Raw genomic sequence first — 230,686 nt, 5'->3', positions numbered from 1 at the left:
AAACTCATTGTGCGTGGTGGCAAACGCCGGATCGACGGCTTCCAGATTGACCCCGATAACGCGCCCGGTCAACCGTTGCAGTTCGCGTATGGCTTCTTCTGGTGGCACATCGGCAGGCAGCCCGGCAATGTGCGGCTGATTGACATCAAACAGGTTCAGCAGCAGGATGTCGGCCCCCTGGCTGGCAGCCAGTTCGGCATTGGTGACGTTATTGAGCAGCGGCTGGGTTACCGCGATGGTCTCACTGACCAGAATGCGCCCTTCGCTGGCACGGATGGCGTAGATCAGATCGTCTTTGCTGATGTTGGCCAGATCGCTGGCGCTACAGTCCAGATATCTTTTCATGGTGCAATCTCCGGTGATTTTTTCTGTGTGCTGCTTGGCGTTTTACGAGGGGGACTGTCCGAACTAAAAACCGCCTCCCGCGTCTGACCTCAACACCGAATACGTTAAACGGGCGTAGCATGCGGCGCCCCTACGCCGTCCTGACCACAACACCGTTTCAGCTCCCTCTCCCTATGGGAGAGGGTTGGGGTGAGGGGCAAACAGCGAAAGTAAACGCTCACAAACTTATTTCAGGGTAAAGCTCTGCTGTTGCAGATTGTCCGAATCCAGGCCAACAAACACGTTGAATTTACCCGGCTCCGCGCCCCATTTCAGGCTGGCGTTATAAAACTTCAAATCGTCCTCGGTAATCGGTAATTCCACCCGCTGTTCCTGCCCGGCACGCAACGTCACCTTCTTGAAGTTACGCAGCTCCTTGATCGGGCGGCTGACCGAGGCGGTCACATCCTGCACATACAGCTGTACCACGGTGGCACCGTTATATTTACCGGTGTTTTTCAGCATCACGCTGGCGGTAATTTTGCCGTCGCGCGCCATCTCTGGGCTGGAGAGCTTGAAGTCCGATAGGGCAAACTGGCTATAGCTCAGACCATACCCAAACGGATACAGCGGACCATTCGGCGAATCAAAGTAACGCGAGGTGTACTTGCCCGGGTTTTCCTTGCCGAACGGTCGGCCAGTGTTGAGATGGTTGTAGTAAATCGGGATCTGCCCCACCGAACGTGGGAAGGTCATTGGCAGCTTGCCGGAAGGGTTGTAGTCACCAAACAGCACGTCGGCGATGGCATTCCCACCTTCGGTGCCGCTGTACCAGGTTTCCAGCATCGCATCTGCCTGTTCACTTTCCCAGCTCAAGGCCAACGGACGGCCATTCATCAGCACCAGAACCAGCGGTTTACCGGTGGCTTTCAACGCCGCGATCAGGTCACGCTGGCTTTGTGGAATGGTGATATCCGCCCGGCTGGAGGCTTCATGAGCCATCCCCTGCGCCTCACCCACCACCGCCACCACCACGTCGGCCTGTTTGGCGATCTTCACCGCTTCATCAATCATCTGTTGTGGCGAACGCGTATCAAAGGCCACCGCAGTTTCATACTCGTTCAGATAATCAATAATGCTCTTGTCTTGGGTAATGTTGGCCCCTTTGGCGTACAGGATGCTGGCTTTATCGCCCACCGCATTCTGCAACCCTTCACGCACGGTGATGGACTGCTTCACCACGCCTGCTGCCGACCAGCTCCCCATGATATCGCGCTGGCTGTCGGCCATCGGCCCGATCAACGCAATGGTGCCCTGCTTTTGCAATGGCAACGTCTGCTTGTCATTTTTCAGCAACACCATGGTCTTGCGGGCAATCACGCGGGCTTCCGCACGGTGCAGACGGCTTTCGGCATTGGTATCCTGCGGGTCGGAGCCTACCGGACCGAGGTGGTTATACGGATCTTTAAACAGGCCCATATCATATTTGGTGTTCAGCACGTCACGGCAGGCCCGGTCGATCTCGCTTTCAGCAACCAGACCTTCCTTCACCAGCCCCGGCAAGTATTGGTCGTAATACTCGTCGCTCATGCTCATATCGACGCCGGAGGTGATCGCCAAACGCACCGCATCACGCGCATCCTGAGCCACGCCATGCTTAATCAACTCTTTAATCGCGCCGTGATCGCTGATGGTGATGCCTTTGAAGCCCCACTGGTCACGCAGCAGATCTTTCAGCAGCCATGGGTTGGCCGTCGCCGGTACGCCGTTGATTGAGTTAAGCGAAACCATCACGCCACCGCTGCCAGCATCTACCGCCGCCTTATACGGCGGCAGGTAATCCTGATGCATACGCAACGGGCTCATATCAACGGTGTTGTAGTCACGGCCCCCTTCAACTGCGCCATACAGGGCAAAGTGCTTCACGCTGGCCATCACCGAACCCGGCTTGGACGGATCGCCATTCTGGTAAGCATCTACCATCACTTTGGCAATCTTCGATACCAGCCAGGTATCCTCACCGAATCCTTCAGAGACCCGGCCCCAACGCGGATCGCGGGTAATATCCACCATCGGCGAGAAGGTCATGTTCAGGCCGTCATCACTGGCTTCCTGCGCTGAAACACGCCCGCTCAGGGCAATAGCCTCCAGATCAAAGCTCGCCGCCAGCCCCAGGCTGATCGGGAACACGGTACGCTGGCCGTGGACCACGTCATAAGCAAAAAACAGTGGGATCTTCAGGCGGCTGAGCTGCATGGCTTGATCCTGCATTGCGCGGATATCTGGCCGGGTCACGGTGTTGAAGATCGCCCCGATCTGGCCTTTGCTGATACCATCACGGATGGCCTCTTTCGGGTTATCTGGCCCCACGCTGATCAAACGCAGCTGGCCGATTTTCTCTTCCAGCGTCATCTGCTTCATCAGGTTGGAGACAAAGGCATCACGCTCCTGAGCATAGATCCCTTGGGTCGCACTGCTTTCCTGCGCAAAAACCGGGCTGATAGCCAGGCCGGACAACATACTCACCACACAAAGCCATTTCATAGTTTGATTCTCAGGCACGTCCCCGCCGGCAATGTCGGCCAGGAGGCATTAATAGATGTGAGCACGCAGTTTGCCATACTCTTTTTGTTTGCAGAATCAATTCGTCTGCGTTGTTGTTAGCAGATGATGCAGTCTGCTCCGGCTGGCTTGCGCCTCTGCCCCCAGCCACTCCACCAGCCGGGTTAAAGCCGCAGGCACCACCGCATGTTCGGGGTAAACCAGATAATAGGCGGCACCGCTGACCACGCTGATCGGGAACGGCGTAATAATGCGATTGGCCTGAATATCCTCCTCCAGCAGGCACAGATCGCCGATGGCGATACCACAGCCCTGTAATGCGGCGCTCATCGCCAGATCGAGCGTATCAAAATGCTGTGACTTGGCGGAGGGCAAAGCCGCCTGCCCCGCCGCTTTCAACCATAGCAACCAATCACGGCGATCGCGCGTGGGATGCAGCAAGGTTGTCTCCGCCAGATCGGCAGGTTCTGGTGGCCGAACCTGCTCGGGCAGATAGTTTGGCGTGCAGACCGGCGTCAGGATCTCATCAAACAGATGGTGCACCACCAGCCGTTTGCCCTGAGGTTTGCCAAACACCACCGCCGCATCAAAATGTTCGCTGCCAAAATCCAGCCCGTGCGACACCGACGCGGTCAGTTCGATATGCATCTCTGGCCGTTCATTCTGCAGGCGAATAATACGCGGCAATACCCAGCGCATCGCACAGGTTGGGCATTTGACGCGTAGCGTACCCGGCTGTTCCCCGGCCTTGGCCAGCGCTTGCGCCAATTGCTCTAACGCCAGCTGCACCGGCGCCAACAGCAGCGCGCCCTGTGGCGTTAGCGTTAGCCCACGCGCGCGGCGGCTGAACAGCGGATAACCCAGCTGCTGTTCCAATCCCAGGATCTGGCGGCTGACCGCGCCCTGCGTCAGATGCAGCGCCTGGGCAGCATGGGTGAAATTGAGACGCTCAGCGACCACCACAAAGGTTTTCAGCACGTCGAGCGACGGCAGCGATGTTTGCATAATAAATCCCGATACCTGCATTTATTTTCACTGTCAGCCATGATCTGGCTGCATGGCAAGCATGACGAATTTTCTCTTGTTAGCCCATCCTAACTGATGCTTAATCATTCGACACTCGAATCTTTTGCCAGGAGCCCTCCATGCACAGCGCCTGCTCGCAACGCTCTAAACTGCCGGACGTTGGCACTACCATTTTCACCGTGATTGGCCAACTGAGCGCCGAACATCAAGCTCTGAATCTTTCGCAGGGCGCCCCCAATTTTGCCTGCGATATACAACTGATCGAAGGCGTCGCCCAAGCCATGCGCACAGGTCATAACCAGTACGCTCCCATGAGCGGCGTAGCGGCACTGCGTCATGCACTGGCGGAAAAAGTTGAGCGGCTGTATGGCACCCGCTATGACGCCGACGACGAAATCACGGTGATCGCCAGCGCCAGTGAAGGGTTGTACTCCGCCATCAGCGCGCTGGTGCATCCCGGCGATGAGGTGATCTATTTCGAACCCGCCTTCGACAGCTACGCCCCGATTGTGCGTCTGCAAGGGGCGACCCCGGTTGCCATCAAGCTTTCGCTGCAAGATTTAACCATCGACTGGAATGAGGTGGCGGCGGCAATCAACAGCAAAACCCGCATGATCATCGTCAACAGCCCGCACAACCCTACCGGCAGCGTATTCGATGAACACGATATCGAGCGCCTGACCGCCCTGACCCGCAATACCGATATCGTCATTCTTTCCGATGAAGTATATGAGCACGTGGTCTTCGACGGCGGCATTCACCACAGCATGGCCTGCCATCCCGCTCTGGCAGAGCGCAGCGTGATCGTCTCTTCCTTTGGCAAGACCTATCACGTTACCGGCTGGCGCGTCGGTTACTGCATGGCACCGGCAGCGCTGATGGATGAAATCCGCAAGGTGCACCAATTTATGGTGTTCTCTGCCGATACGCCGATGCAATATGCCTTTGCCACCGCGCTGAATAATCCACAGAGCTACCTGGGGTTGGCGGAGTTTTACCAGCAAAAACGCGACCTGCTGGCAGCCGCGTTGCAAAAATCACGCTTTGAGTTACTGCCCAGCCGTGGCAGCTTCTTTATGCTGGCCCGCTTTAGCGGTTTCAGTAATGAAAGCGACAACGACTTTGCGGTGCGCTTGATCCGCGAAGCCAAGGTGGCAACCATCCCGCTGTCGGCGTTTTACAGCGACGGCACCAATACCGGCATTATCCGGCTTAGTTTCTCGAAAGATAATGACACCCTGCTGGAAGGCGCTCGCCGTCTGTGTCAGGTGTGATCCATTGATTTTTACCATGGGGAAGAAACAGTAATGAAAAAAACACTGAAAACGCTGATCGCGGCGGGATTTTTACTGGCTGCCGGTTCCACACTGGCGGCAGAGAATAGCCTGCGTTTTGGCCTTGAAGCGCTATACCCGCCTTTCGAGTCCAAATCCGCCAGCGGCCAGTTGGAAGGGTTTGATATCGATCTGGGTAACGCCGTGTGCGCCGCCGCACAGGTCAAATGCAGCTGGGTAGAAACCTCGTTCGACAGCCTGATCCCGGCGCTACAGGCCCGCAAATTTGACGTGATTAACTCGGCGATGAACGTCACCGAGCAGCGCAGACAGGCGATTGCGTTTACCGATTCGATTTATCAGGTGCCAAACCGCCTGATTGCCAAGGCCGACAGCGGCCTGAAACCCGATGCCAAATCGCTGGCGGGTAAGCACGTCGGCGTGTTACAGGGTTCCATTCAGGAAAACTATGCCAAGGCACACTGGGCACCGGAAGGGGTTGATGTCGTATCCTATCAGGATCAAAATCAGGTCTATCTGGATCTGACCGCTGGCCGCCTGGATGCCACCTTGATCATGGCCCCTGCCGGGCAGAGCGGTTTCCTGGCACATCCAGATGGCAAAGGCTTCGCATTTGTTGGTGATGCGGTACAGGACGATAAAATCCTGGGTGAAGGCATCGCCTTCGGTCTGCGTAAAGACGACACCGCGACGCTGAAAAAGCTCAACGAAGCCATCGCCAAGGTGAAGCAGCAAGGCACCATTGGCGAACTGTCCAAGAAGTACTTTGGCGATATCGATGTGACGGTGAAATAAACCGTTGTCTTCTGGCACTCTTCAACTCGGAGAGTGCCAGGAAAACACCATTTACTTGCTGTCAAACACCGAGCTGTTCAGCCCGCGATCTTGCTGATGGCGCTCCAGTGCCAACTCAATCAACGCGGTGATCAGCTGGGTATAGCTCACCCCGCTGGCCCCCCAAAGTTTTGGGTACATGCTGATATTGGTGAAACCGGGCAACGTATTAATTTCGTTGATAATCACGTTATTATCCGGCGTCAGGAATACGTCGACGCGCGCCATACCCAAGCAATCCAACGCCTTGAAGGCTTGCAATGCCACTTCGCGGATTTTATCGCTGACGTCCTGATCGATCGCCGCCGGTACCACCACCTGCGCGCCCTGCTCATTAATGTACTTGGTGTCGTAAGAGTAGAACTCATCGCTAAGGATGATTTCGCCACAGACGCTGGCCTGTGGATTATCGTTGCCCAATACCGCGCATTCGATCTCACGGCCAACAATAGCCGACTCCACCAGCACTTTATGGTCGAAACTGAATGCCAGGGCGATAGCCTGCTCGAACTCAGCCTGGTTATGCACCTTGCTGACGCCAACGGAGGAACCCTGATTCGCCGGTTTAACAAACAGCGGTAACCCCAGGCTTTCACTTAACTGCGTAAAACCGTACTTGTTGCGGTTGGAACGCGTCAGCGTGACGAACGGAGCTACTGACAGCCCAGCATCCCGCAGCAGGCGTTTGGTCACGTCTTTGTCCATGCTGACGGCGGAGCCCAACACGCCCGCCCCCACGAACGGCATATTCGCCATGCGCAGCAGCCCTTGCAGCGAACCGTCTTCGCCCAAGGTGCCATGTACGATCGGGAACACCACGTCGAGCTGGCCCAGCGCACCGGCACCGTCGGCTTCAATCAGTTGCTGTTTCTCGTACCCAGGGACCAGCGCCACGTTTTTATTCGAGTGGTTCAGCGCGATCAACGCCGGGTTTTCCGCATTCAGCAGGAAGTTGGAGGCATCGTTAAGGTGCCACTGCCCCTGCTTATCAATGCCCAGCAGCGTGACGTCAAACTTCTCTTTGTCGATGGCATCCAGAATATTTTTTGCCGACTGCAGCGAAACCTCATGCTCCGCCGATTTGCCCCCAAAGATCACCCCAACACGTAGTTTAGTCACGCCCTAAATCCTTCTTAAAAAAGTCATGGCAACAAAGCCGACGATCACAATAAACGCATTGTGCGACCCCGGCAATGACCATTCGGCCTAAAATGCCTGCGCCACAGAATGCCAAACCCACAGCATCCAAAACGTATACACTCCGTATATTGTTCGCTTACGGAGTCTGCTATGGGGATAGTAAAAATCTCGGAGACGCTACATGACGATCTCAGGCTCGCCAGCCTGACCATGTCGCGTTCTATTAACGCACAGGCGGAACACTGGATCAGGATCGGTATGCTGGCAGAGCTGAACCCTGAGCTGACCTATCCGCAACTGGTAAAGAAGATGATGAAAGATAACGCGCTGACGCTGAAGGAGATTGTTGGGTGAAAGATATTGTGATTAAAACGCCGCAGGAAATTGCCATCATGCGCCACTCCGGCGCGCTGCTGGCCAAGGTGTTTGCCATGCTCGATGAGGTGATCTGCGAAGGGATCACCACCATGGAGATCAATGACCTTACCGAAGCCTTTATCGTTAATGAGCTGAAATCACGCCCTGCCAGCAAGGGCCAGTATGATTTCCCCTACGTGCTCAATACCTCGATCGACGAAGTGATCTGCCACGGCATCCCATCGGCCAGCAAAATTTTGCGTTCCGGGATGATCGTCAATGTCGATATCACCTTGGAAAACAATGGATTTATTGCCGATTCCAGCAAGATGTACTGCATCGGTCAAACCACCCCGCTCGCCAAGCGCCTGGTCAACAATGTCTACGAGTCAATGTGGCAAGGCATTCGGGCTGTGAAACCCGGTGCTACGCTAGGTGACATCGGCCACGCCATACAGCAACATGCAGAGCAGGCGGGTTACAGCGTAGTACGGGAATATTGTGGACATGGCATTGGCCGTGAAATGCACGAAGGCCCAGCGGTGCTACACTTCGGCCTGCCAGGCACCGGTACGGTGTTGCAGGAAGGGATGGTGTTTACCATCGAACCGATGATTAACCAGGGCGACCACCGCATCAAGCAGAAGAAAGATGGCTGGACCGTGGTCACCCGCGATAAAAAGCTTTCCGCCCAATGGGAGCACACCGTGGCAGTTACCGCTGACGGCGTGGAGATCCTGACGTTGCGCGCAGAAGAACGTGAGGCGGGATATCAGGAACGCTATTAAACATTAAACCCCGTTGCAGCCAGGCGGGGACATGGAGATGGGCATGACGCAGGCATTTATCACTCAGTTGAAGAATATCGTTGGCAACGCGCAAGTGCTGACCGGCGAGCGTAGCACTGAACGTTATCGCAAAGGTTTCCGCTCCGGCGGTGGCAAGGCATTGGCCGTAGTGTTCCCTACCCGTCTGCTGCAACTGTGGCAGATCCTGCAAGCCTGCGTCGCCGCCGATAAGATTGTCATTATGCAGGCAGCCAACACCGGCTTGACCGAAGGCTCTACCCCCAGCGGCCAGGATTATGACCGTGAGATTGTCATTGTCAGTACCCTGCGGCTCGATCATATTCAGGTGTTGGATAACGGCAAGCAGGTAGTCGGCTTCCCCGGCAGCACGCTCAATAAGCTGGAAAGGCTGTTGAAACCTTATGGCCGTGAACCACATTCGGTGATCGGCTCTTCGTGCATTGGTGCTTCGGTGATCGGTGGCATATGCAACAACTCCGGGGGGGCGCTGGTCAAACGCGGCCCGGCCTATACCGAAATGGCGCTGTACGCCAAGCTGGACGCCGATGGTCAGTTACGGTTGGTCAATCATCTGGGGATTAACCTGGGCGATACGCCGGAAGAGATCCTTACGCGGTTGGAAAAGGGCGATTACCGACCAACCGATGTTGAACATGGCGAGCTGCGCGCTTCGGACAACGAATACGCCAGCCGGGTGCGCGATGTCGATGCCGATACCCCGTCCCGCTTTAACGCCGATAAACGCCGCCTGTTCGAGGCTTCCGGCTGTGCCGGTAAGCTGGCGGTGTTTGCGGTACGTCTGGACACCTTTGCCAAAGAAGATAAAGAGCAGGTGTTCTATATCGGCACCAACGACACCGCAGTATTGACCGAGCTGCGCCGCCACATGCTGAGCCAGTTTGAAAATCTGCCGGTGGCCGGGGAATATATGCACCGCGATATTTTCGATATCGCCGAGGTGTATGGCAAAGACACCTTTATGATGATCGACAAGCTGGGCACCGACCAAATCCCGCGCTTCTTCACCCTAAAGGGCCGGGTGGATGCCACACTGAACAAACTGCCACTGATACCGCACAACCTCACCGATAACCTGATGCAGAAGTTGAGCAAGCTGGCCCCTAACCATCTGCCGCCGCGCATGAAAGAATATCGCCAACGCTTTGAACACCACCTGCTGCTGAAAATGGCCGGGCCGGGTGTGGCAGAGGCCGAACAGTATCTGAAAAGCTACTTTGCCCAGGCCGAAGGTGACTTTTTCGTCTGTACGCCTGAAGAAGGCAAGAAAGCGTTTCTGCACCGCTTTGCCGCAGCAGGCGCCGCCGTGCGCTATCACGCGGTACATGCCGATCAGGTCGAGGACATTCTGGCGCTGGATATCGCCCTGCGCCGCAACGATACCGAGTGGTTTGAAACCCTGCCGCCGGAGATCGACAACCAGTTGGTGCACAAGCTGTATTACGGCCACTTTATGTGCCACGTGTTCCACCAGGATTATGTGGTGAAAAAAGGCGCGGACAGCCATGCGCTGAAAGAACAGATGTTGGCGATCCTCAATCAGCGTGGTGCGGAGTATCCGGCCGAGCACAATGTCGGCCATCTGTATCATGCCAAGCCGGATTTGCAGGCGTTCTATCAGGATGCCGATCCCACCAACAGTTTTAATCCCGGCATTGGCAAAACCAGCAAGCAAAAACACTGGGGTAATAACATTCAGTAACATTTTATTCTACCCCCCTCACCCCAACCCTCTCCCACAGGGAGAGGGAGCTGGTAGAGCTTGCCCTTTTGGGAGCAAAGGCTCATCTCAGCACAACTCGTATTAAGCCTCTGCATGCGGGGCACTGGCGCACGATCGCCCTTTATGCACCTCCTTCGCAGCCCTGTCGTCTAGACTTAATGTTCTGAATAAGGCGTCTGTCAGGCGTCAACATGAGCGACGAAAGGAGCACTTCATGCCATACCAGACAGTAAACCCCTTTAACAATCAGCTGATTAAAGAATATACCCCGCATAACGACGATCAGGTGGAGCTGGCGCTGGCCCAAGCCGATGCGCTGTATCACTCCGACTGGTCCAAGGGTGAAATCATCCAGCGCTTACCCGTGTTGCATAAGCTGGCCGATCTGATGGAGAGCCGGGTAGAGGAACTGGCGAACATTGCCAGCGTTGAGATGGGTAAGCTGATCGAGCAAAGCCGTGGCGAAGTAAAACTGTGTGCCCAGATAGCCCGTTACTACGCCAATAATGCGCAAAAATTCCTGGCCCCGGTAAGCTATGAGTCCAGCCTGGGTGAGGCCTGGGTCGAGCATCATCCCATCGGGGTGTTGATGGCGGTCGAGCCTTGGAACTTTCCTTTCTACCAACTGATGCGCGTACTCGCCCCTAACCTGGCGGCCGGTAACCCGGTAGTGGTCAAGCATGCCAGCATCGTGCCGCACTGCGCCGAAGCGTTCGAGAAGCTGGTGCATGAGGCTGGAGCGCCCAAAGGGGCCTATACCAACCTGTATATTTCCCAGGATCAGGTGGCCAGCATCATCGCCGACGATCGGGTGCAAGGTGTGGCGCTGACCGGTTCTGAAAAAGCAGGCAGCATCGTGGCAGCTCAGGCGGCCAAGAAGCTGAAAAAGGCCACGCTGGAACTGGGGGGTAACGACGTTTTCGTCGTGCTCGACGATTGCGATCTTGAGAAGGCTGTCAAAGTGGGTGCAGAGGCACGGCTCAACAATGCCGGGCAGGTCTGTACCGCCGCCAAGCGTTTTATCGTGCAGGAGAAAGTGGCGAAGGCCTTCCTGCAACAGCTCACCGAGCATTTCAAAAATGTGAAAATGGGCGATCCGCTGGATGAAACCACCACTTTAGGGCCGCTATCCTCCAAGTCGGCCCTGGAAGGGCTGATCGAGCAGGTCAATGACGCGGTGAAACAAGGAGCCAAACTACACCTGGGCGGCAAGGCGTTACAGCACGAAGGCAACTTCTTTGAACCCACCATCCTCACGCATATCAGCCGCGATAATCCGGCCTATTTCACCGAGTTCTTCGGCCCGGTGGCGCAGGTCTATGTGGTGAGCGATGACGAGGAGATCGTCAAACTGGCCAATGACTCCCACTACGGGCTAGGCGGGGCCATCTTCAGTACTGATATTGAACGAGCCAAAAAGCTGGCCTCACGCATTGAAACCGGCATGGTGTATATCAACTCCTTGACCGATACCGCACCTGAGCTGCCGTTTGGTGGTGTGAAACGTTCCGGCTTTGGCCGTGAACTGTCAGATCTGGGGATTAAGGAGTTTGTGAACCAGAAACTGGTGGTGGTTAGCCATAGCTAAAAGCGGGCGCAGCATGCTGCGCCCCTACAACATGGCGAGTGGGTTAACCGTAGGGGCGCTGCATGCTGCGCCCACTATAAACTCAATCGGTTAGTTTGGCTAAACCAGCGACGGCCATTTCAAGATAGGCGCGCGGGCAGCCGAGATTGATGCGGATAAAACCCTGCCCCTGCTCGCCAAATCCGCAGCCCATCGAAGGCGCAATCTTGGCCTGTTGGCGCATGGCTAGCTGCAAAGCTTCATCATCCAACCCCAACGCACGGCAATCCAGCCAGGCCAGATAAGTGCCTTGTGCTGACATCATCCGGCACAAGGGAGCCGCCTGCTCCAGCGCCTGTGCAAACCAGCGCCGGTTCTCGGCCAAATAAGCCAACAAGGCATCAAGCCACGGGCCGCCCTGCTGGTAAGCCGCCGTCGCCGCCGTCATGGCAAGCGCGTTGAAAACGTCTAGCCCGTGCGCATTGAGCCGTTCGACAAATTGCTCACGCAGCGCCGTATTCGGGATCAGGAAATTGGAGATGCGTAGCGACGACAACCCAAAGGTTTTACTGGCAGAGGTGGCCACAATCACCCTATCGTGCCACTGCGGCCCCAGGTGTAACACTGAGGTAAAGTGCTCATCTGGCAGGATCAAATCCGCCCAGATCTCATCAGAGATCACCGTCACCCCGTGTTGCTGGCATAGCGTCAGCAATTGCGTCAGCTCCTGCCGGTTCCAGCAGCGGCCGGTTGGGTTATGCGGATTGCACAACACCAGCAACGGCGGCTTCTCCCGCTGCAACAGCTCGGCCAACTGGGTAAAGTCAAAGCGATACTCCCCTTCCCGCTCCTGCAGTGGGTTCTCTAGTACCCGCCGACCATTGAGGGTGATCACCTTCTTAAAGGAGCCATAATAAGGCCCCTGCACCACGACACCCTCACCGGGTTGGCTGAGCATCTGGATCAGCAGCGCAATCCCCGGCACAACCCCTTCGATCGAGGTAAACCATTGCCGTTCCAGCAGAAGTTGGTGGCGTTGGGCAAACCACTCAATCGCAGCCCGGTAGTAATCCTCATCGCGTTCGCTATAGCCAAATACGCCATGATCGACACGCGTATGCAGCGCCTGCTGCACTGCAGGCGGGCAAGGAAAGTCAAAGTCTGATACCCACATCGGCAACAGGTCGGTTTCATGCAATTGCAGATAATGCCCCATGAAATCCCATTTTACCGAGCTGGTATGGTGGCGATCGACTACCTGGTTGAAATCAGGCTGTTTCATTTGGCATCTCCTGTTGTTGAGCCTCTGGCGTCACTCTGGCGATGCCAAAACCGGTAAAACCGTAAATCAAAGCGAAGAAAACCGCCGCGTAACACTGCACCGCCCAAGGCAGCAGATCCAGCGTGTTAACTCCCAACGTTGTCGCCATGTAAACACCGGCCGCCGTCCAGGGAATGAGGGGTTCAATCACCGTACCGGCATCTTCGATGGTGCGCGACAGGTTGGTGTTGTCCAAGCCCATGCGGCGATAGGCGTCCTTATACAGCTCTGCCGGAATGAGCAGCGCCAGCTTGCCATCGCTGGTCGCTCCGGTGACCAGGATGGTAGTCCCGACCGTGGCGGCAATCAGTTGGCCCGTGGTATGCACTACTTTCAGCAACCGGTTGATAATCACCGTCAGCGCACCGGTCAAGGTCAGTGCACCAGCAAACGAGAAGGCACACAGTACCAGCAGGATGGTGCTCATCATTGAGAACATGCCACCCCGGTTAAGCAAGCGCGGAACATCGGCGATCACGCCGCTGATGTCATGCCCGCGTTCAGCAAACATCGATAGGTTAAAGCCGTCCATCAGCGCGTTCAGACCCTGTTTCAGGCTAAAGCCCTGCATCACCACGGCGAGGCCGATCGCTAGCACACAGGCCGCCAGCATGACCGGGATCACCGGCCGTTTGGTCACCGCTCCCCACAGCACCAGCACCGGTGGCAGGATCAGCAACAGGTTGAAATGGTATAGGCTTTCCAACCCAATAATGATGTCAGTGACCCGCTGTGGCGTAGCAACCGTTCCCACCACGCTGCTATGACCGGCGATCAGGTAAACGGTGGCTGCCAGCACAAAGCTGGGCAGTGTGGTGTACATCAGGTGTTTGATATGCGCATAGAGATCGGTTTCGGCCACGATAGCGGCAAAGTTGGTCGAATCCGACAGTGGAGAGATTTTATCGCCGAAATAGGCACCGGAAACCACCGCGCCCGCCGCCGCCGCCAACGGCACATCCAGCCCCGCGGCAACGCCCATCAGTGCTACACCGACGGTACCCGCAGACCCCCATGAGGTGCCGGTACAGACGGAAATCACGCTGGTGAGGAAGAAGGCTGCGATCAGAATATATTGCGGACTGATCACTTTCAGCCCCCAGTACACCATGTAAGGAATAGTGCCGCTGATCATCCAGGTGCCAATCAGACCGCCGACGCAGATCAGGATCATGATCACCGGCATGGCCTTCGCCAGTTTGCTGACGATCGAGTTGATAATGTCATCCCAGCTATAGCCCTGCCACAGTGCCAGCCCGGCAGCAACGGCCGCTGAAAGCAGTAACAGCGGTTCAATACGTAATTCCCATACCCCATAGCCGACGATCAACAGCGTCAGCATGGCAACGATTGGCAGCAAAGCCAGCCAAAGGTTGAGCGTTTTTTTACCATCCATAGGTCACCCCGAGTTGTTATTGATGTGCCGCTAGCGTAGTGAATCCTGATTTACCGGGGTGTGAGCTAGCGCCTCAAGCCATGTAACCGCTTTCATGGCGGGTAACTTTGCGATGTAGATCTCAGAACAACCTCTGGACAAGCTATTCCTGCCAGCGAGTGACCGAGTCACGCAGCACCAGTTCAGCGCTAAACATGTTATTTTGCGGCGGTAACCCTTGCTGTTGCTGACTCAACAGCGCCAGCTTGGCTGCCCGTTTGGCCATACGCTCGATGGGATAATGCAGAGTGCTTAACGCCGGATAGAGATAACGCGCCAGCACCACATCATCAAAGCCGATAATCGACAGTTGCTCCGGCAAGGGGATTTGCCTCTGGTGCAAGGCTCGCATCATGCCGGCGGCCATCACGTCATTAAACGTCACTGCGGCCGTAAAGTGATGACGGCTGGAAAGTATCTGCTCTGCGGCCAATTCTCCCCCCTCTTCATCAAAGGACACGCTGATCACCCATTCCCCCGGAACGTCGATCCCCGCCTGTGCCATCGCATTGCGATAGCCCTGTAAACGCTGCTTGCGATCGTCGATGGGTAAATCGGCGGTCACACAGGCAATGCGCCGATGCCCCTGTTGCAGCAAATATTCGGTCGAGGCCTGAGCCGCACTGACGTTATCCAACCACACGCAACGGTTCGCAATGGCAGGAAAGTAGCGATTGATAATCACTAAACCGGGGGTATGAGCAGCATAGCGCAGTACATCGGCATCGCTCATGCGGGTGACGTGGGCGACAATCGCCTCACAGCCCTGATTAATCAGAAAATCCAACCCGGCCTTTTCGCGCTCCGCCTGGTGCCCACCGCTGCACACCATCAGCTTGGCCCCTTCTTTGCGGGTCACCTCTTCCACCCCACGCGCTAGGCGCGAGAAAAAGGGATCGGCCAGATTGCCGGTCAGCAATCCCAGCATGTTGCCACTGCGTTTGGCTAACGCCAGCGCCGCCGCGTTGCGGTGGTAATTGAACTCGCGCATCGCTTTTTCGACACGCTCGCGGGTAACCGGCTCAACATAGGCGGTATTGTTAATCACCCGAGAGACCGTCGCAGCGGAAACCCCGGCTCGCTGCGCCACCTCTTTCATTGTCGCCATCAATTATTCCAGTCGGTATCATTTAATAAGTTGATAATAAGCAAGCGGGAACAACAAATCCAGATGGGCGAGTTCAGCTCCTTTAAACAAAAGCCCCCCATACCACAGGGTATGAGGGGCAACAATCACGCTAACTTCAGAATAACCAGGAACCGTACCCCCACAGCAGTACTGTCAGCCCAAGTAGCAGCTCAAGCAACAGAATGCCCATAGCCAATGTCGAGCTGGAGAAGATAAACCCTTCTTTACGATCGATATTCAGGAAATGCGGAATGCCGAGATACAGCAGATAGCCCGAATAAGCCAGGCCGATAATCCCGACGAACAGGCACAGCCAAACCACCGGGTACAGCGCCACTAATCCGCTGAGGAACATCGGAGTCGCCACATAACCCGCAAAGACCATACACAGATGCAGGCTTGGCCGTGACTCATAACGCCGCGCCATCCAGTGGATCACCTTGCCCATGATCGCCACGCCAGCCAGCATCAACAGATAAAACGCCACGGCGGTGTAGAAAGCGGTGAACATATCCAGGCGGATTGCCTGCCCTTGACCAGAGAGCCAGCCCAACTGCGTGGTACCGATAAACGCGCTGACCACCGGTATTAACGCCATTAGCAGCACGTGGTGGGTATACAGGTGCGAGACAGATTCATTCTCGCTTTTGATCTGTTTCAACTCGACGTTGGGATGGGCCAGCAGACCCCAGACATGATTGACCATGAGACACCTCCTCATTTCGCCGCCAACCGCGATCGGCGAACGGAAAACACACCACTGGCGGTTCAGACACCGCGCAAGGGTTGCGGCTATCAGGCTCTCTGCCCTGTATCAATTATAGTCTTTGGTTGAAAAAACGTACGCTGTCAGCGGCCTGTGGGTTACTCTGCACTATAATCAATATGTTGCGTTACTTGATGGAGGGAGACCATGACAACCAAGATCCGCACCCGCCAAAGCGGGATTAATAACGTGCAGGCCGGGCAGAACGTGATGGTGATCGAGCCCAGCAACCTGTATGGCTGCCAGTTGGGGGACGACGTGTTTGTCGGCCCGTTTGTCGAGATCCAGAAGAACGTCTGCGTGGGCGCGCGCAGCAAGATCCAGTCGCATAGCTTTATCTGTGAATACGTGACCTTGGGCGAAGATTGCTTTATTGGCCACGGCGTGATGTTTGCCAACGATCTGTTCAAAGGGGGCACCCCAAATGCCGACCCGGCAAGCTGGGGGCACACTCGGCTCGGCAACCGGGTTTCTGTAGGTTCTGGCGCCACCATACTGGCCGTGGAAATCTGCGATGACGTGGTGATTGGTGCTGGTGCAGTAGTCAGCAAGAGCATCACCCGCAAAGGCATTTATGCGGGCAACCCCGCCAGGCTGCTAAGGGAGCTGGAATAATTGCATCAGGCGATCGGCATCGAAATCATCAGCGAACTCCCCTTCGGTTACCTGGAATACGGTGATTTTTCCTTTGCCGTCTCCTGTTACGCCCAGCCCTGTTTTGATAAGCCGGTCGAGCTGTGGCCGACCCAGCCGGTGGCTCCTTTCAATAAAGTCTACCCGCTGGCCCCGTTCCTCAATGACGATGGGGAGACCTTCCTCGCTCGTTACCAAGGGGAAGCCGTAGGGCATATCACACTCAGCAAAAACTGGAACGACTATACGCTGATCGAGGAGATTGCCGTTAGCCGCCACGCTCGCCGCCAAGGCATAGCCACGGCGCTATTGGATGCCGCACGTCATTGGGCACGGGAGCAGGACACCGCCGGGCTGATGCTGGAAACCCAAAACAATAATCTGACTGCCTGCAACTGCTATCAGCGTTATGGCTTTGTGCTCGGTGGCATCGATCATTTACTCTATCGTGGCCAACCGGACATTGCCGATCATGAGATCGCGCTGTTCTGGTATCTGCCGTTCAATAATGAAGTGGGCTATTGATTTACCGCTTTTTGGGTGACGCTGGGTTTACCTTGCGCACGCCATACTGGCCAAACCAATGATCGCTTGGGAGAGAGTGATGCGTGGCTTGGCCCTGATAATATTGTGTACGACGCTGATGGGTTGCAGCGGTAAACAACCGGCCAAAATCCCGGTAGAATCACTACCGCAACAGGTGAAACCTCTGACAATGGCGATAGTAATGGACGATTATACAGTAAACAAACTGCAGGCAGCGCTGGCTCTGCATGCGGCGGTGCCGGATATTGATAAAGGGCGGGCCATCGAGCTGCTCTCACAGACTTTCCTGGAAACCCCTTACGTAGCCAACCGGCTGATCGGTTCCGCCACCACTGCGGAACAATTGGTGATCGATTTCCGTGGGGTGGATTGCTTTACCTATCTGGATTACGTGCAGGCGCTCAGAACCGCCACCAGCGAAAACGAATTCGTCGAAAATGTGATTCAGACGCGCTATATCAATGGTGACGTCAGTTTCCAGCAGCGCAAGCATTTCTTCACCGACTGGGCGCACACCCGCCAGATCCTTGCCGACGACGTCACCGCACAACTCAGCCCGCATGCCGTCACCGTGGTCAAACAGCTCAACCGCAAAGCGGATGGCGAACTCTATCTGCCCGGCATCGCGGTCACCGAGCGCAGCGTGACCTATATCCCCAGCGAATTTATTGATGAGCAGGTGATTAGCCAATTACAGACCGGCGACTATATCGGCATCTATACCAAGCTGGCAGGGCTGGACGTTACCCATACCGGCTTCTTTATCATGACCCAAAATGGGCCGGTGCTGCGCCATGCTTCCTCACGCCCGGAAAACCACAAAGTGATGGACTCGGCGTTTGCCAGCTATGTGCTGAATACGCCGGGCATCGTGGTGTTACGGCCGCGCTGATCGCCGCGTTATGAGCTATAAGAAATTGTGCTTAACCAGGATTTGACTTGGCTACGGCCATAGGTTTAGCTGTTGGCACAACACTGACCGATCTTATTGTTTTTACAGGGAGTCACTCATGGCAATTGTTTGGCGCTGCACCGCCTTGGCCGCAGCATTAGCAGCAACGTTGTTATTACAAGGGTGCGATCAGAAGGTCGATCAAAACCATATCAAGGTTGGCGTCATTAACGGCGCCGAGCAGGACGTAGCAGAAGTCGCCAAGCGGGTGGCCAAAGAGAAATATGGCCTGGACGTGGAGCTGATTGGCTTTAGCGGTTCGTTGCTGCCCAATGATGCCACCGACAAAGGCGAACTGGATGCCAACGTATTCCAGCACCGCCCCTTCCTGGAACAGCAAAATAAAGATCACGGCTACAAACTGGTGGTGGTAGGCAATACCTTTGTGTTCCCCATGGCTGGCTATTCGAAAAAGATCAAATCGCTGTCAGAGTTGCAGGACGGCGCGGTAATTGCTATCCCGAACGATCCCACCAACCTGGGCCGCGCCCTGTTGCTGTTGAAAAAGGTTGGGCTGATCGAACTCAAGCAGGGCAAAGGCCTACTGCCAACCTCGCTGGATATCAGTGCCAACCCGCACAACTACCAGATTATGGAACTGGAAGGTGCGCAACTGCCCCAGGTATTGGACGATCCTAAAGTCGCGGTGGCAGTGATCAGCACCACCTACATCAACCAGATTGGCCTGACGCCGACCAAAGACGGAATTTTTATCGAGGATAAAGATTCGCCGTACACCAATATCGTGGTGGCGCGCGAAGATAATAAAGATGCGCAAAACGTGCAGAACTTCGTGAAAGCCTACGAGTCCGATGAAGTCGCCAAAGCGGCAGAGAAGATCTTCAACGGCGGTGCCGTCAAAGGCTGGTAACTTCCCCGCGATCTTGTTGCAGGTGCCGGTTGTTGGTGCCTGCAACGCGTCACAAAAATTCCCCCATATCCCTGCTTGACCCTCACGTAACGTCAGGCTGTAGTATCTCAGCTCACACCAGGGAGATAACCAGCATGTTACTGAAAGTCGGCGAACTGGCCCGCCGTTCGGGCATCACCATAAGAACCTTACATTATTACCACAGCATTGGGCTGCTGGTTCCCTCCGCACGTTCCGATGCCGGGTATCGCCTCTACAATCGGGAAGATATTACTCGCCTGCACCATATTCAAGCCTTGCGGCGAATGGGAGTTGCACTGGCAGAAATCGACTCGATTCTGGCGCACTCGGGGCTGGCGTTACCAGCGGTTATTGAACAGCAAATTGCCATGCTCGATCGGCAACTGACACAGATAACCACGCTGCGCAGTCGCTTACAGCATATGCACGCCCAATTGACCCAAGGCAGTGAACCCGAACTGAATGATTGGCTGATCACGTTGGAGATGATGACCATGTACGATAAATACTTTACCGCCGACGAACTGGCGCAGTTGCCGTTCTATCAGGCCGACGAAGCGCGTAATCGGGAATGGCAGGAGATGGTGAGTACGGTTCAAGAGCTGATGAATGATGGGGCAAGTGCCGAAGATCCGCGTGCTCAGGCTATTGCGCGCCGCTGGATGTGCACGCTGGAGCGTGATACCGCAGGCAATCCGGCATTTCTGACCCGTCTCAACGCCATGCACGCCGATGAGCCTTCGATGCGCGCACAAACGGGGATCACACCGGCCATGACCGATTACATCACCCGGGCCTTTTCCGAAACCAAGCTGGCGATCTATCAAAAATACCTGTCTGATACCGAATATGCCTATGTCCGCGCTCACTATTTTGATCGCATTCAGGAATGGCCAGCGCTCATTGCCCAATTCCAGCAAGCGATGCAGCAGGAGGTTGCACCTGCATCGACACAGGCTAAACAGTTGGCGGCCCTTTGGCTGGAGCTGTTCCAGTCCTATGCCAGTGACAATCCAGCCACCCAAATGAAGATCCGCCAGGCGATGGAGCAAGAGCCGACCTTGACCGAGGGTACCTGGCTCACCCCTGCGCTGTTGGACTATCTGCGCCAGTGCGTCACGCAACTGATGCGGGGGTAACCTGTGTGCCCTCACCCCAACCCTCTCCCACAGGGAGAGGGAGCTAGAGCAGGGTCGTCGTCAGGTGTGGGAGATGGTCTATGACTTCACCTAACAAGGCATGATTTGAGTCAGATGCGGACGTTAATCTATAGCACGTAAGTTGCCGTTCGCTAATAGGAAGCCGAAGTTAGGCACGGAAACAGATTTGTGGCACGTTCTGTCCCCTCTCCCTGTGGGAGAGGGCTAGGGTGAGGGGTAACACCTAACGCAATAACATACCTTACTTCACTTAACAGATTTCTCCGCATGAAAATGCCATCATTTTTTCTTATCCCCACCAGACAAAAAGCCAATTTATCTTGTCGCCAGGCGCGGTGCATAATGCCTTGGTACTCTGATTTATCATCATAAAAGGGAGCACTATGTCACTTGCAACCCCACCGCTGGCAACGCTAAGCGTCTCTGATGCCAGCACTGAGGATATGGCGGCCATTCAACAAATTTATGCTCATCATGTGCTTTACGGGCCAGCCTCGTTCGAAGAAACGCCCCCAACGTTGGAAGAGATGCAACAGCGCCGCCACAACGTCTTGGCTGCTGGGTTGCCATGGCTGGTGGCGAAAATGCAAGACCGCGTCGTGGGCTATTGTTATGCCACACCGTATCGGCCACGACCGGCTTATCGCTACACCATCGAGAATTCGGTCTATGTCGCCGAAGGCCTGCAAGGGCAAGGTATTGGCAAGACATTACTCGGCGCATTGATTGCCCGCTGTGAACACGGCCCGTGGCGGCAAATGTTGGCAACGATTGGCGATGCTGCCGGCAATGCAGGCTCCCTTGCCCTGCACCGCAAGCTAGGCTTCACCAGTATCGGCACCCTAAGCGGCGTCGGGTTTAAATTTGGCGGTTGGCTGGATACCCACATTATGCAGCGGCCACTGAATGGCGGCAGCCATACGCTGCCTTAGGCCCTTTCCGGGCAAGCTGCTGATTTTCATCTATAGTTAATTCTGTCGTGGCTTAGCGATCTCAGCGTGCATTCACGCATTCACTAAACATAAACAGTCGGGAGAGACGGATGAAAATTTTTCTGTGGATTATTGCGATTATCTTTATTGTTGGCCTACTGACCATTACCGGTGTGTTCAAACTGATCTTCTAGTTCTCACCACCATTGGGCGCATCAATGCGCCCTGCATTGCTCTGCAGTGATGTAAGCATATCAATGAGCTCAGATTATTTTCGAGCCGCTTCCCAACTCTCTAATATTGTTGTCAAAAACCGCTAAAAATCGTGTTGAATGCCTTCATTGCTACGTTAAAGAGAGCACAGGATGGCCTCAATTCATCACCTAACTCTTCCGTATCCTTTGGAAATCAACCGAGACTACGGAAAGCCCTACGTCACTGGTACATTTGAAGTTGGAGGCAAGCTATTTCTTGTGGTGTTCAACAAAATAGCCACAGCGACAGAGGCTCGAGCCAAAGGCTACGGTATCAACATGCCTGACATACCTTTTCCGCCCAATGGTATGGTAGAAATCTTTTTCGACGCTCTGAGCGTACCTGAAGAATACGGCCAATTTAGACACGTGCCGTTGCCGGGTGAAAACGGATCCAGGGTCTTGTTCAACGTTGCCAAGCTGGTGAGACTTCATTATAGTGTTTGCAAACCTGGTGGATATTTGTTCTATGCAGCGCCTGATGTTCACAGTGAACGCAAAGTTGATCTGGTCGTCATCTATAATAGCCTGCTAGGGTTACGGAACCCGCAAAGGGCCCAAAGTCATACCAGACTCTGTCGATTGCCAACTGGCTGGCATGCTTATAACGGACTGTGCGTAGATGGGAGGGGGTTATGTCATTACTTGCTGAAAAACCTGTGGTTAACAAAATATTGGCCCGTCAGCGCCTGATGATGCAGATGGTTGTGAACCAGAAATTATTGACCGGAGAGTTTGAGTTGCGTGATGGGAAAATCACCAAAGGGAAAAACTTCCCTGAGCCCCACAATCCGCAACTTTACAGCGAATGCTAAACCTGCCGGCAAAACGCCCTGTTGCCGACAGCTCCAACGTTAAAAAAGCCCCAACTTTTCTGAGTTCACTACCAACCCCCGAAAAAACACATTTCGGGGTTGGTCATTAATCCGCGGCATCAAGCCTTAAAACGAGCCCGCACCGAACTAATCCCAGAGACCACCAGCATCACAACGCCACCGGCGATCAGACCAAACACTGCATTCAGCAGCGTAGGGGTGAGGCCCCCCAGGATCGCACCTACGCCAGGTACCACCATAGAATAACTCGCCCAGTCGGTGAACAGATGATGCACAGGCGGTAACCCGTGGGTCAAAATCCCGCCGCCCACCATAAACATAGCCAGGGTCCCCACCACCGACAGCGTTTTCATCAGATAAGGTGCCGCACTGACGATACCGCGCCCTATCGATTGCGCCAGCGCGCTACGCTTACGGGCCAGGTAGAATCCCAGATCGTCCAGCTTGACGATGCCTGCCACGATGCCGTATACCCCAACCGTCATCACAATGGCGATGCCACACAGCACAATCACCTGCTGGCTAAAGGTGGCTCCGGCTACGGTCCCCAGCGTGATGGCAATAATCTCGGCGGAGAGTACAAAGTCGGTACGAATGGCGCCTTTGATTTTGCGCTGTTCATAGACCGCAACGTCCTCACTGGTATCCAGTTCCGCTTTCTCTTCTGCCTCTGCGCCCTTGCGGTGCGTCAGGCTGTGGTAAACCTTTTCAAACCCTTCATAGCAAAGGTAAGCCCCACCGACCATCAGCAGCGGTGTAATCGCCCAAGGGGCAAAAGCGCTGATCAGCAATGCCAGCGGTACCAGGATCGCCTTGTTGATAAACGATCCCTTGGCCACCTTCCACACCACGGGGATTTCACGATCGGCCTTAACACCGCTGACCTGTTGGGCATTGAGCGCCAGATCGTCTCCCAGTACCCCGGCGGTCTTTTTGGCCGCCATTTTCGTCATCAGTGAAACATCATCCAGTAACGAAGCGATGTCGTCGATCAGGGTTAATAAGCTACTGCCTGCCAAAATGCACTTTCCTTATCAAAGGGTGGGATAGCCATACCGGTTTAGCATAGCGGGTTGAAAACATGAAGAGGGAAAATCTTAATGATTTTACTGTAGCTGCGGGCTTAAGTCGTGAATTTTGCAGAAGGGGAAAGTGATAGCCTGCCGCGACAGGCGGCAGGCTAATAAGTCACGTTTTATTCCGTGTCGTTCTTCGCCAGGGCGGCATCTTTCTGGCGGCGATAATCCCGTGCCGCCGCCGGGATCGGCGTTACTTTGCCGGTTTCAATCCAGGTACGCAGGCGGCTAGCGTCCGCAAAATGGGTATATTTGCCAAAGGCGTCCAACACCACCAGCGAAACGGAGCGGTTGCCGATCACGGTACGCATCGCCAGGCAATGCCCGGCCTGATTGGTAAAGCCGGTTTTGGTCAGCTGGATATTCCATTTCTGGTTGTAGACCAGATGGTTGGTATTGCGAAACGGCAGCGTATAGTTGGGATCCTTGAAGGTCGCCATCCGTTCGGTAGTGGTGCTCAACTGGCCGATCAGCGGGTACTGCTTGGTCGCCAACATCAGCTTGGTCAGGTCACGCGCAGTGGACACATTATGAATCGATAGCCCGGTCGGTTCAACGTAATGCGTATTGGTCATGCCTAGCGCTTTCGCCTTGGCATTCATTGCCTTGATAAAGGCGTTATAGCCCCCTGGATAATGATGCGCCAAGCTGGCCGCGGCCCGGTTTTCCGACGACATCAGCGCCAACAGCAACATATCCTTGCGGCTGATTTCGCTGTTCAAACGCACCCGGGAGTAGACCCCTTTCATTTCTGGCGTCTGGCTGATATCGACCGACAGCATTTCATCCAGCGGCAGGCGGGCATCCAACGTCACCATCGCCGTCATCAGCTTGGTGATCGAGGCGATAGGCACCACTTCATCGGGGTTACGTGAATAAATCACCCGATGCGTTTGCATATCCAGCACCATGGCACTGCCAGAAGCCAACTCAGGCTGGGAGGCCTGCACTGCGGCGGTTTTATTGCTGGCTAATGCACTCGGCACCAGTCCAGTACCGGCTTGCAACGCGAGCAGGGTTAGAACCAAAACACGGATTTTCACATGTATTACTCTGTAACGGAGGAGAGAACCGACTGCGTTGAATTATAAGTGAGGGGTATAGAATTGCACTGTGATTGTGAGTAGCGATTTGTGACAAAATCTATCGGCGCAAAATTTATGCAACCCGCGAGCGTACTGGGTTGTACGCCCGCAAGGTAAAAGTTACAGCGCTGGCTGCCAGGCAGATTGCGGCAACAGGTACAATCCGGCAGCATGCTGCTCACCGGCCCCCACGATATGCCCGATACCGGCGGCCATCACGGCCAGGGTCACATCGAAGGCATTCAGGCTGTCGCCGTAGCCTGCCGTCAGGTTGAACATCGACCCGTTGGCCAGCAGATACAGCGTTTTGTCTGCCAGTTGGTAAGCATTCACAAATGGCATTGGCTCGCTGTGCGGCAGGGCCTGCAGGAAACCGACGTCGATCTCTTCCGCCACATGCCCAACGTTGAGGATAAACACCCCATCCTTGGCCCGCTCCAGGTGCCGTGCAGACAGCACGTTTTTGGCTCCGGTGGCCGTGGCAATTACATCGGCCTGCTCTACGGCAGTGGCTAAATCGACTACCGCCCAACCATCGTAGCGCGCTTGCAAAGCCCGGGCCGGATCGATTTCCGCCACGATAACTTGCCCGCCATAAGCCTTGGCAGAAGCGGCTACGCCCTGGCCCACCAGCCCATAACCAATCACCACCACACATTTTTCATGCAGCGTCAGATGGGTGGTCTGGAAGAAAGTATGCCAGGCGGTCAGCCCAACCATGTGGCGATTATGCAGCCCTTCTTTTACCGGCAGGTCATCCCAGTTAAAGATCGGGTAACGTGGCGCGATGCCCCCCAAACGGCTGATGCCTGAACCGGTCGCTTCCAGCCCAGCCTTGATCTGCGGGCCATTGGCAGATTGATGCAGGCGAGTGGTCAGATCGGCTCCCATCTCACACAGGTGAGTCGGCTCCCAGGCCAGCGCTCGGTCGAAAGATTCAGACCAGTCGGCATCGCTCATATCACGCCAGGCGTGCGCTTGAGCACCATGACGCTCCAGCCAGGCCACTACGTCATCCTGTACCGTCGTCGGGTTACAGGTGGTGAGATAAATGGCAGCGCCCTTATCCAACAGCCCGGCTACCAGCGGGGCCATTTTCAGATCCAGGTGCATGTTACACGCCAGGCGCACGCCGTGCAGATCCGGTAACGCCACCACTGCCGCGCGGGTACGTGGCATATGGCGCATGGCCCACTTCAACTCACTGTCAAAATCCTGATACATCGGTTACTCCTCTACTACGCCACGCCGCCAGGGCATGGCAGAATGATTAATCTGCATCGCACGGCGGCTATTATCACTTATCTCACCGCAAAAAACCGAGGTGACTGTCATGACAGCAGCATGAGTGATGGTTTTTCCGATCTATCAGGGGGAATAACTTCCGGACGGATTGTTCAGCAGGTACAGGCCGCGATGGCAAAACTCACGGCCCGGTATCAATGATAAGGTTAGAACAGGTAACGCACACCTAAGGCAAACTCACTGGAAACCAGGCGCGCTTTCATTTGCTCATCTTTTAACCCACGGGCATTGGTAAAGTTATTGTAACCACTTTCAATCTTGCCCATATCCACGTAGCGGTAGCCCAAATCAAGATTGAGCCGCTCCATAGCCGCATAGCTGATCCCTGCGCCAATAGAGTAAGCCAGATTATTTTGCGTGCTTGCCGCGTATTGGCGCGAGGTATTCCCCTGCCAGCCGTCGGATTTCACTTTAGCGATACCCAGGCCAACCGTGCCATAAACCGAGAAGTCATACCCTAGCGCGTAGTCACGATAGGCATTGAGCATCAGGCGCTGAGCGTCCACTTTGTGGTGATTGTAGCTGCTGGCAAAGGTGGTTGAGCCGCTGGTGTATTCGCTTTTCTTTTTGAACACATACTCCGCCTCACTGCGCCAGCCATTGCCAAATTGATAGCCTGCGGCGATAGCCCCGTTATAGAAATTATGCTTTTCGTCACCGCTGACAAAATCACCCACGCCTGGGCGGCTACTGGTATCCATATCTTCTGCCGACTGTCTGGCGTGCAATAGTTTTATCGCCCCATAGTATCCCTCTAAATAATCATCGGCTAAAACATTACCGGAAACAACGGAGAGGGAAACCAGCAGTACCAGAGGTTTAATATTCATGCGATCCTCGCTTGAAAGGTTATTTATGAAGAACAATGAAGGTTCAGCTAAAATAACCAACGCGCAAAAGTGTCGCAATTCGGTTGAATACCTAAGGCTCTAGGTATTTTTACTTAACTCTTGTTGAAGAAAACAGCTCACCATAGACTTTCATTAACTTCACCGACGAGTTGATCGCCAGTTTGGCAAATAAATTGGCGCGATGGGCCTCTACCGTGCGCGGTGAAAGCTCCAGCTCCTGAGCAATTTCCTTACTGGATTTCCCTTGCATAATCAGCCCAGTGACCTCCAGTTCCCGCGCTGACAGCGCATTGAGCCTCTCTTGCAACTCGGCGGTGGCTTGCCGCTGTTGTTGCAACATTCGCTGATGTTCCAATGCTCCAGCGACAGTTTCGATCAACAGATCGGCATCAATGGGCTTGGTCAAGAATTCAAAAGCCCCGTTTTTGAAGGCCCGCCGACATAAATCAATATTTCCGTGGCCGGTCATGATGATAACGGGGATATCCAGCCCCTGTTGTTGCCACTCTTCCAGTAGCGTGATGCCGCTTTTGCCCGGCATACGAATATCCAGCAGCAAGCAACCGCACAGCGCCTGTGGTTCCCCCATCCGCTGTTGAAAATCCAGACTATTTTCATAAGCCAGCGTTTGCCAGCCCATGGTTGCCAATAGTGAAGTTAGCGAACTACGGATGGCCCGATCGTCATCAATCAGATAAATAAACTGTTCCATCACTCCTCCTGAGTGTTAAAGGGAAACCACAGGGTAAAACGCGCCCCCTGATCGGCCATATTTTCCACCGTAATAGTGCCGTTCAGGCGCTGAACCAGAGTTTCCGTCAGCGCCATGCCCAGCCCCAATCCCTCTTGGCGAGTCGTGAAGAAGGGAATAAAGACCTGTTGTAATGCGGGTTCAGAAAGCCCTGGCCCACCATCGGTAATCATCAGTTGGATCCCTTGCTTCGAGTATTCAGCATCGATTGCCACCCAACCTGGCTCCGGCTGATTGGGCTGTTGTGCCTGAATGGCGTTGGTCACTATGTTATGGAAGATTTGTTCAACCCAGAGAGGATCGGCTCGCAGAGGAGGTAACGCATCGGGCATCCGGTTAACGATCCTGACCTTGCCCTTATTGATCTCATCTTCCAGCAGCATAGTGACGCGCAACCAGACCTTATGCAGATTGACCTCTTGCAATACTACCTGCTCATGCGCCAACTTTTGCCGAAATTGCAGCAGCAACGTGCTGATGCGTTTGATTTGTATCACTGCCGCATCAAGCAACGGCACGGCTTTATCCTGCTGCTGTTGGTCTAACAGGCGCAGGGCGGCCTGGTTATAACTTAACACCGCAGTCAGCGGCTGGTTGAGTTCGTGAACCATACTGGCCGTGATTTCCCCCATGGCGTTAAGCCGCGTCAATTGCGAGAAGTGTTCACGCAAAACGGCAATATTGCGTTGGCGTTTTTGAATACGGTATTGGTCGATAAAATAGATGACAGCAGCCCAGAAAACCGGCAGCAGCAATAACAGCAACCAAGGCAAACGCGCCCAATCAGGGTCGTTTCGGGCGGATAATGCAAAAGGCTGAGTGACACTGCTGATCCCCTTGTCCCATTGCCAATAGGCTGGTTGAGCATGATCCCCCTGCTCAAATAAAGGTTTGTTGTGCCAGCTCAGGCCGATCTGCCGGAAATCATGACGCTGGGGAATGTCCGCAAATAGCAGCGCAGGATCGATCAACAACGCAAAATGTTGGTGTGCCAGCCAGTAAGTTCCCTCTCCCGTTGGCGTTAAAGTCGGGATTGGCTGTGCCTGTGGCATACGTTTCCAAGCCACAATCTGCGGGAATTTTTGCTGGACGATGGCGGGATCGCTGGACACCGACAGTAAGGAAAGCACCGTCTCAAGCTGGGATAATTTAACCGTCACCTCACGATATAAAATACGATAGGTAACTGATTGCTCTTCATATTGCTGTTGCAAAGCATAAATTATCACCCCGCTCCCTGAAAACAGAGATAGAACCAACCAGAGAGCAACCTTGAGCATAATATCTCCATATCATTGGCAGACGAGTTTATTAATAGCGGATTAAACACTATGCGAATACAAGAATCTATTATTAACATCGGGCCGTTTCAATTCACCTCCCGCTGCGGGAACAGGGTGTTATAATCCTATTTCATCGCAATAAAGGAACAACAATGACGGATTTGGCCCACTACATTACCCAATATGGCTACTGGGCGCTGCTGATTGGCTGCCTGCTCGAAGGGGAAACCATCACCCTGCTGGGAGGAATTGCGGCACACAACGGATTGCTGCGCCTGCCGCTAGTGATTGCGGTGGTTGCCATTGGCGGCGCCTTGGGCGATCAGGTGCTCTATTTTGCCGGGCGCCATTTTGGTGGGCGGGTGCTTGCCCGTATCGAGAGCCAACAAGCCCGCATTGAACGCGCTCAAAAGCTGATTGCCAGCCACCCGATTTTATTTGTGATTGGCGTGCGTTTTATGTACGGGTTCCGGCTTATCGGCCCGGTGCTGATCGGTGCCAGTAAGCTGCCCCCCTCGCGCTTTATCCCGCTGAATATTCTGGGGGCTATCCTGTGGGCCACGCTATTTGTACTGCTCGGCTATTTTGGTGGTCAGGCCATCAGCAGTTTTGTCAGCGGTAGTGACAAAAAGCTGTATAGCCTGCTGTTCTGCGTGGTGGTGATCGCCGCTATTCTGCTGCTTCGCTACTGGTGGCGGCGGCGTCACGCACAATAAGACTATTTGTTGAGCATCAGCTTCAGGCCCAGTAAGGCCAGCACGCTGCCGCCCAGGCGATCGAACCAGGCTTTGAAACGCAGGTAGACGCGGCGCGGGCGCGGTGATGACAGCACAAACGCCACAAAGGCATACCACAGCAGATCGACGACCAGAGCAATCAGCGGCAGCACGATATACAGCACCATGGGGATCTTATGGCTGAGCAACGCCGCAAACACGCTGCCGAATACGATAGCGGTGTTCGGGTTGCCCAACTGGGTTAGCAGCCCGGTGGTGAACGCCCGGCGAAAGCCTAGCTGCTGGCCGCCAACCGCTTCGATCATCAACGGCTGATTGGCTCCGCGCAGCATTTTGAACGCCAGATAGATCAGATAGGCACCCCCCAGCATTTTCAGCGTGGTATACAGCCAAGGCAGCGCCAGCAGCAGCGATTGCAGGCCTAACAAGGCGATTAGTGCGAAGATAAAACAGCCGATCCCCATCCCCAATGCTACCGCCATCCCATCGCGCCGTGACGAAGCCACCGCCGTTCGCGCTACCAGAATAAAGCTTTGCCCTGGGCTCATCGCCCCAAGCGTAATAGCTCCGGTAATGCTGAGTACCGATAATAGCGTTTCGTTGATCATGCCCTTTCCCCTTGCCTGACTCCATCATTCAAATTAACGTGCTGGCCAAAATAAAAGCAATAGAAACGTAAGGATACGGGGTTAAAACTGCGCCACGTTCCCCCCGGTCAAGCATTACCCTGCGTCATCAACGCCACCAACTCCCTGGCCGCCTTCTGTTGCGGCTGGTGCTTCAGCCAAATCAGGTGCACCGGCAGACGCAGTTCGTTTTTGGTATTTTTAAATTTCAGGCGGATCAACCGGCCCTGTTCCAGCAACGGCGCAGTTAACGACAGCGGAAAGTTGCCCCACCCCAGCCCGGCTTCCACCATGCTTAACGCCATCGGCAAACTGTCAGTACGCCAGAAAGATTCCGCTACCTGTGGGCGTTTATCGGCCATAGGCAAATCCCGGCTGGCTACCATGATCTGCCGCACGTTGACCAGTTCCTCCAGAAACAACTCGGCACCACCAGCGCCCAGGGCTGAATGTTGCGCCGCAATGGTTGCCACCAACGACTCGCTACCCACATAGTGAAAATGTTCCTGGCTGTTAACGTCCAGCCCGCCGAATGCCAGGCACAGGCTGACCCGCTGTTGATGCAGCATATGCAAAACATCATCTTGTGGGGCTGTCAGCACCTCGATATCCAACAGCGGGTAGCGTTCCGCCAACGCTTTCACCGCCGCCAATAGACCGCTGCTGTTGATATCAGATGCCACACCGATCGACAGCCTGCTTTCCAGCCCTTGAGAAAGCTCAATGGCGTGGTTCTGCAGCTGCTTGAGCTGCTCGGCAATCAAGCGCGCGTGGGGAGCCAGTGCCAATGCCAGCGCGGTGGGCACCGGTTCACGGTGCGAGCGGTCAAACAGCTGAAAACCCAGCTCCGCCTCCATATTGGCGATCCCCATGCTGACCGCCGAAGGCACCCGCCGCAACGCCCTGGCTGCCGCCGAGAATGAGCCGCGATCCAACACGGCCAAAAACAGTTCGATATTGTCACTGGAAAAATTCATCGCCTCACCTGTCAGTAAAACTGACAGCTCCTGACTTTTTCTATCAATAGCATTGACGTTATCTTACGCATCGGGTTGCCGGACGTCATCAGGCACGAAAATAAAGCAGGAGAAAAGCATGCAAGGCGTGAAACGCAAACTGGTCTATGTGACCGCTTATGAAGTTATCGGTATGGTCATTTCGGCCCTTGGGTTGGCACTACTCTCCGGCTCCGCCCCGAGCAGCACCGGGCCGTTGGCGGTGATCATCACCACCATCGCCGTCACTTGGAACCTGATTTACAACTACTTGTACGAATTCTGGGAAAGCCGCCAGGCATCACGCACCCGCACGCTGAAGCGCCGCATTCTGCACGCGGTGGGCTTCCAACTGACGCTGGTGGTTTACCTGATCCCACTGATCGCCTGGTGGATGGAGATTTCCCTGCTGCAGGCCTTGCTGTTGGATATGGCGCTGATCGTGATTATTCCCTGCTATACCTTTGTGTTTAACTGGGCCTTCGACAAAATATTCGGGCTGCCGACCTCTGCCCTGCCTGCCGCCGAATCGGCCTGAGTGACACCCTCTTCCTCTGAACCGCAGTTTTTTTGCCTCAATTCCTTAGAACGGGTAGCATGCCTCGCCGTTATTTAACGGCGTTGGTATCAACCAAAACTGCGGAATGTTGCCATGACCTCATTCCCATGATGCAAACAGACAGGAACAGGACAAATAATGCACTCAGACAAAACGACTGCACATGACAAGCAGGCGGCGAGAAAGCGTTGGTTGGACTCGCACGAGTCCGGTTACCACAAAAGCATGGGTAAACGGCAGATACAGATGATCGCCATTGGCGGCTCTATCGGCACGGGCCTATTCCTTGGCACCGGTGCACGTCTTCAGATGGCGGGTCCGGCACTGGCGCTGGTGTATCTGGTATGTGGCGTGTTTTCTTTTTTCATCCTACGCGCCTTGGGCGAGCTGGTATTACACCGCCCATCCAGCGGCAGTTTCGTTTCCTATGCACGCGAATTTCTCGGTGAAAAGGCCTCCTACGTTGCAGGCTGGATGTACTTTCTTAATTGGGCGATGACCGGCATTGTCGATATCACCGCCGTAGCGCTGTATATGCATTATTGGGGTACCTTCGCCGAGGTTCCCCAGTGGCTGTTTGCCCTGGGGGCGCTTGGAATTGTGGCTACCATGAATATGATCGGCGTGAAATGGTTCGCAGAAATGGAGTTCTGGTTTGCGTTGATCAAGGTCGCCGCAATCTCTCTGTTCCTGGTCGTGGGTGTCATCTTCCTTGGCGTCGGCACACCGGTAGCGGGTAATACAACCGGCATCCACCTGATCACCGATAACGGCGGCATGTTCCCACATGGTCTGTTGCCTGCTTTGGTATTGGTACAAGGGGTGATTTTCGCCTTTGCCGGTATCGAACTGATAGGCACCGCCGCTGGCGAGTGTAAAGATCCGGAAAAAATGATGCCAAAAGCGATCAACAGCGTGATCTGGCGTATCGGTTTGTTCTATGTCGGCTCGGTGGTACTGCTGGTTCTGCTGTTACCCTGGAACGCCTATCAGGCTGGGCAAAGCCCGTTTGTCACCTTCTTTTCCAAGCTTGGCGTACCCTACATCGGTACCATCATGAATATCGTGGTGCTGACCGCCGCCCTTTCCAGCCTGAACTCTGGCCTGTACTCAACAGGCCGTATCCTGCGCTCACTCTCCATGGGGGGATCAGCACCAAAGCTGATGGCTAAAATGAGCAGCCAGCAGGTACCTTACGCCGGTATTCTGGTGACCTGCGGCATCTATGTGATTGGCGTGGTGCTGAATTATCTGGTGCCATCGCAGGTGTTCGAGATCGTGCTGAATATCGCTTCGCTGGGCATCATCTGTTCTTGGGCGTTTATTATCGTTTGCCAGATGCAACTGCGTAAGGCGATCAAGGCGGGGAAAGCCAAACCGGTGGCGTTTAAAATGCCAGGAGCACCGGTCACCTCGTGGCTGACGCTGTTGTTCCTGTTCGCGGTGGTGATCATGATGGCCTTTGATTACCCGAACGGTACCTGGACTATTGCCACCATCCCAGTGCTGGCCGTGTTACTGCTACTTGGCTGGTTTGGCCTGCGCAAGCGTGCTGCACAGGTGAAGCTTGAACAACAGGCTCACGAGCAACACAACGGCCAATAAGTTAATCCGTATCGGGTTTACCCAGCACTTTCGCTGGGTAAACCTGGCGACGACACGTTATTTAGGCAAAGCGGGATTTCATCCATTCGCGTAGCCGTTGAATATGCAGGTACAACGCAGGAATAAAGAAGATCCCGACCAGCGTTGCCAGTAACATCCCGCCAAACACGGTAATGCCGATAATTTGGCGGCTCATCGCCCCGGCTCCGGTAGCAAACACCAACGGCATCACTCCGAGAATAAACGAAATAGCCGTCATCATCACCGCCCGGAAACGTTGCCGGGCACCGTCCTGCGCGGCTTCGCGAATGCTGGCCCCCTCTTCACGCCGCGCCTTGGAGAATTCAACGATCAGGATGGCATTCTTGGCCGCCAGACCGATCAGCAAGACCAGTCCGATTTGGGCGTAAACGTCGTTGGCGAACCCCATCATGCGTAACCCGGCGACTGCCCCCGCCACCGCGAATATCACCGACAGCATCACCACTAGCGGGATACTCCAGCTTTCATACTGAGCCACCAGGAACAGATAAGCGAACACCAGCGCCGCCAGATAGATCAGCAGGGCTTGGTCACCGGTTTGTTGTTCCTGCCAGGACAGGCCGCTCCAACTGTAGCCGTACCCCTTTGGCAACTGCTCGGCCAATAAAGACTCCATGGTGTTCATCGCTTGCCCAGAGCTAACCCCCTCGGCCGCAGATCCGTTCACCGATACCGACGGAAACTGGTTGAACTGGCTGATAAAAGGCGCGCCGATAGAAGGCGTGAGCCGCACCAGATTGGCCAGGCTCACCAAAGCGCCGGTATCGCTGCGCACATTCAGGCGATTAATTTGTTCGGTGCGTTGCCGGTAATCCATATCGTTTTGCAACTGCACCCGGAACATACGGTTATTGACCGAAAAATCCCCCACGTTCAGGCCGCCAAGCGAAACTTGCAGCGTATTGAAGATCCGGCTGACCGGCACCTGCAACAACGCAGCCCGTTCACGATCGACCGTCAGGTCGATATCCGGCACCACGGCACTGAAGGTGGTAAATACCCGGCTCAGCTCTGGCCGCTGGTTGGCCGCAAAAATAATCCCCTGGGCCACCTGAGCCATCTGCTGCGGCGTTTGCCCCTCCAGCGCCAGCAGGCGTAAATCAAAGCCGGCGGCGTTTCCTAACCCAGCGATTGCCGGTGGATTGACCACCATGATCATCGCCGAAGGTATCGCCGCCAGTCTGCCCTGAAGATCGGCCAACACCCGGTCAACATGTTCGCGTTGGCCCCAGGGTTTGAGCATCACGATGGCAAAGCCCGCATTGGGTAAATTGCCCCCGCTTAGCAGGCTGAAGCCGGTAATTTTGATCACATCTTCCACCGCCGGGTTTTGTATCACCTGCTGATGCATCTGATCCATCACCGCCTGGGTACGTTCAAGGGAAGCCCCATCCGGCAGTTGTACGTTGACGAAGAAGAAGCCCTGATCCTCCTCCGGCAGGAAAGAGGTTGGCAGACGGCTATAGCCATACCAAGTGGCCAAGCCAACGACAATGAGTGCTATCACCGTGGTTAGTGCCCGCTTGCTGGCCAATGCGGTCAAGCGAACATAACCGTTGCGCATTCGGTCCATCCCACGGTTGAAACCACCAAAAAAACCGGTTTTCGCCAGCTCACGCCGCCGGATCAATGTGGCACAAAGCGCTGGGGATAGCGTCAGCGCGTTGATGCTCGACAGGATCACCGCCGCCGACAGGGTCACGGCAAACTGACGATACAGCTCACCGGTAATACCCGGCAGCACCGCAATCGGCACAAACACCGCCATCAGCACTAACGTCGTAGCGACGATAGGCCCGGCAATCTGGCTAATCGCCTTGCGGGTCGCCTCTGCCGGGCTAAGAGCGGGATCTTGGGCCAGCAGACGCTCCACGTTTTCCACCACCACGATGGCATCGTCCACCACAATAGTGAGCGCCAGGATAATGGCGAACAGGCTGAGGGTGTTGGCGGAATAGCCGAAAACATACAGCACGGCAAAGGTGCCAAGCAGCGAAACCGGAATGGTCAGCGCCACGATAAAGGTGGCCCGCAGGCTCTGTAAGAACAGATAAACCACCAACAACACCACCGCCAGGGTTAACGCCAACGAAATGGCAATCTCGTGCAGCGTTGCGGTTACCGGGCGGGTGGAGTCATATTTGATGTCATAGCTCATATCGCTGGGGAAGGATTGCGACAAGCGCGCCATCTCCTGGCGTACCGCGTTAGCAACATTCAGCGCATTGGCTCCCGGCGTGGGGTAAACCACCAAAAATGCCGATTCCTGTTGGTTCATCGAAGCATTGACCTGATAGTTTTGCGCTCCCAATTCGACCCGCGCCACGTCGCCCACCCGCACGGTGCCCCCATTGGCACCGCTGCGGATAATCACCCTGGCGAACTCCTGCGGATCGGTTAAACGCCCCTGCCCGCTGATGGTCAAGGTTTGCTGCTGCCGCGAAGGCGAAGGCGCGGAACCGATCTGGCCTGCTGCGGCCTGCACGTTCTGCTGCTGCAACGCTTGCACGATGTCCTGCACGCTGATATTGAGCGACTCCATACGCTGCGGATCGAGCCAGACGCGCATGCTGTAATCACGAGCACCAAATACCTGCACATCCCCCACACCGCTGATGCGGGCCAAGGCATCGCGCAGTTGGATACTGGTGTAATTGCTCAGAAACAGCGTGTCGCGGCTGCCCTTGGGAGAGAACACGCTAACGCCCAACAGCAGATTCGAGGCCCGCTTGCGCACCGAAACCCCGTTGTTATTCACCTCTGCCGGTAGCTGCGCGCTAACCTGTGAAATACGGTTTTGCACCTCCACGGCTGCCATATCCGGATCGGTGCCGCTGGCAAAGGTAATGCTCAGTTGATAACCGCCGTTGTTGGCGCTGGTCGATTCCATGTACAGCATGTTGCTGACGCCGTTGACCTGAGCTTCGATGGGCGATGCCACCGCCTGAGCTACGTCACGGGCGCTGGCTCCAGGATAGAGCGCGCTGACGGAAACCACCGGTGGCGTGATATCGGGGTACTGTTCCACCGGGATCACCTTGAGAGAAACGATCCCCACCAGGGTGATCACCAGCGCAATCACGATGGCGAATTTTGGCCGCCGGATAAAGAAATGCAGCATCAACGTCCCCTTATGGTTGCGCGTTGGCGCTGGAGAGAATGGCGTTCACCTGCATTCCGGGCCTGACGTGCTGAACCCCGGAGATAATCACCCTTTCGCCAGCACTGAGCCCGGCATTCACCTGATAATATTGTTGATGTTGTTCACCCAGCGTCACCGCTCGGACTTCCACAATATTCTCAGGCGTGACCACCAACACAAAGTGGCCCTGCTGGTTTTGCTGTAGCGCAGCAATTGGCACCAGCGTAACCGTTTGTGGTTGCTCGGCGGTCAGGATCACGTTCACCACGCCCCCGGGCAGCAGCAGATGATTAGGATTGGCAAAACGGGTGCGCAACGTGACGGTGCCAGTGTGGGCATCGATCTGGTTATCTATTGATTCAAAAGTGCCCGGCTCCGGGTAGGATTTGCCGTTGGCCAGTTCAAGACGGGCAGAAAACTGCCCTTCGGCAAGCTTGCCCTCCCCATGCTGACGCTGATAGGCGGCGGTAATATAGTCGCGTTCATTGATGGAGATCGCCACGCGGATCGGATCGAGCTGAATAATGTTGACCAGTGTGCCACTCGCCGCGTTGACCAGGCTGCCCACATGAAAACGGCTGTGGCCGATGCGCCCGGCAATCGGCGCATAAATACGGGTATAGCTGAGTTGTAACTGCTGCGTATTAAGCAGTGCCCGCGCCTGGGCGACCGCCGCCCTGCTGGTATCACGCTCGGCTGCCGCGGCATCGATATCCGCTCTGCTAACCGCGCGGTTATTGCCTAACTGCTGCAAGCGCGTCAGGTTTACCTGAGCCAGGTTGGCTGTGGCCGTGGCGCTATCCAACTGAGCCTGAGCCTGCGCTACGGCAGAATGGTGTAATGCGGGCTCAATCTCGTACAGTAAATCCCCTGCCTTGACCATCTGCCCTTCGGTAAACGGCCGTTTGGCGATAAACCCTTCGGTACGGGTCTTCACCTCCACGGTTTGTATCGCCTCAATGCGGCCAAGATAGTGCAATGCGCGTTCGGGTTGGCTTTGTTCAATCAGCACCACGGTCACCGCAGGCAGCGGTGCAGCAACGATCGGTGTGGCAATGGCCAGCAGCCACAGAGCCATAAAACGGGAGAACAGAGGTTTAGTCATCGGCAGCAAGATCACTCATCAATTAATTACCAACCTAACTTGATGAAAATTATAGTTCACCCATAGCAAGTCAGAATGAGCTCTGCTGACGATTTCTTGCAAAGACGCAAGCTCGCTTACACCTTGGCCAGAGGGCGCAGCATGCCGCGCCCACCAGCGGTTTACTGTGCCGTATAACCCCCATCAATGCTGTAAAAGGCCCCGGTGGTAAAACTGCTGTCTGTAGAAAGCAAAAAAACCACCGTTTTCGCTACCTCTTCACGCGTAGCCATACGCCCCATCGGATGGGAGGCAGCCATTTTCTCCCGCACCAAGGCTGGTAATCTGGCCATCGAAGGCGTATCGACATAACCAGGCCCGACGGCATTGATGCGTATCCCCCGATCGGCAAACTCCAGAGCGGCGGCCCTCGTCAAACCGATAATGCCGTGCTTGGCCGCGGTATAAGGCGCAATACCGGCAATGCCGACTATGCCATTGGCGGAAGAGAGGTTCACTACCGCGCCACCGCCTGCTGCCACAATAGCGGGCAACCCGTACTTCATCCCATAGAAGGTGCCACTGAGATCGGTTTCAATCACCGCGTGCCAATCATCAATGGAATATTCATTCAGCGGCACATCATGCGGCCCGGTAATACCGGCATTGTTGACCAGCAGATGCAATTGCCCGCCAAGGGCCAGCGTTTGCGCTACCGCACTGCGCACCGATTCAGGATCGCGAGCATCCATCACCAACGGAAATACCGATTTGCCTGTCGGATCCATACGTTGTGCCGTTGCTACCAGTCTTGCGCGATTTCTGGCGGTGATCGCTACCTTCGCTCCGCGATCGACCAACTCTTGAGCAATAGCTTCACCAATACCGGTGGAAGCACCGGTCACCAACGCCACTTTACCCGTAAAATCTTGCATAACGCCTCCCGATAACTCTAGTGAGGCATTCAGGATAAGGCTTGGGCATGACAGTTTCTGGCAGTGGCTATCCGCCAAAAGGTGCTGGAGCGTCACCACCCAGGTCACAGCCTGGCAAAAGGATATACAAAAAAGCCCTGACAATATTTGCCAGGGCTTTTAGGTTACTGCATTTTTAAAATTCAACATTAATCAACTTACTAACTGGGTACTACTTTCGATACTGCTTAAAATGTACTTGTTTATCACAGATAATATTGGGTATTGAAAAGCTAACTACATCCTCCCCTATACTGGCTGATTTACAAATTCGACTTACCTACCTCACAATAATTAGCCGAGATAAAGCAAGCTAAACTGGTACATTCCCCCTTCGCGATATAAACTTTTGACGCATGGCTTTACTTTCATTGCAACAAACTTACAGGATAAAATTAACAAGTTGCAACATTAACACTTGAGAAACAGAGCCTTACATCATCGCGTTATGGTACACACCCTGCGATCGTCGGTACTGACTACGTGGCCTTAAAGCATTGTCGTTTGAGTCCGAACCGGCTACTCAACGACGACTTCCCCATACAACAGAACTTCGTGGCCTTTATCGCATATCACTAAACAACTTATTAAAGATAACCTTTCAATCTGTTATTTAGCTAAGCAGCTAACTATCAATTTCCTGCTGCTGGATACTAATTTACGACTTTTTCAAACTATGTCAATACTGTTTTTAACAACATACGTTTATTGGCTAAATCGCTAATTTTAAACGGAGTGAAATCGATTAGCGTTTACCTTATGGGTTAATTGGTAGCTACACGGCGGGTAAATTTACCTGCAGCAGCAGCGCCCCTACAAGTACCGTCATCACGCCTAGCCATTGCACGCCAGACAACCTTTCACCCAGTAATGATGCCCCTAACAGAGCGGCAACACCGCCAGAAAGCGTACTTAATACCGTCACAACCGAGAGCGAACCATGGCCACTTCCCACGGCAAAAGCCGTGAAACCAGCCAAGTTTAACAGGCTGGCGGCCAGTAATAATCCGCTCTGCCGCAGATTGGGACATGCTAGTAGTTTTTTACGATCGCCGAATATCAACAGGGCCGTCAGACCAACAGCATAACCCATCCACAAACTGAGATTTGGCCCTAGCACCGGCAAGGTATAGCGCCCCTGTAACCAGAAACTGCAGCCGTAACACAGTGAGGCCAACAGGGCGAACAACAGCGGGAGTCGCATCGCAGATGTTTCTGTCTGCCGATTCACGTTCATTGCGGTCAAGATTACGCCCAACATGCAGATTGCCAGCCCCAGGACGGTGAATGCCCCTAACCGCTCGCCGCTGATCCAGGACAACAATGCTGTCACTGCACCATAGCTGGTGACTAATGGTGCTACCAGTGCCGTTTTGCCCAACGCAAACGCATGGGATAAGGCCAGCGCCCCAACCACGATCAATCCCGCGGCAAGTAGCGCCAACCCCCAAATAGTTATCGGGACGTCAGAGACACGCAACGGTATGCTCAGCAGCAACAAGGTTAAAACAACCAATCCGACGGCCTGTGAGAAAAAAACGGCACGCCTGACGCCAACCGCCCGGGCATTAATACCCACCAATAAATCGGTTCCTCCCCAAGATATTGCAGCCATCAGCCCCATTAAAACATCCATCATTTTCTCTCCACCGAATGCATGACGCAGGTTAAGAGAAAAAGTGCTTGTGTAACATCGATAGATTGGCAATATGGTTGAATGAAACTCAAGCTGAACGCTCAACAACGTTTGCCTTCATTAAAGGCCCTGCACACTTTCGAGGTGGCAGCACGCTGTAGCAGTTTTACCGAAGCCGCCGATGAATTGAATGTGACCCTCGGTGCCGTCAGCCGTCAAATACGGCTATTGGAAAGCGAACTGGGCGTGACATTATTTCATCGTAAAGGTAATGCGGTGGCCTTGAATGATAGCGGCAAACAACTGTCTGCGGAGGTTATCCGGGCCTTTATGCTACTGAGGAAATCCTGTGAGCGCATGCGCCCAGAGGAACAGAGTACACTCAAGCTAACCTGCACTCTGGGTATAGCCAGCCACTGGTTGGCCCCACGCTTACCAGCATTACACCAACAAGATCCCGCAACCGCATTGGTGATCGATGCCAATGAGAGCGTGCGCGATCTTGAGGCCGGTGAAGCAGATATCGCCATCCGTTACAGCCCGATTCACAGTCCATTGCACCATTCACGGCGTCTTCTGACCGATACTTTTTCGCCCTTGGCCAGCCCGGACTTCTTGCGCTGTTGCCCAGCAATTAAATCCCCAGAAGATTTACTGGGATTGCGCCTGATCCACTCCCCCTGGAAAGATGCACAAGGCTTGGGCGTGGCTGCCTGGCAAGATTGGTTCACCGCCTGCAAGCTCAGAGGTAAGCCCGGCTCGCTACTGACTTTCAACAGCGTGGGTCACGCCCTGCAAGAGGCAATAGATGGTAACGGCGTGGTACTTGGCAGCTTGGCGGTAGCGCAGGATGCTTTACGCACTGGTAAGCTGGTTGAGATTTTCGTCGGACAATGGCAGCTCCCTTCAGCCTATGAATTCCGCCTCTGTTGGACAAATCAGGAATTTGTGGGGGCTGCTACACGCCGCTGGGTAAATCTGCTATTAACTGCGGCTGGTCACCCCGCCAACTGTTAACACCGCACATATTGCTTCCCCGACTGCCACAATTCCCGCTAATTTATGCAAAATTTCCCGTATAGCGAGAATTCCGGTGGACATACCACGCTACCTGCAACACATCGGCTTCACAGGCACACCACAGGCCGACCTGCAAACTCTGCAACAGTTGCATCGCTGCCATATGCTGGCGGTGCCCTTCGAGAATTTGAGCATTATCTATCATCAGGGGATCGATCTTAGCGAGGCCGGGCTGTTCAGCAAAATCGTCGAGCATAATCGCGGGGGGTTTTGCTATGAATTGAACCGGATATTCGCCCTGCTGTTGCAGCAGCTCGGCTTTCAGGTAGCGTTTATATCCGGGGAAATCCATGCCAGAGACGGCTCTTTTGGCCCGCCATTTGACCATATGGCGCTGGTGGTGACCCTGGATCAGCCGTATCTGGTCGATGTAGGGTTTGGCGATTCTTTCCTCGCCCCGCTGAAAATCACCACCACCGAACAACAACCGCAGGCCAGCGGTACCTTTCATCTTGAGCAAAACGGCGAGTGGTATCATCTGGAGCGCCGCAACGGCGATCGGACCTCCCACGCCAAGACGCTTTACCGCTTTACCCTGCAACCACGCCAGCCGGAAGAATTTAACGACATGTGCCACTATCACAGCACTTCGCCACTGTCGCACTTTACCCAAAAGCTGGTGTGCTCGCGCCCCACAGAGGATGGGCGCATCACCCTCAGCGAGTTAAAGCTGATCGTGACCCAAGACCATCACCGTAAGGAGTCTACGCTGCATTCGGAGGAAGAACGGTTGGAGGCGCTGCGGCACTATTTCGCCATTGAACTAAGGAGTTAGCGGCATATCACCCGCGCAATATCCTTGGAGTTGTTTAACGTGCGGATCTCGGTAAACAGCTCCGTGGCTTCCTGATACTCTTTGCGCAGGTAGCTGAGCCACTGTTTGATGCGGGCGACGTGATATAAACCGGTATCGCCCTGCTTTTCCAGATGCACGTACTTTTGCAATAGCTGCACCACCTGCGGCCAAGGCATACGCGGTTCGTTATATTTCACCACCCGGCTCAGGTTGGGGATGTTCAACGCCCCACGCCCCAGCATTACTGCGTCGCAGCCGGTGGCCTGCATACAGGCCTGCGCACTTTGATAGTCCCAGATTTCCCCGTTGGCAATCACCGGGATGGTCAAACGCTGGCGGATCTCACCGATCGCCTGCCAGTTGATGCGATCGGCTTTATAACCGTCCTCTTTGGTACGGCCATGAATAGTGATTTCGGTCGCCCCCGCTTGCTGCACCGCATCGGCAATTTCAAAGCTGCGGGAATCTGAATCCCAACCCAAGCGTACTTTAACCGTCACCGGCAGATGCTCAGGCACCGCGGCGCGCATCGCTTTGGCCCCCTGATAAATCAGCTCGGGATCTTTGAGCAAGGTGGCCCCGCCGCCGCTGCCGTTGACATGTTTGGACGGGCAACCGCAGTTCAGATCGACACCGTAGGAACCCAGTTCAACCGCCTGAGCAGCGTTTTCCGCCAACCATTCGGGATACTGGCCCAGCAGTTGCACCCGCACCTGGGTGCCGGATGGCGTTCTGCTGGCATGGTGCAGTTCCGGGCATAGCCGGTAGAAGGATTTGGCCGGCAGCCGCTGATCGATCACCCGCAGGAATTCGGTGATGCAGAGATCGTAATCGTTCACCTCGGTGAGCAATTCCCGCACCAGAGAGTCGAGTACCCCCTCCATTGGAGCCAATAATACGCGCATGCCTACCCCTGTAATCAAAGAGGGCGCAATGATACGGGCGAAAGGCGGTACCAACAAGTCTCCCGCCGATAAAATTAGCCTAGCTTGCGCAGCGGCTCGCCGGCAATAAACGCCTGGATATCGGCAATCGCTTCCCGGAAATAGGTGCGGTAGTTATCATCCGCCACATAGCCCACATGCGGCGTAGCCAGCACGTTGGGCAAGCGGCGCAATGGGTGATCGGCTGGTAGTGGCTCAACTTCAAACACGTCCAGCCCGGCACCGGCGATCTGCCCGGTTTGCAGCGCTTCAACCAGGGCTTGCTGATCGACAATCGCTGCGCGCGAGGTGTTGATCAGGAAAGCGCTGTTTTTCATCTGCGCCAGCGCCTGGCAGTCGATCAGCCCACGGCTGCGATCGCTTAACACCAGATGCACCGAAACAAAGTCACTCGCTGCCAGTAACGCCTGTTTTGACTCGGCAAGTTGCACGCAGAATTCCTGTGCTCTTTCAGCCGTCAGATTTTGGCTCCAGGCCACGACGTTCATGCCAAACGCCTGTGCTACCTTCGCCATCTGGCCGCCGATCTTGCCCAGCCCCAGTAGGCCTAACGTTTTGCCATGCAAGGTGATACCAACATGTTGCTGCCAAGGCCCGTTGGTACGCAATCCGCTGCTTTCAGCCACCAGATGCTTGGCCAAACCGAGGATGAGCGCCCAGGTCAGTTCCATCGGCGCTTCAGAGCCGCTGGCGGTGCCGCAAACGGTAACACCATGCCGAGCTGCCGCTGGCAGATCGATCGAAGCGTTGCGCATGCCTGAGGTGATCAGCAATTGCAGTTTTGGCAAACGGGCAAGCAATGTGGCGGTGAACTGCGTGCGCTCTCGCATTATCACCACGATCTCGCAGTCTTTGATGCGGCTCACCAACTGGTCTTCATCGTCAATATGATCACGCAGGGAGAAAACCTCAACCTGCTCGCCAAGGACGGACCAATCCGTCATCTTCAGCGCTACACTTTGGTAATCATCAAGAATTGCACACTTCAATTTCATCGGTAACTCCTGGAAGACAGGCGAAAAAAAACCGCCAATAATTGGCGGTTCAGTATAGATCAACTAATTACCCGTCGTCTTTCAAGCCGCAGTGTTGTTACCTGCACTTGCCCACCCCAGTCATTTACAATAGTAAACTCCTGGGGATGGGCAAGCTTGTCGCCTAGCTGCGGCTTGAAATCCATAGGGTATAGAAGATTACTCAGACGGTTTATGGCTACGCGGACGGCGCGATGGAGCACCTGAACGTGGTTTGCCGTCACCCTGCGGGCGAGCACTGCCGCCGCCGCGATTTTCACGCTGACCGCCGCCATTGCCACTACGCTGGCCGCCACCGTTACCGGTACGCGGAGCGCCGCCGCCGTTGCCACGTGGAGCACCACGGCCACCACCAGCCTGACGGCCATTGATGATCGGTTCAGCTTTGATGCTTGGGTCCGGCTCATAGCCTGGCAGGGCAATGCGTGGAATTTCACGCTTGAGCAGGCGCTCAATATCACGCAGCAGTTTGTGCTCATCCACACAGACCAACGAGATCGCCTCACCGGTACGTTCGGCACGGCCGGTACGGCCAATGCGGTGGACGTAATCTTCCGGTACGTTTGGCAGTTCGTAGTTCACTACGTGTGGCAACTGATCGATATCCAGGCCACGTGCAGCGATGTCTGTTGCTACCAGCACGCGGATTTTGCCGTCTTTAAAGTCGGCGAGTGCGCGGGTACGTGCGCCCTGGCTTTTGTTGCCGTGGATAGCCGCAGCGGTGATGCCATCTTTATTCAGCTGTTCAGCCAAATGGTTGGCACCGTGCTTGGTACGGTTAAATACCAGCACCTGCTTCCAGTCACCTTCGCCGATCATCTGGGAAAGCAGTTCACGCTTGCGCTTCTTATCAACAAAGTGAACGCTCTGCTCAATTTGCTCAGATGCGGTGTTGCGGCGAGCCACTTCTACCGAGGCCGGGTTGGTCAGCAGTTTACTGGCCAGCCCTTTGATCTCATCGGAGAAGGTCGCGGAGAACAGCAGGTTCTGACGCTTGGCAGGCAGCTTGGACAGCACGCGGCGGATATCATGGATAAAGCCCATATCCAGCATGCGGTCGGCTTCGTCCAGCACCAGAATTTCAATTTTGGACAGATCAACCGCGTTCTGATGTTCCAGATCCAGCAGGCGACCTGGCGTTGCCACCAGGATATCGACGCCGCCGCGCAGCTTCATCATCTGCGGGTTGATGCTCACACCACCAAACACCACCAGCGAACGCAGGCGCAGGTGTTTGCTGTAAGCCTCAACGTTTTCACCGATTTGTGCAGCCAGTTCACGGGTTGGCGTCAGGATCAACGCGCGCACCGGGCGGCGGCCTTTGATTGGGTGATCGTGTTTGCTCAGCAGCTGTAATAGCGGCAAGGTAAAACCAGCTGTTTTACCGGTGCCGGTCTGGGCGCTGGCCATCAGGTCACGGCCTGCCAATACCACCGGGATTGCCTGGCGTTGAATTGGCGTAGGTTCGCGATAGCCCTGTTCTTCAACAGCGCGCAGAATTTCAGCACTTAAGCCGAGGGTTTCAAATGACATAGTAGAGAAAAACTCCAGATCCCCCCTAACCTAAACAAATGTTCGGTGCAGTTTCCGGGAGGATTATCAGACGGGGCATAAGGAGGTACTCGCACTTTTTTGCGGCACATCCTCGGCATGACCTCGAGGGATTGGCACAAACTGCAGTGCACCAAGCGCGAGAGTGTAGCAGAAATCGAACAAGAAAAGGCAATTTTACGTGTTAACAGCACTTTTCGCCGAGCAAGCTCACGGAAAAGCAAAATGTTCTGGCCTGTGGTTTACATTTTAACCCGCCCGGCCTAAAGTTAATCATATGATTGATTAACTTTTCGGGTAAACCCATGTCCTCTGCAGAAAACCCGCCGCTAAGCCCTCTCAAACGGGGTGAGCAAGCGCGCCAACAGCTACTCACCGCCGCGATTGAAGTGTTCGGCGAATATGGCCTTTCGGGTGCCACCACGCGGCAAATCGCCCAGCGTGCTGGGCAAAACATTGCCGCCATCACCTATTACTTCAACTCGAAAGAGGGGTTATATCTGGCGGTAGCCCAGTGGATTGCCGACTTTATCCAGCAAAGCTTCCGCCCACTGAGCGAAGAAATCGAACGTTTCTATCAACTGCCGGCAGAGCAACGCCAGCCGGAACACTACCTGTACCATCTCAAAAGCGGGTTGCTGGCCTTCAGCCAACTGATGACCGAGCCCCATACGCTCAACCTGAGCAAGATTATGTCTCGCGAACAGCTTTCACCAACCGATGCCTACCCGCTGATCCACCAGCAGGTAATAGCCCCGCTGCATCACTTACTGTGTCGCCTGTTGGCGGGCTATACCGGCATCGATGCGCGCTCCACCAAAATCATCTTGCATACCCATGCGCTGATCGGTGAGGTGCTGGCATTCCGCGTTGGCCGGGAAACCCTGCTACGTCAGGCAGGCTGGCATCAGATCGCGGCAGAAGAAGCCAAGCAGATTAGCGAGGTGCTGGCCGAACATATCGACATTCTGGTTAACGGGCTACGCCAGCGTTACGCCGTCTAACTTTCCGTCTTGCGAGTAAGGAATAGTATGAACAAGAAAAGAGTTGCCATTGTGGGTGTAGCGATCGTGCTGATCGCCGCTGCGGCCTATGGTTTCTGGTCTTACCAACGCCAGCAGGACAAGCCTTTGACGCTGTATGGCAATGTGGATATCCGCACGGTCAACCTGGGTTTCCGCGTTAATGGCCGGTTGGCCTCACTGGCGGTAGACGAAGGGGACAGCGTGCAACAGGGACAGCTGCTGGGCAAACTGGACGATGCCCCTTACCAGAACGCGTTGCTACAGGCACAGGCCAACGTTGCCAGCGCCAAAGCCAAGCTGGATTTATTGCAGGCAGGCTACCGCAACGAGGAGATTGCCCAGGTGCGATCCGAAGTAGCCCAACGGCAGTCGGCCTTTAGCTATGCCGACAGCTTCTTCCAACGTCAGCAGGGATTATGGGCGAAAAAGGCTACTTCAGCCGATGCCCTGGAAGATGCCCGCACCGCGCGTAATCAGGCGCAGGCAAATTTGCAGGCGTCGAAAGACAAACTGTCGCAATACCTGACCGGTAACCGCCCGCAGGAAATCGAAGAAGCCAACGCCAATCTGGCACTGGCCGAGGCGGCACTGGCGCAGGCCCAGTTGGATCTGCATGACACCACCCTGCTCTCTCCGTCCGTTGGTACGGTAATGACACGAGCCGTGGAGCCAGGCACCATGCTCAGCGCTGGCAGCACAGTGTTTACCCTATCGTTGACGCGGCCGGTATGGGTTCGTGCCTACATCAATGAAGCCAGCCTGGGTAGCGCTACGCCAGGTACCGAAGTCTTGATCGAGACCGACAGCCGCCCTGGCAAGCCTTATCACGGCAAGATCGGCTTTGTTTCCCCCACCGCGGAGTTCACCCCCAAAAGCGTAGAAACGCCGGATCTGCGTACCGATCTGGTCTACCGCCTGCGGATCATCGTCAACGATGCCGATGATGCCTTGCGTCAGGGGATGCCGGTTACCGTCCATTTCACACAACCGTAAGGAACCGTGATGGCACAGGCACATACGATTGAACTGGTTGCGTTGGAAAAACGCTTTCCATCACTCGATAAACCGGCGGTGGCCAGCCTGACGACCACGTTGCGCAGTGGCGCGGTGACCGGGCTGGTTGGCCCCGATGGCGCGGGCAAAACTACCCTGCTGCGCATGTTGGCAGGATTGCTGCTACCCAGCAGCGGCAAGCTGACCGTCGCCGGGTTGGATCCGATCGCACAGGATCGCCAGTTGCACGCCATTCTCGGTTATATGCCGCAAAAGTTCGGGCTGTATGAAGATCTGACGGTGATGGAAAATCTCACGCTGTATGCCGATCTGCGCGGAGTCACCGGCGATCTGCGCAAGCAAACCTTTGAGCGGTTGCTGACGTTTACCGATCTGACCCGCTTTACCGAACGGCTGGCGGGCAAGCTTTCCGGCGGGATGAAGCAAAAGCTCGGGCTGGCCTGTACGCTGCTTGGCCAACCTCAGGTGTTGCTGCTGGATGAGCCCGGCGTCGGTGTCGATCCCATTTCACGTCGTGAACTGTGGCGAATGGTGCATGAGCTGGCCAACGACGGCATGCTGATCCTGTGGAGTACCTCCTATCTCGACGAAGCCGAGCAGTGCCGCGAAGTGCTGCTGATGAACGAAGGCGAGTTGCTGTTCAGCGGTGCGCCACAGGATCTTACCCAACGTATGGCTGGCCGCACCATCCTGATCGATACCCCAGCCGGTAGCCACCGGGCGCTGTTGCAACGGGCGATCTGTCTGCCTGCGGTTAGCGACGGTGTGATCCAGGGGAAATATCTGCGGCTGATCCTCAAGCCGGGTGAAGATCATCAGCAAGTATTGCGGGATCTGGATCTGCCACAGGCCGAATTAACCGAGGCCGATCCGCGTTTTGAGGATGCGTTTATCGATCTGCTAGGCGGCGGCCCGAACAGCAAATCCGCCCTGGCCGAGATCATGCCCACGGTAACGGGCGACAGCTCGGAAACGGTGATTGAGGCGCAAGGGTTGACCAAAAAATTCGGCGATTTTGCGGCTACCGATCATGTAGATTTCAAGGTGCAACGCGGCGAGATTTTTGGCCTGCTTGGCCCCAACGGCGCGGGTAAATCCACCACCTTCAAGATGATGTGTGGCCTGCTGGTGCCTAGCGATGGCAAAGCGCTGGTGCTCGGTATGGATCTAAAAACCAGCTCCGGCAAAGCGCGCCAGCATCTGGGCTATATGGCGCAGAAATTTTCGCTGTATGGCAACCTGACGGTGGCCCAGAACCTGAAGTTTTTCTCCGGCGTTTATGGGCTGAGCGGCAAGAGCCAGCGCGATAAAATTGACGAGATGTCTCGCGCCTTCAACTTCGCCCCGATCCTCAACCAAACGCCGGACTCGCTACCGCTCGGCTTCAAACAGCGGCTGGCGCTGGCCTGCGCGCTGATGCATGAGCCAGATATTCTGTTTCTTGATGAGCCCACCTCGGGCGTCGATCCCCTGACCCGGCGCGAGTTCTGGTTGCACATCAACGGCATGGTGGATAAAGGTGTGACGGTGATGGTCACCACCCACTTTATGGATGAAGCGGAATACTGCGATCGTATCGGCCTGGTGTATCGCGGCAAAATCATCGCAGCCGGTACGCCGGACGATCTCAAGCAGCAGATAGCCAACGAGCAAAACCCCAACCCTTCGATGGAAGAGGCGTTTATCGAACTGGTGCAGGGCTACGATCGGGAGGAGACAGCATGAGCAACGACAACGGCTTTTCCTGGCGGCGGCTGCGGGCACTGTGCCTGAAAGAAACCCGGCAGATATTGCGCGATCCCAGCAGTGGACTGATTGCCTTCGTCATTCCGCTGATGCTGCTGTTTATCTTTGGCTACGGCATCAACCTGGATTCCAGCAAGCTGCGGCTGGGGATCTTGATGGAACAGCAAAGCGAAGAGGCCCGCGATCTGGCCAATGCCTTTATCGGCTCACCCTATATTGAACCGACCGTCAGCGATAACCGCCAGCAGTTGATCCAGATGATGCAGGCTGGCAGCATCCGCGGCCTGGTGGTGATCCCCAGCGATTTTGCCGAGCATTTGGCAAGGCCTAACGACCGCGCTCCGTTGCAGGTGATTACTGACGGCAGCGAGCCCAATACCGCCAACTTTGTGCAAGGCTATACCCAAGGGATCTGGCAAATCTGGCAGCAGCAGCGTGCCACCGATCTCGGGCGTGATGACAAGCCGCTGATTGAAGTCCAGGTGCGCTACTGGTTTAACCCGGCGGCCATCAGCCAGCACTTTATTATTCCGGGGGCCATTACCATTATCATGACGGTGATCGGTGCCATTCTGACCTCGTTGGTGATCGCCCGCGAATGGGAGCGTGGCACCATGGAGGCGCTGCTTTCTACCCAGGTCACGCGCAGCGAGCTGCTGCTGTCCAAACTGGTGCCGTACTATTTCCTGGGCATGATCGCCATGGTGCTGTGCATGGTGGTTTCAGTATTTGTACTCGGCGTGCCCTACCGTGGCTCCCTGCTGCTGCTGTTCGTGATCAGTAGCCTGTTCCTGGCCAGCACGCTCGGCATGGGGCTGTTAATCTCGACTATCACCCGCAACCAGTTTAACGCGGCAATGGTAGCCCTGAACGCCGCCTTTTTACCTTCAATTATGCTGTCTGGATTTATCTTCCAGATCGACAGCATGCCCGCCGTGGTACGTGCGGTGACCTATATCATTCCGGCGCGCTACTTTGTCAGTACGCTGCAAACGCTGTTCCTGGCGGGCAATATCGGCACCGTGCTGGTGATTAACCTGCTGTTTTTGATCGCCTCGGCGGTGGTGTTTATCGGCCTGACGGCCTGGAAAACCCAGCGGCGGCTGGATTAAGGGGAAGCCATGTTTCACCGTCTCTGGACGTTGATTGTTAAAGAAATGCAGTCGCTACTGCGCGATCCGCAGACCCGCGCGATCCTGATTATGCCGGTGTTGTTGCAGGTGGTGCTGTTCCCGTTTGCCGCCACGCTGGAAGTCACCAATGCCACTATCGCGGTGTACAGTGAAGACAGCGGCCAGCACTCCATTGAGCTGACTCAGCGCCTTGCCAAGGCCAAAGCCTTTTCTCACGTGCTGTTGTTACGCAGCCCGCAGGAGATTAGAACCACCATTGATAATCAGAAGGCGCTGCTGCTGGTCCGCTTCCCGGCCAACTTCTCACGGGATATCGCCAGCGGTAATACCGCGCCGTTGCAGCTGATCCTCGATGGCCGTAACTCCAACAGCGCGCAGATCGCCGCCAACTATGTGCAACAGATCGTGCAGGACTACCAGAATGAGCTGATTGGGCAGCGTACTAAGCCCAACAACAGCGAACTGGTGGTGCGTAACTGGTATAACCCGAATCTGGATTACAAATGGTTCGTGGTGCCTTCGCTGATCGCGATGATCACCACCATCGGCGTGTTGATCGTTACCTCGCTTTCCGTCGCGCGTGAACGTGAGCAAGGTACCTTAGAGCAGTTGTTGGTTTCGCCTTTAACCACCTGGCAGATCTTTATTGGCAAAGCGGTACCGGCCCTGATCATTGCCACCTTCCAGGCTTCGATCGTGCTGCTGATCGGTATCTTTGCCTATCAGATCCCGTTTGCCGGTTCGTTGCTGCTGTTCTACGGCACCATGCTGGTTTACGGGCTGTCTTTGGTGGGCTTCGGGCTGCTGATTTCTTCGCTGTGCGCGACGCAGCAGCAGGCGTTTATCGGGGTGTTTGTGTTTATGATGCCGGCGATACTGCTTTCCGGCTATGTCTCGCCGGTGGAGAATATGCCGGTTTGGCTTCAGCATCTCACCTGGGCCAACCCTATCCGCCACTTCACCGATATCACCAAGCAGATCTACCTCAAGGATGCCGGTTTCGGCATTATCTGGCACAGCCTGTGGCCGTTACTGGTGATCACTGCCACTACCGGCAGCGCGGCCTACGCCATGTTCCGGCGCAAGATTGCCTGAATTTCGGGCGTAAAAAAACCGACGGGTGAGGTCGGTTTTTTTACTTTCCGGCACTGAGTTGGTGGCTCTAGCCGGAGTGAGGCAGTCCACATCTAACGTAATCAGTATACGCAGGATTTGATTGATTTTCAAACTACCGCATAGACGATATAATCAGCAGGTTAGCGCTGTTTGCTGCGGAACTCTGGTCTGCGAGGGAAAGTATTCAAGTCCTGGCTGGAGTTACGGGTGGTGCCGGTTCTGGTGCTCTAGCCAGAGTGAAGCAGTCCACATCTAACAATGAAGGGCAACCCCTATAACAGGCAGTGTAAGGGCAAGTAGGGGGGCTTTCACTCCATTTATGGAGAAAACGGGTGAAAGCTTTAATCGATAAAGTTCTCATCGTTCTGAAAGCGCTGGTTGCGCTGCTGGAACTGATCCGCCGGTTCATCGATTGATGATGGTGGAAACGTAGCTAAGGCCGGGGAGTTAACCACTCTCCGGCTTTTAATATTTCTGTGCAACGGTGAAGTGAAACGCTATGGAAATGATGTTAAACCGTAAACAGAATGCGTAGAATATGCGTACTGTAATTTAATTGCTTATGGAGGGCGATTTGACGGAATCGGCGGTAGTTAAGGACAACACTTTTGACAGCATGGTCCGTTTTGGGTTGAAGATGGCCTGGTTCAACCTGTTAGCCTTGGTCATTATACTCATGGTAGCCTCTTTCGTGCCTGACGAAACGGAGGAGTGGATCGATCTAGTAGTGAGTATCCTCTGCTTCATCAATATAACGATGAATATCCTGGTATTTTGCTTTGCTTTGGTTGGATTATTTAAATCCAGATTAAAGTGGTCAGCATTGCTAGCTATGATTATCGTTTTAGTGAGTTTTGCACTTTATCTTATTGTAATAATAGCATCTTTCCAAACCAGCTAGGTTTAAAATATGCAGGGCAATATCTAGCTGATCGCCCTGCTCGCTTAACCTTTCAAATATTCATTGGTTAGCAATATTCAGGATTGCGCAATTTTTTCAGCCGATTTCTTGGTAAAACCTTCTATCGGGTTCCAACCATCCAACCCCTTGACTTCTTTGAGATAGTAGGCATAGTTGGCAATCATGGCACAAGTACCTGCATAGGCAATATTAATACCGCGGATCGCTGGTTCCAGATTCATTGTTGTCCCAGCATCAATAATTATCAGTATCACATTAAGCACTACAACCGCACCGAACAGCACCAACCCCTTCTTCCATAAACCAAGAATGCAGAAATAAATAATACCAAAGAAAAAAGCATAAAAATTAAAGACATATTTAGTACGGGCGAGGAATTTCATATTTTTAATCGCGTCTTTGTATTGCTGTGAGTGGATATTTCCAGCCACACTGTCAAACAGAGCAAAACGATCTTTCCATTTTTGACTTAATTCGGTCTTATCCATGATAGCTTTTCACAATCCATATTATTATCATCCTAAGTAAAAGACATATATGACTTTTACCCTCCCTATAGAGCGGCTATTCAACAAAAAAACCTTATAGATGTCAAGGTGATAATTTTCAACCAGAAACCAGAAAAATCCTATAAAAAAGCCCCGTGTTAAAACGGGGCCAGATATTTATTGCTGAGCTAGTGTATTAGCGGCGGTTGCCGAAGATACGCAACAGCATCAGGAACAGGTTGATAAAGTCGAGATACAGCGTCAATGCGCCAACGATGGCGTATTTGCGGAAACTGTCTTTATCATCGGCATTCAACTGTTCACCCATCGCTTTCAGTTTCTGGGTGTCGTACGCCGTCAGGCCCACAAATACCAGCACGCCGATATAGGTGATCGCCCACATCAGCGCCGGGCTTTTCAGCCAGATGTTCACCAGCGAAGCCAGCACAATCCCGATCAGCCCCATAAACAGCATGCTGCCAAAACCGCTCAAATCGCGTTTGGTGGTATAGCCGTACAGGCTCATCGCGCCGAACATACCCGCAGTGACCACGAAGGTGCTGGCGATCGAGCTATAGGTGTAGGCAATGAAGATGCTTGATAGCGTTAACCCGGTCAGCGCCGAGTAGAGCATAAATAGCCCAGTGGCCATGGTGCCGCTCAGGCGGTTAACCATGCCGGAAATCACAAACACCAGGCCCAGCTGTAGAATAATCAGCCCAAAGAAAGTGATCTGGCTTGAGAAAATAAAGTTGATGATCGCAGGCGTATGCGCTGCATACCAGGAAACAAATGCGGTCAACAGCAAGCCACAGGTCATCCAGCCATACACCTGCGCCATATAAGCCTGAATGCCGCTGTTGGCACGTTCAACGATCGAACCATTACGTGGATATCGGTCCATGACGGTTACCTTTTACATGTGAGCCAAGTTTCGGGGAACTTCCCCTGCCAATAATAAGCGTACCACAGAAAACACCGCGCGAAACGGACAAAGGTATTGATTTATTTCCGCTGTTGAGGCGGTATTTACCAACGCTTGGCGGCTTGTTTATCCGTATCGCGAGCTTCTACCCAGCGCTCCCCCTGCCCGGTCGCCTCACGCTTCCAGAAGGGAGCTCGGGTTTTCAGATAATCCATAATAAATTGTGCCGCCTCGAACGCCATACTGCGGTGGGCGCTGGTCACGCCGACAAACACAATTTCATCACCAGGGAAGAGATCACCGATGCGATGGATCACCGTTGCCCGCTGCAATGGCCAACGGGATCGCGCTTCTGCAACGATCTCTTCAAGGGCTTTTTCAGTCATGCCAGGGTAATGCTCCAACGACAAGGCACTGACGTCATCCCCCAAATTGTGATTGCGTACCTTGCCGGTAAAAGTCACCACTGCGCCATCATCATCACACTGTGCCAGCCACTGGTATTCTTCACCTACGCTAAAGGTTGCCTGACCAACGCGGATACGAGTATTTTCCACTGTTAACCTCCGGTTACCGGTGGAAAGAAAGCCACTTCATCACCGGCTTGCAGCGGATGCTCTGCGGCCACCAGCGATTGGTTGACCGCCGTCAGCAATTTACCGGGCTCCAGCGCCAGCGCCCAACGATCGCCACGCTCGCACAGCGATTTGCGCAGCTCTTCAACCGTTAGGTACTGTGCTGGCAGGCTCAGCGTGCTGGTGCCGACCAGTTCACGTACCTGCGCGAAAAACAGAATAGTGATCATAATTCCACCTTAAAATCACCGGACTTGCCGCCGCTTTTTGCTAGCAGCCGCACCGGGCCAATTACCATATCTTTCTGCACCGCTTTGCACATGTCGTAGATGGTGAGCGCGGCCACCGAAGCGGCAGTCAACGCCTCCATTTCAACCCCGGTTTTACCGGTCAAACGGCAGCAGGTTTCGATACGCACGCGGTTAAATTCCGGTTGCGCTTCGAGCTGTACTTCCACCTTGCTTAACATCAACGGATGGCAAAGAGGGATCAGTTCCCAGGTGCGCTTCGCCGCTTGAATTCCGGCAATACGCGCCGTGGCAAATACGTCGCCTTTATGGTGACTGCCGTCGATAATCATCGCCAGCGTTGCCGCCTGCATTTCAACAAAAGCCTCGGCACGGGCTTCACGTACCGTCTCCGCTTTGGCAGAGACATCGACCATATGGGCCTCGCCAGCGGCGTTAATGTGGGTTAGCTGCGTCATGGATTATTTCTTTAAATGAGGTAAGAAGTTGCACGGGCGATGGCGCGCGTCCAGTTGTTCTTCAATAATGCGTTCCCAAGCGGTACGACAGGCTCGGGTGGAACCCGGCATGGCGAAGATCACCGTCTGGTTGGCAATACCGGCCAGAGCACGGGATTGAATGGTCGCGGTGCCGATCTCTTCGTATGACACCATGCGGAACAGTTCGCCGAACCCTTCCACCTCGCGGTCAAACAGCGGCAATAGCGCTTCTGGCGTATTGTCCCCGGAGGTAAAGCCGGTGCCGCCGTTAATCAACACGGCCTGCACGTCATCGCTGGCAATCCATGCGGAAACCTGCGCACGGATCTGATAAATATTGTCTTTGACCAAGGCACGCGCCACCACCTGATGGCCAGTTTCCTGCGCGACTTCTTGTAGATATTGCCCGGAGGTATCGTCCGCTTCAGTGCGGCGATCAGAAACGGTCAGAATGGCAATCTTGGCCGCAATAAATTCACTGCTGGTTTGGCTCATTGTGTGTTGTGCTCCTTATTGTCGATGGCCCCTCACCCTAACCCTCTCCTTTAGTGAGAGGGGACCGTTCGAGTTAAAGCTAGCCGCCGATAAACGATAAGTTCTGCGTGAGACCGCTATTGCCCTGATGCAGGAAGTGGGTCTGCTTTTTGGTTTGCAGCCCGCTTTGAATGCGCATTTTCAGCTGTTCCAACTGGCCGTCATCCGCCAGCAGATCGCGCAGGGTAATCCCTTGCTCACCAAACAGGCACAGATGCAGATTGCCGATGGCGGAAACCCGCAGGCGGTTGCAACTGGCACAGAAATCTTTTTCGTACGGCATGATCAGCCCTATCTCGCCCTGATAATCCGGGTGGCTGAATACCTGCGCCGGGCCATCGCTGCGGCCACGGACTTGGCGCTGCCAGCCCTGCTGCTCCAACTGCAGGCGGATCACTTCGCCAGATACATGGTGCTTGCGGAACAGATCGCTGCCATCGCCGGTTTCCATCAGTTCGATAAACCGCAGTTGGATTGGCCGATCCTTGATCCAGTTAAGGAAGCTGCCCAGTTGCTGGTGATTGACATCACGCATCAGCACCGCATTCACCTTCACCTTGCTGTAACCGGCGGTAAAGGCGGCATCGATGCCTTCCATCACCTGGCGGAACTTGTCCTGGCCGGTGATGGCATGAAACTGGCGCGCATCAAGGCTGTCTACGCTGACGTTAATCGCCGTGAGGCCCGCATCACGCCAACTGGCCACATCACGCGCCAGGCGGTAGCCATTGGTAGTCACGGCCAGGGTACGGATCGCTGGGTTTTCGCGTACGGCGGCAATGATGTCGGTAAAATCGCGGCGTAAAGAAGGCTCACCGCCGGTCAGGCGTACTTTTTCGGTACCCAGTTCGGCAAAGGCACGGCTGACGCGCCGAATTTCATCCAGAGAGAGGAAAGTCTTGGGGCTGCCGCTCGGTTTATAGCCATCCGGCAGACAGTAAGTGCAACGAAAGTTACACACGTCGGTGATCGACAGGCGCAAATAATAGAATTTGCGCTCAAAAGCATCAATGAGTTGCGGCACCTGTAACACCTTCCAAATACGGGAGATGCGAGCGTTTCCACTCTGCACCCTGGTGGCTGACATCGCCACGGCCAGGAGACCTTATCGCTCTAATGAACAACGTAGGTATCAAGGCTAGGAGTTTTGATCTCATTCCCACTACCTCAAGTAGCCGGAACAAAACCGTGGTTTTCCTGAGAATTCTAGCGCTAAACAGCCGCGATAGCCAATGTGGATTTACGCTATATACTTGTGTATACAGCGATTTTTCACCCTCTCAAGTCTTGATAACCATAATAAACAACCGTTACGCCAGCGAATTGACCAGAATCACGCAAATCGCACTCTTTATCGCGTTTTTGCGTCAAATCCGCTACTTTATGCAGGCAGTCTACCTACCCTGAGTTAAGGAATTTTATGCGTAACCGTACCCTGGCCGATCTTGATCGCGTCGTGGCACTAGGTGGTGGTCACGGTCTTGGCCGTGTGATGTCTTCGCTGTCATCGTTGGGCTCTCGCCTGACCGGCATTGTGACCACTACCGATAACGGCGGTTCTACCGGCCGCATCCGCCGTTCTGAAGGCGGCATTGCCTGGGGTGACACCCGTAATTGCCTCAATCAGCTGATTACCGAGCCTAGCGTCGCCTCGGCGATGTTTGAATACCGTTTTAGCGGCAACGGGGAACTGGCGGGGCATAACCTGGGGAATCTGATGCTGAAAGCCTTGGATCACCTGAGCGTGCGCCCGCTGGAGGCGATCAATCTGGTTCGTAGTCTGCTAAAGATCGACGCGGCGCTGATCCCTATGTCGGAACAGCCGGTCGATCTGATGGCTCACGATCATGAAGGGCATCAGGTCTACGGTGAAGTCAATATCGATCAACTGAGGATCATGCCGCAAGAGCTGATGCTCTCCCCGCCGGTACACGCCACCCGCGAAGCGGTTGAGGCAATCGCGCAAGCCGATCTGATCCTGATCGGGCCAGGCAGTTTTCTTACCAGCCTGATGCCACTGTTGCTGCTTGAGGATCTGACTCAGGCCCTGCGCCGCAGTAGCGCCAATATGGTGTATATCGGTAACCTGGGCCGCGAGTTGAGCGTCGCCGCAGCCGCATTAACGCTGCAAGACAAACTGGCGCTGATGGAAGAGAAGATCGGCCGTAAAATGATTGACGCCGTGATCGTTGGCCCGGCGGTGGATACCAGCGCCATGCAGGATCGCATTGTTGTGCAACAACCACTGGAAGCCAGCGATATCCCGTATCGCCACGATCGCCAACTATTACGCCAGGCGCTGGATACCGCGTTGGTGCAGCTAGCTAGCCGCGGTTAATCTTGACCCCGGAGCCAAGGATTATCGCTAACGCTGTCGATGTAGAGATCTTCCACCTGCTTGCGTGCCCACGGGGTGCGGCGCAAGAACTTGAGGCTGGATTTGATGCTCGGATCGCTGCTGAAGCAGTTGATGCGAATACGCTCTGCCAGCCCGTTCCAGCCATATTGGGCTACTAGCTTATTCAGCAGTTGCTCCAGGGTAATGCCGTGTAACGGGTCTTTGGATGGGGTTGCGGTCATGGCGGCTACTCGTCTCAATACTTGGGGCGCACACCTTAATCAGCAAACGGGCGTACGGCAAGAAAATTTACCGGGGCGTGCATACCACGCCCCTTGGGTTCATTATGATAGCGCGATAAATTGCTCGCGCAGCTGGTGGATTTCATCACGCACCGCAGCGGCCTGCTCGAACTCCAGATTCTGTGCATGAGAATACATCTGTGCCTCCAGCTCCTGGATTTTTTGCTCCAGCGCTTTGGGGGTGAGCAGTTGGTATTGCGCCGCACTCTCTGCCGCTTTGCCCTTCCCTTTGTGCTTGCCACGGCTGCTTGGTTGCCCAAGCTGCAGAATATCCGAAACCTTCTTGTTCAGGCCCTGAGGTACGATACCGTTGGCTTCGTTATGCGCCTGCTGCTTGGCACGGCGGCGTTCCGTTTCGCCGATCGCCTTGGCCATGGAATCGGTGATCCTGTCGCCATACAGGATCGCTTTACCGTTGAGGTTACGCGCCGCTCGGCCAATGGTCTGGATCAGTGAGCGCTCAGAACGCAGGAACCCTTCCTTGTCTGCGTCCAGGATCGCCACCAGCGACACCTCTGGCATGTCCAGGCCTTCCCTTAACAGGTTGATGCCCACCAGCACGTCAAACTCACCCAGGCGCAAATCACGGATGATTTCGACACGTTCTACCGTATCAATGTCCGAGTGCAGATAACGCACCCGCTCCCCGTGTTCTTCCAGATATTCCGTCAGGTCTTCTGCCATGCGTTTGGTCAACGTGGTGACCAGTACGCGCTCATTGATGGCAACGCGCTTGCGGATCTCGGAAAGCAGATCGTCCACCTGAGTGGTGACCGGGCGCACTTCCACGATCGGATCCAGCAGGCCGGTTGGGCGCACCACCTGATCGATAATATCGCTGCCGGATTTCTCCAGCTCATATTTGCCCGGCGTGGCGGACACGTAGATGGTCTGCGGTGCCGCAGCGGCAAACTCTTCAAAACGCATCGGCCGGTTATCCAGCGCCGAAGGCAGACGGAAGCCGTACTCCACCAGCGTCTCTTTACGCGAGCGGTCGCCTTTGAACATGCCGCCAATCTGCGGGATGGTGACGTGGGATTCATCTACCACCAGCAATCCGTCTGCTGGCAGGTAGTCGAACAGGGTTGGCGGTGGCTCGCCCTCACCGCGCCCGGAAAGATAGCGCGAGTAGTTTTCGATACCGGAGCAGTAACCCAGCTCGTTCATCATCTCCAGATCGAACTGGGTACGCTGCGTCAACCGCTGTTCTTCCAACAGCTTGTTGTTTTCCAGCAGCACTTTACGCCGCTGGGCCAGTTCCACCTTGATCTCTTCCATCGCCTGCACGATACGTTCACGCGGGGTAACGTAGTGAGATTTGGGGTAAATGGTAAAGCGTGGCACCACCTGCTCAATCTGGCCGGTTAGCGGATCGAACAGCGACAGGCGTTCGACCTCTTCGTCGAACAGCTCAACGCGCAGCGCCAACTCGTCCGATTCCGCCGGGAAAATGTCGATCACTTCGCCACGCACGCGGAAGGTGGCACGCTGGAAGGCCTGATCGTTGCGGGTATATTGCAGCTCGGCCAGACGGCGCAGGATCGAACGCTGATCGATGATCATGCCCTTGGTCAGGTGCAGCATCATTTTCAGATACAGATCCGGATCGCCCAGGCCGTAGATGGCGGAAACCGAAGCCACCACTACTACGTCACGCCGCTCCAGCAGCGCTTTGGTGGCCGACAGACGCATCTGCTCGATATGTTCGTTGATCGAGGCATCTTTCTCGATAAAAGTATCGGAGCTAGGTACATAGGCTTCTGGCTGGTAGTAATCGTAGTAGGAGACAAAATATTCCACCGCATTCTCGGGAAAGAACTCTTTCATCTCGCCATACAGCTGCGCCGCCAGGGTCTTGTTGGGCGCCAGCACCATGGTGGGCCGGTTGAGATCGGCAATCACATTGGCGATGGTAAAGGTTTTACCCGAGCCGGTCACCCCCAGCAGCGTTTGGTGCGCCAGGCCGTCTTCCAGGCCCTCTTCCAGCTTTTGGATGGCTTGCGGCTGATCGCCGGCCGGTTTGAATTCGGAATGCAGTTTGAAATGTTTGCTCATATCCCCATCATCTTTCAGGTTTGCGGCCAGGCGGTAGCGGCCTAATTATGGAAAGACCGGAAGATTTCCGCCAGTGCCCATGATACTGGATATAAAACCAGCTTCAAGCGGATTTACGCTATTGCGTCCGTTAACGGGGCGCGAACGCACCGGCAAGGTGACAATACCATGACATTTTTATTGTCAATCACCCTGTTATCCCCAGATTGCGTCACGAATTAACTTTTGGCCGTGATTTCGCTGAAAAACCGCCCATCGGCACGTTAACGATATCCGTTGGCTTGATTTTAAATAACCTATTGATATTAAATTAATTTAATAAAAAGACGAGAATGCGGACAACCTGCGCACAACCCGCGCCCGCTCTCTGTTCACACCGCTTTTCTAAGTATAATGCACAAGGTTATCCACAGGAATAGTGGATAACTCTCACTACCCCATGGGGGACGGGAGTTGCGGAAAGAACGCTTTTCCCAATGAAACGTCAACGGAGCCGGTTTTTTAGTTATTTTTTTACAATAATTCTGCTTTGGTTATGCCGATTAATGCTAAAAGCCGTGATAACGAAAACACTCTTTTCGCTATTTTGCTTTTCAGGGGTTGCAAGTTGCGGCAACAACCTTTAGGGCTTGCACCAACAGCTTGCCATGCCGCACGCTAACGGTGCAAAAAACGCCCAAGTTAACCTTCTGGCCCTGGCAGAGCCCCCTGCGTACCGGGCCCAAATACAGTTAACAAAACAGTAACAAACCGTTTTTTTGTTGCGCAACACCTGATGGCCTGGGAATTGCATTTCCTGATCCGGGGGCGTTACCTTGCAGAAGAACTGGCAAATTCTGGCGAAAACCGGCCACAGCCAGCTCGGTTATCTTCGGCGAAAAAGTTCATTGCATACCAAAAACCCCCCCTAGAGCCGCCAAACGACCGGTAGCGGCCATTTTCCAATTTTTAGCCTGAGCCGCGATTAGGGTAATCAGCACAGCATTTTCCACACCCGGGAGAGACACCGCTTGCTGCGGACAACGTTATCCATACGTGAATATCGGTCTTGGAGGAGATGCCAAATGTTAAGCTTAAGGGCGGTAAACCAATATTATGGGCAACAGCATACGCTGTGGGATGTCAGCCTTGAGTTACCTCGTGGGCAATGCACCCTGTTGCTTGGCCGCAATGGAGTGGGCAAAACCACGCTGATCAATTGCATCATGGGACACCTGCCGATCGTCAGCGGCAGCATGACCTGGCAGTTGGCGGATGAGCCACCGCAAAACCTGTTGCCACAGCCGGTAGAAAACCGGGCGTTACTGGGCATTGGTTACGTGCCACAAGGGCGGCAAATCTTTTCCCAACTGAGCGTAGAAGAGAACCTTCAGGTGGCCTTGCTGGCCGGGCGTGACAAGGTCCGCCGTATGCCCCCCATCATTTACAATCTGTTCCCCCGGCTGCAGGCGATGCGTATGCGCCGTGCGGGTGACCTGTGCCAAAGTGAGCAACAGCAGTTGGCATTAGGCCGCGCTTTGATGCTGGAACCGGAACTGCTGATCCTGGATGAACCCACCGCCGGTATGTCACCTTCCCTGGCGACGGAGATCGGCCAGGTGCTCCGTAAGCTGAATCAGGAGTTGGGCATGACCATTTTGCTGGTTGAGCACCAACTCCCCTTTGCTCGCCATCTGGCAGACCGCTTCTGTCTGATGGATAAAGGCCGTAGCGTGGCAAATGGCACACTGGGGCAGTTGGATGAAGGGCTGATTGATACCTATCTGACGGAGTGATGCTGGCCCCTCCGTGGGCCATCAGGTTAAGGGTTCAACCTGGTTAAATCGAGATACTGTCCCAATGCCTGCTGTTCTACCTGCGGTAAATGTGGGATCTCGCCCAACAGGGGCGCGGGCAATAGGCGGCAAAGAGTGGCAAGGTACTCTTGATGTCGTTTTCCCGGCAGGGTGACGTCATTGGCGATCCAGCCTGCCAGAGTCAGACCTGACTGTTGGATCGCCAGCGCAGTCAATAGAGCATGATTGATGCAGCCCAGCTTGATGCCCACCACCAGGATCACCGGCAATTGCTCCTGCTGCACCCAGTCGGCAAAGGTTTCATGCTCAGAAAGCGGCGTAAACCAACCGCCTGCGCCCTCTACTAAAAGCCAGTCTGCACGTTGCTCAAGATGACGTAAACCGGTGGAAAGCCGTGTTAGCGAGATGGGCCGTCCTTCGGCCTGGCTGACGATATGCGGCGAGGTCGGTTCGGCAAAGGTGTAAGGATTCACTACGGCGTAATCCAGCGCTACGCTGCTGTTTCTCTGCAGCGCCAACGCATCGCCGTTGCGTAACCCTTCATTGGTCATCTCACTGCCTGACGCCACCGGTTTATAGCCAGCACAGCGCCATCCTGCCGCGCTGGCGGCCTGAAGCAAGGCACTGCTGGCCACGGTTTTGCCCACTTCGGTGTCGGTTCCGGTGACGAACCAGCGCTTAATCACGATAAATTACTCCATAAGCCAGATGATAACTGAGAGGAAACTGCCCGTCCCGGCAAGGATAAGCAGCCTGCAACGCGGCAAGCCGCTGGCGGGAAAGCAGGCCAGCCTCGCGCCCTTGGTGCAGATGAGTCGCACCGATGCCCTTTAGCGATCGCATCAGCGTCATCACGTCGGGATAATTGAGCGTTTGCCAATCTGCCGTAAGCTGGTGCCGGTAGGGATGACAGGCGGCGGCGATATGAGCTGGCGGCAGGAAGTCATTAACATGACGCTCACCATCGACTTGCTGCCAGGCGTCGCCTAACTCGTGTAAAGCCCCTTGTGCCAAAGTAGAAAACAGGATCAGTCCACCGGGCCGCGTCACCCGATACAACTCAGCCAGCGCCAGAGACAGATCGCTGCACCACTGCACCACCAGGCTGCTAAAACAGATATCCACCGAGGCAGTCGGCAAAGGGATGTGTTCGATATCCCCCAGCAGATAGCGATCCGCCGCTTGCTGCTGGCGGGCAAAAGCCAGCATGCCCGGAGCCAGATCCAGCGCGCTGACCTGTTTGCCCTGCTCGCGCCAACGACGGCTGAAATAGCCCGTGCCGCAACCGGCATCCAATACCTGTTGGCCAGGATGAGACAGCCCCATCCCCAGTAAGCGTTCACCAACCTCCCGCTGCAGCACCGCTGCGGTATCGTAACTCGCCGCTGCCCGGCTGAAGGCGGCGGCCACCGCCTGCTTGTTCACCGTATCAATGGCAGACGTCATGCAGTACCTCCAGCAAGCGATCGATATCCTGCGGCTGGTGTGCCGCAGTGAGCGTAATGCGTAACCGCGCTCCCCCCGGCGGCACCGTCGGCGGACGAATGGCGCTGACCCACAATCCCTGCTCTCGCAGGCGCTGCGCCAAATCCAGCGCCTGTTGGTTATCTCCCACCAGCAACGGTTGGATAGCGGTATCCGACGCGGTTAGCGTTAACGGCAGACCCGCCACCCCGGCACGAAAATGCTGGATGTGTTTTTGCAGCCGACTACGTAGTTCATCCCCTTGCTGAATACAGCTTAACGCGGCCTGCAAAGCACAGGCTTGAGCGGGCGGCATCGCAGTGCTGTAAATCAGATGGCGGGCGAACTGCAGCAGATATTCCGCCAACGGTTTATCGCAGAGGATCGCCGCGCCGCTGACGCCGAATGCCTTGCCAAAGGTGACGACCAGCACCTCCGGGCGCACACCTTGCTGCCAGCAACTACCACGCCCCTGTTCGCCACGTACGCCAATACCGTGTGCATCATCCACCATCAGCCAGGCACCCGCCTGCTGCGTCAACCGATGTAGTTCGGCCAACGGTGCGCTATCACCGTCCATGCTGAACACCCCTTCGGTGATCGCCAACTGTTGGCCTGCACAGGTTTTTTGCAGCAAGGTGGCCAATGCCTGGGGCTGGTTATGCCGAAAGCGCCGCAGTTGTGCCGGTGAGTGAGTGGCCGCTTCCAATATAGAGGCGTGGCTGAGCTTATCCGCCAGAATGCGATCGTCGGCCTGCATCAGGGCAGCCAGCAATGCCTGATTGGCCGCGTAGCCGGAAATAAACAGCAACGCCCGCGGGTAGCCTAGCCACTCTGCCAGTTGCTGCTCGAGCTCATGATGAGCATGGCAAAAACCGGTGACGTGACCGGAACCGCCACTACCCACACCGTAGCGCTGTGCCCCCTGCTGCCAGGCGGCGATCACCTCAGGATGTTGGCTCAGGCCCAGATAGTCGTTACCGGAAAAATTCACATAGCGCTGGCCGTCGAGTTGCAGATAGCGGCCATTACCGCCTTGATTCACCTGCCGTTGGCGATAAGCGGCTGCTCCTCGCCGCTCCTCCAGCGCCTGTTCGATCCGTTGCTGCCAGCTCATTACAGCGCCGCGTTGTAGAATTCAGCGGTATCGGCGTGCAGCAACTGCTCGGTCAGCACCTGCTGCTGCTGATTGTCACCCTGTTCGGTGGCGGTTTGCTGCGGATTCAGGCCCAGCTTACGGAACAGCTGCAGATCCTTGTCCTCTTCCGGATTGGGCGTGGTAAGCAATTTGCAGCCATAGAAGATAGAGTTGGCCCCGGCCATAAAGCACATCGCCTGAGTCTGCTCGCTCATCTGTTCACGGCCTGCCGACAGGCGGACATAGGACGTCGGCATCATGATGCGGGCAATGGCAATGGTGCGGATAAAGTCGAACGGATCGACGTCGTCATTGTCGGCCAATGGCGTACCTTTCACCTTCACCAGCATATTGATCGGCACGCTCTCCGGCGGCTTGGGCAGATTGGCCAGTTGGACCAACAGCCCCGCGCGGTCACGCACCGTTTCGCCCAGCCCGACAATCCCACCGGAGCACACTTTGATCCCGGCGTTACGCACCTTATCCAGGGTATCCAGACGTTCCTGATAGCTGCGAGTGGTGATGATGTTGCCGTAGAATTCCGGCGAGGTGTCCAGGTTATGGTTGTAGTAATCCAGCCCCGCTTCGGCCAGCCGTTCTGCCTGCGCGCCATCCAGCGTGCCCAGCGTCATGCAGGTTTCCATTCCCATCGCCTTGACGCCCTGCACCATCTGTTGCAGATAAGGCATATCGCGCTCGTGCGGGTTTTTCCAGGCGGCCCCCATACAGAAACGGCTCGAACCGGCCGCTTTGGCCTTGCGCGCCGATTCCAGCACCTGTTCCACCTGCATCAGCCGCTCGGATTCCAGGCCGGTTTTGTAGCGCGAACTTTGCGGGCAGTACTTACAGTCTTCCGGGCAGGCACCGGTTTTGATCGATAGCAGCGTGCTGACCTGCACCTGTTGCGGATCAAAATGTTGGCGGTGAACGGTCTGTGCTTCGAACAGCAGTTCGAGTAAGGGTTTATCAAACAGGGCCTGGGCTTGCCCTACTGTCCAGTGAATGCGATCGGCCATTTACGGCGTCTCCAAAAGGGAAAAAAGTGTCGTCAGTGTAGAGTTTGCGATTATACTGTCAACCATTCTATTAAAATTTGGTTTACGGTTAATGTCTGTTTCTCCCTGCGATATTGAATTCGATCGACGCCACATCTGGCACCCTTACACCTCCATGACCCAGCCCTTGCCTTGCTATCCGGTGGTGTCCGCCAGTGGCGTCGAGCTGCAACTGGACGATGGCCGCCTGCTGGTGGATGGCATGTCTTCCTGGTGGGCGGCGATCCACGGTTACAATCATCCACAGTTGAATCAGGCAGCCGTACAGCAGTTGGAAAAAATGTCGCACGTGATGTTCGGTGGCATCACTCATCCCGCCGCTATTGAACTGTGTCGCAAGCTGGTAGCGATGACCCCGGAAGCTTTACAGTGCGTATTCCTGGCAGACTCTGGATCGGTGGCGGTCGAAGTGGCGTTAAAGATGGCGCTGCAATATTGGCAGGCCCGTGGTGAACGGCGGCAACGCATTCTGACCTTACGCCATGGCTATCACGGCGATACCTTTGGCGCGATGTCGGTCTGCGATCCGGACAACTCCATGCATAGCCTGTATCAGGGCTATTTGGCCACCCACCTGTTTGCCACTGCGCCGCAGTGCCGTTTTGACCAGCCTTGGGACGAACAGGACATTGTGCCGTTTGCCGAATTACTGGAGCAGCACGCCGGGGAAATAGCCGCTGTGATCCTGGAGCCGGTGGTGCAAGGAGCCGGTGGGATGCGGATCTATCATCCAACCTATCTGCAACGCGTGCGGGAGCTATGCGATCGCTACCAAATCCTGCTGATTGCCGACGAGATCGCCACCGGTTTTGGCCGCACTGGCAAACTGTTTGCCTGTGAACATGCCGACGTGGTGCCGGATATTCTTTGCCTGGGCAAAGCGCTAACCGGTGGCTATATGACCCTTTCCGCCACCCTGACCACGCGCCACATCGCAGAAACGATCAGTAACGGGGCCGCAGGCTGCTTTATGCATGGGCCAACCTTTATGGGCAACCCGCTGGCCTGCGCCGTCGCCTGCGCCAGCCTGACCTTGCTGGAGGAAAATCACTGGCAACATCAGGTCGCCGCTATTGAAACACAGCTTAAACAGCAACTCTTACCGCTGGTGGCATCACCCAAGGTGGCCGACGTGCGGGTGCTTGGGGCAATTGGCGTGGTGGAGATGCATCAGCCGGTGGATGTGGCGTTGCTGCAACGCGGATTTGTCGAACGCGGCGTGTGGATCCGGCCGTTCGGTAAACTGATCTACCTGATGCCGCCTTATATCATCACGCCAGAACAACTCACCCGGCTGACGGCGGCGATCGCCGCGGCGGTGGAGTAACGGTTTTAAGGTTGTATTGTGGCGGCAAACCGATCTAGCTTAGGGGTTCGGTATTTTAGACAACTGGGAGTCATTATGGCTTTTCGTTTGTACAGCAACGATCTGCAAGACGGCGCAAAAATGCCTGAACGGCAGGTATTTAACGGCATGGGCTACCACGGGGATAACCTCTCCCCTCATCTGGCCTGGGAAGATGCACCGGCGGGCACCAAGAGCTTTGCCATCACGGTTTACGATCCCGATGCCCCTACCGGCTCCGGCTGGTGGCACTGGGTGGTCGCCAATATTCCGGCAAACGTGCATGAACTGCCGCAAGGTGCGGGTTCCGGCAAACCGGGGCTACCGGCTGGCGCAGTACAAACCCGTACCGATTTCGGTAAGGCCGGTTACGGTGGCGCGGCTCCGCCACAGGGTGAAAGCCATCGTTATCAGTTCACCGTGCATGCATTGGACGTGGAAAACATTCCAGTGGATGCAGAGGCGAGCGGCGCTATGGTCGGTTTTAACATCCACTTCCATAGCCTTGGCAAAGCGACGTTGACGGTAAAATACAACTGAGAAACGTTGAGGGGCGAAGCACTTCGCCCCGATTTTTAACCCACTATTTTGCCAGCACGCTCACCCACATTGGGCCTTTGCCCACCGGGTAACGCGCCAGGTCCGTCAGCTCGCCGCTGTCTTGGTCAATCTGATACACGCCAATATGGCCAGATTTCTGCCCTGCCGCAATCACGAAGCGACCGCTGTGATCGATGTTGAAACCGCGTGGCTGTTCTTCTGTGGCATGGTGGCCAACCACCGCAATCTTGCCGCCATCTTCCGACACGCTGAATACGGTTAAAATGCTGGCGGTGCGATCGCTGGTATACAAGAAACGGCCGTTTGGCGTGAGGTGGATATCCGCCGCCCAACGCGTGCCAGTGAAATCGGCAGGCATCATGTCCAGGCTTTGCACCAGCGTATATTTGCCACCGTTGGCTTCGATGGCGAACACGTCCACCGTGCCATCCAATTCATTGACGCAGTAAGCGAATTTATCGTTGCCATGGAATGCCATATGGCGAGGGCCTGCTCCACTTGCCGTTGCTACGGCCTCTTGGCCGTGTGGCGTAAGTTGGCCCTGCTGGCTCAGATTGAACAGGCGGATGCGGTCCTCTTTCAGGCACGGCACCAGCAGCAATTGATTGGTCGGGTCAATATTGGCCGAATGCGGCGCGGTCAGGCCATCGATCTGCTGGGTAGGCGCAAGCACCACACCATCATGGCCAATCGGGCTGATGCTGGCACAGTTGCCGCTGTAAGAGGCGGAGAACAGATAACGGCCCTGCAAATCGGTGGAAATATGGGTTGGGCTGCCTGGCAGTGGTGCCATCCCAGCCTCATGCAACGTGCCATCTTCCGCGATACGGTAGCTGACAATGCCAAACGCCGGACGTACCCCAACATACAGATGAGTCTTGTCCGGGTGGATCGCCATCGGCTGTACCTGCCCCGCGACCTCGACCGTTTGCAGCAGCGCCAGTGCGCCCTTGTCGTCTAACTGCCACACGTGGATCTGCTGGCTCTCCGGGCTGGCGACATAAACGATTTGCTTCATTTGCTCTCCTTAATGAGAAAGGGTAACCGGTTTCAGTTTGTTCTAGCTTACGCGACATTTGTGACATGGCAACCCTGGCAGGTTACGCAGTTTTATCGAACGGTTATCCGGTGTACCATCGAGGTAATTTTCTTGCTAACTATAATGAGACCGCTATGAGCTACCGTGTTATTGCCCTCGATTTAGACGGCACTTTGCTAGACAACCAGAAACGTATCTTACCGCAGTCGCTGGCCGCACTGGAGGAAGCCCGTGCTGCCGGGGTGAAAGTCGTGGTGGTCACCGGCCGCCATCACGTGGCTATCCATCCGTTTTATCAGGCACTGCAAATCGATACGCCAGCCATTTGTTGTAACGGCACCTATCTGTACGACTTCCAGCAGAAAAAGGTACTGGCTTCCGATCCGCTGGCAAAAGAGCAGGCCAAGCAGGTACTGCAACTGCTCAAGCAAAACGATATTCACGGCCTGATGTATGTTGACGACGCCATGCTGTATCAGGAGACAAGCGGTCATGTGATCCGTTCGCTGGCCTGGTCAGAGACTTTGCCGGTAGCCCAGCGCCCAACATTGTTGCAGGTCAACAGCCTGATGCAGGCGGCGGATGACGCGCAGGCTATCTGGAAGTTTGCCACGTCACATAGCGATCTCCCAGCGCTGCGCAGCTTTGCCGAAATGGTAGAAAAAGAGCTGGGCCTGGCCTGTGAATGGTCCTGGCACGATCAGGTGGACATTGCCAAAGGCGGCAACAGCAAGGGCAAACGCCTGCAGCAGTGGGTGGAGTCACAGGGGTTGAGCATGGATCAGGTGGTCGCCTTTGGTGACAACTACAACGACCTGAGCATGCTTGAGGCCGTTGGGCTGGGCGTTGCCATGGGTAATGCCGATAATGCCATCAAGGAACGTGCGGATCTGGTGATTGCCGACCATCTGCAGCCGGGTATTGCCGAGGTTATCCGTTCTCGCGTGTTGAATTAAAAAGATACCCCTCACCCTAGCCCTCTCCCACAGGGAGAGGGAACCGATCGAGTGGGTTGAAAGTATCGTGATCCTTCATGATCCCCGGCTGATTCACCTTGGTTGCAGGAGCGATCTCCATTGCTAAGATCATCTCTTTACTTCCAAAAGAGCAGGGGCTAATAGCTCCCTCTCCCTGTGGGCTGAGGAATCCCCAGAAAAATTGAGACGAGAAATAGGCTGTTTTTTACCCAAAAACGGACTAAAAAACAGCCTCAAGCAGACGAGAAGAAGTGGTTCGTCATTCTCTCACTGCCAATTTACGAACAAAATGGAACAGATTGATCGTAAAACACTCGCTCTAATTCTCTGAAACCACTAAGAAAAAATTAGTGGGGATTCCTCAGCCCTGTGGGAGAGGGTTGGGGTGAGGGGCCATCACGGCTGATCGACACGCTCTTGACCTGTGCATACAGCCACTGGCCGGGCCTGATAGCCAGATCGTCACGTGCCCATGGGGTGATGCGCGCCCAGAGGATGTTTTCCCCGACCATCAGCTTCACCTCAACCTGCCCTGCCACATCCAGACACTCCACTACCTTGGCGGGCAGAATATTACGGATACTGCTGTTGGCTGGCGGTTGTAGCACTAAAGAAACGTCGGCGGCGTTGATACGAATACGCATTTGGCTGCCCACCGGCGCTTCAATACCGCCGACCCACAGCCTCTGATCGCCCAATGCCAGCGCGGTCATGGCATAGCGCGGGTGATGCTCAATCACGCTAACGCTCAACACGCTACTCTGATCTTCACGTTGTAGCCAAGGCCGCAGCGCGCTGCTGGCCCAAACCTCCTCCAACCCGCCGTACGCCCGCACCTGGCCGTGATCCAACACCATCACCTGCTCTGCCAGGCGTAAAATCTCGTCCATGCTGTGGCTGACATAGAGAATGGGGATATTGACGTCCTGCGCCAGTCGCTCCAGATACGGCAACAACTCACGCTTGCGTGGCATATCGAGCGAGGCCAGCGGTTCATCCATCAGCAACAGTTCCGGCGCGGTCAGCAGCGCCCGACCAATCGCGACGCGTTGTTTCTCTCCGCCGGAGAGGGTCAAAGGCAAGCGGTTCAGCAACGGCGCAATCCCCAACAGTTCGACAATGCTGTCAAACTGGCCGCGCATACTGGCCGCCATACCGTATTGCAGATTGCCGCGTACCCGATAATGTGGGAACAGGCGCGCATCTTGGAAAACATAGCCAACCCGGCGTTTTTCCGGTGGCAAACAGACACCGCTGGCGGTATCCACCAGCGTGCGACCATTAAGCACAATACGCCCCTGCTGCACCAGCGTCAGGCCACCGATGGCATTGATCAAGGAGGTTTTACCGGCCCCGGAAAGCCCGAAGATCGCGGTGATCCCCTGAGCCGGCAGATTAGCCTGCACGTTGAGATTGAGATCGCCAAGCTGCTGGGAGAAATCCAGTTCTAACATCTATAAGCCCATACGCTTGCGGCCCCAGCGGGCCAGCCATTCGGAAACCATCAAAGCAGCCAGTGCCAACACGATGGCAATCACGCACAAACGCGCTGCTGCCGCCTCGGCCCCTGGCGTTTCGATCAGGGTATACATTGCCAGCGGGATGGTACGAGTTTCCCCTGGGATATTGGAAACAAAGGTGATGGTGGCGCCAAACTCGCCCAAAGAGCGGGCAAAGGCCAGCACCACGCCAACGATCACACCGGGCAGCGAAAGCGGTAAGGTGATGGTGAAAAACACCCGCCACGGATTGGCGCCCAAGGTGCGGGCTGCCTGTTCCAAACGGGTATCCACCGCTTCCAGCGACATGCGGATAGCACGCACCATCAGCGGGAATGCCACCACCGCCGAAGCCAAGGCAGCACCACGCCAGCTGAAACTGAAGCTGAAACCAAACCAGTTGTACAGCCATTCGCCGATAAAGCCACGCCGCCCCATGGCGATCAGCAGCAGATAGCCCACCACCACCGGTGGCAGGACTAACGGCAGATGAATAATGCTATCCAACAACGATTTACCGGGGAAATTGCAGCGAACCAGGATCCAGGCCATCAAAATACCCAGCGGCAAACTGCAGATCACCGCCAGGCTGGAGACTTTCAGGCTCAGTTCGACCGCCTGCCATTCATACTCACTTAATATCATTTACGCGGGGTGAATCCATAACGTTCGAAGATAGCCGCAGCGGCCGGTGTCTTCAGGTAATCGTAGAAAGCCGTCACGGCTGGCGTTTGGTGATCTTTAACGATGGCCATTGGATACTCAACCGGCTTGTGGCTGTCTTCCGGGAAGATGGCAATCACTTTGACCTTGTCGCTCGCCACGGCGTCAGAGCCATAAACGATGCCCAGCGGGGCTTCTTCACGCTCAACCATGGCCATGGCGCCGCGCACGTTATTAGCCCGCGCCAGCCGCGGTTCCAGCGTGGTCCATGCCCCCAGGTTCTGCAACGCTTCTTTGGCGTAGATGCCCGCAGGAACATGATCCGGATCGCCTACGGACAAGCGGCCACCGTTGAGCAATTTGGCCCAGTCGGTTTGCTTGTTGATAGTGATTTTATCTTGTTTGGCCGATTTGGCGGCGATCAGCACCAGTTCGTTACCTAACAGGGTATAACGGGTATCTTTCACCATCTGCTGCTTATCGATGGCGTAATCCATCCATTGCTGATCGGCAGAGATAAACATATCCGCAGGTGCCCCTTGCTCAATCTGGCGTGCCAGCGTTGAGGAGGAAGCAAAAGAGGAGACGACTTCGACGTCTTTGCCTTTCTGATATTCAGTGGCGATATCTTGTAAGGCGTTGGTCAGCGAGGCTGCGGCAAACACGGTGATTTTCTCCGCCGCAGAAACCTGTGCCACCAGCCCGCAAGCCAATGCCACACCGCCAACCCAGTTAATCCATTGCTGTTTCATTGTTTTCTCCGCAAGTTAACTCTCATCACATCGCTATGTAAAAAATAATATAACGCAGCGAGAACGATTGTCATGCGGTTTATCGGCAAAGCGAGAGATAACTTGAGAAATACCCGCCAAGAGAGCTCAGCGGGCATTTGGGAGGGGGATTAGCTGCGGTTTTCTTTAGGATGGCCAACTTTGGAGAAGAGGTTAAACACCTCGCCCAAGCCATAAATCAAGCCTAAAATAATGGCCATCACTACCGGCACCATTACCACGGCAAACAACAGACTTTTCAATAATTCTAACATCGTAGCCTCACTTGACTGCTTTAAACCGCTGCGTAGGCTTCACTGTAAACCAAAACGCAGGCGAAAACGCGGTTATTTTACCGACTGCGGGAAATTTGTAACCGGCTAAACGTGCTCAGTTGGCGCTTTGCGGCAAATCGGCGACAATAGCCTGACTTACTGCCTTATAAGGACCCATCATGCAGGCCGAGATCCTCCTTACCTTAAAGCTGCAGCAGAAACTGTTCGCTGACCCACGCCGCATCGCGCTGCTCAAGCAAGTGGTGCATACCGGCTCGATCAGCCAGGGAGCCAAACTGGCGGGGATCAGCTACAAAAGCGCCTGGGATGCCATCAATGAGATGAATCAACTGGCCGAGCAGACGGTGGTCGAACGTGCTACCGGCGGCAAAGGCGGCGGCGGAGCGCAGGTGACCCGTTATGGCCTGCGGCTGATCCAACTTTACGATCTGCTGGGCCAAATCCAGCAGAAGGCCTTTGACGTGTTGCAGCAGGATCATCTGCCGTTGGACAGCCTGTTGGCCGCCATCGCCCGTTTCTCGTTGCAAACCAGCGCCCGCAACCAGTTTTTCGGCACCGTGATTGAACGCGACCACCAGCAGGTCCAACAGCATATCAGCCTGTTGCTGGCCGACGGCCACACCCGCCTGACCGCTGCCGTCACTCAGCAAAGCGCCGACCGGCTACAGTTGACGCCGGGCAAAGAGGTATTGGCCCTGATTAAAGCGCCTTGGGTGAAGCTGAGCACCGATCCGGCTTCGACTGGCCTGGCCGATAACGCGCTGCCGGGTTCCGTTGCCAGCATTCAGCCTGGTAGCGATCACAGTGAGGTTCTGGTGACGCTCAACGGCGGAGAAACGCTGTGCGCCACCGTCAGCAACCAGGAACTGGCGCAGTTGAAACTGAGCGTCGGCACGCCGATACACGCCTTGTTCAACGCCGATCGGGTGATTGTCGCGACGTTGTGTTAAACGCAACGTCACGTTGCAGTATTGCCGATTGACATCTTTTCCGCTTGCGCCTATTTCTAAAGCGAAACATTGCAGAATAGGGATTAGAAGATGTCGTCGTTGCACATTTCGCAAGGCTCATTTCGTTTAAGCGATACCCGCACGCTGGAGCTGGATCGGCTTGATATTCAGTCCGGCGATAGCTGGGCGTTCGTCGGGGCTAACGGCAGTGGGAAATCTGCGCTAGCCCGGGCGCTGGCCGGTGAGCTGACGTTACTGAAAGGCGAACGCCACAGTGATTTTCGCCACGTAGTACGGCTCTCCTTTGAGCAGTTGCAAAAGCTGGTCAGCGATGAATGGCAGCGCAACAATACCGACCTGCTCAGCGCGGACGAAGACGACACCGGCCGCACCACGGCGGAAATCATTCAGGAAGAGCACAAAGAGCCCGCTCGCTGCACACAGTTGGCCGAGCAGTTTGGCATCACGCCCCTGCTTACGCGCCGTTTCAAATATCTCTCTACCGGTGAGACCCGTAAAACCCTGCTGTGTCGCGCCCTGATGGCCCAACCCGATTTATTGATCCTCGATGAGCCGTTCGACGGGCTGGACGTCAATTCACGCGCTCAGCTCGCCACCCTGCTTGGCAAACTTTCACAGCAGGGTTATACCGTGGTCCTGGTGCTCAACCGGTTTGATGAAATCCCAGGTTTCATTGAGCAGGTCGGCGTGCTGGCCGATTGCACCCTCACCAGCCAAGGGCCACGGGAGCAGGTGATGACCGACGCGCTGGTCGCCCAACTGGCGCACAGTGAAAATCTCAACGGCTTGACGCTGCCAGAAGCCGAAGATCCCACCCAGGTCATCAGGCTGCCGGACGATCGGCCACTGATCGTTCTGCGTGATGGCGTAGTGAGCTACAACGATCGCCCCATCCTCAACCAACTCAGTTGGCAGGTTAACCCCGGTGAACACTGGCAGATCGTCGGCCCAAACGGGGCGGGAAAATCCACTCTGCTCAGCCTGATCACCGGCGATCATCCGCAAGGCTATAGCAACGATCTGACGCTGTTTGGCCGCCGACGCGGCAGTGGGGAAACCATCTGGGATATCAAACGCCATATCGGCTACGTCAGCAGCAGCCTGCATCTGGACTACCGGGTCAGCTCCAGCGTGCGTAACGTGATCCTGTCCGGCTTCTTTGATTCGATCGGCATTTATCAGGCGGTTTCCGATCGTCAGCATCAGTTGACCTCGCAATGGCTGGCGCTGCTCGGGCTTGGCGCTATGGGCGATGCCCCCTTCCAAAGCCTGTCCTGGGGGCAACAACGCCTGGCGCTGATCGCCCGGGCGTTAGTCAAACATCCGGCGCTGCTGATCCTCGATGAGCCACTGCAAGGCTTGGATCCGCTAAACCGCCAGTTGGTAAGGCGCTTCGTGGATGTGCTGATCCAACAGGGCTCGACCCAGTTGCTGTTTGTTTCACACCACGCAGAAGATGCGCCGCAATGCATCACCCACCGTTTCTCCTTCATCCCTGAAGGCGATGGCTACCGCTATCAGCAAGACGTCCTGGCTTAACCTACTCGGGATGAGTGCTACAGCGCTCATCCTGGGGACATATCCGGCAACACTTCCTCCATAACGCATCACATTTGGCCTTTTATCATTAAAGGATACAGAGACGTTTTTGGAGAAGGTATGTCCGCCGCGCTGATTATTATTGACCTGATTGAAGATCTGGCTGGTCCTAAAGGGCGGGCGAATCACTGCCGCGAACAGATCGTAACGCGTGATGTGATCGCACACGTCAATGCTGCTGCGGCCTACGCGCGGGTGCGTAAAATCCCGGTGATTTGGTTACGCACCGGTTTTGCCGACAATTACCACGATATTCCCCGACACTCGCCGCTGTTCAATCAGCTCAAACATATCGGCGCGCTGCGCTTAAGCAACGGGGGATGTCATTGGTTGGCCGGTCTGGAGGTAAAAACCGAGGATCTGTGCCTGGAAAAGAAAGGGCTTAGCGCCTTTGCCGGTAACAATTTGTTAGCCTGGTTACAGCAGCACCACTGCCACCACCTGTTATTGGGCGGTATCAGCACCCCGCTAGCCATTGAGAGCACCGCCCGGCAGGCGCACGATGCAGGTTTACAGGTCACGGTGCTACAAGATTTATGCGCCGCCCCAACGGAAGAGATCCACCAGCAAAGCCTGGAGACCTTGCAGAACCTTGGGGAGGTTATACGTTCGCAGGCGTGGATGCGTGGTTAAAACCACGACACCATAAGTTTGAGACAGGAGGGAGTCATGCAGCTTAACCCACCGTTGAGCGCATGGATGCGCGACTCGAGCCCCCAGGGACGGGTTTACGGCGTGTCGGTGATCTGCATGACTCCCTCCTGCAGCACAATTAGAAACAGCTAGTTAGTCGTTATAAGCACGATTAACTACTGTCCCGACCTTTACTAGCGCTAGCTTGTGCTACTATCCCAATTAGTGCTCATTTAACCAGACATTAACACGCCGGACTTCCGGCATTGAGCGCCGTGTATCTATTTTAAAGGGATAGCTATCATGTGGGGCGTACTTTCGGCTTCGTTGTTTTTTTTGCCATTTAATCGGCTGATTGCCTCGGTAGTATTGGCTGCGGCCGCCGCAATGGGGATTTACCATCATATCCTGACGCCCGTCGGGCTGGGTTATCTGGCTGTTATCGCCATTGCCATCTGGCTTCATCAGCATTATCGCCAACAGCGAAGCATCACGCTCGCGCTGGAAGTGTTTTTAGTCGCCTGCTCAATTGCGCTGTTTTATCACCTGATACCGGGCTTCAATAACCAATTGATGGTCGATCAGGACAAAGTGGGCCCGATGAGCTCGCTGTATTCCATGTATTACAACTTCGATAAGGCACTGGTGCCCTTTCTGCTGGTAGCCTGCCTGCCAACGCTGTTTAACGCGGGTAAGCCCGACAAACAAGTAGGCCTCAGCGCCTGGCTGATCCTGGTGCTCTGCGTACCTGCTGTGTTGCTGTTGGCGGTGGCGCTCGGTGGGCTGAAAGTTGAGTTGCACCTGCCCTCCTGGATCCTGGCTTTCATTATGGCCAACCTGTTTTTTGTTTCGATGGCAGAAGAAGCGCTGTTCCGTGGCTATTTGCAGCAGCGTTTGCGCCAGTGGCTGGGTGCCTATCCGGCACTGATTATCACCGCCCTGCTGTTTGGTGCCGCTCACTTTGCTGGCGGCACGTTGATGATGGCATTTGCCACGCTGGCGGGGGTGATTTATGGCTTGGCCTGGATGTGGAGCGGTCGCCTATGGGTGCCCATTCTCTTCCACTTTGGGCTAAATCTGGTCCATTTGCTGTTCTTTACCTACCCGGCTTACCAATATTAGTCCCCTACAGGCTGGCAGATTTCACTGCCAGCCTGCGCCGTGTAATCGCTACCACTTAACCAACCCCACCGCCTTACCTACCTCAACCGGATTAAAGCCTCAATCGATGTAAGCGATTCCATTTTTCGCGCTAGATCACCTTTTTCTCACCGCGACCGTGCTATCTTCTAGCCATTATTTTCCAAAATGCACTCGGCTAAAGTCGGTCACACAGCAGGTGAAAGCGATTACAACTAGCCCCGTCGCGAGATAAAGGAAGCGCAATGCCTGATTTCAATCCTATCGATCATCCACATCGCCGTTTTAATCCCCTTACCGGGCAATGGGTGCTGGTATCTCCGCACCGGGCCAAACGCCCGTGGCAGGGCCAGCAGGAATCCCCCGCTCAGGAAACACTGCCAGCCCACGATCCCGACTGCTTCCTTTGCCCAGGCAACACGCGCGTGACCGGTGATAAAAACCCTGACTATCCGGGCACCTACGTGTTCACCAATGATTTTGCCGCACTGATGCAAGATACCCCGCAGGCACCGGAAAGTGACGACCCACTGATGCGTTGCCAAAGTGCCCGTGGCACCAGCCGGGTGATCTGCTTCTCCCCCGATCACAGTAAAACGCTACCGCAGCTGACGCTACCCGCGCTGGAGCAGGTGATCGCCACCTGGCAGGAACAGACCGCCGATCTGGGGCGCAGCTACCCCTGGGTGCAGGTGTTTGAAAATAAAGGGGCCGCGATGGGCTGTTCCAATCCTCATCCACACGGTCAGGTATGGGCCAACAGCTTCCTACCGAATGAAGCCGAACGAGAAGATCGCCTGCAACAGGAGTATTTCAGCCAGCATCAATCCCCCATGCTGGTGGACTATGCTCAGCGCGAGCAGGCCGACGGTAGCCGTACGGTGGTGGAAACCGAGCACTGGTTAGCAGTTGTTCCTTATTGGGCTGCATGGCCCTTTGAAACGCTGCTGCTGCCAAAAGCGCCGGTACAACGCCTGACCGAGCTTAGTGCAGCACAAAGCCGCGATCTGGCCATCGCGCTGAAGAAACTCACCAGCCGCTATGACAACCTGTTCCAATGCTCTTTCCCTTATTCCATGGGCTGGCACGGCGCACCCTTCAACCAGGCCGATAACCGCCACTGGCAACTGCATGCCCACTTCTATCCGCCGTTACTGCGCAGCGCCACGGTGCGCAAATTTATGGTGGGCTATGAAATGCTGGCAGAAACCCAACGCGACCTGACCGCAGAACAAGCCGCTGAACGCCTGCGTGCGGTCAGTGATATCCATTACCGCGAAGCCGGAGTGAAATAATGAGTCTAAAACAACTTACCCAAGCCCTGTTTACCGAACACTTTGGCTACGCACCCACCCTGACGATCCAGGCTCCGGGCCGAGTCAATCTGATCGGTGAGCACACCGATTACAACGACGGCTTCGTCCTGCCCTGCGCCATTGATTATCAAACCGTGATCAGCGGAGCTCCACGTAACGATCGCCTGATCCGCGTATTGGCCGCCGATTACGAGAACCAGCAGGATCAGTTTTCGCTGGATGAGCCGATCGTCAGCCACGCCAATCTGCGCTGGGCCGATTATGTACGCGGCGTGGTGAAACACCTGCAGACCCGCGATGCCAGTTTTGGCGGTGCCGATCTGGTGATCAGCGGCAACGTCCCGCAAGGTGCCGGGCTTAGCTCTTCCGCCTCACTGGAAGTGGCCGTCGGCCAGGTGTTGCAGGCGCTCTATCAATTGCCGTTGGACGGCGTAGCGCTGGCGCTCAATGGCCAGGAAGCAGAAAACCAGTTTGTCGGCTGCAACTGCGGCATTATGGATCAGCTGATTTCTGCGTTGGGCAGGAAAGACCACGCCCTGTTGATCGACTGCCGCTCTTTGGAAACTCGGGCGGTGCCAATGCCAGCCGATGTCGCGGTGGTGATCATCAACTCCAACGTCAAACGCGGCCTGGTCGACAGCGAATACAACACCCGCCGTCAACAGTGCGAAGCGGCAGCTCGCTTCTTCGGCGTCAAGGCGCTGCGCGACGTGAGCCCGGATCTGTTTTTCCCGATCATGCATGAACTGGATCCGATCGTGGCCAAACGGGCGCGCCATGTGATCACCGAAAACGATCGCACCTTGGCCGCTGCCGATGCCTTGGCCGCTGGCAATCTGAAGCTGATGGGCAAACTGATGGCCGAATCGCACGCGTCGATGCGTGATGACTTTGCCATCACCGTGCCCCCTATCGATACGCTGGTCGAGATCGTTAAAGAGGTCATTGGCGATCGTGGCGGTGTGCGCATGACCGGAGGGGGCTTTGGGGGTTGCATTGTGGCCCTGATGCCGCAGGATCTGGTAGAGTCGGTACGTACGGCGGTAGCTCGCGAATATCCATTGCGAACCAACGGCCTGCAAGAAACCTTCTACGTCTGCAAAGCTTCACAAGGATCCGGCCTATGCTGAGCGATAATTCCGCCGTTGCCCCAGACGGCCAGCCCTTTATTCTCACCACCCTGCGAAATGCCGCGGGAATGACGGTCACGTTTATGGATTGGGGCGCAACCTGGCTTTCCGCCGTGCTGCCCTTGAAATCAGGGGAACAACGTGAGTTGCTGCTGGGATGCCAAACCCCGCAGGACTACCTGCATCAGGGAGCTTATCTGGGGGCCACGGTCGGGCGCTATGCCAACCGTATTGCACATGCCAGCCTGAACATTGATGGCAAGCCACACCCGCTGATCGCCAATCAAGGGGAGCATCAGTTGCACGGCGGGCCAAACGGCTTCCACGCTCGCCGCTGGCAGATTGTGAAGCAGGATGAGCAGCAGGTGAGTTATCAGCTCCATTCGCCAGACGGCGACCAGGGCTTCCCTGGCAACCTCGACGTAACGCTGACTTATCGACTCACCGCCGATCACCGGCTGGAGATTGAGTATCAGGCACAGACCGATCGCGCCTGCCCGGTCAATCTGACCAACCATGCCTATTTCAATCTGGATGGTGCAGGCCACGACGCCCGACAACAGCGCTTGCAGCTGTTCGCCGACCGTTATCTGCCCGTAGATGGCGATGGCATCCCCAGTGCCGATCTGACGGCGGTTGCAGGCACCGGGATGGATTTCCGCCAGCCGAAGACCCTGCAGCAAGATTTATTGCGCGACCGCGATCAGCAACGGGTAAAGGGTTACGACCATGCTTACCTGTTGCACGATACCTGCCACGGGTTGGCAAGCCCGGCGGCTCACCTGTGGTCTGCCGACGGCAAGGTCGCGATGACAGTGTTCACCACCGCGCCAGCGCTCCAGCTATACAGCGGCAATTATCTGGGTGGCACACCTGCGCGTGACGGCGGTAGCTACCAAAATTACGCCGGGGTGGCGCTAGAAAGCGAGTTCCTGCCGGACAGCCCGAACCACCCCGAATGGCCACAGCCAGATTGTTGGCTCCAACCTGGCCAGCGTTATCAGAGCGCAACGCACTATCAGCTTATTCCTATCTGAGCCGCCACGCCCCTTGTCATGCGGTAAGGGGCGTAATTGTTATAATTGCTTACATTGCACCCCCAGGCCGTTACCTTTCCTTATTGCCATCCCCGCACTAGAATCAGGCTACCGTGGTATGCACAAGTCCGTGAGTGATATCACAATTTTCGGCCTGCTGGCCGTTCAATAGCTGAAGGAACACCTAATGCGTCTGATCACTGCACTTCCATTACTGGCAGGTTTACTGCTGAGCACCAACCTGATGGCTGCCGACACTGCAGCAAAAACGCCTTCTCCGGCGCAGGCTGCCCAGCAAAAACGCATGACCGATTGTAATCAACAGGCTACCACCCAATCGCTGAAAGGTTCTGACCGCACCACCTTCATGAGCACCTGCCTGAAGGCCGAAGGCCACCATACCGAGAAGGCCCTGACGCCGCAGCAGCAGAAGATGAAAGACTGTAATGCCGACGCCGCTAAAAAGAGCCTGAAAGGTGACGAGCGCAAAACCTTCATGAGTAGCTGCCTGAAAAAAACCGCCTGATCGCATTAACGCTGTGGCGCGAGTGAATAGCTCTCATTCGCGCCCTTCGACCAGCCTGAACGATTCAGCTTTTTCCTTTGCCCCCCTCTTACCTTGCGGCCAAAAATTGGCTATGGTTAACACTATGCCCAGTGGCAGTAAGGGTTAGACAATGTCGCATGTCGTACGAAACCCTCGACTTTTAGTGGATATATTCACGGGTATATCGATTGCCGAGTAAGTAGCAGCGGAATATAATGATATTCGTTATCATTAAACCTTCAGATTATTAAGGAGTTAAGCTATGGCTGTAACTAAGCTGGTTCTGGTGCGCCACGGCGAAAGCCAGTGGAACAACGAAAACCGCTTCACCGGTTGGTATGATGTCGATCTGTCCGACAAAGGCCGTACCGAAGCAAAAGCAGCGGGCAAGCTGTTGAAAGACGAAGGCTTCTCTTTCGATTTCGCTTACACCTCCGTACTGAAGCGTGCTATCCACACTCTGTGGAACATTCTGGACGAGTTGGACCAGGCCTGGCTGCCTACCGAAAAGTCCTGGAAGCTGAACGAACGCCATTACGGCGCGCTGCAGGGTCTGAACAAGGCTGAAACCGCAGAAAAATACGGTGACGAGCAGGTCAAGCAATGGCGCCGCGGCTTCGCAGTCACCCCACCAGAGCTGACCAAAGAAGATGAGCGCTACCCGGGTCACGATCCGCGTTATTCGGCGCTGAGCGACAAAGAGTTGCCGCTGACCGAAAGCCTGGCGCTGACCATCGATCGCGTTATCCCTTACTGGGACGAAGAGATCCTGCCACGCATCAAGAGCGGCGAGCGCGTGATCGTCGCGGCTCACGGTAACTCCCTGCGTGCGCTAGTGAAATATCTGGATAACCTGAGCGAAGACGAAATCCTCGAGCTGAACATCCCAACCGGCGTGCCGTTGGTGTATGAGTTCGATGAGAACTTCAAGCCAATCAAGCGTTACTACCTGGGTAATGCCGATGAGATTGCAGCCAAAGCTGCGGCCGTCGCCAACCAGGGTAAAGCGAAGTAAGTTTCGCCCCTAAAAAGCAACAAGCCCCCGGTGTTGAGCCGGGGGCTTTTTTATTGCTCTTTGATCCTGGCCGCTTCGATAGCCTGCAAACGCGCCTGCATCTCTGGATGGGTACTTAACCACTCCGGCACCTCTAGTGCCACGGTTGACGTACTTGCCGCCTGTTGCAATGCACGGTAAAGATCTTCCATCGCCAATAACGAACGCCCCTGGCGTTGCATTTCTGCGATTGCCCAGTCGTCTGCCTCACGCTCCACGCTGCGGGAGAACTGCATTTCATGCATAAATGAGGCTGATTGCAGCAAGGTATCACCAATGCCACTGACATCGCCGGTCATCCACATAAACGTCAGTGCCACCAGGGATGAACGCACTACCATGCGCATGGGATGACGGTACGCATGATGCCCCATTTCATGGAGCATCACCGCAGCCAGACCGTCGTCATTGGTCGCCAACTTGGCCAGATCGTCGGTGATCACCAAAGTCCCGTCAGGTAACATGAACGCATTGGCAACCTCTGGCACCGCCAGCAATTTTAACTTGAGCGGAGTGCGCTCGTGCCGCATCTGCTCCGGCATCACCTGTAGGAATAGCTTCTGTATTGCCTGCTGTTTCTCGGTGGGCAATTGCGACGGCTTGAAACCACTGGTTTGCAGGAAATCGAGCGTATGTTTACCCAGCTTCTGCTCGGCCGCGGTAGGAATGCGCATGGCGATTTCACTGCTCGCCCAAGGAAGAACCAGGAAAACATAAACCAGGGTCAACAGAACGGTTAGCAACAACGTCAGCAACACGCCACGCTTATAACGCTCTAAGCGGTGCACCAACCCCGGTGAACGGCGTTGATAAAACCACTGGCGGAATGACGCATCGTCGGCGGGCACAAACCGGCCACCGTCTGGGAAGGTCAGGGTCAGCGGAATGCGACCCAATGACTCGGAAACGGTAATTTGCGCTAAAGAAAAATAGCGATGTTCGCCATCATATTGCAGCGTTACCCCATCGCCCATATCGTTTAACAGCAGCCGGGCCGCCTGTTGGGCGGCCCGGCCAGGGCACTGATAGTGTCCTTCAAGGATCATCAGTCTTTACTCAAAAACTGGTGCCCAGATCGAGCGCCTGTACGGCTTCTTCAGCGATAGCGGTATTAGCCGTATCGTGATGAGCCTGTACCGACAATAGCGACAGATCGCCTTCAACCTGAGTTGACTCAGCAATATAGCGAGCATGACGTACGTGGGCCACCGGGGCTGCAAGGCCCAATGAGAACACGGTGATCAGGCTGTTGGTGATCAACAGTCCCATATACGGCAGAGTCTGCATGGAAGAACGCAGTTTAACCTCACCTTGCAAGGTGGTTTGGTTAAACACGTAGTTACGCTGAGCGACAACCATATAACTGCTGGACACCATCACACCTAGCAACAGCACCAACATCATCATGAACAGGCTACCAATATTATTTGCCATCTGGGCTTGCAGCATTGCATCGGACATACCGCCAAACAGCGCCATTTGGAATAAGCTGACAAAGAACGAGCCAACCAATACCAAGGCGATGACCAGGAATGGCAAGAAGATCAGCAGGCTGAACAGCGCAATCTTAATGAACTCTGCTTTCTTGAATTTGGCCACAAATGGTGAAGTGCCAAAACGCAGGTTGTTCACATACAGATCATGTTGCAGGGTCGCCAGGATACCATTGATTGCGGCCAGCATCGGCACAAACAGGATGACCGTAATAGCTGCCAACACAATGATCGCAGTCGGGCTGCCCAGACTGCTGCCAATCACACCCAATACGATCATAACCGCATACAGACCAATCACTAGCAGTATCGGGCAGAACAGTAATACCCAGTAGGCGCGCCCGGTTTGGCATAAGTAATTGAAGCGAACACCACGATAGCTAGACATAATCGCGTTATAACGCCAGCTACGGATAATAATCCAAGGGATCAACGCAAGGAGTGCCAGCATGGCAATCATGCCAAGCAATGGGTTGATAAATAAAAGAATATAGAACAGGATCACGGCGCCGATCACCAGCAGACGGCCCTTGAGGATTTGCATTGGCTGCGCGTGGTAATCAAAGCGGTCGCCATTCAATTCGGTATTGCCATAAAAATAACGACGACGACGCACCGTTGCCCAAGCTGAGTATATTCCCAACGTAATAGCCGTCAGTAATATGTTAACCAGCCAGATTGCGAAATACTCCCCACCTGTACCACGAAAATAAATTTGATGCCGAGAACTATTGTTTTCCATCAGCTATTCATCCTGAAATTAAAGTCATTCACCATCATGCCCTTATTTTTAGATTGGGTATTTTGGTTGTAAAAAACGCATCATCATAATCATACCGCGCGGCAAGAGCAAATTGTGTTTGACTAGTAACAGTTGCGCGAGATGAAAACAGCGGCGGACCAAATAAGATGTTTCCTGTAAATAAAAAGTATGGCCGGTAACACCAACTTATTATCATCAGAAAAGGCCCAGCTGAACGAGGAAAGCTCTACAAAATTAGTATAATGTCAGATTTTATTCTGGTGTTATTGTTGCAAGAGGAATTTCTTAAAACCACACTAAACTTGGCCCCGCAGCAATGCTGCAGGGCCACAAACACGGTTAGCTTATCGGCTACGGCGCGCCTTCACCGCTGCGGCCAGATCGCGCAGTACGGTTTCGGTATCTTCCCAGCCAATACAGGCATCGGTAACGCTTTTGCCGTAAACCAGCGGCTCGCCGCTTTCCAGGTTTTGATTTCCTTCCACCAGGTGGCTTTCGATCATCACCCCGATAATGGCTTTTTCACCACCACGCAGCTGCTGGCAAACGTCCGCGTTCACCTCTAGCTGTTTTTTAAACTGCTTGCTGCTGTTGGCGTGGCTGAAGTCGATCATCACCTGTGCAGGTAAGCCCGCTTTGGCCAGACCCTCTTTCACTTCTTTCACATGGGCCGCGCTGTAGTTTGGCTCTTTGCCGCCACGCAGAATAATGTGGCAGTCGCCATTGCCGCTGGTGTTAACAATCGCGGAATGACCCCATTTGGTGACGGACAGGAAACAGTGCGGTGCGCCAGCGGCATTGATAGCATCGATCGCGACCTTGATGGTGCCGTCGGTGCCGTTTTTGAAGCCCACCGGGCAAGACAGGCCAGAAGCCAGTTCACGATGCACCTGGGATTCCGTGGTACGTGCGCCGATAGCTCCCCAGCTCATCAAATCTGCCAGGTATTGCGGAGTGATCATATCCAGGAACTCACCGGCAGCAGGCAAGCCGCCGTCATTGATATCCAGCAGCAGCTTACGCGCCAGGCGCAAGCCTTCGTTAATCTGGAAGCTGTTATCCATCTGCGGATCGTTGATCAGCCCTTTCCAGCCAACGGTGGTACGTGGTTTTTCGAAATAGACCCGCATCACCACTTCCAGCTCACCGTTGAGCTCCTGGCGCAGGGTCATCAGGCGCGCGGCATACTCTTTCGCCGCTTTGGTATCGTGAATGGAACAAGGCCCAATCACCACCAACAGGCGATCGTCATTGCCACGCAGGATGTTGTGGATCGATTGGCGAGCCAGTGACACCGTCTCTGCTGCCTGAGCCGAAGCCGGAAACTTTTCCAACAGGGCCACTGGCGGCAGGAGTTCCTTGATTTCTTTAATACGTAAGTCGTCGTTTTGGTAATTCATCACTTTTCCATTCGGTATCGGGTGTATCGCACAGCGCGTAGAGTAGATTTTACCAATCTAGCTTGTGAGGCTGGCGCTGTAAATCACCTTTAGATCCCATAATCGCTACCGGCAAATATTCAGCTCTCTACCAAGGACGCCTATAATGAGCTAAGTAACGGCCAAACTTAGACTTTGGCACCCGACAAATTTTGCAAAAGGATAAGTAATGTCTGGAGCTTCCCATGTCCATCAGCCTAAAGACGGCAACAGTAAGCGCCTACTAGCCGCATTTTTAGTCACCACCCTCTTCATGGTTGTCGAGGCCGTGGGCGGATTACTTTCTGGCTCACTGGCGCTGCTGGCAGACGCCGGGCATATGCTGACGGACTCCGCAGCCCTGCTCGTCGCGTTGATGGCGGTGCACTTCTCACAGCGAAAACCCAACGCCCGCCATACTTTTGGCTATCTGCGCCTGACCACCTTGGCCGCCTTTATCAATGCTGCCGCATTACTGCTGATCGTCGTATTCATCCTGTGGGAAGCCGTACGGCGTTTCTTCGAACCACAGCCAGTGATGGGTACCCCAATGCTGGTGATCGCCGTAGCGGGTCTGCTGGCTAACCTGTTCGCCTTCTGGCTGCTGCACCGCGGCAATGAAGAGAAAAATATCAACGTGCGTGCCGCCGCCCTACATGTTCTTGGCGACCTGCTCGGCTCAGTTGGGGCGATCGCAGCAGCCATCATCATTCTCACTACCGGCTGGACCCCCATCGATCCGATACTCTCGGTCCTGGTTTCCTGCCTGGTATTGCGCAGCGCCTGGCGCCTGCTGAAGGAGAGTTTCCATGAACTGCTGGAGGGAACACCGCAGGAGGTAGATATCAATAAACTGCAAAAGGATTTGTGCCTGAATATTCCGGAAGTGCGTAACATCCATCACGTGCATGTCTGGCAGATTGGCGAACAAAAGCTGATGACGCTCCACGCCCAGGTGATCCCACCCCACGATCATGACGGTCTGTTACGCCGAATCCAGGCCTATTTGCTGGAGCATTACCAGATTGGCCATGCGACGATCCAGATGGAGTACCAGCATTGTGATACCCCTGACTGCGGCATTGCGAGTGACCACTCACACTCCGGCCATCTGGGGCATCATCATTAACATCCAGGGGTGCTTGTTGCGCCCCTGGCGTACTAAGGTGCTGAAGAAAGCGGTTGGGAGTGATTCTTCGCGGCGCTGCGTATCCATAGCCAAGAGCCATTGAGCGCAATCAGCGTCAAAATGACGTATTCCAGCGCCATGGCGTACACGCCCTGGTAAGCAAAGATCGCCACGCTGATCACATCAATCACTACCCACAGCAGCCAGTTTTCGACGTATTTTCGCGTCATAAGGATCATGGCGACGATAGACAGCACCATCATGGCAGAATCCCAGAACGGGAAAGCGTCCGGTTGCAGTTCTGGCATCTGTACGTTAAGACCCAGCCCCTGCATGACCGCCACCGCAATTTGTGTCAGGTAGGCAAATACCCGGTCGATATTAAACGTCATCAACGCGATACCAACCACGCACACCGCCCCCCATGCCAATGCTTTAGGCAGTGGCAACCAACGGATCTGCAATTCCGCCTGATTATCCTGCGTCTGGCGGCTCCAGGCGTACCAGCCGTAAATATTGGCCACGAAGAAAAACAGTTGCAGCAACAGGCTGGCGTACAGTTGGATCTGAAAGAAGATCACCGCAAACAGCGTGACGTTGATCAGCCCAAACAGATAGTTGATGATTTTCTCTTTGCTGGCATACCAGATACAGAGTAAACCAAACAGCGTACCGATGGCCTCAATCCACGACAGGTCATACCCCCCTGCACCAATCGGAATATGGACCAGAATGTTGCCAGTGCTGAAAAAGCTCATATGTCTTCCTTATAAAACGTCAGCCTGGATTCAGGCGTTGCCTTTAACCTGCATTTTCAACTGCGCTGCAAAGTCCAGCATGCGGTTGAGCGGAATAAGCGCCTGCTCACGCAGTGCGCCATCAACAAAAATCTCATGCTGTGAACCGCCTTGTTCCAACCCTTCGGCAATGGCCTTCAGGCCGTTCATCGCCATCCACGGGCAGTGGGCACAGCTGCGACAGGTGGCCCCCTCGCCGGCAGTAGGGGCTTCAAACAGTTCTTTATCCGGACAAGCTTGCTGCATCTTGTAGAAGATACCGCGATCGGTGGCCACGATCAGTTGCCGGTTGGGCAAGGTTACCGCCGCCTGGATCAGTTGGCTGGTCGAACCGACGGCATCAGCCAGATCGACAGTCGCCTGCGGTGACTCTGGATGCACCAGTATCGCGGCCTCCGGATATAGGGCTTTCATACGTATCAGTGCCTGGGTTTTAAACTCGTCATGGACGATACAGGCCCCCTGCCAGCATAGTACGTCTGCGCCGGTCTGCTTCTGCACATAGTTGCCCAGATGGCGATCCGGCGCCCAGATGATTTTCTCCCCCAGGCTATCGAGATGTTCAATCAGCTCAACGGCAATGCTGGAAGTGACCACCCAATCGGCACGCGCTTTGACGGCTGCTGAGGTATTGGCGTAAACCACCACTGTCCGATCAGGATGGCTGTCGCAGAACGCGGCAAACTCCGCCTCAGGACAACCGAGGTCCAGCGAGCACTCGGCATGCAGCGTTGGCATCAGCACCTGTTTTTCCGGGCTGAGGATTTTGGCCGTTTCCCCCATAAAACGCACGCCAGCAACCAGCAAAGTAGACGCAGGATGTTGGCTGCCGAAACGCGCCATCTCCAGTGAATCGGCGACACAGCCACCAGTCTCTTCGGCCAGTGCCTGGATCTCCTGATCGGTGTAGTAATGGGCTACCAGGACCGCATCACGCTGCTTGAGCAAGGTTTTGATCTTCTGCCGATAAAAAGCCTTCTCTGCGACGTCTAACGGCACCGGTTTCGGCGGGAATGGATATATTGCCGCATTGACATCAAACATTTCACTCATCGCTGTTATCTCTATGCTAGGCTGTGGGTCTGCTTTTTAGGCTGTATCTTGCCGCTTGCTCAACCGCCTCGTTTTATATACTAAACAAAATACCTAATTTTTAGCTAAAAGTCGCTGAACATTTCTTGCTATGGGCAGATTTGTTTAATGGGCTGAAATTTTGGGTTGTAAAAGGGAGTGGCGGCTGGCAATACACAGGCTGAGCAAAGTAGGGGCGCAGCATGCAGCGCCCACCTGACCGATAAATTGGCGAGATTAAGTGTTGAGGAATTAAAGGCAAGTTAGACGGGAGTACGATTCAAGAACTGGTGGGCCTGGCAGGATGACCGGCTGCCGCCGTTGTCTCGCAAGCGAGACTCGAACCTGAGCGCAGGATCTCACCCGCACGACTGGTGCAATATGCGATTTTATTGCTGGGATTTTATTATTGAGAATTCTTTAAGATGGTGGGTCTGGCAGGATGACCGGCCGCCGCCGTTGTCTCGCAAGCGAGACTCGAACCTGAACGCAGGATCTCACCCGCACGACTGGTGCGATATGGTGCGCTGGAGTTTAGTACTTTGGAATTTTTAAGATGGTGGGTCTGGCAGGATGACCGGCTGCCGCCGTTGTCTCGCAAGCGAGACTCGAACCTGAGCGCAGGATCTCACCTACACGACTGGTGCGATATGCAATTTTATTGCTGGGATTTGATTACTGAGAATTCTTGAAGATGGTGGGTCGTGCAGGATTCGAACCTGCGACCAATTGATTAAAAGTCAACTGCTCTACCAACTGAGCTAACGACCCACTGATGTGGTTTACTGCTGAACCGCGTTAGCAACGAGAGGGACTCGACTGCAATGCTTTACCAATTCATCAAGAATTGGTGGGTCGTGCAGGATTCGAACCTGCGACCAATTGATTAAAAGTCAACTGCTCTACCAACTGAGCTAACGACCCACTGACGTGGTTTACTTCTTAATACGATAGCAACGAGGAAGGACTCGAATGCACATAATGGTGGGTCTGGCAGGATTAACGGCTATTGCCGTTGTCTCGCTTCGCTCGGCTCGAACTTTTAACGGTTCTCATCCTCACGATTTGACTCACAAATAAATCTTAAAAATGGTGGGTCGTGCAGGATTCGAACCTGCGACCAATTGATTAAAAGTCAACTGCTCTACCAACTGAGCTAACGACCCACTGTAGTGGTGGGTGATGACGGGCTCGAACCGCCGACCCCCTCCGTGTAAAGGAGATGCTCTACCAACTGAGCTAATCACCCACTGTCGTGGTTACTACTCCACTCATTACCAATTCACTATGAATTGGTGGGTCGTGCAGGATTAGCGGCCATGCCGTGGTCTCCCTACGGTCGGCTCGAACCTTTGACGGTTCTCATCCTTCACGATTCCAGCTTTACCAACTCATTAAGAATTGGTGGGTCGTGCAGGATTCGAACCTGCGACCAATTGATTAAAAGTCAACTGCTCTACCAACTGAGCTAACGACCCACTGTCGTGGTTTACTACTAATTTCCTAGCTGCTTTAACATCTTGCAAGTTGTCTTGGCAACGGCGGCATATATTACTAATTTATCTCAGCAGCGCAACCTAAATTTTGGCGCAATAGGTTCAACTGCTTGTTCTTCACGCGAATGAGCCCAGAATTCGGTCAAATCGACTAACTTCTGGGCTCGATTTTTACTTACAAACTCGCTTCGCGTTTCTTGGCCTGCTTGGCCGCATCGCTGGTCGGGTACGATTTGATCACCTGCTGGTAAACGGCTTTGGCTTTATCAGCCTGCCCTTTTTCCTGCATGATCACCCCAACTTTATACATTGCGTCCGGCGCCTTGGGTGATTTTGGGTAACTCTTAACCACCACTGCATAATAGTATGCCGCGTCTTCCTTCTTACCCTTGTTGTAGTACAACTGGCCCAGCCAATAGTTGGCATTAGGCAGGTAATTGGATTTCGGATACTGCTTTATGAAAGCCTGAAAAGCGGAGATCGCCTGGTCATACTGCTTTTTTTCCAGCGCCAGTGAAACAGCGGCGTTGTAGTCGCTGTTTTCATCGCCCGTACTAGCCGCAGCGGCTGTCGCACCCGCAGGAGCGCTGCCAGCGCCGTCAGAAGACGCCGCGGCGGCTGTACCACCTGCGGCCCCTGCTGCTGCACCAGCGGAATTCTGTGCGCCACCCTGGCTAAGGCTATCCATCTGTTGATAGATCTGTTTCTGGCGTTCAACCACCTGATTCAACTGATACTGACTTTCCTGGATCTGCCCACGGAGCGTATCGATATCGCGTTGGTTGTCAGAGAGTTGTTGCTGGAGTTGGTTCAAAAGCTGGCCCTGAGCATTACTGATACGCTCAAGTGATGTGACACGGTCTTCGACCGAGCCGGACCCGACATTACTGATTGGCGCTTGGGCAGTAGCGGCCCATGGGACCGCTACGCCAACCAGTAACGCCAGACTCAACAAGTGACGTCTGAAGTTACTGTTCATGCGATTCTCTTAGTAAACCAGAACGGCACGACGGTTTTTAGCATAGGCTGCTTCGTCGTGGCCCAGTACTGCTGGTTTTTCTTTACCGTAAGAAACGATAGAGATTTGGTCAGCAGAAACGCCTTTGCCTTGCAGGTACATTTTAACTGCATTAGCACGACGCTCACCCAGAGCGATGTTGTATTCTGGCGTGCCGCGCTCATCCGCGTGACCTTCAACAGTCACTTTGTAGGATGGGTTGTTACGCAGGAAAGCAGCATGCGCATCCAGCATCTGAGCGAACTCAGAGCTGACGTCATATTTGTCCAGGCCGAAGTAAACAATGTTGTTACGTTGCAGTTCTTGCATCTGCAGACGTGCTTGTTCTTCAGAAGACAGGTTGCTGCTGCCGTTTTCTGTACCAGTGCCAGCGCCCATACCGGATTGATCGTTATTAGCGCTTTTGTTAGAACTACAAGCTGCTACAGCCAGAACTGGCAGTGCCAGCAGAAGCCCTTTCAGCACTTTGTTCAGTTGCATTTCTTTGATCCTTTTATAGTTTTTGCCATACATATTTTAAACATGCATCACAGATACGGCGACCAGGCAGGGAATTTGACCTGTCCATCGGTTGCCGGAAGACGCGCTTTGAAGCGCCCATCAGTCGATACCAACTGCAGCACGGAGCCCATACCTTGCGTGGAGCTATAGATCACCATGGTGCCGTTTGGTGCGATACTAGGCGTTTCATCCAGGAACGTGTCCGTTAACATTTGAACGGCTCCCGATCCGAGATCTTGTTTGGCGATATGCTGAACCCCATTATTGGAGCTCACCATCACCAGGAATTTACCGTCGAAGCTGACATCAGAGTCCTGATTCTGGGCACCTTCCCAGGTCAGACGCTGTGGTGCGCCGCCGTTGGCACCAACCTTATAAATCTGTGGGCGACCGCCCTGGTCAGAGGTATAAGCCAGAGATTGACCATCTGGGAACCAGCTTGGTTCGGTGTTGTTGCTACGGCCATCGGTGATCTGGCTGATTTGGCCAGAGCCCAGGTTCATCACGTACAGGTTCAGGCTGCCAGTTTTAGACAGCGCGAATGCAAGGCGGCTACCGTCTGGAGAGAAAGCAGGAGCACCGTTATGACGTGGGAATGAAGCTACCTGACGGATAGCGCCATCAGACAGATTCTGGATCACCAGCGCTGATTTACCGCTCTCAAAAGTCACGTAGGCCAGTTTGCTGCCATCCGGCGACCAGGCTGGTGACATCAGTGGCTCTGGTGAACGATGTACTGGAACCTGGTTAAAGCCGTCGTAATCCGATACGCGCAGTTCGTACGGGAATTTCCCGCCGTTGGTCTGCACCACGTAAGCGATGCGGGTACGGAATGCGCCCTTGATGCCGGTCAGCTTCTCAAATACCCCATCGCTGGCGGTATGAGCCGCATAACGCAGCCACTGTTTGGTCACTTTAAACTGGTTTTGTGCCAATACGGTGCCAGGCGAACCTGAAGTATCGACCAGTTGGTAGGAAACCAGATAGCTGCCGTCGGCACCAGGCTGAACCTGGCCAACCACTACGGCATCGATGCCCAGCGCAGTCCAGGCCGCCGGCGTTACTTCAGACGCGGTGGTAGGCTGCTGCGGCATACGTGCCACATCAATCGGGTTGAATTTGCCACTGTTACGGAGATCTGCGCCAACGATCTGGCCAACATCTTCCGGAGGCGTGCCTGGGCCCACCCATTTAAATGGCACCACGCCAATCGGGCGAGCTGAGTCGACCCCTTGGGTGATTTCAATGCGAACTTCCGCGTGCAGCACGGATGCCCACAGAACTAAAAGACCTAACGCTACTCGAAATGCCTGCTTCATCTCATCTCCCTTATCCAGGCGGTATGCCTGCGATAATTTAGCAGAATTTTAACAAACCAACGCCAACAACACTACATATTCCCTGTTGGTTACCTTGGTACATCCATGCGTTTTACTTGGTAAAGACAATCATTATTTTGGATTAAATACTATAATCGCATTCTTAACTTTCTGATAAACAGCATCACTTGGCGGTTTGGGAATACGCGCTTGGTTGGCAGCGGCAACGGCTGCTTGGCACAAGGCAGGATCACCACCAACAGCTTCCACCTTACTTAAGAAACCGTCCGATTCAAGCTTGATACGCAAATCACAGGTTTTGCCAGCATACAAACCGGAATCATAGAATTTATTCTGGATAGCCATCTTAATCTGATTTTCATAAGCCGCTGTATCTGCACCGCTTGTCCCCGCAGTCTTGGCATTACCCTCACCTTTCGCCTTGGCTGCGTCACCTTTTGCCTTGGCACCGCCACCTTTCGGCGCGTTTTTACCATCGGCCAAGCTACCAAATAAATCATCTACATCAGCAGACTGTTTAGCGGCTTCAGCGGCCTTCTTCTTGGCATCTGCGGCTTTCTTGGCGGCAGCAGCCTTCTCGGCAGCGGCGGCTTTTTTCGCTTCTTCTGCGGCAGCTTTTTTCTCAGCGTCGGCAGCGGCTTTCTTCTCTGCAGCCTCAGCTGCTTTCTGTTCAGCGGCCGCGGCGGCTTCTTTCTTCGCCTCTTCCGCCTGCTTTTTAGCAGCGGCGGCAGCGACAGCTTCTTTCTTGGCTTCCGCTTCGGCTTTCTTCTGTGCGTCTGCCTGCGCCTTGGCTATTTTATCCGCCTCGGCTTTGGCTTTCGCCGCAGCTTGCTCAGCTGCCTTCTGTTGTTCTTTGGCCTTCGCCGCAGCGGCTTCTGCTGCTTTCTGCTGCTCAGCGGCCTGCTGTTGCTGTTCAGCGGCTTTCTTCTGCTGTTCGGCCTGTGCCTTGGCGTCCTGCGCGGCTTTTTCCTGCGCGGCCAAACGCTCTTGTTCCAGTTCTTTCAGGCGCTGCTGTTCCGCCGCCTGCTTCTGCTGCAGCTCTTCAGCCTGCTGCTCCGCCTTCTTCTGGCGCTGCTTTTCTGCACGCTGTGCATCGCTGCTCTGTTGCTGTTGGCGATTGTACTGTTCTACCACCGCCCCTGGATCGACCATCACGGCCCCGACCACGGAACCGTCACCGCCGCCGCCTGCACTACTCATTTCAGTATTTTCGTACAGCGAACCCCAAATCAACAGGGCAATCAATAGAATGTGCAGAACCACCGATACAATCACGGAGCGGTTCAGCTTATCATTTTGCTCAGTTGCCTTTACCAAAATAGAATCCCAAAAACTGCTGCTTAAACGGGGTTCCTGCGCCACAGGGCAGGAACCGGGTTGCCACTGACCTTACGGTTAGATTGGCTGGGTCATCAACCCTACGGAAGCGACACCCGCCTGATGCAGAATATTCAATGCCTTGATAATCTCATCGTACGGTACTTCCTTGGCCCCACCGATCAAAAACACCGTCTTCGGATTAGCTGCCAGACGCGACTTGGCTTCGGCCGCCACCTGCTCAGGCGGCAACAGCTCCATACGGTTGTGATCAACCACCAGGGTGTACTGACCTACGCCGGAAACTTCCAGGATCACCGGTGGATTATCGTCGCTGGACACCGTCTTGGAATCGGTGGCATCAGGCAAATCAACTTCAACGCTTTGGGTGATGATTGGCGCGGTTGCCATAAAGATCAGCAACAGCACCAACAAGACGTCCAGCAGCGGAACAATGTTGATTTCCGACTTCAGCTCACGCTTGTTACGACCACGAACTCTCGCCATGCTACCCTCCTACTTCTTATTTGCTGTCGCTGGAGAAGGCCTGACGATGCAGAATAGCGGTGAACTCTTCCATAAAGTTGTCGTAATTCTGCTCAAGCTTGTTAACGCGCTGGTTTAGGCGGTTATAGGCCATAACGGCAGGGATCGCGGCAAACAGACCGATGGCCGTGGCGATCAACGCTTCGGCGATACCCGGTGCAACCATCTGCAAGGTGGCTTGTTTTACCGCGCCCAAGGCGATAAAGGCGTGCATGATCCCCCACACGGTACCAAACAGGCCGATATACGGGCTGATGGAACCCACGGTGCCGAGGAAAGGAATATGGTTTTCCAGCGTTTCCAGCTCACGATTCATCGAAATACGCATCGCACGCGTTGCGCCTTCGATCACCGACTCCGGCGCATGGCTGTTAGCGCGGTGCAAACGGGCGAACTCTTTGAAACCGGAATGGAAAATCTGCTCTGAGCCAGTCAGGCTATCGCGACGCGCCTGGCTTTCCTGATACAGACGGGAAAGCTCGATACCAGACCAGAATTTGTCTTCAAAGGCTTCGGCGTCGCGAGTGGCCGCATTGAGGATGCGGGTCCGCTGGATGATAATCGCCCAAGAAGCCACTGAAAAGCATATCAAAATCAGCATGATAAACTTGACCAGCAGGCTCGCCTTCAAGAATAGATCTAGGATGTTCATGTCAGTCACTGCTTAAACTCCGCGACAATAGACTTAGGAAGCGCTATCGGCTTCATTTGGTGTGGATCAATGCATGCAATCAATACATCGGCCTGACTCAAGAGAGTACCGTCAGAATTAACAATGCGTTGAGCAAACGTAAGAGAAGCCCCGCGTATTGAGGTGATTTTGCTCTGCACTTCCAGCAGATCGTCAAGACGAGCTGGTGACAGATAATCCACCGTCATACGCCGGACAGCGAAAGCGACATGTTCTTCACTGAGCAGCTGCTGTTGATGAAAGTTATGTTGACGCAGCATCTCGGTGCGCGCTCTTTCATAAAAAGCGACGTAACGGGCATGGTAGACCACACCACCGGCATCGGTGTCTTCAAAGTAAACACGAACCGGCCATCGAAACAACTTATTACTCACGAGACTTCCAAACCAAGGCAATTGAACGCTTGCTACTATACGCAAGACGGATCGGGTTGGGAATGGGTTACTGAATGGGAATGAAAATAATTATGGGCCTGAACGGCCCATAACAGGGGGGATGCGTAATAGATTATAAAGAAACGTAAAGTAATCCTGCGGCCAGGATCACAATTGCAGGTAATGGCGCGAAAAATGCACGCCAAAACGTGCTCTGATGCCGAAAGCCGACACCGTGAATGATGCCCGCACATACCGCCCAGATCAGCAAGATGCCCTGCCAGATCTCTAACGAGCTGGTACGTGCTGCAAAACGGCTAGGATCCCAGAAGATACATCCCGCCAAAATCACCGCCAGCACCAATGAAAGGGCCCGAACCGGGCCCTTGTCGGTGATAGCGTACAGCTTATCCACCAGTGACGAACTCATCACTTACCGTCTTGCTGCGCTTTTGAATCTTCACTGTGCTCAAGCGCCAGCGCCGTGATGATACCGAAGGCACAGGCAAGAAGCGTTCCGAGGATCCAGGCAAAATACCACATGGTTTAGCTCCTTTTGCTTAGTACAGCGAATGCTTATTTTTTTCGATGAAGTTCTTATCCAGGCGACCAAACATTTTGTAGTACGCCCAAGCGGTGTACGCCAGAACGATTGGCACGAAGATAATGGCAACAACGGTCATCACCTGCAGCGTGAACAGGCTGGAAGTCGCATCCCACATGGTCAGGCTGACGTTAGGCACGGTGCTTGATGGCATAACGAACGGGAACATGGTTACCCCAGCCGTCAGGATCACACAGGCAATCGTCAGTGATGAACTCAGGAACGCCATCGCAGCTTTGTCCAAACGGGCAAACAGGATAGTGAACAGTGGCAGAACCACGCCCAACGCCGGCAGTGCCCACAGGGATGGATACTTATTGAAGTTGATCAACCAGGCACCCGCCTGATGAGCCACTTCTTTACGCAGTGGGTTGGATTCCGCTGCCGTATCCAGTGCTGAGGTGATCACGAAACCGTCGATACCTTTCACCAGCCAGATACCCGCCAACAGGAAGCATACGCCCATCACCAGCGCAGAAATCTGCGCCGCAGCGCGTGAGCGCAGGTGAATCTCGGCAGTGGTACGCATCTGCAGGTAGGTTGCCCCCTGAGTCACCAGCATGGTCAGGCTGATAATACCGGCCAGCAAACCAAACGGGTTCAACAGTTGGAAGAAGTTGCCGGTATAGAACAGACGCAGATATTCATCGATATGGAACGGTACGCCCTGTAACAGGTTACCGAACGCCACGCCGAACACCACCGCAGGCACGAAGCTACCGACAAAGATGCCCCAGTCCCACATGTTACGCCAGGTGCTGTTTTCCAGCTTCGAGCGGTAGTCAAAACCGACCGGGCGGAAGAACAAGGCAGCCAGCACCAGGATCATGGCCACATAGAAACCAGAGAACGCGGCAGCGTAGACCATTGGCCAGGCGGCGAACAATGCACCACCGGCGGTGATCAACCACACCTGGTTACCGTCCCAGTGCGGGGCAATGGCGTTGATCATTACCCGGCGCTCGGTATCGGTTTTACCGATGATGCGCATCAGAATACCGACACCCATATCGAAACCGTCGGTGACGGCGAAACCGATCAGCAGGACGCCAACCAGGAGCCACCAGATAAATCGCAGTACTTCGTAATCAAACATATCTTGGACTCCTGTTTAGCGCGCTTCCTGCACGGCGGCAGTCGGTTGTTCAAAGTGGTAGCGGCCAGTTTTCAGGCTGCTTGGACCCAGACGTGCAAACTTGAACATCAGGTACATTTCAGCCACCAGGAACAGGGTGTACAAGCCGCATATCAGCCCCATCGAGAACAGAATGTCGCCTGCGGTCAGCGAAGAGGTGGCGACTGCGGTTGGCAGCACCTCACCTATCGCCCACGGCTGACGGCCATACTCCGCCACGAACCAGCCCGCTTCAACGGCAATCCAAGGTAATGGCAGGCCGAACAGCGCAGCGCGAAGCAGCCATTTCTTCTGACCGATACGACCACGTACTACGCTCAAGAATGACAGGCCGATAATAAACAGCATCAGCACACCACAGGCCACCATGATACGGAAGGCGAAGTACAGTGGAGCAACGCGCGGGATAGAGTCTTTGGTTGCCTGCTGGATCTGTGCTTCCGTTGCGTCGGTGACGTTTTCGGTATAGCGCTTGAGCAGCATGCCGTAGCCAAGATCCTGTTTGGTATCGTTGAATGCGGTACGCACTGCCGGATCGGTATTACCGCCACGCAGCTCTTCCAGCAGTTGGTAAGCCTTCATACCGTTACGGATACGCACCTGGTGCTGTGCCATCAAATCGCGCAGGCCGATAACCGGGGTGTCGATAGAACGGGTAGCAATCAGGCCGAGCGCCCAAGGAATTTGAATCGCGAAGGAGTTCTCCATTTTCTCCTGGTTCGGAATACCGAACAGGGTAAATGCGGCCGGAGCCGGTTGAGTTTCCCATTCGGCTTCAATGGCAGCCAGTTTGGTTTTCTGCACGTCCCCCATTTCGTAACCGGATTCATCACCCAGCACGATAACGGAAAGGATAGCAGCCATACCGAAGCTGGCAGCAATAGCGAACGAACGCTTGGCAAAAGCAACGTCACGCCCTTTCAGCAGATAGTAAGAGCTGATACCCAGCACGAACATCGCGCCGGTGGTGTAGCCAGAAGCTACGGTGTGAACGAACTTCACCTGTGCAACCGGGTTGAAGACCAGCTCGGAGAAGCTGAGCATCTCCATACGCATGGTTTCAAAGTTGAAGTCGGAGGCGATTGGGTTTTGCATCCATCCGTTGGCGACCAGGATCCACAACGCAGACAGGTTTGAGCCTAGGGCAACAAACCAGGTGACCGTCATGTGCTGGATCTTGCTCAGGCGATCCCAGCCGAAGAAGAACAGACCGACCAGCGTCGATTCCAGGAAGAACGCCATCAGACCTTCGATAGCCAGCGGGGCCCCGAAGATGTCACCGACGTAATGAGAGAAGTACGACCAGTTGGTCCCGAACTGGAACTCCATGGTCAACCCGGTGGCCACACCCAGAGCAAAGTTGATTGCAAATAACTTGCCCCAGAATTTGGTCATATCTTTATAAATTTGTTTGCCGGACAGCACATATACCGTTTCCATAATTGCCAGCAAAAACGCCATACCCAGCGTTAATGGGACAAATAGGAAGTGGTACATCGCCGTTAAAGCAAACTGTAAGCGCGACAGTTCGACAATATCAAACATCTTGACTCCTTGCTCCTCGCAGGAAGACTCCGACTTGCGGTTATCGGTATTACTCCCGAAAGAGTAGCCGGTAACGCCCCGCAGTGAATGCCCTTAAACACAACAAAATTTGATCCAGCCTCTCCGCTTTCAACCGTACGTTCAGAGCCAGACCACGAGGGGCGGGAGCAAAACGCACCAATGAAAACCGACAGCGGGTAACAAATGCAACAAGATCAACCATCCATAATTACACAATGGCATGATACTCGCCAAAGCCCATACAATAAATAGGTATTTGCGTGACGCAGGTTGGACTTTTGGCTACAGGTCAAAAATCAGCCTAAATAGGTAGCCAGGCCAATATTGATCTAAAACAATTTAAGCCTATCTGCATATTATTGCTAGGCTCATTACACATTTTGCTGTAATTTCCCAGCGCCCATGTTAAGCAATGGTTTAATTGTTTTTTATTGATATCTTTGTGTTAAATAAATGTAATTTAAAATACCTCCAATTGTATTACTTCAGCATTACCATTCGATAGATATTAACTTTTTATTTTCAATGGCAATTGCAGTGAGTTAACTCACAAATCTGCTTTTTGCTAAGTAATCATAGACCATGTTGCGAGGTTGATCCCAGAACCTGCAAGCATTGAGTGATCAGCTCTCACCTCCCGCAACAATGCCTTGCAAAACGCCCTTCTCTCTCAGTGACATACATAAAAAAGGCCGCCCAAAGGCGGCCAAACATGTCGAGATATTATTATTTGCTATACGGTACTAACGATTCAGGATCGCCTTCACTGCATCACCGATATCAGCCAGGCTGCGTACGGTTTTCACCCCTGCCGCTTCCAGTGCCGCGAACTTCTCATCCGCAGTCCCTTTGCCGCCGGCAATGATGGCGCCAGCATGGCCCATACGCTTGCCTTTCGGTGCAGTAACACCGGCGATATAACCGACTACCGGCTTGGTGACGTGCTCTTTGATATAGGCCGCCGCTTCTTCTTCAGCGCTGCCGCCAATCTCACCGATCATCACGATAGCTTCGGTCTGTGGATCTTCCTGGAACAACTTCAGGATATCGATAAAGTTGGAACCCGGGATCGGGTCACCACCGATACCGACGCAGGTAGACTGCCCCAGACCGGCGTCAGTGGTTTGTTTTACCGCTTCATAGGTCAGGGTACCTGAACGGGAAACGATGCCCACCTTGCCTGGCAGGTGAATATGGCCAGGCATGATACCGATCTTGCATTCGCCTGGGGTGATCACACCAGGGCAGTTCGGGCCGATCATGCGCACGCCGGCTTCATCCAGCTTCACTTTCACGGTCAGCATATCCAGGGTCGGGATGCCTTCGGTGATGGTGATGATCAGTTTGATGCCTGCATCGATAGCTTCCAGAATGGAATCTTTGCAGAATGGCGCTGGCACGTAGATAACAGACGCGGTAGCGCCGGTCGCTTCAACAGCCTCACGCACGGTGTTGAACACTGGCAGACCCAGGTGCTGAGTACCGCCTTTGCCCGGAGTCACGCCACCCACCATTTTGGTGCCGTAAGCGATAGCTTGTTCGGAGTGGAAGGTACCCTGGCTACCGGTGAAACCCTGGCAGATTACTTTGGTGTTCTTATCGATTAAAATGGACATTATTTACCCTCCACTGCCGCAACAACTTGCTGAGCCGCATCAGTCAGGCTGGTCGCAGCAATGATATTCAAACCGCTGTCCGCCAGTTTCTTGGCGCCCAGTTCGGCGTTGTTCCCTTCCAAGCGCACTACCACCGGGACGTTAACGCCCACTTCAGCTACCGCGCCAATGATACCGTCGGCGATCAGATCGCAACGCACGATGCCACCGAAGATGTTAACCAGTACCGCTTTAACCTTGTCGTCAGACAGGATGATTTTGAAGGCTTCGGTCACGCGCTCTTTGGTCGCGCCACCGCCCACATCCAGGAAGTTGGCTGGTTCGCCACCGTGCAGTTTCACGATGTCCATGGTACCCATCGCCAGACCGGCACCGTTCACCATACAACCGATGTTACCGTCGAGGGCGACATAGTTCAGTTCCCACTGGGCCGCACGGGATTCACGCTCATCTTCCTGAGAAAGGTCACGCATTTCACGCAGTTCGGACTGGCGGAACAGGGCGTTGCCATCAGCACCCAGCTTACCATCCAGGCAGATCAGATCGCCCTGCTTGGTCACTACCAGCGGGTTGATCTCAACCATCGCCAGATCGCGCTCCAGGAACAGCGTTGCCAGACCCATAAAGATTTTGGCAAATTGACCGACTTGCTTACCGGTCAGGCCCAGTTTGAACGCCAGCTCACGACCCTGGTAAGGCTGTGGGCCTGCCAGTGGATCGATGGTCATTTTGTGGATCAGTTCCGGGGTCTCTTCCGCAACTTTCTCAATTTCAACGCCGCCTTCGGTGGAAGCCATAAACACTACGCGACGGCTGGCACGGTCAACTACCGCACCCAGATACAGCTCTTTGTCGATGTCGGTGGCCGCTTCTACCAGGATCTGGTGAACCGGCTGGCCCAGCGCATCGGTCTGGTAGGTCACCAGGCGTTTACCCAGCCAGGCTTCGGCAAAAGCACGGATATCTTCTTTGCTGTTAACGACTTTAACGCCACCAGCTTTACCACGGCCGCCAGCATGAACCTGACATTTTACCACCCACGGGCCGGAGCCGATTTTAGATGCGGCTTCTTCTGCTTCACGCGGAGTGGTACAGGCGTAACCGGTTGGTGCTGGCATGCCATACCGAGCAAACAGCTGTTTTGCCTGATATTCGTGTAAATTCATGATGTTCTATCCATTCAGGTCAGAAAGTTTTAGCCGGGTCACTTTCGCGGTATTCCGCATGACTTATCGGCCACATAGCACAGGGTGTGGGCGCGGCAAAAACCGCGCCCTTGCAGGGATTAAACGTCCAGCAGCAGACGAGCCGGATCTTCCAGCATGTCTTTCACCGTCACCAGATAACTCACCGACTCTTTGCCATCGATCAGACGATGATCGTAAGACAGAGCCAGATACATCATCGGCTGGATCACGACCTGACCATTGACCGCCATTGGGCGATCCTTGATGGCGTGCATACCCAGAATGGCGCTCTGCGGTGGGTTGATGATCGGGGTAGACATCAATGAACCGAACACGCCGCCGTTGGTAATGGTGAAGTTACCGCCAGTCAGCTCTTCCACGGTCAATTTGCCGTCACGGCCTTTGATCGCCAGCTCTTTGATTTTCTTCTCGATGTCCGCCATGCTCATGGAATCAACGTCACGCAGTACCGGGGTTACCAGGCCACGCGGGGTTGATACCGCAATGCTGATATCGAAGTAGTTGTGGTAAACCACATCGCTACCGTCGATAGAGGCGTTCACTTCCGGGAAGCGTTTCAGCGCTTCGACTACCGCTTTGATGTAGAAGGACATAAAGCCCAGACGTACACCGTGGCGTTTTTCGAAGGCTTCGCCGTACTGCTTACGCAGATCCATGATCGGCTGCATGTTGATTTCGTTGAAGGTGGTCAGCATCGCGGTGCTGTTCTTCGCTTCCAACAGGCGCTCGGCCACGCGTTTGCGCAGGCGGGTCATAGGAACACGTTTTTCGCTACGGCCGCCCAAGGCTGGCTGAGGTGCTGCCGCTGGGGCTGCTGCCGGTGCCGCTTTCTTGCTGGCAGCCAGGTGCGCTTCTACGTCTTCACGCGTGATACGGCCCCCCACGCCGCTGCCTTTGATGGCGGCAGCATCGAGATCGTGTTCGGCAATCAGGCGGCGGATCGCCGGGCTGAGTGCGTCGTTGTTCTCTTCTTCCAGGCTGGCGGTTGCGCGCTGTGCCGGAGTTGACTCAACGCTCTGAGCTTTCGCTTCGGTCGGCTTGCCAGAGCTGTCACCCTGACGGATACGCCCGAGAAGCTGACGTGAAGTCACGGTTGCGCCTTCGTCTTCCAGGATCGCTTCCAGTACACCGGCTTCACTGGCTGGCACTTCCAATACAACTTTGTCGGTTTCAATCTCAACCAGCACTTCGTCACGCTGAACGGTATCACCCGGTTTTTTATGCCAGGTGGCGACGGTCGCATCGGCAACGGATTCAGGGAGGTCAGGAACCAGAATATCTACGCTACTCATTAGCTTTCCTTTAAATTTTTTCTTCAATATTCAGCGCGTCATTCACCAGAGCCTGCTGCTGCTTCTGGTGTACGGACATATAACCTACCGCCGGAGAGGCAGAGGCTGGACGTCCTGCGTAACGTAAAGAGGCCCCAAACGGGATCACTTCACGGAAATTGTGTTGGCTGCAATACCAGGCGCCCTGGTTCAACGGCTCTTCCTGACACCAGACGAAATCATGCACGTGGGCATACTGTTCCAATACCGCTTGAACGGCCTGATGCGGGAACGGATACAGTTGCTCGATACGTACGATGGCCACGTCTTTCTGGTCGTTCTTGCGGCGTTGTTCCAGCAGATCGTAATAAACCTTACCAGAACACAGCACCACGCGTTTCACCGCTTTGGCATCCAGCTCGTCAATTTCGCCGATGGCCGGTTGGAAGGTGCCATTTGCCAGTTCTTCCAGGGAAGAGACTGCCAGCGGATGACGCAGCAAGGACTTCGGTGACATCACCACCAGCGGACGGCGCATACCGCGCAACGCCTGACGGCGCAGCATATGGTAGACCTGTGCCGGAGTGGATGGGATGCACACCTGCATGTTCTGTTCTGCACACAGCTGCAGGTAACGTTCCAGACGTGCAGAGGAGTGCTCTGGGCCCTGGCCTTCGTAACCGTGCGGCAGCAGCATAACCAGGCCACACATACGGCCCCATTTCTGCTCACCGGAGCTGATGAACTGGTCGATCACTACCTGAGCACCGTTGGCAAAGTCACCAAACTGCGCTTCCCAGATGGTCAGGGTGCGCGGCTCTGCGGTGGCGTAGCCATATTCAAATGCCAGAACGGCTTCTTCAGACAGCACCGAGTCCCAGACTTTGAATTCGCCCTGGCCGCTGTGGATATTCGCCAGCGGGACATAGACAGAACCATTTTTCTGGTTGTGCACCACCGCATGACGGTGGAAGAAGGTGCCACGGCCAGCATCTTCACCAGAAATACGGATCGGGATGCCTTCATCAGCCATGGTGGCGTAAGCCAGCGTTTCCGCTGCGCCCCAGTCGAACGGTTTGTTGCCTGCGGCCATCTCGGCACGATCGCCGTAGATTTTCGCGACGCGCGACTGCATTTCGATCGCTTCCGGTACGCTGCTGATGCGGCGAGCCAGTTCCTGCAGGCGCTTCATCTCAACCTTGCTTGGGTACTCTTCGTCCCATTCATGGTTCAGGTATGGCGACCAGGTGAAGGAGTGCAGGTTCATCGGACGCCACTCTTCAACCACGCAGTCACCGCGATCGAGAGCATCGCGATACAGGTTGACCATTTCCGTGGCATCTTCCAGGCTGGCAACCTTCTGTTCGGTCAGCACGTCAGCGTAGAGTTTGCGTGGCGTTGGGTGTTTCTTGATCTTCTGATACATCACCGGCTGGGTTGCACTTGGCTCATCGGCCTCGTTATGCCCATGGCGACGGTAGCAGACCAGGTCGATCATCACGTCACGTTTAAAGGTGTTACGGAAATCCAACGCCAGGCGGGTGACAAAGGCCACCGCTTCCGGATCATCGGCATTCACGTGGAAAATTGGAGCCTGCACCATCTTGGCGATATCGGTACAGTATTGGGTGGAACGCGCGTCCAACGGGTTGGAGGTAGTGAAACCAACCTGGTTGTTGATGACGATACGCACCGTGCCGCCCACTTCATAACCGCGAGCCTGCGACATGTTCAGGGTTTCCTGAACCACGCCCTGCCCGGTGATTGCTGCGTCACCATGAATGGTGATTGGCAGAACCATGTTGCTGCGCGCTTCGTCCAGACGGTCACGGCGGGCACGTACAGACCCCATGACAACCGGGCTGACGATTTCCAGGTGCGACGGGTTAAACGCCAGCGCCAGGTGAACCATGCCGCCTTCGGTTTCCACGTCGGAAGAGAAGCCCTGGTGATATTTCACGTCACCGGTGCCCAGGTGTTCTTTATGCTTGCCGGCAAACTCGTCGAACAGGTCGGCCGGTTTTTTACCCAGCACGTTGATCAACACGTTCAGACGGCCACGGTGGGCCATACCCAGCACCACTTCACGCGTGCCGTTTTTGCCCGCGTGACGCACCATTTCTTTCAGCATCGGCACCAACGCGTCGCCACCTTCCAGCGAGAAGCGTTTGGCCCCAGGGAATTTGGCACCCAGGTAACGTTCCAGCCCTTCGGCTGCTGTCAGTTCGCTCAGGAAACGGCGTTTCTCATCGGTGGTGAAGCTGGCACGCCCCGCTACCGATTCAATGCGCTGCTGGATCCAGCGTTTCTCTTCGGTGTTGGTGATGTGCATATACTCGGCACCGATCGAACCGCAGTAGGTCTGCTTCAGCGCCGCGTACAGATCGCTCAGCTTCATGGTTTCTTTGCCGATGGCAAAAGAACCCACGTTGAAGGTTTCCTGGAAGTCGGCTTCGGTCAGGTTGTGGTACGCCGGATCGAGATCGGGAACGCGCTCCTGTTTCCACAGATCTAACGGGTCGAGGTTAGCGTGCTGATGCCCACGGAAGCGGAAGGCGTTGATCAGCTGCAATACCTTGACCTGCTTGGCATCGGTTTCAGGATCGTTGATGGTGGTGTTATAACGAGCAGAATCTTTCGCCAGGCGGCGGAAGTAATCTCGCGTTTGGGAGTGGAGCTGATCGGGTTTGACACCCGCAGTTGGTAGTTGCTGGAAAATCGAACGCCAACTATCTTCAACGGAACTCGGATCGGTTAAAAAGTCTTCATAGAGCTGCTCTATGTAGGACTGGTTCGCGCCCGCCAGATAGGAGGAATCCAGCCAGGCCTTCATTGCGCCGTTCTGCATTTTGATCCCTTAAGCTTTAAAGCTTCAGTTTTCGCCGTGGTTAACATAATTACCGTAATGGTACGCTTAACGGTTCACTAGACGTGCTTATACAAGTGCACGTTCTGTTTTGGACCTTGCGGCCCCATACAAGGAACCTCTAAAAACCGGCGGGACAAACCTGATTGCCTTTAACCACAATCACGGGTCAGTTTTTAGAGATCCCCTCTTGGGATGTGCGCCGGTAAAGCCACCGGCGCAGCATCTCGTTCTGTTTATGCGCCGCGTTGCAGCAGCATAGACTTGATATGACCAATTGCACGGGTCGGATTCAAGCCCTTAGGACATACACTGACACAATTCATAATGCTATGGCAGCGGAAAACACTGAAAGCGTCGTTCAGATCGTCCAATCGTGCTTCAGTTTCCGTATCACGGCTGTCGATCAGGAAGCGGTACGCCGCTAACAGACCGGCCGGGCCAACAAACTTGTCAGGGTTCCACCAGAACGATGGGCAAGAGGTGGAGCAACAGGCACAGAGAATACATTCGTACAATCCATCCAGTTTTTCCCGCTGATCCGGCGTTTGCAGGTGCTCACGCGCCGGAGGATTCTTGCCATCATTAATCAAGAACGGCTTGATCTTTTCATACTGGGTATAGAACTGCCCCATATCCACCACCAGATCGCGCACCACCGGTAACCCCGGTAGCGGGCGGATCACAATCTTGTTGTTGCCTTTACGCAACGACGAGACCGGGGTGATACAGGCCAGACCGTTCTTACCGTTCATATTGATGCCGTCTGAACCGCACACGCCTTCACGGCAAGAGCGGCGGAAAGATAAGGTCGGGTCCTTTTCTTTCAGCTGGATCAACGCATCCAGCAGCATCATGTCACGACCTTCTTCCGCTTCCAGGCTGTAGTCCTGCATATGCGGGGCGCTATCAACATCCGGATTGTAACGATAGATAGAGAATTCAAGTTTCATCAATCGAGCTCCGCAATTAGTAAGAACGCACTTTCGGCGGGAATGCCGCGCGCAGCTTCGGTTGCATGTTCACTTCACGACGCGTCATGCTTTCCGATTGCGGCAGATACAGCGAATGGCACAGCCAGTTGGCATCGTCACGCTCCGGGTAGTCGAAGCGGCTATGCGCGCCACGGCTCTCGGTACGGAAGTTGGCCGACACGGCGGTGGAATACGCGGTCTCCATCAAGTTATCCAACTCCAGGCATTCGATGCGCTGGGTGTTGAATTCGCTGGAGGTATCATCCAGGCGTGCGTTCTTCAGACGTTCACGGATCACTTTCAGCTCTTCCAATCCTTTCGCCATCGCATCACCTTCGCGGAACACCGAGAAGTTATGCTGCATACAGGATTGCAGTGCCTTACGGATCTCCACCGGATCTTCACCAGAACGGGTGTTGTTCCAACGGTTCAGACGATCCAGCGAAGCTTCGACGTCCGATTCGCTGGCTTCGCGGCTTTCGCCCTGCTCTGCCAACGACTCTTGCAGGTGCATACCGGCAGAGCGACCAAACACCACCAGATCCAGCAGCGAGTTGCCACCCAGACGGTTGGCGCCATGTACCGATACGCAGGCAATTTCGCCTACCGCGAACAGGCCCGGGATCACCACGTCTTCGCCTTTCTCGTTCACAGTCAGCGCCTGGCCAGTCACTTTGGTCGGAATACCGCCCATCATATAGTGGCAGGTTGGAATGACCGGGATCGGCTCTTTCACCGGATCGACGTGAGCGAAGGTACGGGAAAGCTCCAGAATGCCCGGCAGGCGGGACTCCAGCACGTCTTTGCCCAGGTGATCCAGTTTCAGCTTGGCATGTGGGCCCCATGGACCGTCACAGCCGCGGCCTTCACGGATCTCAATCATGATCGAACGTGCCACAACGTCACGGCCCGCCAGATCTTTGGCATTTGGCGCATAACGTTCCATGAAACGTTCGCCATGTTTGTTCAGCAGGTAACCACCTTCACCGCGGCACCCCTCGGTGACCAGTACGCCAGCCCCGGCAATACCGGTTGGGTGGAACTGCCACATTTCCATATCCTGCACCGGTACACCGGCACGCAGCGCCATACCGACACCGTCACCGGTATTGATGTGGGCGTTGGTGGTGGATTGGTAAATACGGCCTGCCCCACCGGTAGCCAGAATGGTTGCCTTGGCCTTGAAGTACACGACTTCACCGGTTTCGATACAGATAGCGGTGGTACCGACTACCGCACCATCCTGGTTTTTCACCAGATCCAGCGCATACCACTCGGAGAAGATGGTGGTGTGGTTTTTCAGGTTCTGCTGATAAAGGGTGTGCAACAACGCGTGACCGGTACGGTCTGCCGCCGCAGCGGTACGGGCCGCCTGCTCACCACCAAAGTTCAGTGACTGGCCGCCAAACGGGCGTTGATAAATGCGGCCATCGTCCAGACGGGAGAACGGCAGGCCCATGTGTTCCAACTCCAGAATCGCTTCCGGGCCGGTTTTACACATATATTCAATGGCGTCCTGGTCACCGATATAGTCGGAACCTTTCACCGTGTCGTACATATGCCATTCCCAGTTGTCTTCGTGGTTATTGCCCAAGGCTACGGTAATGCCGCCTTGTGCAGACACGGTATGGGAACGGGTCGGGAATACTTTGGAAAGCAGGGCACAGGTTGAGCCCGCCTGGGAAATCTGCAGCGCCGCGCGCATACCTGCGCCACCAGCACCGATAACAACTGCATCAAACTCTCTGATTGGCAGTTTCATTTAAGCACCCCACACTACGATTGTTCCGTACAGTAAATAGACCAGCAACGTGACGACAATCGCCAGTTGCAGCACCAGGCGTAACGCCAGTGGCTTGATATAGTCCGTCAGCACCTGCCACATTCCCACCCAGGCGTGAACCAGGATCGACAGCAATGTCAGCAAGGTGAATACTTTCGTAATGGAGGTGGCGAAGAAACCGCGCCAGATTTCATAGGTGATGTCCGGAGCCGTAGCCACGAAGCCCAGGATATAGAGAACATACAGGGTGATGACGATAGCGGAAGCACGCAGTAACAACCAGTCGTGTACGCCGTTACGTCCTAATGCAGAAACGTTGCTTACCATACGAGGACTCCAGCCAGAATTGACAGCACGACGGTCAGACCGAACGCCACCTGGGCAGAACGGGTACCTGCGGCTAAACTCTCTTCGATATAGCCAAAATCCATTAACAAGTGACGAATGCCACCGCAAATGTGATAGGCCAACGCGGTGAGGATCCCCCAGAAAATGAATTTCACGAAGAAGCTATTCATGATGGAGGCAGCGTGCAGGAAGCCCTCTTGAGAAGAGAGAGAGATACCCAGCAGCCAGAGGAGAATGCCCACGGCAACGAAAGTAATTACGCCAGAGACTCGGTGTAAGATGGACGCTATCGCAGTTACAGGAAACCGGATCGTTTGCAGATCCAGATTGACAGGTCTTTGTTTTTTCACGGTTTTGCCCACACAGCTCTTATTATTTTCCTTCCTCCGGACCTGGGTGGGGATCAGACAGCGTCCAAGAGTTTTCACTCTTACACCTCACGCGCTCAAACATCGACATCCTAGTGCTTAAACGGCGCGTAGTGATAACGCTGGGTGCTCCTACTTCAGGGTAATCCGGAGACCTGGCGGCAGTATAGGAGGTTCACATTCTTATTACAATTCCCATACAATCCCTTTGGTCACATTTCCCCAGAACAGTGATTTAGATCACGATTATTACATTTAGCACGAAATTAATTATCTGATTTGACAAGAGATCAACATTTCCATTACAAATAGGGCAGCAATCAACCCTATGATGCACTAGCGGTCACCGGATACACTTCCCCCTAAGCACAAGTTATGCAACAGTGTAGCGATAGTGTATGTGGTTAACATTCCAAACAGATCGTAGGTAATGATTAAAAGAAAATAACGAATCCCGATGAATCGTTAACGGCTGCTAACCCGTCTTGTTCGCCTGGTGCAAACTCTGTCCCCTACCGGCGCAAATGCGCTGTCGCTCACAGAGTTAGCGTTCGCTCGACTTTAATGCGGGCAACCTGCGGAGATTTAAGGTATTTCAGTTGTTAGAGGTTTTTAAAATAAGGCGTTAAGGAGACTGTAAATGACTGATAAGAAAGCGACGCTAAGCATCAACAACGGCGAAGCTCCGATCGAACTGGGCGTACTCACCCCTTCACTGGGCCCTGATGTGATTGACGTACGCGCCCTGGGCTCCAAAGGTTATTTCACATTTGATCCCGGCTTTACTTCTACCGCTTCCTGTGAATCCAAAATCACGTTCATCGACGGCGACAAAGGTATCCTGCTGCACCGCGGCTTCCCGATTGAGCAGTTGGCAAAAGAGTCCTCCTATCTGGAGGTGTGCTACATCCTGCTGTACGGCGAAACCCCGAGCGCTGAAGAGTTCGAAACCTTCAAAACCACGGTAACCCGCCACACCATGATCCACGACCAGATCACCCATCTGTTCCGTGGTTTCCGCCGCGACTCGCACCCAATGGCGGTGCTGTGCGGCGTGACAGGTGCCCTGGCTGCGTTCTATCACGATGCGCTGGACGTCAACAATGAACGTCACCGTGAGATCACCGCGTTCCGCCTGCTGTCCAAAATGCCTACCGTGGCAGCAATGTGTTACAAGTATTCTCTCGGCCAGCCGTTTGTTTACCCACGCAACGACCTGTCCTACGCCGGTAACTTCCTGCGCATGATGTTTGCTACACCTTGCGAAGAGTACGTGGTGAACCCGGTGCTGGAACGCGCCATGGATCGTATTCTGATCCTGCATGCCGACCATGAGCAGAACGCGTCCACCTCCACCGTGCGTACCGCCGGTTCATCAGGTGCCAACCCGTTTGCCTGTATCGCGGCCGGTATCGCTTCCCTGTGGGGGCCAGCGCACGGCGGTGCCAACGAAGCGGCACTGAAGATGCTCGAAGAAATCAAAACCGTTGAGCACATCCCTGAGTTCATCAAACGCGCCAAAGACAAGAATGACTCGTTCCGTCTGATGGGCTTTGGCCACCGCGTGTACAAAAACTACGATCCACGCGCCACCGTGATGCGTGAAACCTGTCACGAAGTGCTGAAAGAACTGAACAAGAAAGACGACAACCTGCTGCAGGTCGCGATGGAGCTGGAACACATCGCGTTGAACGACCCGTACTTCATAGAGAAGAAACTGTACCCGAACGTCGATTTCTATTCAGGTATCATCCTGAAAGCGATGGGTATTCCTTCTTCCATGTTTACGGTGATCTTCGCAATTGCCCGTACCATTGGCTGGATTGCCCACTGGAACGAAATGCACGACGAAGGCATCAAGATCGCCCGCCCACGTCAGCTGTATACCGGCTATGCCGAGCGTGAGTTCAAGTCTCAGGTTAAGAAGTAAGCTTTAGCAGGGGCGTCATATTCGCCCCAACTCGGCTAATGACCCAATCGACTTGACGCTGCCCCACTGGCAGCGTTTTTTTATGGGTTACTTCTGGCAAACCGGGCACCAATAAAACGGTCGCGAAGATAGCGCCGTTTTCTCGATCATTGCCCCACAGCGCGGGCAAGGCTCACCGCTGCGATGAAACACCTTGAAGCTGAACAGCGTGCCGTGATGGCGATTTTCATCTACCTGACCACGGGTCTGATATGAAATACGTGGAATATCCAACAGCGCCTGCGCCAACTGATGTAGCGCATCAGGGGTGAGATCCTGCGGTTTATGCTTGGGTGCCAGTTCTGCCTGCCACAAAATCTCGGCTCGCAGGTAGTTGCCCAGGCCAGCCAGAAAAGACTGATCCAGCAACATCCCGCCTAACTGGCGCTTACAAAACGCCGGCGATAACAACCGCTGTTCCACCTGCTCTACGGTCAGAGCCATATCCAGCACGTCAGGGCCAATACGTTTTAAAAACGGGTGTTGCTCGATCTCACCGCGCGGCGCAATGGTGATATCCGAAGCGCTGTACAACAAAATCGCCCACTCGGCCGTCTCCAATCGCACCCGCAAATCGCGCTTGGTTTCTGGCGTTTCGCCCGCCCGCACCACCTTCCACACGCCATAGAGCTGGTTGTGGCTGTACATGGTCAAACCGTTGGAGAAATCGGTTAACAAGGCTTTACCACGCGGTTCGATGGCAGTGATACGTTCACCGACCAGCTCGGCCTGATAGTGTTTCAGTTGCGGGAAAGCAAACCAGACTTCGGTCAGTGGTTGCTCGATCATCACCGCCGCCAGCTTATCTGCCGCCCGGCGGATCTCCGGCCCTTCTGGCATAGACAAACTCCTTGATTGAAAAGGGTCCGGCAAGCCGAACCCTAGGGTTAACATGGAGGTAGCATAAATGACCTCAGTGCGTGGCGCCACCCACCACTTTCAAGTCATGCTCTACCTGCAAGGCAATCGAAATTGCCATTTCCAAAGCAAACAGCACCGTCTGTGCTGCCATGCTCGGGGCACCAGGATGCTGTGCCGCTTGCTCAGGCAGGTAAGGGATATGGATAAAGCCGCCCTTCACCGCCTGCTGCCCGCTTAAGCGGTGCAACAGACCGTACATCACATGGTTGCAGACATAGGTCCCGGCAGTTTGTGATACCGAGGCCGGAATGCCAGCTTCACGCATCGCATTCACCACCGCCTTGATCGGCAAGGTGCTGAAATAGGCCGCCGGGCCATCTGCCACAATGGCCTGATCGATCGGCTGCTGTCCCTGATTATCGGGAATACGCGCATCATCGACGTTAATAGCGACGCGCTCCAGCGTGATGTCAGTACGCCCCCCCGCCTGGCCGATCGCCAACACCATCGCTGGCTGAACTTCGTCAATGGCCGCGTTCAGCACAGTCAACGCCTCTCCGAAGACGCAAGGTAGCTGGCGCGCGATAATGTGCGCCCCACCAAGCTCCAGATCGTTAAGCTGCTTCACCACCTCCCAGGATGGGTTGACACGCTCGCCGCCAAACGGCTCAAAGCCGGTAATCAATACTTTCTGCATGCGTTCTCCTAGAGGAACATCAGGAAATAAAGCAGGAATACGTTAACCAGCAGCAACGTGACCCCGGTCGGTATCTGCGCCTTGATGACCGCATTCTTGTCCGGCAACTCCAGTAACGCCGCCGGTACAATATTAAAGTTAGCAGCCATTGGCGTCATCAACGTGCCGCAATAGCCGGAGAACATGCCGATAGCCGCCATCACCGCAGGGTTACCGCCGTGTTGCAGTACCAGGATCGGGATACCGATACCCGCAGTGACAATCGGGAAAGCCGCAAACGCGTTCCCCATGATCATGGTCAACACGGCCATGCCGATGGCATACACCGCTACGGCGATAAAGCGGTTATCTACCGCCAGGTATTCCTGCGTTAAATGGGAGATAGCCGTGCCGACGCCCGCAACGGTGAACAGCAGGCCAAGAGTAGCCAGGATTTGCGGCAGGATAAAGGCCCAGCCGATGGAATCCAGCAGACGACGAGCTTCCTGCACTGGCTGCGACATTTTCTCACGGGTCATCTTCACCGCAATAACCAGGCCAAGCAAACAGCCGAGGGTCATGGAGAACAACGTGATCAAGGTGGAGTGGTTACCGCTGCCAAACACCGCCTGTTGCAAGGCTGGGATGTTATTGAACAGCAGCACGCCAATCACCGTGACGACAGGGATCGCCAGAGCCGGTATAAACAGACGGTTGCCCAGGCGTTTGGCACTGGTTTCGCGCTCCTGCTGGCTGCGCTGATGATAGCTACCAAGACGCACACCGCCAAAACCGGCGATTAAAGCCATCACCACCACCAGCACGCCCACGGTGATATGCAGTTGACGTTTGGCTTCAGCCCCTGAGCCAAATAGCCCATAGGTCCAATCCCCCACCAGGAAGATCAATCCATACAAGGCCCAGAACAGACCGGTAGAGATACGACGTGGGTTGGCCTTATCGCCAAACGACATCGCGGCGACGATCAGTAATACCGCACCCGCCAGCCAATAGAGATATTGTTGTTGGAATATCATTGGCCTTCTCCCTTGGCCTGCAACGCAGCCTGGTTAAGTTTGCTCAGTTCAGCGTTGAGTTGTTTGTCCATGCGGTACAAACGGAACGAGTGGATCAGGAAGGCAAAGATCGCCGTTGGGATCCCCCACAGCGCAATGTGCAGCGGTTCGGTCTGAATGCCGCCGGATTCCAGCATAAAGTTATGCATAAAGATGATCGCGCCAAAGGCGACAAAAATATCTTCACCAAAGAACAGCCCGACGTTATCGGTCGCGGCAGACATTGCCCGCAGACGATAGCGCACACGCTCCGGCAGTTCCCCATAGCGGTTTTCCGTAGCCCCCTCCGCCATCGGTGCCAACAGCGGACGTACCATCTGAGGTTGGCCGCCCAGGCTGGTCAGCCCCATTGCCGCCGTTACTTCACGCACAAACAGGTAGACGATCAGTAAACGCCCGGCGGTGGCGCTTTTGATTTTGGCAATCCACGCCTGCGCACGTTCTTTCAAACCGTGGCGCTCTAACAGCCCGATAATCGGCAGCGGTAACAGCAGGATCAGCGGCAGGTTACGGGTATTGAGGAAGCCCTCGCCGAGCTTTTCCAAAATGACATCCAGCGGCATCAACGCCGCCAGCCCGGTGATAATACCGGCGGCGATCACCACCAGCACCGGGTTAAAACGTAATACAAATCCAACCACGATGGCAGCGATGCCTATCAGTGGCCAGAGGTTTACCGCTTGTTCCATATTCACTTCCCTCTTGTCGCCCTCAGTCTTGCGGGCAATGTTGTGTTTGCTGTAGTCATTATTTTTTTATGCGGCGCTGACGCCAATCTGCTGCTGAGCAAAGCTCTCTCTCAGCTTCCTGGCATAGGCCAGTGCATGTTCCCCGTCGCCGTGCAGGCAAACGGTTTCAGCCTTGACGGAGGCCCAGCCCCCTCAACGGTTCGTACACGCTGGTGGCGAACCATTTCCAGCGTCTGTTGCAATGCCAGTTCATCACTGGCGATCAGTGCTCCTGGTTGCCCACGAGGCACCAATGTTCCATCGGCCTGATAGCCGCGATCGGCAAATACTTCCTGCCGCGTCGCCAACCCCAGTTTTTCACCTGCGCGGATCAGCTCACTGCCAGCCAGCCCCACCAAGCGTAACGAAGGGTCTACCGCCAACACCGCGCGAGCAATGGCTTCGGCCAATTCCGGCTCCACCGCCGCCTGGTTGTAGAGCATGCCGTGCGGTTTCACATGAACCATCACGCCGCCTTCAGCACGGGTAATGGCAGCCAACGCACCCAACTGATACACCACTTGGGCATACACCGTTTCTACCGGTAACTGCATCCGGGTGCGGCCGAAGTTTTCCCGATCCGGGAAACTGGGATGGGCACCAATCGCCACACCGTATTGCAACGCCCAGCGCACCGATTGGCGCATGGTCTGGGCATCCCCAGCATGGAAACCGCAGGCAATATTGGCCGAGCTGACCAACTGCAACAACGCTTCATCATTGGCGCAACCTTCACCGAGATCGGCATTTAAATCGACGATCATTGAACCCCCCAGGCAATCTGTTGAATAAAGTGATCCTGCTCGGCCTTGGCGCGCTGCGCCTCTGCCAGGGTGCAGGGGATAAAGTGAAGCGCATCCCCCAGACGGATCTGCGCCAAGTGGAACAGATCGGCCTCGATCACACAGGCAATCCGCGGATACCCCCGGTAGTCTGAGCATCGGCCATCAAGACGATCGGCTGGCCGTTGTGTGGAACCTGGATGACACCGGGTATCAGGCCATGGGAGAGCATTTCCCGTTCAGTGGTGCGCGTCAGAGCGCTGCCACCGTGCAGGCGATAACCCATGCGGTTACTCTGCGGGCTGAGCTGCCAGGCGGTACGCCAGAAGTCATCCTGTGCCTGTTGGCTGAACTCGTCATATTCCGGCCCGGTCAACACCCTGATCCGGTTGCTGAACAGCGGCTGTTTCACGCCGATAACCGTAGTCGGCAGCGCCTGCGGCTTACCCGCTGGCAGCAGGTCGCCTTCCTTCAACTGTCGGCCTTCCAGTCCACCAAAGCCCGCTTTCAGATCGGTGCTGCGTGAGCCCAGCATCTCCGGCACGTTGATGCCGCCAGACACCGCTAGATAGCTGCGCATCCCGCGTTTAGGCATTTTCAGCGTCAGTTGCTGGCCTTTTTTTACCGGATAGCGCCAGCCCGTCCACAAAGATTTGCCGTCCAACTGAGCATCGCAGCCCGCGCCGGTCAGCGCAATCCACCCATTATGGGTAAATTCGGCACTGAATTGCCCCAGCGTGATCTCCAACCCGGCCGCTTCGGGCGAGTTGCCCACCAGCAGGTTGGCTATTTTCAGCGCGGGGATATCTAGAGCACCGCCCTGGCTGATACCCAAACGCCGAAAACCGTTACGCCCCAGGTCCTGGACGGTGGTGTAAATACCGGCTCGCAAGATCTTCAGCATACGCCCCCCTTTTGCGGCACAAAGCGCACGTTGTCGCCTGGGCGCAGCAGCGTCGGCGGCATTTCATTAGGATTAAACAGCGCCAGCGGCGTGCGGCCAATCAGTTGCCAACCACCTGGTGTAACCAGCGGATAGATCCCCGTCTGGCCGCCACCGATCCCCACAGAACCCGCAGCAACAGACAGGCGCGGTTCCGCTCGGCGAGGAGTGGCCAGACGCTCCGGCATCCCCCCTAGATAGGTAAAACCAGGTTGAAAGCCCAGGAAATAAACCACATACGCGGTGGACGAATGGCATTCCACCACCTGTTGCGGCGTCATGCCGGTATGGCGCGCCACCTCATCCAGGTCGGGGCCATATTCGCCGCCATAGATCACCGGGATATCGACATCGCGGGACTCTGGCACCAGGCTTTCGTTACCCTCCCATCCTTGACGCAGCAGTTCCAGCATCGCCTCGGCATCAGCCTGCGGCGTATACAGCAACAGCGTCAGGTTATTCATTCCCGGCACCACTTCCCGTACGTCAGTATGGTGATTCAACTTTTCTGCCAATGCCCAGATGCGCTGCTGACTTTGCAGCGTCACCGGGGGTGCCAATTCAAGCACTACAGCGCGTTCCCCTAGCAGGTAATATTGTGCTCGTTGCACCCCTATCTCCTTATACTCGTCGTGTTTCAAGCCGCAGCATGACTGACCGCTCACGAACGAATGAGCGGGTCGCTGGGTAGCAACTTGAAGTTCACAGGGTATTTTATTATTTGAAAAGCGTATCAGTTATGCGGGACGTAACGTCGGCTGTCAAGAGAGCAACCTTCGGGAATATAAGGGATTAGCAGCGCTAAAGGGTTCGTTTTACCGAACCCATAGGCAAATCAGGCCGGATTGGGGATATCGATAAAGGTGACGTCAAAGCCGTGATGTTGCGCTAACCACTCACCTAACGCCTTGATCCCACCACGTTCCGTCGCGTGATGGCCGGCGGCAAAAAAGTGCACCCCCATCTCCCGCGCCGTATGAATAGTTTGCTCAGAAACTTCACCGCTGATAAACGCATCAACGCCAAATCGCGCCGCGCTGTCGATAAATCCCTGGCCGCCACCGGTACACCAGGCCACCCGACGGATTGCCTGCGGAGCATTATCGCCACAGTGCAACACCGCGCGGCCAAGACGGCTTTCGATACGCTGTTGCAGTTCACCCGCGCTGAGCGGTTGCTCAAATTCTCCGTGCGGCACCAAAGGCTCGATCTCGCCGATCACGCGGATGCCCAGCGCCTTTGCCAACTGCGCGTTATTACCCAGTTCCGGGTGTGCATCCAGCGGCAAGTGGTAGCCATACAGGTTGATATCGTTGCTCAGCAGAGTTTTCAGCCGGTTACGCTTCATGCCGCGTACCGCGGGTGCTTCGTTTTTCCAGAAGTAACCATGATGCACCAGTATGGCATCCGCCTGATGTTCCACCGCCGCATCCAACAACGCCTGGCAGGCCGTCACTCCCGTCACGATGCGCTGCACATGTGCCCGCCCTTCCACTTGCAAGCCATTTGGCGCGTAGTCCTGGAAGGCCGCACAGTTGAGTTCGCTGTTGATCAGATGTTCCAGATCGAGGTTACGCATAGTCATCTCACTCTCATTCAAAATTGTTGCCGATCGCCCTGTTCCATCAGGATAAATTTCACGCCCAGATCGTTGCCCTGATCCAGCTGTTGCTTGATGGTAGCACGCACATCTTCCCCCTGTTTCAGGCTGGGCTTGATGTGGCTGATGATCACCGGCAGATCTTTTAACGATCCCTCTCCGCCGCTGTACTGCTGGAGGTTTTTCAGCTCCTTCAGTAGCCAGGCCGGGGTCAGATGACCATACAGGTGTTTGTCATCCACCTCGTTCGGGTAAGAGGTTTCGATAATCATGCCCTTTAGCTTCTTCTGCTCAACCAGCGGCCCCAGCTCGCGCCAGGCGCTATCCAGATTACGTGACTGCTCCAGCGCGTCCGGCCCGGTATCGCCAAAGTAGGCAAATGAGCCTTCACGGTCGGCCACCAGCAACATCGAAGAGGGGTAGCGATCGTGGCTAAGTGGGTACATCACCCCGCTCAAACCGGTCAGGCCCAGGGTGACTCGCTGCAGCGGGCGCACCGTTTGCAAACGGTAAGTACCCAGCCGCGAGCCATTACCGGCATCGGTAAAGTTAGGCCAGGCTTTCCAGTTAAAATAATGATTGCGCAGCGTCAATACGGTATCGGCCTGCGCATAAACGGTTTTCTTACTGTCTTCCGGTGAACCGAGGATCAACCCAGCGACGTGATCCAGATGGCCGTGGCTAATGAAGTAACCGCCAATCAGCTGACGGAAAATATAGCCCTGAGGGGTGAAGGGAGAGGCCAGCTCGGGCGTGACCTGTGGAAAACTGCCCTTTTCCAGCCCTTTGGCAATCCCCGGCAGCAGCGTTCCGGCATCCAGTGCCAGATACTGCGTCTGGCTATCACTGCGGATCAGATAAGAAGTCAGATTGCCGTCGCTGACGCCACCGTCGACGCCCAGCGCCACTACGTCAAAACCGGCCACGGCCAACGCGGAATAGCCGCCCAGGCACAGGGCCAGTAGTTTCTTCATCATCAGGAAGCTCCTTGCTGTTACTTTAAAGTCCCCCTCGCTTGGCCGCTTCAAAAGCCGCCAACGTCTCCAGCCGAGCCTGCTGGTGTTGGACTATCGGCGGCGGATAATGCAGAACCTGCTGCTGCTTTTCCGCCCAGCGATGGGGTTGATGGAGCTCATTGTCCGGTACATCCGCCAGTTCAGGCAACCATTTACGGATAAAAGTGCCTTTTGGATCAAAACGTTCGCCCTGAGTGGTCGGGTTAAAGATGCGGAAATAAGGTGCGGCATCGGTACCGGTAGAAGCGGCCCACTGCCAGCCACCGTTGTTGGCAGCCAGATCGCCATCCAGCAATTGGGACATGAAATACTGTTCACCGGCGCGCCAGTCGATCAGCAAATCCTTGACCAGGAAACTGGCCACGATCATCCGCAGGCGATTATGCATCCAGCCGGTTTGATTGAGCTGACGCATGGCAGCATCGACAATCGGGTAACCGGTATTGCCCTGTTGCCAAGCGAGTAATCCCGCGTCGTTGCTTTGCCAGCATACCTTATCCGTCCAGGTGATAAAGGGACGGTGCTTGCATAACGCAGGATACGCCACCATCAGGTGACGATAAAATTCTCGCCAGATCAGCTCATTAAGCCAACAGAAAGCACCGCTTTGCGGATCTTCCAGCACATCGGGGCACTCGACGCGCAGGCGGTTGACGCACTGGCGGGGGGAGAGAACGCCAATAGCCAGATAGGGTGACAGATTGCTGGTGCCGGCAATAGCGGGCAAATCGCGCTGTGTCGCATAGTCTTGCACCTGCTCGCGGCAGAAAGCACGCAGCCTGTGCAATGCAGCCTCTTCGCCTGCGGGATAACTCTCTCCCACCTCAGCCAAAGGATAATCGAATGCCACCGCTGCGGTAAAACCAACGGCTTCCCCACGTGGGCGTGGGGCTGGCAGAGAGCTCACATCGGACTCGGTCAACCGCTGGAGAAAAGCTTTGCGAAAAGGCGTATACACCTTGTACATCTCGCCGTTGCCGGTTTGCACGCTGCCGGGGGGCAACAGCAGGCTATCATCAAAACTGTGGCAACTCACCTGCCCGGTCAATGCCTGCTCAAGGCGGGCGTCACGTTGACGCTCATTGATTTCATACTGACGGTTATAAAACAGGGCCGTGACCTGCTGGCGCTGGCAGAACTCCACCAGCCAGTTAATCGAACCGGCAAAATCGTCGCCCTGATGGCAAATCAGTTCAATGCCCCGAGCTGCCAGAGCCGCTTGCACATGCAGCAAATTGGCGTGGATAAACGCCGCCTGACGTGGTGCCATATGGTGCTGGCGCCATTGCGCGGGGGTGGCGATAAATACCGCCAGCACCTTGGCTTGCGGATCGCTACAGGCGGCAGAGAGGGCTTTATTGTCCGTAATGCGCAGATCGTTACGCAACCAGACCAGATGCGTGGTCATAACACTCCTTGCGGGTTAATGGCCGTAGCGCAGGCGCAGCGCCTCCGGGTAGGGCTCAAAATAGCGCTGTTGCGCCAGATAGCTATCAGGATATTCGGCCATGTCATGTTTTAACAGCGTAATCGGTGCCAGCAGCGGTTGCATGCCCTGGCGATAGTGGTCGATAAGCCTGGCCAGTTCCTGGCGCTGAGAGCTGCTGAGCTGGCGGCGGAAGTAGCCCTGCACATGCATCAAGACGTTGGTGTGGTTGCGCCGGGTCGCCTTGTGTTGCAACAGCCTCATCAGGCGCTGGCGATATTCCACCGCAAAAGCCTCCAGCGATTCCCAGCGTTCGATATCTGCGACGAAACGCCCCAGCTCCCGGTACTCTGGCTGTGAATGCGCCAGCAGTGAAAGTTTATAACGACTATGAAAAGCAATTAGCCCGCCACGAGTTAACCCCTGGCGCCACAGCATATTCAGTTCATAAAGGGCAAACACCCGTTCGACAAAGTTTTCCCGCAGCACGGGATCGGTCAGACGACCGTCTTCTTCTACCGGCAACCACGGCATTTGCTGAAGCAGCTCGGCGGCAAACAGCCCGACGCCACTTTTATGCGCCCCCTGGCCGTTCTCGTCCCAGAGCTTGACCCTTTCCATACCGCAAGTAGGCGATTTTGCGCAGACTATGTAGCCGCATAAATGTTGCAACTGACTAACCCGAAGCTCGGAGAACTGTTGCATCCGTTCGGTAAGATCTACATTGGGGTCATTGCTGTGGAGCAGCCGCGTCTGCTGTTGGCTTTTAACCAAACGCAGCGCAGGCCGTGGCGTTGGCAAGCCAATCGCCATTTCGGGACAAATCGGCTCAAACTCTACATAGGGTGCCAATTGTTCCACGGCAAATTCGCAGCGTTTATGGCCACCATCGAAACGCACCGCGCTGCCCAACAGGCAGGCGCTGATCCCGATAGGGATCTTGTTGCTCATATCTTGTCTCCCATCAACCGGTTAATGCTAGAAGTGTAGAGGAGTTAATGCGTTACTGCGGCTTAAAACGCAAAAACCCCCGCCAGAGGGGCGAGGGTTCGTAGTAGTGCGACGGGCCAGGATTAATAAAAATCGCAGGACGCCGTTTCTGCCTGTTGCAGCCAGACCGGTTTATTGCTGGTTTTTGACCAGACGCGGTGTAAATAGCTGTAAAAACGTGCGCGATCGGCACGGAACAGCATCACCGGCAAAGCAAGAACACCGACCAGAATCACTGCGCTACGGCGCAGGAGGACCCGATGCAACGGATAGGCTTGGTAGTTAGACATACGAACCTCCTTAAAAACATCCGCGCCAGGTTGTCAGGACCTGACGCAATGCAAAAACGATAAATGATGGTCAATTGGAAACTGAGCAAAATATTACCGCACATGGTGTAATTTTACAACTCATCAGACCACTAAATTGCGCAAAAAGAGCACAAAAAAGGCCTCCACAACGTAATTTTGTTACATCAAGGTTAATAACTAACTTAACATTGGTTACATTGTGGTTTCTTGGCGTTGCTAGGGGTCATTTAACGGATTTTACGCCAACAACCCATCCGCCCACACCCTCACTGCGTGTAAAATCGCCATTTTCTGCCGTTATTTCAATCATTTTTATACTTTTTTTACACCCGGCCCCGCTATTTTTTCATCTTCTTTCTACTGCCCCCCCTACACTCAGGCTATCAAAAACAACACCTCTGGAGGTGTCCCGTGAGTTTCAGCGTTATTGGTGGTGCGCTGTTGGTCCTGCTGCTGTTGGGCTATCTGGTTTATGCCCTGTTTAATGCGGAGGACTTCTGATGGCAGCTTCAGCCTTCTTGTTGATCGCCAGCTTTGTGCTGGTGCTTCTGGTGCTGGCTCGTCCCCTGGGCAGCTTTATAGCTCGCCTGATCGAGGGTGAGCCACTACCGGTGCTGCGCCATGTGGAAGCAGCCGTCTGGCGTTGCTGCGGTAATGACACCGCCGAGATGACCTGGTGGCAATACGCACTGGCGATCCTGTGGTTCAATATCCTCGGTTTGGTGCTGCTGTTGGTGCTGCTGATGGCACAGGGTTCCTTACCGCTCAACCCGCAAGGGTTCCCCGGTTTATCTTGGGATCTGGCGTTCAATACCGCCGTCAGCTTCGTCACCAATACCAACTGGCAGGCCTACAGTGGGGAAAATACCCTCAGCTATCTCAGCCAGATGGCCGGGTTAACGGTACAGAACTTCCTGTCTGCCGCCACCGGTATCGCCGTTGCCTTTGCCCTGATCCGGGCCTTTGCACGTCGTTCCAGCGCCACCATCGGTAACGCCTGGATCGATATCCTGCGCATTACCCTGTATGTGCTGTTGCCACTGTCGCTGCTGATCGCGCTGTTCTTCGTCAGCCAGGGGACATTGCAGAACTTTCTGCCTTACCTGCATGTGACCACGCTGGAAGGGGCACAGCAGACCTTGCCGATGGGGCCAGTGGCCTCGCAGGAAGCAATCAAGATGCTCGGCACCAACGGTGGCGGCTTCTTCGGTGCCAACTCGGCGCATCCGTTTGAAAACCCAACCGTATTGACCAACTTTGTACAGATGCTGGCGATCTTCCTGATCCCTTGCGCCCTGTGCTTCGCCTTTGGTCAGGTGGCCGGTGAAAACCGTCAGGGTCACGCGCTGATCTGGGCCATGGCGCTGATCTTTATCGTTGCGGTGATCGTGGTGATGAATGCTGAACTGGCTGGCAACCCGCATCTGAGCGCACTTGGCAGTAGCAGCAACATCAATATGGAAGGTAAAGAGTCCCGCTTTGGCATTCTCGCTAGCAGCATGTTCTCGGTGGTAACCACTGCGGCCTCCTGCGGTGCCGTCAACGCCATGCATGATTCCTTTACCGCGCTGGGTGGCATGGTGCCGATGTGGCTGATGCAGATTGGCGAAGTGGTGTTCGGCGGCGTCGGTTCCGGCCTGTACGGCATGCTGCTGTTCGTGCTGCTGACGGTATTTATCGCCGGGCTGATGATTGGCCGCACGCCGGAATATCTCGGCAAGAAGATCGATGTTTATGACATGAAGATGACCGCGCTGGCAATCCTGGTGACGCCAACCTTGGTACTGCTGGGCACCGCGTTGGCGATTGCTACCGACGCTGGCCGTGCTGGCATCCTCAACCCAGGGGCGCATGGCTTCAGTGAAGTGCTGTATGCCTTCTCTTCGGCAGCCAACAACAACGGTAGCGCCTTTGCTGGCCTGAGCGTCAACACGCCGTTCTACAACCTGCTGCTGGCCTTGGCGATGTTTGTTGGCCGCTTCGGGGTGATCCTGCCGGTGCTGGCCATTGCGGGTTCGCTGTGTGTCAAAAAACGCCAACCGGCGGGCAACGGCACGCTGCCAACCTACGGGCCACTGTTTATCGGCCTGTTGGTCGGTACCATCCTGCTGGTCGGTGCCTTGACCTTCGTTCCTGCACTGGCACTAGGCCCGGTAGCCGAACATTTACAACTGTGGTTGGCCAATTAACAGTCATAACAGAGAGAAGAACAAGATGACTCGCAAACAACGCGCACTGTTTGAACCGGCACTGATGCGTACCGCGCTGATCGATGCGGTGAAAAAGCTGGACCCACGCGTTCAGTGGCGTAACCCGGTGATGTTCGTGGTGTACCTCGGCAGTATCCTGACTTCAGCCATTTGGCTGGCGGTGCTTTCAGGCAACGCCGAAGGTAGCGCTGCCTTTACCGGCAGCATCGCTATGTGGCTGTGGTTTACCGTACTGTTCGCCAACTTCGCCGAAGCGCTGGCGGAAGGACGCAGCAAGGCTCAGGCGGAAAGCCTGAAGGGCACCAAGAAAACCAGTTGGGCGAAGAAACTCGCCACGCCGAAACGTGATGGGGCCACCGAGAAAGTCTCGGCCGAGAGCCTGCGTAAAGGGGATATCGTGCTGGTGGAAGCCGGTGACACCATCCCTTGCGATGGCGAAGTGCTGGAAGGCGGCGCCTCGGTCGATGAAAGCGCCATCACCGGTGAATCTGCACCGGTGATCCGTGAATCCGGCGGTGACTTCTCCTCCGTGACCGGCGGGACGCGTATCCTGTCCGACTGGCTGGTGGTGCAGTGCAGCGTCAACCCGGGGGAAACCTTCCTCGATCGCATGATCGCTATGGTCGAAGGCGCTAAACGCCGTAAAACCCCAAACGAAGTGGCGCTGACCATTTTGCTGGTGGCGTTGACTATCGTGTTTGTACTGGCGACCGCTACCCTGTTCCCTTACTCGCAATACAGTGTGGAAGCCGCAGGCAGCGGCAGCATAGTGTCGATCACCGTGTTGGTGGCCTTGCTGGTCTGCCTGATCCCGACCACCATCGGTGGGCTGTTGTCCGCTATCGGCGTCGCCGGGATGAGCCGTATGCTGGGTGCCAACGTGATCGCCACCAGCGGGCGCGCCGTTGAGGCCGCCGGTGATGTTGACGTATTGCTGTTGGACAAGACCGGTACCATCACCCTCGGTAACCGTCAGGCATCAGAATTCCTGCCGGCACCCGGGGTAAAAGAGCAAGAGCTGGCCGATGCCGCCCAACTCTCTTCGTTAGCCGATGAAACGCCGGAAGGCCGCAGTATCGTGGTGCTAGCCAAGCAGCGCTTCAACCTGCGCGAACGCGATTTGCAGGCGTTGAATGCCACCTTCGTGCCTTTCTCTGCGCAAACCCGCATGAGCGGCGTCAACGTGCAGGACCGGATGATCCGTAAAGGGGCGGTGGACGCCATTCGCCGCCACGTCGAATCCAACAATGGCCACTTCCCGCGTGCGGTAGACGAGTTGGTGGAAAGCGTCGCTCGTACCGGCGGTACGCCGTTGGTAGTCGCCGAAGGGCCACGCGTATTAGGGGTGGTGGCGCTGAAAGACATCGTCAAAGGCGGGATTAAAGAACGCTTTGCCGAACTGCGCAAGATGGGCATCAAGACGGTGATGATCACCGGGGATAACCGCCTGACGGCCGCCGCCATCGCAGCCGAAGCTGGTGTGGATGACTTCCTGTCGGAAGCCACGCCAGAGGCCAAACTGGCGCTGATCCGTCAGTATCAGGCGGAAGGACGCCTAGTCGCGATGACCGGCGACGGCACCAACGACGCCCCAGCACTGGCGCAGGCCGACGTGGCGGTTGCCATGAACTCGGGGACGCAGGCAGCCAAGGAAGCGGGCAACATGGTCGATCTGGACTCCAACCCGACCAAGCTGATCGAAGTGGTGCATATCGGCAAGCAGATGCTGATGACGCGCGGTTCACTGACCACCTTCAGTATCGCCAACGATGTGGCAAAGTACTTTGCCATTATCCCGGCGGCCTTCGCGGCAACCTATCCGCAGTTGAATGCGCTGAACGTAATGCAACTGCACTCCCCCGCCTCGGCGATTATGTCGGCGGTGATCTTCAACGCTCTGGTGATCGTCTTCCTGATCCCACTGGCGTTGAAAGGGGTGAGCTATAAGGCAATGAGCGCCGCCGCACTGCTGCGTCGTAACCTGTGGCTGTATGGTGTGGGTGGCCTGCTGGTGCCGTTCGTAGGTATCAAGCTGATCGACCTGCTGCTGACCGCGCTGAATATGGCCGGCTAAGAAAATAAGGAATTCATGATGTCTTATTTACGTCCTTCTTTGGTTATGCTGATCCTGCTGACGGCGATCACCGGTATTGCTTATCCATTACTCACCACTGGGCTGTCACAGTTGCTGTTCAGCGGGGCGGCCAACGGCTCGTTGCTCTATCAAGGGGATAAAGCGGTCGGCTCGGCGTTGATTGGCCAGAATTTTACCCAGCCGGGTTATTTCTGGGGGCGCCCTTCTGCCACCAGCGATTCGGCCTATAATGCGATGGCATCCGGCGGCAGTAATCTGGCCGCCACCAACCCGGCGCTGGATAAAGCGATCGGTGAGCGGGCTACGCAGCTGCGCCAGGCTAATCCGACGATGAGCGGGCCGATCCCGGTCGATCTGCTGACCGCTTCCGGCAGTGGCCTGGATCCGCAGATTTCGCTGGCCGCCGCCAAGTACCAGTTAGCGCGTGTCGCCAACGCTCGTCAGTTGCCACAGGAACAAATTGCCAAGCTGATTGATGAAAATACCGAGCGCGCCACGCCCAATTTTATGGGGGAATCGGTGGTCAACGTGCTGAAGTTGAATATGGCGCTGGATGCGTTGAAATAACTAAAGACGTGATAAAACGTAGCTAAATAAAGGGTTCGGCATTGCCGAACCCGCTTTGCATGGGTAAACAAGGAACTCTGATGGTGGATGACGAACTGCAACGCCCCGACCCAGACAGCCTGCTGGCGTTAGCCAATGAAAAGCCACGCGGTAAGCTAAAGGTCTTCTTCGGGGCCTGTGCCGGGGTAGGAAAAACCTATGCCATGTTGCAGGAGGCCCAGCGGCAACGGGCGCAGGGGCTGGACGTGCTGATTGGCGTGGTGGAAACCCACGGCCGCCAGGAAACGGCGGCGTTGCTGCAAGGGCTGTCGATCCTGCCAGCAAAACGCATCCAACATCGTGGCCGCCAGGTACAGGAGTTCGACCTTGATGCTGCTTTGGCACGCCATCCGGCCCTGATCCTGATGGATGAGCTGGCACACAGTAACGCCCAGGGTTCACGCCATCCCAAACGTTGGCAGGATGTAGACGAACTGCTGGATGCCGGTATCGATGTACTGACCACGGTTAACGTCCAGCATCTGGAAAGCCTGAACGACGTTGTCGGCGGTATCACCGGAGTTCGCGTCAGGGAAACCGTGCCTGACCACGTGTTTGACGAGGCCACCGAAGTGGTGTTGGTGGACTTGCCCCCAGACGATCTGCGTCAGCGGCTCAACGAAGGCAAGGTCTATATCCCAGGCCAGGCCGAGCGCGCCATCGAGCATTTCTTCCGTAAAGGTAACCTGATCGCTCTACGTGAGCTGGCACTACGCCGTACCGCCGACCGTGTTGACGACCAAATGCGGGCCTTCCGCGATAACCAGGGGCGTGAAAAAGTCTGGCACACCCGAGACAGCATCCTGCTGTGCGTCGGCCATAACAGCGGTAGCGAAAAACTGGTGCGCATCGCGGCAAGGCTCGCGGCACGCCTCGGTTGCCACTGGCATGCCGTGTATGTCGAAACCCCCAAGCTGCACCGCCTGCCGGAGAACCAACGGCGAGCCATCCTGCGGGCCTTGCGGCTGGCGCAAGAATTAGGGGCTGAAACCGCCACCCTTTCCGACCCTTCTGAAGAACGTGCGGTACTGCGCTATGCCCGGGAACATAACCTGGGCAAAATCATTATTGGCCGCCGTGGCGAACAGCGCTGGAAGCTGCGCGGCAGCTTTGCCGATCGCCTTGGCCAGCTTGGACCTGATCTCGATCTGGTGATTGTAGCGCTGGAAAACGATACGCCACAGCCGCAGGCCAAAGAGCATGATAACCGCACCTTTAGCGAAAAATGGCGATTCCAGCTGCGGGGCTGCGCCGTTGCCGTCATTTTATGTGCCATCATCACGCTGCTGTCGCAATGGCTACTACCGGGCATTGATTCGGCTAACCTGGTGATGGTTTACCTGCTGGGCGTGGCACTTGTCGCCCTGTTCTTTGGCCGTTGGCCTTCGGTGCTGGCCGCGGTGATCAACGTCGCCAGCTTCGATCTGTTCTTTGTACAGCCCGAATGGTCGTTCGCCGTCAGTGATATGCAATATCTGCTGACCTTTGCCGTGATGCTGACCGTCGGTATCACCATTGGTAATCTGACCGCCGGGGTGCGTTATCAGGCCCGAGTGGCACGCTATCGCGAACAACGGGCGCGCCATTTATATGAGATGTCCCGTGGGCTCAGCCAGGCGTTGAGCAGAGAAGATATTGCCAAAACCAGCCGTCATTTTATCTCCAGCAGCTTCCAGGCCAAAACCGTGCTGCTGCTACCGCAGGAGGATGGCTCCCTGCAACAGATGGTGGGTGAAGAAGGTGGCTTGCTGTCGGTGGATGAAGCCATCGCCCGCTGGAGCTATGGCAAAGGCTTACCCGCCGGGGCCGGTACCGACACCCTGCCCGGCGTGCCGTACCAACTGCTGCCGCTCAGCACCTCCAAACAGACCTTTGGCCTGCTGGCGATTGAACCGAACAACCTGCGTCAGCTGATGGTGCCAGAGCAACAGCGCCTGTTACAGACCTTTGCGGTGCTGATCGCCAGCGCGCTGGAGCGCCTGCATCTGGCCCGCAGCGCCGAAGAGGCCAAGCTGGATGCCGAACGCGAACAGCTACGTAACTCGCTGCTGGCCGCCCTTTCTCACGATCTGCGTACTCCGCTTACCGTGCTGTTTGGTCAGGCAGAGATCCTGACGCTGGATCTGGCCACCGAAGGCTCCAGCCACGCCCCACAGGCCAGCCAAATCCGCCAGCAGGTGCTCAGTACTACACGCCTGGTAAACAATCTGCTGGATATGGCGCGCATTCAGTCCGGTGGTTTTAACCTGCGTAAAGAGTGGCAATCGCTGGAAGAGATCGTCGGGGCATCGCTGCATATGCTGGAACCACTGCTGGTATTGCACGAGATAAAGGTGGAGTTGCCATCAGAGATGGTATTGATCAACTGTGATGGCAGCCTGTTAGAGCGGGTATTCACCAACCTGGTGGAAAATGCCAATAAATATGCCGGTGCCGATGCTATCATCGGGATCCGCGCCCACGCAGTTAAGGACTGGCTGGAAGTGGAGGTTTGGGATAATGGCCCCGGCATCCCGGAGGAACAGACCCAACTGATATTTGACAAGTTCTCCCGTGGCAATAAAGAATCGGCGATCCCCGGCGTCGGTTTGGGGTTAGCGATTTGTCGTGCCATTATTGAAGTACACGGCGGCCGCATCTGGGCGGAGAACCGCGCCGAAGGCGGAGCCAGTTTCCACTTTATGCTGCCGTTGGAAAAGCCCCCCGAACTGGATGGAGCAGATTTTGACTTGTAACCCAAGAGTAGAGGCCCCGTGACCACATCACCGACTAACATTCTGATTGTGGAAGACGAGAAAGAGATCCGTCGCTTCGTGCGCACCGCGCTGGAGAGCGAAGGGTTACGGGTGTTTGAAAGTGAAACCTTGCAGCGTGGGCTGATAGAGGCCGGCACGCGCAAGCCGGATCTGATCATTCTTGATTTGGGGTTACCCGATGGCGACGGGCTGGACTACATTCGCGATCTGCGCCAATGGAGCGCCGTGCCGGTGATTGTCCTTTCCGCTCGCCATGCCGAAGAGGACAAGATTGCCGCGCTGGATGCGGGGGCCGATGACTATCTGAGCAAGCCGTTCGGCATTGGTGAACTGCTGGCCCGGGTGCGGGTTGCGCTACGCCGCCACGCCAATAGCCAACAGGAAAGCCCGTTGGTCAGCTTCTCCGATATCACCGTCGATCTGATCAACCGCAGCGTCTTGCGTAACGGTGAAGATCTGCATCTGACGCCCATCGAGTTCCGTTTACTGTCCGAGTTGCTGGCCAACTCCGGTAAGGTGATCACCCAGCGGCAGCTACTCAGCCACGTCTGGGGACCCAATTACGTCGAACACAGCCACTATCTGCGCATTTATATGGGCCATCTGCGGCAAAAGCTGGAAGCCGATCCGGCGCGGCCCAGGCATCTGCTCACTGAGACCGGCGTCGGCTATCGGTTTATGCCTTAATCCTGCGACGATGTGGGCCCCTTTTTCAGACCGATCATAAATTCTTTAAACGAGTCACGCAGTGGCTCAAACAGCGGATGCTTGCGGTTTTCTATCATCACTTCAGAGAACAGCTTGAGCCCGACGGCAAAGGCCGCGCTGTTCTGTTCGCCAAAGTTCAGATCCTCTCGCCCTTGAATGCGCTCAACAATGGCCAGAATATCGTCGTGATTTTCCACCTCAAACACCAACTCCGGCTTGTCGACGGGTTCACCTTTACGGTCTGTCAGGGCTTCTACGGTAATACGGAAACGGTGACCTGGCATCAGTTATCCTCCTGTGGCTGTTTTGGCGATACCATTTCGGCTTCGATAGCTTCCACGGCGGTCAGTAGTGCCTGATTGATACGCCCGACCTGCTCCTGAGACAAATCCGCACGCATCATGTTGCCGCGCAGCAGATAGCGCAGGCGATTCATCACTTCGGAGATCCCTTCGGCCAGATTGCCCTCATGGCGATGGTCACGCCCTGCGCCAGCCAGGCGAGCAAAAATCACTTCGATGGCCGCCTGATGCTTTTGCAGCTCCTGCTTGCCGAGTTCGGTAATTTGGTAGCTCTTACGGCCATTGCCAGCCACCGCGGGTTCCAGGAAGTCTTGCTCTTCCAACAGCGTGAGGGTTGGGTAAATCACGCCTGGGCTTGGCACATACAGGCCGGAAGAAGCCTCTTCGATCGCCTTGATCAGCTCGTAGCCGTGGCTAGGTTTACGCTCTACCAGCGCCAGCAGCACCAAACGCAGATCGCCGTGCTCAAACAGGCGATGACGCCCGCGACCGCCCCGGCCATGTTCTTCACCACCACGGCCGTGTTCCCCGCGGCCAGCAAAATGATGACGGCCGCCACGGCGGTGGTGGCAATGCCCCTCTTCCCGTTGGTCGTGGTGGCGTGCAAATCGATTAAACATCATGGTTGTTACCTCTTGATTGATGATATGAGCATCGACGCATTTAGATATATCTAAACCACGTCGATGGCTCTAATCTAGATCGATATATCTAAATGCGCAAGAGGTAACCTGAAATTAGATATATCTAAATTGCAGGCATAAAAAAAGCGCTGTAAAAACAGCGCCTTTTCATTATCGAAGGAGAGATTACTTGGCTGAAGCTAACACTTCGCTGACGATCTCGACCGCTTCATGCTCGATCTTCTCGCGGTGCTCGGCACCCAGGAAGCTTTCGCAGTAAATCTTGTAAGCCTCTTCGGTACCCGAGGGGCGAGCGGCAAACCAGCCGTTGTCGGTCATCACTTTCAGACCTCCGATGGAAGCGCCGTTACCCGGAGCTGCCGTCAGACGCGCGGTAATAGGATCGCCCGCCAGCGTGCTGGCCTTGACCATTTCCGGTGACAGCTTGGACAACGCCGCTTTCTGCGCGGAGGTTGCCGGAGCCTGGATACGGTTGTAGCTTGGCGCACCGAAGCGTTTGGCCAGATCGTTATAGTGATGCTGCGGGTTTTCACCGGTAACGGCGGTGATCTCGGCCGCCAGCAGACACATGATGATGCCGTCTTTATCGGTAGACCAAGGCGTGCCGTCGAAGCGCAGGAACGAAGCACCGGCGCTCTCTTCGCCGCCGAAACCGAAGCTACCGTCGAACAGGCCGTCAACAAACCATTTGAAGCCGACCGGCACTTCCACCAGCTTGCGGCCCAGATCGGCCACAACGCGGTCAATCATCGCGCTGGAAACCAGCGTTTTACCTACGGCAACGTTGGCACCCCATTGCGGGCGATGCTGGAACAGGTAATTGATGGCAACGGCCAGGTAGTGGTTCGGGTTCATCAGGCCCGCAGGCGTGACGATACCGTGGCGGTCATAGTCAGGATCGTTGGCAAACGCCAGATCGAACTTGTCGCGCAGGGCCAGCAGGCCAGCCATTGCCGATTCGGACGAGCAGTCCATACGGATGATGCCGTCATGGTCCAGATGCATAAAGCGGAAGGTCTGATCGATGGAATCATTCACCAACGTCAGATCCAGCTTATAGTGCTCGGCAATGCGCTGCCAGTAGGCAATACCAGAACCGCCAAGCGGGTCAACGCCCAGTTTCATGCCCGCACGCTGAATGGCTGGCATATCGACGATATCCACCAGCCCTTCCACGTAAGGCTGCACCAGATCCTGCGCATGCAGATGGCCGCCAGTCCAGGCTTTATCCAGCGATTGACGCTGCACGCCCTGCAACTTGAGGCTCAGCAGTTCGTTGGCACGCTTTTCAATCACGGAAGTCAGGTTGGTATCGGCTGGGCCACCGTTTGGCGGGTTATATTTGATGCCGCCGTCTTCAGGTGGGTTATGCGAAGGCGTAATCACGATGCCGTCTGCCTGTGCGCCCCCTTTACGGTTGAAGCACAAGATAGCGTGTGACACGGCAGGGGTTGGCGTAAAGCCGTTGTTTTCCTGCACCACCACGTCAACGCCGTTGGCGGTCAGCACTTCCAGCACGGAAATAAAGGCGGGTTCGGACAGCGCATGGGTGTCTTTACCCACGTAGCAAGGGCCTGTGGTGCCCTGCTGACGACGCACTTCGGCAATGGCCTGAGCGATCGCCAGGATATGTGCTTCGTTAAAGCTCTGACGAAGCGCGCTGCCACGATGCCCTGAGGTACCGAATTTCACCGCATGTGCAGCATTACCGGCCTCTGGTTGCAGCACATAGTACTGCGACGTCAGCTGGGCTACGTTGATCAAATCACTTTGCTGAGCGGGTTGCCCGGCACGTGGGTCATTAGCCATCGACTACTCCCTAAAATGCCAGTACTGTGGCCGGGCAATGAGTCGCTTACGGCCACCGTGACGGGCTGTTCGCTAAATTAGACGGTGCCGCAAACTTTCTCGATCAGTTCCGCTGGGAACTGCATGGCCTGCATGATGTGTTCGATCATGCTGCGTTTACGACCAGTGTTGGTATTGGTGATCACCCAGTAAGGCGTACCTGGCACATGCTTGGGTTTGGTATGCGTTCCGTTGGCCAACAGCGTTTGCTGATCGCCAGCAAAATAGGTACGGGTACGGCCATGCAACGAATCCGTTGCCGCAGCAAAGCCCGCCGCATCGAGGGTGTACAAGGTGGAAAGTACCAGCATAAAACGATTTACAGCTTTGTTCTGTTCGGCATATTCGTCCGACAGTAGCAGCTCGCGCACCGCACGCACGCGATCGCGCGGACGCTGTGCGGCAACAGCAGCCGCTGACGGCTCTGCCTGGCCACTGGCAACCACAGGGGCAGTGCGCACAGGCTGGCCTGCGGTAAACTTCAACATACGCCGTAAAATATCAGACGCACTTTCACCGATATGTTGCGTGTGGCTGGCAATATAGCGGTAAAGTTCTTCGTCGACTTCAATAGTTTTCATCTTTATCCAGTACGTTTTTTCTACTTATGAACCTGAAGCCAATTGGTGCATTCAAGCCATGGGATTATAAGGTTAAAAGCGCGGGTGCGAACACTACAATGTTCTCCCAAACGGCAAAAGCAGACTTTAGCCAACCGCCTTGGCCGCCAACCCCTCACCATACCATGAAATATCGGCAAAATTCTGCGAACAAACCAATATCTCTGCAATCATGATAACCTAACTCATTATCTCAACATCATGAACTTCACCATGAAATTACATTATCAATTACTGGCCGCAGAGGCTGCTACGCCAGCGAGCCTACCAATCTTGCTGATCCACGGTCTGTTCGGTAATCTGGATAATCTGGGCGTGCTGGCGCGCGACCTGAACCAGCAGCATACGGTGATCAAGGTCGATCTGCGCAATCACGGGCTGTCACCGCGCGCGGCGGAGATGACCTACCCGGCGATGGCGCAGGATCTGTTGACGCTGTTAGACGACTTGCAAATCGAGCGAGCCATCGTAATCGGCCACTCAATGGGCGGCAAGGCGGCGATGGCATTGACCGCGCTAGCCCCGGAGCGGATTGAACGGCTGGTGGCGATCGATATCGCCCCGGTGGATTACGACACCCGCCGCCATGACCAGATCTTTACCGCACTGCAAGCCGTCACCGATGCGGGTATCACCCAGCGTCAGCAGGCTGCGCAGCTCATGCGAGCCACGCTGGATGAAGAAGGTGTGATCCAGTTTCTGTTGAAATCTTTCCATGCTGGCAGTTGGCGGTTCAACCTACCGGTGTTGATCGAGCAATATGAGAACATTATCGGCTGGCAAGAGGTTCCACCCTGGCCGCACCCGACGCTGTTTATCCGTGGTGGCCTCTCGCCTTACGTGCAGGATAGCTACCGCGATGACATCGCCCGCCAGTTCCCGCAGGCGCGCGCCTATGTGGTTGCAGGCTCCGGTCACTGGGTCCATGCGGAGAAACCGGACGCCGTATTACGGGCAATCCACCGCTTTATTGACCAGCCCTGAGCTCAAGTGGCGAAAAAACGCGCTAGAGAGAATAGCTTAGCGCGTTTGTAGCTAAGTTAGGCATTGTCGTCGCTCCATCTGCTGGGGTAATATGGCGCGCTATAATTTTGCCACCCTGTCCAGGTGTGAAGCTGCGCTTGGCTGGGGGTGAATTTGGGTTAGGGTTTATTGGCCCGAATTGTGTAAATCGAACCGTCTGGAAGCGTAAACCGCTTTTTGATGCAAACTCCCTTGCAGTAGCGCAACAATGGCAAAAGAACAAACGGATCGCACGACGCTGGATCTGTTCGCAGATGAACGCCGTCCAGGGCGCCCGAAAACCAACCCGCTTTCCCGTGATGAACAGCTTAGAATTAATAAGCGCAATCAGCTACGACGGGACAAAGTGCGTGGATTACGGCGTGTGGAGCTGAAAATCAACGCAGACGCGGTAGATGCTCTTAACAAACTGGCCGACCAGCGCAATATCAGCCGCAGCGAATTGATCGAACAAATGCTGTTGGCTCAACTGGCAGAAGAACAGCCAGAACACTGATCTCTGCTGTCGCATAGGCGGCGCGGCGTTAAGGATGACGCCAGATCGGTTCCACCTCCGCAGAGGCATCGCATAAACGCGATAAAACCTCAGGGCAAATTTCTGGCATGATACGCATTTACGGCTGAGCAAGCCTGCCCTTGGCAGCGCCTCAGGCCGCGTTTACGCAACACATTCATTTGAATTAAAAGGTTATCTTTACTATGGCTCATGTAGGCATTTTCTTTGGCAGCGACACTGGCAATACCGAAAACATTGCCAAGATGATCCAAAAGACGCTTCAGCAAAAATTCGGCAACGACGTGGCAGAAATCCACGACATCGCCAAAAGCAGCAAAGAAGATCTGGCAGCGTTTGATATCCTGCTGCTCGGTATCCCAACCTGGTACTATGGCGAAGCCCAGTGCGACTGGGATGATTTCTTCCCGACGCTGGAAGACATCGACTTTAACGGCAAGCTGGTGGCGCTGTTTGGCTGTGGCGATCAGGAAGACTACGCGGAATATTTCTGCGATGCGATGGGCACCATCCGCGACATCATTGAACCACGCGGTGCGGCCATCGTCGGCCACTGGCCAACCAAAGGCTACCATTTTGAAGCCTCCAAGGGTCTGGCAGACGATGATCACTTTGTCGGGCTGGCCATTGACGAAGATCGTCAACCTGAGCTGACCAACGAACGTGTAGACGCCTGGGTCAAGCAAATCACTGAAGAGCTGAGCCTGGCCGAGATCGTCGGCTAAGCCTCTGCCCCGGCGGATAGGTAACACATAGCAAGGGCGCCGTAGAGCGCGCCCTTCTGTTATCGGCATCACGGATTAGAGCAATAGAAGCTACAAGTTTGTAACTTCCTACCTCGCCACGGTAGACTGAGATATCGGTTTATCCCATCCATCAAAGCTTTGCATGATTACCCTGTAAACGTGCAAAGATATGTTTGTTAACAACCGGCGGTTTCTATTTGCAGCAACCGGTTCTATAATGAGACGCAATTAACGCTTTGTGCCAACCGATGCCATAGGCGAGAACGCCTCAACTTGATTAGCATAGTAACAGGACTGAATCCGCATGACTGATAACAACTCCGCATTGAAGAAGGCTGGCTTAAAAGTCACTCTTCCGCGACTCAAAATCCTGGAAGTCTTGCAGGATCCGGCATGCCATCACGTCAGTGCGGAAGATCTGTACAAAAAACTGATAGATATGGGTGAAGAAATTGGCCTGGCCACGGTATACCGCGTGCTGAACCAGTTTGACGACGCAGGTATTGTGACCCGCCACAATTTTGAAGGTGGCAAGTCGGTTTTCGAACTGACTCAGCAACACCACCACGATCACCTGATTTGCCTGGACTGCGGCAAAGTGATCGAGTTCAGCGACGAATCCATCGAAGTGCGTCAGCGCGATATCGCCAAGCAACACGGTATCAAGCTCACCAACCACAGCCTGTACCTGTACGGCCACTGTGAAACCGGTGATTGCCGCGAGAACGAAACGCTGCACAACAAGAACTGATTCTGGCCAGCCAGAACGCGAAAACCGCCTACACGGCGGTTTTTTTATGCCCGGATGACAGGCAAAAAAATCCCCGGACAGGCCGGGGAAAAATATCCACTCAATTATCACAATTGCAGTTTGCTCTCACCTCGCACTATCTCCGCCCCTCTACCGACACGTAGGTGGGCGGAGTTCTCACTTACGCTTTCACTGGCTCGGCACGGCTGAAGCGTTTGCCATCAGGGCTGATTGCACGGATTTGCACGTCACCCGCTACCGATGGGCGTGCTTTATCGTCATAACGCTGCCACTGTTTACCGCCGTCGGTGGAATATTCAATTCCCAGGCCCGGCAGAGCGATATTCGCCTCCAACTTGCCACCGATGATGCGTGCACCTGGGACCGGCAGGCGATAGCTCACGCCCGCTTTATCCATCTTGGCCAGCTCACGTTGGCCAATCAGGTTGGCAAAGCGCAGCCAGTCCTGATCCAGAGTTTTGGTATCGACCTGATGGGTTTCACCACCTTTGTACTCACGGCCAGCTTTGTAATCCTGCTCCCAGCTGGCGCGGTGCCATGCACGTTCTGCCAGCGACACGGCACGTGGGTAAATCATGTATTCCATCTGCTGGTCGGTACGCACCACTTCGCTCCACAGTTGGGCGGAAAGACCATATGCGCCCGGCCATGGTTTGTCGCTCTTGGCGGTGAAGTGGTTACCGTCACGGTCAACCGAGGTTTCGGCGTTCTGCGGCAGGTTGTTCGGCGCAAAGCTGAAGATCTTCTGCTCGTCGCTGAAACGGGTGCCCCAGTAGTAACCGTGCTCGTCCGGGCTGACTTCATACGGGAAGTCCATGTAGACGTAGTCCGGGTTAGAGATCACCACGTCATAACCCTTGTTCGCCCAGTCATTAGCCGAGTCGAAACCACCCCAGTACAGGGTATCCCAGAAGTTCACCGCCACATGGTTGGTCGCGAAGGCCTTCGAGTCTTTGGCATCTTTCAGGCCGTCCTGCCACGCCTGCATTCTGTCAATGCCGTGCGCTTTAACCAACTGGCTGACTTCCAAACCGAAGTAGCTTGGCAAGTGTTCCATATCTTCCACTTTGCCGTCTTTGATGATGGCCTGACAAACCTGCGATTTGGCCCACGGCTTGTCTTCTTTGCTCAGATCGAGGATGCCCTTGCCCGCTTCCGGGTTTTTCACGTCGGTATAGCCAGCGCCCAGACGGATGTTCTTCGCTTCGTCCCCACCAAAGTGCCAGGTTTTCAGCGGCTGACCGGCCTCTTTGTGCATCTGGGCCACTTCGCCAATCACTTTGTCCACGAAGTTCTTGGAGGAATCCAGGCATGGGTTCAGGTAGCTCTGACGGTTGAAGTACTGTACAGAGGTGGTATTGGAGGTATCGGTCGGATCCACCAGGCGGAACTCGTTGGCCTCTTTCTCTTTCCCTTCGGCCAGCAGCTTCTTGTAGCGAGCTTCCATGGAAGTAATCGCCGCACGGGCGTGCGCCGGCATGTCGATCTCAGGGATCACTTCAATCTGGCGTGCCTGAGCATATTTAACGATGTCGATATAGTCCTGACGGGAGAAGAAGCCACCGTGCGGTGCCGGGCCAGAGCCGTATTGTGGCATCAGGCAGGTGGTCTCGCTCAGGTCATGACAACGCTGGCCGCCCACTTCGGTCAACTCTGGCAGGCCAGGGATCTCAATGCGCCAACCTTCGTCATCCGTCAGGTGGAAGTGGAATTTGTTCAGCTTGTAAGCTGCCATTTGATCCAGCAGGCGCAATACGGCGTCTTTTTGGTGGAAGTTACGCGCCACGTCCAGGAAGATGCCGCGGTATTGGAAGCGCGGTGCATCTTTGGCATCCAGGGTGGCGATCTTCTTGCTGCCATCCGAAGGGATTAACGACAGGATGGATTGCAGACCATAGAACACGCCGGTCTGATCGAAACCAACGATCTCGGCACCTTTCTCGCCAATCTTCAGCTGGTAGGCACCTGGCACGGCCTGATCGCCTTTGAATGCCGCTGGCTTGATATCCGTCTTGATTGGATAACCGTTCGCCTGGCTCTCAATGCCCAGCAAGGCAAAACGCTCGGCTGCTGCATCTGCCGCTGGCTTGGTCAACGCGCTCAGCTCCAGCGCCACGCCTTTGCTCAGGTCAATATCCTTCGCATGGACTTTAACTTCCATCGGGGTTGGGATGATTTGCCCACGCAGCGATGCCATTGGCAACACTTTCAGATCCTGGTTCTTGGTGAAGCGGCTTTCCGGCACCATCAGAATGTTGTTGTCATCCTTGGTACGCTTCCACTGGTCACCGGTGAACGGGGCAACAAACTGGTTAACATCTTCGGTATCGGTATTTGACAGGATCTTCGGCTGAGCATCACCGGAGGTGGCATACCAGCGCGGCAGGAAGTCGGTGCGGAACAGCTGCCAGTATTCAGCGATAATCGGGATTTCCACCGCCTGTTTGGCCGGGAAGCTGGTGAATTTGTCCGTCGGTTCCAGCTTATACAGATCGCCGGTAATGTGGGTGATTTTGAACTGGTCGTTATCAACCTTCAACGTTTGGCGCGGGCTGTGGAAATAGATCGCCCAGTCTTTATCTTTGATTTCCTGATTGCCGTTGGTCAAGGTGATCAGCACCTTGTGGCAGGACGCCCAGTCGGCACCCAGCTTGGCACAGTCCACGCCGTTCTCAGCGGCACGGTTGTCCAACATCTTCAGATTGACCTGCAGCTGGCTGAGTTGATCAACCACCTGCTGGTTGGCCATGGCAGAACCTACGCTGCCCAATAGCCCAACGGTAGCCGTCAGGGCGGCGAGAGCACTCATCTTAAACTTGTTCATCTGCAACCTCTTGCGTAATCAGTTGTTGTTAGCGCGAATTTCTTTCCAAATCTTGCCGCATTTGGCGTCATACGCCTGGCCATTGCCGGTATGGGCAGCCTGGATGCAGCTTTGGTAATCCAGCACCCGCACGGTTTCCTGCTCAGCGAACTGTTGGTGCTGTTTCTCCTGCTTCAACACGTTCAGCACCGCCTGGCAGGCCTGCAATTTCTCTGGTGAACCTTCCGCGGTATTGATACAGGCGCTGTAGGCCTGGCGCAGCTTGACATCTTCCGGTGGCGCGGCCGATTGCGAGCAGGCGCTAAGCCCGGCAACCGCGACCATAATCAGCATCAGTTTTTTCATGGTTAAAGTCCTGTGGCATTTCCCCGGCAGCCTGGCCACCGGGGAGCGCATTAGAAGATGGTGAACGGTGCGATAACGATGAATTTGACGTCTTTCTCGTCCTGGAAGATGTTGCCGTAACCGCCGCCCCAGCTTGGAATATCGGAATGGTTGTCATACTGCGTGAAGTGCAGTTTGAACAGAGTGCCTTTGGCGCGACCGTCCTGCATGGTGTACATCGCATCCAGGCTGTAAGCGCTCTCTCTCAGGCGCTGGCTCTGATCGTAAATCGGGTTGGTGCTTGGCTTGGCGTCCCAGGCGTAAACGTAGGAAGCGCCGACGGCCATGCCAGGCAGGTTCCAGTTGCTCAGGTCATACATCACGCCACCGAACACGGCTTTTTCGCCGTTGGCGTTAAAGTCGGAGCGGTTATCCCACCAGATATCGAGGCGGCCGTTTGAGGAGGCGTAAGTCGGGGTCATACGCTGCAGGAAGAAGCCTTGGTTACCTTCCGCCTTGACCATGGTGCCTTCCAGGCGCCAGTTGAACTGGCCGGTGGTATAACCGAAGGTCAGCGCCTGCAACCATGCCAGACCATCATAGATGCTGTTCGGATCGCTATTGTCACCGATACGATCTTCAGCACCGTAGAACTGGTAGCTGGTAGTCATCGGGTTACCGGCCAGGTCAAACTTGTAAGATGCCTTGGTGAAATACTGATTCACGTAGCCTTGCGCCTGGCCAAATGCGGCTTCCAGCACCAGATCGTTTTTGAAATCGTATTTGGCACCCAGTGAGTGCAGGTAGGAAACGTCGGTCTTGCGATCGTTCTGACGGAAGTCGTCCATCTCGATGTGCCAAGGCGCTTTGTACTTGTTGGTCCACATGTAGGAGAAACTCAACGCACCTGAATCGCCATAGTCAAAGTTGGCACCGGCTTCAGCACCCTGGTAGGTACCCGGCATAAAGCTCCAGTGCGGGGCCAGCAACGTTTGCCCGGTTGGCTGGATATAACCGGCACGCGCCCAGACCGGGCCGTACTTGAACTTACCGGCCGCTTTATACAGGCTGATACCGCTTTTATCGCCTGAGTAATCTTCGTCATAGGTACGGTTACGGCTGGAGAACGCGATTTCGTTCGGGTGGCCACTCTCGCTGGATTCTGCCATTTCGATGGCGGTGAACGCCGCCACATCGATGCCAAACATGTCCGCCGCATAGCCGGAGTTGAAATCCAGGTTGGCGTTCCAGGTGGAGTGAGAGAGGTTGGTTTTAAAATCACCGGTTTCAACGTCTTTGCGATCGCGTTGACGTTGCCAGTAATAGACCCCACCGGTCAGCGTAGAATCGTCGATAAACCCTTCGGCTTGCGCTTCTGGGGCCATGACGAATCCGCTTCCTAATATTGCACCCGCGACTGCGAGCGCCAGCGTTTTACGCTGAGCACCGTGCGTACCCATAAGAAAATTCCTCTTTGACTTTGACTTTAAAGTGCGCCCGCCTGCGTTCACCACTGCCCTGCACGGTCGCTAATAAAAAAACCCTAATAGGGTAAAATTGTGCCGGATGATAAAATTCACCTCGGCCTTGATACTGTAGCTAGACTATTTTTCGCGACGCGAATTATCAAATGAAAAATGAGAGAGATTTGTCAAAGTATGACAAGGTGCACACATTGATGATAATTCGTTACAATAATGAGCAAGGTCACTATTTATAAAAAATTACCAATAAAATCATATAATAAAAGCTTAAAAAAGCTAATCCCCTGTGGATTGAAAGGTTTCAGCAAGCGGAATACGCCGATTGGCGCCAAAAATGAGAGCGCTCTACAAATGATATTAATTCGCATCGCGAATATATAAGTCGAGATGATGAAAAATGATACGCGGTGACAACCAAGTTAATTCTTAGAAAAAAACAAGCGTGATCACCGCTAACACCAACGCAAGGGAGGGTTGGTTTTAGGGATAAAAAAAGCCGAAACGGACGCAGCATGTACACTGGTTTAGGTGCGGGATTTGTAGGGACGAACATGTTCGTCCCAAGTGGGTCAGGCAGTTAACCCTCCGTCGAGGATCAGGCTCTGTCCTGTCATATAACGACTGTCATCGTCGATCAGAAATACCGCCGCCCTGGCGACTTCGCTGGCCTTGCCCAAACGCCGCAGTGGGATTTGTTTGCGCAGCGCCTTCAGCGCCTCCGGTGGGATCGCGTCTGTCATCTCACTGTGAATGATCCCAGGCAGCAGGCAATTCACTCGGATGTTAAAGCGCGCCACCTCCAACGCCAGTGACTTGGCCAGGCCTATCATCGCCGATTTGCTGGCAGCGTAAGCCGTTTGCCCTACATTGCCCTTGATCCCCGTTACCGAAGACATCAGTACGATGGCACCTTCGCCCTGCCCCATCATGGCTGGCAGCAGGTGGCGGTTCCAGTAGAATACGGCATTGAGGTTAGTGTCCATCACCTGCCGCCAGCGCTCGCTCGTTTGTTGGATGTGCAAACTGTCTTGGGCGATCCCCGCATTATGGATCACAGCCAAAGGCGCTCCGAGGCGGGCCAATAGCTCCGGTGCTGCAAGGTTCACCGCCTGTTCATCACTGCCATCACAAACAACGCTTTCCACCCAGCCAGGCAAACCCGCGCAGGCCTCAATCACCTCGGCTGAGGACGACTGATCGCTACGGCAGGTCAACACCACGTTCCACCGTTTGGCTAACTCTTCCACCAGCGCGCGGCCAATCCCCCGGCTACCGCCGGTCACTAATACCCATTGTCTGGTCATAGGCTTATTTTTGCTGTTCGGCCAGAGATTGGCACAGTTCACCCAGTGTCATATTGGGTTTATCGATAAACATTTCGGCACTCAACGTAGCCCCGAATTCACGCTTGGCCAGCACCATCAGTTCGACGTAATCCAGGCTATCGAGTTTGAGCTGATGCAAGGGCATCTCTGGCGAGAGGTCGTCCATCTCGAGATCTTTGGCATCACAGATCATTTCGCTGACGGTGAGGTAAACTTGTTGGTACTTTTCCATGGTATGTCCTTATGTTGTTAACTGACCAACGGCCAGGTTTTCAAGGTGACTGCCGTTGTTATCAGCGGCTGCGACAGCGTGTTAGCCTGGATCTCCGCCCGTAATACCAGGCCGCTGTGTTTATCCCCCATGATCAGCATGGGCGAAATCTGGTAGTACAGCCGCTCTTCAAGGTGAAAATGGGGATCGGGGGTAAAAAGTTGGGCGCTAAAGTGGGTTTCATGGTGTGTCTGCACCACCGGGATCTGTGCGAACACGTCGAGCAGCGTCTCGGCAGCCAGTTCGGGAAACGCTGCGCTCAGCGTCGCCAGCGTTGCCGGGGATTGCACCAACAGCTGAAATAACAGCGCATCAAAGAACCCCCAGGTCTGAGTGATATCAGAGACCTCTCCGGGAAACAGGCGGGCTAGTGCCATTACTTCAGCAGTCGTTAGCGAGTGTTCCTTCACGCCAGCACTCGATGGCAAGAGTGGGGCCGAAGTCAGCGTGCTGCTAAAACAGCGTTCCTGCGAGGTACTGTCCAGCAGCGCACCGGTCACCGAGCTTCCCTTGCTGGCAATTTGCAACTGATACGACGTCTGGCACAACACTGGCTGGCGCAAACGTGCGCGGAAGGTACAGCCATCCTGATCCTGAGCTGTAGCCAACAGGGCTGTGCTCAGGTGGCGTTTCATATCCAGCATCGCACGCATGCCATGTACGCTCAGTTGCGCCACACCGATCTTGCGCGCCTGTTGCAGGTCAAAATGGATCGGATTGTAATCGCCAGAAAATGCGGCCCAGGCTTCAGCATCTTGCACGCTATAAGTGAGATCCATACTCATGCCTGCCCAATCACCAAGGCCGCATTGGCTCCGCCAAAACCAAAGCTCAGATTCAGCGTGTTTTGTAACGGTGCAGAGCGATGCCCCTCACCGATGTAATCCAGATCGCATTGTGGATCGGCATTCGTCAGGTGGCAGGTCGCGGGCATCATCTGATGCTGCATGGCTTGCAGGCAGATAATGGATTCAAAACTGCCCGCCGCCGCAATAAGATGCCCGGAGTAAGATTTGGTACTGGAAAGTGGTGTGCTAAAAGCGGCTTCACCGAAGGCCAGTTTGATGGCCTGCGTTTCGTTCAGATCGTTGAGCGGCGTAGAGGTGCCATGCGCATTGATATAGTCGATATCAGCCGCCGCCAATCCCGCCTGGTCCAATGCTCGCGCGATAGTCTTGACCCGGGCAAGCTTGTCTTCGGCTGGGGCAGTAAAATCGACGGCATCGGAATAATTACCGTAGCCTTTGATCTCGCCAAGGATAGTTGCCCCGCGAGCTAGCGCGGCTTCCCGTTCTTCCAGGCACAAAACGGCCGCCCCTTCTGACAGCACAAAACCGTTGCGATCCAGGCTGAACGGGCAGCAGGCCTTGCGGATGTCTTCCTGCTCGCTCGCCAACGCGCGAAGGATATCGATGTTCCACACTGCGGCATCGGTACGCAGCGACTCCCCGGCTCCGGCAAGCATCATGGAGGCGCGTCCACTGCGGATCACCTCAAAAGCATCCCCGATGGCGATCGTCCCGGTCGCACAGGCTGCAATCGGGCTGTTTTGATAACCGCGCAGGCCCCAGAACAGGCTGCATGCCGCCGTAGCCGCATTAGGCATCGACAGGAAACAGCCAAACGGTGACCCCAACCCCGTGCGCAGATAGCCTTCATAATTCATATGAGTTTCATCCTGCCCCGCCCAGCCGCTGCCCATAATCGTGCCGCACTCCAGCAGATCGTAATAGGCCGCCGGGCTTTCACCCTGAAACGCCATGCCCATCGCCTCACGGGCCGCGGCCAACACCAGCCGGGCAAAACGCGGCAGGCGACGACGGATCGCCGCAGGAACCCCTTTCAAGCTAGGCTCCTCGTCGATCAGCCCCAGAAAACGTGACTGGATCCCGACGCTGGATTTATCGTAATAACGGTAACCTAGCTGATAATCCATGATCGCCGCCCAGCTTTGCGCTGCATTCATTCCCAGCGGCGTCACCGCCCCGTAACCGGTGACCACCACTCGGCGCGGCATTAAACCTTTATTCATGATTTCCCCTTTCCCTGTCATTGTCTTTTGCCACACCACCGCCCAGTGCCAGCCAGAGTTTCATGGTGGCATTGAGGTAGCTGTACTGCAGATCCGCCAGATTATTTTCAATGGTCAGCAGGGCATCTTCTGCATCCAGCAAAGTCTGGAAAGAAACGGCTCCCGCCTGGTATTGGCTAGTCGCCAGCGCTAAACGCTGCTGGCCTAGCTGCAGATTCTGCTGCTGGTTTTTTCTTTGCTGCTGATAGCCAAGCCGCTGCGTCATGGCGTTATCCACATCGGACAAGGCGCTGTAGACCGTGCTGCGAAAGACAATCGCCGCCTGCTTGACATCCAGATCCGACTTTTCGATGGTCAGTTGTACGGTGTTCCATTCCACAAACGGTAAGGCAGCATTAGCACCCAATGTTCTGGCCGGATTGCTGAACCACTGCTGGAAAACATTACTGGCAGCGCCGAGTGATGCACTCAATGAAAGCGTCGGATAAAAGCCTAGGCGGGCCACATCCGAACCCGCCAACGCCGCGCGCAGCTGGCTTTCCGCCGCTTTCACATCCGGGCGGCGGGCGATAACCTCAACCGGCAGCATCCTGGCTATTGGCACATCCTGGTGAGTGTCCAGAGAAGCTCGCTCTACCTGACGATCGGTGGGCGAACGGTTGAACAGGATGGCCAACGCGTTGCGGGCCTCCTCGCGCTGTTGTTGCAACAGGCGCAGCCGGTTTTCACGCTCGATCACCGATTGCTGCGCCTGCAATACATCAAGTTGCCCAGCCGCGCCCGCTGCGTAGCGGGATTGCACCATGTCGAGCGTCTGCTTACTGATTTGCAGCCCGGTCTGCTGTTGCGTGATCTGCTGATTGAGGCTGGCGATCTGCCAGTAATAGCGCGCGGTATCACCGATCAATATCAACGCAGTGTTTTGCCGATCCTGCTCCGAGGCCTCAACCTGCCACTGGGCCTGCTCTCTGGCCCGCGCCAGCTTGCCCCACAAATCCAATTCATAGCTCAGATCCAGCGAGGTACGGTAAGACTCCGTCGGGGTGGTATTGCTGCGCAGGTTTTTTTCATTGCTTGCACCGCCGCTAACCGCAACGTCCGGTGTCAGGTTGGTATTGGTTAACCCCGCCGCCAATCGCGCCTGCTGTAGCTGCAATCCGGCAATCGCCAAATCGTTGTTACTGGTCAGCACCCGACCAATCAGTGTCGAGAGCTGTGGATCGTCAAAGCTGTCCCACCAGCGTTGGCTGTGCTGTAAATAACCTGCCCCGCTCTCCTGCTGCCGCCATTCGGAGGGCACAGAAAGCATGGGCTGCTGATAGTCGCTTTTGACTAATGAGCCACACCCTGTCAGCAATAAGGGGAATAACAGTGTCCAGGAAAGTCTGCCCATCATCATTCGCGTGCCAACGCCTCCGTAGGGTGAAGGCGCGCTGCGTTACGCGCAGGGAAAAAGCCAAACCCAAGGCCGATCAGCGCCGAGAATCCGCAGGCCAGCACCATCGGTGGCCAGGTAAAGATCATGGAAAATTCCTGCGTTACCCAGGAGAAAATCACCCCGGCCAGCCCGGCACCGATAATGCCAATCAGCCCACCCAGCGAGCAGATCACCATCGCTTCGATCAGGAACTGGCGCATAATATCCGCAGGACGCGCCCCAACCGACAGGCGGATGCCGATCTCATGGGTTCGTTCTGTCACGGATACCAGCATGATATTCATTACGCCAACGCCCCCCACCAGCAGGGAAATTCCGGCGATGGCGGTGATCAGCAGCGTCATGGAATCCGACGCCTTACGGATGGCCTGCGTCATCTGATCATTGGTCTGGGTGAAAAAGTCACGCTGGCCATGCGCCTGCTCCAGTAATGCTTCTACCCGGCCTTGCACCTCACGCAATGAAATACCGTCGTTGACCCGCAGGGTTATTGATTCGATCGGCATATTGCCGGACATACGCTCCAGCAACGCGGTGTAAGGCATCCACGCCCCAAGCATCATGCCGCTAAACTTACCGCCCTTACGCTCGGCTATACCGATCACCCGGTAAGGCGTACCCGCCAATTGGATGATCTCCCCCTCGGGCAGCTCATCTGGCTCAAACAGCGTGGCGCGCAGTTCCGGATCGATGATCACCACCGGTTCACGCTCGTCCAGATCACGCCCGGTAAAGCCGTTGCCGGAGAGAAAATGCAGGCCCTGTACACGAAAATACGCGTTGCTGATGCCGGAAATCGACACCATGGCCTGCTTGCCTCCACGTACCGCTTTTACCGTATTGCTGACCAACGGCGAGACGCTATCGACAAAAGGTTGCTCCGCCAGCAGTTCGACATCAGACACCGTAAGCGCCCGCGCAAAATCGGGGCGGAGATTATCCCAGCCCAGCCCCGGCCGGATCTCCAGCGTGCTGGTGCCCAGTTGGCTGATTTCATTCAGAATACTTTGCCTGGCCCCTTCCCCGACCGCCATGGATGACACCACCGAAGAGATACCGATGATGATACCCAGCATCGACAGAAAGGCCCGTGCACGGTGCCCTAACAAGGCCCGCCAGGCCATCTTGACGGCCTCTTTCACGCTTTGCCAAAACCTTGTGCGGCCAGTAGCCACGGCAACCGGCAGCGCTGGCGGGGTTTCCAACGGCGCGACGGCATAGTTGGCCTGGTCGGAAATAATCTCACCGTCGCTGATTTCAATGATGCGCTGTGCCTGATTGGCAATATCACGATCGTGGGTCACGATAATCAGAGTGTGTCCTGCCTGGTGCAGTGCGTGCAGGATCCCCATTAACTCCTGGCCGCTGGCACGATCGAGCGCCCCCGTCGGTTCGTCAGCCAGAATGATTTCCGCCCCGTTCATCAGTGCCCGGGCGATACTGACCCGCTGTTGCTGCCCACCGGAAAGCTGGGCCGGTTTGTAATGAATACGCTGCTGCAACCCAAGCCGGGTCAGTAAATACTCGGCCCGTTGCTGACGCTCAGCCGTCGGCATCGCCGTATACAGAGCCGGGATGGCGACGTTTTCAGCGGCGCTGAGGTACGGCATCAGATGATAGCGCTGGAAAATAAACCCAATGTACTGGCTGCGTAATTGAGCCAGCTGTTCGCTACTGGCCTCTGGGGTGGAAATACCCTTGATGGACATCTCCCCCTGAGTCGGCTTATCCAGGCAGCCGATGATATTCATCAGCGTGGATTTCCCCGATCCGGAAGCGCCAATGATCGCCACCATTTCGCCCCGCTGAATGGTGAGTGAGATAGATTTCAACACCGCCACCGTCTGCAATCCGGACACAAAATGGCGAGATACGCCGCGCAGGGCGATCAAAGGCTCACTATGTTCAGCCATGATGATCGCTTCCCGTCACCGAGGAGCTCAGCACCACGCGATCTCCCTCGTTGAGCCCTTCTTTGACTTCGGCAAACTGCCGGTCATTAAGTCCAATACGGACCCAGCGTAGCTCAAGCTGCTTGCCATTCATCACCTGCACCTGATAGCGGTCTGCATCCCGCTGTGCGCCAAAGGCGGCAACCGGCACACGCAGGATATTCCTGGCCTGTTCGGTGATGATAAACACCTGAGCAGTCATTGAGGTTCGAAGCAAACGCTGAGCGTTGGCGATCACAAATACGCCGTTGTAATACACCGCAGAGGCTTGTTGGCTGGAGGACGTCGCGAGGCTGTCGTCCAGCAAGGCCTCGCCTGGCGCATCCTGGATCGAGCCCATCACACTCTCATAGCGCTTTTTCGGATCGGCAACCACGTAAAACCACAGTGGCTGCCCAACGCGAACCTTGAGAATGTCCGTTTCTGAAATGCGGGTATGCACTGACATGGTGTCGACATCCGCCAATACCAAAATGGTGGGTACGGTTTGAGAAGAGACAATGGTTTGCCCCTCTTTGGTGACAATCCCCAACACTTCGCCATCTATCGGCGCGACAATGCGGGTAAAGCCCAGGTTGGCGCGGGCCGTTTCCAGCTCCATCTGTGCCTGAACGATTTGGGCATCATTCACCTTTAGCTGGGCGACCTGCGTCTGGAGCTGGGCCTGGGCTTTCTGCAACTCACTTTTTACGCCGGAACCATCGCGATCCATTCTGCGCTGCCGGGTCAACTCCTGCTGATACTGTTTGAGCATCGCCTGAGTGACCTGCTTCTGCGCCTGAGCGCTTTGTAATGCCGCTTCTGATTTACGCAATGCATTCTGCTGCAACGTGGGGTCGATCTCTGCCAACAGTTGCCCGCGAGTGACGCGATCCCCCTGTTTCACATACAGCTTTTGCAGTTGCCCGTTGACCTGCGCCCCGACGCTGACCTGTAGCAATGGTTTAAGTATCCCGGTAGCCAGCACGGTTTTCTCAATATCACCGCGGGTAATTTCGGCAGTATTGAGGGCACCCTCTGAGGTTGGCGTCATGGCATACCAGACAACCGCACCGCTCAATGCGGCCAATGCCAGCACAGCCATCAGCAACTTCTTCCCTGTCATTTTAATTTTCATGAGTATGCTGCCGCTGTCAGGTCTGGTTGCGCTGCGAACAGGGTATCAACCTGCACCATCCCCCCATTGTCCATGCGATAAACCCGATCAAACATCGACAGCACACTTTCGCTATGTGTCACGGTGATCAGCGTTTTGTGCTGTTCACGACAATGGGTCAGCAAGGTCGTCATCACCTGATGCGCCGTATTTTCATCCAGGTTGGCCGTGGGTTCATCCAGCACCAGCACCGGGCAGTTGCTGTACATTGCCCGTGCCAATAACAGGCGTTGGCGCTGCCCCAGGGACAACCCGGCATGGCTTTCACGGATCAGGGCATTGAGCCCACCCGGCAGTTTTTCCACTACCGAGTGCAGATTCAGCCCCTCAAGGGAACGCTTAATCCGCTGGTGTTGATGCTCATCCACGTTCTCATCAAACAGCGTGATGTTCTCTAGCACCGAGGCATTGAACAGAATATCTTCCTGACTTTGCAGGAAGAACAAGGTGTGTATCTGCCGATAATCGACCGGCTGACCATCGACCACCACCTCACCTTGCTGCGGTGCCATCAGGCCGGTCATCACTTTCAGCAGCGTGCTTTTGCCGGTGCCCGATTCACCGACAATGGCAATCCGTTGGCCGGGTTGCAGCGATATCGACAAATCATGCAGCACCGGCAGTTGAGCATCGTAGGCAAAGACAATATGGCGAAAACTCAACCGAGAGCTGAACTGCGGGAGCGTTTTAGGTGCTGCTTCATGCTCTGAGCTGGCAGGAAACAGATCCCGCGCACGGGTATCGATGACGTGCAGCTGGTTCTTCTGCAAAATGGCGTAGAATATTTTGGTGATATACGAGGTGAAAATCTCCCGCACAAAACTGTAGGCAAAAAACTCCCCTAGCGTCAGGACACCCTTTTTCAGTAATGGCAACGCCAGCAGCATGAAAAACACCATCTCCAGGCTGCCGATCAGCTGATACAGGCTGCTTTTGACCTGCTCATAGATCCTCTGCTGTTGCTGGCAGGTAAACAGGGATAGCGCGTAGCGGGCAAACACGCTTTTGCGCTGGCTATCCAGCCCAGCGGATTTGATGGTGGAAAAACCCTGAATGCTTTCCAGAATAAAGTCGCTTTGCTCCGCCGTTTTTACCTGCAACTGCTGGGTGTAATAGCGATCGCGGTAGATGGCCCAAACGCTGATCAATCCCATTAGCGTAACGCCAACGCCAGAGACCATCGCCAGCAGCGGGCTCATGTAACACATGACGCCTAACGCGATAGCGCCGATAATCCAATCGGTACGCAGGCCGTTATCCAGCTCGATCTTGATGCCTGACGCCAACTGCCAGTTAGAGAAGCGGCTGAACACGTCGCCCGGTGCGCGTTTGGCAAAGAAGTTGAGCGAATTACCGAGTAACCGTGAGAAACCGGCTACGCTGTTGACCACCACAAAGCGTTTGATAAACCGCTCCGTAACCCAACGCACGGCGAAGGCCAGCAGGGTAGAAACAAAAAATGCCAGCAGGAAATAGAAATACGGGAAGTCGGCGTCACCCGCCGAGGAGTAAACCTGATTGATGGCGCTGCCCACCATCGTCGGCATGATGAACAGGGTTAAGGAAATCAGAAAGGCCAGCACCATCAACCGATAGATACCCGGCATCCTGGCGGTCTCTTTCAGGCTCATGCACTCCAAGGCTTTGAAACCCGTACTGCGCTTTTTATCAGCCTGTGCCTGTGGGTCGGGTTGGTTTTCACTGTCCAGCACCAGCGCGTAGCCGCTGATTTCCAGTTTTAATGCATCGATGGGCAACAGTTGCTGGCCTATCGCCGGGTTCATCACGCAGACATAGTTGCCTTGGCGGTACGCCAACAGCACATAGTGGCTGGCACCATAGTGTAAAATGGCAGGCAGGGGCAGCTCCGCCAGCTCACCATGATCGAAAATCACCGGGTAAGCGGGTATGGCCAGCTCAGAGAGAATGGTGCATAACGTGGTCAACGAGGTGCCATGCTGCGACGCTGGATAGCGTTCACGCAAGTTCTCCAGCGGGGCATCGATGCCCTGCGTCTGCGCCAGCATGGCGATACAGGCCAACCCACACTCATTGGTTTCACCTTGAAAAACCTGCGTCGGGATTATCTTTTCCATGATCTGACTTCTTCAATTTCCAGATTATTCATTGATAAAAAATAACGAATGCGAGTGCCATAACAGCCAGTCTTCAGGATGCCGGGCTATCGACGTTTCAATGATTTCCGGCAGCCTGGCTTTCAAGCTGCGAGCCTGCACCGGCGGCTCAATATGGATTTTTAGTTCCTGGTCGTAATACAGGTAATAAAAAACCACCTGTGCCGATAACGCCCGGGCAATGCGTATCACTCCGCTGTGCAGATTGGCAGGGCGATCAAAAAGCCGACAAGGTAGTTTTGCCGTTGCTGCCGTATTGGCATTGACGGTGTAATCGGGGGTGATATCCGGGAAGATCATGATGTTCCGCCGATGATCCGCTGCCTCCATGATCGCCGCCATCAGGTTGCCAGCAATTTCCCGGCTATCGTCATGGATCGAACAATAAGCAAGATTGACCTTCCCTAGCTGACGGACTTTTTCCTGATAGATTTCCACACTGCTGGAAACGATCACCGTTGCCTGGCCAGGGAAAGCCGCTCCCCCAACCATCCCGGCCAACACATCGGACACCATATGCAACGGAGCTAGCACCACCGGCGAACCGGCTTGATGCAAAGGCTCCACAACGGCATTCAACTGCGCTTTACAACGCTCCATCTGAGCCTGTATCTGTGGGCTTTGCCCATAGGTGGCGGCCAGATCCAGTAGCCGCCGACGATAGCTCACCCCGGCAAAATCCAATTTACGGCCATCGCCAAGCAGGCATTGCTTATTGGCGGCGGCTACAAATGCACGCCTACGCTCCCCTCGATCGCCTAGCCGCAACCTTCTGCCCCATGCCGCCAACGCAAGAAACCAACGATAATCACCGTGCTGCAATAACCAACAGGCGGTGATCCTCTGTGCTTTGCGCAAGGGCGCCATACTACGCGTCAGCGTTTCCAGGCTATTTCGCCATGCCAGATAGGCCCACACAGCAAAGAAACGCATTAGGGCTCCAGCGGTTTGTCATGCTGTAACAACGACAACAGGTGGTCAGCAAACTCGGGGAACTCACGATCCTGTAATGCCAGCCATTTCCTGTTGACGATAAAGCTCGGCGTTGCGTCTATGTTGTAATAGCGGGTGACATCGGTCATATAGCTCAGCAAAGCTTTAACCTGTGGGGTCTGGCTAACTCGGCTGTACTCCGCGAGATCGATGTTTTGTTCCTGAAGCCAGATATCACGATTTTTAGGGTTACTCAGATCGACCTTGTCCCGGATAATCGCGTCATAGGCGCTCTGACGGTGCTGCGGTTCAATGCCCATCACCGTTAGCGTCGCAAACAATGAGGAAAAACTGGCCAAACCATTCATCTGCTCGTTATTGATATGCAAACGGATCAACTTGCTCCCGGCAGGCATCCGTGCTTCCAGCTTATCGATATTTTCTTCATTCAGGGCGCAGTAGTGGCAGCCATAAGAGAAGAGCTCGATAAGGGTATTGTCTTCGTTGATCGGACTATTGTTAGCATTGTTATTATCGAAAGCGACCAGGCTTTGCTGTTCGTCATTAGTGTTCAATACAAAATAGTGAAAATAGGCTGTCGTCATGAGTGATGAGACAATAATAACCACTAACGTATACAAGGTAATAAACAGAGGGGTTCTGAACATAAAAAACGCGTCCTAAAAAGGCCTGGCAATGAGCTTTATTGTTGCTAAACAGGCTGACACGAAAAAACCTCGCATCAGCACTGAAATAAACGCTGAATAATGATCCATGCCTTACCCGCCCTTACTGGACACAGGGTTGAGCGTGACTCGGGCTCAATAACCATCTACTAAAGGGTAGTAAGGACGGTGGCAACAGGATACCGTTACTCAGTATTACTTCTCAATGATACCGCAATTGGCCAATGCGGTAGGTTTAGAGTCCTGGCTGATGACTTTACCGGTTTTATCGGTACAGGTCGTTACCATATTGCACTTGAAACCAGAGGCGATATATTTGGTAGAACAGGTTTTGCAGGTACCGCCGACAATTGAGTTGGCTTGAGAAACAGTAAGCTTTTTCACAACATAATCCTTATATAGTGAGTATAAATCAGCCTTGGCAATATCTATCCGATAGAAAAAAGCCATGCTTAGTATAAAGGCACAATAAACTATGCCTTTATTAAAGCATGCTGATTTTTATTATTTACCATCCTGTATTTCTGGCAAGAATAGCCGAACAACTAACGCAGATCAATAAATTTGTGGCTAATACGCATAGCGAAAAAATATAAGTATAAGTGGTCGCAACCTCCCGTTATTTCGATATTTAGTAATAGGAATAAGCCAAGGTGAACGACTCAGAATTTACGCAATATTAAGTGCAGGCCAGATAAATCCGGCGAGTTTATTACCACAGTTTTTTTATGGTTTTATAGTTAAAGGTAAAAAAAGCGGACTAAATAACCAAAATCAGGGACAGTAAGCGGGAGGGGAAACGACATGAGGGTAGTATTCAGAGCAAAACTGGAGATGTCTCTTGACCAGAAGATCCGATCAAGAGACAAACAGGCAAGGAAACGCGCTAGGCTTGGCTAAGCTTAAGCGCCAATCTTGGCCCAGGTATCACGCAGGCCTACGGTGCGGTTAAACACCAAGCGCTCGGCTGTAGAATAGCGGCTGTCGGCGCAGAAATAACCTTCACGCTCGAACTGATAGGCTTTTTCCGGCTGGGCAGCTACCAGGCTTGGCTCGACAAAGCCTTGCTTGATAATCAGCGATTCCGGGTTGATGGTGGCGAGGAAGTCCTCTGCCGCCGCCGGGTTAGCCACACTGAACAGACGATCGTACAGGCGAATTTCTGCCGGTAAGGCGTGTGCCGCAGACACCCAGTGGATCACGCCTTTCACCTTGCGGCCATCGGCAGGATCTTTACTCAGTGTATCTGGATCGTAGGTGCAGAAAATGGTGGTGATTTCACCCTCCGCATCCTTCTCCACGCGTTCAGCCTTGATCACATACGCATTACGCAGGCGCACTTCTTTGCCCAGCACCAGGCGTTTGTACTGCTTGTTGGCTTCTTCGCGGAAGTCTGCACGATCGATGTACACTTCGCGGCTGAACGGCACTTCACGGCTGCCCATTTCCGGCTGGTTCGGGTGGTTAGGCATGGTCACCATTTCCACGTCTTGCGACATGTTCTCGATGATCACCTTCACCGGATCCAGCACGGCCATGGCACGCGGTGCGTGCTCATTCAGATCGTCACGAATACAGGATTCCAGCGCCATCATCTCGACGTTATTGTCCTGCTTGGTGACACCGATACGCAGGCAGAATTCGCGAATGGAGGCGGCCGTATAGCCACGACGACGCAGGCCGGACACGGTTGGCATACGTGGGTCATCCCAACCTTCAACAATCTTCTCGGTGACCAGCTGGCTCAGCTTGCGCTTGGACATGATGGCGTATTCGAGATTCAGGCGTGAGAACTCGTACTGACGCGGATGGCAAGGGATGGTGATGTTATCCAGCACCCAGTCGTACAGGCGGCGGTTATCCTGGAACTCCAGGGTACACAGCGAATGGGTGATCCCTTCCAGCGCATCGGAAATGCAGTGGGTGAAATCGTACATCGGGTAGATGCACCATTTGTTGCCAGTCTGATGGTGTTCCGCAAACTTGATGCGGTAGATCACCGGATCGCGCATCACGATAAACGGCGAGGCCATATCGATCTTGGCGCGCAGGCAAGCAGTGCCCTCGGCAAACTCGCCGTTACGCATCTTTTCAAACAGCGCCAGGTTCTCTTCAACCGTGCGGGTACGGTACGGGCTGTCTTTGCCCGGAGCCGTCAGCGAGCCACGATATTCACGGATCTGCTCGGGAGAAAGCTCGTCAACATAGGCCAGGCCTTTGTTGATCAGCTCAACCGCATACTGGTGCAGTTGATCGAAATAGTCCGAGGAATAACGAACGTCGCCGCTCCAGGTAAAGCCTAACCACTCCACATCGTGCTTGATGGAGTCGACAAATTCGATGTCTTCTTTTACCGGGTTGGTGTCATCGAAGCGCAGGTTACATTGGCCCTGATAATCCTTGGCGATACCAAAGTTCAGGCAAATGGACTTGGCATGGCCGATATGCAGATAGCCATTAGGCTCCGGTGGGAAACGTGTATGAACCGACGTATGCTTCCCTGATGCCAGATCTTCATCAATGATCTGACGGATAAAATTGGTTGGGCGGGCTTCTGCCTCACTCATGTCACTATTCCTCAAATGCAAAGCGCTACACATATAACCTTCTATGTTCCAATAAGCCGCGCCCAGAAACAACCGTTATTCGTCAAGTTCCCATGGTGCAAAAACAAAAAAAGCGGGAAAAGATCGCTCTTTTCCCGCTGATACTGCTTACCGCCCGTTTAACGCCCGGGCGGAGCCAGGGTTAAACCCAACTTATTTCTGGATCTCGAACAGCTTGGTCTGGCCAGCAACGACATTGCCGGTTGCCAGCGCCGTCAGGCCAGCATAGTCATCAGCATTGCTGACCACTACCGGGCTGATCATCGAACGCGCATTGGCATTCAGGTATTCCAGATCCATTTCCAGGATAGGTTGACCTGCTTTCACCTCAGCACCCTCTTCCACCAGGCGTTTGAAGCCCTGACCGTTTAGCGCCACGGTGTCGATACCCATGTGCACGACGATCTCCGCGCCCTTGTCTGTTTCCAGGCAGAAAGCGTGGTTGGTGTTGAAGATCTTCACCACGGTGCCATCAGCTGGCGCCACGACAGTTTTATCGGTTGGGCGAATCGCCACACCGTCACCGACCGCTTTGCTGGCGAAGGCTTCGTCCGGCACCTGATCCAGAGCAACCACTTCACCGGTTACCGGCGCCACCAGCGCTTCCAACACGGTTTTAGCGACGTTAGGTACGGCCTGCGGTTTAACTTCTGCCGCAGCGGCTGCGGCGGCTGGAGCAGAGGCTGCCGCTACCGGGCCTGCTGCAACCACTTTGGTCATCGCACTGGCAATCAGTTCGGCACGAGTCCCGACAATCACCTGCACGCTTTGCTTGTTCAGACGGATCACGCCTGAAGCACCCAGACGTTTAGCCAGAGCATCGTTCACCAACGCAGAATCTTTAACGTTCAGACGCAGACGGGTGATACAGGCATCGATCCCGGTCAGGTTGTCAGAACCCCCGATGGCGCTCACATAGCGACGAGCCAGGGTAGTGGTTTCATCTTCGTTCTTACCAGCAGCGGTATCCACGTCATAACCGTCGGTTTCGTCACCGGCAACCGCCAGTTCACGGCCTGGGGTCATCAGGTTGAATTTTTTGATGGTGAAGCGGAAGACCACGTAGTAGATAGCGAAGAACACCAGGCCTTGCGGGATCAGCATGAACCAGTGGGTCGCCAGTGGGTTACGCGTTGACAACGCCATATCCACCAGACCGGCACTGAAGCCAAAACCGGCAATCCACTGCATGCTGGCCGCGATGTACACGGAGATACCCGTCAGAATAGCGTGGATCACATACAGCACAGGAGCAACGAACATGAAGGAGAATTCCAGCGGCTCGGTGATCCCGGTGAAGAAGGCAGCGAACGCCCCCGCCATCATGATACCCAGCACTTTCGCTTTGTTCTCTGGACGTGCGCAGTGGTAGATGGCCAGCGCTGCACCCGGCAGACCGAACATCATGATTGGGAAGAAGCCTGCCTGGTAACGACCAGTGATACCGATAGTCGCTTTACCCGCTTCGATAGACTGCGAACCACCCAGGAAGTTAGGAATATCGTTAATACCGGCAACGTCAAACCAGAATACCGAGTTCAGCGCATGGTGCAGACCGACCGGAATCAACAGACGGTTGAAGAAGGCGTAGATACCGGCACCGGCAGAGCCGAGCTTTTGGATCTGCTCACCGAAGCTGACCAGACCGTTGAACACCACCGGCCAGATGTACATCAGGATGAAGGCAACCAGGATCATCAGGAAGGAGATCAGGATTGGCACCAGACGGCGGCCGCTGAAGAATGACAGCGCTTTCGGCAGTTCAACACCGCTGAAACGGTTGTAGACTTCGGCAGAAATGATACCCACCAGGATACCCACGAACTGGTTCTCGATTTTGCCAAAGGCGGCTGGAACCTGATCGAGAGGGATCTTCTGAATCATTGACACGGCGGCAGGTGAACACAGCGTGGTCACTACCAGGAAGCCGACAAAACCGGTCAGTGCAGCAGCACCGTCTTTGTCTTTGGACATACCGTAAGCCACACCAATGGCGAACAGGACCGACATATGATCGATAATGGCCGAACCAGATTTGATGAACAAGGCTGCCAGAGCATTGTCCCCACCCCAGCTAACCGGGTCAATCCAGTAGCCGACACCCATCAGGATGGCCGCGGCAGGCAGTGTGGCTACCGGAACCATCAAGGCCCGACCCACCTTTTGTAAATAACTAAGAATGTTCACCTTTTCCCCCTATTCGTCCGATGCCGGACCCTATTGGCAGTTTATTGAGATAACTCACTACCTTTTTAGAAATAACGCTTGGCACGTATCACTCATGCGGAGTGTAAAAAAATTATTTCGTATCGCAAATTAAAACCTCCTTTTTTGTGACAAATGTCACCAAAAAGTAGTGTTAAACTGCCACATTGCTAGCCATCGCACAAAACTTATTTTATCATTCAAAAAATCAACGGGCAGTAATCCCGAATACCAGCTTCACAAAGCTGAGTTACGCTTTAAGCTACGGTTGTTGCCCGTACCAGTATAGACACAGTTTATTCTACCTAGAGGTGTACGATGAGACTTATCCCACTACAAGACACTACTCAAGTCGGCAAATGGGCCGCACGCCATATCGTTCAGCGTATCAACGCCTTCAAACCGACCGCAGATCGCCCGTTCGTCCTTGGCCTGCCAACCGGTGGCACCCCGCTGGAAGCCTACAAACACCTGATCGCGATGCATAAAGCCGGTGAAGTCAGCTTCAAGCACGTCGTGACCTTCAACATGGATGAATATGTTGGCCTGCCGCAGGAACACCCGGAAAGCTACCACACCTTCATGTACCGTAACTTCTTCGACCACGTTGATATCCCACGTGAAAATATCAACCTGCTGAACGGCAACGCACCAGACGTTGACGAAGAGTGCCGTCAGTACGAAGCCAAGATGAAATCCTACGGCAAAGTTAACCTGTTCATGGGCGGCGTAGGCTTCGATGGCCACATTGCGTTCAACGAACCAGCGTCTTCCCTGGCTTCACGCACCCGTATCAAAACGCTGACCGAAGAAACCCGCATCGCCAACTCCCGCTTCTTCGACGGTGACGTGAGCCAGGTGCCAAAATATGCCCTGACCGTCGGCGTAGGTACCCTGCTGGATGCGGAAGAAGTGATGATCCTGGTCACTGGCCGTGGCAAGGCACAGGCGCTGGAAGCCGCAGTGGAAGGCAGCATCAACCACCTGTGGACCATTAGCTGCCTGCAGCTGCATGCCAAAGCCGTGGTGGTTTGTGACGAACCGTCCACCATGGAACTGAAGGTGAAAACCGTTAAGTATTTCCGCGAGTTGGAAGCGGAAAGCGTTAATAGTCTTTAATTTTTTGCAGGGGGCTACATGTTCGCTTTAACCCAATGCCGGATTTTTACCGGCCACGACGTGCTTGATGACCATGCGGTAGTGATTGCTGATGGCCTGATTGAACGAGTCTGCCCACTGGCCGAGCTGCCAGCAGGCATCGAAACGCGCGATCTGGGTGGCGCCATCCTAGCCCCCGGTTTTATCGACGTGCAGCTTAACGGCTGCGGCGGCGTGCAATTTAACGACTCACTGGAAGCCATCTCGGAAACCACGCTGGAAATCATGCAGCGCGCCAACGAGAAATCCGGCTGTACCAGCTATCTGCCAACGCTGATCACCTGCAGCGACGATTATATGAAGCACGGCATCAACGTGATGCGCGCTTATCTGAAGAACCATCCCAATCAGGCCCTTGGCCTGCATCTGGAAGGGCCGTACTTGAGCCTGGAGAAGAAAGGCACCCACAACCCGGCGTTTATCCGCAAGCCTACCAGCGAGATGATCGACTACCTGTGTGCCAATGCCGACGTGATCAGCAAAGTGACCCTGGCGCCAGAAATGGTGGAACCACACTTTATCAAACAGCTGAGCGACGCCGGTATCGTAGTGTCCGCTGGCCACTCCAATGCCACTTACGATCAGGCACGCGTTGGTTTCGCCGCAGGCATTACCTTCGCCACCCATCTGTACAATGCCATGCCGTACATCAGTGGCCGCGAACCGGGCCTGATGGGCGCGATCTTCGACACGCCAGAAGTATATACCGGCATCATTGCCGATGGGCACCACGTGGCCTGGGCGAGTATCCGTAACGCCAAGCGGGTAAAAGGTGATAAATTGGTGCTGGTTACCGATGCTACTGCACCAGCAGGCGCGGATATCGATCAGTTTATTTTTGCGGGTAAAACCATTTATTATCGTGACGGCCTCTGCGTTGACGAAAACGGCACTCTGAGCGGCTCCGCACTGACCATGATCGAAGCGGTGCAAAACAGCGTAGAGCATGTCGGTATCGCACTGGACGAGGCGCTGCGTATGGCAACGCTCTACCCGGCTCGCGCTATCGGTGTCGAACAACGTTTAGGCACCATCGAAGCCGGCAAGGTCGCCAACCTGACCGCCTTTACCCGTGATTACCAAATCACCAAGACCCTCGTTAACGGCAACGAGGTTTAATCCATGAACAGCGAGTAGAATTATTGATGAGCACTGGCGGACAAGCACAAATAGGGAATGTTGACTTAGTTAAGCAACTTAACGGCGCAGCAGTGTATCGCCTGATCGACCAGCAAGGCCCGATCTCGCGCATTCAGATTGCCGAACTCAGCCAGCTTGCCCCCGCCAGCGTCACTAAAATTACTCGCCAACTGTTGGAGCGCGGGCTGATCAAAGAGGTCGATCAGCAAGCCTCCACCGGTGGCCGCCGTGCCATTTCCATTGTCAGTGAAACCCGCAATTTCCACACCGTTGCCGTCCGCCTGGGCCGCCATGATGCCACTATCACCCTGTACGATATGGGCGGTAAGTCGCTTGGAGAGGAGCACTATCCTCTGCCGGAACGCACCCAGGAGACACTGGAAAACGCACTGCTCAACGCCATTGCGCAGTTTATCGAAAGCTACCAGCGCAAACTGCGCGAACTGATCGCCATTGCCGTGATCCTGCCTGGCCTGGTCGATCCGGCTTTAGGCGTAGTGCGCTACATGCCGCACATCAGCGTCGATAACTGGGCGTTAGTCGATCATCTTCAGCAACGCTTCAACGTCACCAGTTTTGTCGGCCACGATATCCGCAGCCTGGCCTTGGCGGAGCACTACTTCGGGGCTACCCGGGATTGTGAAGACTCCATTCTGGTGCGCCTGCACCGGGGCACTGGCGCCGGGATCATCGTCAACGGCAAAATCTTCCTCGGTAATAACGGCAACGTGGGGGAGATTGGTCATATTCAAATCGATCCCCTCGGCGAGCGCTGCCACTGCGGTAACTTCGGCTGCCTGGAAACCGTGGCAGCCAACGCTGCTATCGAACAACGCGTACGCCACCTGCTGAGTCAGGGCTACCCAAGCAAAATGACGCTGGACGACTGTAGCATTGCCGCCATCTGCAAAGCCGCCAATCGCGGAGATTTGCTGGCCAGCGAAGTGATCGAACACGTTGGCCGCTATCTGGGCAAGGCGGTAGCCATCGCCATCAACCTGTTCAACCCGCAAAAAGTGGTGATCGCCGGTGAAATCACCGAAGCGGACAAAGTGCTGTTACCCGCCATCCAAAGCTGCATCAACACCCAGGTACTGAAGGATTTCCGCAGAAACCTGCCGGTGGTCACTTCCGAACTCAATCATCGTTCAGCGATCGGTGCTTTTGCCCTGGCTAAACGGGCAATGCTCAACGGTGTACTTCTCCAACGGCTGCTAGAAAGTTAAACTGCCTGTTTGGCAGGGATGCACTTCTGGCTTTTTTGCCCTGCCGTTTATCATGAGACCAGCAACAATGACTATCAAAAACGTGATATGTGACATCGACGGCGTGCTGCTGCATGACAATACCCCGATCCCTGGAGCCGATCTGTTCCTGGCTCGTATTCAGGAGCAGGGAATGCCGCTGGTGGTGCTAACCAACTACCCTTCGCAAACCGCCCAGGATCTGGCCAACCGCTTTGCCGCCGCTGGCCTGGACGTGCCAGAAAGCGCATTTTATACCTCAGCGATGGCGACGGCCGATTTCCTGCGCCGCCAGGAAGGTAAAAAAGCCTATGTGGTGGGCGAAGGCGCACTGATCCACGAACTCTACAAAGCCGGCTTTACCATCACCGATATCAACCCGGATTTCGTGATCGTGGGTGAAACCCGTTCCTACAACTGGGACATGATGCATAAAGCGGCCTTCTTCGTGAACAACGGGGCACGCTTTATTGCCACCAACCCGGATACCCATGGCCATGGTTTCACACCGGCCTGTGGGGCTCTGTGCGCGCCGATCGAGAAGATCACTGGCCGTAAGCCGTTTTATGTCGGCAAGCCTAGCCCGTGGATTATCCGAGCCGCACTGAACAAGATGCAGGGACATTCGGAAGAAACGGTGATTGTCGGGGACAACCTGCGCACCGATATCCTCGCTGGCTTCCAGGCCGGGCTGGAAACCGTGCTGGTGCTGTCTGGCGTCTCAAACCTGAACGATGTTGAATCCATGCCGTTCCGCCCGAGCTATATCTTCCCTTCCGTGGCGGATATCACTATTTTTTAAGCCGCAAACAATGGCCCCTCACCCTAACCCTCTCCCACAGGGAGAGGGGACCGATCCAGCTCGCTGATCGCTTGACGTAATACCTTACCTTTCTGTTCTTACACTCTACTTTCCGAAGTCGCACAAGCTAACCAAGATCTCCGGACAGCTCCCTCTCCCTGTGGGAGAGGGTTGGGGTGAGGGAAAACATCGATCATCAAAACGCCTGAAAATTTATCTCGCCCTCGCCTCATTCGGCAATAAATTAGATATTCAACAATTTTTAACGCAAAAAAATGAATATCCGCTAATTTTAACACCCCACCCCAAGACTATTTTTCAGCGTAACGTTAAATCGCTTGCATCTACCTCAGCTTTTGACGCATTTTCATTATCAGAAGGCAGCAAAGCCGCACCGTTACTGATCTTACAGGCGCGCTGCACATCACATCACCGCCATAAAATGTCGTTAGGAGAGTTTGTATGTGTTCTATTTTCGGTGTGCTCGATCTGAAGTCCGATCCGGTTGAATTGCGTAAAAGAGCGTTGGAACAGTCGCGCCTGATGCGCCATCGCGGCCCAGACTGGTCCGGCGTCTACGCCAGCGATAAAGCCATTCTGGTTCACGAGCGCCTGTCGATTGTTGACGTGAATAACGGTGCCCAACCGCTGTACAACGCTGCGCACACCCACGTATTGGCGGTTAACGGTGAAATTTATAACCATCAGGCCCTGCGTCAGCAGTTGGGTGAGCATTATCAATTCCAGACTGGCTCCGACTGCGAAGTGATCCTGGCGCTGTATCAGGAAAAAGGCCCGAACTTCCTTGACGATCTGCAAGGTATGTTCGCCTTTGCCCTATACGACACGGAAAAAGACGCTTACCTGATTGGCCGTGACCACCTCGGCATCATCCCGTTGTATATGGGGCACGATGAGCACGGCAACCTGTATGTCGCTTCTGAGATGAAGGCGCTGGTGCCGGTCTGCCGTAGCATTAAGGAATTCCCGGCGGGCAGCTACCTGTGGAGCCAGGACGGTGAAATCCGCGAATACTACCAGCGCGACTGGTTCGACTATGACAACGTCAAAGACAACGTCACCGATGCCAACGCTCTGCGCAACGCACTGGAAGAGTCGGTCAAAAGCCACCTGATGTCCGACGTGCCTTACGGCGTACTGCTCTCCGGCGGGCTGGATTCCTCGGTGATCTCTGCCATCACCAAAAAATATGCCGCCCGCCGGGTAGAAGATGATGAACGCAGTGAAGCCTGGTGGCCGCAGCTGCACTCCTTCGCCGTCGGGCTGGAAGGCTCCCCGGATCTGCGCGCAGCCCAAGAGGTCGCTAACCACCTTGGCACCGTCCATCATGAAATCCACTTCACGGTGCAGGAAGGCCTGGATGCCATCCGCGATGTGATCTACCACATCGAAACTTATGACGTCACCACCATCCGCGCCTCCACGCCGATGTATCTGATGTCGCGCAAGATTAAAGCGATGGGCATCAAGATGGTGCTGTCTGGCGAAGGGGCCGATGAGGTGTTCGGTGGTTACCTGTACTTCCATAAGGCGCCAAATGCCAAAGAATTCCACGAGGAAACCGTGCGTAAACTGCTGGCGCTGCATATGTACGACTGCGCTCGTGCCAACAAAGCGATGTCTGCCTGGGGGGTAGAAGCCCGCGTGCCGTTCCTGGATAAAAACTTCCTGGATGTGGCGATGCGCATCAACCCGCAGGATAAAATGTGTGGCAACGGCAAGATGGAGAAGCACATTATTCGCCAATGCTTCGAGTCTTATCTGCCAGCTAGCGTGGCCTGGCGCCAGAAAGAGCAGTTCTCCGACGGTGTCGGTTACAGCTGGATCGATACGCTAAAAGAAGTCGCTGCCAAGCAGGTTAGCGATCAACAGCTTGAAACCGCACGTTTCCGCTTCCCGTACAACACGCCAAACAGCAAAGAAGGCTACCTGTACCGCGAGATTTTCGAAGAACTGTTCCCACTGCCGAGCGCGGCGGAATGTGTCCCTGGCGGCCCTTCCGTAGCCTGCTCATCGGCAAAAGCCATTGAATGGGACGAATCCTTCAAAAAGATGGATGACCCATCAGGCCGTGCCGTAGGCGTACACCAATCAGCCTATAAGTAAACCGTCACCGTTTTACCTTTGGCGGGCCTGATGGCCCGCTTTTTTGTGGATGTTTTCAACCGCTAACCCTCCGAATTGCCGTTTTTATCACCATACTGTTCACAACCCAGACAAACAAGCCGCCCAGTCGCTTTTTCGGGAAAAAACTAGTTGACGCAAATCGGCCATATACGCATAATGCGCCCCGCAACGCCGATGAAGGTTGAGCGAAAAAGATGGCTACGTAGCTCAGTTGGTTAGAGCACATCACTCATAATGATGGGGTCACAGGTTCGAATCCCGTCGTAGCCACCAATCTTTTTTGCGGGAGTGGCGAAATTGGTAGACGCACTAGATTTAGGTTCTAGCGCCGCAAGGTGTGCGAGTTCAAGTCTCGCCTCCCGCACCATTTTCTTTCATCAGTCGCGCATACAGCAGGTGGGGTATCGCCAAGCGGTAAGGCACTGGTTTTTGATACCAGCATTCCCTGGTTCGAATCCAGGTACCCCAGCCATCTTTTCAGATGGAACGCTGTAAAAAAGTTGATTATGCTATTGGGGTATCGCCAAGCGGTAAGGCACTGGTTTTTGATACCAGCATTCCCTGGTTCGAATCCAGGTACCCCAGCCATCTTTTCAGGATGGGGCGCAGTAAAAAAAGTTAATTGTGTTATTGGGGTATCGCCAAGCGGTAAGGCACTGGTTTTTGATACCAGCATTCCCTGGTTCGAATCCAGGTACCCCAGCCATACAACACCGTTAACCAGCAACATAAAATGGCTACGTAGCTCAGCTGGTTAGAGCACATCACTCATAATGATGGGGTCACAGGTTCAAATCCCGTCGTAGCCACCATGCTTTCTGCTTTACAATTGGGGTGTCGCCAAGCGGTAAGGCTCTGGTTTCTGATACCAGCATACCCAGGTTCGAATCCTGGCACCCCAGCCAAATTTAGAAAAGCTCGCTTCGGCGGGCTTTTTGCTTTTCTGAGTTTCTGCGTTTGGATTAATGGGCGCAACATGCGGCGCCCCACGTCATCACAGACCTAATGCATACTTCAGCGCCCGCTCTTTCAGCTTGCCCGCCCTTTCCGCCACCATCAGTGCCAGATTGCGCGCCACGCCCAGCGGAGCCAGGTTATTGCTGAAGGCGGTATAGAACAGATCCATGCCGCTTTGCATCAGCAGGTTATCGGTGCGACGACGGCGCTGATAGCGCATCAGCACTTCTTCGCTAGCCCAATCCTCTCCCTGCTCACGGGCGTCGGCTACGATCTCCAGTAACGCATCCACATCGCGATAGCCAAGGTTCACGCCCTGCCCGGCCAGCGGGTTGATGGTATGCGCGGCATCGCCGAGTAGCACCAGCCCGGATTGCACATAGCGTTGCGCGTGGCGGCGCACCAGTGGGAAAGATCCGGCGGCATGAGCCTTCACTGCCCCAAGCGGGATGGGAAAGCTGCCGCAATCTCTTGTTCGAGCTGCGCCATAGGTAACACCTGCAACTGGCGAATACGCTGCGGGCTGTCATACCACACCAGCGTTGCCCACTGGTCGTACAGCGGCAGGAACGCGCGTGGGCCAGAGGGAAGGAATTGCTGCCAGGTCACATCCTGCTGCGGTTGATCGGTTTCCACGGTGATCAACATACACGCCTGGCGGTATTGCCAACCGCTGGTGCCAATCGCCGCCATCTTGCGTACCTGTGAGTGAGCACCATCGGCACCCACCACCAAACGCGTCTGTAGGGTCTCTGACGAGCTTAACGTCACCTGCCATTGGTCATCGGCTCGATGCATCGCCTGTAGCCTTGCAGGGCAGTACAGCGTTAAATTCTCGCACTGCGCCAACTGCTGCCATAAGGCGAGCTGCAAAATACGGTTCTCGACCATGAAACCCAACTCTGGCAGCCCCAGCGTGGCCGCATCAAACGCCACCCGAGAGGACTCCCATTCCCAGGTTTCCAGCCTGCGATACGGTGCCGATCTCATCTGCAATACCGCAGGCCAGGCATCGAGCTGCTTCAACAAGCCAACGGAAGTGCAACCAATAGCGGAGATCCGCAGGTCCGGCGGGCTTTGGGGATCGAACGTCTCGGGAGCCTCGTGCTCTAACAAAGCGACCGACAACCCAGCGCGAGCCAGCCCCAGCGCGGCGGCGGCTCCTACCATCCCACCGCCAACCACCACGGCATCAAAGCGTTTTTGAGAAGTGTTCATTTTGGCTATACTTTTGGTTAATTAGGCATCTTGGCTCAGTGTACCGGATTTTTAATCTGGCTTCAGGTCGCATGCTACTGCCACGTCGCTGGTCACCAGCGCGCCAAATGATTACAATGGCCTTCCTGCATGGCGCGTAACGCAACTTTCTCTCCGCACTGAGTAATGGCAAGTCAATGACGAAAAAACTACATATCAAAACCTGGGGCTGCCAGATGAATGAGTACGACTCATCGAAAATGGCAGATTTACTGGGAAGCACACACGGCTTCGAGTGGACTGAAAACGCTGAAGAAGCGGACGTGTTGCTGCTCAATACCTGCTCGATCCGCGAGAAGGCGCAGGAAAAGGTTTTCGCGTTGTTGGGCCGTTGGAGGCAACTGAAAAAGAACAACCCCGATCTGATTATTGGCGTCGGCGGCTGCGTTGCTTCACAGGAAGGGGAACATCTGCGCCAGCGCGCGCCCTGCGTTGACATCGTTTTTGGCCCGCAGACATTGCACCGCCTGCCGGAGATGATCAACCACGTGCGCGGTTCGCATAGCCCGATCGTGGACATCAGCTTCCCGGAAATCGAAAAGTTCGACCGCCTGCCGGAACCCCGTGCCGATGGGCCAACCGCCTTCGTCTCGATCATGGAAGGCTGCAACAAATACTGTACTTTCTGCGTGGTGCCTTACACCCGCGGTGAGGAAGTCAGCCGCCCAAGCGATGATGTCCTGTTTGAAGTCGCTCAGTTGGCCGCCCAGGGTGTTCGTGAAGTGAACCTGCTGGGCCAGAACGTCAACGCCTATCGTGGCGCAACCTTTGATGGTGACATCTGCTCATTTGCCGAACTGTTGCGCCTGGTGGCCTCCATCGACGGGATCGATCGCATCCGCTTTACCACCAGCCACCCGATTGAGTTCAGCGATGACATTATCGCGGTATATGAAGATACGCCCGAGCTGGTCAGCTTCCTGCATCTGCCGGTACAAAGCGGTTCAGATCGCATTCTGACCATGATGAAACGTGCCCACACGGCGCTGGAATACAAAGCGATTATTCGTAAGCTGCGTCAGGCTCGGCCCAATATCCAGTTCAGCTCCGATTTCATTATCGGTTTCCCAGGGGAAACCCAGGCCGACTTTGAACAGACCATGAATCTGATTGCCCAGGTGAATTTCGACACCAGCTTCAGCTTTATCTACTCTTCGCGTCCCGGTACCCCGGCGGCAGACATGGTTGACGACGTCAGCGAAGAAGAGAAAAAACAGCGTCTGTATCTGCTGCAAGAACGGATCAACCAGCAGGTGATGCAGTTCAGCCGCCGTATGCTGGGCACCGTGCAGCGTATTCTGGTCGAGGGCACCTCACGCAAGAGCTTGATGGAACTCTCTGGCCGCACCGAATGCAACCGGACGGTCAACTTTGAAGGCACCCCAGATTTGATCGGCCAGTTCGTCGACGTCGAAATTACTGAAGTGTTAACCAATTCTCTGCGCGGTACCCTGATCCGCACCGAACAGCAGATGGAACTGCGCGTGCATCAATCCCCTCAAGCGGTGATTGCACGTACCCGTAAGGAAGATGAGCTGGGCGTCGGTAGCTACCAACCCTGATCGCCCCGCCACCTTGGCATTTTCCTTTTTCTCTGCCGGGCAGTCATTGTCCGGTAATTTTGTTTTTTATTTTGATTATGAGGCGACACAATAATGCAACTCCCACACTGCCCGAAGTGCAATTCCGAATACACCTACCAGGATAACGCCCTGTTCATCTGCCCTGAGTGCGCCCATGAGTGGAGCGACAGCGCGGCCGTTGAAGATGCCGATACCCTGATTGTCAAAGATGCCAACGGTAACCTGCTGGCCGATGGCGATGCGGTGACCGTGGTCAAGGATCTGAAGGTCAAAGGCAGTTCTTCCATGTTGAAGATCGGCACCAAGGTGAAGAACATCCGCCTGGTCGAAGGCGATCACAACATCGATTGTAAAATCGACGGTTTTGGCCCGATGAAGCTGAAATCCGAATTTGTGAAGAAGAGCTGATTTCCGCTGTTAACCACGGGGCGGATATATGCGCCCCCTACCATTTCAGGGCGAATGTATTCGCCCTCCCCCCTTGAATTCCCTTCACTGCGCACAGATAGATCAGAGGTAAACTTGCGCCGGTGCGGTACACCATGAATAATTCAGGGTAGAGCTGTTCGGGGGTTGCCCTGAATGCCCGCGCTGAAATCGCGTTACGTGACATCAACCAGGCCCTGTTGAGCCTTGAGGAATCGTTTGAACGTCGCAACACAAGAAATCCTGTTGGAGCCCGCAGACAACCAACGCCTGTTGAGCCTGTGCGGCCCGTTTGATGACAACATCAAACAACTCGAACGTCGGCTGGGGATTGAAATCAACCGCCGTGACAACCGTTTCAAGCTGGTCGGTAAAAACCTGTGCGTGGTTGCCGCCGCCGATATTCTGCGCCATCTGTATGTGGATACCGCGCCGATCCGTGGCGTGACACCAGATATCGATCCGGAACAGATCCACCTGGCCATCAAAGAGAGCCGGGTGCTGGAGCAGGTGGCAGACAGCGTGCCGGATTACGGCAAATCGGTCACCATCAAGACCAAACGCGGCATGGTGAAGCCCCGTACGCCTAACCAGGCGCAATACATCGCCAATATTTTCGCCCATGACATCACCTTTGGCGTTGGCCCGGCGGGTACCGGTAAAACCTATCTGGCGGTTGCGGCTGCGGTAGATGCTCTGGAGCGCCAGGAAATCCGGCGTATCCTGCTGACCCGCCCGGCGGTTGAAGCTGGCGAGAAGCTGGGCTTCCTGCCGGGAGATCTGAGCCAGAAAGTCGACCCGTATCTGCGCCCGCTGTATGACGCCCTGTTTGAAATGCTGGGCTTCGAGCGCGTGGAAAAGCTGATCGAGCGTAACGTGATCGAAGTTGCGCCGCTGGCCTACATGCGTGGCCGTACGCTGAATGACGCCTTTATCATTCTCGATGAAAGCCAGAACACCACCATCGAACAGATGAAGATGTTCCTGACGCGTATCGGTTTCAATTCGAAAGCGGTGATCACCGGCGACGTGACCCAGATCGACCTGCCCCGTAATCAGAAATCCGGCCTGCGCCATGCGGTGGAAGTGCTGTCTGAGGTGGAAGAGATCAGCTTTAACTTCTTCCACAGCGAAGACGTGGTGCGCCACCCGGTAGTGGCCCGTGTGGTGGTCGCCTATGAAGCCTGGGAAGCCGCCGAACAAAAACGCAAAGATGCCATCGCCGAACAACGTAGACGTGAGGCACCGGTTGCCTCCGAACAGGAAACACCATGAGCCAGGTTATTCTGGATTTACAAATTGCCTGCGCCAGCAGTGAAGGATTACCGGATGAAGCCACCTTCCAGCGCTGGCTGGAAGGGGTATTACCACAGTTTCAGGAAGAGGCCGAAGTCACCATCCGCCTGGTGGATGAGGCGGAAAGCAATGAGCTGAATCTGACCTATCGTGGTAAAGACAAGCCCACCAACGTGTTATCATTCCCGTTCGAGGCACCGCCGGAAGTCGAACTGCCGCTGTTGGGTGATTTGATTATTTGCCGTCAAGTGGTTGAACAGGAAGCGGTTGAACAACAGAAAGCGCTGGAAGCACACTGGGCGCATATGGTTGTTCACGGTAGCCTTCATCTGCTAGGGTATGACCACATCGAAGACGATGAAGCCGAAGAAATGGAATCTTTGGAAACCGAGATAATGCAGGAGATGGGTTACCCAGACCCTTACCTCGCGGAAAAAGATCCCATCTGATGTTAGCTGAGCACCCCGCAGCCCCGATTGGGGCTGTCGCTAATTTTGATAACTCAATAGAGTGATATTAACTAAAACGCCATGAGCGACGACCATTCACAAAGCAATGACAGCCCCAGTCCCAAGAAGGGGTTCTTTACTCTTATCCTTAACCAGCTGTTCCACGGTGAACCAAAAAACCGTGGCGATCTGGTAGAGCTGATCCGTGATTCCGAGCAAAACGACCTGATCGATCCCGATACCCGTGACATGCTGGAAGGCGTGATGGATATTGCCGAGCAGCGCGTGCGCGACATCATGATCCCACGCTCCCAGATGGTGACGCTCAAGCGTAACCAGACGCTGGAAGAGTGCCTGGACGTGATTATCGAATCCGCCCACTCGCGCTTCCCGGTGATCAGCGAAGATAAAGATCACATCGAAGGCATTCTGATGGCCAAGGACCTGCTGCCGTTTATGCGCGCAGACTCCGAGCCGTTCAGCATCGACAAGGTGCTGCGTACCGCCGTGGTGGTACCGGAAAGCAAGCGGGTTGACCGGATGCTGAAGGAGTTCCGCTCCCAGCGTTATCACATGGCGATTGTCATTGATGAATTCGGCGGCGTCTCTGGCCTGGTGACCATCGAAGATATTCTGGAGCTGATTGTCGGGGAAATTGAGGACGAATATGACGATGAAGAAGATCGTGACGTTCGCCAACTGAGCCGCCACATGTTCACCGTGCGGGCGCTGGCGCCGATCGAAGACTTCAACGACATCTTCGGCACCCATTTCAGCGACGATGAGGTGGACACCATCGGCGGCCTGGTGATGCAGGCCTTCGGCCACCTGCCAGCGCGCGGGGAAACCATTGAAATCGAAGGTTACCTCTTTAAAGTTGCGATGGCCGACAGTCGACGTATCATCCAGGTTCATGTCAAAATTCCGGACGACGCCCCGCAACCGAAACTGGAAGAATAACTTACACATGGCTAAAGCCTCATTACTAGATCGCCAGCGGGTTCGCGCCCTGCTGGCGCTTTTGACCGGTGCCTGTGGCACGCTGGCCTTCTCCCCTTACGATATCTGGCCTGCGGCCATTGTTTCGCTGTGCGGCCTGCTGGCCGTGACCCTCAACCGCACTACCAAACAATCCGCCCTGCTCGGTTTCTGCTGGGGTATGGGGCTGTTCGGTAGCGGCGTGAACTGGGTTTACGTCAGCATTGCCGATTTCGGCGGTATGCCGTTTGCCATCAATATTTTCCTGGTCGTGCTGCTGGCCGCCTATCTTTCGCTGTATACCGGGTTATTCGCCGGTTTGCTGACGCGGATCTGGCCACGGACCACTTGGTGGCGGCTGGCCATTGCCGCTCCGGCTCTATGGCAACTGACCGAGTTCCTGCGCGGTTGGGTGCTGACCGGTTTCCCCTGGTTGCAATTTGGTTATACCCAGATCGATGGCCCGCTGAAAGGCATTGCACCATTGCTCGGCGTGGACGCGATCACGCTGATGCTGATGTCCCTCAGCGGCCTGCTGGTATTTGCTCTCAATCAGCGGCGCATCACTCCGGCGGTCATTGCTATCGCCATGCTGTTACTGCCGTGGCCGCTGCGCCAGATCCACTGGTTTACGCCGCAGCCGGATAAAGCGGTGAACGTCGCCATGGTGCAGGGCAATATCGAGCAGTCGATGAAGTGGGATCCGAAGGCGTTGCTCAGTACGCTGCAAACCTATCTGGATGAGAGCCGTCCGTTGATGGGCAAAGTGCCGATCATCATCTGGCCGGAGTCCGCCATTCCCGATGTAGAGAGCAATCAGAACGGTTTCCTGACCATGATGGACGATCTGATGCGCGCCAAGAACAGCAGCCTGATCACCGGTATCGTGGACGCTCGTGCTACGCAGCAAGGTACGCAGTTCTTCAACAGCGTGATCGTGCTTGGCGAGGAACAGCCTTACAGCTACCCGGCAGCCAATCGCTATGACAAACATCACCTGGTGCCATTTGGTGAGTTTGTGCCGCTGGAAACGCTGCTGCGCCCATTGGCTCCGTTATTCGACCTGCCGATGTCCTCGTTCAGCCGTGGTAATTATGTGCAGCCACAGCTCAGCGTGCGCGGTTACAACCTGACGGCAGCCATCTGCTATGAAATCGTGCTGGGCCAGCAGGTGCGCGATAACTTCCGTCCGGATACCAACTTCCTGCTGACCGTGTCCAACGATGCCTGGTTCGGCCATTCCATCGGCCCATGGCAGCACTTCCAGATGGCGCGTATGCGTTCATTGGAGCTGGGCAGGCCGTTGCTGCGTAGCACCAATAACGGTATCACCGCCGTCGTTGGCCCAACCGGCGAAGTGTTGGCATCCATCCCGCAGTTCACCCGCAAGGTGCTGGAAGTGAAGGTGACACCAACTACCGGCATCACGCCGTATGCCCGTCTTGGCTCTGCGCCAGTGTGGATCATCACCGTGCTGCTGGGTGGCATCGCGCTGCTCATTAGCTGGCGCCGCAGATAAGTTCTCTTTGGGCACGGTGCCTTACCGTGCCCTCTTCATTTCTTGTTGCCCCTTCCCTTCTGATGTTTCTGGCATGCTCCTTGCTTTAATTACCCTGTAGAACGTTGCTGATTTACTTTAACTGACATCTTGTCGCATCCGTGCACAACTCCAGCGCAAGTCTCGCACCCCAGTGGTGCATCAGGGGTTTTTTGCATTCATTTGGTGCGCGTGATGTCGCAAAAAATGAAACAACTTAGTTTCATCTTGTTCACAATCGGTTATTTTCTATCGTAAATCGGCATTAGGACTATCTTTATAGCTCAGCCGTATTAACCCGCCCTCCCTGAGTGCGGGCAATCACAACAGCACAGGAGTTGGACCATGCAAATGCGCAAATTGGCGTTATCGTTACTGCTGATCGGGATGGCGAGTAGCGTAGCCCATGCGGAAGAACTGACCGGTACGCTGAAGAAAATCAAAGATAACGGCGTGATTGTTGTTGGCCACCGTGAATCCTCAGTTCCGTTCTCCTACTACGATAATCAGCAGAAAGTTGTGGGTTACTCCCAGGACTATTCCAACCAAATCGTTGATGCCATCAAGAAGAAATTGAACGAGCCCAATCTGCAGGTGAAAATGCTGCCGATCACCTCGCAAAACCGCATTCCATTGTTGCAAAACGGCACCTTTGATTTTGAGTGTGGCTCCACCACCAACAACCTCGAACGCCAGAAACAGGCCGCATTCTCTGATACCATCTTCGTCGTCGGTACCCGTCTGCTGGTCAAGAAAGGCTCCGACATCAAAGACTTTAAAGATCTGGCCGGTAAAGCCGTGGTCGTCACTTCAGGCACCACTTCCGAAGTGTTGCTCAACAAGCTGAACGACAAAGATCAGATGAAAATGCGCATCATCAGTGCCAAAGACCACGGCGATTCCTTCCGCACCCTGGAAAGTGGCCGTGCGGTGGCGTTTATGATGGATGATGCCCTGCTGGCAGGCGAACGCGCCAAGGCCAAACAGCCGGATCAGTGGGAAATCATTGCCACTCCGCAGTCCAAAGAAGCTTATGGCTGCATGATGCGTAAAGACGATCCAGAGTTCAAAAAACTGGTGGATGAAACTATCGCTCAAGCTCAGACCTCTGGCCAGGCGGCCAAATGGTTTGAGGTCTGGTTCAAACAGCCAATTCCACCGAAAAACCTCAACATGAACTTCGACCTGTCTGACGACATGAAGCAGTTGTTTAAAGAGCCAAACGACAAAGCACTGAACTAATTAATATAAAAAGGTAAAACTCAAAAGCCTGACCAGTTTATACCCTATGGATTTCAAGTTACAGCTAGGCACCAAGCTCACTCATCCCCAGGAGCTTACTTTTGGGTAAGTGACTGGGGTGAGTGAGTGCAGGTAACAACGCTGTAGCTTGAAAGACGACGGGTATCTAGTTGTAAGGTGTTCTGCACCTGTTTGCCGGAGTTCGTTATGTCAATAGATTGGAACTGGGGTATCTTTCTGCAGCAGGCCCCGTTTGGGAATACCACCTACCTGGGCTGGATCTGGTCCGGCTTTCAGGTTACGGTCGCCCTCTCCGTCTGTGCATGGATTATTGCCTTCTTTGTCGGTTCACTGTTCGGTATCTTGCGTACCGTACCCAACCGTTTTCTCTCCTCACTAGGTACCTGTTACGTCGAACTGTTCCGTAACGTGCCGCTAATCGTGCAATTCTTTACCTGGTATCTGGTAATGCCGGAGCTACTCCCAGCCGATCTCGGCATGTGGTTCAAGAGCGAGCTCGATCCCAACGTGCAATTCTTTGTTTCTTCCATGCTGTGCCTTGGGCTGTTTACCGCTGCGCGCGTTTGCGAACAGGTGCGTGCCGCAATCCAATCCCTGCCCCGCGGCCAGCAGGCGGCCGGGCTGGCAATGGGCCTGACGCTGCCACAAACCTATCGCTACGTGCTGCTGCCCAACGCCTATCGAGTGATCGTGCCGCCGATGACCTCGGAAATGCTCAACCTGGTAAAAAACTCCGCCATTGCCTCAACCATCGGGCTGGTGGATATGGCCGCTCAGGCCGGGAAGCTGCTGGATTACTCCGCACACGCCTATGAATCCTTTACTGCCATCACCCTCGCCTATGTCGCTATCAACACCGTCATCATGCTGTTTATGCGTATTGTCGAGAAGAAAGTGCAGTTACCTGGCCATATGGGGAGTAAATAATGTACCAATTTGATTGGGGATCGATTGTCCCAAGCTTCCCGTATCTGCTGCAAGGGCTGGTCGTCACGCTGAAAATCACCGTGACGGCTATTGTGTTCGGTATCCTCTGGGGCACCGTTTTGGCGGTGATGCGCCTGTCGCCGATCAAGCCGATCAGCTGGTTTGCGGCGCTGTACGTCAACCTGTTCCGCTCCGTACCGCTGGTGATGGTGCTGCTGTGGTTCTATCTGGTGGTTCCAAGCTTATTACAACAAGTTCTTGGGCTATCACCGAAAACCGATATTCGCCTTATCTCGGCTATGGTAGCCTTTTCGCTGTTTGAAGCCGCCTACTACTCGGAAATTATCCGGGCAGGTATTGAAAGCGTCTCGCGCGGTCAGTCCTCTGCCTCGCTGGCGTTGGGCATGACCCAGTGGCAATCGATGCGGCTGGTGATCCTGCCGCAAGCGTTCCGCGCCATGGTGCCGCTGCTGCTGACCCAGGGGATCGTGTTGTTCCAGGATACCTCGCTGGTTTACGTACTTAGCCTGGCCGACTTCTTCCGCACCGCTTCAACCATTGGTGAGCGTGACGGTACGCAGGTGGAAATGATCCTGTTCGCCGGTTTGGTCTATTTTGTTATCAGTCTCGCCGCCTCGGCGCTGGTAAGCTATTTGAAGAAAAGGACTGTTTGATGATATCCCTGAAAAATGTTTCTAAGTGGTACGGTCACTTTCAGGTTCTGACCGACTGCACCACCGAAGTCAAAAAAGGCGAAGTGGTGGTGGTCTGCGGTCCTTCCGGTTCAGGTAAATCGACCCTGATTAAAACCGTCAACGGGCTCGAGCCGATCCAGAAAGGCGATATCGAGGTTAACGGCATTCAGGTCAACAACAAGAGCACCAACTTGGCGCAACTGCGCTCCAAAGTGGGGATGGTGTTCCAGCATTTTGAACTGTTCCCTCACCTGTCGATCATCGAAAACCTGACGCTGGCGCAGGTTAAAGTCCTCAAGCGCGACAAGGCCGCCTCACGCGATAAAGCCCTGAAACTGCTGGAGCGCGTGGGCCTGTCGGCGCATGCCGAAAAGTTCCCTGGGCAGCTCTCTGGTGGTCAGCAGCAGCGTGTGGCGATTGCCCGTGCGCTGTGTATGGATCCGATCGCCATGCTGTTTGATGAGCCCACCTCGGCGCTCGATCCGGAAATGATCAACGAAGTGCTGGACGTGATGGTCAAGCTGGCGCAGGAAGGGATGACCATGATGGTGGTGACCCACGAAATGGGCTTTGCCCGTAAGGTGGCCCACCGGGTGATCTTTATGGATGAAGGGAAGATTGTGGAAGACACCAATAAAGATGACTTCTTCAACAACCCGCAGTCCGAGCGTGCCAAAGACTTCCTGGCCAAAATCCTGCATTGATGTACCAGATGCGCCCTGACCCCCAGGGCGCATCAATAGTGCTTGTTTGTTTCGCACTTTCCCCCGATCCTCATAGACCCCGATGAACTTAAAGCTGCCGCTAGCAAGACGACACGTAAATACCCTATAGATTTCAAGTTGCAGCTAGGCGACAAGCTATCTCATCCCCAGGAGCTTACGTTTTTGTAAGTGACTGGGGTGAGATAGCGCAGGTAACAACGCTGCAGCTTGAAAGATGACGGGTATAACGATAACGCTGAAGGAGAAAGTGATGTCCCGCCCTATTATTATCGATTGTGATCCAGGTCTTGATGACGCTATTGCCCTTGCCATGGCACTACGCGCCCCTACGTTAGATGTTAAAGCCGTCACCACTTCCGCTGGTAACCAGACACCGCAAAAAACCCTGCATAACGCCCTTGGCCTGCTGACGCTAATGCAACGGCAAGATGTCTTGGTCGCTGGCGGTGCCGCCAAGCCCTTGATGCGCGATCTGGTGATTGCCGATTACGTGCACGGTGATACCGGTATGGGTAACACCCATCTGCCAGCACCGGATTTCCAGCCTGTAAAACAAACTGCGGTCGAGTTGATTGCCGATCTGCTGCGTACCAGCCCAGAGCCGATTACGCTGGTGGTCACCGGCCCGATGACCAATATTGCCTTGCTGCTGTCACAGCACTCAGAGTTGAAAAGCAAGATTGAACGCATCGTGTTTATGGGCGGTGGGATGAATGCAGGCAACACCACGCCGGTGGCCGAATTCAATATCTACGTCGATCCGGAAGCGGCCGAAATCGTGCTGCAATCCGGCGTACCGCTGACCATGGCCGGATTGAACGTCACCCATCAGGCATTGGTGTTACCGCAGGATATCGAACGCATCCGCAGCATTAATAATCCGGTGGCGGCAGCGGTAGCCAGCATGCTCGATTTCTACCTGCCGTTGTATCTCAGCCACCCGCGTGGCCTGCCGGGTGCCGCCATGCACGACCCTTGCACCATCGCCTGGCTGCTGGCCCCGGAGCTGTTTGAAAGCCGTGAGCTGTGGGTGGGTGTGGAGACCCAAGGTCAATACACCGTGGGCATGACGGTAGTGGATGAGTTTGGCCAAAACGGTAAACCGGCCAACGTCGAGGTGTTGACCCATATCAACCGCCAGGGCTTTATCGATCTGATGGTCGAGTGTGTTTCACGTTATTAAATGACCCCTCACCCTACCCCTCTCCCACAGGGAGAGGGGACAGAACGTGCCACAACTCAACCACATCCTCAGCATCAGCCCTGTTACATATTAACGCCTGCAACTGAGCACAACTCAGAACTCACTTTTTACCGCTACGCCGAAGCTTGTAGCAGGTGGGGATCATGCAGGTTAGCCGACCGTTGAGCGCAGGGATGCGCGATTGCGAGCCCCCAGGGACGGGTTCACGGCGTGTCGGCGTTCTGCATAATCCCCAGCTGTAGTACCGTCACAATCAGCTACTCACCGCATGCATCACGCCGACGTCAAGGTGCTAGCCCATATCAACCGCCAAGGCTTTATCTCGACATAGCGCCATAACCCCGGACTGGTTTACTTTTGTCCGATAAAACAAGACAATGCAGCCACAATGATACAGGGAGAGACGAATGAAAGGATATTTTCGCAAGTTACTGATCGGCTTGCTAGCCGTCGTTATTGTGGCCGCTGCACTGTTTTTTTGGGTCCGGTATGAACTTAAGCAGGATGCCACACTAGCTTTTAACCAAAACAGCATCGTCAAAGAACATCTAGGCGAAGTGACCATAGAAGAACTCGGTCTGAGTCAGTTTTCGGCCCTGCCACAGTGTCAGGATGGTTGCGAGCACTATCTGGTTACCTTAGAGGGTGAAAAAGCTAGCGCTACTGCCGTTATGGACTTTGCAAAAGGGGATACTGAACTCTCCAATGCGATATTGTGTCTGGCTGACGGCACCAATATCGCTCTGACAGAAGATGCGGTGGCTTTGGTACAAAACGACACCCAAGAAACTCACTGCCAGTGATGCTTTCTCAATAAGCTGTAAATTCCCCTCATGCAACATGAGGGGAAATCGCATTAAGGCTCAAACGGCCGGCGTTGGAACTGATCGTGACCACACTTCGGGCACAGAGGCAGCACTTCCGGGGTATAGAAAGCCAGATGGTGATGGCATTTCTCACACACCAGATTGCCCAGCCCGACCACCTCGCCGCTGTGGTAGACGCCGTGATGGCTGACATCTTTAAACACCTCACGCCACTCCAACTGGGTTTTATCGGTGATATCCGCCAGTTCCTGCCACAGGCTTTCTTTAATCACGCGCATAAATACGCTGTCGGTGAATTCCTCCCGGCTCTCTTCATAGCTGCGGGCGAACTCTTCCAGATCGCGGCGCACCGCACGGGTCAACTGCTCCACTTCCGTACGGCTGAGTTCCTCCACCTCGTTCAAACGTTTCTCGGCGCTGGCGACCAATTGGTCAATGTCACGCTCACCGCTCTTTAAACGTTCCGTCAGTGACGTCACCAACTCGCGGTAATACTGAGCAACCTTGTTCATAGCTTCTCCTCGATGAACTACTGCGACAGGACTTCTCCCCTAAAATTAGGCTGTGTCCCTCAATTGTCCATGGGCCGCTGGCGGTCATTTGAGCACATGACATGAGGTTTGATGAGCTAAATATGAGTACCGTACCAGCATGCTCAAATGACCCCCAGCCCAAAGGGTCGCGCCCCAAAAACCCGTTCTCTGCGTTGTCGGACTTGAACGTAGACCCACTATGCCCTTCCCCCTCCGCCTTGATAACGGGCTTTTGTGTCTGCGACGGCACCACGCCCAATTGAGAATCACAGCCTATCCGTTATTATTTTAGTCGTAAATCACTGATGTGGCTTGGCTAGGTGAGGTTTTGACAGATTGTGAGTCACATCATGGCACAGATATTTTTTTAATACGTCGAGTCGGGCCGCTTGGTGTTGTTGCTGGCAGGTCTTATCAGCTATGCTATGCAGATCTAAAGATACTCACAGAATGCTACGGATGTAGCTGTTACACACCTACAGGACCATCGGCCGCCATGCAAGAGCAATACCGCCCCGAAGAGATAGAATCGAACGTACAGCTTCACTGGCAAGAGAAGCAAACTTTCAAGGTTACCGAAGACGCCAGCAAGGAAAAGTATTACTGCCTATCCATGCTGCCATACCCTTCTGGTCGTCTGCACATGGGTCATGTTCGGAACTACACCATTGGCGACGTGATCTCCCGCTACCAGCGTATGCTGGGCAAAAACGTGCTACAGCCAATTGGCTGGGATGCGTTTGGCCTGCCAGCCGAAGGCGCGGCGGTAAAAAACAAAACCGCACCGGCCCCTTGGACCTACGACAACATCGAATATATGAAGAACCAGCTGAAACTGCTGGGCTTCGGCTATGACTGGGACCGCGAGATCGCTACCTGCGATCCTGACTACTACCGTTGGGAACAGTGGTTCTTCACCAAGCTGTACGAAAAAGGCATGGTCTACAAGAAGACCTCGGCGGTGAACTGGTGCCCACACGATCTGACCGTACTGGCCAACGAACAGGTGATCGACGGCTGCTGCTGGCGCTGTGATACCAAGGTTGAGCGTAAAGAGATCCCACAGTGGTTTATTAAAATCACCGATTACGCCGATCAACTGCTCAACGACCTGGACACGCTGGAAAGCTGGCCAGAGCAGGTGAAAACCATGCAGCGCAACTGGATTGGCCGTTCCGAAGGGGTAGAAATCACCTTCGACGTTGCCGACAGCGCTGAGAAAGTCACCGTTTACACCACCCGCCCAGACACCTTTATGGGTGCTACCTATGTCGCCGTTGCCGCAGGTCACCCGCTGGCACAGCAGGGCGCGGTCAACAACCCGGCGCTGACAGACTTCATCGACGAATGCCGCAACACCAAGGTTGCCGAAGCCGAAATGGCCACCATGGAGAAGAAAGGCATGGCCACCGGCCTGTTTGCCATTCATCCGTTGAGTGGTGAGAAACTGCCAATCTGGGTAGCCAACTTCGTCCTGATGGAATACGGCACCGGTGCGGTAATGGCCGTCCCTGGCCACGATCAGCGTGACTGGGAGTTCGCCACCAAATACGATCTGCAGATCAAACCGGTCATTTTGAACCTGGACGGCAGCAAGCCAGACGTCAGCGCCGAAGCGATGACCGAAAAAGGCACCCTGTTCAACTCCGGCGAATTCGACGGCCTGGATCACCTGGCGGGCTTTAACGCCATCGCCGACAAGCTGGTGGCCAAAGGCGTCGGCCAGCGCAAGGTGAACTACCGTCTGCGCGACTGGGGCGTCTCCCGCCAGCGCTACTGGGGTGCTCCAATCCCAATGGTCACTCTGGAAGACGGCACCGTAATGCCAACGCCAGAAGACCAACTGCCGGTGATCCTGCCGGAAGATGTCGTGATGGACGGCATCACCAGCCCGATCAAAGCCGATCCAGAGTGGGCAAAAACCACCGTTAACGGCCAGCCTGCGCTGCGTGAAACCGACACCTTCGACACCTTTATGGAATCTTCCTGGTACTACGCGCGCTACACCTGCCCGCAGTACGATAAAGGCATGCTGGATCCGGCTGCGGCCAACTACTGGCTGCCGGTCGATCAATATGTTGGCGGGATCGAACACGCCATCATGCACCTGATGTATTTCCGCTTCTTCCACAAGCTGATGCGCGACGCTGGCCTGGTCGATTCAGACGAGCCTGCCAAACGCCTGCTGTGCCAAGGCATGGTATTGGCCGATGCCTTCTACTACACCGGCACCAGCGGCGAACGCGTCTGGGTATCCCCGGTTGATGCCACCGTCGAACGTGACGAGAAAGGCCGCATTGTCAAAGCGACCGATCCTGAAGGCCGCGAACTGGTCTATGCTGGCATGAGCAAAATGTCGAAGTCGAAGAACAACGGCATCGACCCGCAGGTGATGGTAGAGAAATACGGCGCGGATACCGTGCGTCTGTTTATGATGTTTGCTTCCCCGGCAGAAATGACGCTGGAATGGCAAGAATCTGGCGTTGAAGGGGCAAACCGCTTCCTCAAGCGCGTCTGGAAGCTGGCTTACGACCACGTTGGGCAAGGAGCCGTTCAGCCACTGAACGTCAGCGAGCTCAATGAAGATCAGAAAGCCCTGCGCCGCGACGTGCATAAAACCATCGCCAAAGTGACCGACGATATCGGCCGCCGCCAGACCTTCAACACCGCCATCGCCGCCGTGATGGAGCTGATGAACAAGCTGGGCCGTGCGCCGCAGGAAAGTGAACAGGATCGCGCGCTGCTGCAAGAAGCCTTGCTGGCCGTGGTACGTATGCTGTATCCGTTCACACCACACGTCTGTTTCACCCTGTGGCAGGCGTTGAACGCCGAAGGCGACGTAGACACTGCGCCATGGCCAGTGGCAGACGAAGCCGCCATGGTGGAAGATTCCAAACTGGTGGTGGTACAGGTTAACGGCAAGGTGCGGGCAAAAGTCACCGTGCCTGCCGATGCCACCGAAGAACAAGTACGTGAGCGCGCCGCCCAGGACCATCTGGTGGCCAAATATCTGGAAGGGGTCACGGTACGTAAAGTGATCTATGTTCCAGGCAAATTGCTTAACCTGGTTGTGGGTTAACTCAAGGAGGCTTTGTGCGACTTCGTATTCTGACGTTGTTGCTGGGGTTGGCGGTGCTTGTCACCGCCGGCTGCGGTTTTCATCTGCGCGGTACCGCGCAGGTGCCCACAGAATTGCATACGCTGATCCTGGACAGCTACGATCCCTTTGGCCCACTGACCCGTGCCGTACGCGAGCAATTGCGTCTAAGCGGGGCTACCGTGGTCAAATACGATCCGGCCCACAAGGAAGTCCCGTCACTGCGCATCGTCAATTCGACGCAAAGCCAGGATACGGTTTCGATCTTCCAGGATGGTAAAACGGCGGAGTATCAATTGGTGATGACGGTGCAGGCTCAGGTGCTGATCCCGGGGCATGATATTTACCCGATCAACGTCAAAGTGTTCCGTTCGTTCTTTGATAACCCGTTGACTGCGCTGGCCAAAGACTCCGAGCAGGACATCATCATGCAGGAAATGCGTGAGCAGGCTGCCCAGCAAATTCTGCGTAAGATGCTGGCAGTACACGCGGCGGTGCAAGAAACGCAAGAAAAAGCCGCTATCGCTGGTGAAAAAGCGGCCAGTACCCCAGCACAATGATCCGTCTTTATCCTGAACAACTTGCCGCGCAGCTCCGAGAGGGGCTGCGCGCTTGTTATTTATTGAGCGGTAATGAACCCTTGTTGCTGCAGGAAAGCCAGGATCTGATCCGCCAGGCCGCCCAACAGCAAGAGTTCACCGAGCATTACAGCATTTCCCTTGATGTCCATACCGACTGGGATGCCATCTTCAGCATCTGCCAGGCCATGAGCCTGTTTGCCAGCCGGCAAACCCTGCTGCTGATTTTCCCCGAGAACGGCCCAACGGCCCCGATCGGCGAGCAACTGGTCAAGCTGGCGGCTTTGCTGCATGACGATATCCTGTTGGTACTGCGCGGCCCGCGCCTGACCAAAGCCCAGGAGAACAGCGCCTGGTTCAAGGCACTCAGCGCTAATGGCGTTATGGTCAGTTGCCAAACGCCGGAACAGGCACAGCTACCGCGCTGGGTCGCCCAGCGAGCCAAATCCATGCAGTTGGATCTCGATGACGCAGCCAATCAACTACTGTGTTACTGCTATGAAGGCAACCTGCTGGCACTTTCGCAGGCGTTGGAACGACTTTCGCTGCTGCACCCCGATGGTAAACTGACGCTGCCCCGTGTAGAGCAGGCGGTAAACGATGCTGCCCACTTCAGCCCGTTCCACTGGCTGGATGCCCTACTGGCAGGCAAAAGCAAACGTGCCTGGCATATCTTGCGGCAACTCCAGCAAGAGGATGTCGAGCCAGTGATCTTGCTGCGCACCCTGCAACGGGAACTGCTGATGTTGCTGAACCTGCAACGCCGCATGGCGCACACCCCACTGCGTACGCTATTCGATCAGCTCAAGGTCTGGCAAAACCGCCGCAGCCTTATCACTCAGGCTCTGCAACGCCTGTCGGGTCAACAATTGCGGCAGGCGGTGCACCTGTTGGCGCAAATTGAGCTCACCCTCAAGAAAGACTACGGCCAGTCGGTTTGGCCGGAGCTGGAAACCCTGTCGATGCTGCTTTGCGGCAAACCTCTGGCGACGAGTGTCACCGATGCCTACTAGCCCGCAACAGCCGCATACCCTGCACGCCTTTTTCGGTGGCACTTTTGACCCAATCCACTACGGCCATCTGCGCCCGGTGGCGGCCTTGGCTGAAGAGGTCGGCCTTGAGAAGGTCACGTTGTTGCCCAACCATGTGCCTCCTCATCGGCCACAGCCGGAGGCCAACGCGCAGCAGCGGCTAGCCATGGTCAACCTGGCCATCGCCGGTAATCCGTTATTTGCCGTGGACGATCGCGAATTGCACCGCACCACCGCGTCTTACACCATCGAGACTTTCGAAACGATTCGTAAAGAACGTGGCGCCGCAGCGCCTCTGGCGTTTATTATTGGCCAGGATTCACTGCTGAGCCTGCACAAATGGCATCGCTGGCAAGACCTGTTGCACTTCTGCCACCTGTTGGTGCTGGCGCGCCCGGGTTATAACCAGCAGATGGATACGCCAGAGCTGCAACGCTGGCTGGAACAGCACCAGATCACCGATGCCGCCCTGCTCAGCCGCCAGCCGCACGGGTTTATCTACCTGGCTGATACCCCATTACTGGAGATATCCGCCACCGAGATACGCCAGCGCCGTCACCAAGGCATCAGCTGTGACGATTTGCTGCCGCGCCCGGTGCAGCGTTATATCGAGTTACAGGGTTTATATCGATAGGCCGCATGCTATACTGCGCCGCTATTTTTCAGGTATCCGCTGAAAACCCCAAGGATCTTGGCTAGCTGGGCAAAACCAGCAGGCTTTCAGCGGCATCCTGCCGAAACCATCACGATTCAGGCCAGTGACTTTGGGCAGTTGCCCTCAGCTTCCTGATGAACAGAACAACCCGAGGGGGAACCTTTGCAAGGTAAAGCGCTCCAAGATTTCGTTATCGATAAAATTGATGACATGAAAGGCCAAGATATTGTCGCTCTGGATGTTCAGGGCAAATCCAGCATCACCGACTGCATGATCATCTGTACCGGCACTTCAAGCCGTCATGTGATGTCGATTGCCGAACACGTCGTGCAAGAAGCCCGCGATGCCGGTATGGAACTGTATGGTATGAAAGGCCAGGCCGTTTCCGATTGGGTAGTGGTCGATCTGGGCGAAGTGATCGTGCACGTGATGCAGGAAGAAAGTCGCCAATTGTACGAACTGGAAAAGCTCTGGGGTTAAGCGGTGAAACTGCAATTGGTTGCAGTCGGCACCAAAATGCCCGACTGGGTGCAGACCGGCTTTATGGATTACCTGCATCGCTTTCCGAAAGATATGCCGTTTGAACTGACCGAGATCCCGGCGGGCAAACGCGGCAAGAATGCGGATATCAAACGCATTCTGGAAAAGGAAGGCGAGCAGATGCTGGCAGCGGTGGGCAAAGGTAACCGCATCGTTACGTTGGATATCCCAGGCACCCCGTGGGAAACGCCCCAGTTGGCACAACAGCTCGAACGCTGGAAACAGGATGGCCGCAACGTCAGCCTGTTGATTGGCGGCCCTGAGGGGCTGGCTCCGGCCTGTAAAGCCGCCGCTGAGCAAAGCTGGTCGCTTTCCCCGTTAACGTTACCGCATCCTTTAGTGCGTGTTTTGGTGGCAGAGAGCCTCTACCGCGCCTGGAGTATTACTACAAATCATCCTTACCACCGGGAGTAACCGGTGGTGACAGTAACAGAGTGAAAAAAAGCAGCGGGATGAAAATAGAACGTAACCCTTTTCGCGACTATACGGCCGAGTCCGCCCTGTTTGTACGCCGCGCCGTGGTGGCGTTTTTTATCATTCTGGTGCTGACAGGCATCCTGATTGCCAATCTGTATAATCTGCAAATCGTGCGTTTTGAAGATTACCGCACCCGCTCCAATGAAAACCGCATCAAGCTGCTGCCTATCGCCCCCAGCCGCGGCATAATTTACGATCGCAACGGCACGCCGCTGGCGCTTAACCGCACCATTTACCAGTTGGAACTGATGCCGGAGAAGGTGGACGATCTGAAAGCCACGCTGGATGCCTTGCGCCCGGTGGTCGATCTCACCGACGACGATATCGCCAACTTTGAAAAAGAGCGCAAGCGCTCGCGCCGTTTCGTCTCGATCCCGGTGAAAACCCCGCTGACCGAAGTGCAGGTGGCCCGTTTTGCCGTCAATCAATTCCGCTTCCCTGGTGCGGAAGTCAAAGGCTATCAACGCCGCTATTATCCTTATGGGTCTGCCCTCACCCACGTGATCGGTTACGTGTCGAAAATTAACGACCGCGACCTCGAGCGCCTGGACAAAGACGGCCAGCTACGCAACTATGCCGCCACCCATGATATCGGCAAGCTGGGTATCGAACGTTACTATGAAGATGTCCTGCATGGCAAAACCGGCTATGAAGAGGTTGAAGTCAACAACCGTGGCCGAGTGATCCGCCAATTACATGAACAACCGCCTTCCGCCGGTAAAGACGTTTATCTGACGCTGGATCTCAACCTGCAACGCTATATCGAGCAGTTGCTGGTCGGTAGCCGTGCCGCCGTGGTGGTCAGCGATCCGCGCACCGGGGGAATTTTGGCGATGGTTTCCAACCCTAGCTACGATCCCAACCTGTTTGTTGATGGCATCTCCAACAAGGATTATCAGGGGCTGCTCAACGATCCAAACCGCCCACTGATCAACCGTGCCACCCAAGGGGTATACCCTCCAGCCTCCACGGTTAAACCCTATATTGCCGTTTCCGCTCTCAGTGCCGGGGTGATCACCAAAAATACCGTCGTGTTCGATCCGGGCTGGTGGCAATTGCCTGGATCAGAGAAACGCTTCCGCGACTGGAAAAAATGGGGCCATGGCCGCCTCAACGTCACCAAAGCGCTGGAGGAATCTGCGGATACCTACTTCTATCAGGTAGCGTACGACATGGGGATCGATCGCCTGTCCACCTGGCTGACCAAATTCGGCTACGGCGAATATACCGGTATCGATCTTTCCGAAGAGCGTTCCGGCCTGATGCCAACGCGCGACTGGAAATTCAAACGTTACAAGAAACCGTGGTATCAGGGCGACACCATTCCGGTGGGCATCGGCCAGGGCTACTGGACCGCTACGCCGATCCAGATGTCCAAGGCGCTGAACACCCTGATTAACGACGGCAACGTCAAAGATCCGCATCTGCTGCAAAGTACCAAGATCAACGGCGTATTGGTGCCGTTCAAGCAAAAAGAGAGCAAGCAGATCGGCGATATCCATTCAGGCTTCTGGGAAATAGCCAAAGACGGCATGTACGGCGTTGCCAACCGGCCTAACGGCACGGCGCGCAAGTTCTTTGACAAAACACCGTATAAAGCCGCGGCAAAATCGGGTACCGCGCAGGTATTCGGCTATGAAACCTATAACGCCCACAAACTCGCTGAGCACCTGCGAGACCATAAATTGATGACAGCCTTCGCACCCTACGATAACCCAACGGTTTCGGTGGCCATCATTCTGGAGAACGGCGGTTCAGGCCCGGCGGTAGGCACCATTACCCGCCAGATCCTCGACCACATCCTGTTGGGCGACAACAATACGCAATTACCGGATGCGGAACCGCTGCCGCCAGGTATAGAAGGTGATTAAGGTAGAACATGACTGAAAGCCAACAAAAGGGCTCTATCTGGACCAAAATCCATATCGACCCGACATTCCTGCTGTTTATTCTGGCCTTGCTGATCTACAGCGCCGTGGTGATGTGGAGCGCCAGCGGCCAGGATATGGGCATGATGGAGCGCAAAATCGGCCAGATCCTGATGGGGCTGATCGTGATGGGCGTGATGGCGCAAATCCCGCCACGGGTTTATGAAAGCTGGGCACCCTACCTGTATATTTTCTGCGTGATATTGCTGATCCTGGTGGATGCCTTTGGCCAAATCAGTAAAGGCGCACAGCGCTGGCTGGATCTGGGCTTTGTGCGCTTCCAGCCTTCGGAAATCGCCAAGATCGCCGTGCCGCTGATGGTGGCACGCTTTATGAACCGTGACGTGTGCCCGCCTTCGCTGAAGAATACCGGCATCGCGCTGGTGCTGATCTTCCTGCCCACCTTGCTGGTTGCCGCACAGCCCGATCTGGGCACCTCGATCCTGATCGCAGCCTCAGGCCTGTTTGTGCTGTTCCTGTCGGGGATGAGCTGGAAGCTGATCGCCGTGGCTGCCGTAGCGCTGGCCGCCTTTATCCCGGTGTTGTGGTTCTTCCTGATGCACGGCTATCAGCGTGACCGCGTGATGATGCTGCTCGATCCGGAAAGCGATCCGTTAGGGGCTGGTTACCATATTATTCAGTCGAAAATCGCCATCGGCTCTGGCGGCCTATCGGGTAAAGGCTGGCTGCACGGCACTCAGTCTCAGCTCGAATTTCTGCCGGAACGCCACACCGACTTTATCTTCGCGGTGTTGGCAGAAGAACTTGGCCTGATCGGCGTGCTGGTGCTGCTGGTGCTGTATCTGCTGGTGATTATCCGCGGGCTGATGATCGCCGCCCGGGCACAGACCACCTTTGGCCGCGTAATGGTCGGTGGGCTGATGCTGATCCTGTTCGTCTATGTGTTTGTTAACATTGGTATGGTCAGTGGCATTTTACCGGTAGTTGGCGTACCTTTGCCTTTGGTCAGTTACGGGGGTTCGGCGCTGATCGTACTCATGGCTGGGTTCGGCATCGTGATGTCGATCCACACGCATCGGAAAATGTTGTCTAAAAATCTATAAGAGGTGTGCAATGCGTAAGGAATGGCTTTGGGTCGGCGCGGTTGCTGCTGCGGTATTACTTTCCGCCTGTACCACGACGGAAGAAACACAGGCTCCGGTGCAACAAGCCTACAACGGGCCGGTGACCGAGATCGGCGGCGTGGAGCCTCACTATGAACCCTATAACCCTGGCACCCTGCAGGATTATAAGGTTAATGGCGACACTTATCGCATCGTGCAAGATCCGCAGAACTTCTCGCAGACCGGCCTGGCAGCCTGGTACGGCGAAGAGGCCAACGGCAACACTACCGCTATTGGTGAGCAGTTCGATCCCAATGCGCTGACCGCTGCTCATCCCACCTTGCCTATTCCTAGCTATGTACGCGTCACCAACCTGGCCAATGGCCGTCAACTGGTGGTACGCGTGAACGATCGCGGCCCTTATACCTCTGGCCGGATTATCGATCTGTCCAAAGCTGCCGCCGATCGCCTCAACCTGTCCAGCAACACCAAGGTGAAAGTCGACTTTATCAAGGTTGCTCCGGACGGCACGTTGAGCGGCCCTGGGACCGTGGGTACCGTCGTCGCCAAACAGAGCTACGCCCTGCCTCCACGCCCGGATCTCAGTTCCGGCAGCGGTATGGATACACCGATGCAGCAATCGGCACCGGTTACCGCCCCTGCCGCTCAAGCGATGGACAACGGCAGCATGAACTACAACGACAGCAGCACTACCCCTGCCGCCTCCACTGGCCGTAGCGGTGGTTTCCTTGGTGCGCCGCAGCCGTTAGCCCCAGGCGTATTGGAAGGGTCAGAACCCAAGCCGGTCATCAGCGCGCCAACTGCAGCCCCGGTTGTGGCCAGCGCAGCCGCAGCCAGTGCCAGCGGTAGCTATGTCGTTCAGGTAGGTGCCCTGAGTAATGCCGAGCGTGCGCAAAGCTGGCAACAGCAACTGAGCCAGCAGTTTGGCGTTCCTGGTAAGGTCGCCGCCAACGGCGCCGTCTACCGCGTGCAGCTTGGCCCGTTCAGCAATCGTCAACAGGCCGCACAGTTGCAACAGCGTCTGGCCACTGAGGCACAACAACAGTCCTTTATCACTGCCGCACCCTAGTCGTGAAACTCGGCAGGCCGATGCCGCCGACAGCAGGTCGTTGACTTATCTGAAACATTTTCTTTCAGGTAAATCTGTGTAAACCCCCTACTGTCGGCCGAATGGCTAATGCCTGCCGGGGCCCCGTCTGCTATAGTGTGACTCGTTTTTTAACTTAACTTTTACGGATGTTGTAGTCCCGATCATGAAACAGGTAACCTCTTTTCGCTTAATCAAAAGCCTCACGCTTGGCACTGCCATCGCGCTCAGCGCAGCGTCAGTTGCCCACGCAGACGACGTTAATATTAAAACCATGATCCCAGGTGTGCCGCAGATTGATGCCGAGGCCTACATCCTGATTGATTACAACTCCGGTAAAGTGTTGGCGGAATCGAACGCCGACGCGCGCCGCGACCCTGCCAGCCTGACCAAAATGATGACCAGCTACGTCATCGGCCAGGCGCTGAAATCCGGCAAGATTGGCCAGGACGATATGGTCACCGTAGGTCAGGACGCCTGGGCTACCGGCAACCCGGTGTTCAAAGGTTCCTCACTGATGTTCCTCAAACCGGGCGACCGCGTGCCGGTTTCCAAGCTGACTCGTGGTATCAACCTGCAATCTGGTAACGATGCCTGTGTCGCCATGGCGGACTACGTCGCGGGTAGCCAGGACGCATTCGTTAACCTGATGAATACCTACGTCAAACAGCTCGGCCTGCAAAACACCCACTTCCAAACCGTGCACGGCCTGGATGCGGAAGGTCAGTTCAGCTCGGCGCGTGATATGGCGTTGATCGGCCAGGCGCTGATCCGCGATGTGCCAGACGAATACGCTATCTATAAAGAAAAAGAGTTCACCTTCAACAATATCCGTCAGCTGAACCGTAACGGTCTGCTGTGGGATACCAGCCTGAACGTCGATGGGATTAAAACCGGCCATACCAATTCGGCGGGTTATAACCTGGTAGCTTCAGCGACGGAAGGCCAGATGCGTCTGATCTCCGCCGTTCTGGGTGGCCGTACCTACAAAGGCCGCGAAACCGAAAGCAAAAAACTGCTGACCTGGGGCTTCCGCTTCTTTGAAACCGTCGCACCGCTGAAAGCAGGCAAAGAGTTCGCTTCTGAACCGGTTTGGTTCGGCGATGCCGATCGCGTCGAGCTGGGCGTAGACAAAGATGCCTACCTGACCATCCCACGCGGCCGGATGAAAGATTTGAAAGCCAGCTACGTGCTGAACACCCCGGAAATTCATGCTCCGCTGGCCAAAAACCAAGTGGTTGGCACCATCAATTTCCAGCTGGATGGCAAAACCATCGATCAGCGCCCACTGGTGGTGCTGAACGAAGTGAAAGAAGGTGGCTTCTTTGGCCGCATCGTGGATTATATCCGCCTGATGTTCCATCACTGGTTCGGCTAACCCTTGAATCGGCTGAGTTCGGCCCCATATAATAATTAACACTAACTCCCGCCCCGGCGGGAGTTATAATTTAGAGATCCGCCACAGCTGGAGCGCACCAACATGCAAAAGACTAAACTGAACGAACTGCTCGAATTCCCCTGTACCTTTACCTACAAGGTAATGGGCCTGGCACACCCCGAGCTGGTAGACCAGGTGGTTGAAGTGGTGCAACGCCATGCTCCAGGGGATTACAACCCGCAGGTCAAACCGAGCAGCAAAGGCAACTACCACTCCGTTTCCATCACCATCACCGCCACCCATATCGATCAGGTGGAAACGTTGTATGAAGAGTTGGGCAATATTGAAATTGTCCGTATGGTGCTGTAATTACAGCATAACTCCCTGCCAGCCAACCTGGTTCAGCACAAGCGCTGTCTGGGTTGCTCTGGTTCCTCAGGGATAAATGCTGGTCGCGGGCCAGAGCGCCCGGTATAATGTTTTTTACCACTTCTGTAACCTGACGATGCCCCGCTTGCAACACAATAAGATCATTCTCCGTCAGCTAGGGTTGCAGCCCTATGAGCCTGTATCCCAAGCCATGCACAGCTTCACCAATCACCGCGATGAGTCCACGCTCGATGAATTGTGGCTGGTGCAGCATCAAGCCGTGTTCACCCAAGGCCAGGCCGGTAAGGCAGAACATCTGCTGATGCCAGGCGATATCCCGGTGATCCAGAGCGATCGCGGCGGCCAGGTTACCTATCATGGTCCAGGCCAGCAGGTGCTGTACGTGATGGTAGATCTGAAACGCAATAAAGTAGGTGTTCGCCAACTCGTCACGGCCTTGGAAGAGACCGTTATTAATACCCTCGCCCATTTCAAGATCGAATCACGCGCCCGCCCGGATGCGCCCGGCGTGTACGTGGGCGAACAAAAGATTTGTTCATTAGGTTTGCGGATCCGCAAAGGTAGCTCATTTCATGGCCTGGCCCTGAATGTCGCCATGGATCTCACCCCTTTCCAACGCATCAACCCCTGCGGTTATGCCGGAATGCAGATGACACAGGTCAGCGCGCTGGCACCAGGTGTCGGGATTGCCGATGTGCATCCCATTCTGGTACAGGAATTTGTTCATTTACTCGGCTATCAGACGGTCGAGCTTCGTAACTGGAACCTGCACGATTATGAGTAAACCGATTCAGATGGAACGCGGCGTCAAATACCGCGATGCAGACAAAATGGCGTTAATCCCGGTAAAAACGGTGGCCACCGAACGCCAAGAGCTGTTACGCAAACCCGAGTGGATGAAGATCAAGCTCCCTGCCGACTCTACGCGCATTCAAGGCATCAAGGCCGCGATGCGCAAAAATGGCCTGCATTCGGTCTGCGAAGAGGCGTCATGCCCGAACCTGTCTGAGTGCTTTAACCACGGTACCGCCACCTTCATGATCCTGGGGGCCATCTGTACCCGCCGTTGCCCATTCTGCGACGTGGCTCATGGCCGCCCGGTGGCTCCCGATGCCAACGAGCCGGAAAAGCTGGGGCAAACCATTGCCGACATGGCATTGCGCTATGTGGTGATCACCTCGGTTGACCGTGACGATTTACGTGACGGTGGCGCTCAACACTTTGCCGACTGCATTACTGCCATCCGTGCCAAGAGCCCGAGCATCAAGATCGAAACCCTGGTGCCAGACTTCCGTGGCCGTATGGATCGTGCGCTGGAAATCCTTACCGCCACGCCGCCAGACGTGTTTAACCATAACCTGGAAAACGTGCCGCGTGTTTATCGCCAGGTACGTCCTGGGGCTAATTACGAATGGTCATTGAAGTTGCTGGAGCGCTTTAAGGAAGCTCACCCCTCGATCCCGACCAAATCCGGCCTGATGGTGGGTTTGGGTGAAACCAACGCGGAAATCGTGGAAGTGATGCGCGATCTGCGCCGTCATGGTGTAACCATGCTGACGCTGGGGCAGTATCTGCAACCAAGCCGTCACCATCTGCCAGTGCAGCGCTATGTCAGCCCGGCGGAGTTTGACGAAATGAAAGAAGAAGCGATGGCAATGGGCTTTACCCATGCTGCCTGCGGCCCGTTTGTGCGTTCGTCCTATCATGCGGACTTGCAGGCCAAAGGGCTGGAAGTGAAGTAACCGCGGTAATCTTTTGTTACGCTTCACCTACGATTAACGCCAAAAAACGGATGTCCTTACGGCATCCGTTTTTTTATGCTCAGCGGCAGAGGCGGTTAAATGTCTTTCTTTTCGACGCTCTGCTGCGCGGTAGGCGTTTCAGCCGTATTCTGAGCAGGAGGGGTGTCGTCGCCCACCGCTTTTTTAAAGCCTTTCAGCGCCGCGCCCAGATCCGCGCCCAGAGTACGCAGTTTGCTGGTGCCGAACAGCAACACGATCAACACCGCAATTACCAGCAGCTTGGTAATACTGATACCTTCCATAATCACCTTCTTTATTCATTTATGGCTGCAGGACGCAGCGCGGGAACAAACTTTGTCTATAGGTATTTAGCGACTTTCTTTCGGCTATAACAACAACCAGTTGTAACAAGGTGAGATCTACCCGAGATGTTCTATGCTTAGATTATAGGGCATATTCTTGGCTATTCGCTTTTTTCCGGCTCCAGGTCGGCTGCATAATTCATCACAGGGAAACATGGGATGCCTACAGCTCCATCGGCTATTAACACCCGGCGTGCAGGTCTCAACTTCGCCAGGCGTCTCTACCTGCCACGTATTGTCGGCCTGGGGATTGGTTTCTTGTGCGTACTTACGGCGCTCTATCCAGAGCACCAGTCGGTTGGCGTGTGGATCTTGCTGGCAGTGAATGGCTTTATCTGGCCACATGTCGCTTATCAGTGGTCCATCCGCAGCGAAGCCCCCTACGCCACCGAGATCCGCAACCTGCTCATCGATGCACTGCTAGGTGGGATGTGGGTCGCCATTATGGGTTTCAACGCGCTCCCCGCCGTGGTGATCCTGTCGATGATGGGGATGAACAATATCGCTTCCGGAGGGCCGTCTCTGTATTTCAAAGGGCTGATGGCGCAAATTATCGGGGCGCTGGTTACCAGTGTGATACTTGGCTTCCCGTTTACGCCACAATCCACGCCGCTGCAGGTTTATCTGTGTCTTCCGATGATCTTCGTCTACCCAGTCTTCCTAGGCTACGTGACCTACCAAACCGCCAAGCGGCTGGCGGAAAAGCAACAGGAACTATTACGCATCAGCACGCGTGATGGCTTGACTGGCGTGTTTAACCGCCGCCATTGGGAACACCTGCTGCACAATGAGTTTGATAGCTGCCGGCGCTATAATCATACGGCTACGCTGATCCTGATGGATATTGACCATTTCAAAGCCATCAACGACACCTTTGGCCATGGGTTGGGGGATGAGGCGCTGATCGTGCTGGCGGAAGAGTTAGTGCTGGGGCTGCGGGCGATGGATATCGTTGGCCGCTACGGCGGTGATGAGTTCGGCGCGGTGTTGCCCAATACCAGTGCCGAACAGGCCAGCCTGGCGCTCCACCGCATTCAGGAGCGCCTGAACGAGGTCGTCTTCCGTGAAGCCCCTGGGTTAAAGCTGAATATCAGCGCAGGGATCGCCGATTACCAGCCCGAGATGCCCGGCTACCAGGAGTGGTTGAAGGCTGCCGATATCGCACTGTATCGGGCAAAAAATAATGGCCGCAACCGGCAGGAACTCGCCGAGCATCAATGCTAGCCCACTAGTTTATTAAGCTAATAACTTGATGGGTGAATAAGTTGCTAGCGTAATCAGGTGTTCGTCAGCTCCCCTCACCCTAGCCCTCTCCCACAGGGCTGTCTCTTATACACATCTCAAGTTGCGGTCAAATGGCCGTAATTTGAGAAACATAGCAGGCTGATTTTAAAGAGAATTTTTCCGAGTGCCCTATTGATTCGCTTGAAATAATTCCCATAAAAAACAGTAAGATGCCGAGTTGTGTATAAGAGACAGCCCACAGGGAGAGGGGACCGGACGTGCCACAGATTAGCTCCTGCGCCGGACCACAACACCGGACTGGCTCCCTCTCCTTTTTGGGGAGAGGGTTGGGGTGAGGGGGAACAGCGATGGCAGAATTGTTAGCAATACCCATCCAGCTAGCAAAACCACAGCGACAAGGTGTAAAATCTGCCCCGCGCGATTGCTTCGTGCCAACAAACGGAGATGACATTCCTCCATAACCGCCTTTCACAGGCTGATGATGTCTACGTAACCTCTCAGAAAGGTGCGTAGGCGCTTGCCTGAACCTTTCTGAGCATCTTCCATCTTTAGATAGGGTTTATCACCATGTGGAGTTCTTTACTGGCTGTGTTTATTGGCGGTGGTTTGGGTAGCGTACTGCGCTGGGCAGTGAGCCTGAAGCTCAACCCTCTACATCCGCATATTCCATTGGGCACTTTGACCGTAAACCTGGTAGGGGGGTTTATCATCGGGCTGGCACTGGCGCTGTTTATCCGTATGACACACATTGATCCGGTTTGGAAGCTGCTGATCACTACCGGATTTTGCGGCGGGTTGACTACCTTCTCTACTTTCTCGCTCGAAGTGGTTTATCTGTTGCAGGATGGGCGCGTTGTCTGGGCTATCACCAATATGCTGCTCAACCTGGCGGGTTCGCTGGCGATGACGCTGTTGGCCTTTATGCTGGTCAGAGCGTTCTACGGCCAATGAAATCTCGGGGCTTAAGGTTTTCTTAATCTGCCATCGGGATAATCCTCGCTCAGTAACCTGTGCTGAGTGAGGAATTGAATGTTTAACCTGCCAAAAACCACTACTGAATGGATTGTCACCCTGACGTGCGTGCTGATCGTCCTGGCCTTCATCAAGGTTTACCTGTTCCCTTAACTGCTCCCGGCCTGAAAAAAAAGCATAAAAAACCCGCTCATGGAGCGGGTTTTAACAATTTTGGCTACTGTAGCTTAGATAGCGATAACGTTAGCAGCAGATGGCCCTTTGGCACCGTTCGTGATTTCAAATTCTACACGCTGGCCTTCAGCAAGAGTTTTGAAACCATTGCTAGCGATGGCAGAGAAGTGAACGAAAACGTCCTTGCTACCATCTTCTGGAGTAATGAAACCGAAACCTTTAGATTCATTAAACCACTTAACGCTACCTTTAATCTTAGACATCAAACTTACCTTTAACGTGAATGTAAGACACAAAATGTGTGTCCAATACAGTACAGCAATTAGACGGGATTTTGTCCACAACACAGATCACATAAAATCGATAAAAAGTGAAAAAGTCGGTTATTTACCCTGTAAATTGATGTCCGAGGTTACCAAGGACACCCAAGGCAGCCCAATCCGCCATAAAACCGTTGAGTGACCGAGTAAACACCTCTGTAACACATTATTGCCCCTCAACCCGCAGTTTTTAGGTTTTCGTCTTACTGATGAAACACCGCCCCCCTGTCACTGCAAGGCATTACGCGTTATCATTAGCGCTGTTACGAACGACCTGATGAGAATGACCATGAACGGCAAGATAACGACTTTTTTTGAAGACAAAGGCTTCGGTTTTATCACCGACGAGAACGGGGAAAATCGTTATTTTCACGTGATTAAAGTGCAAAACCCAGAGCTGATTAAGAAAAATGCGCTGGTAACCTTTGAGCCAACCAACAATACCAAAGGGCCCTCGGCCTATGCGGTAAAGGTACAGGCACCAAGCAAGTACATCACCATCGCTAACGAGAGAATCAAAATCTCCAGCATCAAGTCCTTCGATACCTTCACCAAAGAAGTGCCGGTTAAGGTGGAGGTCGATAAAGAGAACACCGTGTTGTCCGTTGGTTTGCTCATGAACCGTATCCGTCCGCAAGTAGCCGAAGCGCCACAGACCGCCACGGAAACGCTGCGTATGCTGTCAATCACCACCTTCCAGAACGCGACTCACGTCTTCTCTGAGCATGAAATCGATATCGATGAAACCGTGCAGGCGTTGAAGACCCTATAGCCCCTGAAAACAATCAAAGCTATTTAATGGCACCTGTGTTAGCGTGGGTTTTCACCTGACACAGGTACGCGATATGTCTGAATCCACCAGCGTTAAAGGTTACAATAACCGCACCACTCAAATTGCCTGCCCAAAGTGTGCTTATGTTACCGAACAGCAATGTTCAAAACTGCGTAAACTCAGCACCTTGATTTGCCCCAACTGCGGCACGCAATTCGCACCAAAGCAGGGCTGAAACGCTATTTGAATATGACATGGTTGAGGCTGTTACCGCTGACCATGTTAAACGATTCGACGCAGTTGCGGCCTTGGGACTTGGCGCGATAAAGCGCAATGTCCGCCATATTCATCAACTGTTCCAGTGATTTATCCTCATTCATTGCCAAACTCGCCACGCCCACACTAATCGTGATCCGTAATGGCGCTTTGCCGTTCGGGTTCAGTTCGGCACTTTCTATCCGCCGGCGCAAATGTTCCCCCAGGGCCACCGCCTGCGTCCCCAGCGCTCGCGGCAGCATAATGGCAAATTCTTCCCCCCCAGACGACCGAATAGCTGGTCGTGGCGCAGCTCACGTCGCAAAATATGAGCGAATGCCGCCAGGACGTGGTCACCGATGGCATGACCATGGGTATCGTTGATCAGTTTGAAATGATCGATATCGATTAACAACAGCGACACCGCCTCCTTCGTGCGCTGCTTCTGTTCCAGCATTTCCCTGCCTTTGCGCGTTAAAGCACTACGCGCCAGTGTCCCGGTAAGGAAGTCGTGGTTCGCACTGTGCTCCAGCCGGCGCAGCAGTTTACGGCTAACGGCAATCGAGCTGGACAAAATAAGCGGCCCCATCACCAACATGGCAATCCCCAAACGTGCTGACATCAGGCTGTCCATGACCGCCCCTCGCGCTCCCGGCGTTTCATACAGCATCAGATTGGCAGAAATGCTGACAATCTCCGTCACGCCGGTGAGAAACGTCAGCAAGGTGACGGTAAATAAATGATAACGCACGGCGCACCATAGCAGTGCGGGGATGGGGAAGGCTATCGCGCCAGGCCCACCGATATACACGCTAAGCGCCAACGAAAGCAACAACGCCAGCAAAGGCAGGCTGGAACGCAATTGCCAGCCAAACTGCAGGCTCAGCAATTGCTTTAAGCGTGGCGCGGCCAGCACCACCGGCAGGATTAACAGGTTGGTCGAGAACTGTTCGCTAAACCAGGACATCCAGGCAATGATCAGCGTATTGTTGTATTGACTGTCAGTGCGCAACACTGACAGCGTTGCCGATAGCGCGGCCCCAAGCAGACAGGCGGTAAACATATACAAAATCGCCTGGGGCTTGCCCATACGCCGTTGAGACTTGGGCAGCATCGACATCACGGCATAGCCGGTGGCAATCAGCGCCATATTGCAGGCATTTAGCCAAAGTGCCAGTGGCCAGTTTTCACCGGCGCTGAAATCGGCAGCAATCATGCCAAGATAGGTGCCAATCCATCCCAACATCGTCGCATAGCCAGGTTTACGCAGCATCAAGCCAAGCAAAATAGCATTCACCGGCCAAAACAGAGAGAGTGACCCTAACGGGCGGGTGAATATGCCAAACAAGGAAAGCAGGTAGGCCAATAAAAATACATTGACCAGCAGAACCGTCGCTGGCAAACGCTGTCTTTCTACGCTCATGAAATAACCTGCGAGGCAATAATAACAACACTGACTATAAGCATGCTTTCTTTCCCCAAAAAAGTAACAACGAACCACAACGCCCATTAAAATGGTCAATTAAATCAATCAAAAACCCTATCGTGTCTTATTAGTTTAATTCGCCGCTGACAATGTAAAACCCTGTTCGCTGGACTCATCCTTTTAACGAACATGGTTGTTAACAGCATAGTCTAAATTGTTAACGCTATTGAAATAACAAACTATGAGAAATTATAAGGGTATAAGGTTAAGACTCTTCTTACTTGCGGGTTATTTTCCTGCAACGCCAGCAGAAGCGCAATGAGAAAAGCCCGTAAAGAGCTGCAGGCTGACTGGGGTTCGAAAACTAAATGGACAGTTACGGCGCAGGCCCACAGGCCAGCACGGGTAGTGATGGTAAGACAGCAAGCTTAGGCGTAAAAAAGCCCGGCTAGGAACCGGGCATAAAGTGTCGAAATGCAGTGTTAGCCCAAACGGGCTAATAACTGGCTTATCATAATCCTCAATTGTGCAGAAAAAGTGGATCACCCCAAGCTCCACCCTCTTTAACCGGCAAGTCACCACGCTATCTAACCGCTGCCAGACAAACTAACGTATTGAGCATGCCCGGCACACCAAAAAAAATCCCGCACAAGGCGGGATAAAATCAAAGGGATGGTAATACACTACAGGACTAACACAACATCATCGGGCTGGAATAACCTTACCAGCGCGAGTGTATAGAAATGTCATGCTTGGGTAAGGATGATGTGCCAGATGTAACGCCTGATAGAAGGCACTGACAAACCAGTGGTTTTACTCTGACAGGACATTAATTGTAACCAATGGCAACATGGTTTTTATGGTGGGTGCAGCACACCAATCGCCGCTCACCGGGTGAATTGCGGGCCTTGCATTACAAACCCTTTGGCGACGCCATTGCGTCGGGGTTTATTAATGAGCTATCCCTGTCGTAATAAAAGACAATCTGTAACAGCGCTATTTTTCTGTAAGAGCTCTCCCATGTCTTATTTTGCAGGTTAGTGCTATATTTTTTAGGCACAAACCAACCCTACTTCATGATGGGAAGTATATGAAAAAAAATCGTTTTGGCGTTGCCGCGGCCGTATTAGCTGCGGGTATATTGTTAGCGGGATGTTCCTCAAAGGTGGCAGAAACCACTCAGTACTCTGGGTTCCTGCAGGATTATAGCAAACTACAAAAAACAACAACTCCTAGCGGGCATGAGGTTTTACGCTGGATAGCCCCTGGTTTTAAAGATTCTGATTACCGTGGCGTCTACGTTCAACCCGTCACCTTCTACCCTCCAGCCAAACCCAATGCACGGGTAAGCCAAGCAACGCTGGATCAAATCAGAGAGTATGCAAACTCACGCCTCAAAACCGCCATTGGAGAGCGCATTACACTGTTACCTAACCCATCAGGTAAGCGCGTATTGATTGCCAAGGTGGCCGTTACCGCGGTAGTCGCTGAGAACGAAGATATGCAGTTCTATGAAGTTGTCCCTGTGGCCGCTGTGATCGCGACCACCATGGCCGCCAGCGGGCATAGAACGCAGAATGCCGCATTATTCATTGAAGCTAAACTGATCGACCAGGATACCGGTAAAACGGTAATGGCCGTTGTCCGTAAAGGCTATGGTAAAACAATTGGCAACAGTACTGCGCCAATCACCTTTAATGACGTGAAGAAAGGGATTGATGACATGGTTGACGATATTGTGAACTTCCCAAAACAATAATTAGTGCTGCAAAAGATGGGGAATTAGTTTTCCCCATCTTTTCCCCCATTAAATCTGTGAGTGCCATCACATCACCACCCTGCCGATAAACAAGCTGGGACAAATGTCCCGAGCAATATTCTAATATCAGAGCCAGCTTCCAGTTTTACACCCTTTTTGACATTGCCGTCGGACCGGCGTCCTGTCCTTACCTGCCGAGGAACTTTATAGTTAACGCTATGCAGAACGACAAAAAAAGCAGTGAATGGTTGAGCGTTGTCGAGTTGGTTACCGGTGATGCCATACTTTACGACCTACTGAAATATTGCCCGTTAGCTATTTTACGCCGCTGGCAGTTACAACAGGTCAGACCCGGCACACTGATCTGCCAACAGCATGAAATTTGTCATGAATTTCATCTGATAGCGCAGGGTAACGTGGACGTATTTATTCACGCCGACGATGGGCGTAAATATTTACAGGCGCGCTACCATGCCGGAGATATGCTGGGTGAGCTCGAGATCTTTGAGCAACGGCCGTATATCTGCTCGGTCGAAGCGACCAGTGAGGTGACATTACTGACGCTTTCACGCACCGATTTTTGCCATTGGCTGACGGTCGACAATTACTTCAACCAGAAAATCATTCAGTCGTTCAGCAGCCAGTACTACCAGCTATCGAAAAAAGCTGGCGAAGACAGTCTCTATTCATTGCACCAGCGCGTCTGCCATGCGCTGTGGCAAAGCTACCAACACCAGGGAGCCCAAAATGAAGGAGAAATTACCATTAATAAACAACAGCTCAGCGAACAGTTTGCCGTGGCCCCACGCAGTATCAACCGCATCCTGTTTGAACTGCGCGAGCAGCAAATTATTACGGTCAACGGTGAACGGATTGCGGTGATCGACCCAGTCCGGTTACACCAACAGGCCGGGTTTTAATTTCTGCGGTATTCGATTTACACCGCCGAACAGGAAATCCACCTATACCCTATGGATTTCAAGCTGCAGCTAGGCGACAAGCTATCCCAGCCCCAGGAGCTTACTTTTAGTAAGTGACTGGGGTGGGATAGTGCAGGTAACAACGCTGCAGTTTGAAAGACGACGGGTATAAATTTAGGTAAGTTCCATGACTCAACTACAACCTCATATCCGGCTTAGCCGGCAGATGACACACGCCCATTACGCCCTGTTACCGGGCGATCCGCAACGCGTCGAACACGTTGCCCGCTTTCTGGATCAGGTGGAGGATTTTGGCCAAAATCGCGAATACCGGGCGCTGCGCGGTTGGTTTCGTGGCGTGGAAGTCCTGGTGATTTCCACCGGCATGGGTGGCCCTTCAACCGCCATCGCCGCCGAAGAACTACATCAGATCGGCGTAGACTGCCTGGTGCGTATTGGCAGCTGCGGCGCGATGCAAAGTTCAATGAAGCTGGGCGATCTGGTGATTGCCAGCGCAGCGGTACGCGATGAGGGCACCGGCAATGCCTATATTCCTGCTGCCTACCCGGCCAGTGCCGACTGCGGCCTGGTTTATCTGCTGCGCCAGCAGGCACAAAAGCTAGGCTACAGCACGCACTGCGGGTATGTCCGCAGCCATGACAGTTTCTACACCGACCGCGAACAGGAGATCACCGATTTTTGGTCGGCCAAAGGTATTCTCGCCGCCGATATGGAAACCGCCCCGCTGATGGTCGTTGGCGCACTGCGTAATATGCGCATTGCCTCTATCCTGAACGTGGTGGTGGAACACCAGGGCTGCCTGGAACAGAGCATCAACGACTATCAACAGCAGGAGCATTCCTGCCAACGTGGCGAGGAACGCGAAATCGTGCTCGCGCTCGAAACGCTGTATCAGGATCATCTTGAGAGGACGCAATAATGGATTTTTTCAGCATCAATAACGTCATGGTCAACATTCCTCTGGGCGAAGGTGGTTATGCCCTGTCATGGATCGAAGCCATAGGTACGGTGTTTGGCCTGCTGTGCATCTGGTTCGCCAGCAAAGAGAAGATTATCAATTACCTGTTTGGTTTGATTAACGTCACGCTGTTTGCCGCTATCTTCTTCCAGATCCAGCTGTACGCCAGCCTGCTGTTGCAGGTGTTTTTCTTCGTCGCCAACCTGTACGGCTGGTATGCCTGGAGCCGTCAGAACGAAAATAATGAAGCCGCGCTGAAAATTCGCTGGTTGCCACGGCAAAAGGCCTTCACGCTGCTGGTAGTTTGCGTGGTGGCCATCGGCCTGATGTCGCTGTTTATCGATCCGGTATTCGCCGTGCTGACGCGCATTGCTATCGGCATTATGCAGGGAATGGGGCTTTCAGTGGTGATGCCTGAACTGCAGCCAGACGCCTTCCCACTGTGGGATTCCACCATGCTGGTGCTGTCAATCGCCGCCATGATACTGATGACGCGCAAATACGTCGAGAACTGGCTACTGTGGGTACTGATTGACGTGATCAGCGTAGTGATTTACGCCATTCAGGGAGTTTATGCCATGTCGTTGGAGTATATTTTACTGACGGTGATTGCGCTGATGGGATCGTTTGCCTGGATCAACAGTGCGCGCCAAAATGGCTCAAAGCCGTTGCAACAAGAGACAGCACTCAAGGCAATACCTTGAAAATGGCGGGCATCCCCCCCATGTAACCTGTGTTGTCTGCCATTTCGGTAGGTCTAGCGAAAGGAAATGAATATGTTAGAGAATTATTTTGGCTCTGGGATCGCTCCAACTGAAGAGCAAAAACGCAGATTACTGGCGGTGCAGGCAGCACTGGAACTGTTGAAGGCAACGCTGTCTGACACTAACGACGGCAACGGTGTCGAATACCAGCTGAAAACGGCAGAAAAGCACGTCAGCTCTCTGGCAGATGCCATCCAGGCTGCCGTAGAGAAGAAGTAACGTCCTTGCCTTGCTGGCCCCTGCACAATTCACGTTGTGCGGGGGTTTTTATTGGCTGCTCTCCTCAACAAAAAACCTCTTGCCTCCCCCGCTGTTTTTATCCGCAATTCATATTTGTGCCAGCACTCACATATTTAACCAGGGAATTTTTGATTCCCATTCACAACAGATCCCCTCTTCCTATAGTGTAAAAATAAATCACCACGAGGGCGATAACTAAAAAAATAAAAATTGAATTTCCTAATCAGCATTAAATCATGTGCGGCGCAGGTTGCTCATTGGTACGCTATTTTTTTGTTCATTATTAAATAAGTTATATTCATTACCTCAAGCACAAGTCGTTAGAGAGATTAATGCATCCAACTCAACTCATTATTTTTTTAAGTGAGTCGCTTTAGTTCGCCTCATATTTATAAAAAACAAGAAAAATGACTTACCTTACACAGGATCATAATAATGAAAACAATACCTCTGGCATTACTCCTTCCTGCCCTGCTAGCCACCAGCGCCGCCGAGGCGGTGACGGTCTATAACAGTAAAGGAACACAACTCGATATTTATGGCCGTATCGAGGCACAAACCGGCAATGAATGGACAGATGAACACACCAATGCCACCAACTTGACCGGCCGTCTTGGCTTTGAAGCCAAACAAAAGCTCGATGAGCAATTCGGCCTGTTTGGCAAGTTGGAATGGCAGGTTAACACTCAGAAGAACGATACCGAGGTCGCCGAAGATAACTGGGATATTCGTTATGGTTATATCGGGATTGACGGTAAGGATCTGGGGAAATTGATGGTTGGGCGTACGCGCAACCCGATGTACCAGTGGATGGGCATCACCGATCGTTACATGAACTACACGGCTAACGTTTACTCCAACTGGGTCGGCACGCGCATCGACTCCTCCTATCAATGGAACCGTCAGGACGGCACATTACAATATGAATATACGAATGGCGGGCTGGACGTTCGCACCGCCTACGTGATGGGTAACGGTGCCAGCGACAGCACCGTTGACGATGGTTATATGGCCAGCCTCGGCTACGCTTTTGAATTCCCGGTGATGGGTACGCCACTAAAAATCAAACCGGTGATCGCCTGGCAGAAAATGACCAAAGACCCCAAAAATACCAGCCTAAGCGGCAACTATACCGATTACACCCAAAAAGGGGTTGGCATACGCCTCAGCTACGATAAGGCTTATCTTGGTATCAACGTTGGCCGACAAACCTACGAGCAAACCGGCAAGCCAGACAAAGATTATGATGCCTTCGACTCGCTGGCCGAATACTGGTTTACCAGCAAAGTCGCGTTACGTGGCGGCTATTCTCAGTTGATCGAGTCTGAAAATGACTACGTCCATCGCAAACAGTGGATCTCCGAATTGGAATACCGACTGAAAAAAGATGTACATCTTTCTGCCACCTATATTTATGACGATCGGGAAAGCTACGATTCGGCAGAAAATCTGTGGGTACTTGGGTTACGTTACGAATTTTAATCACTGAACAAGGATGAAAATCATGAACAGCAAACTCAGTTTATTCGCCGTGCTAGCGTTGAGTGCCAGCCTCAGCCATGCGGCCCCCCTGCCAAAAGAGAGCGGTAGTTTCGATTTCACCGTGCCACAAACCGGCAAGAAGATGGAAGTCTTCAGCTACCAGCCTCCCGGAGCCAATGCCAACACCCCGGTGGTGTTTGTCCTGACCGGGCTGAACCGTAACGCCGCTGAGTACCGCGACTCATGGGTAGAAAATGCCAAGAAAAACAAACTTATCGTCATCGCTCCGCTGTTCTCCGAAGCCGATTATCCCGGTAACGACGGCTATAATCTGGGGAATATTGAGAATGCCAAAACCCATCAGGTCAATCCTAAAGGGGAATGGGCCTTCACGATCATTGACGATCTGTTTGCCGATATGCAAAAACAGGGGATCACCAAACAACAAGACTATTATTTATTTGGCAACAGCGCTGGCTGCCAGTTTGTTCACCGGATGCTGACCTTTGTCCCTGAGGCCAATGTCAAAGCCGCCATTTGTGCAGCAGCGGGATGGTGGACCATGCCAGATGTGGAAAACCCATGGCCCTATGGGCTGGACAATGCGCCAGTGAAAGTGACGCAAAAACAGCTGGCCGACTATTTTGCCAAACCCGTGCTGATCACCGTCGGTGAAAAGGATAACGATCCGTATCACCCTTTGCTGCGCCGTTCTTATGAAGCCATGGCGCAGGGGGATAGCCGGTTAACCCGTGCACAAAGCTATTTCCTGACGGCGCAGCAGAAAGCCAAACGCTATAAGGTCGACTTCAACTGGCGCTTTACGACCTTACCCGATGTAGGGCATAGCGGCTCGAAGATGTCTGCCTATGGCGCCGAGCAATTTGCCTGGTTTGAACAGCATGGCGAGTTCAAGGTACAACCGTAATTCGAGGAGAACGCGCTACTGCCAAAGCAAGCGGTAGCGCGGGTCAGAAGGGAATGAGAGATGACACACACTTCTGACAAGGGAATTTTTGATTCCCCTTTTTTCTGCCTTGGGTTTTGTTATTAATGAAGGAAGAAATTACGTAGAGGGGAAAACTGACATGAACAGAGCGGAATTCACTCAACGTATTGCTGACATTGATAATCTGACCGAAACGGATCGGCGTATCATCGACTATTTTGACAAACACTTTGAGTCCATCCCCTACAGCAAAGTGATTGATGTTTGTAATGAAATCAACATCGCCAAGTCTACCTTGGGGCGATTTATGATGAAGCTCGGCTTCACCGGCTTTCGCGACTTCAAAGAGTCCACCATCGAGCCTGAGCAACGCAGAAATATCTCCCCGATAGAACGCTTCGACAACAGCAAAAACAGAAAAAACGGCATCGAATTCATTGAAAAACACTGCAGCGAGATCACCGATAATATCAACAATACGTTGAAAAACATCAATCGCCAGCATTTGGAGAAAACCATCGCGCTGATTTGCGATCCGGAAAAAAGGCTGTATGTGATTGGCAGCGCAACGGCACATGCCTTGGCCGAGTATTTTTATCTGCTTGGCCGCTATATCAAAAAAGACATTGTGCTGCTGGATGCCAATATTGCCAATTTACCGCATAAGCTAATCGACTCGAGAAAGGGCGATGTGCTACTGGCGATTTCTTATTATCGTTTTTCCAGCGTGACGACAAGGTTAATAAAATGGTTTTATCAAAATCGTGGCGATACCATCGTCATCACCGATAATGCCGTCAATCCGTTCAGCCACTTCGCCACGGCGATGTTGCTGATGGAGAGCCAGCATAGCGGGCTGTTCAGCAGCCGTAGCGCTGGCTTCGTATTAATCGAGGCGCTGGTCAATTATATGGGCGAAGTGAAAAGCAACGAATTAAACGAGAACTTCAACGTCATGGAGTCGTTATTCGAGGCATTTAACGTTTTTAATAAATAACACCAACACCAGGCAGTGTGAATATTCATCAACCATCTTTATAGCCCTGTTGCTTCAGGGCTAAGCATTGACTCACCAGAATGCCATGTAGCAATCCATCTCTGGCGTTTATTTAATGAAAAGAGGCTTTATCATGAGCAGTGAAAACAGCGCAATCCCTGTTTGCCCTGAGCAGCAAATTCTACGTACCTCACAGGGGAATTTATCTTTCCGCGCTTGCGGTGAGGGCGAAACCCTGATCTTTTTACACGGTATTCTGGGCAGCTCGAAGGCCTGGCCATTCCAGTTTGCCGCCTTTTCTCCCCACTACCGCGTCATGGCCTGGGATGCGCCCGGTTATGCCGACTCCGCGCTGGTGCCGGCCGATATCGACGCTTTTGTGCAGATGCTGCATGAGTGGGTGCAACACTGCGGGACAGAGAAAGTTTCCCTCGTCGGGCACTCAATGGGCGGCACCGTTGCCAGCCGCTACGCCGCCCGCTATCCAGAGCGGGTAAAAAGCCTGGTGTTGTCCTGCACCCATCCCGGCTATGGCGCGCCAGAGTCGGCCCCAAGTTCGGAAAAGCTGGAAAAGCGGCTGAAAGAGCTCGCCGAAATTGGCCGCGAAGCCTACGGCAGAAACCGCGCACGTGATCTGCTGCCGTTCCCAGATGTACCTGCGGCAGTGCTGGACTATGCGGCAGAAATTGCAGCAGGCACCAACCTGGAAGGCCTGAGGCGTGCCACTCGCATGTTGCAGCTAGCCGACAACCGCCCGCTACTGCCCCAGCTCAAGATGCCAACGCTGATCCTAACCGGTGAAAAAGACGCCGTGGTGCAACCACAGCTCAAAGCCGATCTGCTGGCACTGGTGCCCTACACCCAACATATCGAGATGCCCGGGATGGGCCATGCGCCTTATTTCCAGGCTCCGGATTATTACAACACGCTATTACATGAGTTTTTTGCCAAACACTCATAAGGGGACATGATGACTGGATTTATCATCGGGATGATCGTTACCGTCTTGGCGGCCTGGTTTATTATCAAAAACTACCAGCCGCAAACCGTGTTACTGCTGGCGGGGCTGAGCCTGCTGCTGATCACGGCGGTGTTCTTTCCCGATCAATCGATATTGTACGGCAAGGCCAAATCCATCGGCTGGGTTGGCGGGGATATTTTCGCCTTCGTGAAAGAGTCTTTGACCACCCAGGTGGCGGGCATCGGTTTGATCATTATGGCGGCGGGCGGTTTTGCCGATTATATGGATCACATCAAAGCGTCGAACTCGATGGTAAATCTGTGCATCAAACCCTTGCAGATGATCAAGGCTCCTTACCTGATCCTGGCCATCGGCTACATATTATCCCAGTTGCTGCACGTGGCGATCTCCAGCGCGGCTGGTCTGGCGATGCTGCTGTTGGTCACCTTCTTCCCGGTATTGGTGCGGCTTGGAGTCAGTAAAGCCGCCGCCGCCTCGATGATCGGCATGTCGGCGTTTATGGATCTCGGCCCAGCAGTGGGCACCGCCAACCTGGCAGCCAAACATGCCGGTATGGAAACCGCAGTCTACTTTGCCCACTACCAACTGCCGGTCGCCACCGGCGTGATGCTGGCGGTAGCGGTACTGATCTTCTTCACCGCACGCTACTTTGACGCCAAAGACGGGCATATCGTTACCCAACTGCAGGTGGAACAGCCAACCAGCGAAGATACAGCCAAGGTACCGGCATTCTACGCTTTCCTGCCGGTGTTCCCGGTGATACTGGTGATCGTCTTCAGCCCGCTGGTGATCAGCAGCATCAAGATTGACGTGGTGACGGCGATGATTATCGGCACCCTGTTGGCATTTTTCTGCGAGTTGCTGGTACGGAGGGATTTCAAAACCGCCTGCAAGGGCATCCAGGTGTTCTTCAAAGGCATGGGCACCATGTTTACCAGCATCGTTTCCCTGCTGGTGTGTGCCGACGTTTTCGCCCAGGGCTTGCAGATCATCGGGGCCGTTGACTTCATTATTCACACCGTTCAGGCCGCGGGCTTTGGTTTTGGCAATATGACGATAGTGATGGCCCTGCTGGTCTGCGTGACCGCGGCGCTGACCGGCTCCGGCGTGGCTGCGTTCTTCTCCTTCTCCGGGCTGGCTCCAGGCATTGCCGCCAAATTTGGCGAAAGCGCCGTCAGCATGATCCTGCCAATGCAACTGATGGCCGGTATGGGAAGATCGATTTCCCCGGTGGCCGGGGTGATCATTGCCGTCAGCAAGGCCGGTGAATGCTCGCCGTTTATGATTGTCCGCCGTACGCTGATCCCCGCTGTAGGCGGGATGATCACCATGCTGGTGCTAAACGGCATCCTGAATTAACGTCGTGTTAAAACTCGGGGCAGGGAAATCTCTGCCCTATCACCAACCCCTCGCCAACTGTCCATTTATTGACCATAAACCTGGTCTTTTCTGAAATGTTTCACCGCCTCTATATCGCCTGGTTATCCCCCTGTACACTGCCTGAAAATCGCCCTTAATCCGGGCAGGGATACCGTTTTATTAACAAGGAGTGTTGATATCATGTTCTCAAAGATCATGTTTATTCTGTTTTCCGCCACCGTGGTATTGGTGCTGATTAACTGGGAACGCCTGTGGGACTATATCCGCCCAATGGTGTAACCCGCGTAAAGTGCAGGCCAGCCAACTGGCCTGTCTAGTCCCATGTTCACCTCTGCCAATCCCACCGTATTGCTCCCCTCACCGTCTCAACCTCTCTCGCTCCTGGCTATTTCCTCTGTGGTAAAGCCTTCCTGTAACGAAATTTCGTGAATGACCTCGCAAAGTGATTAATAAAACGACGAGTGAGCTTGCAGTTGTCAACGGCCAGTGATAGAAAAATACTACTTTACGAAAAATCGTGAAGAAGGAAAGTACATTATAGAACCGTTGACCAAGGACACCTCATGTCAGAACTTAAATTCGCCACCCGTTTGAACTCCTTTGCCTCAGGAGCCAATCTTTACTGGCCAGAACTGAAAGGCAAACCCTCTGTATCGCAAATGATTGAGCGGGCCGGAACGGTCAAGGGATTGACCCACCTGGATTTAAACTACCCTCAGCACATCAATGAGGATGTCAAAACCATGAGCCAAAAGATCGAAGCGGCTGGCCTGGCGGTGAATGGCATGCAAATGCGCTGGGATGCGCCAGAATTCAAGATTGGGGCGTTCACCAATCCGGACCCAAAAATCCGCCGCCAGGCGATCGAACTGACCAAGCGTGGGATAGATGCGGGCCGTGAGTTTGGTGCCAGTTTAATGACCCTGTGGATGGGCCAGGATGGTTTTGATTATTGCTTCCAGGCAGATTACAAAAAAATCTGGGAAGACGCCGTCTCCGCGGTACGTGAAGTGGCCGAATATGCTCCAGATGTCGATATCAGTATCGAATACAAACCTAATGAGCCACGGGCCTACAGCATTTTTCCCAACGTCACCACCTGCCTGCTAGCGGTTGAAGAAGCTGGCTGTGCGAATCTGGGTATCACGCTCGACTTTGCCCACGTGCTGTTTGCCAACGAGATCCCGGCCTTTGCCGCCGCCATGGTCGCCCGCCGCTCTCGCCTTATGGGTCTTGATCTGAACGATGGCTGGGGCAAACGCGACGATGGCCTGATGGTGGCTTCGGTCAACCCACGGGCGACGCTGGAATTCCTCTGGCAGATGCAGCGTGACGGCTACACGGGGGCTTACTATTTTGACACCTTCCCAGACGCCAGCGGCCTGGATCCGGTGCGTGAAGCCGAAACCAATATCGCAACGGTGACCCGCCTGCTGAAACTGTGCAAGCAGCTCGACAATAACCCTGAGTTGATGAGCGCCATCAGCAAGCAAGACGCCGTTGCCTCACAGCAAATTGTTAACGACATCATGCTGGCGAAATAGAACCAGCAACCGGGCGCCCAACGGGTGCCTCTAATAATAACTCACAGCACCAAGGATAGAAGAAGATGAAAAAGCACTTACTTTCTGTACTCGCCTCTACCCTGTTTTGCACCAGTGTCTATGCTGCCGATCTGCCACCGTTACAGTCTGATACCGAACCCGACCGTACCGATTGGACCGAGCTTAGTGCCAAATATGGCCCCATGCCAGCGGTGGACAGCAAGCTGAAGATCGGCGGCGTATCCAAAACCCTTACCAACGAATATTGGCGTTCCCTGGGGGAAGGCTACCAAACCACGGCCAAAAAGTACGGCTTTATGGTGGCCTATCAGGCCGCAGCCAATGAAGACGATCAGCTAGGCCAACTCTCGATCGCGGAAACATTGATTTCCCAAGGCTTTAATGGCCTGCTGGTTTCTCCGCAAACGGACGCCAACCTGCAACCCGCCTATGAAGTAGCGAAAAGCAAGGGCATCCCGGTAGTCAACGTCAACGACGCCGTCATGCCCAGTGCCGCCCATTATGTAGGTAACGTACAGAAAGATAACGGTGTCCGGGTCGCCAACTGGTTTATCCAGCATCATCCGGAAGGTGGCAAAGTCGCGGTGATCGAAGGCCAGGCTGGCGTTTATGCCGCCACACAGCGAACCAAGGGGTTCAAGGAAACCATTGGTGCCAACGGCAAGTTCACCGTAGTCGCCAGCGTGCCAGCCAACTGGAGCCGGGAAAATGCCTATAACGCCGCCACCACTATCTTGCAGCAGCATCCGGATATGGTTGGTTTCTACGCCAACAACGACGGTATGGCACTCGGAGTGGTTGAAGCGGTTCGCGCACAGGGTAAAACCAACCAGGTCGCAGTGTTTGGTACCGATGGGATTTCCGATGCCTATGCTTCCATCAAACGCGGTGAGTTGACCGGCACAGTGGACAGCTTCCCAGTACTGACTGGCGAAGTGGCGATGGAAGTAATGTTGCGCCTTATCGACGGGCAGAAAATTTCACGCGTAGTCTCCACCCCACAGGCTTTGATCACCAAAGAAAACGCGGATGCTTTCTCCACCAAAGACAACGAGAAACTGCGCCAACTGCTGGTACAGCAATAAGCCAGGCGACGGAGGGTTTATGGAACAGTTTTGTTTAACGATGCGTGGCATTAATAAAACCTACGGCAGCGCGGCTGCGGTTCAGGACGTAGATTTTTCGGTCAGGCACGGGGAAGTCCATGCCTTAATCGGGGAAAACGGCGCAGGGAAATCGACGCTGCTGAATATTCTCTCTGGAGTACGGGCAGCTGACTCTGGTGAAATCCAGGTTGAAGGTCAAACGATCCTGATGAAAAACCCGCTTTCCGCACGCCAGGCGGGGATCGCCATGATCCATCAGGAATTGCAGCATGTTCCTGAACTCTCCGTAGCGCAGAATATGTTTCTTGGCAGGCCGCTGACCCAGTGCCAGGGCCTGTTCGTGGATAAGAAAGCCCAGTACGCAAGGGCAAAGGCGATCCTGAGACGGCTCGATCCCACCATCGACCCGAACGAGCCAATCAAGAATCTGAAGGTCTCTCAGCAGCAGATCGTCGAAATTGCCCGGGCATTACTGGATGAGGCCAAAATCATTGCGATGGATGAGCCAACGTCCAGCCTGACGCCAAGGGAATTTGATCGGCTGGCCGAGTTGATCGCCGATCTTAAATCGATGAACGTCGCGCTGATTTATGTCTCGCATAAGATGAATGAGATTTTTAAAGTCTGCGATCGCGCCACGATTTTACGCGATGGTAAACAGGTCGGCGTAGTCAATATCTGCGACGAAACGGAAGAAACCATCGTCACCAAAATGGTCGGACGCAAGATTGAGAAAGTACAGCATCACTCTTATGTCACCGACAAAGAAATTTTGCGCGTAGAAGACCTTGGACGCGACAAAGCCGTACTGTCAGCCAGCTTCAGCGTACAGGCAGGAGAAGTGCTGGGGATCGCAGGCTTGGTCGGCGCAGGCCGTACCGAGCTACTGAAGCTGATCGCCGGTATCGACGCCAAAACCAGCGGCCAGGTGTTGGTTGAAGGCTCGCCGGTGAAAAAGCTTAATGTCAGCTCGGCAATCAAGGCTGGCATCGGTTTGGTGCCGGAAGATCGCAAAAAAGAGGGTATTATTAAAGAGCGAGCGGTAAAAATGAATATGGCGCTGCCCTCGATGAGTAACTTCACCCGTTACGGCTGGTTAAAAAAAACCAAACTAAACCAGTTGGCCCTGGAAGTGATGACCGACTTAAACCTGCGCCCGCTGAATATTGATAAACCCATCGGCACCTTGAGTGGCGGTAATCAGCAAAAGGTCATTATTGGCCGGTGGGTCGCGGCAGATAATAAAGTATTTTTATTTGATGAGCCCACGCGTGGGATCGATATCGGCGCCAAATCAGAAATTTATAATTTAATCGAAAAACTCGCCAAGCAAGGAAAGGCTATTGTAGTGGTCTCATCCGAAATGCCAGAAATTATTCGTATCTCCGATCGGGTACTGGTGATGCGCGAAGGGAAAATTACCCGGGAACTCAAAGGCGACGATATTACAGAAGAAAATATCGCTCGTTATGCGATTAACGATCTGAATTAAAAACGGCTTCTGTATCTTACATTTTTATTAAGGCAATCATTATGATAACTCAGGGTAAGGCTCAGCCTAAAGTGCCGTCCTCGGCGCTATTCAAGTTTAATCTGCGTGATGCGGGCACACTGATTGGTTTACTGATCATTGTGGTCACCTTCTCGCTGCTGTCACCGGGTTTTTTAACGGTGCCTAACCTGCTGAATATTTTACAGCAATCGTCGATCAACGGCATTATTGCCCTGGGCATGACGCTGGTGATTATCTCCGGCGGTATCGATCTCTCGGTGGGGCCAACGGCGGCGTTATCCGCGGTGCTGGGTGCTACGCTGATGGTCGCTGGGGTGCCCGTACCGCTGGCGATAATGGCAACCTTGGGTGTGGGCGCACTGTGTGGGGTTTTCAGCGGCACGCTGGTAGCCTACGCCGGATTACAGCCTTTCATTGTCACCCTGGGCGGCCTCTCGCTGTTCCGGGCCATGGCACTGATCTTTACCAACGGCAACCCTATCTTCGGCATCCCAATGGAGTTTCGTAATTTCATCAACAGCGAAATTTTCGGTGTGCCAAGCCCGATCGTGATTGTGGTTACCATCGCCATCATCCTGTGGGTGGTGATGAATAAAACTCCGCTGGGGGAATATATTCTGGCGGTTGGCGGTAACGAAGAGGCTGCACGCGTAGCCGGTGTACCGGTAAAAAGAACCAAAGTGACGGTGTTTGTGATTTCCGGCGTGTTGGCCTCGCTGGCTTCACTGATCCTGATTGGCCGCCTGGGTGCTGCCGAACCGACAATGGGCAACCTGTGGGAATTGGATGCCATCGCGGCTGCCGCTATAGGTGGGGCATCCTTGATGGGGGGCAAAGGCAGTGTGATCGGCACGCTGATCGGCGCCATCATTCTGGGCTCGTTACGTAACGGATTGACGTTGCTAAATATTCAGGCGTTTTATCAATTGCTTGCCACAGGGCTTATTATTATCATAGCCATGTTGATTGACCGAGCGACAAGAGGCAAGTAATGAAGCAGGATCCGCGAGCAATTGGCGCTCAAATTCGCATGAGATTGCCACAACTGACGCCACTGGAAAGAAAAGTGGTGGACTCGATCACCTCGAAAACTGATTTATCCGAGCAAACCTCATTAAAAGAGATTGCGCTGGAAAATAAAGTTTCTGAGGGGATGGTCGTTAAACTGGCAAAAAAGCTCAACTTCTCTGGCTTCAGAGAGTTCAGAAGCAGTTTGATTTACTATAACTATTCTGAAGTAGCAAGTTTGCATGCAGAAATTGAGCCTGATGATTCGTCGGAGCAATTACTGGAAAAGGTATTCAAAACGTCGATTCAGGCAATAGAAGAAACCATTTCTATTCTGGACGTTTCTGAATTTAACCGCGCCGCAGATATTCTGTTCAAGGCTCGGCACATCGATCTCTATGCCGTCGGTGGTTCGGCCACCATTGCCCGCGATCTGGCGCATAAGCTGCTAAAGATCGGGATTAAATCGACGGTCTACGATGATGCCCACACCATGCTGATGTCTGCTGCGATCTTATCGGATGATGATGCCGTGGTGGCAATCAGCCATTCCGGCGCTACCCGTGCGGTCAACGATCCCATTAAGCTGGCCGCGCGCAACGGTGCCAAGGTGATTGCCATCAGCAATTATGCCGAGTCGCCCATTGCGCGTAATGCGCATGTGGTTCTCAATTCAACCTCACAGGGTTCGCATTTGCTTGGGGAAAACGCAGCGGCACGCATTGCTCAACTTAATATCCTTGATGCACTGTTTGTGGCGATTGCGAAAAAGGATTTGAAGCAGGCTGAAAAGAATCTGATGAAAACCCAGCAGGCGGTCCGTGATTTAAGAGAATACTAACATGAGTAAAATCGTAGTCGCTGGCAGTCTTCATTACGACATTATGCTGCAGGCGCCCCATCGGCCAGAAAAAGGCGAAACGGTGATCGGTAGCAGTTGCGCCTATAAATTTGGTGGCAAAGGGGGCAATCAAGCGGTTTCGGCAGCCAAGTCGGGGGCGCAGGTCAGCTTCGTTGGCGCGGTAGGCGCTGACGATCCGGGTAGATTCCTGCTCGCGGTGCTAATGGAAAACCAGGTTGATACGCGCCACGTCGAGATAACCTCGGCGGCACCTTCCGGTATGAGCGTCGCTATCATGGATGCCGAAGGTGATTATGGTGCAGTGGTGGTCTCGAATGCCAACAACCTGATCGCTCCCCAGCAGTTGGATCAGGGTAACCTCTGGCAAGATACCGGCATGCTGTTACTACAAAACGAAGTGCCCGAAGCGATTAACCTGGTTGCCGCCAAACAGGCCAAAAATCACGGTGCGTTGGTCTGCCTGAACGCCGCTCCGGCCCGTGAACTCAGCGCACAGCTCCAGGCTTGCATCGATCTGCTGGTGGTCAATGCGGTTGAAGCACGCGATCTTAGTGGCATTACGGTCAACGATTTGCAGCAGGCCTGTATGGCTGCCGAGGCATTGAGCGCTAGTTTTAAGGCCGTGGTGGTCACTGCGGGTGAACATGGCGTCGCCTTCTGTGAGGCCGGTAGCAGCAGCCAATCCCTTCCGGCGCTGAAGGTCGAGCTGGTCAGCACTCACGGTGCCGGTGACTGTTTTATGGGCATGTTGTGCGCCTCGTTGTTACAAGGGCAAACATTACCGCAGGCAGTGGCTAGAGCGAACAAGGCTGCCGCCGAACACGTTTCCCACCCCACCCGCTGAATTCGGCGCCCCCTCTCTTGCGCGGAAAGGGGGCTATCAACTCACGGCGCCTTATTAATGGTGCAGTTCCATTGCTGGTTCACCACGCTCTGATTAGCGACGATCTGTAACGACAGTGCAGCATCCTGAGTATGAGTGATGCTGTATTCAAGTACCACATCGTCCAGATTACTGGCGGTCCGCTCAACCCTGAACAAAGCCGAGCCTTGCTCGATGTTCAGCAAGCTGGCCAGTTTGGCATCGCAGATCATCGGTAAATAACGTTCCGTTGCCTTGGTTGGTGAATAACCGAACGTTTCTCGTAGTTGTTCATACAGCGGGCTGCTTCCGTCAACATGACTCAGATCGTTATACACCCGTCCATTCAAGTGGGTGATCGAATGGCCCACCACTTTCTCCCCCTGCATGAACAACCGCTCAAGACGCATCAGTTGGTGGCCTAAATCCAGATGCATCCGTTCAGCCACCTCTTGATCGGCCATGGTCGATAACAGGGAAAGGATTTCTACTTCAACCGGCATAGCCGAATTAAAGCTCAGCAGGACATCTGGCAGATCGGTGTAGTGTTTATGCAACGCATCACGATTGATGAAGGTCCCTTTGCCCTGCTCCCGATGCACCATGCCAACACTGGCCAGTGAATCGATCGCTTGCTTGATGGTCCCGCGGGCGACCTTAAACTCATCGGCAAGCAGTAACTCGCCGGGGAGTTTATCGTCATAGGTAAAGGTGATAATCCGTTGCAGGATAATGCCTTTTATCCTGAGATACAGTGGCAGTCCATCCGACTCAAACATACTGATGCTCCGCTCAGAGGTAGTGTATTTGGCTCCTGTAAGCGTCAAGTATATCCTGATTTATCTGCTGATTGCCGTCTATGTTTGCGCTTGCCAGGATCGGCGGAGTGCGCTGTTTCTGCTGCATCAGTTCACAGATCCGCAGTACCAGACTGTTGGCAATAGTTGCCCCCATAATGGTTGAGAGCGGTGCCGCCTTCTGGGCCAATCCCGGCAGGCTGACGGCGGCATCACCATACTCGCATTGGTTATCAATGGTGATATCGGCGATATCCACCAACAGCTTGCCGCTGGAGTGTCGGGATGTCACCCTGGCCGCGGTGGCCAGACTGGTGATGGCAATCACCTTCGCGCCAACCTTCAGAGCGGCCAGCGCGACATCGATGGTAATGGCGTTGCGGCCAGAAACCGAGTGGATCAGCAGCGTATCCCCCGCTTGCAGCGGTGATTGCTCGATCAACACCCGTCCCAGGCCTTCAACGTTTTCCACCGCGCTGGTCAGCGTCAATGGCCGGACATTGAGCATCAGTGCAGGGGTAAATAAAGGATTAACGATAGCCAAGCCACCGGCCCGGTAGCTCATCTCCTCGGCCAGAATGCCGGCATGGCTGGCACCGAAAACGAACAGATCCCTCTCGGCCAGCACCGTGTCCGCCATCATCTGCGCCGCACGGTTTATCGTGTCTGGCTGCGATTCCAACTGGGCCAGCTTCTGCCGGATTTGCTCATAATACTGGGTCAACGCTTTACTCATAGCCTTCCCTCTCAACATCAGAATGTTAGCAGCCTGGTTAAAGCCGCAATCAGCGGTGCCAGCACAAACATATCGCTGTCACCGGCCCACAGAGCGGTGTCGGGAATGGTGTCGTTGATAAAATAGCTGACACAGAAATATTGCCCCCAGGCCACCACGGTCGAGGTAATAAATCCGGCCAACAGCGCCCCTTTATAGCCGCCGGTGATATTGCCAAATACCCCTGCCGTACCGGCATGGAAGAAAATCACGATCATGCTGGGGATAAACACGTAGCCGGTATAGCGGCCGATCAGGGTGAGCCACAACAGCGAGCCGATAAAGGCACCGACAAAGCCTAACACCACCGCATTGGGGGCAAAGTTGAACAGGATTGGGCAGTCGAGTGCAGGTTTGGCTCCGGGCACCAGGCGTGAACCGATACCGTTAAACGCTGGCACCATTTCACCGATGAACATCCGCACGCCGAGCAACACCACGGCAATACCACCGGTAAACATCAGTGACTGTTTCAGCGCATAGATGTAGAAACTCAGGTCGCCAGACTGCGCCAGGATTTCAGCCGCTTTTGGCGTACCTTTGATTTGCAGAATAAAGGTCCCAATAAAGAACAGCAGCGACATGGTCAATGCGGTCACCACGTTAGAATCCCGCAGAAATCCCAGTTTTTTCGGTACTTTGATATCTTCAGAGCTGATTTTGTTGGCCGCGAAAATCTGGCCAAACAACGCCCCTAGCAAAGCCACAGAGGCAGAGGTGTGCCCCAATGCCACGTTGTCGTTGCCGGTGATCTTGCGCACCCAGGGTTGTACCAGCGCTGGCTGCAACGTCCAGTAAAGCCCCATGATCACCGTCAGCATCAACGTCAGTTGCAGGCCGGAAATGGCCGGATTACTGTTAACCATCACCCCGGCAAAAATCATCGTGGTCCAGAACATCATGTGGCCAGTCAGATAGATATATTTAAAGCGGGTCAGCCGAGCCAGCAGCAGGTTAAGCGCAAACCCGCCAGCAATGGCGATAGTTACGCTGCTGCCATAGCGTTCGGAGAAATGTACCTGGCCGATAATATTCGTCAGATTCATCGAACTCAGGCCAAACACTTCCGTCCAAATGGGCTGGAAGATGAGCAAGGCCGAGACGATAATCCCCGCCCCTGCCCCGATAATCAGAAACCCCAAAATGCCTTTCAAGGTACCAGAAACAATATCCGCCAGCGGTTTACCTTGTAACACCAAGCCCAGCAGCACAATCAGGCCGATTAGAATAGACGCTTCCCCAAAAATATTGACCGTGATCCAGCGCAATACCCCCAGAAATTCGCTCATGGCTATTCCCCCTGCTTAATAATGCCGGCCTGTTCCAGCGCCAGGGCGATCTCTTTGCTGTCGATGTAGTTATTGACGACCGACACCGGGCAAGAGAGATGCTGCAGGTTATCCACCAGCTCGGCATTGGTGATCACCAGATCGGCACTGGCCGAGGCCGCCGAAGAGACATCCATATGTTCCACCGAAGCCTGGATCCCATGCTGTTTTAATACCGCTTCCACGTTCATTTTTAATATCAGGCTTGATCCCATGCCTAAACCGCATACCGTCAGAATTTTCATTAGTATTCGCTCCGAGTTGAACCTTCAAAATCGCTACCCTGGGGATTTCAAGTGACAGTTGAACCGTGAGGAGAGTTACCCCGCGCCGGCTATCAGTTGATAAAGCTGCTCAGGGTCGCGGGAATTCATTAGGGTATGCAGGTTATTTTCGTCTGCCAGCAGGGTGACGATATGCTGGATCAGTTGAATATGCCGCTCGCTGCTGGTAGCTGACAGCCCCAGCAAAACCTGTACCGGATCGTTTTCTGTGTGGCCAAACGCTACCGGTTCACGCAGCCGCACCAGACTCAACTGCGCTTTAATCGCCCCTTGCTCTGGACGGGCATGCGGCATGGCCAATCCAGGGGCAATCACAAAATAAGGACCAAACTCCTGGTAGCTGGCCACCATTGCCTCAACATATTCCGGGCGGCAAGCACCAGACTGGCAAAGCGCCTGACCCGCTGCCTGAATCGCGTCTGCGGCAGTACTGGCCGAGTTATCAATAAGTATTGCCTGGCGAACGATCATCAGTGCCTCCTGCAGCTAAATGGTGACGGATGGAAGCCAGAGTTGTCTGCAAGGCGTGCTGTACCAAAGCCAGCCCTTTTTCCTCGTTGGCGCAGCCTGGATCACCGAGTACCGCATAGTCGGAAAACTCCGTCCAGTGCACGGGCTGATAGCGGAAATTCTCTGGAAATTCTGGGTAGTGCGAACGTGCCAGCGTCATCTCGACGTGTTCGGGGGCCAATGCCAGCATCAACGAGGTTTCAATCTCGTCTGCATGCATGTAGCCGGGATAGGCAACCGCAGAAGTTCTTAACCGCTGGGCGCAGCTGTCCATCCCGGCCCAGCTATAGCTGAGCAACGTGATACCCTCCTCCTTCAACTGCCTGGCGGCGGCCTTGATGGCATCAAAATTGCCGTAGTGCGCATTGATTACCGCAGTGGTGGTAATCGCGTAACCGGCCATATTGCGTGCTAGCGAGAGCAATAATTGCGTCAACAGATCGTTACCAATATCGATCGCTCCTGCGTGCCCACGCAGTGACCACACCTGGCTGTAGGACACCACCGGCAGGCTTAGCACTGCCTCCCCCAGTTGCTCATCCAGCAAGGCGCAAAATCGTTCAGCCAATAAATTATCGGTATCCAACGGCAGGTGGTCGCCATGAGGCTCCACTGCACCTAGCGGCAATAATGCTATCTGTGCTTTCGCCAACGCCTGCCTGGCCTGCTGCTCGTTCAACTCATGCAGTTTCATGAGGCCTCCTTAGCCAAAAGCAAAGTAGCGTGCCGGATTTTCTACGAAGAAATCATGCAGCAATGCTTCGCCATCAAACCCTGCCTCTTGGGCCTCCTCGATAAATCTTGGCCGCCAGTCGGCCAGAATAAACTTCAGCCCCAGACCGCCTTTACCGTAGTGGGCACTCATGGATTTACGGGCGAAATCACCGCCGATGAGAATTTGTTTCTGGTAGCCACGTTGGCACAGCGCCAAGATGGCCTGGGTGCGGATATGTTCTGGGTAATATTTTATCCGGCTCATACCGTCAAAAGAGAGAAATGCCCCGGTGTTGGCAATCTGACGGTGGAGCCACGGATCGGGGTTACGATCCATATGAGCGAAGCACAGGCGGGACAAATCCAGCCCCAAACCTTGAAATATCTGCGCCTGCTCTAATCCCATAGTGCCCATTTCCGTATGGCTATGCATCGGGGCTCCAGTACAAAGCTGTGCCCTTACGATGACTTCCATGGTTTTCCGTTCCAGCGGGGAGATGGTGTTATAGCCGGTGCCGCATTTCACCACGCCAGCGCGATAATCGCTGCCTTCGATACCTTCAGTGACTTCACGGCTAACGTGTTCAACCAGTTCATCAATCGAAGCCCCTTCGATCCATTCTGCAAAGCTTTGCGTCGATCCAGGCCGCTTGCTGCTCCACAGGAACCCTTTGTTAAACCCGGCGGTGGCAATGATATGCACCTGCTGCCGCTTGGCCATTTCGGCTACGGCAACCACCTGACGGCCATAATCGGGAGCCGTGGCGTCATAAATGGCATTGCCGCCGGCCTGATGGAAATCTGCCAGTTCTTGCTCTGAAGCCTGCGGATCATCCAGTAATAGATCGTCATCCCCACGCTCTGCCCAGTAGGGAGGAATACAGTAAATATGATCGTGGCTGTAGGTTACACCGAGCTGGCTGGCGGCAATATCACCATTTAACGTGCGGATGGATCCCATGAGAACGGCTCCCTGGAACGGAAAAGAAGGTAGCTTCAACATAGGCCAGGATCACTTGATCAGTCAAGTGATCAAGTTCGCAAATTAACCAATCTGCTAGCGAACCACTTGCCTGATAAACAATAATGGCCACGCCATAGCGCCGCTATACATGCCAAAGAAAAATGACAGCCACAGCAACACTATCGTCATGCGTTCAAAGCTCGGCGCCTGGGTCAGCCATTCCAACGCCGGGTAAGTGGTCAGTAACGCCAGCACCGTGATGGTCATTAATACCGCTCTGCGGCCAATGCAGTCGGAAATGGCCCCGCCGATCGGTAACCAGAAGTTGAAAGTCGAATCAGGCTTTACGCCTTTTTTCTATCGCCCACTTTAATAACGCCGCGGTACGATAAAAACCATGGGCAAACTTGCCGTAAGGCAGGGTTAAAAACAGCGCCATCACGGCCCCCAGATGCACCGCCAGTAATGCCCCCATCAGCGAAGTATCACGGCCAACCAGCAAGGCGATACCGGTAATACTCACCAACAGCAATAACAGGATAAAACCCCGGTCCATCGGCTTTTGTGCCGCATCACCGTGGGCCGGGTTGCGGCGCAAGTTAAGCCACAGCAGGCCTGCCGGGCCAATAATCAGCCCTATGCCCCCCAGCGTGCCCAAGATCACCGGTAAACTCAGCAAGTCATATGGCGCTTCTTGCCCCAGCAAAAAGTGATAGCCGGTGGCCACTATGGTTGAGGCAAAGCACAGCATAAAGCCGTAAAACGTGAAGTGATGAAAACGGCGCCGCCGCAGGGTGAAGGCGTCGTCCTCATCGTTACAGCCCTCGCCGTGTCCGCCATCCAGATAGGTTAGCGTCAGCACATTACGGGTGGTTTCTGCCAGCGCAGGCAGGCTGCCCGCCACCGATGAGATCTCCCGCCAGAACTTACGGGTGCTGAACAGTAACGAACACAGCGAAAATACAAACACGCTGCCAAACATCCCCGCCAGCAAGTTATGGGGGAATATCTGATAAAAATCACCGGCCAGCGGTTGATGGAGCAGGCTGCCGTTAAGCGCCATCACCAACAGCAGAAACAACCCGATGCCAAAGGCCAATGCCAGCACCACCGCCATTCCCGCCCGCTTGTACAACATGCCAAAGCTGGCTGGCCAGGCGTATTCCTGATAGGTCTCGACGCGTACCTTAGCCATCGCCTGCGGCACATTAACGCCAAACTCATGAGGTGGCGCATACTGGCAGGCGTGCAGACAGGCACCGCAGTTATGGCACAGGTTGGCCAGATAGTTGATATCAGCCTTGCCGAACGTCAGCCGGTAGGTCATGGCGGGAAAGACGGCACAAAAGCCCTCACAGTAGCGGCAGGCGTTGCAGATTTGCATCACCCGCTCGACCTCCTGCTCGTTGTCGGTCAGGGATTGCGCCTCGCGGATTAACGACTCAAGCTGTTTCATAATTAGCCTCTCGCTGTGCGGCCAGTGCCGATTGATGACCGGCGATACGGCCAAAGACAGTGCCAATAGACATTCCCACACCAGCGGTGTAGCCCTTACCCAGCACGTTGCCGGCCATCATTTCTCCGGCCACAAACAGGTTGCGGCTAGGTTGGCCGTTAAAATGCACGGCGGCATGTTCATTCACTTTCAGCCCCAAATAGGTAAAGGTGATGCCGGGTCGTAAGGCGTAACCAAAGAAAGGTGGCGTGTCGATGGGCAAAGCCCAATGCGTTTTCGCCGGAGTAAGACCTTCGGTACGGCAATCGTCCAACAGGGTATGATTGAACGTACCTGGCTGACATGCGCGGTTATAGGTTTCGATGGTTTTTACAAACTGGGCGGGATCCAGCTCTAATTGCATGGCAAGATCGTGCAGGTTATCGGCTTTCACACCTGGGAAAACCGGTGGCATAAAGCGCCCGATGGCTTTGCTATCAATGATGGAATAGCCGATTTGGCCGGGCTGCTGCGCAACCAGACGACCCCAGATCGCATAGCGTTTAGGCCAGAAATCTTCCCCTTCATCATAAAAACGCTGCGCCTGACGATTGAGCATGATCCCCAGCGAAACACAGTCGACGCGGGTGCAAATCCCGCCGTCATACAACGGGGCGCGAGCATCAATAGCCACGCAGTGAGATTGGGAAGGGTCACCAATCACATCGGCCCCCGCCTCCATCATAAACTTGAGCAACACCCCTTGATTAAAACGGGTACCACGGATCAGAAAGTTATCTGCTGGCCATTCACCTGCGTCATTCTTCCCCCAGGCCTCACGCAGCCACTCACGGTTGGATTCAAACCCACCCGCGGCTAGCACACAGGCGCGGGCTTCAATTCGTTGGTCGCCAATCCGTACCGCAACAAATTGCCCATCTTGTAACTCGATGACATCAACCGGGCTGAGATAGCGGATCACCACGCCCATTTTTTCAGCACTGCGGTAGTAAGCGTTCACCAAGGCCTTGCCCCCACCCATAAAGAAGGCATTGGTACGGGCCACATGCAAGGCGCCGGACAGTGGCGGCTGAAAATGGACGCCGTGCTTTTTCATCCAGCCCCGGCAGGTCGATGACGCCCGGATCACCATTCTGGCCAGCGGTTCGTTGGTCAGTCCACCGGTGACCTTCAGCAGGTCTTGCCAGTACTCTTCTTCGGGATAGCTGCCCACCAACACATCCTGCGGCGCATCGTGCATGCAGCGTAAATTACGGGTATGTTGAGAATTACCACCGCGCCACTCCTTGGGAGCCGCCTCCAACAGCAATACTGAGGCCCCCCTTTCCCGCGCGGTGAGGGCGGCACACAGTGCCGCATTGCCCCCGCCAATGACCACAACATCAAACATAGTCACACTCTCGGTGTTATCCTTTTGTGACTAAAATGTAACCTTTGGCATAAAGACCAGCTAGCGGGCAATGCTTAACGGGGGTTTAGGGATGGTAAAGGGTCGCGCCTGGCCAGTTGCCCTGCGTTACCAGTTGACGGATCACGCTTTGCAGCACCACCCTGGCGGCCAGGCCAACCGGCGAGAGTTCATCATCGGAAAGGCTGACCAGGAAATTGGGGCGGCTTAATACCGGGTTATCAATTTCTATCACTTTCAGGCTGTCATCCAGAATGCGGGAGATGGCCGCACCGGGCTGAATGGTAGCTCCTAGCCCCTGGCGAACGGCGTCCATCAAAATCGCCAGCCCGTCGATCTCCGCCACAACGGTTAATTCCAACTGCTGGCGTGCAAAGCTGGTATTGAGCAACGCCCGCAGGCCATGAGTCTGACTGGGTAAAATCAACGGCAGCGAACAAAAGGCTTCGGGCGTAATAGGCTCATCCTGAAATCGTCCGACAATCTCTTGGGTGCCAATCAAGAACAACCGCTCTTCCAACACTGGGATCGCGCTCCAGGTCTGCAGCTTTTTATGTTGGAATACCACCGCCAAATCCAACTGGCGGACCTTGATCATCGACGCCAGATTTCCGGACAGGCTTTCTACCACATGCAGACGGATATCAGCATAGCGCTCACGCATTGCCAGAATAAACGGCAGACCGAGTACTGAGGCAGTACTTGGGGCCATTCCTACGCTGACGTGCCCAGATAAGCGGGCCTGCTTGGCGGCCCGCACGGCGTCATCGGCATGGCGCAGGGCCAATTGAGCCTGAGAAAAAAAGGCCAGACCGGCGTCGGTGGCAACAATCCCACGCGAGGTACGTTGCAATAGGCGGATAGCCAGCTCGCTTTCGAGCCGACTTATCTGCTGGCTCAAGGCCGAGACACCAATATTCAGGTCAAGCGCGGCCTGGCCCATGCTACCTAATTCAACGGTGCGAACAAAATAACGTAACTGTCTCAGTTCCACCCTTCTCTCCCATTAACCCCCAGCGTTACCCTATACTTATCATGGAAAAGCTAACAGAGAAGAGCAAAGTCTGGCGTAGCGGTAAATTTTATCATCGCACAAACAAGAAATAGCAGGCCAGCCTGGCTGACCTGCTTAGGCTTAGCGGGAACGCAGATCCAGCGCCACGTCGACGATCATATCTTCCTGGCCACCCACCATGCGGCGCTTACCCAGCTCGACCAGAATATCCACTGCGTTGATGCCGTATTTCGCCGCGGCCACTTCACAGTGGCGCAGGAAACTGGAGTAAACCCCGGCGTAGCCCAGCGCCAACGTTTCACGATCGACACGAACGGGCCGATCCTGCAATGGGCGCACCAGATCGTCAGCCGCATCCATCAAGGCATATAGATCCGTTCCATGGTGCCAGCCAAGTTTATCCGCCGCCGCAATAAACACCTCAAGCGGCGCGTTACCGGCTCCTGCCCCCATCCCTGCCAAACTGGCATCCACACGATCGCACCCTTCTTCTACTGCCACCATCGAGTTAGCGACCCCAAGGCTGAGGTTATGGTGCGCATGCATGCCGGTATGCGTCTCTGGCTGCAACACCGCTTTCAAGGCACGGAAACGGGCTCGGATATCATTCATATTCATCGCGCCGCCAGAATCCACCACGTAGATGCAGGTTGCCCCATAACTTTCCATCAGCTTGGCCTGGCTGGCCAGATTTTCCGGCGTCGTCATATGGCTCATCATCAGGAAACCCACGGTATCCATGCCAAGCTCACGAGCATAGGCGATATGCTGTTTGGAGACATCGGCTTCGGTACAGTGAGTGGCGACACGCACCACCCGCGCGCCGGCATTATAGGCATCCTTCAGATCGTGAATGGTGCCAATGCCCGGCAGCAGTAAGGTGGCGATTTTAGCGTGAGTGGTCACGTCCGCAGCCGCCGCAATCCATTCCAGATCGGTATGTGCGCCAAAGCCGTAGTTGAAACTGGAGCCCTGCAGACCATCGCCATGCGCCACTTCAATCGAATCCACCTTCGCTGCATCCAGCGCCCTGGCAATGTCCTGCACATTTTGCAGCGTATATTGGTGACGAATCGCGTGCATCCCGTCGCGCAGGGTCACATCCGAGATAGTGATTTTTTTCTCGTTCATAGCCGTTCTCCAGCAACGTGTGCCATGGCCTGAGCCATACGCTCGGCGGTCGCCAGCGCAGCGGAAGTCATGATATCAAGGTTGCCTGCATAGGCAGGCAGGTAGTGCGCCGCACCTTCAACCTCCAGAAACACCGAGGTTTTCAGGCCGGAAAAACGGCCAATCCCCGGTAAGTTAAGCGGTGCATCGGCAGGGATGACATCAAACTGCACTTTCTGCTTCAGCCGATAGCCTGGCACATAGGCCTGCACGGCCGCCGCCATTTCGTTGATTGAAGCTTCAACCTTGGCTTGATCTACGGCTTCACTCAGCACATAGACGGTATCGCGCATCATTAAGGACGGTTCCGCCGGGTTCAACACGATAATCGCTTTGCCCCTCTCTGCCCCGCCAACCACCTCGATCGCCTTGCTGGTGGTTTCGGTAAACTCATCAATATTGGCGCGAGTGCCCGGCCCGGCAGACTTGCTGGCAATAGAGGCAATAATTTCGGCGTAATGGACTTTGGCTACCCTTGAGACCGCAGCCACCATCGGGATAGTTGCCTGCCCGCCGCAGGTCACCATATTGACGTTAACCTGGTTGAGATTTTGTTCCAGATTGACCACCGGCACGCAGTAAGGACCAATCGCCGCAGGTGTCAGATCGATCAGCCGGATCCCCGGTTTGGCCGCCCGCAGGATGGCATCATTTTTAACATGAGCGCTCGCGCTGGTGGCATCAAAGACAAAATCAATGTCGGCGAACTCCGGCATCAGGATCAGCCCGTTAACGCCGGTATGACAGGTCGCAACCCCCATCCGGCGAGCACGAGCCAGCCCGTCCGATTCAGGATCGATCCCCACCATCGCCCCCATCTCCAGATGCTTGGCGTTACGCAGGATTTTAATCATCAAATCGGTACCGATATTGCCGGAACCGATGATCGCCACTTTTCTCTTGCTCATCATTGGCTATCCTCATAGAAGTGGGCCGAAACCGTGCCGACGCCTTCAATTATTGCCGTAAAACTGTCACCTGCTTGCACCGGCACCATCGGGCCCAATGCTCCGGTCAGCACTACATCGCCTGCTCGTAACGGCGTGCCGAGACTGGCCATTTTGCGTGCCAACCAGACGGCAGCATTGATCGGATGCCCAAGACATTCACTGCCACGCCCGCTAGACACCACCTCGTTATTGCGCGTCATGCTCATGCCGCAATGTTGCAGATCCACCTCATCGATCCGACGCACCGGGCCACCCAGCACGTACACACCACAGGAAGCGTTATCCGCCACGGTATCGACAAACGCGATCGACCAGTCCTTGATGCGGCTGCCCACCACTTCCAGCGCGGGCAATACCCACTCCACTGCGCTACATAACTCATCGAACGTGGTATCGGCATGCGGTAAATCGCGATCCAGCACCAACGCAATCTCCGCTTCGATACGTGGCTGCATCACCCGCGAAAATGGAATGCCCTGGTTGGTGCCGTAGCACATGTCGGCGAACAGGGTGCCGAAGTCCGGCTGGTCAACTCCCAGCTGTTGCTGAACCTTGGGATGGGTGAGCCCTACTTTGCGCCCCACCACTCGGCGGCCAGCAGCCTGCCAATGCTGTACGTTCAATTGCTGGATGGCGTAGGCCGCCTCGCCGTTATCGAGGCCAAGGCGATCGCGCAAGGGCTCAATCACCTTGCCGCTGGCCTCGGACTGCCGTAACGCCTCAGCCAATTGCTCCAAATTGTAATCACTCATCATTCGCTCCCTGATTAATGCTTGAGGAAATCCACAACCATGCGGTTAAAGGTGTCGGCATGTTCCCACTGCGCCCAATGCCCACAGTTGCTGAACACATGCAGTTGTGACCCGACAATGCCCGCCAGCAGACGCAGCCCGGTGTCCATCGGTACAAAGCGATCGTTACGCCCCCAGACAATCAGCGTCTGGGCTTTGATTTCGCCCAGGCGTGGGCTGAAATCCGGGAACTGTTTCGGATTAATGGACAGGCTCTTGACGAAGTTTTCCAGGTGGTCACGATGCGCCAGAATATTGTCGAGGCGGGTTTTGAACAGCGCTTCGGTCAGATCGCTGGGATCGTAAACAAAAATGTTCATCATTTTGCGCAGGTTCTCGATATTTGGCTCGCGATAAAGCCCCTGCAACAGCTTGATACCTTCCGTTGGCATCGGTACAAACGGGCTAGCACCACCGGTACCGCCCCCCATCAACACCAGTTTGCCAACGCGCTCAGGCCAGGTCAGGGTAAATGCCACGGCGCTGTGGCCGCCCATCGAGTTCCCCAGCAGATGTACCTGCTGCAGATCCAGCGCGTCCACCAGCCCTTTCAAAATGCGGGCATTGAGGTCCGAGCGGGAACCGGTACTGACAATCGAATCGCTCTTGCTCCAGCCAGGGAAATCCAACAGGATCACGCGATAACCCGCCGTCACCAGCGGTTCAATATTACGGCTGAAGTTCGCCCAGCCGCTGGCTCCGGGGCCGGAACCGTGCAGCATCACCACGGTTTGTGCACCGTTGCCACAGTCGTTGTAATGGATACGCAGGCTGGCTTCACCCTCTTGGATCTGCACGAAGCGGCTGGTATTTTCTTCAGTAAGGTCAAAAGATTGCGATGTCATGATGGTGTTCCTTTATCGTTATTATTTCCGCGGTGCGGCGCTGATTGAGCCGAACCCGGCGATCCACTCGGGAAGCTCGCGGTAATAGCGCCCCTCGGTCTGATAAGGACCAAATGCCGATAGTGCAGCAAAGGCGGCCATCCAGGCTTTAACCTCATGGGTTGAGCGACCAGCGATCGCCGACAGTTCGTCATTGCCCAGCCCATCCAGTTCCGCCAACTGTCCGCCGGAAAGAATGTCCATAAACTGGTTGTCCCAGACCGGGTTGAGAGGATGTAAGGTGCTCTGATCCTGCACAAAAGCACGGGCAGCAGAGATAACGCGGTGCTGGCGTAATTGGCGCTCGTCTGGCGGTAATTGGCGGCCACTGCCCAACAGGCGGTCACGCATATGAGCGTCGGCCCCGGCCAACTGAGGTACCGGCGGCTGGTGCGAAAGCCCGCCGGAGCCCAGGATCAACACTCGTTTATCCAGGCCACGGGCAAAACGCCCGATAGCTTCCCCCAACAGGCGCGTACGCTTGAAGCCAGGCAAGGGTGGCGCGACGCCATTGATAAATACCGGCAGCACCGGGCAGTTCGCCAGGCCACCGAGCAGATACTCCAGCGGCTGGGCAAAACCATGATCCACCTGCATGCAGTAGGAAACCGCAACGTCGACCCCTGCATCCAACACCGATTGAGCGCAGGCCTCGGCCAGCTTCGCAGGCACCGGCAGCTCGCCAGCGGCACTGTTGAAGTCACCAATTGCCGTAGCGGCCATACC

At 54.6% G+C, this 230,686-nt stretch carries 213 protein-coding genes, 12 tRNA genes, 5 pseudogenes and 2 riboswitches (2 of these 232 running past the window's edge); of the genes and pseudogenes, 107 read left to right on the top strand and 123 right to left on the bottom strand.

Going from position 1 to position 230,686, the window contains the following annotated elements:
• The 3 genes from D9980_RS02260 to D9980_RS02250 form a co-directional block, all read right to left on the bottom strand.
• Positions 1-345, bottom strand: the start of a protein-coding gene (locus tag D9980_RS02260) for a PEP phosphonomutase (protein ID WP_024485363.1). 579 nt of this gene lie to the left of the window's left edge; the window shows 345 of its 924 coding nt (coding positions 1-345); its start codon is at positions 343-345; its stop codon lies off the left edge, out of view.
• 225 nt (positions 346-570) lie between these two features.
• Positions 571-2,868 carry a beta-glucosidase BglX gene (bglX, locus tag D9980_RS02255; protein WP_121606267.1) on the bottom strand — a complete coding sequence of 766 codons (2,298 nt, stop codon included), beginning with the start codon at positions 2,866-2,868 and terminating at the stop codon, positions 571-573.
• Positions 2,869-2,964: 96 nt separating this feature from the next.
• Positions 2,965-3,891: a LysR substrate-binding domain-containing protein gene (locus tag D9980_RS02250; protein ID WP_121606266.1), complete on the bottom strand. Its 927-nt coding sequence runs from the start codon at positions 3,889-3,891 to the stop codon at positions 2,965-2,967.
• 140 nt (positions 3,892-4,031) lie between these two features.
• On the opposite strand from D9980_RS02250, the gene D9980_RS02245 reads away from it, so the two are divergent.
• Together D9980_RS02245 and D9980_RS02240 are read left to right on the top strand one after the other, a co-directional pair.
• Complete coding sequence (locus D9980_RS02245) at positions 4,032-5,186, top strand: pyridoxal phosphate-dependent aminotransferase (protein ID WP_121606265.1); 1,155 nt, start codon at positions 4,032-4,034, stop codon at positions 5,184-5,186.
• Between the two features lie 33 nt (positions 5,187-5,219).
• Positions 5,220-6,002, top strand: a complete 783-nt coding sequence (locus D9980_RS02240; protein WP_121606264.1) for an ABC transporter substrate-binding protein — start codon at positions 5,220-5,222, stop codon at positions 6,000-6,002.
• Positions 6,003-6,053: 51 nt separating this feature from the next.
• Here the strand turns inward: D9980_RS02240 and ddlA are convergent, their stop codons facing one another.
• Positions 6,054-7,160: a D-alanine--D-alanine ligase gene (gene ddlA / locus D9980_RS02235; protein ID WP_121606263.1), complete on the bottom strand. Its 1,107-nt coding sequence runs from the start codon at positions 7,158-7,160 to the stop codon at positions 6,054-6,056.
• Positions 7,161-7,331: 171 nt separating this feature from the next.
• On the opposite strand from ddlA, the gene D9980_RS02230 reads away from it, so the two are divergent.
• From D9980_RS02230 to D9980_RS02215, 4 genes are all read left to right on the top strand, one after another.
• Positions 7,332-7,535, top strand: coding sequence for a ParD-like family protein (locus D9980_RS02230; RefSeq protein ID WP_024527427.1), 204 nt, complete (start codon positions 7,332-7,334; stop codon positions 7,533-7,535).
• On the top strand, positions 7,532-8,326 hold the full coding sequence (map, locus tag D9980_RS02225) for a type I methionyl aminopeptidase (RefSeq protein WP_121606262.1): 795 nt from the start codon (positions 7,532-7,534) through the stop codon (positions 8,324-8,326). The genes D9980_RS02230 and map overlap by 4 nt, the downstream gene beginning before the upstream one ends.
• Positions 8,327-8,369: 43 nt before the next feature.
• On the top strand, positions 8,370-10,067 hold the full coding sequence (gene dld, locus D9980_RS02220) for a D-lactate dehydrogenase (protein ID WP_121608929.1): 1,698 nt from the start codon (positions 8,370-8,372) through the stop codon (positions 10,065-10,067).
• Between the two features lie 235 nt (positions 10,068-10,302).
• A complete protein-coding gene (locus D9980_RS02215; RefSeq protein ID WP_121606261.1) occupies positions 10,303-11,676 on the top strand; it encodes an NAD-dependent succinate-semialdehyde dehydrogenase in 1,374 nt (457 codons plus the stop codon).
• An 82-nt stretch (positions 11,677-11,758) separates the two neighbouring features.
• Here D9980_RS02215 and D9980_RS02210 read toward each other — a convergent pair whose 3' ends face one another.
• The 4 genes from D9980_RS02210 to D9980_RS02195 form a co-directional block, all read right to left on the bottom strand.
• Complete coding sequence (locus tag D9980_RS02210; protein WP_121606260.1) at positions 11,759-12,937, bottom strand: MalY/PatB family protein; 1,179 nt, start codon at positions 12,935-12,937, stop codon at positions 11,759-11,761.
• On the bottom strand, positions 12,924-14,372 hold the full coding sequence (gene nhaC / locus D9980_RS02205) for a Na+/H+ antiporter NhaC (protein WP_121606259.1): 1,449 nt from the start codon (positions 14,370-14,372) through the stop codon (positions 12,924-12,926). The genes D9980_RS02210 and nhaC overlap by 14 nt, the downstream gene beginning before the upstream one ends.
• Before the next feature lie 142 nt (positions 14,373-14,514).
• Entirely contained in the window at positions 14,515-15,519 is a 1,005-nt protein-coding gene (locus tag D9980_RS02200; protein ID WP_121606258.1) for a LacI family DNA-binding transcriptional regulator, read from the bottom strand.
• A 136-nt stretch (positions 15,520-15,655) separates the two neighbouring features.
• Positions 15,656-16,246 carry a Yip1 family protein gene (locus D9980_RS02195; RefSeq protein WP_121606257.1) on the bottom strand — a complete coding sequence of 197 codons (591 nt, stop codon included), beginning with the start codon at positions 16,244-16,246 and terminating at the stop codon, positions 15,656-15,658.
• A 207-nt stretch (positions 16,247-16,453) separates the two neighbouring features.
• Here D9980_RS02195 and D9980_RS02190 point away from each other — a divergent pair, with 207 nt between their 5' ends.
• The 7 genes from D9980_RS02190 to D9980_RS02160 all read left to right on the top strand — a co-directional run bounded on the left by D9980_RS02190 (position 16,454) and on the right by D9980_RS02160 (position 22,490).
• Entirely contained in the window at positions 16,454-16,921 is a 468-nt protein-coding gene (locus D9980_RS02190) for an acyltransferase (RefSeq protein ID WP_024485763.1), read from the top strand.
• Positions 16,922-17,464, top strand: coding sequence for a GNAT family N-acetyltransferase (locus tag D9980_RS02185; protein ID WP_121606256.1), 543 nt, complete (start codon positions 16,922-16,924; stop codon positions 17,462-17,464).
• A gap of 79 nt (positions 17,465-17,543) precedes the next feature.
• Positions 17,544-18,377: a DUF1460 domain-containing protein gene (locus D9980_RS02180; RefSeq protein ID WP_121606255.1), complete on the top strand. Its 834-nt coding sequence runs from the start codon at positions 17,544-17,546 to the stop codon at positions 18,375-18,377.
• 118 nt (positions 18,378-18,495) lie between these two features.
• Positions 18,496-19,308, top strand: coding sequence for a MetQ/NlpA family lipoprotein (locus D9980_RS02175; protein WP_121606254.1), 813 nt, complete (start codon positions 18,496-18,498; stop codon positions 19,306-19,308).
• A gap of 134 nt (positions 19,309-19,442) precedes the next feature.
• Entirely contained in the window at positions 19,443-20,468 is a 1,026-nt protein-coding gene (locus D9980_RS02170) for a MerR family transcriptional regulator (protein ID WP_121606253.1), read from the top strand.
• Between the two features lie 404 nt (positions 20,469-20,872).
• The gene (locus D9980_RS02165; protein ID WP_121606252.1) at positions 20,873-21,421 is read left to right on the top strand and encodes a GNAT family N-acetyltransferase; all 549 of its coding nucleotides are present in this window, start codon (positions 20,873-20,875) and stop codon (positions 21,419-21,421) included.
• 889 nt (positions 21,422-22,310) lie between these two features.
• Positions 22,311-22,490 carry a hypothetical protein gene (locus D9980_RS02160; RefSeq protein WP_121606251.1) on the top strand — a complete coding sequence of 60 codons (180 nt, stop codon included), beginning with the start codon at positions 22,311-22,313 and terminating at the stop codon, positions 22,488-22,490.
• 119 nt (positions 22,491-22,609) lie between these two features.
• On the opposite strand, the gene D9980_RS02155 is transcribed toward D9980_RS02160, so the two are convergent.
• The 6 genes from D9980_RS02155 to D9980_RS02130 all read right to left on the bottom strand — a co-directional run bounded on the left by D9980_RS02155 (position 22,610) and on the right by D9980_RS02130 (position 28,808).
• A complete protein-coding gene (locus D9980_RS02155; protein ID WP_121606250.1) occupies positions 22,610-23,530 on the bottom strand; it encodes a DUF808 domain-containing protein in 921 nt (306 codons plus the stop codon).
• Positions 23,531-23,706: 176 nt separating this feature from the next.
• The gene (gene pbpG / locus D9980_RS02150) at positions 23,707-24,636 is read right to left on the bottom strand and encodes a D-alanyl-D-alanine endopeptidase (RefSeq protein ID WP_121606249.1); all 930 of its coding nucleotides are present in this window, start codon (positions 24,634-24,636) and stop codon (positions 23,707-23,709) included.
• A 156-nt stretch (positions 24,637-24,792) separates the two neighbouring features.
• The gene (locus tag D9980_RS02145) at positions 24,793-25,896 is read right to left on the bottom strand and encodes an adenosylhomocysteinase (protein WP_121606248.1); all 1,104 of its coding nucleotides are present in this window, start codon (positions 25,894-25,896) and stop codon (positions 24,793-24,795) included.
• A gap of 227 nt (positions 25,897-26,123) precedes the next feature.
• Complete coding sequence (locus D9980_RS02140) at positions 26,124-26,807, bottom strand: outer membrane protein (RefSeq protein ID WP_024485774.1); 684 nt, start codon at positions 26,805-26,807, stop codon at positions 26,124-26,126.
• Between the two features lie 109 nt (positions 26,808-26,916).
• Positions 26,917-27,540, bottom strand: a complete 624-nt coding sequence (locus D9980_RS02135; RefSeq protein WP_121606247.1) for a response regulator transcription factor — start codon at positions 27,538-27,540, stop codon at positions 26,917-26,919.
• Positions 27,540-28,808, bottom strand: a complete 1,269-nt coding sequence (locus D9980_RS02130) for a sensor histidine kinase (protein ID WP_238393677.1) — start codon at positions 28,806-28,808, stop codon at positions 27,540-27,542. The genes D9980_RS02135 and D9980_RS02130 overlap by 1 nt, the downstream gene beginning before the upstream one ends.
• Before the next feature lie 206 nt (positions 28,809-29,014).
• Here D9980_RS02130 and D9980_RS02125 point away from each other — a divergent pair, with 206 nt between their 5' ends.
• A complete protein-coding gene (locus D9980_RS02125) occupies positions 29,015-29,578 on the top strand; it encodes a DedA family protein (protein ID WP_021805212.1) in 564 nt (187 codons plus the stop codon).
• A 2-nt stretch (positions 29,579-29,580) separates the two neighbouring features.
• Here the strand turns inward: D9980_RS02125 and D9980_RS02120 are convergent, their stop codons facing one another.
• Together D9980_RS02120 and D9980_RS02115 are read right to left on the bottom strand one after the other, a co-directional pair.
• Positions 29,581-30,207, bottom strand: coding sequence for a LysE family translocator (locus tag D9980_RS02120; protein WP_121606245.1), 627 nt, complete (start codon positions 30,205-30,207; stop codon positions 29,581-29,583).
• Positions 30,208-30,314: 107 nt separating this feature from the next.
• Complete coding sequence (locus tag D9980_RS02115; RefSeq protein WP_121606244.1) at positions 30,315-31,202, bottom strand: LysR family transcriptional regulator; 888 nt, start codon at positions 31,200-31,202, stop codon at positions 30,315-30,317.
• A gap of 118 nt (positions 31,203-31,320) precedes the next feature.
• Between D9980_RS02115 and D9980_RS02110 the strand changes: the two genes are divergently transcribed.
• Together D9980_RS02110 and ansP are read left to right on the top strand one after the other, a co-directional pair.
• Positions 31,321-31,758 carry a PACE efflux transporter gene (locus D9980_RS02110; RefSeq protein WP_024486924.1) on the top strand — a complete coding sequence of 146 codons (438 nt, stop codon included), beginning with the start codon at positions 31,321-31,323 and terminating at the stop codon, positions 31,756-31,758.
• A gap of 159 nt (positions 31,759-31,917) precedes the next feature.
• Positions 31,918-33,384: an L-asparagine permease gene (ansP, locus tag D9980_RS02105; RefSeq protein WP_121606243.1), complete on the top strand. Its 1,467-nt coding sequence runs from the start codon at positions 31,918-31,920 to the stop codon at positions 33,382-33,384.
• A gap of 61 nt (positions 33,385-33,445) precedes the next feature.
• Here ansP and D9980_RS02100 read toward each other — a convergent pair whose 3' ends face one another.
• From D9980_RS02100 to D9980_RS02085, 4 genes are all read right to left on the bottom strand, one after another.
• Positions 33,446-36,547 carry an efflux RND transporter permease subunit gene (locus tag D9980_RS02100; RefSeq protein ID WP_121606242.1) on the bottom strand — a complete coding sequence of 1,034 codons (3,102 nt, stop codon included), beginning with the start codon at positions 36,545-36,547 and terminating at the stop codon, positions 33,446-33,448.
• A 10-nt stretch (positions 36,548-36,557) separates the two neighbouring features.
• Complete coding sequence (locus D9980_RS02095) at positions 36,558-37,673, bottom strand: efflux RND transporter periplasmic adaptor subunit (RefSeq protein WP_121608928.1); 1,116 nt, start codon at positions 37,671-37,673, stop codon at positions 36,558-36,560.
• A 161-nt stretch (positions 37,674-37,834) separates the two neighbouring features.
• The gene (locus D9980_RS02090) at positions 37,835-38,587 is read right to left on the bottom strand and encodes an SDR family NAD(P)-dependent oxidoreductase (RefSeq protein WP_024486926.1); all 753 of its coding nucleotides are present in this window, start codon (positions 38,585-38,587) and stop codon (positions 37,835-37,837) included.
• Between the two features lie 814 nt (positions 38,588-39,401).
• On the bottom strand, positions 39,402-40,265 hold the full coding sequence (locus D9980_RS02085; RefSeq protein ID WP_237733930.1) for a DMT family transporter: 864 nt from the start codon (positions 40,263-40,265) through the stop codon (positions 39,402-39,404).
• Between the two features lie 78 nt (positions 40,266-40,343).
• Here D9980_RS02085 and D9980_RS02080 point away from each other — a divergent pair, with 78 nt between their 5' ends.
• Positions 40,344-41,279 (top strand): LysR substrate-binding domain-containing protein, encoded by a 936-nt coding sequence (locus D9980_RS02080; protein ID WP_121606240.1) that lies wholly within the window; start codon positions 40,344-40,346, stop codon positions 41,277-41,279.
• Between the two features lie 76 nt (positions 41,280-41,355).
• On the top strand, positions 41,356-42,117 hold the full coding sequence (locus tag D9980_RS02075) for an arylamine N-acetyltransferase (protein ID WP_121606239.1): 762 nt from the start codon (positions 41,356-41,358) through the stop codon (positions 42,115-42,117).
• Here the strand turns inward: D9980_RS02075 and dusC are convergent.
• The 3 genes from dusC to rhlE all read right to left on the bottom strand — a co-directional run bounded on the left by dusC (position 42,114) and on the right by rhlE (position 45,649).
• Positions 42,114-43,043, bottom strand: a complete 930-nt coding sequence (dusC, locus tag D9980_RS02070) for a tRNA dihydrouridine(16) synthase DusC (protein WP_121606238.1) — start codon at positions 43,041-43,043, stop codon at positions 42,114-42,116. The two genes, D9980_RS02075 and dusC, sit on opposite strands and share 4 nt — an antisense overlap.
• A 74-nt stretch (positions 43,044-43,117) precedes the next feature.
• A complete protein-coding gene (locus D9980_RS02065) occupies positions 43,118-44,077 on the bottom strand; it encodes a D-2-hydroxyacid dehydrogenase family protein (protein ID WP_121606237.1) in 960 nt (319 codons plus the stop codon).
• A gap of 198 nt (positions 44,078-44,275) precedes the next feature.
• A complete protein-coding gene (gene rhlE / locus D9980_RS02060; RefSeq protein WP_021180406.1) occupies positions 44,276-45,649 on the bottom strand; it encodes an ATP-dependent RNA helicase RhlE in 1,374 nt (457 codons plus the stop codon).
• Between the two features lie 323 nt (positions 45,650-45,972).
• Between rhlE and cecR the strand changes: the two genes are divergently transcribed.
• From cecR to dinQ, 6 genes are all read left to right on the top strand, one after another.
• A complete protein-coding gene (gene cecR / locus D9980_RS02055) occupies positions 45,973-46,671 on the top strand; it encodes a transcriptional regulator CecR (protein WP_024483102.1) in 699 nt (232 codons plus the stop codon).
• A gap of 27 nt (positions 46,672-46,698) precedes the next feature.
• A complete protein-coding gene (gene hlyD / locus D9980_RS02050; RefSeq protein ID WP_024483103.1) occupies positions 46,699-47,685 on the top strand; it encodes a secretion protein HlyD in 987 nt (328 codons plus the stop codon).
• A gap of 9 nt (positions 47,686-47,694) precedes the next feature.
• Positions 47,695-49,431, top strand: a complete 1,737-nt coding sequence (locus D9980_RS02045; RefSeq protein WP_037411375.1) for an ATP-binding cassette domain-containing protein — start codon at positions 47,695-47,697, stop codon at positions 49,429-49,431.
• Positions 49,428-50,564 (top strand): ABC transporter permease, encoded by a 1,137-nt coding sequence (locus D9980_RS02040; protein WP_024483105.1) that lies wholly within the window; start codon positions 49,428-49,430, stop codon positions 50,562-50,564. Before D9980_RS02045 ends, D9980_RS02040 begins: the two co-directional genes overlap by 4 nt.
• A 9-nt stretch (positions 50,565-50,573) precedes the next feature.
• On the top strand, positions 50,574-51,680 hold the full coding sequence (locus D9980_RS02035) for an ABC transporter permease (protein WP_024483106.1): 1,107 nt from the start codon (positions 50,574-50,576) through the stop codon (positions 51,678-51,680).
• A 353-nt stretch (positions 51,681-52,033) separates the two neighbouring features.
• On the top strand, positions 52,034-52,117 hold the full coding sequence (gene dinQ, locus D9980_RS27215) for a damage-inducible type I toxin DinQ (RefSeq protein WP_363136641.1): 84 nt from the start codon (positions 52,034-52,036) through the stop codon (positions 52,115-52,117).
• 562 nt (positions 52,118-52,679) lie between these two features.
• Here dinQ and D9980_RS02025 read toward each other — a convergent pair.
• From D9980_RS02025 to moaA, 7 genes are all read right to left on the bottom strand, one after another.
• Positions 52,680-53,111 carry a DUF2628 domain-containing protein gene (locus D9980_RS02025; RefSeq protein WP_121606235.1) on the bottom strand — a complete coding sequence of 144 codons (432 nt, stop codon included), beginning with the start codon at positions 53,109-53,111 and terminating at the stop codon, positions 52,680-52,682.
• Positions 53,112-53,307: 196 nt separating this feature from the next.
• A complete protein-coding gene (locus tag D9980_RS02020) occupies positions 53,308-54,015 on the bottom strand; it encodes a Bax inhibitor-1/YccA family protein (protein ID WP_021180400.1) in 708 nt (235 codons plus the stop codon).
• A 125-nt stretch (positions 54,016-54,140) separates the two neighbouring features.
• Entirely contained in the window at positions 54,141-54,593 is a 453-nt protein-coding gene (moaE, locus tag D9980_RS02015; protein WP_024483107.1) for a molybdopterin synthase catalytic subunit MoaE, read from the bottom strand.
• Positions 54,594-54,595: 2 nt separating this feature from the next.
• Positions 54,596-54,841 carry a molybdopterin synthase sulfur carrier subunit gene (moaD, locus tag D9980_RS02010; RefSeq protein WP_021180398.1) on the bottom strand — a complete coding sequence of 82 codons (246 nt, stop codon included), beginning with the start codon at positions 54,839-54,841 and terminating at the stop codon, positions 54,596-54,598.
• Positions 54,838-55,317 (bottom strand): cyclic pyranopterin monophosphate synthase MoaC, encoded by a 480-nt coding sequence (moaC, locus tag D9980_RS02005; RefSeq protein WP_021180397.1) that lies wholly within the window; start codon positions 55,315-55,317, stop codon positions 54,838-54,840. The genes moaD and moaC overlap by 4 nt, the downstream gene beginning before the upstream one ends.
• Before the next feature lie 3 nt (positions 55,318-55,320).
• Positions 55,321-55,833 carry a molybdenum cofactor biosynthesis protein B gene (gene moaB, locus D9980_RS02000; RefSeq protein ID WP_121606234.1) on the bottom strand — a complete coding sequence of 171 codons (513 nt, stop codon included), beginning with the start codon at positions 55,831-55,833 and terminating at the stop codon, positions 55,321-55,323.
• A 79-nt stretch (positions 55,834-55,912) separates the two neighbouring features.
• Positions 55,913-56,896, bottom strand: coding sequence for a GTP 3',8-cyclase MoaA (gene moaA, locus D9980_RS01995; protein ID WP_021180395.1), 984 nt, complete (start codon positions 56,894-56,896; stop codon positions 55,913-55,915).
• Positions 56,887-57,029, bottom strand: a riboswitch (molybdenum cofactor riboswitch). (Overlaps the previous gene by 10 nt.)
• 263 nt (positions 57,030-57,292) lie before the next feature.
• On the opposite strand from moaA, the gene yvcK reads away from it, so the two are divergent.
• On the top strand, positions 57,293-58,210 hold the full coding sequence (yvcK, locus tag D9980_RS01990) for a uridine diphosphate-N-acetylglucosamine-binding protein YvcK (RefSeq protein ID WP_024483111.1): 918 nt from the start codon (positions 57,293-57,295) through the stop codon (positions 58,208-58,210).
• On the opposite strand, the gene D9980_RS01985 is transcribed toward yvcK, so the two are convergent.
• Positions 58,207-58,452, bottom strand: a complete 246-nt coding sequence (locus D9980_RS01985) for a VF530 family DNA-binding protein (RefSeq protein WP_021180393.1) — start codon at positions 58,450-58,452, stop codon at positions 58,207-58,209. The two genes, yvcK and D9980_RS01985, sit on opposite strands and share 4 nt — an antisense overlap.
• Before the next feature lie 102 nt (positions 58,453-58,554).
• Positions 58,555-60,567 carry an excinuclease ABC subunit UvrB gene (gene uvrB / locus D9980_RS01980; RefSeq protein ID WP_121606233.1) on the bottom strand — a complete coding sequence of 671 codons (2,013 nt, stop codon included), beginning with the start codon at positions 60,565-60,567 and terminating at the stop codon, positions 58,555-58,557.
• Positions 60,568-61,631: 1,064 nt separating this feature from the next.
• On the opposite strand from uvrB, the gene D9980_RS01975 reads away from it, so the two are divergent.
• Positions 61,632-62,342: an ABC transporter ATP-binding protein gene (locus D9980_RS01975; protein ID WP_024483113.1), complete on the top strand. Its 711-nt coding sequence runs from the start codon at positions 61,632-61,634 to the stop codon at positions 62,340-62,342.
• Positions 62,343-62,368: 26 nt separating this feature from the next.
• On the opposite strand, the gene bioD is transcribed toward D9980_RS01975, so the two are convergent.
• The 4 genes from bioD to bioB are packed head-to-tail and all read right to left on the bottom strand — an operon-like array spanning position 62,369 to position 65,981.
• The gene (bioD, locus tag D9980_RS01970; RefSeq protein WP_121606232.1) at positions 62,369-63,049 is read right to left on the bottom strand and encodes a dethiobiotin synthase; all 681 of its coding nucleotides are present in this window, start codon (positions 63,047-63,049) and stop codon (positions 62,369-62,371) included.
• Entirely contained in the window at positions 63,042-63,809 is a 768-nt protein-coding gene (gene bioC / locus D9980_RS01965) for a malonyl-ACP O-methyltransferase BioC (protein WP_121606231.1), read from the bottom strand. The genes bioD and bioC overlap by 8 nt, the downstream gene beginning before the upstream one ends.
• Positions 63,793-64,944, bottom strand: a complete 1,152-nt coding sequence (gene bioF / locus D9980_RS01960) for an 8-amino-7-oxononanoate synthase (RefSeq protein ID WP_121606230.1) — start codon at positions 64,942-64,944, stop codon at positions 63,793-63,795. The genes bioC and bioF overlap by 17 nt, the downstream gene beginning before the upstream one ends.
• Entirely contained in the window at positions 64,944-65,981 is a 1,038-nt protein-coding gene (gene bioB / locus D9980_RS01955; protein ID WP_024483117.1) for a biotin synthase BioB, read from the bottom strand. Before bioB ends, bioF begins: the two co-directional genes overlap by 1 nt.
• A 91-nt stretch (positions 65,982-66,072) precedes the next feature.
• Here bioB and bioA point away from each other — a divergent pair, with 91 nt between their 5' ends.
• Positions 66,073-67,347, top strand: coding sequence for an adenosylmethionine--8-amino-7-oxononanoate transaminase (gene bioA, locus D9980_RS01950; protein ID WP_121606229.1), 1,275 nt, complete (start codon positions 66,073-66,075; stop codon positions 67,345-67,347).
• A gap of 75 nt (positions 67,348-67,422) precedes the next feature.
• Entirely contained in the window at positions 67,423-67,905 is a 483-nt protein-coding gene (locus D9980_RS01945) for a kinase inhibitor (protein WP_121606228.1), read from the top strand.
• Between the two features lie 43 nt (positions 67,906-67,948).
• On the opposite strand, the gene pgl is transcribed toward D9980_RS01945, so the two are convergent.
• Entirely contained in the window at positions 67,949-68,944 is a 996-nt protein-coding gene (gene pgl / locus D9980_RS01940) for a 6-phosphogluconolactonase (RefSeq protein ID WP_121606227.1), read from the bottom strand.
• A 155-nt stretch (positions 68,945-69,099) separates the two neighbouring features.
• On the opposite strand from pgl, the gene D9980_RS01935 reads away from it, so the two are divergent.
• A complete protein-coding gene (locus D9980_RS01935) occupies positions 69,100-69,921 on the top strand; it encodes a pyridoxal phosphatase (protein WP_074027957.1) in 822 nt (273 codons plus the stop codon).
• Positions 69,922-70,289: 368 nt separating this feature from the next.
• Here the strand turns inward: D9980_RS01935 and modC are convergent, their stop codons facing one another.
• The 4 genes from modC to D9980_RS01915 form a co-directional block, all read right to left on the bottom strand.
• A complete protein-coding gene (gene modC, locus D9980_RS01930; protein WP_024483122.1) occupies positions 70,290-71,396 on the bottom strand; it encodes a molybdenum ABC transporter ATP-binding protein ModC in 1,107 nt (368 codons plus the stop codon).
• On the bottom strand, positions 71,397-72,086 hold the full coding sequence (gene modB / locus D9980_RS01925; protein ID WP_024483123.1) for a molybdate ABC transporter permease subunit: 690 nt from the start codon (positions 72,084-72,086) through the stop codon (positions 71,397-71,399).
• Positions 72,083-72,856 (bottom strand): molybdate ABC transporter substrate-binding protein, encoded by a 774-nt coding sequence (gene modA / locus D9980_RS01920; RefSeq protein WP_121606226.1) that lies wholly within the window; start codon positions 72,854-72,856, stop codon positions 72,083-72,085. The genes modB and modA overlap by 4 nt, the downstream gene beginning before the upstream one ends.
• 149 nt (positions 72,857-73,005) lie before the next feature.
• Positions 73,006-73,149, bottom strand: a complete 144-nt coding sequence (locus D9980_RS01915; RefSeq protein ID WP_024483125.1) for an AcrZ family multidrug efflux pump-associated protein — start codon at positions 73,147-73,149, stop codon at positions 73,006-73,008.
• A gap of 179 nt (positions 73,150-73,328) precedes the next feature.
• On the opposite strand from D9980_RS01915, the gene modE reads away from it, so the two are divergent.
• The 9 genes from modE to gpmA all read left to right on the top strand — a co-directional run bounded on the left by modE (position 73,329) and on the right by gpmA (position 82,558).
• The gene (gene modE, locus D9980_RS01910; RefSeq protein WP_121606225.1) at positions 73,329-74,120 is read left to right on the top strand and encodes a molybdenum-dependent transcriptional regulator; all 792 of its coding nucleotides are present in this window, start codon (positions 73,329-73,331) and stop codon (positions 74,118-74,120) included.
• 90 nt (positions 74,121-74,210) lie between these two features.
• Positions 74,211-75,680, top strand: coding sequence for a molybdate ABC transporter ATP-binding protein ModF (modF, locus tag D9980_RS01905; RefSeq protein WP_121606224.1), 1,470 nt, complete (start codon positions 74,211-74,213; stop codon positions 75,678-75,680).
• A gap of 120 nt (positions 75,681-75,800) precedes the next feature.
• Positions 75,801-76,373 (top strand): cysteine hydrolase family protein, encoded by a 573-nt coding sequence (locus tag D9980_RS01900; protein ID WP_121606223.1) that lies wholly within the window; start codon positions 75,801-75,803, stop codon positions 76,371-76,373.
• Between the two features lie 303 nt (positions 76,374-76,676).
• Positions 76,677-77,495 carry a CPBP family intramembrane glutamic endopeptidase gene (locus tag D9980_RS01895; RefSeq protein WP_024483129.1) on the top strand — a complete coding sequence of 273 codons (819 nt, stop codon included), beginning with the start codon at positions 76,677-76,679 and terminating at the stop codon, positions 77,493-77,495.
• 263 nt (positions 77,496-77,758) lie between these two features.
• The gene (gene galT / locus D9980_RS01890; protein ID WP_121606222.1) at positions 77,759-78,808 is read left to right on the top strand and encodes a galactose-1-phosphate uridylyltransferase; all 1,050 of its coding nucleotides are present in this window, start codon (positions 77,759-77,761) and stop codon (positions 78,806-78,808) included.
• Positions 78,808-79,959: a galactokinase gene (gene galK, locus D9980_RS01885; RefSeq protein WP_121606221.1), complete on the top strand. Its 1,152-nt coding sequence runs from the start codon at positions 78,808-78,810 to the stop codon at positions 79,957-79,959. Before galT ends, galK begins: the two co-directional genes overlap by 1 nt.
• The gene (galM, locus tag D9980_RS01880; RefSeq protein ID WP_121606220.1) at positions 79,953-80,996 is read left to right on the top strand and encodes a galactose-1-epimerase; all 1,044 of its coding nucleotides are present in this window, start codon (positions 79,953-79,955) and stop codon (positions 80,994-80,996) included. The genes galK and galM overlap by 7 nt, the downstream gene beginning before the upstream one ends.
• A 187-nt stretch (positions 80,997-81,183) precedes the next feature.
• Positions 81,184-81,522: a PsiF family protein gene (locus tag D9980_RS01875; protein WP_024483131.1), complete on the top strand. Its 339-nt coding sequence runs from the start codon at positions 81,184-81,186 to the stop codon at positions 81,520-81,522.
• A 283-nt stretch (positions 81,523-81,805) separates the two neighbouring features.
• Positions 81,806-82,558, top strand: coding sequence for a 2,3-diphosphoglycerate-dependent phosphoglycerate mutase (gene gpmA / locus D9980_RS01870; protein WP_024483132.1), 753 nt, complete (start codon positions 81,806-81,808; stop codon positions 82,556-82,558).
• Between the two features lie 50 nt (positions 82,559-82,608).
• Here gpmA and D9980_RS01865 read toward each other — a convergent pair whose 3' ends face one another.
• From D9980_RS01865 to aroG, 3 genes are all read right to left on the bottom strand, one after another.
• Entirely contained in the window at positions 82,609-83,643 is a 1,035-nt protein-coding gene (locus tag D9980_RS01865) for a M48 family metallopeptidase (protein ID WP_121606219.1), read from the bottom strand.
• A gap of 10 nt (positions 83,644-83,653) precedes the next feature.
• Positions 83,654-84,832 carry a YjgN family protein gene (locus D9980_RS01860; protein ID WP_121606218.1) on the bottom strand — a complete coding sequence of 393 codons (1,179 nt, stop codon included), beginning with the start codon at positions 84,830-84,832 and terminating at the stop codon, positions 83,654-83,656.
• A gap of 365 nt (positions 84,833-85,197) precedes the next feature.
• Positions 85,198-86,253, bottom strand: a complete 1,056-nt coding sequence (gene aroG / locus D9980_RS01855) for a 3-deoxy-7-phosphoheptulonate synthase AroG (protein WP_021180323.1) — start codon at positions 86,251-86,253, stop codon at positions 85,198-85,200.
• A gap of 208 nt (positions 86,254-86,461) precedes the next feature.
• On the opposite strand from aroG, the gene zitB reads away from it, so the two are divergent.
• Complete coding sequence (gene zitB, locus D9980_RS01850; protein WP_121606217.1) at positions 86,462-87,400, top strand: CDF family zinc transporter ZitB; 939 nt, start codon at positions 86,462-86,464, stop codon at positions 87,398-87,400.
• A gap of 32 nt (positions 87,401-87,432) precedes the next feature.
• On the opposite strand, the gene pnuC (D9980_RS01845) is transcribed toward zitB, so the two are convergent.
• From pnuC (D9980_RS01845) to sdhC, 26 genes are all read right to left on the bottom strand, one after another.
• The gene (pnuC, locus tag D9980_RS01845) at positions 87,433-88,158 is read right to left on the bottom strand and encodes a nicotinamide riboside transporter PnuC (protein ID WP_024530526.1); all 726 of its coding nucleotides are present in this window, start codon (positions 88,156-88,158) and stop codon (positions 87,433-87,435) included.
• 30 nt (positions 88,159-88,188) lie between these two features.
• On the bottom strand, positions 88,189-89,250 hold the full coding sequence (nadA, locus tag D9980_RS01840; RefSeq protein ID WP_121606216.1) for a quinolinate synthase NadA: 1,062 nt from the start codon (positions 89,248-89,250) through the stop codon (positions 88,189-88,191).
• Between the two features lie 713 nt (positions 89,251-89,963).
• A tRNA-Lys gene (locus D9980_RS01835) sits at positions 89,964-90,039 on the bottom strand.
• 77 nt (positions 90,040-90,116) lie between these two features.
• A tRNA-Lys gene (locus D9980_RS01830) sits at positions 90,117-90,192 on the bottom strand.
• Between the two features lie 166 nt (positions 90,193-90,358).
• Positions 90,359-90,434 (bottom strand) — tRNA-Lys (locus tag D9980_RS01825).
• A gap of 7 nt (positions 90,435-90,441) precedes the next feature.
• Positions 90,442-90,517 (bottom strand) — tRNA-Val (locus D9980_RS01820).
• 153 nt (positions 90,518-90,670) lie between these two features.
• Positions 90,671-90,746, bottom strand: a tRNA-Lys gene (locus D9980_RS01815).
• A 193-nt stretch (positions 90,747-90,939) separates the two neighbouring features.
• A complete protein-coding gene (gene cpoB / locus D9980_RS01810) occupies positions 90,940-91,743 on the bottom strand; it encodes a cell division protein CpoB (protein ID WP_024483136.1) in 804 nt (267 codons plus the stop codon).
• A gap of 9 nt (positions 91,744-91,752) precedes the next feature.
• The gene (gene pal, locus D9980_RS01805) at positions 91,753-92,262 is read right to left on the bottom strand and encodes a peptidoglycan-associated lipoprotein Pal (RefSeq protein WP_021805257.1); all 510 of its coding nucleotides are present in this window, start codon (positions 92,260-92,262) and stop codon (positions 91,753-91,755) included.
• A 47-nt stretch (positions 92,263-92,309) separates the two neighbouring features.
• A complete protein-coding gene (gene tolB, locus D9980_RS01800; protein WP_121606215.1) occupies positions 92,310-93,602 on the bottom strand; it encodes a Tol-Pal system beta propeller repeat protein TolB in 1,293 nt (430 codons plus the stop codon).
• A gap of 132 nt (positions 93,603-93,734) precedes the next feature.
• Positions 93,735-94,940, bottom strand: a complete 1,206-nt coding sequence (tolA, locus tag D9980_RS01795; protein WP_121608927.1) for a cell envelope integrity protein TolA — start codon at positions 94,938-94,940, stop codon at positions 93,735-93,737.
• Between the two features lie 78 nt (positions 94,941-95,018).
• Entirely contained in the window at positions 95,019-95,447 is a 429-nt protein-coding gene (gene tolR, locus D9980_RS01790; RefSeq protein WP_021805261.1) for a colicin uptake protein TolR, read from the bottom strand.
• A 16-nt stretch (positions 95,448-95,463) separates the two neighbouring features.
• Entirely contained in the window at positions 95,464-96,147 is a 684-nt protein-coding gene (gene tolQ, locus D9980_RS01785; RefSeq protein ID WP_024483139.1) for a Tol-Pal system protein TolQ, read from the bottom strand.
• A complete protein-coding gene (gene ybgC / locus D9980_RS01780) occupies positions 96,144-96,551 on the bottom strand; it encodes a tol-pal system-associated acyl-CoA thioesterase (protein WP_021805263.1) in 408 nt (135 codons plus the stop codon). The genes tolQ and ybgC overlap by 4 nt, the downstream gene beginning before the upstream one ends.
• 133 nt (positions 96,552-96,684) lie before the next feature.
• Complete coding sequence (gene ybgE, locus D9980_RS01775; RefSeq protein ID WP_024529346.1) at positions 96,685-96,981, bottom strand: cyd operon protein YbgE; 297 nt, start codon at positions 96,979-96,981, stop codon at positions 96,685-96,687.
• A complete protein-coding gene (cydX, locus tag D9980_RS01770) occupies positions 96,981-97,094 on the bottom strand; it encodes a cytochrome bd-I oxidase subunit CydX (protein WP_021805265.1) in 114 nt (37 codons plus the stop codon). Before cydX ends, ybgE begins: the two co-directional genes overlap by 1 nt.
• A gap of 17 nt (positions 97,095-97,111) precedes the next feature.
• Positions 97,112-98,251, bottom strand: a complete 1,140-nt coding sequence (gene cydB, locus D9980_RS01765; RefSeq protein ID WP_121606214.1) for a cytochrome d ubiquinol oxidase subunit II — start codon at positions 98,249-98,251, stop codon at positions 97,112-97,114.
• Between the two features lie 15 nt (positions 98,252-98,266).
• The gene (gene cydA / locus D9980_RS01760) at positions 98,267-99,835 is read right to left on the bottom strand and encodes a cytochrome ubiquinol oxidase subunit I (RefSeq protein WP_065686441.1); all 1,569 of its coding nucleotides are present in this window, start codon (positions 99,833-99,835) and stop codon (positions 98,267-98,269) included.
• A gap of 764 nt (positions 99,836-100,599) precedes the next feature.
• Positions 100,600-101,472 carry a succinate--CoA ligase subunit alpha gene (sucD, locus tag D9980_RS01755; RefSeq protein ID WP_024483143.1) on the bottom strand — a complete coding sequence of 291 codons (873 nt, stop codon included), beginning with the start codon at positions 101,470-101,472 and terminating at the stop codon, positions 100,600-100,602.
• The gene (gene sucC / locus D9980_RS01750; RefSeq protein ID WP_024483144.1) at positions 101,472-102,638 is read right to left on the bottom strand and encodes an ADP-forming succinate--CoA ligase subunit beta; all 1,167 of its coding nucleotides are present in this window, start codon (positions 102,636-102,638) and stop codon (positions 101,472-101,474) included. The genes sucD and sucC overlap by 1 nt, the downstream gene beginning before the upstream one ends.
• Before the next feature lie 119 nt (positions 102,639-102,757).
• Entirely contained in the window at positions 102,758-103,972 is a 1,215-nt protein-coding gene (odhB, locus tag D9980_RS01745; protein ID WP_024483145.1) for a 2-oxoglutarate dehydrogenase complex dihydrolipoyllysine-residue succinyltransferase, read from the bottom strand.
• A 10-nt stretch (positions 103,973-103,982) separates the two neighbouring features.
• Complete coding sequence (sucA, locus tag D9980_RS01740) at positions 103,983-106,799, bottom strand: 2-oxoglutarate dehydrogenase E1 component (protein WP_024483146.1); 2,817 nt, start codon at positions 106,797-106,799, stop codon at positions 103,983-103,985.
• Between the two features lie 254 nt (positions 106,800-107,053).
• Positions 107,054-107,770 (bottom strand): succinate dehydrogenase iron-sulfur subunit, encoded by a 717-nt coding sequence (locus D9980_RS01735; protein ID WP_021805271.1) that lies wholly within the window; start codon positions 107,768-107,770, stop codon positions 107,054-107,056.
• A gap of 16 nt (positions 107,771-107,786) precedes the next feature.
• A complete protein-coding gene (gene sdhA, locus D9980_RS01730; RefSeq protein ID WP_121606213.1) occupies positions 107,787-109,553 on the bottom strand; it encodes a succinate dehydrogenase flavoprotein subunit in 1,767 nt (588 codons plus the stop codon).
• Complete coding sequence (gene sdhD / locus D9980_RS01725; RefSeq protein WP_024483148.1) at positions 109,554-109,901, bottom strand: succinate dehydrogenase membrane anchor subunit; 348 nt, start codon at positions 109,899-109,901, stop codon at positions 109,554-109,556.
• Complete coding sequence (gene sdhC / locus D9980_RS01720; protein WP_121606212.1) at positions 109,895-110,284, bottom strand: succinate dehydrogenase cytochrome b556 subunit; 390 nt, start codon at positions 110,282-110,284, stop codon at positions 109,895-109,897. Before sdhC ends, sdhD begins: the two co-directional genes overlap by 7 nt.
• Before the next feature lie 646 nt (positions 110,285-110,930).
• On the opposite strand from sdhC, the gene D9980_RS01715 reads away from it, so the two are divergent.
• The gene (locus D9980_RS01715; protein ID WP_021805275.1) at positions 110,931-112,220 is read left to right on the top strand and encodes a citrate synthase; all 1,290 of its coding nucleotides are present in this window, start codon (positions 110,931-110,933) and stop codon (positions 112,218-112,220) included.
• 87 nt (positions 112,221-112,307) lie between these two features.
• Here the strand turns inward: D9980_RS01715 and nei are convergent, their stop codons facing one another.
• From nei to D9980_RS01655, 12 genes and pseudogenes are all read right to left on the bottom strand, one after another.
• Positions 112,308-113,099, bottom strand: a complete 792-nt coding sequence (gene nei / locus D9980_RS01710) for an endonuclease VIII (protein WP_121606211.1) — start codon at positions 113,097-113,099, stop codon at positions 112,308-112,310.
• A 73-nt stretch (positions 113,100-113,172) separates the two neighbouring features.
• Positions 113,173-113,817 (bottom strand): pyroglutamyl-peptidase I, encoded by a 645-nt coding sequence (gene pcp, locus D9980_RS01705; RefSeq protein WP_021805277.1) that lies wholly within the window; start codon positions 113,815-113,817, stop codon positions 113,173-113,175.
• A gap of 8 nt (positions 113,818-113,825) precedes the next feature.
• Positions 113,826-114,833, bottom strand: coding sequence for a DUF979 domain-containing protein (locus tag D9980_RS01700; RefSeq protein ID WP_024483152.1), 1,008 nt, complete (start codon positions 114,831-114,833; stop codon positions 113,826-113,828).
• Entirely contained in the window at positions 114,830-115,561 is a 732-nt protein-coding gene (locus D9980_RS01695) for a DUF969 domain-containing protein (RefSeq protein WP_021805279.1), read from the bottom strand. The genes D9980_RS01700 and D9980_RS01695 overlap by 4 nt, the downstream gene beginning before the upstream one ends.
• Before the next feature lie 66 nt (positions 115,562-115,627).
• Positions 115,628-116,364, bottom strand: a pseudogene (pxpA, locus tag D9980_RS01690) (5-oxoprolinase subunit PxpA).
• A pseudogene (gene pxpC, locus D9980_RS01685) lies at positions 116,361-117,286 on the bottom strand (5-oxoprolinase subunit PxpC). Before pxpC ends, pxpA begins: the two co-directional pseudogenes overlap by 4 nt.
• Positions 117,280-117,936 carry a 5-oxoprolinase subunit PxpB gene (gene pxpB, locus D9980_RS01680; RefSeq protein WP_024483155.1) on the bottom strand — a complete coding sequence of 219 codons (657 nt, stop codon included), beginning with the start codon at positions 117,934-117,936 and terminating at the stop codon, positions 117,280-117,282. Before pxpB ends, pxpC begins: the two are co-directional and overlap by 7 nt.
• 224 nt (positions 117,937-118,160) lie before the next feature.
• Positions 118,161-118,904, bottom strand: coding sequence for a type 2 GTP cyclohydrolase I (locus D9980_RS01675; protein ID WP_024483156.1), 744 nt, complete (start codon positions 118,902-118,904; stop codon positions 118,161-118,163).
• 17 nt (positions 118,905-118,921) lie between these two features.
• Entirely contained in the window at positions 118,922-119,902 is a 981-nt protein-coding gene (locus D9980_RS01670) for an MBL fold metallo-hydrolase (protein ID WP_121606210.1), read from the bottom strand.
• Positions 119,903-119,924: 22 nt separating this feature from the next.
• Entirely contained in the window at positions 119,925-121,349 is a 1,425-nt protein-coding gene (phrB, locus tag D9980_RS01665) for a deoxyribodipyrimidine photo-lyase (protein WP_121606209.1), read from the bottom strand.
• 15 nt (positions 121,350-121,364) lie between these two features.
• A complete protein-coding gene (locus tag D9980_RS01660; RefSeq protein WP_121606208.1) occupies positions 121,365-122,318 on the bottom strand; it encodes a 2-thiouracil desulfurase family protein in 954 nt (317 codons plus the stop codon).
• A gap of 122 nt (positions 122,319-122,440) precedes the next feature.
• Positions 122,441-122,647 (bottom strand): YbfA family protein, encoded by a 207-nt coding sequence (locus tag D9980_RS01655; protein ID WP_024529334.1) that lies wholly within the window; start codon positions 122,645-122,647, stop codon positions 122,441-122,443.
• 432 nt (positions 122,648-123,079) lie between these two features.
• Here D9980_RS01655 and D9980_RS01650 point away from each other — a divergent pair, with 432 nt between their 5' ends.
• The 6 genes from D9980_RS01650 to kdpE all read left to right on the top strand — a co-directional run bounded on the left by D9980_RS01650 (position 123,080) and on the right by kdpE (position 131,022).
• Positions 123,080-123,169, top strand: a complete 90-nt coding sequence (locus tag D9980_RS01650; RefSeq protein ID WP_037375124.1) for a K(+)-transporting ATPase subunit F — start codon at positions 123,080-123,082, stop codon at positions 123,167-123,169.
• Positions 123,169-124,857 carry a potassium-transporting ATPase subunit KdpA gene (kdpA, locus tag D9980_RS01645; protein WP_024483161.1) on the top strand — a complete coding sequence of 563 codons (1,689 nt, stop codon included), beginning with the start codon at positions 123,169-123,171 and terminating at the stop codon, positions 124,855-124,857. The genes D9980_RS01650 and kdpA overlap by 1 nt, the downstream gene beginning before the upstream one ends.
• A gap of 25 nt (positions 124,858-124,882) precedes the next feature.
• Complete coding sequence (gene kdpB, locus D9980_RS01640; protein ID WP_121606207.1) at positions 124,883-126,952, top strand: potassium-transporting ATPase subunit KdpB; 2,070 nt, start codon at positions 124,883-124,885, stop codon at positions 126,950-126,952.
• Positions 126,953-126,970: 18 nt separating this feature from the next.
• Positions 126,971-127,540 (top strand): potassium-transporting ATPase subunit KdpC, encoded by a 570-nt coding sequence (kdpC, locus tag D9980_RS01635; RefSeq protein ID WP_121606206.1) that lies wholly within the window; start codon positions 126,971-126,973, stop codon positions 127,538-127,540.
• An 80-nt stretch (positions 127,541-127,620) separates the two neighbouring features.
• Positions 127,621-130,314 (top strand): two-component system sensor histidine kinase KdpD, encoded by a 2,694-nt coding sequence (gene kdpD, locus D9980_RS01630; RefSeq protein ID WP_121606205.1) that lies wholly within the window; start codon positions 127,621-127,623, stop codon positions 130,312-130,314.
• 18 nt (positions 130,315-130,332) lie between these two features.
• The gene (gene kdpE, locus D9980_RS01625; protein ID WP_024529329.1) at positions 130,333-131,022 is read left to right on the top strand and encodes a two-component system response regulator KdpE; all 690 of its coding nucleotides are present in this window, start codon (positions 130,333-130,335) and stop codon (positions 131,020-131,022) included.
• Here the strand turns inward: kdpE and D9980_RS01620 are convergent.
• The 4 genes from D9980_RS01620 to seqA all read right to left on the bottom strand — a co-directional run bounded on the left by D9980_RS01620 (position 131,019) and on the right by seqA (position 134,418).
• On the bottom strand, positions 131,019-131,327 hold the full coding sequence (locus D9980_RS01620; protein WP_024483166.1) for a DUF3861 domain-containing protein: 309 nt from the start codon (positions 131,325-131,327) through the stop codon (positions 131,019-131,021). The genes kdpE and D9980_RS01620 overlap by 4 nt on opposite strands.
• The gene (locus tag D9980_RS01615) at positions 131,327-131,965 is read right to left on the bottom strand and encodes a PadR family transcriptional regulator (RefSeq protein ID WP_024483167.1); all 639 of its coding nucleotides are present in this window, start codon (positions 131,963-131,965) and stop codon (positions 131,327-131,329) included. The genes D9980_RS01620 and D9980_RS01615 overlap by 1 nt, the downstream gene beginning before the upstream one ends.
• A 189-nt stretch (positions 131,966-132,154) precedes the next feature.
• Positions 132,155-133,798 (bottom strand): phosphoglucomutase (alpha-D-glucose-1,6-bisphosphate-dependent), encoded by a 1,644-nt coding sequence (pgm, locus tag D9980_RS01610; protein WP_024483168.1) that lies wholly within the window; start codon positions 133,796-133,798, stop codon positions 132,155-132,157.
• 77 nt (positions 133,799-133,875) lie between these two features.
• Positions 133,876-134,418, bottom strand: a complete 543-nt coding sequence (seqA, locus tag D9980_RS01605) for a replication initiation negative regulator SeqA (protein ID WP_121606204.1) — start codon at positions 134,416-134,418, stop codon at positions 133,876-133,878.
• A gap of 240 nt (positions 134,419-134,658) precedes the next feature.
• Between seqA and ybfF the strand changes: the two genes are divergently transcribed.
• The 4 genes from ybfF (at position 134,659) to fur (ending at position 137,491) form a co-directional block, all read left to right on the top strand.
• The gene (gene ybfF / locus D9980_RS01600) at positions 134,659-135,441 is read left to right on the top strand and encodes an esterase (RefSeq protein WP_202913972.1); all 783 of its coding nucleotides are present in this window, start codon (positions 134,659-134,661) and stop codon (positions 135,439-135,441) included.
• A 247-nt stretch (positions 135,442-135,688) separates the two neighbouring features.
• Positions 135,689-135,976 (top strand): LexA regulated protein, encoded by a 288-nt coding sequence (gene ybfE / locus D9980_RS01595; RefSeq protein ID WP_021805298.1) that lies wholly within the window; start codon positions 135,689-135,691, stop codon positions 135,974-135,976.
• Between the two features lie 203 nt (positions 135,977-136,179).
• Entirely contained in the window at positions 136,180-136,719 is a 540-nt protein-coding gene (fldA, locus tag D9980_RS01590) for a flavodoxin FldA (RefSeq protein ID WP_024483171.1), read from the top strand.
• A gap of 325 nt (positions 136,720-137,044) precedes the next feature.
• A complete protein-coding gene (fur, locus tag D9980_RS01585; protein WP_021805300.1) occupies positions 137,045-137,491 on the top strand; it encodes a ferric iron uptake transcriptional regulator in 447 nt (148 codons plus the stop codon).
• A 181-nt stretch (positions 137,492-137,672) separates the two neighbouring features.
• On the opposite strand, the gene D9980_RS01580 is transcribed toward fur, so the two are convergent.
• The 16 genes from D9980_RS01580 to nagE form a co-directional block, all read right to left on the bottom strand.
• A complete protein-coding gene (locus D9980_RS01580; protein ID WP_121606202.1) occupies positions 137,673-140,336 on the bottom strand; it encodes a beta-N-acetylhexosaminidase in 2,664 nt (887 codons plus the stop codon).
• Between the two features lie 18 nt (positions 140,337-140,354).
• Positions 140,355-140,681, bottom strand: a complete 327-nt coding sequence (gene chiQ / locus D9980_RS01575) for a ChiQ/YbfN family lipoprotein (protein WP_121606201.1) — start codon at positions 140,679-140,681, stop codon at positions 140,355-140,357.
• A 50-nt stretch (positions 140,682-140,731) separates the two neighbouring features.
• Complete coding sequence (locus tag D9980_RS01570) at positions 140,732-142,120, bottom strand: OprD family outer membrane porin (RefSeq protein WP_121606200.1); 1,389 nt, start codon at positions 142,118-142,120, stop codon at positions 140,732-140,734.
• 593 nt (positions 142,121-142,713) lie between these two features.
• Positions 142,714-143,448 carry an SDR family oxidoreductase gene (locus D9980_RS01565; protein WP_121606199.1) on the bottom strand — a complete coding sequence of 245 codons (735 nt, stop codon included), beginning with the start codon at positions 143,446-143,448 and terminating at the stop codon, positions 142,714-142,716.
• Between the two features lie 4 nt (positions 143,449-143,452).
• Positions 143,453-143,701 carry an acyl carrier protein gene (locus D9980_RS01560; RefSeq protein ID WP_024529318.1) on the bottom strand — a complete coding sequence of 83 codons (249 nt, stop codon included), beginning with the start codon at positions 143,699-143,701 and terminating at the stop codon, positions 143,453-143,455.
• Positions 143,702-143,718: 17 nt separating this feature from the next.
• Positions 143,719-144,519, bottom strand: a complete 801-nt coding sequence (locus D9980_RS01555) for a MaoC/PaaZ C-terminal domain-containing protein (RefSeq protein WP_121606198.1) — start codon at positions 144,517-144,519, stop codon at positions 143,719-143,721.
• Positions 144,520-144,521: 2 nt separating this feature from the next.
• Positions 144,522-145,772 (bottom strand): beta-ketoacyl-[acyl-carrier-protein] synthase family protein, encoded by a 1,251-nt coding sequence (locus D9980_RS01550; RefSeq protein ID WP_121606197.1) that lies wholly within the window; start codon positions 145,770-145,772, stop codon positions 144,522-144,524.
• Entirely contained in the window at positions 145,765-147,168 is a 1,404-nt protein-coding gene (locus tag D9980_RS01545) for an efflux transporter outer membrane subunit (protein ID WP_121608926.1), read from the bottom strand. Before D9980_RS01545 ends, D9980_RS01550 begins: the two co-directional genes overlap by 8 nt.
• Positions 147,168-149,123, bottom strand: coding sequence for an ABC transporter permease (locus tag D9980_RS01540; RefSeq protein WP_121606196.1), 1,956 nt, complete (start codon positions 149,121-149,123; stop codon positions 147,168-147,170). The genes D9980_RS01545 and D9980_RS01540 overlap by 1 nt, the downstream gene beginning before the upstream one ends.
• Positions 149,116-150,279 carry an efflux RND transporter periplasmic adaptor subunit gene (locus tag D9980_RS01535; protein ID WP_121606195.1) on the bottom strand — a complete coding sequence of 388 codons (1,164 nt, stop codon included), beginning with the start codon at positions 150,277-150,279 and terminating at the stop codon, positions 149,116-149,118. Before D9980_RS01535 ends, D9980_RS01540 begins: the two co-directional genes overlap by 8 nt.
• Positions 150,276-152,414, bottom strand: coding sequence for a peptidase domain-containing ABC transporter (locus D9980_RS01530; protein ID WP_121606194.1), 2,139 nt, complete (start codon positions 152,412-152,414; stop codon positions 150,276-150,278). Before D9980_RS01530 ends, D9980_RS01535 begins: the two co-directional genes overlap by 4 nt.
• Before the next feature lie 24 nt (positions 152,415-152,438).
• Positions 152,439-153,386 carry an ABC transporter gene (locus D9980_RS01525; RefSeq protein WP_121606193.1) on the bottom strand — a complete coding sequence of 316 codons (948 nt, stop codon included), beginning with the start codon at positions 153,384-153,386 and terminating at the stop codon, positions 152,439-152,441.
• A complete protein-coding gene (locus D9980_RS01520) occupies positions 153,386-154,054 on the bottom strand; it encodes a thioredoxin domain-containing protein (RefSeq protein ID WP_202913971.1) in 669 nt (222 codons plus the stop codon). Before D9980_RS01520 ends, D9980_RS01525 begins: the two co-directional genes overlap by 1 nt.
• A 213-nt stretch (positions 154,055-154,267) precedes the next feature.
• Positions 154,268-154,456: a DUF4762 family protein gene (locus D9980_RS01515; RefSeq protein WP_024483185.1), complete on the bottom strand. Its 189-nt coding sequence runs from the start codon at positions 154,454-154,456 to the stop codon at positions 154,268-154,270.
• Between the two features lie 518 nt (positions 154,457-154,974).
• Positions 154,975-156,639 carry a glutamine--tRNA ligase gene (gene glnS, locus D9980_RS01510; protein WP_121606192.1) on the bottom strand — a complete coding sequence of 555 codons (1,665 nt, stop codon included), beginning with the start codon at positions 156,637-156,639 and terminating at the stop codon, positions 154,975-154,977.
• A 192-nt stretch (positions 156,640-156,831) separates the two neighbouring features.
• Entirely contained in the window at positions 156,832-158,865 is a 2,034-nt protein-coding gene (gene nagE / locus D9980_RS01505; protein ID WP_121606191.1) for an N-acetylglucosamine-specific PTS transporter subunit IIBC, read from the bottom strand.
• A gap of 336 nt (positions 158,866-159,201) precedes the next feature.
• Between nagE and nagB the strand changes: the two genes are divergently transcribed.
• The 12 genes from nagB (at position 159,202) to D9980_RS01440 (ending at position 166,280) form a co-directional block, all read left to right on the top strand.
• A complete protein-coding gene (gene nagB / locus D9980_RS01500) occupies positions 159,202-160,002 on the top strand; it encodes a glucosamine-6-phosphate deaminase (protein WP_021805317.1) in 801 nt (266 codons plus the stop codon).
• An 18-nt stretch (positions 160,003-160,020) separates the two neighbouring features.
• Positions 160,021-161,160 carry an N-acetylglucosamine-6-phosphate deacetylase gene (gene nagA / locus D9980_RS01495; protein WP_021805318.1) on the top strand — a complete coding sequence of 380 codons (1,140 nt, stop codon included), beginning with the start codon at positions 160,021-160,023 and terminating at the stop codon, positions 161,158-161,160.
• 26 nt (positions 161,161-161,186) lie between these two features.
• On the top strand, positions 161,187-162,407 hold the full coding sequence (locus D9980_RS01490) for an N-acetylglucosamine repressor (protein WP_065686412.1): 1,221 nt from the start codon (positions 161,187-161,189) through the stop codon (positions 162,405-162,407).
• Between the two features lie 67 nt (positions 162,408-162,474).
• Positions 162,475-163,227 (top strand): HAD-IIA family hydrolase, encoded by a 753-nt coding sequence (locus D9980_RS01485; RefSeq protein WP_024483189.1) that lies wholly within the window; start codon positions 162,475-162,477, stop codon positions 163,225-163,227.
• A 462-nt stretch (positions 163,228-163,689) separates the two neighbouring features.
• On the top strand, positions 163,690-165,354 hold the full coding sequence (gene asnB / locus D9980_RS01480) for an asparagine synthase B (RefSeq protein ID WP_121606190.1): 1,665 nt from the start codon (positions 163,690-163,692) through the stop codon (positions 165,352-165,354).
• A gap of 217 nt (positions 165,355-165,571) precedes the next feature.
• A tRNA-Met gene (locus tag D9980_RS01470) sits at positions 165,572-165,648 on the top strand.
• Between the two features lie 9 nt (positions 165,649-165,657).
• Positions 165,658-165,742 (top strand) — tRNA-Leu (locus D9980_RS01465).
• A gap of 30 nt (positions 165,743-165,772) precedes the next feature.
• Positions 165,773-165,847: transfer RNA gene (locus D9980_RS01460), tRNA-Gln, on the top strand.
• Positions 165,848-165,888: 41 nt separating this feature from the next.
• Positions 165,889-165,963: transfer RNA gene (locus tag D9980_RS01455), tRNA-Gln, on the top strand.
• Positions 165,964-166,006: 43 nt separating this feature from the next.
• Positions 166,007-166,081: transfer RNA gene (locus D9980_RS01450), tRNA-Gln, on the top strand.
• A 29-nt stretch (positions 166,082-166,110) separates the two neighbouring features.
• Positions 166,111-166,187 (top strand) — tRNA-Met (locus tag D9980_RS01445).
• An 18-nt stretch (positions 166,188-166,205) separates the two neighbouring features.
• Positions 166,206-166,280: transfer RNA gene (locus tag D9980_RS01440), tRNA-Gln, on the top strand.
• An 89-nt stretch (positions 166,281-166,369) separates the two neighbouring features.
• Here the strand turns inward: D9980_RS01440 and ubiF are convergent.
• Positions 166,370-167,550 (bottom strand): annotated as a pseudogene (gene ubiF, locus D9980_RS01435) (3-demethoxyubiquinol 3-hydroxylase).
• Between the two features lie 176 nt (positions 167,551-167,726).
• On the opposite strand from ubiF, the gene miaB reads away from it, so the two are divergent.
• The 12 genes from miaB to D9980_RS01375 all read left to right on the top strand — a co-directional run bounded on the left by miaB (position 167,727) and on the right by D9980_RS01375 (position 179,475).
• A complete protein-coding gene (miaB, locus tag D9980_RS01430) occupies positions 167,727-169,151 on the top strand; it encodes a tRNA (N6-isopentenyl adenosine(37)-C2)-methylthiotransferase MiaB (protein WP_121606189.1) in 1,425 nt (474 codons plus the stop codon).
• Between the two features lie 93 nt (positions 169,152-169,244).
• Positions 169,245-169,580 (top strand): zinc ribbon domain-containing protein YjdM, encoded by a 336-nt coding sequence (locus D9980_RS01425; protein ID WP_021179990.1) that lies wholly within the window; start codon positions 169,245-169,247, stop codon positions 169,578-169,580.
• 237 nt (positions 169,581-169,817) lie between these two features.
• Positions 169,818-170,873 carry a PhoH family protein gene (locus tag D9980_RS01420; RefSeq protein WP_024483192.1) on the top strand — a complete coding sequence of 352 codons (1,056 nt, stop codon included), beginning with the start codon at positions 169,818-169,820 and terminating at the stop codon, positions 170,871-170,873.
• Positions 170,870-171,343 (top strand): rRNA maturation RNase YbeY, encoded by a 474-nt coding sequence (ybeY, locus tag D9980_RS01415; RefSeq protein ID WP_024483193.1) that lies wholly within the window; start codon positions 170,870-170,872, stop codon positions 171,341-171,343. Before D9980_RS01420 ends, ybeY begins: the two co-directional genes overlap by 4 nt.
• A gap of 81 nt (positions 171,344-171,424) precedes the next feature.
• Complete coding sequence (corC, locus tag D9980_RS01410; RefSeq protein WP_024483194.1) at positions 171,425-172,303, top strand: CNNM family magnesium/cobalt transport protein CorC; 879 nt, start codon at positions 171,425-171,427, stop codon at positions 172,301-172,303.
• A gap of 7 nt (positions 172,304-172,310) precedes the next feature.
• Positions 172,311-173,840, top strand: a complete 1,530-nt coding sequence (lnt, locus tag D9980_RS01405) for an apolipoprotein N-acyltransferase (protein WP_024483195.1) — start codon at positions 172,311-172,313, stop codon at positions 173,838-173,840.
• A gap of 363 nt (positions 173,841-174,203) precedes the next feature.
• The gene (locus tag D9980_RS01400; RefSeq protein ID WP_065686407.1) at positions 174,204-175,100 is read left to right on the top strand and encodes an amino acid ABC transporter substrate-binding protein; all 897 of its coding nucleotides are present in this window, start codon (positions 174,204-174,206) and stop codon (positions 175,098-175,100) included.
• 207 nt (positions 175,101-175,307) lie between these two features.
• Complete coding sequence (locus D9980_RS01395) at positions 175,308-176,048, top strand: amino acid ABC transporter permease (protein WP_121606188.1); 741 nt, start codon at positions 175,308-175,310, stop codon at positions 176,046-176,048.
• A complete protein-coding gene (gltK, locus tag D9980_RS01390; protein WP_021805327.1) occupies positions 176,048-176,722 on the top strand; it encodes a glutamate/aspartate ABC transporter permease GltK in 675 nt (224 codons plus the stop codon). Before D9980_RS01395 ends, gltK begins: the two co-directional genes overlap by 1 nt.
• Entirely contained in the window at positions 176,722-177,447 is a 726-nt protein-coding gene (locus tag D9980_RS01385; protein WP_021179998.1) for an amino acid ABC transporter ATP-binding protein, read from the top strand. The genes gltK and D9980_RS01385 overlap by 1 nt, the downstream gene beginning before the upstream one ends.
• A gap of 271 nt (positions 177,448-177,718) precedes the next feature.
• Positions 177,719-178,651, top strand: coding sequence for a pyrimidine-specific ribonucleoside hydrolase RihA (gene rihA / locus D9980_RS01380; RefSeq protein WP_024483198.1), 933 nt, complete (start codon positions 177,719-177,721; stop codon positions 178,649-178,651).
• A gap of 428 nt (positions 178,652-179,079) precedes the next feature.
• A complete protein-coding gene (locus D9980_RS01375; protein WP_121606187.1) occupies positions 179,080-179,475 on the top strand; it encodes a hypothetical protein in 396 nt (131 codons plus the stop codon).
• 53 nt (positions 179,476-179,528) lie between these two features.
• Here the strand turns inward: D9980_RS01375 and D9980_RS01370 are convergent, their stop codons facing one another.
• Positions 179,529-180,011 carry a zinc ribbon-containing protein gene (locus D9980_RS01370; RefSeq protein WP_121606186.1) on the bottom strand — a complete coding sequence of 161 codons (483 nt, stop codon included), beginning with the start codon at positions 180,009-180,011 and terminating at the stop codon, positions 179,529-179,531.
• Positions 180,012-180,528: 517 nt separating this feature from the next.
• Here D9980_RS01370 and leuS point away from each other — a divergent pair.
• The 13 genes from leuS (at position 180,529) to lipA (ending at position 194,020) form a co-directional block, all read left to right on the top strand.
• Positions 180,529-183,111 (top strand): leucine--tRNA ligase, encoded by a 2,583-nt coding sequence (leuS, locus tag D9980_RS01365; protein ID WP_121606185.1) that lies wholly within the window; start codon positions 180,529-180,531, stop codon positions 183,109-183,111.
• A gap of 14 nt (positions 183,112-183,125) precedes the next feature.
• On the top strand, positions 183,126-183,689 hold the full coding sequence (gene lptE / locus D9980_RS01360) for an LPS assembly lipoprotein LptE (protein WP_024483201.1): 564 nt from the start codon (positions 183,126-183,128) through the stop codon (positions 183,687-183,689).
• Positions 183,686-184,720, top strand: a complete 1,035-nt coding sequence (gene holA / locus D9980_RS01355) for a DNA polymerase III subunit delta (RefSeq protein WP_024483202.1) — start codon at positions 183,686-183,688, stop codon at positions 184,718-184,720. The genes lptE and holA overlap by 4 nt, the downstream gene beginning before the upstream one ends.
• Entirely contained in the window at positions 184,710-185,372 is a 663-nt protein-coding gene (gene nadD / locus D9980_RS01350; RefSeq protein WP_121606184.1) for a nicotinate-nucleotide adenylyltransferase, read from the top strand. Before holA ends, nadD begins: the two co-directional genes overlap by 11 nt.
• A 183-nt stretch (positions 185,373-185,555) precedes the next feature.
• Complete coding sequence (rsfS, locus tag D9980_RS01345; protein WP_021180005.1) at positions 185,556-185,873, top strand: ribosome silencing factor; 318 nt, start codon at positions 185,556-185,558, stop codon at positions 185,871-185,873.
• 3 nt (positions 185,874-185,876) lie between these two features.
• Positions 185,877-186,347, top strand: coding sequence for a 23S rRNA (pseudouridine(1915)-N(3))-methyltransferase RlmH (gene rlmH / locus D9980_RS01340; protein WP_004949595.1), 471 nt, complete (start codon positions 185,877-185,879; stop codon positions 186,345-186,347).
• A 38-nt stretch (positions 186,348-186,385) separates the two neighbouring features.
• Positions 186,386-188,281 (top strand): peptidoglycan DD-transpeptidase MrdA, encoded by a 1,896-nt coding sequence (mrdA, locus tag D9980_RS01335; RefSeq protein ID WP_121606183.1) that lies wholly within the window; start codon positions 186,386-186,388, stop codon positions 188,279-188,281.
• An 8-nt stretch (positions 188,282-188,289) separates the two neighbouring features.
• A complete protein-coding gene (gene mrdB, locus D9980_RS01330) occupies positions 188,290-189,402 on the top strand; it encodes a peptidoglycan glycosyltransferase MrdB (RefSeq protein ID WP_021805334.1) in 1,113 nt (370 codons plus the stop codon).
• A gap of 10 nt (positions 189,403-189,412) precedes the next feature.
• The gene (gene rlpA / locus D9980_RS01325; RefSeq protein WP_121606182.1) at positions 189,413-190,492 is read left to right on the top strand and encodes an endolytic peptidoglycan transglycosylase RlpA; all 1,080 of its coding nucleotides are present in this window, start codon (positions 189,413-189,415) and stop codon (positions 190,490-190,492) included.
• Positions 190,493-190,676: 184 nt separating this feature from the next.
• The gene (dacA, locus tag D9980_RS01320) at positions 190,677-191,888 is read left to right on the top strand and encodes a D-alanyl-D-alanine carboxypeptidase DacA (protein ID WP_065686399.1); all 1,212 of its coding nucleotides are present in this window, start codon (positions 190,677-190,679) and stop codon (positions 191,886-191,888) included.
• Between the two features lie 102 nt (positions 191,889-191,990).
• The gene (gene ybeD, locus D9980_RS01315) at positions 191,991-192,257 is read left to right on the top strand and encodes a DUF493 family protein YbeD (RefSeq protein WP_021180010.1); all 267 of its coding nucleotides are present in this window, start codon (positions 191,991-191,993) and stop codon (positions 192,255-192,257) included.
• 136 nt (positions 192,258-192,393) lie between these two features.
• Positions 192,394-193,062 carry a lipoyl(octanoyl) transferase LipB gene (lipB, locus tag D9980_RS01310; protein ID WP_024483206.1) on the top strand — a complete coding sequence of 223 codons (669 nt, stop codon included), beginning with the start codon at positions 192,394-192,396 and terminating at the stop codon, positions 193,060-193,062.
• Positions 193,055-194,020 (top strand): lipoyl synthase, encoded by a 966-nt coding sequence (gene lipA, locus D9980_RS01305; RefSeq protein WP_065686397.1) that lies wholly within the window; start codon positions 193,055-193,057, stop codon positions 194,018-194,020. The genes lipB and lipA overlap by 8 nt, the downstream gene beginning before the upstream one ends.
• 95 nt (positions 194,021-194,115) lie before the next feature.
• Here the strand turns inward: lipA and tatA are convergent, their stop codons facing one another.
• Positions 194,116-194,322: a Sec-independent protein translocase subunit TatA gene (gene tatA, locus D9980_RS01300; protein WP_121606181.1), complete on the bottom strand. Its 207-nt coding sequence runs from the start codon at positions 194,320-194,322 to the stop codon at positions 194,116-194,118.
• Positions 194,323-194,541: 219 nt separating this feature from the next.
• Here tatA and adrA point away from each other — a divergent pair, with 219 nt between their 5' ends.
• Positions 194,542-195,606 (top strand): diguanylate cyclase AdrA, encoded by a 1,065-nt coding sequence (gene adrA / locus D9980_RS01295; RefSeq protein WP_121606180.1) that lies wholly within the window; start codon positions 194,542-194,544, stop codon positions 195,604-195,606.
• 452 nt (positions 195,607-196,058) lie between these two features.
• Positions 196,059-196,122, top strand: a riboswitch (Fluoride riboswitch).
• Positions 196,123-196,194: 72 nt separating this feature from the next.
• A complete protein-coding gene (gene crcB, locus D9980_RS01290) occupies positions 196,195-196,578 on the top strand; it encodes a fluoride efflux transporter CrcB (protein WP_024484953.1) in 384 nt (127 codons plus the stop codon).
• Positions 196,579-196,826: 248 nt separating this feature from the next.
• Here the strand turns inward: crcB and cspE are convergent, their stop codons facing one another.
• A complete protein-coding gene (cspE, locus tag D9980_RS01285) occupies positions 196,827-197,036 on the bottom strand; it encodes a transcription antiterminator/RNA stability regulator CspE (RefSeq protein WP_002210315.1) in 210 nt (69 codons plus the stop codon).
• Positions 197,037-197,382: 346 nt separating this feature from the next.
• Between cspE and D9980_RS01280 the strand changes: the two genes are divergently transcribed.
• Both D9980_RS01280 and D9980_RS26905 read left to right on the top strand, forming a co-directional pair.
• Positions 197,383-197,865: a cold-shock protein gene (locus D9980_RS01280; RefSeq protein ID WP_021180015.1), complete on the top strand. Its 483-nt coding sequence runs from the start codon at positions 197,383-197,385 to the stop codon at positions 197,863-197,865.
• Positions 197,866-197,938: 73 nt separating this feature from the next.
• Entirely contained in the window at positions 197,939-198,100 is a 162-nt protein-coding gene (locus D9980_RS26905; protein ID WP_021180016.1) for a YnfU family zinc-binding protein, read from the top strand.
• Between the two features lie 4 nt (positions 198,101-198,104).
• On the opposite strand, the pseudogene D9980_RS01275 reads toward D9980_RS26905, so the two are convergent.
• Positions 198,105-199,543 (bottom strand): annotated as a pseudogene (locus D9980_RS01275) (diguanylate cyclase).
• A gap of 1,093 nt (positions 199,544-200,636) precedes the next feature.
• Here D9980_RS01275 and D9980_RS01270 point away from each other — a divergent pair.
• The 16 genes from D9980_RS01270 to D9980_RS01195 all read left to right on the top strand — a co-directional run bounded on the left by D9980_RS01270 (position 200,637) and on the right by D9980_RS01195 (position 216,896).
• Positions 200,637-201,305 carry a DUF3313 domain-containing protein gene (locus D9980_RS01270; RefSeq protein WP_121606179.1) on the top strand — a complete coding sequence of 223 codons (669 nt, stop codon included), beginning with the start codon at positions 200,637-200,639 and terminating at the stop codon, positions 201,303-201,305.
• Positions 201,306-201,523: 218 nt separating this feature from the next.
• Complete coding sequence (locus D9980_RS01265; RefSeq protein ID WP_121606178.1) at positions 201,524-202,225, top strand: Crp/Fnr family transcriptional regulator; 702 nt, start codon at positions 201,524-201,526, stop codon at positions 202,223-202,225.
• Between the two features lie 187 nt (positions 202,226-202,412).
• Positions 202,413-203,165: a nucleoside phosphorylase gene (locus D9980_RS01260; RefSeq protein WP_021805343.1), complete on the top strand. Its 753-nt coding sequence runs from the start codon at positions 202,413-202,415 to the stop codon at positions 203,163-203,165.
• Positions 203,165-203,908 carry a nicotinamide riboside transporter PnuC gene (gene pnuC, locus D9980_RS01255; RefSeq protein WP_121606177.1) on the top strand — a complete coding sequence of 248 codons (744 nt, stop codon included), beginning with the start codon at positions 203,165-203,167 and terminating at the stop codon, positions 203,906-203,908. Before D9980_RS01260 ends, pnuC (D9980_RS01255) begins: the two co-directional genes overlap by 1 nt.
• A 72-nt stretch (positions 203,909-203,980) precedes the next feature.
• Complete coding sequence (locus D9980_RS01250; RefSeq protein WP_021180021.1) at positions 203,981-204,187, top strand: hypothetical protein; 207 nt, start codon at positions 203,981-203,983, stop codon at positions 204,185-204,187.
• A gap of 456 nt (positions 204,188-204,643) precedes the next feature.
• A complete protein-coding gene (locus D9980_RS01245) occupies positions 204,644-205,690 on the top strand; it encodes a porin (protein ID WP_121606176.1) in 1,047 nt (348 codons plus the stop codon).
• A gap of 22 nt (positions 205,691-205,712) precedes the next feature.
• The gene (locus tag D9980_RS01240) at positions 205,713-206,618 is read left to right on the top strand and encodes a hypothetical protein (RefSeq protein WP_121606175.1); all 906 of its coding nucleotides are present in this window, start codon (positions 205,713-205,715) and stop codon (positions 206,616-206,618) included.
• 160 nt (positions 206,619-206,778) lie between these two features.
• Positions 206,779-207,636 (top strand): MurR/RpiR family transcriptional regulator, encoded by an 858-nt coding sequence (locus tag D9980_RS01235; RefSeq protein WP_121606174.1) that lies wholly within the window; start codon positions 206,779-206,781, stop codon positions 207,634-207,636.
• Between the two features lie 133 nt (positions 207,637-207,769).
• Complete coding sequence (locus D9980_RS01230) at positions 207,770-208,597, top strand: alpha/beta fold hydrolase (RefSeq protein WP_162304217.1); 828 nt, start codon at positions 207,770-207,772, stop codon at positions 208,595-208,597.
• A gap of 9 nt (positions 208,598-208,606) precedes the next feature.
• Positions 208,607-209,977: a C4-dicarboxylate transporter DcuC gene (gene dcuC, locus D9980_RS01225; protein ID WP_024484943.1), complete on the top strand. Its 1,371-nt coding sequence runs from the start codon at positions 208,607-208,609 to the stop codon at positions 209,975-209,977.
• Between the two features lie 584 nt (positions 209,978-210,561).
• Positions 210,562-211,542: a TIM barrel protein gene (locus D9980_RS01220; RefSeq protein WP_024484942.1), complete on the top strand. Its 981-nt coding sequence runs from the start codon at positions 210,562-210,564 to the stop codon at positions 211,540-211,542.
• Between the two features lie 65 nt (positions 211,543-211,607).
• Entirely contained in the window at positions 211,608-212,648 is a 1,041-nt protein-coding gene (locus D9980_RS01215; RefSeq protein ID WP_024484941.1) for a substrate-binding domain-containing protein, read from the top strand.
• A 19-nt stretch (positions 212,649-212,667) separates the two neighbouring features.
• The gene (locus tag D9980_RS01210; protein ID WP_121606172.1) at positions 212,668-214,161 is read left to right on the top strand and encodes a sugar ABC transporter ATP-binding protein; all 1,494 of its coding nucleotides are present in this window, start codon (positions 212,668-212,670) and stop codon (positions 214,159-214,161) included.
• Positions 214,162-214,202: 41 nt separating this feature from the next.
• Complete coding sequence (locus tag D9980_RS01205; RefSeq protein WP_024484939.1) at positions 214,203-215,174, top strand: ABC transporter permease; 972 nt, start codon at positions 214,203-214,205, stop codon at positions 215,172-215,174.
• Entirely contained in the window at positions 215,174-216,031 is an 858-nt protein-coding gene (locus tag D9980_RS01200) for a MurR/RpiR family transcriptional regulator (protein WP_024484938.1), read from the top strand. The genes D9980_RS01205 and D9980_RS01200 overlap by 1 nt, the downstream gene beginning before the upstream one ends.
• Position 216,032: 1 nt before the next feature.
• Entirely contained in the window at positions 216,033-216,896 is an 864-nt protein-coding gene (locus D9980_RS01195; RefSeq protein WP_121606171.1) for a ribokinase, read from the top strand.
• 41 nt (positions 216,897-216,937) lie between these two features.
• Here D9980_RS01195 and D9980_RS01190 read toward each other — a convergent pair whose 3' ends face one another.
• From D9980_RS01190 to mhpB, 16 genes and pseudogenes are all read right to left on the bottom strand, one after another.
• The gene (locus D9980_RS01190; protein ID WP_024484936.1) at positions 216,938-217,693 is read right to left on the bottom strand and encodes a GntR family transcriptional regulator; all 756 of its coding nucleotides are present in this window, start codon (positions 217,691-217,693) and stop codon (positions 216,938-216,940) included.
• Positions 217,694-217,706: 13 nt separating this feature from the next.
• Positions 217,707-218,447: a sugar isomerase domain-containing protein gene (locus tag D9980_RS01185; RefSeq protein ID WP_024484935.1), complete on the bottom strand. Its 741-nt coding sequence runs from the start codon at positions 218,445-218,447 to the stop codon at positions 217,707-217,709.
• A gap of 17 nt (positions 218,448-218,464) precedes the next feature.
• On the bottom strand, positions 218,465-219,775 hold the full coding sequence (locus tag D9980_RS01180; protein WP_024484934.1) for a PTS ascorbate transporter subunit IIC: 1,311 nt from the start codon (positions 219,773-219,775) through the stop codon (positions 218,465-218,467).
• A gap of 2 nt (positions 219,776-219,777) precedes the next feature.
• Positions 219,778-220,059, bottom strand: coding sequence for a PTS sugar transporter subunit IIB (locus D9980_RS01175; protein WP_024484933.1), 282 nt, complete (start codon positions 220,057-220,059; stop codon positions 219,778-219,780).
• 75 nt (positions 220,060-220,134) lie between these two features.
• Positions 220,135-220,569, bottom strand: a complete 435-nt coding sequence (locus tag D9980_RS01170; protein ID WP_121606170.1) for a PTS sugar transporter subunit IIA — start codon at positions 220,567-220,569, stop codon at positions 220,135-220,137.
• Positions 220,541-221,302 carry a creatininase family protein gene (locus D9980_RS01165; RefSeq protein ID WP_121606169.1) on the bottom strand — a complete coding sequence of 254 codons (762 nt, stop codon included), beginning with the start codon at positions 221,300-221,302 and terminating at the stop codon, positions 220,541-220,543. Before D9980_RS01165 ends, D9980_RS01170 begins: the two co-directional genes overlap by 29 nt.
• 9 nt (positions 221,303-221,311) lie before the next feature.
• The gene (locus tag D9980_RS01160; protein ID WP_121606168.1) at positions 221,312-222,283 is read right to left on the bottom strand and encodes a phosphotriesterase; all 972 of its coding nucleotides are present in this window, start codon (positions 222,281-222,283) and stop codon (positions 221,312-221,314) included.
• Between the two features lie 105 nt (positions 222,284-222,388).
• A pseudogene (locus tag D9980_RS01155) lies at positions 222,389-222,607 on the bottom strand (citrate-proton symporter); the annotation flags it as partial.
• 16 nt (positions 222,608-222,623) lie between these two features.
• Positions 222,624-223,742 carry a tricarballylate utilization 4Fe-4S protein TcuB gene (gene tcuB, locus D9980_RS01150; protein ID WP_121606167.1) on the bottom strand — a complete coding sequence of 373 codons (1,119 nt, stop codon included), beginning with the start codon at positions 223,740-223,742 and terminating at the stop codon, positions 222,624-222,626.
• The gene (gene tcuA / locus D9980_RS01145) at positions 223,729-225,132 is read right to left on the bottom strand and encodes an FAD-dependent tricarballylate dehydrogenase TcuA (RefSeq protein WP_121606166.1); all 1,404 of its coding nucleotides are present in this window, start codon (positions 225,130-225,132) and stop codon (positions 223,729-223,731) included. The genes tcuB and tcuA overlap by 14 nt, the downstream gene beginning before the upstream one ends.
• 85 nt (positions 225,133-225,217) lie before the next feature.
• The gene (locus tag D9980_RS01140; RefSeq protein WP_024484926.1) at positions 225,218-226,144 is read right to left on the bottom strand and encodes a LysR family transcriptional regulator; all 927 of its coding nucleotides are present in this window, start codon (positions 226,142-226,144) and stop codon (positions 225,218-225,220) included.
• Positions 226,145-226,285: 141 nt separating this feature from the next.
• Positions 226,286-227,296 (bottom strand): 4-hydroxy-2-oxovalerate aldolase, encoded by a 1,011-nt coding sequence (gene mhpE, locus D9980_RS01135; protein WP_024484925.1) that lies wholly within the window; start codon positions 227,294-227,296, stop codon positions 226,286-226,288.
• Complete coding sequence (locus D9980_RS01130) at positions 227,293-228,243, bottom strand: acetaldehyde dehydrogenase (acetylating) (protein ID WP_121606165.1); 951 nt, start codon at positions 228,241-228,243, stop codon at positions 227,293-227,295. Before D9980_RS01130 ends, mhpE begins: the two co-directional genes overlap by 4 nt.
• Complete coding sequence (mhpD, locus tag D9980_RS01125; RefSeq protein WP_121606164.1) at positions 228,243-229,037, bottom strand: 2-keto-4-pentenoate hydratase; 795 nt, start codon at positions 229,035-229,037, stop codon at positions 228,243-228,245. The genes D9980_RS01130 and mhpD overlap by 1 nt, the downstream gene beginning before the upstream one ends.
• 14 nt (positions 229,038-229,051) lie before the next feature.
• On the bottom strand, positions 229,052-229,921 hold the full coding sequence (locus tag D9980_RS01120) for an alpha/beta fold hydrolase (protein WP_121606163.1): 870 nt from the start codon (positions 229,919-229,921) through the stop codon (positions 229,052-229,054).
• 21 nt (positions 229,922-229,942) lie between these two features.
• Positions 229,943-230,686, bottom strand: partial view of a 3-carboxyethylcatechol 2,3-dioxygenase gene (gene mhpB, locus D9980_RS01115; protein WP_024484922.1) — the 3' portion only. It continues 201 nt past the right edge of the window; the window shows 744 of its 945 coding nt (coding positions 202-945); its start codon lies off the right edge, out of view; the stop codon is at positions 229,943-229,945.

Origin of the sequence: Serratia sp. 3ACOL1, from assembly GCF_003668775.1 — a bacterium.
GTDB lineage: Bacteria > Pseudomonadota > Gammaproteobacteria > Enterobacterales > Enterobacteriaceae > Chania > Chania fonticola.
This window is presented reverse-complemented; position numbering and strand designations above follow the sequence as displayed.

Coding starts and splice junctions, on each gene's coding strand:
- bglX (WP_121606267.1), bottom strand. CDS start 2,868: ATGAAATGGCTTTGTGTGGTGAGTATGTTGTCCGGCCTGGCTATCAGC.
- D9980_RS02250 (WP_121606266.1), bottom strand. CDS start 3,891: ATGCAAACATCGCTGCCGTCGCTCGACGTGCTGAAAACCTTTGTGGTG.
- D9980_RS02245 (WP_121606265.1), top strand. CDS start 4,032: ATGCACAGCGCCTGCTCGCAACGCTCTAAACTGCCGGACGTTGGCACT.
- D9980_RS02240 (WP_121606264.1), top strand. CDS start 5,220: ATGAAAAAAACACTGAAAACGCTGATCGCGGCGGGATTTTTACTGGCT.
- D9980_RS02230 (WP_024527427.1), top strand. CDS start 7,332: ATGGGGATAGTAAAAATCTCGGAGACGCTACATGACGATCTCAGGCTC.
- dld (WP_121608929.1), top strand. CDS start 8,370: ATGACGCAGGCATTTATCACTCAGTTGAAGAATATCGTTGGCAACGCG.
- D9980_RS02215 (WP_121606261.1), top strand. CDS start 10,303: ATGCCATACCAGACAGTAAACCCCTTTAACAATCAGCTGATTAAAGAA.
- D9980_RS02210 (WP_121606260.1), bottom strand. CDS start 12,937: ATGAAACAGCCTGATTTCAACCAGGTAGTCGATCGCCACCATACCAGC.
- nhaC (WP_121606259.1), bottom strand. CDS start 14,372: ATGGATGGTAAAAAAACGCTCAACCTTTGGCTGGCTTTGCTGCCAATC.
- D9980_RS02200 (WP_121606258.1), bottom strand. CDS start 15,519: ATGGCGACAATGAAAGAGGTGGCGCAGCGAGCCGGGGTTTCCGCTGCG.
- D9980_RS02195 (WP_121606257.1), bottom strand. CDS start 16,246: ATGGTCAATCATGTCTGGGGTCTGCTGGCCCATCCCAACGTCGAGTTG.
- D9980_RS02190 (WP_024485763.1), top strand. CDS start 16,454: ATGACAACCAAGATCCGCACCCGCCAAAGCGGGATTAATAACGTGCAG.
- D9980_RS02180 (WP_121606255.1), top strand. CDS start 17,544: ATGCGTGGCTTGGCCCTGATAATATTGTGTACGACGCTGATGGGTTGC.
- D9980_RS02175 (WP_121606254.1), top strand. CDS start 18,496: ATGGCAATTGTTTGGCGCTGCACCGCCTTGGCCGCAGCATTAGCAGCA.
- D9980_RS02170 (WP_121606253.1), top strand. CDS start 19,443: ATGTTACTGAAAGTCGGCGAACTGGCCCGCCGTTCGGGCATCACCATA.
- D9980_RS02165 (WP_121606252.1), top strand. CDS start 20,873: ATGTCACTTGCAACCCCACCGCTGGCAACGCTAAGCGTCTCTGATGCC.
- D9980_RS02160 (WP_121606251.1), top strand. CDS start 22,311: ATGTCATTACTTGCTGAAAAACCTGTGGTTAACAAAATATTGGCCCGT.
- D9980_RS02145 (WP_121606248.1), bottom strand. CDS start 25,896: ATGTATCAGGATTTTGACAGTGAGTTGAAGTGGGCCATGCGCCATATG.
- D9980_RS02140 (WP_024485774.1), bottom strand. CDS start 26,807: ATGAATATTAAACCTCTGGTACTGCTGGTTTCCCTCTCCGTTGTTTCC.
- D9980_RS02135 (WP_121606247.1), bottom strand. CDS start 27,540: ATGGAACAGTTTATTTATCTGATTGATGACGATCGGGCCATCCGTAGT.
- D9980_RS02125 (WP_021805212.1), top strand. CDS start 29,015: ATGACGGATTTGGCCCACTACATTACCCAATATGGCTACTGGGCGCTG.
- D9980_RS02120 (WP_121606245.1), bottom strand. CDS start 30,207: ATGATCAACGAAACGCTATTATCGGTACTCAGCATTACCGGAGCTATT.
- D9980_RS02115 (WP_121606244.1), bottom strand. CDS start 31,202: ATGAATTTTTCCAGTGACAATATCGAACTGTTTTTGGCCGTGTTGGAT.
- D9980_RS02110 (WP_024486924.1), top strand. CDS start 31,321: ATGCAAGGCGTGAAACGCAAACTGGTCTATGTGACCGCTTATGAAGTT.
- ansP (WP_121606243.1), top strand. CDS start 31,918: ATGCACTCAGACAAAACGACTGCACATGACAAGCAGGCGGCGAGAAAG.
- D9980_RS02100 (WP_121606242.1), bottom strand. CDS start 36,547: ATGCTGCATTTCTTTATCCGGCGGCCAAAATTCGCCATCGTGATTGCG.
- D9980_RS02095 (WP_121608928.1), bottom strand. CDS start 37,673: ATGACTAAACCTCTGTTCTCCCGTTTTATGGCTCTGTGGCTGCTGGCC.
- D9980_RS02090 (WP_024486926.1), bottom strand. CDS start 38,587: ATGCAAGATTTTACGGGTAAAGTGGCGTTGGTGACCGGTGCTTCCACC.
- D9980_RS02085 (WP_237733930.1), bottom strand. CDS start 40,265: ATGATGGATGTTTTAATGGGGCTGATGGCTGCAATATCTTGGGGAGGA.
- D9980_RS02080 (WP_121606240.1), top strand. CDS start 40,344: ATGAAACTCAAGCTGAACGCTCAACAACGTTTGCCTTCATTAAAGGCC.
- dusC (WP_121606238.1), bottom strand. CDS start 43,043: ATGCGCGTATTATTGGCTCCAATGGAGGGGGTACTCGACTCTCTGGTG.
- D9980_RS02065 (WP_121606237.1), bottom strand. CDS start 44,077: ATGAAATTGAAGTGTGCAATTCTTGATGATTACCAAAGTGTAGCGCTG.
- rhlE (WP_021180406.1), bottom strand. CDS start 45,649: ATGTCATTTGAAACCCTCGGCTTAAGTGCTGAAATTCTGCGCGCTGTT.
- cecR (WP_024483102.1), top strand. CDS start 45,973: ATGTCCTCTGCAGAAAACCCGCCGCTAAGCCCTCTCAAACGGGGTGAG.
- hlyD (WP_024483103.1), top strand. CDS start 46,699: ATGAACAAGAAAAGAGTTGCCATTGTGGGTGTAGCGATCGTGCTGATC.
- D9980_RS02045 (WP_037411375.1), top strand. CDS start 47,695: ATGGCACAGGCACATACGATTGAACTGGTTGCGTTGGAAAAACGCTTT.
- D9980_RS02040 (WP_024483105.1), top strand. CDS start 49,428: ATGAGCAACGACAACGGCTTTTCCTGGCGGCGGCTGCGGGCACTGTGC.
- D9980_RS02035 (WP_024483106.1), top strand. CDS start 50,574: ATGTTTCACCGTCTCTGGACGTTGATTGTTAAAGAAATGCAGTCGCTA.
- D9980_RS02025 (WP_121606235.1), bottom strand. CDS start 53,111: ATGGATAAGACCGAATTAAGTCAAAAATGGAAAGATCGTTTTGCTCTG.
- D9980_RS02020 (WP_021180400.1), bottom strand. CDS start 54,015: ATGGACCGATATCCACGTAATGGTTCGATCGTTGAACGTGCCAACAGC.
- moaD (WP_021180398.1), bottom strand. CDS start 54,841: ATGATCACTATTCTGTTTTTCGCGCAGGTACGTGAACTGGTCGGCACC.
- moaC (WP_021180397.1), bottom strand. CDS start 55,317: ATGACGCAGCTAACCCACATTAACGCCGCTGGCGAGGCCCATATGGTC.
- moaB (WP_121606234.1), bottom strand. CDS start 55,833: ATGAGCCAAACCAGCAGTGAATTTATTGCGGCCAAGATTGCCATTCTG.
- yvcK (WP_024483111.1), top strand. CDS start 57,293: ATGCGTAACCGTACCCTGGCCGATCTTGATCGCGTCGTGGCACTAGGT.
- D9980_RS01985 (WP_021180393.1), bottom strand. CDS start 58,452: ATGACCGCAACCCCATCCAAAGACCCGTTACACGGCATTACCCTGGAG.
- uvrB (WP_121606233.1), bottom strand. CDS start 60,567: ATGAGCAAACATTTCAAACTGCATTCCGAATTCAAACCGGCCGGCGAT.
- D9980_RS01975 (WP_024483113.1), top strand. CDS start 61,632: ATGTTAAGCTTAAGGGCGGTAAACCAATATTATGGGCAACAGCATACG.
- bioC (WP_121606231.1), bottom strand. CDS start 63,809: ATGACGTCTGCCATTGATACGGTGAACAAGCAGGCGGTGGCCGCCGCC.
- bioF (WP_121606230.1), bottom strand. CDS start 64,944: ATGAGCTGGCAGCAACGGATCGAACAGGCGCTGGAGGAGCGGCGAGGA.
- bioB (WP_024483117.1), bottom strand. CDS start 65,981: ATGGCCGATCGCATTCACTGGACAGTAGGGCAAGCCCAGGCCCTGTTT.
- bioA (WP_121606229.1), top strand. CDS start 66,073: ATGTCTGTTTCTCCCTGCGATATTGAATTCGATCGACGCCACATCTGG.
- D9980_RS01945 (WP_121606228.1), top strand. CDS start 67,423: ATGGCTTTTCGTTTGTACAGCAACGATCTGCAAGACGGCGCAAAAATG.
- pgl (WP_121606227.1), bottom strand. CDS start 68,944: ATGAAGCAAATCGTTTATGTCGCCAGCCCGGAGAGCCAGCAGATCCAC.
- D9980_RS01935 (WP_074027957.1), top strand. CDS start 69,100: ATGAGCTACCGTGTTATTGCCCTCGATTTAGACGGCACTTTGCTAGAC.
- modC (WP_024483122.1), bottom strand. CDS start 71,396: ATGTTAGAACTGGATTTCTCCCAGCAGCTTGGCGATCTCAATCTCAAC.
- modB (WP_024483123.1), bottom strand. CDS start 72,086: ATGATATTAAGTGAGTATGAATGGCAGGCGGTCGAACTGAGCCTGAAA.
- modA (WP_121606226.1), bottom strand. CDS start 72,856: ATGAAACAGCAATGGATTAACTGGGTTGGCGGTGTGGCATTGGCTTGC.
- D9980_RS01915 (WP_024483125.1), bottom strand. CDS start 73,149: ATGTTAGAATTATTGAAAAGTCTGTTGTTTGCCGTGGTAATGGTGCCG.
- modE (WP_121606225.1), top strand. CDS start 73,329: ATGCAGGCCGAGATCCTCCTTACCTTAAAGCTGCAGCAGAAACTGTTC.
- modF (WP_121606224.1), top strand. CDS start 74,211: ATGTCGTCGTTGCACATTTCGCAAGGCTCATTTCGTTTAAGCGATACC.
- D9980_RS01900 (WP_121606223.1), top strand. CDS start 75,801: ATGTCCGCCGCGCTGATTATTATTGACCTGATTGAAGATCTGGCTGGT.
- D9980_RS01895 (WP_024483129.1), top strand. CDS start 76,677: ATGTGGGGCGTACTTTCGGCTTCGTTGTTTTTTTTGCCATTTAATCGG.
- galT (WP_121606222.1), top strand. CDS start 77,759: ATGCCTGATTTCAATCCTATCGATCATCCACATCGCCGTTTTAATCCC.
- galK (WP_121606221.1), top strand. CDS start 78,808: ATGAGTCTAAAACAACTTACCCAAGCCCTGTTTACCGAACACTTTGGC.
- galM (WP_121606220.1), top strand. CDS start 79,953: ATGCTGAGCGATAATTCCGCCGTTGCCCCAGACGGCCAGCCCTTTATT.
- D9980_RS01875 (WP_024483131.1), top strand. CDS start 81,184: ATGCGTCTGATCACTGCACTTCCATTACTGGCAGGTTTACTGCTGAGC.
- gpmA (WP_024483132.1), top strand. CDS start 81,806: ATGGCTGTAACTAAGCTGGTTCTGGTGCGCCACGGCGAAAGCCAGTGG.
- D9980_RS01865 (WP_121606219.1), bottom strand. CDS start 83,643: ATGATCCTTGAAGGACACTATCAGTGCCCTGGCCGGGCCGCCCAACAG.
- D9980_RS01860 (WP_121606218.1), bottom strand. CDS start 84,832: ATGGAAAACAATAGTTCTCGGCATCAAATTTATTTTCGTGGTACAGGT.
- aroG (WP_021180323.1), bottom strand. CDS start 86,253: ATGAATTACCAAAACGACGACTTACGTATTAAAGAAATCAAGGAACTC.
- zitB (WP_121606217.1), top strand. CDS start 86,462: ATGTCTGGAGCTTCCCATGTCCATCAGCCTAAAGACGGCAACAGTAAG.
- pnuC (WP_024530526.1), bottom strand. CDS start 88,158: ATGAGCTTTTTCAGCACTGGCAACATTCTGGTCCATATTCCGATTGGT.
- nadA (WP_121606216.1), bottom strand. CDS start 89,250: ATGAGTGAAATGTTTGATGTCAATGCGGCAATATATCCATTCCCGCCG.
- cpoB (WP_024483136.1), bottom strand. CDS start 91,743: ATGAACAGTAACTTCAGACGTCACTTGTTGAGTCTGGCGTTACTGGTT.
- pal (WP_021805257.1), bottom strand. CDS start 92,262: ATGCAACTGAACAAAGTGCTGAAAGGGCTTCTGCTGGCACTGCCAGTT.
- tolB (WP_121606215.1), bottom strand. CDS start 93,602: ATGAAGCAGGCATTTCGAGTAGCGTTAGGTCTTTTAGTTCTGTGGGCA.
- tolR (WP_021805261.1), bottom strand. CDS start 95,447: ATGGCGAGAGTTCGTGGTCGTAACAAGCGTGAGCTGAAGTCGGAAATC.
- ybgE (WP_024529346.1), bottom strand. CDS start 96,981: ATGAGTTCGTCACTGGTGGATAAGCTGTACGCTATCACCGACAAGGGC.
- cydX (WP_021805265.1), bottom strand. CDS start 97,094: ATGTGGTATTTTGCCTGGATCCTCGGAACGCTTCTTGCCTGTGCCTTC.
- cydB (WP_121606214.1), bottom strand. CDS start 98,251: ATGTTTGATTACGAAGTACTGCGATTTATCTGGTGGCTCCTGGTTGGC.
- cydA (WP_065686441.1), bottom strand. CDS start 99,835: ATGTTTGATATTGTCGAACTGTCGCGCTTACAGTTTGCTTTAACGGCG.
- sucD (WP_024483143.1), bottom strand. CDS start 101,472: ATGTCCATTTTAATCGATAAGAACACCAAAGTAATCTGCCAGGGTTTC.
- sucC (WP_024483144.1), bottom strand. CDS start 102,638: ATGAATTTACACGAATATCAGGCAAAACAGCTGTTTGCTCGGTATGGC.
- odhB (WP_024483145.1), bottom strand. CDS start 103,972: ATGAGTAGCGTAGATATTCTGGTTCCTGACCTCCCTGAATCCGTTGCC.
- sucA (WP_024483146.1), bottom strand. CDS start 106,799: ATGCAGAACGGCGCAATGAAGGCCTGGCTGGATTCCTCCTATCTGGCG.
- D9980_RS01735 (WP_021805271.1), bottom strand. CDS start 107,770: ATGAAACTTGAATTCTCTATCTATCGTTACAATCCGGATGTTGATAGC.
- sdhA (WP_121606213.1), bottom strand. CDS start 109,553: ATGAAACTGCCAATCAGAGAGTTTGATGCAGTTGTTATCGGTGCTGGT.
- sdhD (WP_024483148.1), bottom strand. CDS start 109,901: ATGGTAAGCAACGTTTCTGCATTAGGACGTAACGGCGTACACGACTGG.
- D9980_RS01715 (WP_021805275.1), top strand. CDS start 110,931: ATGACTGATAAGAAAGCGACGCTAAGCATCAACAACGGCGAAGCTCCG.
- nei (WP_121606211.1), bottom strand. CDS start 113,099: ATGCCAGAAGGGCCGGAGATCCGCCGGGCGGCAGATAAGCTGGCGGCG.
- pcp (WP_021805277.1), bottom strand. CDS start 113,817: ATGCAGAAAGTATTGATTACCGGCTTTGAGCCGTTTGGCGGCGAGCGT.
- D9980_RS01700 (WP_024483152.1), bottom strand. CDS start 114,833: ATGATATTCCAACAACAATATCTCTATTGGCTGGCGGGTGCGGTATTA.
- D9980_RS01695 (WP_021805279.1), bottom strand. CDS start 115,561: ATGGAACAAGCGGTAAACCTCTGGCCACTGATAGGCATCGCTGCCATC.
- D9980_RS01675 (WP_024483156.1), bottom strand. CDS start 118,904: ATGCGTAACCTCGATCTGGAACATCTGATCAACAGCGAACTCAACTGT.
- D9980_RS01670 (WP_121606210.1), bottom strand. CDS start 119,902: ATGATGAAGAAACTACTGGCCCTGTGCCTGGGCGGCTATTCCGCGTTG.
- phrB (WP_121606209.1), bottom strand. CDS start 121,349: ATGACCACGCATCTGGTCTGGTTGCGTAACGATCTGCGCATTACGGAC.
- D9980_RS01660 (WP_121606208.1), bottom strand. CDS start 122,318: ATGAGCAACAAGATCCCTATCGGGATCAGCGCCTGCCTGTTGGGCAGC.
- D9980_RS01655 (WP_024529334.1), bottom strand. CDS start 122,647: ATGTCTAACTACCAAGCCTATCCGTTGCATCGGGTCCTCCTGCGCCGT.
- kdpA (WP_024483161.1), top strand. CDS start 123,169: ATGGCAGCTTCAGCCTTCTTGTTGATCGCCAGCTTTGTGCTGGTGCTT.
- kdpB (WP_121606207.1), top strand. CDS start 124,883: ATGACTCGCAAACAACGCGCACTGTTTGAACCGGCACTGATGCGTACC.
- kdpC (WP_121606206.1), top strand. CDS start 126,971: ATGTCTTATTTACGTCCTTCTTTGGTTATGCTGATCCTGCTGACGGCG.
- kdpD (WP_121606205.1), top strand. CDS start 127,621: ATGGTGGATGACGAACTGCAACGCCCCGACCCAGACAGCCTGCTGGCG.
- D9980_RS01620 (WP_024483166.1), bottom strand. CDS start 131,327: ATGCCAGGTCACCGTTTCCGTATTACCGTAGAAGCCCTGACAGACCGT.
- D9980_RS01615 (WP_024483167.1), bottom strand. CDS start 131,965: ATGTTTAATCGATTTGCACGCCACCACGACCAACGGGAAGAGGGGCAT.
- pgm (WP_024483168.1), bottom strand. CDS start 133,798: ATGGCTAATGACCCACGTGCCGGGCAACCCGCTCAGCAAAGTGATTTG.
- seqA (WP_121606204.1), bottom strand. CDS start 134,418: ATGAAAACTATTGAAGTCGACGAAGAACTTTACCGCTATATTGCCAGC.
- ybfF (WP_202913972.1), top strand. CDS start 134,659: ATGAACTTCACCATGAAATTACATTATCAATTACTGGCCGCAGAGGCT.
- ybfE (WP_021805298.1), top strand. CDS start 135,689: ATGGCAAAAGAACAAACGGATCGCACGACGCTGGATCTGTTCGCAGAT.
- fldA (WP_024483171.1), top strand. CDS start 136,180: ATGGCTCATGTAGGCATTTTCTTTGGCAGCGACACTGGCAATACCGAA.
- fur (WP_021805300.1), top strand. CDS start 137,045: ATGACTGATAACAACTCCGCATTGAAGAAGGCTGGCTTAAAAGTCACT.
- D9980_RS01580 (WP_121606202.1), bottom strand. CDS start 140,336: ATGAACAAGTTTAAGATGAGTGCTCTCGCCGCCCTGACGGCTACCGTT.
- chiQ (WP_121606201.1), bottom strand. CDS start 140,681: ATGAAAAAACTGATGCTGATTATGGTCGCGGTTGCCGGGCTTAGCGCC.
- D9980_RS01570 (WP_121606200.1), bottom strand. CDS start 142,120: ATGGGTACGCACGGTGCTCAGCGTAAAACGCTGGCGCTCGCAGTCGCG.
- D9980_RS01565 (WP_121606199.1), bottom strand. CDS start 143,448: ATGACCAGACAATGGGTATTAGTGACCGGCGGTAGCCGGGGGATTGGC.
- D9980_RS01560 (WP_024529318.1), bottom strand. CDS start 143,701: ATGGAAAAGTACCAACAAGTTTACCTCACCGTCAGCGAAATGATCTGT.
- D9980_RS01555 (WP_121606198.1), bottom strand. CDS start 144,519: ATGGATCTCACTTATAGCGTGCAAGATGCTGAAGCCTGGGCCGCATTT.
- D9980_RS01550 (WP_121606197.1), bottom strand. CDS start 145,772: ATGAATAAAGGTTTAATGCCGCGCCGAGTGGTGGTCACCGGTTACGGG.
- D9980_RS01545 (WP_121608926.1), bottom strand. CDS start 147,168: ATGATGGGCAGACTTTCCTGGACACTGTTATTCCCCTTATTGCTGACA.
- D9980_RS01540 (WP_121606196.1), bottom strand. CDS start 149,123: ATGGCTGAACATAGTGAGCCTTTGATCGCCCTGCGCGGCGTATCTCGC.
- D9980_RS01535 (WP_121606195.1), bottom strand. CDS start 150,279: ATGAAAATTAAAATGACAGGGAAGAAGTTGCTGATGGCTGTGCTGGCA.
- D9980_RS01530 (WP_121606194.1), bottom strand. CDS start 152,414: ATGGAAAAGATAATCCCGACGCAGGTTTTTCAAGGTGAAACCAATGAG.
- D9980_RS01525 (WP_121606193.1), bottom strand. CDS start 153,386: ATGCGTTTCTTTGCTGTGTGGGCCTATCTGGCATGGCGAAATAGCCTG.
- D9980_RS01520 (WP_202913971.1), bottom strand. CDS start 154,054: ATGTTCAGAACCCCTCTGTTTATTACCTTGTATACGTTAGTGGTTATT.
- glnS (WP_121606192.1), bottom strand. CDS start 156,639: ATGAGTGAGGCAGAAGCCCGCCCAACCAATTTTATCCGTCAGATCATT.
- nagB (WP_021805317.1), top strand. CDS start 159,202: ATGAGACTTATCCCACTACAAGACACTACTCAAGTCGGCAAATGGGCC.
- nagA (WP_021805318.1), top strand. CDS start 160,021: ATGTTCGCTTTAACCCAATGCCGGATTTTTACCGGCCACGACGTGCTT.
- D9980_RS01490 (WP_065686412.1), top strand. CDS start 161,187: ATGAGCACTGGCGGACAAGCACAAATAGGGAATGTTGACTTAGTTAAG.
- D9980_RS01485 (WP_024483189.1), top strand. CDS start 162,475: ATGACTATCAAAAACGTGATATGTGACATCGACGGCGTGCTGCTGCAT.
- asnB (WP_121606190.1), top strand. CDS start 163,690: ATGTGTTCTATTTTCGGTGTGCTCGATCTGAAGTCCGATCCGGTTGAA.
- miaB (WP_121606189.1), top strand. CDS start 167,727: ATGACGAAAAAACTACATATCAAAACCTGGGGCTGCCAGATGAATGAG.
- D9980_RS01425 (WP_021179990.1), top strand. CDS start 169,245: ATGCAACTCCCACACTGCCCGAAGTGCAATTCCGAATACACCTACCAG.
- ybeY (WP_024483193.1), top strand. CDS start 170,870: ATGAGCCAGGTTATTCTGGATTTACAAATTGCCTGCGCCAGCAGTGAA.
- corC (WP_024483194.1), top strand. CDS start 171,425: ATGAGCGACGACCATTCACAAAGCAATGACAGCCCCAGTCCCAAGAAG.
- lnt (WP_024483195.1), top strand. CDS start 172,311: ATGGCTAAAGCCTCATTACTAGATCGCCAGCGGGTTCGCGCCCTGCTG.
- D9980_RS01400 (WP_065686407.1), top strand. CDS start 174,204: ATGCAAATGCGCAAATTGGCGTTATCGTTACTGCTGATCGGGATGGCG.
- D9980_RS01395 (WP_121606188.1), top strand. CDS start 175,308: ATGTCAATAGATTGGAACTGGGGTATCTTTCTGCAGCAGGCCCCGTTT.
- gltK (WP_021805327.1), top strand. CDS start 176,048: ATGTACCAATTTGATTGGGGATCGATTGTCCCAAGCTTCCCGTATCTG.
- D9980_RS01385 (WP_021179998.1), top strand. CDS start 176,722: ATGATATCCCTGAAAAATGTTTCTAAGTGGTACGGTCACTTTCAGGTT.
- rihA (WP_024483198.1), top strand. CDS start 177,719: ATGTCCCGCCCTATTATTATCGATTGTGATCCAGGTCTTGATGACGCT.
- D9980_RS01375 (WP_121606187.1), top strand. CDS start 179,080: ATGAAAGGATATTTTCGCAAGTTACTGATCGGCTTGCTAGCCGTCGTT.
- D9980_RS01370 (WP_121606186.1), bottom strand. CDS start 180,011: ATGAACAAGGTTGCTCAGTATTACCGCGAGTTGGTGACGTCACTGACG.
- leuS (WP_121606185.1), top strand. CDS start 180,529: ATGCAAGAGCAATACCGCCCCGAAGAGATAGAATCGAACGTACAGCTT.
- holA (WP_024483202.1), top strand. CDS start 183,686: ATGATCCGTCTTTATCCTGAACAACTTGCCGCGCAGCTCCGAGAGGGG.
- nadD (WP_121606184.1), top strand. CDS start 184,710: ATGCCTACTAGCCCGCAACAGCCGCATACCCTGCACGCCTTTTTCGGT.
- mrdA (WP_121606183.1), top strand. CDS start 186,386: ATGAAAATAGAACGTAACCCTTTTCGCGACTATACGGCCGAGTCCGCC.
- mrdB (WP_021805334.1), top strand. CDS start 188,290: ATGACTGAAAGCCAACAAAAGGGCTCTATCTGGACCAAAATCCATATC.
- rlpA (WP_121606182.1), top strand. CDS start 189,413: ATGCGTAAGGAATGGCTTTGGGTCGGCGCGGTTGCTGCTGCGGTATTA.
- dacA (WP_065686399.1), top strand. CDS start 190,677: ATGAAACAGGTAACCTCTTTTCGCTTAATCAAAAGCCTCACGCTTGGC.
- ybeD (WP_021180010.1), top strand. CDS start 191,991: ATGCAAAAGACTAAACTGAACGAACTGCTCGAATTCCCCTGTACCTTT.
- lipB (WP_024483206.1), top strand. CDS start 192,394: ATGCCCCGCTTGCAACACAATAAGATCATTCTCCGTCAGCTAGGGTTG.
- lipA (WP_065686397.1), top strand. CDS start 193,055: ATGAGTAAACCGATTCAGATGGAACGCGGCGTCAAATACCGCGATGCA.
- tatA (WP_121606181.1), bottom strand. CDS start 194,322: ATGGAAGGTATCAGTATTACCAAGCTGCTGGTAATTGCGGTGTTGATC.
- adrA (WP_121606180.1), top strand. CDS start 194,542: ATGCCTACAGCTCCATCGGCTATTAACACCCGGCGTGCAGGTCTCAAC.
- crcB (WP_024484953.1), top strand. CDS start 196,195: ATGTGGAGTTCTTTACTGGCTGTGTTTATTGGCGGTGGTTTGGGTAGC.
- cspE (WP_002210315.1), bottom strand. CDS start 197,036: ATGTCTAAGATTAAAGGTAGCGTTAAGTGGTTTAATGAATCTAAAGGT.
- D9980_RS01280 (WP_021180015.1), top strand. CDS start 197,383: ATGAACGGCAAGATAACGACTTTTTTTGAAGACAAAGGCTTCGGTTTT.
- D9980_RS26905 (WP_021180016.1), top strand. CDS start 197,939: ATGTCTGAATCCACCAGCGTTAAAGGTTACAATAACCGCACCACTCAA.
- D9980_RS01270 (WP_121606179.1), top strand. CDS start 200,637: ATGAAAAAAAATCGTTTTGGCGTTGCCGCGGCCGTATTAGCTGCGGGT.
- D9980_RS01265 (WP_121606178.1), top strand. CDS start 201,524: ATGCAGAACGACAAAAAAAGCAGTGAATGGTTGAGCGTTGTCGAGTTG.
- D9980_RS01260 (WP_021805343.1), top strand. CDS start 202,413: ATGACTCAACTACAACCTCATATCCGGCTTAGCCGGCAGATGACACAC.
- pnuC (WP_121606177.1), top strand. CDS start 203,165: ATGGATTTTTTCAGCATCAATAACGTCATGGTCAACATTCCTCTGGGC.
- D9980_RS01250 (WP_021180021.1), top strand. CDS start 203,981: ATGTTAGAGAATTATTTTGGCTCTGGGATCGCTCCAACTGAAGAGCAA.
- D9980_RS01245 (WP_121606176.1), top strand. CDS start 204,644: ATGAAAACAATACCTCTGGCATTACTCCTTCCTGCCCTGCTAGCCACC.
- D9980_RS01240 (WP_121606175.1), top strand. CDS start 205,713: ATGAACAGCAAACTCAGTTTATTCGCCGTGCTAGCGTTGAGTGCCAGC.
- D9980_RS01235 (WP_121606174.1), top strand. CDS start 206,779: ATGAACAGAGCGGAATTCACTCAACGTATTGCTGACATTGATAATCTG.
- D9980_RS01230 (WP_162304217.1), top strand. CDS start 207,770: ATGAGCAGTGAAAACAGCGCAATCCCTGTTTGCCCTGAGCAGCAAATT.
- dcuC (WP_024484943.1), top strand. CDS start 208,607: ATGACTGGATTTATCATCGGGATGATCGTTACCGTCTTGGCGGCCTGG.
- D9980_RS01220 (WP_024484942.1), top strand. CDS start 210,562: ATGTCAGAACTTAAATTCGCCACCCGTTTGAACTCCTTTGCCTCAGGA.
- D9980_RS01215 (WP_024484941.1), top strand. CDS start 211,608: ATGAAAAAGCACTTACTTTCTGTACTCGCCTCTACCCTGTTTTGCACC.
- D9980_RS01210 (WP_121606172.1), top strand. CDS start 212,668: ATGGAACAGTTTTGTTTAACGATGCGTGGCATTAATAAAACCTACGGC.
- D9980_RS01205 (WP_024484939.1), top strand. CDS start 214,203: ATGATAACTCAGGGTAAGGCTCAGCCTAAAGTGCCGTCCTCGGCGCTA.
- D9980_RS01200 (WP_024484938.1), top strand. CDS start 215,174: ATGAAGCAGGATCCGCGAGCAATTGGCGCTCAAATTCGCATGAGATTG.
- D9980_RS01195 (WP_121606171.1), top strand. CDS start 216,033: ATGAGTAAAATCGTAGTCGCTGGCAGTCTTCATTACGACATTATGCTG.
- D9980_RS01190 (WP_024484936.1), bottom strand. CDS start 217,693: ATGTTTGAGTCGGATGGACTGCCACTGTATCTCAGGATAAAAGGCATT.
- D9980_RS01185 (WP_024484935.1), bottom strand. CDS start 218,447: ATGAGTAAAGCGTTGACCCAGTATTATGAGCAAATCCGGCAGAAGCTG.
- D9980_RS01180 (WP_024484934.1), bottom strand. CDS start 219,775: ATGAGCGAATTTCTGGGGGTATTGCGCTGGATCACGGTCAATATTTTT.
- D9980_RS01175 (WP_024484933.1), bottom strand. CDS start 220,059: ATGAAAATTCTGACGGTATGCGGTTTAGGCATGGGATCAAGCCTGATA.
- D9980_RS01170 (WP_121606170.1), bottom strand. CDS start 220,569: ATGATCGTTCGCCAGGCAATACTTATTGATAACTCGGCCAGTACTGCC.
- D9980_RS01165 (WP_121606169.1), bottom strand. CDS start 221,302: ATGAAACTGCATGAGTTGAACGAGCAGCAGGCCAGGCAGGCGTTGGCG.
- D9980_RS01160 (WP_121606168.1), bottom strand. CDS start 222,283: ATGGGATCCATCCGCACGTTAAATGGTGATATTGCCGCCAGCCAGCTC.
- tcuB (WP_121606167.1), bottom strand. CDS start 223,742: ATGAAACAGCTTGAGTCGTTAATCCGCGAGGCGCAATCCCTGACCGAC.
- tcuA (WP_121606166.1), bottom strand. CDS start 225,132: ATGTTTGATGTTGTGGTCATTGGCGGGGGCAATGCGGCACTGTGTGCC.
- mhpE (WP_024484925.1), bottom strand. CDS start 227,296: ATGAACGAGAAAAAAATCACTATCTCGGATGTGACCCTGCGCGACGGG.
- D9980_RS01130 (WP_121606165.1), bottom strand. CDS start 228,243: ATGAGCAAGAGAAAAGTGGCGATCATCGGTTCCGGCAATATCGGTACC.
- mhpD (WP_121606164.1), bottom strand. CDS start 229,037: ATGAGTGATTACAATTTGGAGCAATTGGCTGAGGCGTTACGGCAGTCC.
- D9980_RS01120 (WP_121606163.1), bottom strand. CDS start 229,921: ATGACATCGCAATCTTTTGACCTTACTGAAGAAAATACCAGCCGCTTC.